The organism is Streptomyces sp. NBC_00872 (genome assembly GCF_045161915.1).
Taxonomy (GTDB): domain Bacteria; phylum Actinomycetota; class Actinomycetes; order Streptomycetales; family Streptomycetaceae; genus Streptomyces.
In genome coordinates this window covers 2,989,043-3,219,728 of sequence record NZ_CP108806.1, presented here as the reverse complement: position 1 = coordinate 3,219,728, position 230,686 = coordinate 2,989,043, and the positions used below count along the sequence as shown (strand labels likewise).

Genomic DNA, 230,686 nt, shown 5'->3' with positions numbered 1-230,686 from the left:
GCGGCGCCGTACGCCAGCGACTCCTTCAGCGCCGCGTAGGCCGGCGTCGGACCCGAGGCGAGGGCGCGGGCCGTCGCGGCGGCCTCGGCCGGGAGATCGGCGGCGGGGACGAGCCGGTCGACCAGGCCCAGCTCGTACGCCTCCGGCGCCTTGACCGAGCGCGGGAACAGCAGCAGATCCGTCGCCCTGCCGCGCCCGATCAGCCGGGGCAGGGTCCAGGAGACGCCGGAGTCCGCGGTCAGCGCGACCCCCGCGAAGGACGTGTTGAACGCGGCCGTGTCCGCCGCCAACCGGTGGTCCGCCGCCAGCGCGAAGCCGAGTCCCGCGCCCGCCGCGACCCCGTTGATACCCGCCACCACCGGCTTGGGCATCTCGGTGATCGCCCGCAGGATCGGGTTGTAGTGCTCCCGTACGGTGCTCATGGTGTCCCCGGAGCCGGTCTCCCGGTCCGCTTCGAGCAGGGCCGTGTGCTCCTTGAGGTCCTGGCCCACACAGAACGCCCGGTCGCCCGAGGCGGTCAGCAGCACGGCCCGTACGCCGCTGTCGTCGGCGGCGGCCCGCAGCGTGTCCCTGAGCGCGACCTTGGCCTCGACGTTCAACGCGTTCATCGCCTCGGGCCGGTTGATCGTGATCGTTGCGAGTCCGTCAGTCACGTCGTAGAGCACGGTGTCGGCCATGATCGGGTCCCCTTCGCGGCTCGGGCAGTCCTGTCCGGCCCCAGCATGGCGGAGATCACCGGCGACGGGCATGTGACCTGCGTCTAAGAAAGCCGGGCCGCCGTGGAGGGCACGGCGGCGAAGTATCGCAGGCGGATCGCCGAATTGAGTGGTTTTGCGAGAGCGCGTTGCATAAGCGATGCCGCCCGATGTTGGTCATCGGGTCCCGCCATGCGGGATAATGGGCTGGAAGCAATGTGTTCGATGCCGGTGACACAGCGCCTGTGATGGGGCCGCCGGCTGCGATGAGCTGGTTTCAGGAAGGGGAACGAGCATGGCGGCCATGAAGCCGCGAACGGGCGACGGCCCGCTCGAGGTGACCAAGGAGGGGCGGGGCATCGTCATGCGCGTTCCGCTCGAAGGCGGCGGTCGGCTTGTCGTCGAGCTGACTCCGGACGAGGCGGATGCGCTGGGCGACGCGCTGAAGAAGGTCGTCGGCTGAGCGGAAGGCTCACAGTCTTCGCGGTGCACGGTCGCCCGCGGACCGGCACCGACGCTGCCCCGGCACGGACGAGAGTCCGTACCGGGGCAGTGTGATGTCCAGCGGTCTCACGTCTTTCTCGGTGCCCTTGGTGCCCTTGGTGCCCTTGGGACGTACGGGGTGGCACGGGCCCCCGCCCAGCGTGCCGTGTTTCCCGGCCCCGCACCCCGCCCCGCGTGCCTTGTGCCGTGTTCCCCGGCCTCAGCCGCGCCGCACCGCGCACAGCAGCCCGTCGCCCACCGGCAGCAGCGTGGGCAGCAACTCCGGGCTCTCCCGTACGGTCCGCAGCAGCTCCCGCAGCCTCAGCACCTCCGCGGGCTGGGCCGCCGAGTCGACCGTCCGGCCGTCCGCGAAGACGCCCTCGAAACAGACGAGTCCCCCGGGCCGGAGCAGCCGCAACGATTCAGCGAGATAGTCCAGGCACTCAAGACGGTCCCCGTCGCAGAAGACCAGGTCGTATCCGCCGTCGGCGAGCCGGGGCAGTACGTCCAGGGCCCGGCCGGGGATGAACCGCGCGCGATTGCCCGCGAACCCGGCCGCGCGGAAGGTCTGCCGGGCGAACTGCTGGCGCTCCGGCTCCGTGTCGACCGTGGTCAGGACACCGTCCGGGCGCATCCCCAGGAGCAGATACGTCCCCGAGACACCGGTGCCGGTGCCGATCTCGGCCACCGCCTTCGCGTCCAGCGTGGCGGCGAGCAGACGCAGCGCGGCTCCGGTGCCTGGTGACACCGAGCGAAGCCCTGTCTCACGGGCCCGGTCCCGGGCCCAGCGCAGTGCTTCGTCCTCGGCGACAAAGGCGTCGGCGAACGCCCAGCTCGTCTGCCGGTTGGCGGTAATGACCCTCTCCTTGTCCCCGTTGGCGGCGCAACGGTGACTGTATCCGCTGCGCCTGGGAACCCGCAGATGGGACCAGGCGTTATGAGGGGGTGTGGCTCCCCCGTGATCAGCTCGGATCAGCGCGGGGGCCGGTCCGAATTTCGCGTAAAGATTCTTATCCGGAGCTAACGGGCGGAGTGGCTATGGTAGGGGCTCCACTGGACACCACCAGAGCCGACAGGGGAGGTGCGGCTGCGCCTGTGGATCGGGGAGGAGCGCTGAAGCGCTATCTCAGGTCGGCCGGCAAGCCGAGATCCGTGACCAACTTCGCTGACCGTTCTCGCTCCATCGACTCCGCAGTTACCGCGACCTTCGCATCGGATGCGGAATCGCAGGCGTGGACGCCTCCCAGCTGGGAGGAGATCGTCAGCACGCACAGCGGACGTGTCTACCGCCTCGCCTACCGCCTCACGGGTAATCAGCACGATGCCGAGGACCTGACCCAGGAAGTCTTCGTCCGGGTCTTCCGCTCGCTGTCGACCTACACCCCCGGCACCTTCGAGGGCTGGCTGCACCGGATCACCACCAATCTCTTCCTGGACATGGTCCGCCGCAAGCAGCGGATCCGGTTCGACGCGCTCGGGGACGACGCCGCGGAGCGGCTGCCCAGCCGTGAGCCGTCGCCCCAGCAGGCCTTCCACGACACCCACTTCGACGCGGACGTGCAGCAGGCGCTGGACACCCTCGCACCCGAGTTCCGCGCCGCCGTGGTGCTCTGTGACATCGAGGGACTGTCGTACGAGGAGATCGCGGCCACCCTCGGTGTGAAGCTCGGCACCGTGCGGAGCCGGATCCACCGCGGGCGCTCGCATCTGCGCAAGGCCCTTCAGCACCGTTCGCCCGAGGCCCGAGCCGAGCAGCGCGCCTTTGTGAGCGTGGCCGGGGAGGGCGGAGCGGCGTGAGTGGCACAAGCCCGACCCCCGCCGAACAGCATCTGGGCGACCGGCTCGCCGCCCTGGTGGACGGAGAGCTGGACCATGACGCGCGCGAGCGTGTGCTGGCCCATCTCGCGACCTGTGCCAAGTGCAAGGCGGAGGCCGACGCCCAGCGACGGCTGAAGAGCGTATTCGCCGAGACAGCCCCGCCGGCGCCCTCCGCGGGACTGCTGGCGCGACTCCAGGGACTGCCCGGCGGATCCCCGGGAGATGACGACGACGCAAAGGGGCTGTTCGACGGGGGGCGCTTTGGTGAGGGCGTCTTCGGTGTGCGTACGGACGGTTTCGGTGACGGCTTCGGCTATGTCCCCGCCGGTACCCACGCGGGGGTGCTGCCCAGCGGCTCCGGCTTCCGTATCCATGAGGTCGCGCGCCAGGAGGCCGAGCGCTCGCCGTGGCGCGGACGGCGCTTCGCCTTCGCCGCCGCCAGCGCGGTGTCGTTCGCCGCGATGGCCCTCGGCGGCACGATGCCGCTGGGCACGGCCGCCGACGCCCTGCCCCGGGGCTCGGGCAACAATGTGACGCCGATGCGGGCTCCCGGCACCGCCACCCCGCTGAGCGGCGAGCCGGGCAGGCGCCAGGGCGGAGGCGGCGGACTGCTGCCGCACTCAGTGGACCGTCCGGCCGCCGAGGCGCTTCCCGGGGTGTTCCAGACCCAGACGCTCTCCGAGCACCCGTTCTCGCCGGGCCTCCTGATGGGCGCCGTACAGCCGCCGTTGATACGGCCCGCGGACCCCGCCGTCCAGATCGACGCGGCCTCCGGGACGGGCTACACCGCCACCCCCAGCCCCACCCAGCTCGCGGCCCCGACACTGCCTGCCAGCACGTTCTCGACCCGGCGCTGAGCGGGCCCCTGCGCGGACGTTCGTAAACCTGGTTGAATCCTTGCAGGGGTGCCTCTGTCGGGGCGCGGAACGGCAGTTGCGGGGAGAGCATGGACGACGGGAAGCCCACCGGACCCGAGGCGAAGTGGTGGAGCCGTCCCCCAGCGGGGCGCGCGACACCGCAGGAGCCGGAGGTGCCGTCGGCGCCGAGCGGCGAGGTGACGGCGCAGTTGCCTCCCGTCGCCGACGAGACGTCAGGGTCCGGCGAGCACACTCCCGGACCCGCGCTCGCGGCGCCCGCCGATCAGGCTTCCGTCGTACCGCGGGAGCGACCGCGGCCGCTGCACGAGCCCGACGAATACAGCACACCGCCCTACGGGGGACCAGGACCCTGGGCGCCCGCACCGCCCGTGCAGCTCCCGACCCCCGCGCACGGCACCCCGCTGCCACCGCCGTACGCGGGCCAGCAGGGGCCGCAGGGGTCGCAGGGCTATCCGCCCCCGGCCCCGCCGCAGCCGCACCAGCCGCAGGCACAGCCACATCAGCCGCAGCACCAGCAGACCCAGCACCAGCAGCCGCAGCCGTCGCAGTGGGTCCAGTACGACCCGTGGAGCACCGCCGCCCCCGCCCCCGGGCAGCAGCCCCTGACCCACCACGGCGAGCCGCGGCGGACCAAGCGGCGCCGGGCCGGTGTCGCGGGCACGGTCCTGCTCGCGTTCGCCGGCTGTGTGCTGGGCGGCGCGGTCGGCGCGTACATCGAACGCAACGGCGGCTTCACCAGCGTCGAACTCCCGCAGACCGACCGGGAGTCCGGTGGCCGGGCGCCCGACAGTGTCGCGGGCATCGCGGCCAGCGCCCTGCCCAGCGTCGTCACCCTCCATGTCAGCGGCAGCGACGAACAGGGCACCGGCACGGGCTTCGTCCTCGACCGGCAGGGCCACATCCTGACGAACAACCATGTCGTCCAGCCCGCGGGATCCTCCGGCGAGATATCGGTCACGTTCAGCGGCGGCCAGACCGCCAAGGCCGAACTGGTCGGCAAGGACAGCGGCTACGACCTCGCCGTCGTCAAGGTCACCGGGGTCTCCGGGCTCAAGCCCCTGCCGCTGGGCAACTCCGACAATGTCCGGGTCGGCGATCCGGTCGTGGCCATCGGCGCCCCCTTCGACCTGTCCAACACGGTGACCTCCGGGATCATCAGCGCCAAGGAACGCCCCATCACCGCGGGCGGTGAGAGCGGCGACGGCAGCGATGTGAGCTATGTCGACGCCCTCCAGACCGACGCCCCCATCAACCCCGGCAATTCCGGCGGCCCCCTGGTGGACACCCAGGCCCGGGTCATCGGCATCAACAGCGCGATCCGCGCCGCGGACAGCGGCGCCGGACCCGACGGCGGCCAGTCGGGATCCATCGGTCTCGGCTTCGCGATACCCATCAACCAGGGCAAGCGCGTGGCCGAGGAGCTGATCAACACCGGCAAGGCCACCCACCCCGTGATCGGGGTCAGTCTCGACATGGAGTACGCGGGCGACGGCGCCCGGGTCGGCACGAAGGCCGCGGACGGCGGTCCCGCGGTGACCTCCGGCGGCCCGGGGGCCAAGGCCGGGATCGAGGCGGGGGACGTCATCACCGAGGTGGACGGCCGGCGCGTGCACAGCGGTGAGGAACTGATCGTCAAGATCCGCGCCCACCGCCCGGGGGACCGGCTGGAACTGACACTGCTCCGCGGTGGCCGGGAAAGGACCCTGGCGGTGGTCCTGGGCTCCGCGGACGGCACCTGACGGACACCCGAAGGTACCGCCCGGACAGGTGCGCCAGGTACCGTGGAGCGGCCCGGACCTCGACCACTTCAGGCCAGGACGGCCCCGACCTCCGTCCGCGGACATGGAGAACACAAGGAGCAGCAAGGTGTTCAATGACATCGGCGCACTTGAGCTGGTCACGATCGTGGTCCTCGCGGTGCTCGTGTTCGGTCCGGAGAAGCTGCCCAAGGTCATCCAGGACGTGTCGCGCTTCGTCCGCAAGATCCGCGAGTTCTCCGAGAGCGCCAAGGAGGACATCCGCTCAGAGCTGGGTCCGGAGTTCAAGGACTTCGAGTTCGAGGACCTCAACCCCAAGACGTTCGTCCGCAAGCAGCTCATGGACAACGACGATCTGGGGCTGAAGGAGATCCGCAGCAGCTTCGACCTCCGTAAGGAGATGGCCGATGTGGCCGACGCGGTGAACGGCCATGAGAGTGGCTCCGTGTCGGACGCCCCGGTGGCTCCGGTCGGGTCGGCGAATGGTTCCTCCAGCACCCCCGACCTGCTCAAGAAGAGCGAGAAGCCCGCTCGCGACGACCGTCCGCCCTTCGACGCAGACGCCACCTGAGGGCCATCAATCCCGGCGAGGCGGTACGGGGTGGCTATCCTCCATCTGTCCGGCAGTGAGGCGCCCGTCGGGGGCGGGCCGCTGCGGACGCGAGAGATCGAGGAGGCGCCGGCCAGATGGAGACGACGAGCCGGACAGAGGCGCGGAGCGCCAGTTCATCCAGCGTCGGGGCCGAGACGGTGCCGGCGCTCGCGCGTCGCACGGTCGCGGAGTATCTGCGGGCACCGTTCCCCTGGTACGGACTGGACGACGCGTTCACCGGGCCGCGCTGGCTGATGCAGGTCGGGGCCACGGCCGACGGCACCGTACGGCACGGCTCCACCGGGCACGGGGAAGAGCCGTCGATAAGGCCGGACCCCTCGGCGGACCAGGAGCGCTTCGCGGTGGTGATCACGGTGGCCGTCAGCCCCGAGCGCCGCAGCGGTGACGGCAGCGGCCATCTCGACGCCACCACCGCCTCCTCGGCCGCCTGGCTGGCCGGTTCGGGCCTGCTGTCCGCGACCTGGCCGCCGCAGCTCGACCACACCCTGCGTGACGACTGGCTGAAGCAGCAGACGGAAGCCGCGTTCGAGCTGGCCGACGATCTGGAGGGGCCCGCCTGGTCGGTCCTCTCGCTGCCGGTCGACGGGGTGCCGACACCCTTCCACTACCGCGAGTCCGAGTTCGGCTGGGTGCTGGCCGGGTCGACGAGCGGCGCTGTGCACCTCGGTGCCTACGGCCGCGGGATGAGCGCCTACGGCGTCGGCTTCTCGGTGATCGAGGACATCCGCTCGTACGACTCGTAACGAGCTGTACGGCCCGTACGGAGCCGAGCGTGGGTAAGGGGCGACCGCCATTGCGGTCGCCCCTTACCCATGGCCCCTCATGGCCGTACAGACCTGGTGGCCGTACAGAACCTGGCCGACCCGTAGGCGCCCTCAGCCTCAGAACTTGTTGCGCGGGGTGATTCCCAGCGACATGCCCGCCAGACCGCGCTGCCTGCCGCCCAGCTTCTCCGCGATCTCGCGCAGCGCCGTCGCCGCCGGGGAGTCGGGGTCGGAGAGCACGATCGGCTTGCCCTCGTCGCCGCCCTCCCGCAGCCGTACGTCGATGGGGATCGCGCCCAGCACCGGAACCGTGGCGCCGGTCGTCCTCGTCAGCCCCTCGGCGACCAGCTTGCCGCCGCCGGTGCCGAAGACATCGATCATCTCGTCGCAGTGCGGACAGGGCAGACCCGACATGTTCTCGACCACACCGACGATCTTCTGATGGGTCTGTACGGCGATGGAGCCGGCCCGCTCGGCGACCTCGGCCGCGGCCTGCTGCGGGGTCGTGACCACCAGGATCTCCGCGTTCGGCACCAGCTGCGCCACCGAGATCGCGATGTCGCCCGTCCCCGGCGGCAGATCGAGCAGCAGCACGTCCAGATCGCCCCAGTACACATCCGCGAGGAACTGCTGGAGCGCGCGGTGCAGCATCGGCCCGCGCCACACCACGGGCGAGTTGCCCGGGGTGAACATACCGATGGAGATCACCTTCACACCGTTCGCCGACGGCGGCATGATCATATTCTCGACCTGGGTGGGCCGGCCCTCGGTGCCGAGCATCCGCGGCACGCTGTGGCCGTAGATGTCCGCGTCGACCACCCCGACCTTCAGCCCGTCGGCCGCCATCGCCGCGGCCAGATTGACCGTCACCGAGGACTTGCCGACACCGCCCTTGCCCGATGCCACCGCGTACACCCGGGTCAGCGAGCCGGGCTTGGCGAACGGCACCTCCCGCTCCGCGGTGCCGCCGCGCAGCGACGCCGCCAGCCCGCGCCGCTGCTCGTCGCTCATCACGTCCAGCGTGACGTCGACCCGGGTGACGCCCTCGACCCCGGAGACCGCGTCCGTCACGCTCCGTGTGATCGTGTCGCGCATCGGGCAGCCGGACACCGTGAGATACACCGTGACGGCCACCGCGCCGTCCGTGCCGATCTCCACGGATTTGACCATCCCGAGATCGGTGATCGGCCGGTGGATCTCGGGGTCGTTCACCGTCGCCAGCGCGGCGCGCACCGCGTCTTCCGCGGGGACGGCGGTTCCGTACGTGTCGGTAGCCATACCGTGATGGTACGGCGCCCGGCGCGGCCCAGGGAAAGGCCGTCAGCGATCGGGTTCCTCGCGGCCGTGGACGGTCTCGGCCGGGAACACCACCCGGTGCTCCACCATGTCCCGCACCAAGTCCTGGAGTTCGGACCGGATCCAGTCCCGGGTGGCCACCTCGCCGAGGCCTATCCGCAGCGCCGCGATCTCCCGGGTCAGATACTCCGTGTCCGCGATGGAGCGCTCGTTCTGCTTGCGCTCCTGCTCATGGGTGACCCGGTCCCGGTCGTCCTGGCGGTTCTGCGCCAGCAGGATGAGCGGGGCCGCGTAGGAGGCCTGGAGGGACAGCATCAGCGTCAGGAAGATGAACGGATACGGGTCCCAGCGCAGCCAGACCGGGGCGGTGATGTTCCAGACGAGCCAGAGGATGATGATCAGGGTCATCCAGACGATGAAACGGCCCGTCCCCAGGAAGCGGGCGATCCGTTCCGAGAGCACCCCGAAGGCCTCGGGATCGTAGTCGGGCAGCAGTCTGCGCCGCGGTGGCAGCGGCTGGTCCAGCCGGTTCCGGCCGCCGCGCGACAGCGCCGTCGACCCCATGCCCGGCACGGCCCTCGCGCGCTCCCGGCCGCCGTCCTTGTCCGCACGGTCACTCACCACGGCCGGCCGCCTCCTCAAGGCCGTGGTAGTCCGTCTCACGCCAGTCGTCCGGCAGCATGTGGTCGAGTACGTCGTCGACGGTCACCGCGCCGAGCAGCGACCCGCCGTCGTCCACCACGGGCGCCGAGACCATGTTGTACGCGGCGAGGAAGCTGGTGATCTCCGAGAGCGGGGTCCCGGGGTCGAACGGCGGCAGATCGCTGTCCACGATCGAGCTGACCAGGGTGTACGGCGGCTCCCGCAGCAGCCGCTGGAAGTGGACCGTACCCAGATATCTGCCCGTCGGCGTCTCGTCCGGCGGCCGGCACACATAGACCTGCGCGGCGAGCGCGGGGGAGAGGTCCTGCTGCCGCACCCGGGCCAGCGCGTCGGCGACCGTCGCGTCCGGCCGCAGCACGATCGGATCGGTCGTCATCAGACCGCCCGCCGTGCGCTCCTCGTACGACATCAGCCGGCGGACGTCCGCGGCGTCGTCCGGCCGCATCAGCGTCAGCAGCCGCTCCTTGTCCACCTCGGGCAGCTCGGAGAGCAGATCGGCCGCGTCGTCCGGGTCCATCGCCTCCAGGACATCGGCCGCGCGCTCCTCCTCCAGCTTGCCGAGGATCTCCACCTGGTCGTCCTCGGGCAGCTCCTCCATCACATCCGCGAGCCGGTCGTCGTCGAGCGCCGCGGCCACCTCGGCCCGCCGCTTCGGCGTGAGATGGTGCAGCGCGTTGGCGAGATCGGCCGGACGCAGCCGCTCGAAGGTGGCGACAAGGTTCTCCGCGCCCTGCCCCTCCTCCTCCAGGGAGAAACCGGTGACCGCCGACCACTCGACCGTCAGTGCCTCCCCGCGCCGCCGCAGCGCGCCGCCCTTCCTGCCGCGCCGTACATAGACCTTGTCGATCTCCCAGTCGCGGCGGGCCGGGAGCTGGCGGATCGCCACATCGAGGACCGTCACCTCCTCGCCGCTCTCCACCAGCCGCACCCGTCGGTCCAGCAGTTCGCCCAGGACCAGACGCTCCGTGGGGCGCGGTTCGAAGCGCCGTACGTTCAGCACCCCGGTGGTGATCACCTGGCCCGACTCGATGCCGGTCACGCGGGTCATGGGCAGGAAGATCCGGCGCCGGGTGAGTGCCTCTACGACCAGACCGAGCAGCCGCGGCGGGCGGCGGCCGACCCGCAGCATCGCCACCAGATCGCGGACCCGGCCCACCTGATCACCGGCGGGATCGAAGACCGGCACACCGGCCAGATGCGAGACGAAGATCCGAGGAGCGCCAGCGGCCATTGCGCGCGCCTCCTTGTCCCTGAAAGCCTGTCCCTGAATGTCCTTCTATCCAGCGCGATAACGGGTTCAGGCTAGCCCGTACCGGTCCGGTACGCCCTGGTGGAACGGTCCGTACGGCGTGCGTACGGCATCGGTACGGCTCTCTGTCGAGCGGCGCGGACGGCCCGGGTACGCTGCCGTCTGCCACCCGCCACCGCGTATGAGAGGCAGTGTGTCTGTGTCCCTTCCCCTGTCGTCCGGCCGTGTCCGCCGGGCCGCACTCCCCGTCGCGCTCTGCGCGGGGCTGGCCGCCGTACTCACGGCGTGCGGTGAGGATCCGGACGAGGGAACGAACGGTGTCGGGAAGCTCGCCGCCACCGAGATCGAGAGAAAGGCGCAGTCCGCGGCGGACGGCGCGAGCGCGGTCCGGCTCTCGGGCTCGCTGGTGAGCAACGGGGAGACCTACAAGCTCAATATGCAGCTCAAGGCGGACGGCGGCATCGGCTCGGTGATCTCGAAGGACAGCACCTTCCAGCTCCTGCGGATCGAGGACGAGCTGTATCTGAAGGCCGACGCCGGGTTCTGGAGCCACGCGGACACGGACGAGGGCGGCGGGAGCGGACAGCCCAGCGAATCGGACGTCGCGGTCGCGGACAAGCTCCAGGACAAGTATGTGAAGGTCCCGGAGGACGACCCCTCGTACAAGCAGCTCAGCGGCTTCACGGACAAGAACGTGCTGCTCGACGGGATACTGACGCTGCACGGCAAGCTGACCAAGGGCGACCGCGACCGGATCGGCGGTCTGCGGACCGTCAAGGTCAACGGCGGTGAGGGCGACGGCGGGACGCTGGACGTCTCGCTGGAGGGCGTGCCGTACCCGCTGCAACTGGTACGCGCGGGCGGCGCCGGGACGGTCACTCTCTCCGACTGGGGCAAGGATTTCGTGCTGGAGGCCCCGGCGAAGGGGGAGACCGTCGACTACGGCAGCCGTCTGCCGAAGGCCGAGAACTAGTCCGGGGAGGACACAGGTCCAGGGCCGTGCGCCGAGGTCGTGCGCCGAGGTCGTGCGCCGGGTTTGGATCCGACTGCCAGGGCCGGGGCCGACCGGCCGACGGGTCGTCCTCAATCGCGGGACGGGCCGATTTTCCTCAGGAGCAGTCGCCCGAGCGAGGCGGGCGCGGGCTGACGAGTTGTCGCCACCGTCGGCAGGGGCACGGCGGCCTGCGAGTCCGACGGCAGGTCGGTGGTCATGCCCTGGGGCGTCAGCCGCAGCACCCGGCACTCACGCGCCCAGCGCTCCGGCATCTCCTCCGCGTCCGGCGCGTTGAGCCGCTTGCCCTTGAGCTCGGCCACGGCCGCCTCCCAGTCCGCCGAGCGCGGGGGCAGTTCGGTGACGGCCGCGGTCCAGACGACCAGCCGGCCGCCCTTGTCCTTGCTGCGTACGGTCACCTCGGCGGTGGAGCCGTCGGCGAGCCCCGGCAGCGGCTGCTCCCCGGGGCCGTCCCCGACCAGATACGCGGCGCCTTCGTGCCAGATGTGCCACAGCGCGCGAACGGGCCCCGGGCCCCGCACCCAGATGAGCGCGGACTTCTTGGTGGCCTCCTCGACAAGCGCCTGGCCGAGCTGCGGATCTGTCATGCCCCGCAGCTTAACCGGCGCCCCGGACACCCGGCCGGACACCGCCCGTACCGCGGGGCGCAGGAGCACCACGGGCACGGGAGCGCCTGGAGCCGCAGCCTAGAGCCACCCGTTGCGCTTGAGGGTGCGATGGATCGTCACACAGACGACGGCGATCGCGCCGAGCACCATCGGGTAACCGAACTTCCAGTGCAGTTCCGGCATGTGATCGAAGTTCATGCCGTAGATCCCGCAGATGGCCGTCGGTACGGCGATGATGGCCGCCCAGGACGTGATCTTGCGCATGTCCTCGTTCTGCGCGACGGTCGCCTGCGCCAGATTCGCCTGGAGGATCGAGTTCAGCAGCTCGTCGAAGCCGATGACCTGCTCGTGCACCTGCGCGAGATGGTCCGCGACATCGCGGAAGTACTTCTGGATGTCCGGGTCCACCAGCCGCATCGGCCGCTCGCTCAGGAGCTGCATCGGCCGCAGCAGCGGGGAGGCGGCCCGCTTGAACTCCAGTACCTCACGCTTGAGCTGATAGATCCGTCCGGCGTCGGAGCCGCGCGGACTGCCCTTCGCGGGCGCGGAGAAGACATCGATCTCGACCTCGTCGATGTCGTCCTGCACGGCCGCCGCCACCGCGATATATCCGTCGACGACATGGTCGGCGATGGAGTGCAGCACGGCGGAGGGCCCTTTGGCGAGCAACTCCTCGTCCTCCTCCAGCCGGTGGCGCAGGGCACGCAGTGAGCCCTTGCCGCCGTGCCGGACGGTGATGACGAAGTCCCGTCCGGTGAAGCACATGACCTCACCGGTCTCCACGACCTCGCTGGTCGAGGTCAGTTCGGTGTGCTCGACATAGTGGATGGTCTTGAAGACCGTGAACAGCGTGTCGTCGTACCGCTCCAGCTTGGGCCGCTGATGCGCGTGCACCGCGTCCTCGACCGCCAGCGGGTGGAGCCCGAACTCGGCCGCGATACCGGCGAATTCCTCCTCGGTCGGCTCATGGAGACCGATCCAGGCGAAGCCGCCGCCGTCACGTACCCGCAGCATCGCCTCGTGCGGTGTGACACAGGGGTCCTCCAGCACCCGGCGGCCCTTGCGGTAGACCGCGCAGTCGACGACCGCGCTCGACGCGGACGGGTCACGGGTGGCGTCGTACGAGTCGTACTTGCCGTAGGCGGCGGTGCTCTTGCGCAGGGCCGGGCGGACCGCTGCGCGCAGGTCTCGGATCATCGACATGGCGGGCTCCTTCACGGAGAGGCCGTCGGCGAGGTGGCACAGCCCGGAATGGGGACGTGGTGCGTACGTCCGCAAAGCGGGCGGCACCGCGGGGTCGCGGTGACGGCGTTCGCTACAGACAGGCGGAAAACACAGGCAGAAAAGAAGTGCTCTTCCGTCGTGCGAAGTGCCGTGCCCGGACGGGCTGAGGCCTCAGATACCCGGGACCCGGGTCACCGGGACATGAGCGGGGCGGAAGAGCGGTTGGTATTGGCCGGGTGACTTCGATCCACCGCAGCCCCACCTCCTCCGGCCGGTCCCCCGTGGGGGATGACGTGATGTCGGGACTGGAGAGCGACGCTTCCGCGCACTGTCCCGACCAGCGGCCAAGACTATCAGCAGACAGACGTCAATCCCTTCCTCTGCCCGATTCTTACGCGATCTATGCTCGCCGTATGGGAGAAATTCTCGCTCTGGTGGAAGCCAGGCTGCGTACGGCGCTGGGCGAACCGGACGCGCGGGCCTCGGTGACATTCCTGGGGACGGACCGTATCGAGGTGCTGCGCTTCCAGGACTCCTGGAGCGGTTCTCCGGACGGTGGCTCCACGGGGGACGGCCGCTCCGCGATCGGCCAGGACGTGGTGAGGTATGTCACGCTCGGGATGTCGGCGCAGCCGATGGCGGATCCCTCGGCGCTGCTCGCCGATCCGGTGAAGGGGCCCAGGGCCGAGCTGATCCTCACCGTGCGGGCGGGGCTCGCCGACACCGACCAGGTGCTGCGTCCGCTGGCCACACTCGCCGCGTCTCCGCAGGTCGAGGGGGTGGTCGTGGCCTCGGGCGGCTCGCTGGACCTCGGTGCGCCGCTCTGGCCGGGTGCGCCGTTCCAGTCGGTGCTGGTCGGTGAGTCCGGCGGACTGGTGCCGGACCTCGAACTGGACGCTCCTCTGGAGCCGGTGCGGTTTCTGCCGCTGCTGCCGATGACCGCGAACGAGGCGGCGTGGAAGCGGGTCAGGGGAGCGCAGGAGCTTCAGGAGCGCTGGCTGGCCAACGGCACGGATCTGCGCGATCCGCTGCGCCGCTCCGTCTCCCTGGACTGATCCCCGGCGGACTGCCCGGCGGACTGCCCGGCGGAAACCCGGAGGGATCCCCGGCGGACTGTCCGGCGGAATCCCCGGACTGATCCATGGCGGACCGATCGCTGATGGAACACGGCTGTTCAGTTCCGTTCAGTTCCGCTGCGACTCCCGCCGGAAGGGTGATCGTCCTTGACGCGACGTCGGCCGGGGAGGACCGTGGGGCGCTATGAGGGGCGAACCCAGTTGCCCGAAGTGCGGTGGCCGGGTCAGGGCGCCCGGTCTTTTCGCCGACTCCTGGCAGTGCGCTGTGCACGGAACCGTGCATCCGCTCCAGCCCGTGATACCGCCCAGCGTCGAAGCCCTCGGCGTCGTGGTGAACCGCGCGCGGGTCCCGGTCTGGATGCCCTGGCCGCTCCCCGTCGGCTGGCTCTTCACGGGAGTGGCGTACGCGGGCGACGACCGCAGCGGAGGCCGTGCCACCGCCGTCGCCTGCTCGGGGCCGGCACCCCTCGGTGGCACGGGGGAACTGCTGCTGGTCGCGGAGGAGCTGGGGGTCGGGCTGGGCGCCCGGTACGCGGGGATCGACGGCCCCGATCCCGGCCCGCACATCGGGGTCGACAAGCCGCCGCAGGCCAAACTGCTCGCCGCGGGCCGGCCCACCCCGCTCTGGCATGTCGCCCAGGCCCCGGACGACCGGGCGGTCTTCGCGGGCGAGGCGCTCGGACTGTGGCTGTGGGCGATCGTCTGGCCGGAGCAGTCGGGACTGCTGCTCTACGACGAACTGGTGCTGACCGATCTGCGGGACGCGGGCGCCGAGGTGGAACTGCTGCCCTGCGGGGCGCTGTCGCCCCGGCTGCTGTCCTGACCGGCTGCTGTCCTGACCGCCGTCGGGCCGCCGTCCTGACCGTCGCGCTCCGGGCCGCGTGCGGCGCGCGGTGGCGCCGGACCGAGGGCGTCCGGGCTGTTCGAATCTCCCGTTATCCTGGGGCATGTCCCGTCCGCCCCGAGCCCCCGGAGTACGCGTCGTGCGCATCGATCTGCACACCCACTCCACGGCCTCGGACGGTACGGACACCCCGGCCGAGCTGGTCCGTAACGCGGCCGCCGCCGGGCTCGACGTCGTCGCCCTGACCGACCACGACTCCACCCGCGGCCACGCCGGCGCGATCGCCGCGCTCGCGGATCTCGACCGTGATCTCACCCTGGTGACCGGGGCCGAACTGTCGTGCCGGCTCGACGGCATCAGCCTGCACATGCTCGCCTATCTCTTCGACCCGGACGAGCCCGAGTTCCTGCGCGAGCGCGAGCTGGTACGGGACGACCGGGTGCCCCGGGCGCGGGCGATGGTCGGCAAGCTCCAGGACCTGGGCGTCCCGATCACCTGGGAGCAGGTGACCCGGATCGCGGGGGACGCCTCTCTCGGACGTCCGCACATCGCCACGGCCCTCGTCGAACTCGGTGTCGTCGCAACGGTGTCCGACGCCTTCACGCCCGAGTGGCTGGCCAACGGCGGGCGCGCCTACGCCGAGAAGCACGAACTCGACCCGTTCGAGGCGATCCGTCTGGTCAAGGCCGCCGGCGGGGTCACGGTGTTCGCGCATCCGCAGGCCGTCAAGCGCGGCGCGGTCGTGCCCGACTCCGCGGTCGCGCGGTTCGCCGCCGCGGGTCTCGACGGGATCGAGGTCGACCACGTGGACCACGACGCACCGACGCGGGTCCGGCTGCGCGGCCAGGCCGCCGAGCTCGGGCTGCTGGTCACCGGCTCCAGCGACTACCACGGCAGCCGGAAGTCCGTGGAACTCGGCGCGTGCACGACCGACCCGGAGATCTACGGCGAGATCACCCGGCGCGCGTCCGGCGCGTTCCCGGTGCCGGGCGCGGGCGGACGCGCCTAGGTCCGGTCCTGTCCCACACATCCCGCCGGCCCGCGAGGGCCGGCTCCCCGGTCCCGCCGGGGTGGGTGTGCCGCCCGGACCCGTACCCGCGCGCCTGACCGCGGGCCGCTTCGGACACCGGCTCGGATCTGTACGCGGGAGTCCGCTCGTACGGGCCCGCTTCGCCGCGCCTCGCGGCTCCTCCCCCTCCCCACTCCCTCCTCCCGCAAGGCCTTCACCGTGTTCGACGTCGCCGTTTTCGGATCGCTCTTTCTGACCCTTTTCGTGATCATGGACCCGCCCGGGATCACTCCCATCTTTCTCGCCCTCACCTCGGGACGCCCCGCCAAGGTCCGGCGTGCCATGGCCTGGCAGGCGGCGGCCGTCGCCTTCGGGGTGATCGCCGTCTTCGGCGTACTCGGCCAGCAGATCCTGGACTATCTCCATGTGTCCGTACCGGCGCTGATGATCGCCGGCGGTCTGCTTCTGCTGCTCATCGCTCTCGATCTGCTGACCGGAAAGTCCGATGAGCCGAAGCAGACCAAGGACGTCAATGTGGCGCTCGTACCGCTGGGTATGCCGCTGCTCGCGGGGCCGGGCGCGATCGTGTCCGTCATCCTCGCCGTGCAGCACGCCGACGGCGCGGCGGCGCAGCTCTCGGTCTGGGCCGCGATCGTCGCGATGCATGTCGTGCTGTGGCTGACGATGCGCTATTCGCTGGTGATCATCCGGCTGATCAAGGACGGGGGTGTGGTGCTGGTGACCCGGCTGGCCGGGATGATGCTCTCGGCGATCGCCGTGCAGCAGATCATCAACGGCGTGACCCAGGTCGTACAAGGTGCCTGACCCCGGCGCCCGGCCCCGGCCGCCGGGGCGCGGACCCGGCTCCCCCGTACAGGCAGCGCCCCCGTACGGGTGATCTGTACGGGGGCGCTTCGGATGCGATGTGGTGAGGTGAGGTGAGCAGTTACGAGGCCGGGTCTTCGGCCGGACGGATATAGATCCGCTGGCCCATCGCGGCGGCCTGCTGCACGATGCGGTTGACGGAGGCGGCGTCCACGACGGTGCTGTCCACGGCGGTGCCGTCGACATCGTCGAGTCGCATGATTTCAAAGCGCACAGGCTTCTCCCTTCGTCTGATCCTCCTGCTGGAGAACTATGGGTGACGGGATGTCCGTCGGTCGTTACGTGAATGGTGTTACGTGTACCTTCAACGGGTTGTCCTCTGCAAATATTCCCTAGGCTAAGGAAATTCTCTGGGACGCTGACTACTGGCGGGTACGGTGTCGTCCACAGAGAATGAAACGCGTATGAACGAGGCAGAGATCAACCCAGAGATCACCGAGGTCGCCGCCCGCCTGGAGCGGACCAACGAGCTGCTCCAGCGCATGCTCGCCGAGGTCGCCAAGACTCCGTCCACGCATGCCATCTTCGTCGACGCCGGTTACGTCTATGCTGCGGCCGGGTTGCTTGTAGCGGGCACGGAAGACCGGCGTTCCTTCGATCTCGACGCCGAGGGGCTGATCGAGGCCTTCATCGACAAGGCCCGGATCATCTTCGCGGACAGCAGGCTGCTCCGTGTCTACTGGTACGACGGCGCCAGGCGGCGGATCCACACCCCTGAGCAGCAGTCCATCGCGGAGCTGCCCGACGTCAAGGTCAGACTCGGCAATCTCAACGCCAACAACCAGCAGAAGGGCGTCGACTCCCTGATCCGTACGGATCTCGAATCGCTCGCCCGGCACCGCGCGATCAGTGACGCGGCCCTGGTCGGCGGTGACGAGGACCTGGTGTCGGCCGTCGAGGCCGCGCAGGGGTACGGCGCACGGGTCCATCTCTGGGGCATAGAGGCCGGCGAGGGGCGCAACCAGGCCGAGCCGCTGCTGTGGGAGGTCGACAGCCAGCGCACCTTCGACCTGGAGTTCTGCAAGCCCTATGTCACCCGCCGCCCGGTCACGACGTACGAGCACGAGGGCGAGCCACCGCCCTCGCGGGACCAGGTGCGCTTCATCGGCGCGCAGATCGCCGCGACCTGGCTGGCGGAGCGTGGCCGGGACGCGATGGGTGAGCTGCTGCCGGGCCATCCGTATCTGCCGGGCCCCGTGGACCAGGATCTGCTGATCGAGGCGGAGAGGCTGCTCCAGCGGTCACTGCGGGGCCACGCGATACTGCGGCGGTCGCTGCGGGACGGCTTCTGGCAGCACCTCCAGTCGCAGTACTGACCCGACCGGGGCGGCCGTCCCTCAGCCGCGGCTGTCAGTAGTGGCCGTCCCAGAAGTCCGTCAGCGCGGCGGCGGTCTCCAGCGGCCGGTCGGTGTTGGGCGAGTGCCCCGCGCCCTCGATGACGCTCCTGCGGGCCTTGAGCCGCTCCGCCATCGCGTCGAGCAGAGGCAACGGCCAGGCGTCGTCCTGGTCGCCTGACACCACATGCTTGGGCAGCGGCCGCACGGCGGCCAGCTCGTCCACCCGGTCCGGCTCCACGGAGAGCTGCCGGCCGGTGGCGATGAGCTGCGCCGGATTGGTCCGCAGCCAGCGCCCGCGCAGATCCTCACCGTCGACGGGGATCACGTCGTCGTCGGCGGGTGCGTCCATCATGCGCATGGCCTCCCAGACCTGCGCCATGGTCATGGTCGCGAGCGCGTCACCGAGCGTCCTCACCCGCTCCCGCTGGGCGCGGGCCACCTGCGCGGGCCCCGAGGACATCAGGGTCAGCGTGAGGAACGGACTCCGGTCGAGCAGCACGGCGGCGCGGGCGATCTGCCCGCCGAGCGAGTGTCCGAGCAGATGGACGGGGGTCCCGACCGCCTCCGCCTGCGCCAGCACATCGGCGGCCAGCTCGCCCTGCGCGTAGGCCTCCGGGGTGTCCGGCCCCTCGGTCTCGTACTGTCCGCGGCCGTCCACGGCGAGAGCGCGGTAGCCCGCCTCCGTGAACGGTTCGAGCAGTGAGATGAAGTCCTCCTTGCTGCCGGTGTACCCGGGCAGCAGAAGCACGGTTCCCTGTGGCTCCCCCGTGGGCCTGGCGTCGAGCACGGCGAACCGGCCGCGACGGGTCGACAGGGCACGGGCACGGGCGCAGGAGGGCGGGGTGAAGCTGGACGGCCGACTCATGCGACGAGGCTAACCGCGCGGCGGCGGGGCGACGCCGCCAGGTCCCTGACCGGACGCTCCGCCGCCGACCGGCCGGGAACGGACCCGTCCGGAACCGATTCGCCCGGAGACCGATCCATCCGGAACCGGGCCGTCCGGAAGCGGGCCGTCCGGGCGCCGGTACGCCGATGGCCCGGCACCCTGGGGGCGTCGGGCCATCGGCGAGGTCCGTGGGTCAGCTGTCGGTCTTGGCCACGGTCGTACGGGTACGGCGGCGGCGCGGCTTGGGCACCGCGTCCCCCTCCGGTGTCTCGGCGCCCGTGGCCGCCGTGTCCGCCGCCTCGGCGACGGGCTTGGTGACGCGGGTACGCCGACGGGGCTTGGTCTCCGCGACGGGGGCCTCGGCCGGGTCGGCCACCGCCACCGCCTCCGCGGTGACGTCCGCCTCGGTGGCGGGTTTGGCGACCCGGGTCCGTCTGCGCGGTTTGGTCTCGGTGACTGTGGCGACGGGGGCTTCGACGGTGTCGACGGCCACAGCCGCGCCGACCGTCTCGACGACCGCTATGGCCGCTTCCGCGGCGGGTTTCGCGGCCCGCGTGCGGCGACGGCGCGGCTTGGCCGCCGTCTCGGCCTCCGGCTCGGACGCCACCGGCGGAGCCACCACCGGCTCCACGGCCACAGGCGTCTCCACGGTCTCCAGGACCGGTGCCTCGGCCCCGGGCGCCGCCACGGCACCGCTGCGGGTACGACGGCGACGGCGCGGGGTACGCGGCTCGGTGGCCGACTGCTCCGCGCTCCCGCTCTCCGGTACGTCGAGAGGAACGGCCGTCTGGAACTGCGGCTCGGCCGCCCCGTCCAGCGCGGTCCCCTCCACCGCCGTTCCGTCCAGCGCGGTCCCGCCGCGGGTACGGCGGCGCTGACGCGGCGGGCGCGTACGGGCCGGGCGCTCTTCCCGTACCGCCGTGGCCGCCGACTTGCGGCCACGGCCGCCCGTCTCGCCCAGATCCTCGACCTGCTCGGCCGACAGACCGGCGCGGGTGCGCTCGGCCCGCGGCAGCACGCCCTTGGTCCCCTCGGGGATGTTCAGCTCCTCGAACAGGTGCGGTGACGTGGAGTACGTCTCCGGCGGGTCCGGGAAGCCGAGGTCGAGCGCCTTGTTGATGAGCTGCCAGCGAGGGATGTCGTCCCAGTCGACCAGGGTGACGGCCGTACCGGACGCGCCCGCGCGGCCGGTACGGCCGATGCGGTGGAGGTAGGTCTTCTCCTCCTCCGGCGACTGGTAGTTGATGACATGCGTCACGCCCTCGACATCGATACCGCGCGCGGCGACGTCGGTGCAGACCAGGACATCCACCTTGCCGTTGCGGAACGCGCGCAGCGCCTGCTCACGGGCGCCCTGGCCGAGGTCGCCGTGGACCGCGCCGGAGGCGAAGCCGCGCTGGGCGAGCTGGTCGGCGATATCGGCGGCCGTGCGCTTCGTACGGCAGAAGATCATCGCGAGTCCGCGGCCCTCGGCCTGGAGGATGCGCGCGACCAGCTCCGGCTTGTCCATGGAGTGGGCGCGGTAGACACGCTGCGTCGTGTTGGCGACGGTCGCGCCCTCGTCGTCCGGCGAGGTGGCGCTGATGTGCGTGGGCTGCGACATGTAACGGCGGGCGAGACCGATGACCGCGCCCGGCATGGTCGCCGAGAACAGCATGGTCTGGCGCTTGGGCGGCAGCAGCTGGATGATCTTCTCGACGTCGGGCAGGAAGCCCAGGTCCAGCATCTCGTCGGCCTCGTCCAGGACGAGCGCGCGCACATGCGAGAGATCGAGCTTCTTCTGGCCCGCCAGGTCGAGGAGCCGGCCCGGGGTGCCGACGATCACATCGACGCCCTTCTTGAGGGCCTCGACCTGGGGCTCGTAGGCCCGGCCGCCGTAGATCGCGAGAACGCGGACGTTCCGCACCTTGCCGGCCGTCAGCAGATCATTGGTGACCTGGGTGCACAGCTCGCGGGTGGGGACGACGACCAGCGCCTGCGGGGCGTTGGTGAGCTTCTCCGGCACGGCCCGGCCGGACTCGACGTCCGCGGGGACCGTGACGCGCTCCAGGAGCGGCAGACCGAACCCGAGCGTCTTGCCCGTGCCGGTCTTGGCCTGTCCGATGACGTCCTTGCCGGAAAGCGCGACCGGGAGCGTCATCTCTTGGATGGGGAACGGAGACATGATGCCGACGGCTTCAAGCGCCTCGGCGGTCTCGGGGAGGATTCCGAGTTCTCGGAAAGTCGTAGTCAGGGTGCTGCCTCTTCTGTGAGACGCGGCGCGAGGCGAACGCTGGGGGTCGTACCGCACCTGGGTACTCGGCCGGCCGTGGGTTGGCCGGATGGCGCGGGACCACTGCCGTCGCTCGAGCGCTCGTGCCGCTGAGGGGGCCCCTCATCTGCGGTCGTACGCTGCTGTGCGTACGATTCGCGTGGAGGGCGGTCGGGTCGGAGCCGATCGGGCCACCGACCGGGCATCCTCATGGGGCCTGTCCGAGAAAAAGACCCTCGGACAAAACACTGCGAAACACTGCCAGATACTGCGAGGGCCCGCCAGAACACCAGCGGGCTCTTTATCACTGTACCCCGGAATCGCGCATGTGTGTTGGGCGAATTCGTCGGAACGGTGTCACGACAGTGTCTGACCAGGCCCTTCCTGGCTGGGAAGAGCGGGCTATTGTGCGTCCATGGAGACGCCCGACAACGCCACCGCACCCGCACCCGCAGCCGAGGGACCCACCGGGATCGCCGCCCAGAGCTGGGACACGGCCGCCGCACAGCCGCAGTACCGCGCCGCGGTCGTGGATCTGCTCGGCGCGCTCGCCTATGGCGAGCTGGCGGCCTTCGAGCGGCTCGCCGAGGACGCCAAGCTGGCCCCCACCCTGGCCGACAAGGCCGCGCTGGCGAAGATGGCCGCCGCCGAGTTCCACCACTTCGAGCAGTTGAACGAGCGGCTGCGGGCGATCGACGCCGAGCCGACCGGCGCGATGGAGCCGTTCGCGAAGGCGCTCGACGACTTCCACCGCCAGACCGCTCCTTCGGACTGGCTGGAGGGCCTGGTCAAGGCCTATGTCGGGGACTCGATCGCCAGTGACTTCTACCGCGAGGTGGCCGCGCGTCTCGACACGGACACCCGCTCGCTGGTACTGGCCGTGCTGGACGACACGGGGCACGGCAACTTCGCCGTGGAGAAGGTGCGCGCCGCGATCGAGGCGGAGCCCCGCGTCGGCGGGCGGCTGGCCCTCTGGGCGCGGCGGCTGATGGGTGAGGCGCTCTCGCAGGCGCAGCGGGTGGTGGCCGAGCGGGACGCGCTCTCCACGATGCTGGTCGGCGGGGTGGCGGACGGCTTCGATCTCGCGGAGGTCGGCCGGATGTTCTCCCGGATCACCGAGGCGCACACCAAGCGGATGGCCGCGCTGGGGCTGGCGGCCTGAGACCGGGACCGGGCCGTGCCTCAGGAGGGCATGGCCCGGTGCAGCCGCCGGCCCGTGGGACGGACCAGCAGCGACAGCAGCACCGTGCCCACCAGCAGCGCGCCGGCGAGCATCGCCAGCGCATGGCCGGGGCCGAGGGCCATGTACGTCAGATAGGCACCGAAGAGGGCGCCGAGCGGACCCGCGGTGAAAACCGTCCGGTGCGACGGCAGCCGGTGCGACAGCAGATGGGCCGCGGCCCCCGAGAGACCGAGCCCGACCAGGGCCGATCCCAGAGCTACCCAGATCACTGCCGATCACCTCACTGCACACGATGGACACCGCGGTCCGGACCTTTGGGCCCAGCACGTCACTACCCGGAGTGCGCGGAACGCAACCCTCCCCGGCTCGCCCGGACACGATCAATCCTCGGCGCGGACGGACCACGGCGCGGAGGCGGCACGACGGCAGACACGACGGCAAACGCGACGGCAGACATGACGGCAAAGGAAACGGCCCGGCGGGAGTCCCGCCGGGCCGTTCCCGGATGTCAGCGACCTGGAGCGCGCCGACCTGGCGCCGGACAGGGCCTAGAGCGCGCCGAACCCGACCCGTCGTGTGGTCGGCTCACCGATCTCCACGTACGCGACCCGCTCGGCCGGTACGAGGACCCTGCGTCCCTTGTCGTCCGTGAGGCTGAGCAACCGCGCCTTGCCGGCCAGCGCGTCGGCCACGGCGCGCTCGACCTCCTCGGCGGACTGCCCGCTCTCAAGAACGATCTCCCGGGGCGCGTGCTGCACGCCGATCTTGACCTCCACGGCTATGTCCCTCCGAACGGTCGGTGCGTTGCGCGGTCAGCCGCGCTGTACCCAGCACACATTAGCCCGGAGAGACCACCGGGAATCCACCCGGAAGGCGCCGCGGTGCACGCCCGCAGCGAACACGCGCCGCTCAGTGCTGTTCACCGCCGTGCAGCGGGAAGCCCGCGATCCCGCGCCAGGCCAGTGAGGTCAGCAGTCTGACCGCCTCGTCGCGGGGGATGGCCGATTCGCTGGAGAGCCAGTAGCGGGCCACCACCTGGGAGACCCCGCCCAGCCCCACGGCCAGCAGCATGGACTCGTCCCTGGAGAGCCCGGTGTCCTCGGCGATCACCTCGGAGATCGCCTCCGCGCACTGGAGCGCGACCCGGTCTACGCGCTCGCGCACCGCGGGCTCGTTCGTCAGATCCGACTCGAAGACCAGGCGGAACGCGCCGCCCTCGTCCTCGACATAGGCGAAGTACGCGTCCATCGTGGCCTCGACGCGCAGCTTGTTGTCGGTGGTCGAGGCGAGTGCCGTACGGACCGCCTGGAGGAGGGCCTCGCAGTGCTGGTCGAGCAGGGCGAGATACAGCTCCAGCTTGCCGGGGAAGTGCTGGTAGAGGACGGGCTTGCTGACACCGGCCCGCTCGGCGATGTCGTCCATCGCGGCCGCGTGGTAGCCCTGCGCGACGAAGACTTCCTGTGCCGCGCCCAGAAGCTGATTGCGTCGGGCGCGGCGCGGCAGGCGCGTACCTCGCGGGCGCGCTGCCTCGGTCTGCTCTATGGCTGTCACGCCGCCTCCCAAAAATCGTGCCGTGCGCGCTGTGCGCCGCCCCGCCATCGTACTTTTGGGTAACGGCGCTGTGCGCGGCGCGGACGCAGAATTTCACGGACCGGGACGCCCGCGGTAGCCGCGGGACGGGCCAGGTCCTTTCCGGCCCCTCCCGCGGAGCGGGCCTGTTCAGCGGACCTGCCGCGGTTCAGCGGTAGCCGTCCTCGTCCTCGTCGAGGTCGACCGCGCGCGCCTGTTCCGCGGCGTCGCCCTCACTCACCGTGGCCGGATCGACATGGGTCAGCGGCTCGTCGCCGCGGTGCCGTACCTCGGTGTGCTGCTCCGCGGCGTCGGCTTCGGGGGTCTCCTCGCCCAGCTCGACGTCCTCGTCCTGGTCCTCGGTCTCGAAGGTGTCCGGGTCCGTGGGGTCCACCGGCATACCGCGCCTTCTCTCCTCACCGCGGGGCACCGCGGAGAGCCGGGGCCGTCCGCGGCGTGAGGGGCCGGGGCACGCGCCCCTCACCCTGAAGCGTAGAAGCCCCGGATGCCGGACGCCATGCGGCCTGTGACGGCGAACACATAATCCCGCGCGTGATCGTCTCGTAACATTGCCGCATGTCTTCGACAGAGCTGCCGGAAACCATCGCCGCCGCTGTGGCTCCGAGGGTGAGCCCCGTCCGGGTCGCGGAGGGGGAGACGCTCCGCTCCGTCACACTGCCCGGACTCTCCCTGACCGTACGGGGACGGCCCGCGACCCGTACGGGAGTGCCGTCCGCGCTGTATGTGCACGGGCTCGGCGGCTCCTCGCAGAACTGGTCGGCGCTGATGCCGCTGCTGGCGGATCTGGTCGACGGGGAGGCCGTCGATCTGCCCGGGTTCGGGGACTCGCCGCCGCCGGACGACGGCAACTACTCGGTCACCGGGCATGCCCGCGCGGTGATCCGGCTGCTGGACGCCGGCGGGCGCGGTCCCGTCCATCTCTTCGGCAACTCGCTGGGCGGCGCCGTCGCCACCAGGGTCGCGGCGGCCCGGCCCGATCTGGTGCGGACCCTGACGCTGGTCTCACCGGCGCTGCCGGAGATCCGTGTGCAGCGCACCGCCGTGCCCACCGCGCTGCTCGCGCTGCCCGGGGCGGCCGGGCTGTTCGGCAGGCTGACCCGGGAGTGGACGGCGGAGCAGCGCACGCGCGGGGTGATGGCGCTCTGTTACGGAGATCCCGCCGTGGTCAGCGAGGGCGAACTGCGCGAGGCGGTCAAGGAGATGGAGCGTCGGCTTCAACTGCCTTATTTCTGGGACGCGATGGCCCGTTCCGCACGCGGTATCGTCAACGCGTACACATTGGGCGGTCAGCACGCGCTGTGGCGGCAGGCCGAGCGGGTACTGGCGCCGACACTGCTTGTCTACGGCGGGCGGGATCAGCTCGTTTCGTACCGTATGGCACGGAAAGCGGCGTTGGCTTTCCGTGATTCACGGCTCCTTACGCTCCCTGACGCCGGGCATGTTGCCATGATGGAGTACCCGCGGGAGGTCGCGCAGGCCGCCCGTGAACTCATCGACCACATCGACGACACCGACAGGAGCTGATCCGGGGCGTGGGACGACACAGCCGCAGAGGCCCCGCACCCCAGGGCTCGCCGGGCCCGGCCGGTGTCGTGCCCGCCGAGGCCGACGCCGATCCGGATCCGGAGGGCTCCGGCAGAGGCCGGCGCCGGCGCTCAGGAGCCGGCCGGGATCAGGGCCAGGCCCAGGGCCCGGCTGGTCAGGCTCAGGCTCAGGGGCAGGAGCGCGCGGGTGCGGCGTACGGCACGCCCGCTCATGGCACTCCCCTGTACGGGACTCCCGCGCGGGGCGTACCGAAGGTGCGCGGCGGCCATCCCGAGCAGCGTGAGCCCGGCGGCGGCTGGGGCTCCGAGCGGTACGGCGACCGGCAGGGCGCGGCCCCCGGCGCCGTGGCCCCACCGCGCCGCTCCGGCGGGGCGGCGACCGCGGCGCGCGGCACCACGACCTTCGGCACGGGAGCGCCGGGAAAGCCGGGGACGGGTACGCCGGGAACGGCGGCGCCCGGGACCGGAGCGCCGCTGATCCCGGGCCCACGGCGCGAGTTCATAGACGCGTTCGACGCCGACGCCTTCGACGCCCCGAGCGCCCGTACCGGCCTGCGGGAGAGCGCACCGCCCGCGCCGTCCCCCGCCACCACCGGCGGGCGGGACGGTGACGACGGCGCCGACACGGCCCCCGGCACGGGCGAAGGCACTCCGGGTCCGGGCGGTCCCGACGCGGACCAGCCCGCCAGAGGCGGCAAGGGCCGTGCCCTCACCGGTATCGCCGCCGCGGCGGTGACCACCGTGCTCGCGGTCGTCGTGGCCGGTCAGGTCACCGGCGGCGCGGAGCCGTCCGGCGCGCGGCCCGCCGAGGGACTCGACCGTACCGACGACGGCTTCGCCTCCCGCTCGGACGGCCGGGCCACACCGTCCGCCCCGAAGCCGGAGAAGCCGGCCCCCGCGCCCGCCACTTACGCCGAGCTGATGACCCGGCAGTTCCCGCTCGATCCCGCGCTGACGGCCTCGGGCCGGTTCACCGCCGTGCCCGGTCTGGACAGGGCACCGGGCAAGGGGCAGAAGTTCCGCTACCGCGTGGACATAGAGGACGGCCTCGGGCTGGACGGAAAGCTCTTCGCGGACGCCGTCCAGAAAACCCTGAACGACGACCGCAGTTGGGCGCACAACGGCGCCATGACCTTCGAGCGGATCTCCAGCGGCAGCCCCGACTTCGTGATCACCCTGGCGAGTCCGGGCACCACGGGCGTCTGGTGTGCCAAGTCCGGTCTGGACACCACCGTCGACAACGTGTCCTGCGACTCGGCCTCGACCGACCGCGTCATGGTCAACGCCTTCCGCTGGGCGCGAGGGGCGGAGACCTTCGGTGCCCAGCAGATGCTCGGCTACCGCCAGATGCTGATCAACCATGAGGTCGGCCACCGGCTCGGGCACAACCACGTGATCTGCCGCACGCCCGGAGCGCTCGCCCCTGTGATGCAGCAGCAGACGAAGTCGCTGGACATCGACGGGATCAAGTGCAGACCCAATCCCTGGGTGTTTCCCAATACTTGAGATGCCTGTCTCAAATCACGTTGACATCGGCGGCGGGGTCGTTCATATTTCTCGGCATGTCCCCCCACCGCCCCGCCGCCCTCGGTCGCGCCGCCATAGAGCTGGCGCTCATCGGTGTGACCGCACTCTGCGTGGCTGACATTCTCTGTCGCTGAGCCCTGCCCGAGCGCGCGTCGGCCCATTCCTTCCGCCGTACATCGCCGCGCCTGGGCGTACTCCGTCCATACGCAGGCGCGGCGCGCACCACTACTCCACCCCCACCACTCTCCACCGCTGCCGTCTGCCCGGACACCGAGCGTTCAGCGCCATTGCTCCCGTTCCGTCCGACTTTTCCCCGCAGCAACCGAGAGGCTTTCTTCCGATGCGTCAACCGTCCGTAAAAACCCGCCGCCTGGCCGCGGCAGCCGTCAGCCTGGTCCTGGCAGCGGGCGCCGCCGCCTGCTCGGGCCCCCAGGACAACGATGCCAAGGCCGGGGCCGCGGACAAGGGCAAGCCGCAGAAGGGCGGCAAGCTCACGGTGCTGAACTCCGACCCGCAGAGCGACTTCGACCCCGCGCGTCTCTACACCTCCGGCGGCGGCAACGTCCCCTCGCTGGTCTTCCGTACGCTCACCACCCGCAACCGCGCGAACGGCGCGGCAGGTACCAAGGTCGTGCCCGACCTGGCCACCGACACCGGGCGTCCCAACGCGGACGCCACGGAGTGGACGTACACCCTCAAGGAGGGGCTGAAGTACGAGGACGGCACCCCGATCACCAGCGCCGACATCAAGTACGGCGTCGAGCGCTCCTTCGCGGCCGAACTCTCGGGCGGTGCGCCCTATCTGCGTGACTGGCTGGTCGGCGGCGCCGACTACCAGGGCCCGTACAAGGACCCGAAGGGCCTCGCCTCGATCGAGACGCCCGACGCCAGGACCATCGTCTTCAAACTCAGGAAGCCCGAGGGCGACTTCCCCTTCCTGGCCACCGCGACCCAGTTCGCGCCGGTCCCCAAGGCCAAGGACGACGGGGCCAAGTACGAGGAGCACCCGGTCTCCTCGGGTCCCTACAAGGTCGTCAAGAACGAGGACGACGGCCGGCGTCTTCTGCTGGAGCGCAACCCGAACTGGTCGGAGAAGACCGACGACCAGCGCCACGCGTACCCGGACACCATCGATGTGCAGTCTGGCCTCGACTCCGCCGTGATCAACCAGCGGCTGTCCACCAGCTCGGGTGCGGACGCCGCGGCCATCACCACCGACACCAACCTCGGCCCGGCCGAACTCGCCCAGATCGGCAGTGACAAGACGCTCGCGGCCCGGGTCGGCACCGGCCACTTCGGCTATACCAACTACCTCGCCTTCAACCCGAAGGTGAAGCCGTTCGACAACCCCAAGGTGCGCCAGGCGATCTCGTACGCCATCAACCGCACCAGTGTGATCAACGCGGCCGGCGGCTCCGCGCTCGCCGAGCCCGCGACCACCTTCCTCCCTGATCAGGCGGCCTTCGGCTACACGCCGTACGACCACTTCCCGGCGGGGAAGACCGGCGACCCGGCCAAGGCGAAGGAGCTGCTGAAGGAGGCCGGTCACCCGAACGGTCTGACCATCTCCCTCACCCACTCCACCGCGCAGAACAGGGAGACCAGCCCCGAGGTCGCCACCGCCGTCCAGGAGGCGCTCAAGCAGGCCGGGATCACGGTCAAACTGGTGGGTCTGGAGACCAACGCGTTCAACGAGGCGCGCTGGAGCGCCGCCGACTCGCCCGGCTTCTTCATCTCCCGGTGGGGCGCGGACTGGCCGTCCGGCGGCCCCTTCCTGGCGCCGATCTTCGACGGCCGGCAGATCGTCGAGGACGGCGCCAACTTCAACCACGCGCTGCTCGACGACCCGGCGGTCAACAAGGAGATCGACGAGATCAACAAGCTGACCGATCTGGCCGCCGCGGCCGAGCGGTGGGGCGCGCTCGACAAGAAGATCGGTGAGCAGGCGCTCGACGTACCGCTGTTCCACCCGGTCTACAAGCGGCTGTTCGGCAAGGACGTCAAGAACGTCGTCATCAGTGACTGGACCGGTGTCCTCGACATCTCGCAGGTCGCGGTCAAGTGAGCACGGTTCCCGATCTGCCGGTGTCGGGGGCGAAGGCGGGTGCCGCGGTCGCGGTGCCCGCCGCCTCGGACACCCGTCAGGCCTGGCGGCGGCTGCGCGGACGTCCCTCGGCCGTCGTCGCCGCGGGCGTCCTCGGACTGCTCGTGGTGCTGGCCCTCGCCGCGCCGCTGCTCGCCGCGATCGAGGGCCAGGACGCGAACACGTACCACGACGCGCTGGTGGACTCGGCGCGCGGCGGGGTGCCGATCGGCTCGTTCGGCGGGGTCAGCGGCGACCACTGGCTCGGGGTCGAACCGGGCACCGGACGGGATCTGTTCGTACGGCTCTTCTACGGCGCCCGGGTCTCCCTGCTGGTCGCGGTGGGCGCCACCGTCGTCCAGGTGGCCATCGGCGTGATGGTCGGACTGGCCGCGGGGCTGGGCAACCGGCTGCTGGACACCGTCCTCAGCCGGTTCACCGATGTGATGGTCGCACTGCCCATGCTGGTGCTCGCCATCGCCCTGACCGCCGTCGTGCCCGCCGACTTCCCGCGTCCGCTGCTGCTGATCCTGGTGATCGGACTGCTCAGCTGGGGCGGTACCTCGCGGATCGTACGGGCGCAGACCCTCAGTCTGAAGCAGCTCGACTTCGTCGCCGCCGCCCGGCTCGCGGGCTCGGGGCGGTGGCGGGTGGCACGGCGTGAGCTGCTGCCCTCGCTCGCCGCGCCCGTGATCACGTACGCGGCGATCCTGGTCCCCGTCAACATGGTGGTCGAGGCGTCGCTGTCCTTCCTGGGCGTCGGGGTCAAACCGCCGACACCCTCCTGGGGACAGATGCTGTCGAACGCGCAGACCTGGTTCCGCGCCGATCCGATGTACGTACTGCTGCCTGCCGGGATGCTGTTCGTGACCGTGCTCGCCTTCACCGTGCTGGGGGACGCGGTCAGGGCCGCCCTCGATCCCCGGGAGGCGGGGCGGCTGCGGGTCGGACGGCGCCGTACGTCCCGTACCCGCGCCGCCGCGCCCGACTCGCCCAAGGACATCTCCTCATGACGCGCTATCTGCTCAAACGGCTCGGCGGCGCGGTGCTGGTCCTGCTCGTGCTCTCCGTCGTGATCTACGGGCTCTTCTATCTCGCGCCGGGCGATCCGGCCCGCCTCGCGTGCGGCGACCGGTGCAGCACCGAGCAGGTCGCACAGGTACGCGAGCAGCTCGGACTGGGCGATTCCGTGTACACGCAGTACGCCCACTTCCTCCAGGGCATCCTCACCGGGCGCGACTACTCCACCGGTACGGCCGTGCTGCACTGCGACGCGCCGTGCCTGGGCTTCTCGTACCAGACCGACCAGCAGGTCACCTCGCTGATCCTGGACCGGCTGCCCGCGACGCTCTCGCTCGCGCTGGGCGCCATGGTGATCTGGCTGGTCATCGGGGTGGGTACCGGACTGCTGTCCGCGCTGCGGCGCGGCGGGATCACCGAGCGCGCGCTGACGGTCCTCACCCTGGCCGGGACGGGCACGCCGGTGTTCATCCTCGGTCTGCTGCTGCTGATGCTGGTCTGCGCGTACTTGCAGTGGCTGCCGTTCCCGACGTACGTACCGCTGACCGACGACCCCGAGCAGTGGGCGTGGAACATGCTGCTGCCCTGGCTCACGCTGGGGCTGTTCGAGAGCGCGAAATACGCGCGGCTGACGCGCAGTTCGACACTGGAGACGCTGGCCGAGGACCATATCCGTACGTTTCGCGCGTACGGGGTGGGGGAGCGCGCGGTCGTCGGGCGGCACGCGCTGCGCGGCGCCGTACCGCCGGTCATCGCGCTCAGCGCGCTGGACTTCGGCACGGTGATGGGCGGGGCGGTGCTCACCGAGTCCCTCTTCAACATTCCCGGGATCGGCAAGACACTGATCGACGGGGTACGGGAGATCGATCTGCCCGTGGTGGTGGGGGTGGTGCTGGTGACCGGCACGGCCGTCGTGGTGGCGAACGTGGTGGCCGATCTGCTGTACGCGGCCGCCGACCGGAGGGTGGCACTCCTGTGACGGAGCACGTGCGGGACGGACAGCGTGAACGGCCGGACCGGCCGGAGCGACCGGTGACGGGGAATCTGATCGAGGTGGCGGATCTCACGGTCGACTTCGTCTCGGGCGAGGAGACCGTACGCGCCGTCGACGGGCTCTCCTTCGCACTCGCCCCGGGCCGGGCGATCGGCCTGGTCGGTGAGTCGGGCAGCGGCAAGAGCACGGTCGCGAGCGCGCTCCTCGGACTCCACCGGGGGACGGGCGCGCGCGTCGGCGGCGCGGTGCGCGTGGGCGGTACGGACGTGGGCACCGCCTCCGACCGTGAACTGCGCGCGCTGCGCGGCGCGGTGGCCGCGATGGTCTTCCAGGACCCGCTGTCGTCCCTGGACCCGTACTACGCCGTCGGGGACCAGATCGCCGAGGTCTACCGGGTCCATACGGACGCCTCGCGGCGTGCGGCCCGCGCACGGGCCGTCGAGGTGCTCGACCGGGTGGGCATCCCGGACGCGGCGCGCCGGGCGAACGCCAGACCGCACGAGTTCAGCGGCGGTATGCGCCAGCGCACCCTCATCGCGATGGCGCTCGCCTGCGAGCCGCGTCTGCTGATCGCCGACGAACCGACCACCGCCCTGGATGTGACGGTCCAGGCGCAGATCCTCGATCTCCTCCACGACCTGCGCGGTGAGACGGGCATGGGGCTGCTTCTGGTCACCCATGACGTGGGGGTCGCGGCGGAGAGCGTGGACGAGGTGCTGGTGATGCGGTACGGCCGGGAGGTGGAGCGCGGTCCGGTGGCCGAGGTGCTGGGAGCGCCGCGCCGGACGTACACGCGCACGCTGCTCTCCGCGGTGCCCCGGGTGGACGCGCCGGTGACGCGGGCCCCGGGTGAGGTGGCTTCCTCGGACAGGGTGGCTTCTTCTGACGAGGTGGCTTCCGCGGACGGGGCGGCTTCTTCGGACGGGGTGCTGCTCGAAGCCGTTGATCTGCGGCGGGAGTTCCGGCGCGGGCGGCGGACCGTCACCGCCGTCGACGGGGTGTCGCTCACCGTCCGCGCCGGCGAGACCCTCGGCATCGTCGGGGAGAGCGGCAGCGGGAAGACCACCCTGGGACGGATGCTCGTCCGGCTGCTGGACCCGACCGGCGGGCGGCTGCGCTACCGGGGCACGGAGATCGGGGCGGTGTCCGAGAAGGAACTGCGGCCGTACCGCCGTGAGTTGCAGATGGTCTTCCAGGACCCCGTCGCCTCGCTCAACCCGCGCCGCTCGGTGGGCGAGTCCATCGCCGATCCGCTGCGGGCGGCGGGGGCACTGGACGAGCGCCGGATCGTCGCCCGTGCCCGGGAACTGCTGGAGCGGGTCGGACTCGACCCCGAGCGCTACGACCGGTATCCGCACGAGTTCAGCGGGGGCCAGCGGCAGCGGGTCGGTATCGCGCGGGCGCTCGCCGCCGAGCCCCGGCTGATCGTCTGCGACGAGCCCGTCTCGGCCCTCGACGTGACCACCCAGGCGCAGGTCGTCGCGCTCCTCGCGGAGCTCCAGCGGGAGCTGGGCCTGGCGCTGGTCTTCATCGCCCATGACCTCGCCGTGGTGCGGCAGGTCAGCGACCGGGTCGCCGTGATGCGGGACGGCGCGATCGTGGAACAGGGCACGGTCGAGGAGGTGTACGGATCGCCCTCCGACCCGTACACGAAGCAGCTGCTCGCCGCCGTGCCCGCGCTCGATCCGGTGCTCGCCGCCGCGCGCCGCGCGGCCAGGAAGGCGCTTCCGGCGCCTGCCGAGAAGGTCCCCGCTGCCTGACCTTGCGTAGCCGCAGCACTCCGTAGCGCGACAGAACGCTACCGGTGCGGGAAAGTTACGTGCATTCACCCCTTCCGGTGGTGCGACGGACAACCGTCCGTCGCGCCACCGGCATATCCGCTTACGGTCGTCCCGCTGCGTGTCGCCGGCCAACGGCGGCTGCCCACAAGGGAGATCGGGGGTGTGCTCGTGCGGATCGGACTGCTTACGGACGGTGGGTATCCGTATGCGACGGGTGAATCCAGACTCTGGTGCGACCGGCTCGTACGCGGGCTCGCACAGCACGAGTTCGACATCTACGCACTGAGCCGCAGTGCGCGGCAGGTGGAGCGCGGCTGGATAGAGCTGCCGCGCCGGATCCAGCGGGTGCGTACGGCGCCGCTCTGGGCGGCGGCGGACGACGGCCGTGGTTACGGGCGTCGCGACCGGCGCCGGTTCGCGGACCACTTCGCCCAACTGGCCGCCGCCGTGTGCGGGGACGGGCCGGGGGGCGGCCTCGGGAGCGGCCCGGGGAGCGGCCCCGGGGACGGCCTCAGGAGCGCCCCGGGGAGCGGCTCGCGGGACGGCTCGGGCAGCGGCTTCCTGGACGGTCCCGCGGGGAGCTCCGACGGCTTCGCGGCCGGGCTCTACGGGCTCGCCGATCTCGCCAGGGAGCGCGGCGGCCTCTACCGCGCACTGCGCTCGGAAACGGCCGTACGGCTGCTGGAATCCGCCTGTCGTGCACCCGGCGCGCGCCGGAGCGCGCATGCCGCGACCGTGCCCGACTTCCTGGCCTTCGCCGATCGGCTGGAGCGCGCTCTGCGCCCCCTGTCGCTGGACTGGTACGACGACGGGACGCTGGGCGCGGTCGATCTCTGCCATGCCGCCTCCGGTGGATCCGCCGCTCTCCCCGGGCTGTTGGCCAAACGCTTCTTCGGGGTACCGCTGCTGGTCACGGAGTACGGCGTCCAGCTCAGGGCGCACTACCTCGCGACCGGGGGCACGGAGAGCGCTCCGGCGGGCGCTGGCGGCGCTCCGGCGGGCTCCGCCCCGCTGAGCAGACCGGTCCGCGCGCTGCTCGCCGCCTTCCACGGGCGGCTGGCCGCCGAGATCTACCGGCAGGCGGAGGTCATCACTCCGGGCAACGCCCATGCCAGACGGTGGCAGGAGCGGTGCGGCGCCGACCGCGCCAAACTGCGCACGGTCTACCCCGGGATGGAGGCGGAGCGTTTCTCCCGGGCCGGCTCCTCGGCGGGCGGCGGTACGGCGGGCGGTGGCAGTGCGTCGGGCGCCGGCGCGGTGGACCGTGGCGGTGCGGCGGGCGGGATCGGCGACGGCGGTCCGGGCACGCTCGTCTGGGTCGGCAGGATCGAGCCCGCCAAGGATCTGGTCTCGCTGCTGCACGCGTTCGCGGCGGTCCACGCGGCGGAGCCGGGTACGCGGCTGCGGATCGTGGGCGCGCCCGCGCAGGGCCCGGGGGCGGCGGCGTATCTCGCGCACTGCCGCGCCCTGGCCGCCCAGCTCTTCCCCGACGAGGCCGTCGACGCGCACACCGCGGGCGAGAACCCCGTCTCCTTCGAGGAGATCGGCGGCCCCGAGACGCCCGAACTGCCCGACGCCTACGCGGCGGGCGATGTGGTCGTCCTCTCCAGCGTGGTCGAAGGCTTTCCGATCAGCCTGGTCGAGGCGATGTTCTGCGGACGTGCGACGGTCTCCACGGATGTGGGAGCGGTCGTCGAAGTCATCGGCGGTACGGGGCTGGTGGTACCCCCGCGCAATCCCAGGGCGCTCGCGGACGCCTGTGTCGCGCTGCTGCGCGACCCCGAGCGGCGCGAGCGGCTGGGCGAGGCGGCGCGCGCCCGCGCACGGGAACTCTTCACCGTCGAACAGAATCTCGCGGCGTTCGACGACATCTATCTGCAACTGATCTCGCACGTACCCGTACGGCGGGCGGCGGCGGACGCCGTGCCCTTCGCCCACCCGGCCGAGATGTACGCCCCTGTCCGCTGGAGCACCGACCGTCAGGAGCGTCAGGGACGTCAAGGGCGTCCGGGACAGCCGAGTCACCCGGGACAGCCGAGTCGTCCGGGGCGCACGCCGGTGGGTGTGGGGGAGAGCGATGTCTGACGAAGTCACCCCGCTGACCACGCCCTTCCCCGGCCTCCCCGCTCTTCCCGGCTTCCCCGCTCTTCCCGGCTTCCCCGACCGTCGGCGCGGGAGCGGCGACCCGGTCAAGGGTCTGCTGCACCGGTACCGGGAGCTGTGCGAGCGAGCCGTCGATCCGCTGGAGATCGCCGCCGGTCTGGAGGCCCATGGGATCACCGACCGGACCGCCGCCCGCTTCCGGCACCGGGACGTCTTCTCGCTCGCCGAGGAGCTGTACGCGCGTGCGCCACGCGGAACGGACGGCGCGGACGCGGCGGACGGACCGATTCCGGCGGACGGACCGATTCCGGCGGACGGACCGGTTCCGGCGCACGGAGAGCGAGCCGGCGCACGCGCCAGGTGGTGGACGGTGCTCACGCTGCTGCCCGGCGCCGTGGCCTGTCTCACCCTCGTGGAGCTCGAACGCAGCACCGGGCAGCGGCAGCTCGCGACAGCCCTGGCCGGCGCCCTCGCGCTCTCCGGCGTTCTCTCCGTCTGTCTCCGGCGCGGGCCGCTGCGCGCCGACGGCCGCAGGCTCCCCGCGGCCGGCCTCTGGGTTTACGGACTGCTGGCCTATCTGCTGTGCGGTGACGGACTGCTGGACGAACTGGTCACCGGCGGCCCCGACGGACCGTGGCCCGCCACCACGACCCCCCTCACCGCGCTGGCGTGCGCCGTCGCCCCCGCAGCCTGGTGCGCCCATCTCTTCTCCGTACGCGCCCGGCGCCGCCTCGCGGAAAGCCATGGACTGGCCGAGTTCACGGCCGGGGCGCGGCCCCTGCTCCTCGCTCTGGTGGGGCTCCACGTCTGTCTCCTCACCGCTCTCGCGGCGACCGCGAATCTCGTCTTCGACGAGAACGGAGCCCTCGCCCCCACCGTCACCCTCGGCACGCTCCTGCTGCTGGCCCGGCTGCTCACGGTCCACGGCTTCCCCGACGCCGCGGCCACCGGACTCGCCGTGGCCGCCGCCGTGGAGGTCCTGTCCTGCGCGTCCGTGCTCGCGGGCCGCCTCCCCGGCTGCGATCCGCTCGCCGTCCCGGTCACCCGGGTGGTCGAGATGTGGGGCTCGTCGGCCGTACCCACCCTCGCCTGTGGAGCCGCCGCCCTCGGACTGCTCGGCCACGCCGCCGTAACCCTGTCCCGGGCCTCGGCGCACACCAGACCTCAGCACATCTGACCCAGCACATCCGACCCAGCACATCCGACCCCAGCGCCCCGCAAGCGCCCCGCACTCGCACCGTGAACATGAAGGAGACACCAGACATGACCCGGCTATCCCCATCACCGGCCCCCGCGAGGGCCCGTCAGCACGGAAGGGCACCGCGATGAGGGTCCTGCTGCTCGGTGCCAACGGTTTCCTCGGCCGCTTCGTGGCCGACCGGCTGCTCGCCGACCCCGCCGTGCACCTCACCGCGCTCGGGCGCGGCGACGACGCGGACGTACGGTTCGATCTCGCGGGCGGCAGCCCGGGAGCCCTCACCCGCTTCCTGGACGCCGTCCACCCCGGGGTCGTGATCAACTGCGCCGGGGCCACCCGGGGCGGCGCCCGCGAACTGACCCGGCACAACACCGTCGCCGTCGCCACGGTCTGCGAGGCCCTGCGCCGCAGCGGCTGCGGGGCGAGACTCGTGCAGCTCGGCTGCGCCTCCGAGTACGGCCCCTCCCAGCACGGCTCGTCCACCGCCGAGGACGCCGTGCCGCGCCCCGGCGGCCCGTACGGCGTGAGCAAGCTGGCCGCGTCCGAGCTGGTGCTCGGCTCCGGGCTCGACGCCATCGTGCTCCGGATCTTCTCGCCCGTCGGTCCTGGCACCCCGGCGGGCTCCCCGCTCGGCCGGCTCGCGGAGGCCATGCGCCGTGCCATGCAGGCGGGCGACGGCGAGCTGAAGCTCGGCGGACTCGGTGTGCAGCGCGACTTCGTGGACGTACGGGACGTGGCGCGCGCCGTGCACGCCGCCTCGCTCTCCGCCGCCCAGGGCATCGTCAACATCGGTACCGGCCGGGCGGTCAAGCTCAGGGACGCCGCCGCGGTGCTGGCGAGGGTCGCGGGGTACGCCGGGGCCCTGCACGAACTCGACATGCCCCCGGGGCCGATGCGCCCCGGCCACGCCACCATCGGCCCGCCACGCGGTGAGCAGCTGCCGGAACACATCGGCGCGGGCCCCTTCCCGTACCCCGACGGCTGCGGCGGCTGGCAGCAGGCGGACGTACGCACCGCCCGCGACCGGCTCGGCTGGCGGCCCCGGATCAATCTGGAGGAGTCACTCGCGGACATCTGGATGGAGGCGGCGTGCCGTATCTGACCACCCCCGGCCACCGGACGCGCGACGGGCCGTTCGCGCCGGTGCCCGGTCACCGGGTCACTGCCCGGCCACTGGGACGAGATCATCTCGCGAGTCGGACCGGGTGTCTCGGAATGACAGGGGCCGTGGCAGTGTTGCAGGGACAAGAACCGTACTGAATCATCGACCAACCCCCTGTTGAGGTCCCTGTGTCGCTGCCACCCCTGGTCGAGCCCGCTGCCGAGCTCACCGTCGACGAGGTCCGCAGGTACTCCCGTCATCTGATCATCCCGGACGTCGGGATGGACGGGCAGAAGCGGCTGAAGAACGCGAAGGTGCTGTGTGTGGGGGCCGGAGGTCTCGGCTCCCCGGCTCTGATGTACCTGGCCGCGGCCGGTGTCGGTACGCTCGGCATCGTGGAGTTCGACGAGGTCGACGAGTCGAACCTGCAGCGCCAGATCATCCACAGCCAGGCCGACATCGGCCGGTCGAAGGCCGCGTCCGCGCGTGACTCCGTCCTCGGTATCAACCCCTATGTGAATGTGATCCTTCACGAAGAGCGGCTTGAGGCCGAGAACGTGATGGAGATCTTCTCGCAGTACGACCTGATCGTGGACGGCACGGACAACTTCGCCACCCGCTATCTGGTCAACGACGCGTGTGTGCTGCTGAACAAGCCGTATGTCTGGGGTTCGATCTACCGCTTCGACGGTCAGGCGAGCGTGTTCTGGTCCGAGCACGGCCCCTGCTACCGCTGCCTCTACCCGGAGCCCCCGCCGCCGGGCATGGTGCCCTCGTGCGCCGAGGGCGGTGTGCTGGGCGTGCTCTGCGCGTCCATCGGCTCGATCCAGGTCACCGAGGCGATCAAGGTGCTCACGGGCGTCGGCGAGGCGCTGGTCGGCCGGCTGATGATCTATGACGCCCTGGAGATGCAGTACCGCCAGGTCAAGGTCCGCAAGGACCCCGACTGCGCGGTCTGCGGCGAGAACCCCACCGTCACCGAGCTCATCGACTACGAGGCCTTCTGCGGTGTCGTGTCGGAGGAGGCCCAGGAGGCGGCGGCCGGTTCGACGATCACTCCCAAGCAGCTCAAGGAGTGGATCGACGACGACGAGAACATCGAGATCATCGATGTCCGGGAGCCGAACGAGTACGAGATCGTCTCGATCCCCGGTGCCAAGCTGATCCCGAAGAACGAGTTCCTGATGGGCACCGCCCTGGCGGGCCTGCCGCAGGACAAGAAGATCGTCCTGCACTGCAAGACGGGTGTCCGCAGCGCGGAGGTGCTCGCGGTGCTGAAGTCGGCGGGCTTCGCGGACGCGGTGCATGTCGGCGGCGGAGTCATCGGCTGGGTCAACCAGATCGAGCCGGAGAAGCCGATCTACTAGTTCCGCCGGTTCGCCGGCTCTGCCAGTTCCGCCGGTTCTGCCGAAGGGGCCGGTCCACTCTCGTGTGGACCGGCCCCTTCGTCACGGGGAGGACCTACGCGCAGCTCTTCCCGGACGCCGGGACCTCGCCGCGCAGGAAGTAGCCGTCCACGATCCGGGTGACGCAGGGATTCCCGGTGGTGTACGCGCCATGGCCCTCACCCTCGAAGGTGAGATGGACGCCGACGCCCTCGCCGAGCTCCGCGACCATCCGCTCGGAGCCCTCGTACGGGGTCGCGGGATCGCCCTTGCCGCCTATCACCAGGATCGGGTCCGCGCCCGGCGCCGCCACCTCCGGTGTCTCGTGCTCGCCCGCGACCGGCCACCGCGCGCACCAGCCCGCCAGATCCCACGCCAGATAGGGGCCAAAGACCGGCGACACCTCGCTGAAGTCGGCCAGCAGCCGGGATCTGACCTCGGCCGCGTCCACCCGGCCCTTGGCGTCCGCGCAGGAGATGGCGCGCTGGGCGTGGTGCGAGACACCGTAACGGCCCTGCGCGTCACGGTCGTTGTACGAGTCGGCCAGGCGCAGCAGTCCGGTGCCGTCGCCGTTCTCCGCGCTCTCCAGCGCGTCCGTCAGCTCGGGCCAGCTCTCCTCGCCGTACAGCGGAGTGATGATGCCGGTCAGGGCGAGGCCCTGGGTGAGCGTACGGCCCATGGAGGTGGGCAGGGGCTCGCGGTCCAGCCGGTCGAGCAGTTTCACCACCCGCGCCGTACCGCTTCTCGCGCTGATGTCACGGCTGTCGAAGTAGTTGTCCAGGGCGCGCTGGAAGCCGGTCGCCTGGTTGCGGGAGTGGCCGATGTAGTCGGCCGTCGGATCGACCACCGCGTCCAGGGTGAGCCGCCCGGCCTTCGACGGGAACAAGTGGGCGTACACCGCGCCCAGTTCGGTGCCGTACGAGAAGCCGAAGTAGTGAAGCTTCCGGTCCCCGAGCACCTGGCGCATCAGATCCAGGTCCCGCGCGGCGCTGGTGGTCCCCACATAGGGCAGTACCCGTCCCGAACGCTTCACGCAGCCCGCGCCGAACGCCGCCGAGTCGTCGAGGAAGTCCTGCTCCTCGGCCGGGGTGTCCGGGGTGGAGTCGATACGGAGGGACCGTTCCGTCTGCTGGTTGTCCCGGCACACCACCCCGGAGCTCTCGGCGACTCCGCGAGGGTCGAAGCCGACCAGGTCGTACCGTGCGTGGAGCTCGTCGAAGAGGCCGGCCGCGCCGGGCAGCGCGGCGACCCCCGAGCCGCCGGGACCCCCGAAGTTGAAGAGGAGCGAGCCGATCCGGCGGTCCTTGTCCCGCGCGGCCGAGCGGATCAGGGCGATACCGATGGTCCCGCCGGCCGGCTCGGTGTAGTCGAGGGGCGCCCGCATCGTGGCGCACTGCCAGCCGGAGCCCGGAGCCTTCGCGGCGCTGCCCCGTGCCTTCTCGGGGGCCGCGCACCGCCCCCACTCCAGCCGCTGCGAGACGAACGCGGCCGGCAGCGCGGGGAGCGCCGGTCCGGCTTCCGCGCCCTGTCCCTGGTCCGTCCCCGGGGCGGTGGTGGCGGTGACCGGGGAGGCGGCCTTGGCGTCGGGCGGGGTGTCGTCCGTACCTCCGCCGCACGCGGTGAGTGCGCCGGTCAGCAGCAATCCCGTTGACAGCATGGACAGGGTGGCTATCCGGAAACGTCTGGGCATCGGGCAATTCAAGCCCGTCCGAGGGTGGAGGACAACCGAGGTCCAGACCGCCACGAGGGCGGAGTCCGCGCGGACGGCGCCGCTTTCACGGCACGGCCTAGCGGCAGGTCTTGACGGAAGGGCCCAGCGGCACGGCCCAGCGCACGGCCCAGCGGTTCGGTCTAGCGGCATACCGTTCCCGCCGCGGGCACTGTGCCGTTCAGCAGATAGTTGTTCACGGCCCCCTGCACACAGGCGTTTCCGCTGTCGTACGAGCCGTGGCCCTGGCCGTGGTACGTGATCTCGACCCCGACGCCCTTGCCCAGCGCCTCGGCCATCGCCCTCGCGCCCGCGTACGGGGTCGCCGGGTCACCGGTGTTGCCGACGATGAGGATCGGGGCCGAGCCGGGCGCGCTGACGTCGGGGTGGGTCCACTTCCCGGGCACCGGCCACTTGGAACAGCTCATCAGACCCCAGCCCAGGAAGTCACCGAAGACGGGCGACGCCTTCCGGAACTCGGGGAGCTTCGCCTTGGTCTGCTCCAGTGTGTAACGCTCCTTGGAGTCGACGCAGTTGATGGCCGCGTTGGCCGCCTGGAGATTGCTGTACCTGCCGTACTCGTCGCGTCCGTTCATCGCGTCGGACAGCGCGAGCAGCAGCGCGCCGTTCCCGCCGTCGGCCTCGTCGAGCCCCTGTTCCAGATACGGCCAGAACTGCTTCGAATAGAGCGCCTGGGCAATGCCGTTGGTGGCCTGGGTCTGGGTCAACTTGCGGTTGCCGATGCCGGCGACCGGCTTCTTGTCGAGCCGGGTGAGCAGTCCGGTGATGAATCCCTCGACCTGCTTCGGCGTGGTGCCGGGCAGCCGGCAGGCGTCGCCGCGCGCCACACAGTCCTTCTCGAAGTTGTCGAGGGCGAGCTGGAAGCCCTTCGTCTGGCCGAGCGAGCCCTGCTCGGCGTTCTGGGACGGGTCGACGACGGCGTCGAGGACCGCGCGGCCGACGGACTTCGGATACAGGTGGGCGTAGACACCGCCCAGTTCGGTGCCGTACGAGATGCCGAAGTAGTACAGCTTCTTGTCGCCGAGGACCGTGCGCATCAGCTCCATGTCACGGGCGGCGTTGGTCGTGCCCACATACGGGAGTGAGCGGCCGGAGCGCTTCTCGCAGGCCGCCGCGTAGGAGGCGAGACCCTGGGTGAAGGTCTTCACCTCGGCGGCGTCGTCCGGGGTGGCGTCCTGGGCGTAGTACGCGTCGAGCTGCTTGTCGTCCTTGCACTCCACGGGGTCGCTGCGGCCCACACCGCGCGGGTCGAAGCTGACCAGGTCGTAACGGGCCCGGAGCTTCTCGTAGTCCGGTGCGAAGGACGGCAGTCCGGTGATGCCGGAACCCCCGGGACCGCCGAAGTTGAAGATGAGCGAGCCGATCCGCCGGGCCTTGTCACGTGCCGGGGCCCGGATGAGGGCCAGTTCGATCGTTTTGCCACCCGCTTTGGCGTAGTCGAGGGGGACCTTCATCGAGGCGCACTGCCACTGGGCACCACCGGGCAGCGGGGACGGAGCCGTACCGCCGCCCTCGGCGGTCGAGGGAACCGGGCACGCCGTCCAGCGCAGCCGCTGGGAGCCCAGGTTCTTGGGCACGGCCGTGCTGTTCGCTCTGCCGCCGTTGGAGCTGGTGCCCTCGGCGGAGCTCCCGTTGGCGGAGCAACCGGTGGCGGCCAGCAGTGCGGCGGCGGTGACAGCGGCGAGCGCCGCGCCGCGCCGGGTGGTGGAGGTCGGCATGGACCCATCGTGCGCTCCGGGGGAGCGGGCCGCGCGGGGCAGCGGCCATGCGAGTGGCGCGGTGCGGCGGGCCGCTCGCGCCGACGGCCTGCCGGGACCGCCCGCCGAGCCCGCCGGGACCGCCCGCCGGGACCGGTCGGGTCGGACCTCGGATCGCTCCCCGAATCGCTTCCCGGATCGCTCCTCTAGAGCTCTCCTCTGCGGGTGAGATGGCTGAAGCACACCCAGCCGGGCAGCACCGGCAGCCACAGCGTCAGCAGCCGGTACAGCAGCACGGCCGGCGCGGCGATCTCCTTGGGCAGTCCGACCGCGATCAGTCCCAGCGTCAGCGCGCCCTCGATCGCGCCCACCCCGCCCGGTGTCGGCGCCGCCGAGCCGAGCGCGCTGCCCGCCAGGAAGACCACCGCGATGCTCGCGTAGCTGAGCTGCTGGTTGCCGTTGTCGAACGCCCGGATCGAGGCGTCCAGACACATCACGAACACACCGGTCAGCAGCAGCATCCCGCCGATACCGGTGATCAGCTTCATCGGCCGCTGGAGCACATCGAGCATGCGCGGCACCACCCCGGCGAAGAGCGAGCGCAGCCGGGTCACCACGAACTTCCGCAGGAACGGGATCGCGGTCACGACCAGCACCAGCACCGCGACCGTCAGCAGCCCCGCGATGACCGTCCTGGACGGGGTGAGCGAGGCCGACTTCTCCGTACCGGTCAGATAGCCGAAGGACAGCAGCAGCAGGATGTGCGCGCCGAGCCCGAAGAGCTGCGACGCGCCCACGCTCGCCACCGCGAGCCCCGGCCGTACCCCCGCGCGCTGGAGGAAGCGGGTGTTCAGCGCCACACCGCCGACCGCCGCCGGGGCGACGATCTTGACGAAGGAACCGGCGACCTGCGCGGCGACCGTCTTACGGAACGGCACCCGCTCCGGTACGAAGCCCAGCAGGCTCATCGACGCCGCGACATAGCTGAGGAGCGAGAACGCCGCAGCCGCGGCCACCCACCCCCAGTGCGCCTGGCTGACGACCGTGTTGAAGTCGAGCTGTGTCAACTGCGTGAGCAGGAAGTACGCGGCGATGGCCCCGGCGATGAAGCTGATGAGCGTACGGGGCTTGATCCGCTCCAGCCGGACCGGTTCGACCGGCGCCTGCGGCCTGATCAGCAGTACCTGCCGCCGCATCTGGGAGAGCAGATCCTCCTCGCGCGCCTCGTCGAGCGCGTCGTCTATCGCCCGCTTCTCGGCCTGCTTCTCCGCGCGCAGGGACTTCCGTACGGCCTTGCGGTCACCGTCCTCGGCGGCGATGTCCGCGGCCCTGAGGCGCTTGTTCGTCTCGGACGCCGCGAGCACCGCCTCGCGCTCGCGCTGCGACCGCTCACGGGCGAGCCTGCGCAGTGTCGCCCGGGTGGAGCGGCTCAGCGCGATCGGCTGGAGCAGCGGCAGACAGTCGGCGACGGCGTCCGGGCCGATCACCTCCACGGCGGCGGCGACGGAGCGCTCCGCGCCCACCCGCAGGCCCATCGTCGTGAGGAGCTGCGCGGTGTCCATCCGCAGCACCAGATCGCCCGCCGCGATCTCACCGCCGCGCAGCTCGGTGAGGATCACCTTCCCGGAGCGGTCCACGACGAGCGCGTCGCCGGTGAGCCTGCGGTGCGCGATACGGCGGGACTGGAGCGACTTCACCTGGTGCCAGGCGTTCCGTACCAGCTCGTCCGTGATCGACGCGTCCGGCAGCGAGTCCAGGGACCGGGCGCCCAGGTGCTCGTACACGAGCATGACGGCGTCGGGGCCCAGCTCGGAGGTGGCGATCAGTTTCGGGGCGTTGGCCCCGGCGGCGATGGCCGCGTACGCGAGGAGCGCTTCCTGTTCGAGCGCCTGGCGCAGGGAGGGGATGGAGCTGCGGGTGGTGAAGGAGCGCAGTGTGAGCTGTCGCCAGACCCGGTAGAAGAAGCCCTGTGCCTGCTGTTCGCGGTCGACGACGGTGACATCGAGCGGCGGCCCGTCCTCCAGCGAGACCAAGTACCGGCGGCCCCGGTCGCCCTGCTCGGCGGAGTCGGACGCGTCCTCGGCGCGCATCGCGCTGACCGGGCGGAAACCGACATGGCGCAGACCCGCCATCAGGGTCTGGCCGGTGGGCCGTACGTTGGGGGAGCCGACCGCGTAGAGCGTGCCGTACGCGACGCTCCAGCCGATCAGCACGGTCAGGGCGATCGAGAACGGGGTGGTGTAGCCGGCGACCAGCATCGCGAAGGCGTCGAGCAGCAGCACGACCCAGAGCACGACCCGCCAGCGGGGCCTGCGGGCCATGCCCACGGCCGTCATATAGGCGATGACGGGGGCGAGATAGCCATGGACGGGGTCGGTGAGCCCGGTGCCGAGCTGGGGCCGGGTCAGCGCGTCCTGGATGGACTCCGGGGCGGATCTGGCGACCCAGAGGTCGGTGGCGAGTGTCACCCCGTGGGCCAGTACGGCGGCGAGGACGCCGTCCGCGATCCGCAGTCCGTCGCGCTTGATCAGCCGCTCGATCGCGAAGGCGACGGGGACGAGCAGCACGGCGATGCTGGAGACCAGTCCCGCGACCTTGACCATCAGGTCGGGGGCCTGGCCCGTGCCCTTGGTGATGTCCTGTTCCAGCCCGGTGGTGGTGCCGTGGGCGAAGGCGGAGAGGCCGAGGAGGAGCGCGATGGCCAGGACGCCGATCAGCAGCCGCAGGAGATCGGAGGGCCGGTGGACGCGGGCCGCGAGGAGTGGTTCGTCGCCCGAGACCCGGTCGACGCGGGTGGCGCCGGTGTCACAGTCGTCGGCCGGGATGTCCTCGGGTGAGATGCCCTTGGCCGGGACGGTCCTGGCCGGGGCGCCCTCGGCCGGGATCTCGTCGGCCGGGATGTCCTTGGGCGGGATGTCCTTGACCGGGATGGTCTTGGTCAGGGCGCCCTCGGCCGGGATGTCCTTGGGCGGGGTGTCGTCGGCCGGGGTGTTCTGGGGGGCCGGGGTGCCCTGGGGGGAGATGGCCTCGGGGCCGGCGGTACGGGCTTCGGCGGCCCGGCCTCCGTTCGACCGGGGTCCGTCGATCTTGGTTCCGTCGATCGTGGGCTCGTCGGTCTTGGGTCCGCCGGTCACCCCGGCGCGTGTCCTGGGGGCTGTTTCCGGGCGCGGCTCAGCACCGGAGGTGCCGGCCGTCGCAGTCGGCTGCACGGCCCGCTCCTCCACCGAATCCGTCTCTTCTTGATCTCGTATCACCAGTCACCGCCGGGACGATGGTGGCACGAGCCGACGACAGACGGGGGCATCAGGGTGCATTGCGGGGGCTCGGGGCGGGCGTAATGCGCCCCTTTGCGACTGTACGTACACAGGGTGACCGGGTGGACGCGCTCCGGAACGGCCCGGCGATGGGGCGGGCGGGGGTGTCGGTGGTGTGCGGCAGGATGGTGCGGATGAGGAACGACGAGGGAACGGGCACGGACCGGGGCGGTGAACCGGGGGAGCTGCCCGAGTACGCGGAGCGGGTGCTGGACGTCGCCGAACTGATCCCGCCCGGCCGTGTGATGACGTACGGCGATGTCGCGGAGTGGCTCGGCGCGGGGGGACCGCGTCAGGTGGGCCGCGCCATGGCCCTCTACGGGGGTGCCGTGCCCTGGTGGCGGGTGGTCCGTTCGGACGGTGCGCTGCTCCCGGGACATGAGCTGACGGCCCTGGACCACTACCGCGAGGAGGGCACTCCGCTGCGCGAGGCCGCGCGGAGCGCCGAGGGGCATCTGCCGCGGCTGGACATGAAGCGGGCGCGCTGGGACGGCGAGGGCGCGGACGCCGACGATGTGGCTCACATATGACAGCTTCCGCCATTCGGCTCCCCGGCGGGATGTGCCACGGGGGTGCTGAGGACCACACGGACCGGACGAAGGCGCACGCGACGGCGCGCGAACCGGCGCACGGAACGACCACTGAACCGGCACCGGGGGCGTGGTCCTCGGGTGAACCGTCTCCGGGGGCGTGGTCCGCGCGACGGCGGGCACCGCTACGACAGGCATCGCGACCACGAGTTCCCAGGCCACGGGCTTCGAGATCACGGGCTTCGAGATCACGGGCTTCGTGGCCACGGACTTCGGGCTCACGGGCTCTGTGGCCAGGGGCTTCGTGGCCGGGGGCTTCCCACCGACTCTTCCGCACGGCGGAGCGGGCCGCGGACAGGCCGCGTCCCGGTCTCCCGGCGGCGTAGCGTCATCGGCACGCGTCACCACCAGCACCTCTTCCAGGACCGGCGATCCACGTGAGTTCCTCCTCCTTCACCGGGCGTACCCCGCACCGACGGGTACGGCAGCGGATCCCGGGCGCGTACCGACTGGTGCGTACCCCGCCGGTCCCGGTGGACCCCCCTGAGCTGGACGCGGCCCAGCGCGGAGTGGTTGACCACGGTTCGGGACCGCTGTTGGTGCTGGCCGGCCCGGGTACGGGCAAGACCACGACCCTCGTGGAGTCGGTCGCGGAGCGGATCGGACGCGGGACGGACCCCGAACGGATCCTGGTCCTCACCTTCAGCCGCAAGGCCGCGGTGGAACTGCGCGACCGGATGGCCGTCCGGCTCGGCGGGAGGCGCGGTCCGCAGGCGACCACCTTCCACTCGTTCTGCTACGCCCTGATCCGCGCGCACCAGGAGGCCGATCTCTTCACCGAACCGCTGCGGCTGCTCTCCGGTCCCGAGCAGGACGTCGCCGTACGGGATCTGCTCGCGGGCGAGATCGTGCTGGAGCGCGAGGGGCGGGGGCGGGTGAGATGGCCGGACGAACTGCGCGCGTGTCTCACCACGCGCGGCTTCGCCGACGAGGTACGGGCGGTGCTCGCCCGGAGCCGTGAGCTGGGCCTCGGTCCCGACTCGCTGGCGGCCTTCGCGCGGCGCACGGGTCGTCCCGACTGGTCGGCCGCCGCTTCCTTCCTCGCGGAGTATCTGGACGTCCTGGACATGCAGGGCGTACTCGACTACGCGGAGCTGGTCCACCGGGCGGTGCTGCTGGCGGGCCGCCGCGAGGTCGCGGAACGGCTCGTCGCCCAGTACGACGCGGTGTTCGTCGACGAGTACCAGGACACCGACCCGGCGCAGGTCCGGCTGCTGGGCGCGCTGGCCGGCCAGGGCCGCACGCTGGTCGCCTTCGGCGATCCGGACCAGTCCATCTACGCGTTCCGCGGCGCCGACGTGAACGGCATCCTGGACTTTCCGTACGCCTTCCCGCGCGCGGACGGCCGCCCGGCACCGGTGGCGGTCCTCGGCACCTCCCGCCGTTCCGGCGCGACGCTGCTCGCCGCGACCCGGCTGCTCACCCGCCGTATGCCGCTCACCCGGCTGCCTTCCGCGAAGGTCCAGGCGCATCGCGAGCCGGTGCCGGTGCGGGAGGGCGGCCGGGTCGAGACGTACACGTTCCCGACTCCTTCGACGGAGCTGGAGAACATCGCCGACATCCTCCGCCGCGCGCATCTGGAGGACGGCATCCCCTGGAACGACATGGCGGTCCTGGTCCGGGCGGGCGGTCGCACCATCCCCTCCATCCGCCGTGCCCTGACCTCGGCGGGCGTCCCCCTGGAGGTGGACGGCGACGATGTGCCCCTTCGCCATGAACCGGCGGTGTCCCCGCTGCTGACGGCGCTCCGCGCGGTGGCCGAGGCCGCGCTCCGTCCACCGTCAGGGCCGGAGCGGAACGAGCCCGCGTCGGGCCAGGGCGTACCGGACGAGGGCCTGCCCGACCGTGATACGCCCGACGACGACGTCACCGCCCACGACGTCACCGCCCACGACGTCACCGCCCACGACGTCACCGACCCGGACACGCCCGAGGAGCCCGAGTGGCCCGAGGAGCCCGAGTGGCCGGAGGGGCCCGAGCGGCCCGATGGGCACGAGCGGCACGGACGGGATGAACGGGACGCCGCGTCCGGTGCCGTCGGTCTGCTCGATGTCGAGACCGCGCTCGCCCTCCTCTCCTCGCCCCTCGGCGGTATGGACGCCGCCGATCTGCGTCGGCTCGGGCGCGCGCTGCGCGACGAGGAGCGGGCCGGGGGCAACCGGGTGCCCGCGTCCTCCGATGTGCTGCTCGCGCGCGCGCTCGCCGAGCCCGAGCGGCTCGTGGCGCACGATCCGGCGTACGCCCGGGGTGCCCAGCGGCTCGGCGCGCTGCTGCGCAAGGCGCGGGAGCTGCTCGAAGGAGGCGGCACCGCGCAGGAGGCGCTCTGGGCGCTCTGGGACGGCACTTCCTGGCCTGCCCGGCTCGAACGGTCCGCCCTGCGCGGCGGCGCCGCCGGCCGTAACGCCGACCGCGACCTCGACGCCGTGTGCGCCCTCTTCGACACGGCGGCCCGCGCCGAGGAGCGCACCGGCGGCCGGGGCGCGCTCAACTTCCTGGAGGAACTGGACGCCCAGGACATCGCCGCCGACACCCTCAGCCGCCGTGCCGTACGCCCCGACGCCGTACGGCTGATGACCGCCCACCGTTCCAAGGGCCTGGAGTGGCGGCTCGTGGTCGTCGCGGGTGTGCAGGAGGGTCTCTGGCCCGATCTGCGCCGCCGTGGCTCCCTTCTGGAGGCGGACAGGATCGGCCGCGACGGTCTCGCCGAGCCCCTGACTCCCGGCGCCCTCCTTACGGAGGAGCGTCGCCTCTTCTATGTCGCCGCCACCCGCGCGCGCGACCGCCTCGTCGTCACCGCCGTCAAGGCTCCCGCCGACGACGGCGACCAGCCCTCCCGCTTCCTCACCGAACTCGGCGTCGAGCCCAGGGACATCACCGGCCGCCCCCGCCGCCCCCTCGCCGTCGCCGCACTCGTGGCGGAGCTGCGCGCCACCACCGTTGACCCGGAGGCGACACCGGCCCTGCGCGACGCCGCCGCACGCCGCCTCGCCCGGCTCGCGGCGCTCGGTGACGAGGAGGGCCAGCCGCTCGTACCGTCCGCGCACCCCCACCGCTGGTGGGGCCTGTACGAGCCGACCCGCAGCGCCGTCCCGCTGCGCGACCGGGACCAGCCCGTGGCGCTGTCGGGCAGCGCCCTGGACCAGTTGGCGAACACCTGCGCGCTCCAGTGGTTCCTGGGCCGGGAGGTGAAGGCGGACGAGCCCGCCACCGCCGCCCAGGGCTTCGGCAATGTCGTCCATGTCCTGGCCGACGAGGTCGCCTCCGGCCGTACCCCCGCGGATCTCGCCGTCCTCATGGAGCGGCTGGACTCCGTATGGGACGCGCTCGCCTTCGACGCCCCCTGGAAGTCCCAGCAGGAGAAGGAGCACGCGCGCGTCGCGCTCGAACGCTTTCTGCGCTGGCATGTCATGGACCGCGGGGGACGCGTCCCGGCCGCCACGGAGCACGGTTTCGACGTCACCCTCGAAGCGGGCGCGTACGAGGTGCGTATCCGGGGTTCCATGGACCGCGTGGAGCGGGACACCGAAGGCCGCGCCTATGTCGTCGACTTCAAGACCGGCAAGCAGGCCCCCACCAAGGACGAGGTCGCCCACCACCCGCAGCTCGCCGTCTACCAGCTCGCCGTGCGGGAGGGCGCGCTGGACGAGGTCTTCGACGGCCGCCGTCCGGAGCCGGGCGGCGCCGAACTCGTACAACTGCGCCAGTCCGCGCCGAAGAAGGAGGGCGGCGAGCAGCTCCCCAAGGTCCAGGCGCAGGAGCCGCTCGCGGGGGAGTGGGTCGGCGAACTGCTCACCACCGCCGCCGGCCGTGTACTGGACGAACGGTTCACCCCCACCACAGGGGGACACTGTGCCAACTGCGCCTTCCGCGCCTCGTGCAGCGCACGGCCGGAGGGCCGGCAGATCGTGGAGTGAACGGTTCGCCGGGCATCGCGGGGTGAACCGCCCGCCGGGCATCGCGGAGTGAGCGGGCCGCCGAGCACCGTCAGCGTTGTCAGTGGCGGCGGATACCCTCTCCGGGTGTCCGTACATCTCACCGACCCCGAGCAGCTCAAGGAGCTTCTCGGTATCCCCTTCACCCCGGAGCAGGTGGCCTGCATCACGGCGCCGCCCGCCCCGCAGGTCATCGTGGCCGGAGCCGGATCCGGGAAGACGACGGTGATGGCCGCCCGGGTGGTGTGGCTGGTGGGCAGCGGACAGGTCGCCCCCGAGCAGGTCCTCGGGCTCACCTTCACCAACAAGGCGGCGGGCGAGCTGGCCGAGCGCGTCCGCAAGGCGCTCGTACGGGCCGGGGTCACCGACCCCGAGGTGATCGACCCGGACCACCCGCCGGGCGAGCCCCGTATCTCCACGTACCACGCCTTCGCGGGGCGGCTGCTCACCGACCACGGTCTGCGGATAGGACTCGAACCGACCGCCCGGCTGCTCGCCGACGCCACCCGCTTCCAGCTCGCCGCGCGGGTGCTGCGGGAGGCGCCAGGACCGTATCCCGCCCTGACCAAGACACTCCCCGCCCTGGTCAGCGATCTGCTCGCGCTCGATGCCGAGCTGGCCGAGCATCTCGTGGGCACGGACAGACTCGGCACGTACGACAGCGATCTGCTGCGTACCCTGGACGGCGCCCCGCTCAGCAACGCCGAGCTGCGCAAGGTGCCCGAGACGGTGGCCGCCCGCCGTGAACTGCTCGATCTGGTGGGGCGTTACCGCGAGGCCAAACGCGCCCGCGATCTGCTCGACTTCGGCGATCAGATCGCGCTCTCCGCCGAACTCGCCTCGACGAGAGCCGAGGTCGGGGTGATTCTCCGGGACGAGTTCCGGGTCGTGCTGCTCGACGAGTACCAGGACACCTCCGTCGCCCAACGGCTCCTCCTCTCCGGGCTCTTCGGCGGCGGCACCGGGCACGCGGTGACGGCGGTCGGCGACCCCTGCCAGGCGATCTACGGCTGGCGCGGCGCCTCCGTCGCCAATCTGGACGACTTCCCGGAGCATTTCCCGTACGCCGACGGCACCCCCGCAGCCCGTTTCTCGCTCAGTGAGAACCGGCGCAGCGGCGGCCGTCTCCTCGACCTCGCCAACGGTCTCGCCGAGCCGCTGCGCGCGATGCACGAGGGCGTGGAGGCGCTGCGCCCCGCGCCCGGCGCGGAGCGCGACGGCGGAGTGCGCTGCGCTCTGCTTCCCACCCACGCGGAGGAGATCGAGTGGCTCGCCGACTCGATCGCCCATCTCGTGCGCACGGGCAAGGAGCCTGGCGAGATCGCCGTGCTGTGCCGTACGGCCGGGGATTTCCCGGAGATCCAGGGCGCGCTGGTGGCCCGTGACATACCCGTCGAGGTCGTGGGGCTGTCCGGGCTGCTCCATCTGCCCGAGGTCGCCGATCTCGTCGCCATGTGCGAGGTCCTCCAGGACCCGGGCGCCAACGCCTCTCTGGTACGGCTGCTCACCGGTCCCCGCTGGCGCATCGGGCCGCGCGATCTCGCGCTGCTGGGCCGCAGGGCCCGGCTGCTGGTCCACCGGGGCGGCGGCGAGGACGGGGACGACCTCGACGCGCGGCTGGCGGCGGCGGTCGAGGGCACCGACCCCGCCGAGGTCATCTCGCTCGCGGACGCCCTCGACACCTTCCTGGAGTCGGCGGGCGCCCCGGCGGACGGGCTGCCCTTCTCCGCCGCCGCGCGGGTCCGGTTCGCGCGGCTCGCCGCCGAGCTGCGCGAGCTGCGCCGGTCCCTGGCCGACCCCTTGATGGACGTCCTGCACCGCGTCCTGGCCACGACGGGTCTGGAGGTCGAGCTGTCCGCGTCACCGCACGCCCTGGCCGCGCGCCGCCGCGAGACGCTGAGCAACTTCCTCGATGTCGCGGCCTCCTTCGCCGCGCTCGACGGGGAGGCGGGGCTGCTGGCCTTCCTGGCGTTCCTGCGGACGGCCGCGCAGTACGAGAAGGGCCTGGACAACGCGCTGCCGGGCGGCGAGAACACGGTGAAGGTCCTCACCGCCCACAAGTCCAAGGGACTGGAGTGGGATGTCGTCGCCGTACCGGGACTGGTCGCGGGGCAGTTCCCCAACGGCCGGGCGCGCGAGGCCTGGACGTCCCAGCCGAAGGTCCTGCCGCACGCGCTGCGCGGCGACGCGCCGACGCTGCCGGATGCGGCCTCCTGGGACGCGAAGGGTCTCAAGTCGTTCAAGGACGCGATGAAGGCGCACCAGCACACGGAGGAACTGCGCCTGGGGTATGTCACCTTCACCCGCCCGCGCTCCCTGCTGCTCGGCTCCGGCCACTGGTGGGGCCCGACCCAGAAGCGCCCGCGCGGGCCGTCGGACTTTCTACACGCTCTGTACGACCACTGCGCGGCAGGCCACGGGGAGATCGAGGCGTGGGCGGACGCGCCCGAGGAGACGGACGAGAACCCGTCCCTGGGCGCGGAGACCATCCCCCACGCCTGGCCCCTCCCGCTGGACCCCCGGTCCCTGGCCCGCCGCCGCGAGGCGGCGGACACGGTCCTGGCGCACATGGAGGAGTTGCTGAGAGGGGAGGGCGAGGCCGCGTCCGCGCCGGAGTCGAAGTCGGGGTCGGAGTCGTACCCGGAGCCCGAGTCCGAGCTGGACACGGAGGACGACGGGCCGGACCCGTTCACGCCGGATGATCCGGAGCCGTACGGTCCGGCCCCGGCGGAGCTGTTCGACGGTGAGCTTTCCGATGCCGGCCCGTTCGACCCCGAGCTGTCGGACGCCGACCCGTTCGATGCCGATCCCGGCGACTCCGACGCGGATCCCGGCGACGCGGACCTGTCCGACCTGTCCGACGCAGACCTGTCCGACTGGGACGCCTGGACCACGACACGTGAGACGCCCGCCGGGGCCCCGGCGGACGGGGCCACGGCCGCCGTGCCCGCTCCCCGGCCGACATCCGACACCAGTATCGGCGCTGGCACCGACACCGGTGTCGGCACCGGCACCGCCGCCGACGCCCCGCGCCGGGAGACCGCCCCCCAGGGGGCCGGGGAGAGCGCCCCCGCCGGCCCGCCCCTCACAGCTGACCCGCACCCCGCTCCCGACCCCGTCCCCGTCCCCGACCCCGACCCCGACCCGCGATTCACCCCCGAGGAGCTCCGTACCCTCGCCTCCTGGGACCGCGATCTCGACGCCCTCACCGGTGAGCTGCGCCGCGCCCGCGCCACCGTCCGCGACGTACCCGTACCGCCCTCCCTCTCCGCCTCCCAGCTCCTGCGTCTCGCGGCCGACCCCGACGGGTTCGCCCATGAGCTGGCCCGGCCCATGCCGCGTCCGCCGCAGCCCGCCGCCCGCAGGGGCACGCGGTTCCACGCCTGGGTGGAGTCGAGGTTCGAGGAGCTGCCGCTGCCGATGCTCGGCCCCGACGAACTTCCCGGCGGCGAGGAGGACGAGCCGGAGATCGCCGACGAGCGCGACCTGGCCGCGCTGAAGACCGCCTTCGAGCGCACCCCGTACGCCCGGCGCACGCCGTACCGCGTGGAGGCGCCCTTCCATCTGACTCTCGCGGGCCGGGTGATCCGGGGCCGTATCGACGCCGTCTACCGCCATACCCGTACCGACCCGGTGACCGGCGCGGAGACATACACGTACGAGATCGTCGACTGGAAGACCAGCCGGGCCCGCACCGCCGACCCCCTCCAACTCGCCGTCTACCGGCTTGCCTGGGCCGAGCAGCACGGTCTCCCGCCGAGCGCCGTGACAGCCGCGTTCCTCTATGTGAGGACCGGGGAGGTCGTACGTCCCGAGCACATCCCCGGCCGCCCTGAGCTGGAACGCATCCTCACCGGAGGCCCGCCCGGCGCGGAGAATCCGTACGATGACGCAGGGCGCGCGCCGGACGGCACAGGACGTTCATACGGGGACGCCGACATGCCCACGGACGGGGGATCCCCGGAACCGGCAGACGAGACCGCTCCCCGGGCCCGTTAGGCTCGACATCATGAGCGACACCCCGGACAGCGTCGTCCGTACGTACATCCGTACCCACCGCGCGGCATTTCCCGACGGCCTCGCCGACCGGCCGCGCATTCCGTCCGTATCGGCACAGCCCGACCACGACGCCGATGTACGGCGCGGCGCCGGCCGGCTCGTCGGGAAGCTCAAGGAGACCGGCTTCCCGGTCGCCGGGATCCGGAGGACCTCGCGCGGGCCCGCCGTCTTCGCCGAGTGGCCCTCCGCCGGCCCGGACACCCCCACCGCGCTGGTCCACGGTCATGACCGCATCCGGCGGGCCGCCCACGAGGACGGCCGGCACACGGACCTTGTCTCCGTACGGTCCGGCGGCCGGTACGCGGCGAGCGAGAAGGCCGGACCGGACCCGCTGCTCGAAGACGTGCTGCTCGAAGACGTGCTGCTCGAAGACCTGCTATTCGAAGACCTGCTCTTCGAAGACGTGCTGCTCAAAGATGGGGAAACGACGGCCCGCCTCGGGGGCGACCTTGCCACCGCGCCGCGCTGAGGGCGCCGCGCCCCGCACCGAGAGCGCCGCCGAAGACTTCACCACACACTCCGCTGATCAGAAACCCAATCCACCCGGGGGAGTTGGAAGTACCTGTGAGCACTATCAGCAGTGACGCCACCGCACGCCGACCCATCGGCCTGACCGCTCCGAGCGGTATCGACCGCGCGGCGCACCACCGGCTCGACGAGGCCTGGCTCGCGGCGGCGTGGAGCCATCCGACGACCAGGGTCTTCGTGGTGTCGGGCGGCCAGGTGCTGATCGACGACACCGCGGACGGCCGTACCGAACTGGTCATGATCCCGTCCTTCGAGGCGCCCGTCACCGAGGCCCACCGTTACTTCCTCGGTACGGACGCGGACGGTGTCCGCTATTTCGCGCTCCAGAAGGACTCACTCCCGGGCCGGATCGACCAGTCGGCGCGGGCCGCCGGGCTGCGCGAGGCCGGCATGCTGCTCTCCGCCCGTGACGCGGGCCTGATGGCGCACGCGGTGGCGCTGGAGAACTGGCAGCGGCTGCACCGCTTCTGCTCCCGCTGCGGCGAGCGCACCGTGATCGCGGCGGCCGGGCACATCCGCCGCTGCCAGGCCTGCGGGGCCGAGCACTACCCGCGGACCGACCCCGCCGTGATCATGTTGGTCACGGATGAGGAGGACCGCGCGCTTCTGGGGCGCCAGGTGCACTGGCCCGAGGGCCGTTTCTCCACGCTGGCGGGGTTCGTGGAGCCGGGCGAGTCGATCGAGCAGTCGGTGGTGCGTGAGGTCTTCGAGGAGGCGGGCGTCACGGTCGGCGAGGTCGAGTACATCGCCAGCCAGCCGTGGCCGTTCCCGTCGAGCCTGATGCTGGGCTTCATGGCGCGTGCCACCTCGTCGGAGATCACGGTGGATGGCGAGGAGATCGAGGAGGCGCGCTGGTTCTCCCGGGAGGATCTGCGGACCGCGATCGAGTCCGGCGAGATCCTCCCGCCGGCCGGAATCTCGATCGCCGCGCGTCTGGTGGAGCTGTGGTACGGCAAGCCCCTGCCGAAACTGGCCGGCTGAGCGCGACACGCGACAACGGACGACGGAGCCGTACGACGGCCGGACGTATGACGACGTCCGGACGTATGACGACGAAGCGCCGAACGACAGCGTGACGACCGAGCCCCCGCCGGAATCGCTCCGGCGGGGGCTCGGTCGGTGGGCCGCTCGCGGCGCTGCCGCGCGCGGTACGCGGTGCTCAGACGCCGATCTTCTGCTTGACCTGGGCCAGCGAGGGGTTCGTCAGCGTCGATCCGTCGGAGAACAGCACGGTCGGCACTGTCTGGTTGCCGCCGTTCGCCTTCTCGACGAAGGCCGCCGAGTCCGGGTCCTGCTCGATGTTGATCTCGGTGTACGCGATGCCTTCGCGGTCCATCTGGCCCTTGAGCCGACGGCAGTATCCGCACCATGTGGTGCTGTACATCGTCACAGTGCCCGGCATGTCTCTCGCGCTCCTCTGTCTCGGTCCCGCCGAATGCGTCGTCCGCAATCTGTCGAACGTACGCGGCCCGGCCGCCATTCCCGCACGGACGCGGTACCGGCTTCGACGCGGTACGGGCTCCGCCGGGCGGTGGGCAGCAGGCGGTGGGCGCCGGTCGTAGGACGGCGGTCGTAGGCGGCGGGCGGTGGGTGCGGCGGGTGTGTTCATACGACCAACGCGGCTCCCCTGTGGACAACCGCCGCGTCCGTCCCGGGGGACCTGGCAGCATGGCGGGGTGACAGCAGCAACGCACTCCCCACTCTTCCCGCGTGAATCCGAGGGCGGCCAGATCGTGGCCCCGCCGCGCGACGCCGACGCGGTGCTCGACGGGCTCGACCCCGAGCAGCGCGAGGTGGCGACGGCTCTGCACGGTCCGGTGTGTGTGCTGGCGGGGGCCGGCACGGGCAAGACGCGCGCCATCACCCACCGGATCGCCTATGGCGTGCGCGCGGGCATACTCCAGCCCGCCAGTGTGCTGGCCGTCACCTTCACCAACCGGGCGGCGGGGGAGATGCGCGGACGGCTGCGCCAGCTCGGCGCGGGCGGTGTCCAGGCGCGTACGTTCCACTCGGCGGCGCTGCGCCAGCTCCAGTTCTTCTGGCCCAAGGCGGTCGGCGGGGACCTGCCGAGACTGCTCGACCGCAAGGTCCAGCTCGTCGCCGAGTCCGCGGCCCGCTGCCGTATCCGGCTCGACCGCAATGAGCTGCGTGATGTCACCGGCGAGATCGAGTGGGCGAAGGTCACCCAGACCGTCCCGGCCGACTATCCCGCCGTGGTGGCCAAGTCCGTCCGCGAGGCCCCGCGCGACCCGGCCGAGATCGGCCAGATCTACGGGACGTACGAACAGCTCAAGCGCGAGCGCTCGGTGATCGACTTCGAGGACGTCCTGCTGCTCACGGTCGGCATCCTCCAGGACCGGCACGACATCGCCGACCAGATCCGCCGGCAGTACCAGCACTTCGTGGTCGACGAGTATCAGGACGTCAGCCCGCTCCAGCAGCGGCTGCTCGATCTCTGGCTGGGGGACCGGGAGAGCCTCTGCGTGGTGGGCGACGCCAGCCAGACGATCTACTCCTTCACCGGCGCCACCCCGGACCATCTGCTGAACTTCCGCACCCGCCACCCGGGCGCCACCGTGGTCAAGCTGGTCCGGGACTACCGCTCCACGCCCCAGGTCGTCCATCTCGCCAACGGCCTGCTGAACCAGGCACGCGGCCGGGCCGCCGAGCACCGGCTCGAACTGGTCTCGCAGCGCGATCCGGGCCCCGAACCGGTCTGCACGGAGTATGCGGACGAGCCCACCGAGGCCGAGGGCACCGCCCGCAGGATCCGCGATCTGATCGCCGCGGGCGTTCCGGCCGGCGAGATCGCCGTGCTGTACCGGATCAACGCCCAGTCGGAGGTCTATGAACAGGCCCTGGCCGATGCGGGGGTGCCCTATCAGCTCCGGGGCGCGGAGCGGTTCTTCGAGCGCCAGGAGGTGCGGGAGGCGGGCGCCGCGCTCCGGGGCGCGGCCCGCTTCGGGGGCAATGACTCCCTGCTCGACGATGTCGTCGAACTGCCCGCGCAGGTCCGGGCGGTGCTCTCCACCAAGGGCTGGACCACCGAACCTCCCGCGGGCTCGGGCGCGGTCCGTGACCGCTGGGAGTCCCTGGCCGCCCTGGTCCGTCTCGCCGAGGACTTCGTCCGGGCGAGGCCGGGGGCGACGCTCGCCGATCTCGTGGCCGAGCTGGACGAGCGCGCCGCCGCACAGCACGCGCCCACGGTGCAGGGCGTCACCCTCGCCTCGCTGCACGCGGCGAAGGGCCTGGAGTGGGACGCGGTCTTCCTGGTCGGCCTCGCCGAGGGCATGATGCCGATCACCTACGCCAAGACCGATGAGCAGATCGAGGAGGAGCGGCGCCTCCTGTATGTCGGGGTCACCCGGGCGCGGCTGCATCTCTGTCTTTCCTGGGCGCTCTCCCGCTCCCCGGGGGGCAGGGCCTCCCGTCGCCCCACCCGCTTTCTGAACGGGCTGCGTCCGGGCTCCACGGCTCCCGGGGCACGGAGCGCGGGGGCGGTCCCGGGCGGCGCCCCGGAGCACGGCGGCGCGGTCGGCCGACGCAAGCGCCGTGGCCCGGTGCTCTGCCGGGTCTGCGGCAAAACGCTCACCGACGCGGGCGAGATGAAGCTGATGCGCTGTGAGGACTGCCCGTCCGACATGGACGAGGCGCTCTACGAACGGCTGCGTGACTGGCGAGCCGACCAGGCACAGCGGCTGGGCCAGCCCGCGTATTGCGTGTTCACCGACAAGACGCTGATGGCGATCGCCGAGACGGTGCCGGGCGGCGACCGCGAGTTGGCCGCGATCGCCGGCGTCGGCGCCCGCAAGCTGGACCGCTTCGGAGCCGATGTACTCGCCATCTGCGCTGGTGAGGAGCGTGCGGGAGACGCCAGGGACGACTGATGCGAACTCGTCGAAAAAATAGTTTGCGCCCGCCCGGGGAATCCCCATAGGTTCTTAACCACGGGAACGGCGGGCTTCACCGAAGCCCTGTCCCCATGTTCTACTTATCCAAAGCAGTACTTGTCCGCTATACGTGCGACTGGCTCAGGCCGGTCCTTGAGACGCCGAGAGGAGGCGATTCCAGTGATCAGCATCAACCGCAGCAACTTTGTCAGCACCGACAAAATGACCGATCCCTCGGTCGTCTCCGCCTGCTCGCTCGGCTTCTCCGGTTCCGAACTCATTGGCAGTGGCCTGTCCGGCGTCTCCGCCGTCCGGCCCGTCTCCCTGTCGGGTCTTCCCGTCCGCGAGCGCAATGAGCGACCGACCAAGGCGCTGGAAGCAGCAGTAGCGAAGGCAGCGGCCAAGGCCTATGCCTTTGCGGCGACCGGTGCCGAAACGAAGCAGCAGACGCAGCACCACTTGATGTGGGCCTTCCGTGGGCTCGAACCCTGGAGTGATCCAGTCTGATCGAGGATCAGACCGGCGCCTTCAGGGCCGCGGAACCCCACCCGGGATCCGCGGCCCTTCTGTTTGTCCCGAACGGGAGAGACGGAACTGAAGGCGCCTCGGAACTAGCACTACTCGGTACCAGCCGACACCCGGCCAAACAGGCCGGACCGACCAGACGAGGAACGAAACCCGTGCAACTCGAAGCGCACGCCCCGTCCGTACCGCCTTCCGAAACGATCTCCCCGCCCGTCCCCACGGAGGACTCCACCTTGACTCCGCTCACCGCGCTCACCGCGCTCGACGACGCCATCGAGAGCCTCGGCGTACCCGTTCCCTGCCGTGCCTACGACCCGGAGGTCTTCTTCGCCGAGTCCCCGGCCGATGTCGAGTACGCCAAGGCACTCTGCCGCACCTGCCCGCTGATCGAGGCCTGCCTCGCCGGCGCCAAGGAGCGGCGTGAGCCGTGGGGCGTGTGGGGTGGCGAACTCTTCGTCCAGGGCGTGGTCGTGGCCCGCAAGCGGCCGCGTGGCCGTCCGCGCAAGAACCCGGTCACGGCATGAACGCCACCGGAACCATCGACCGTCCCTTCACGCACGATCCCCAGAAGCAGGCTCCGATGACCTCTTCCCTGAGCGAGCCGTCCGGCTCCGCGACCCCAGCAGTCACCACGATGGGCGCGAACGACTCGCGTCAGAACAGGACCCGCGAGATGCAACTCATCCCAGAAGCCATGGCACGCGCGCATATGAACGAGCGCCTGCGTGAAGCCGACGCGGAACGCCGGGCCGCGCGCCTGGTCGCCGCCCGGCGGATGCAGCGCCGTGCCGAGCGCGTATCGATGCGCGCCCGCCGCGCGCTGGCCATGGCCGTCATGCAGTAGGCAACCAGTCAGTCGGTGCGCGATCACTGTCACCGCGTGGGGGCCGGTCCCGAGGGACCGGCCCCCACGCCGCTTTCCCCGGCCGGAACCGGCCCGACAGGACCTGTTGCCGGGAGAGGCACTAGGTTCTGTCCGACCGGACAGGGCCTAGTTGTCCACCGGCTCCGTCTCGCCCTGCTGTTCCGGTATGAACGGATCCGCCACGAACCCGGGCAGCCAGGCCTCCAGTTCGTCCCTCAGCCTTACGGTCGCGCTGAGCTGGCAGAGCACACCGATGGTGCTCAGCGTGACGCGGTGTATCAGCAGATACGACGGCGGGAGATTCAACTGCTTGCCCAACTGATGGGCGGGGGAGCGCGGATCCGCTATCCGGGCGGCCTGATCGCGCATCCAGCTCCGGGTGAAGGTGAACTCGTCCACCGCCGCCGGCTCGATGATCGGATGCAGATAGTCCAGCACCGCGTCCGGGTCGAGATCGATGGACTCCTTGACGAACCCTTCCTCACGCAGCAGGTCGTACACCGCCTCGGCGTCGCTCTCCAGCGTCAGCCGCAGGGCCTCACCGATGGTGCCGGGAAGTCCGCCCGGCAGCCGGTCCACCGTGCCGAAGTCCAGCACCCCGAGCCGCAGTTCACCGTCTTCGCCGTCCTCGCCGGAGTCCGCCGGGGGAAGCAGCCGGAAGTTGCCCGGATGCGGATCGGCGTGCAGCAGACCCGTGCGCGCCGGGCCGGAGAAGAGGAATCTGGCCAGGAGCTGCCCCGCCCGGTCGCGCTGCTCGGGCGTCCCGTCGGAGATCACCTCCGACAGCGGTATCCCGTCGATCCACTCCGTCACCAGCACCTGGTCGCCCTGGTGCACCACGTCGGGCACCACCACATCGGGGTCGTCCGCGAACTCCGCCGCGTGCTCACGCTGTGACTCGGCCTCCAGCGCGTAGTCCAGTTCCTCCGAGACCCGGTCGCGCAATTCGGTGATCAGCGGCTTGATGTCCATCCCCGGGATCAGCGGCCCCAGCAGTCGGGCGAACCGGCTGAGCTGCGCCAGATCGGAGAGCAGCGCCTCACCGGCCCCCGGATACTGCACCTTGACCGCGACCTGGCGCCCGTCGTGCCACACCGCCCGGTGCACCTGGCCGATCGACGCGGCGGCCGAGGGCTTGTCCTCGAACTCCAGGAACAGCTCCCGCCACTCCTCGCCGAGCCGCTCCGCCAGCACCGCGTGGACCGTACGGACGGGCATGGGCGGCGCCGCCTCCTGGAGCTTGGTGAGCGCCGCCCGGTAGGGCCCGGCGATCTCCTCGGGCAGCGCCGACTCGAAGACGGACAGAGCCTGCCCGAACTTCATGGCACCGCCCTTCAGCTCGCCGAGCACCTTGAAGAGCTGGTCCGCCGTGCGCTGCTGCAACTCCCGGGCGACGATCTCCGCGGACTTCCCGCCGATCCGCTTGCCGAGGCCCCAGGTGGCCCGGCCGGCGAAGCCCAGCGGCAGCGTGGCCAGCTTCGCGGTCCGGGTGACCGCCTTCCGGGGAAGATCAGACATGAAGCCCCTCCAAGTCCCAGACAGCCGAGCCGCCTGTGGCGGATACCCCGCCATTGTGTCGTGCGACGCCCCCGTCTCCGCCAGGCGCACCCTTCTGCGGCCTGTCGGCCGCCCCGCAGCGGCAGTCCGGATGCGGCTCGGTCCGCTCCGATCGCCAGTCCAGCAGTGGAAGCGACGCCTCCCATCGTGCACCCGCGCTGGCGGGGAGCTCACCGTCCAGAAAAGACAGCGCGTGAGCCGCCGCCAGCCCCGCCACCGTGGTGGCCAGCCCCAGATCACAGGCCGGCACGGCGGCCGCCCCGCGCCCCGAGCGCCACTGTGCCAGCATCCGGGGCCACCCCGGATCGCGGTCGGCCCGCGTCCGCGCCACACACCCCGCGCAGGCCGTGCCACCGGGCAGCACCAGCGGTCCGACCACGCCTGTGGCCTCGATCACCCCCGTATAGAGATGGGGAGTGCCTGTGGCGATCCAGGGCTCGGCCGCCGTCTGGTCGGGGGCATAGGCGGCGAGTCCGTCCCGAGGGGCGACGATCACCAGGGAGAGGCCCGGCTCCGCCTCCGCGCGGGACGCCCCGCGCTCCGTCGCACCCGGCGCCCGGCCGGGCGCGGACCGCCGGACCAACTGCCGAGCCGCCGTGTCCCTGCGCTCTCCCACACAGTGGGCGGGCAGCCCGGCGGGTGACACGTCCCACTCCTGCGTGAACCCGCCGTCGAGCACATCGACCCGCCCCACCCCGGAGGCGGCGAGCACCGCCGCGACAGCCGCCCCCACCCGCCCCGCGCCCCGCACCTGGACCCGCATGGCCCGCCGCGCCGCCAGCCGCCGTGCCCCCGCGCCCGGCTCCCGGTGCAGCACGGAAAGGGACGCGAGATCCGACCGCACCCGGTCGAAGGCGGCCGTCCGCTTCCGTAAGTCCTCGGACGCCCTTCCTCCCGCGTCCGGATCGTCGAGCACCCCCGCCGTGGTCAGCCGCTTCACCAGCGAATCGGCCAGCCCGTCGGGCAGCCCCATCGCCCGTGCCTCCTCCCGCAGCAGCGGCAGTCCGCGAGTCCCGTCGAGCAGCTCCAGAAAGCTGCCCGTGGCCGTATCGACAGGACCCACCAGCACCGCGTGTGCGGGTGTGACCCCGAACTGCACGGTCTGCCGCTCCCGCCACGCACGCCGCAGCGCGGGTTTCACCATCGGATGCATATCGGTCTCCCCCTCGATTTCCGCACGATGGACTTCTTCGGATCGCTTGTTCCGATCCGGTTCTCAGAATGCAAGGCGGCGCGCGGCGGTGCCGAAAGTTATCCACAGCCGAGGGCATTAATCGTTCAAATTACGGGGACCGAAAAGTGGATCAAGATCGAACTGTCCCGGAGGCGGGACTTCCCCCACACGCAGCGGGTAACGTCGGGGCGTGTCCGCCGATTCTTCCCCTCGCCTCGCTGGGGAGCCCGCCCGCCGCCCGCCGCGCGGCTCGGGGACGAGCGCCGTAGAGGTCCGCAGGAGCGCCCGCCGCAGCAGAACCGTCTCGGCGTACCGCGAGGGCGACCGGACCATCGTGCTCATCCCCGCCCGGATGTCGGAGGCGGAGGAGCGCCGCTGGGTCACGGTGATGCTCGACAAACTCGCCGCACAGGAGAGCAAACGCGTCCTCGGCGACAGCGAGCTGACCGAGCGGGCGGAGCGGCTGTCCGCCCTGTACTTCAACGGCAGTGCCAGGCCGGCCTCCGTGCGCTGGGTGACCAACCAGAACACCCGCTGGGGCTCCTGCACCCCGGCGGAAGGCAGCATCCGGCTGTCGCACCGGCTGCAGGGCATGCCGGAGTACGTCGTCGACTATGTCCTCGTCCACGAGCTGGCCCATCTCCTCGTACCGGGCCACGGGCCACGGTTCTGGCGGCTGCTGGAGGCCTATCCGCGTACCGAGCGCGCCCGCGGCTATCTCGAAGGAGTCGTCGCCGCCGACCGGCTGCCCTATCTGCCCGTCGCGCGTGGTGACGGGGACGACGGAGCGCCGGACGGGGAGCCGGGCGAGGAATGAAACGCTCCCTACGCGCGGGATGATCTCCGCCCGCCGCTCGCGACAGGGAAAACGGCGCTGACGTGTGCCGAGTCCGTTGATCGTGTACCGAGTCTGTACCGGCTTGGCTCAATGTCGGACATAGCCGTTAGCCTGGCGCGACGCAGTCACATTCGGGATGGGGGACGGTCGTTACGCATGGCCAGGGAATTCCAGCGCGGCCACAAGGCCAGGATCAGTGATCTCACGCCGGGGACGGATCTGTACGTAGGTGTGCAGATCGCCGCTCCCGGGCTGACCTTCGACATCAGCTGTTTCGGCCTCGACGCCAATGAACAGCTTTCGGACGACCGTTACTTCATCTTCTTCAACCAGCCCAAGTCACCTGAGGAATCCATTCAGTTGCTGGGCGCCCAGGCCGGGGACACCGAGTCCTTCAGGGTGACGCTGGAGCGTATCCCGGCACAGATCCACAAGCTCTCGTTCACCGCCACCATCGACGGCGCGGGCCAGATGTCCCAGGTCGGCCCCGGATATATCCGGGTGGTCGCGGGCGGCGAGGAAGTCGTCCGGTACGCCTTCGACGGCTCGGAGTTCACCACCGAGCGCGCCGTCATGCTCGGCGACTTCTATCTCAAGGACGTATGGCGGTTCGCCGCCGTCGGCCAGGGTTTCGACGGCGGGCTCGACGCGCTCCTGAAGAACTTCGGCGGCGAGGTCGCCGAGGAGGAGCCGGCGCCGCCGCAGCCGCCGGCCGGTGGTCAGGTGCCGGGCTTCGCGCCGCCCGCGCAGAGCGCGCCCCCGCCGGCCCCGGCGTTCGGTGCCCCGGTCGCCCCACCCGCCCCGCAGGCGCCTCAGATCCCGCAGGCACCTCAGGCTCCACAGCCCGCGCCCTCGTTCGGTGCTCCGGCCGGGCCTCCGGTCCCTGCCCCTGCCCCCGCGCCTCAGCCGATGCACGGGGCGCCGACCATCGTCGCGCCCATGACCCCGCCCGGCGGCACCGTACCCCCGCCGCCCGCGCCCGCCCCGTACGGACAGCCGCCCCAGCAGCCGCAGTTCGGCCAGGTCCCGGCGCAGACCGCCGGCCGGATTCCCGGTCAGGCACCGCCGCCGCCCGCACCGGCCCCGTACGGACAGCCCGCACCGGCTCCCTACGGACAGCCCGCGCCTTACGGCCAGCAGCCGCCAGGGCAGCCCCTGGGCGGCGCCCCCCAGGGTGTGCCCCAAGGCGTGCCACCCGGCGGGGCCGGTCTCCAGGCCGCCCTTCAGCCGTACAAGGAACTGCCCACGGGCCAGCGCTGGACCCCGCAGAACGGGCAGCTCATGCGGGTCGACCTCGGTATGGGCGGCACTCCGGTCCTCGCCCGCCAGGGCAGCATGGTGATGTACCAGGGCAAGGTCGACTTCAGCTACAAGGGCGCCGGTTTCGCCGGCCGTATCGTCGGCAACGCCACCGGCCAGGAGATGCAGCTCATGCGCTGCACCGGCCGCGGCCAGGTGTTCCTCGCCGAAGAGGGCGCGCATCTGCACCCCGTGGAGCTTCAGGGCGACGGCATCTGCGTCTCGGCGGAGAACGTCCTCGCCTTCGACGAGTCCCTCCAGTACGAGATCCGCCGTATCGAGGGCCACGGCATCCCCGGCGGCGCCCTGTTCACCATGCTCTTCCAGGGCACGGGCACCGTCGTCGTGAAGACCCACGGCACCCCGGTGGTCCTGCCCGTCACGCCCACGACCTTCGCCGACTGCAATGCCGTCGTCGCCTGGTCGGCCGCGTCCCAGGTGATCATCTCCAGCCAGGTCAGGCTGCGCCGCAACGCGTATCCGGGCCACAGCGGGGAGACCGTGAACCTCCAGTTCCGGGGCGCCCCCGGCAACTTCATCGTCGTCCAGCCGTACGAGGTCTGAGGGAGCCCGGACCATGAACCAACAGCTCGCGGGCTACGCCCCCACCCCCATCGCGGCCCGGATGGAGAACCACGGCCGTGCCATGCTCAAGGTCGCCATGGCCTCGGGGCACGACCTCTTCGCGCGGACCGGCTCGATGATCGCCTACGAAGGCTTCATCCAGTACGAGCCGAACCCGCCCGCGATCCGCCAGATCGCCTCGCAGTGGGTCACCGGCGAGGGCACGCCCCTCATGAAGTGCTCCGGCGACGGTCTGCTCTATCTCGCCGACTATGGCGCGGATGTCGTGGTCATCAACCTCGACAACGACGCCATCTCGGTCAACGGCACCAATCTGCTGGCCTTCGACGCCCATCTCCAGTGGGGCGTCGAGCGGGTGAAGGGCCTGGCCAAGTTCGCCGGCCAGGGGCTGTGGAACGTACAGATCTCCGGGACCGGCTGGGTCGCCCTGACCTCGCGCGGCACCCCGATCGTCGTCGACTGCGGCCGTGGCGAGGACGAGACCTATGTCGACCCGGACGCCCTTGTCGCCTGGTCCCCCGCCCTCAAGGTGAAGGGCAAGCGCAGTCTGAAGGCCTCCGCGCTGATCGGGCGGGGCAGCGGAGAGGCCTTCCAGATGGCCTTCTCCGGCCAGGGCATCGTCGTCGTACAGCCCAGCGAGGACAGCACCGACCGTCTGCGGATCCAGGGCTGAGAGGAGCGAGAACACACCATGCAGAGTCCGCTTTTCGCCTATACGGAACAGCAGTCCCAGGAGCGGTACGCGGTGCAGAACCCGCAGCTCCTGCGGGTGGCGCTCACCGGCCAGGACGATGTCCTCGCCCGCAAGGGCGCGATGGTCGCCTACCAGGGGCTGATCGACTTCGACGGTGAGTACCAGTCGCAGAACCAGCGGCGGGCCCGCGCCCGCACCGGTGAGGGCCTCGACCTGATGCGCTGCTCCGGACAGGGCACGGTCTATCTGGCCAATCTCGCCCAGTACATCCATGTGGTGGAGGTCGAGCAGGAGGGGATGACGGTCGACAGCGCCTATGTGCTGGCGCTCGACTCCTCGCTGCACACCGAGGTCATCGCGGTGGACAGCCAGTACGGCATCTCCGGTTCCGGCAAGTACCAGCTCAATGTCTCCGGCCGGGGCAAGGTCGCCCTGATGACCTCGGGCCAGCCGCTGATGCTCCAGATCACACCCGAGAAGTACGTCAACGCCGACGCGGACGCGATCGTCGCCTGGTCCTCCTCACTACGGGTGCAGATGCAGGCCCAGACGCACTCCTCAGGGGTGCGGAGGCGGCGCGGCAACACCGGCGAGGGCTGGGAGCTGAGCTTTCTCGGGCAGGGCTTCGCGCTCGTACAGCCCAGTGAGGTCATGCCGCCGCAGAACGCGCAGCTCGGACAGGGGCTGGCCGCGCAGTTCGGCGTGGGCCAGCAGGGAGCGCACGGACAGAACCAGAACAACGCCTGGAGCAGGTGATCGCGCTCCGGTGTGAGCGGATGGGGGCGGCCTCCAGGGAAGCCGCCCCCATCCGCTCACACCGGTCCGTTTCAGCCGGACGGGGCGTCCAGCCCTCGCGTTGTCGTCAGGTCCGGGTCGGGCGGGGCTCAGGGCGTGTTTCGGCCGTCCAGCGCGGCGCGGGTGCGCTCCACCAGCCGTACGACCGAGCCGTCGGCCACCCGCGCCGCCTCCTCGTAGGAGAACCAGCGAAGATCCAGTGACTCCTCGCTGATCCGCTCGATGGCCCCGGCCGGAGCCAGCGCCGCGTACTGGACATCGAGATGCCAGTGGCACGGGGCCGGGATGGCATGCCGGTCGAGCTGGACGGGGCCGCCCGCCAGTGGTCGCAGACCGAGGATCCCGGACTCCTCCAGGGCCTCCCGCAGCGCGGCACCCTCCAGGGTGTCGTCATCGGGCTCGCAGTGACCGCCCATCTGGAGCCACATACCGAGCTTCTTGTGCAGGGTCAGCAGCACCCGGCCCCGCTCCGGATCGATCACCAGCGCGCTGGCCGTGAGATGCCCCGCCGCGCAGGACTTCCACATCGCGTCCGGATGGGCGGACAGATGATCCAGATAGAGCCCGCGCAGCTCGTCCTGGCCCTCGTACTCGCCTTCGTAGCCCTTCAGTACGAGGACGGCGTCGTCGTGCAGGCTCACTTGTCGGTGTCGTCCTTGTCGTCCCCGTCGTCCTTCTTGAGATTCGGCCTGGCGTCCGGGCCGTCCGGGGTGTCCGAGCCGTCCGCCGCCTCGCCGAGCATTCTGTCCAGCTCGGAGAAGTCCAACTGCTCGTGGTGGACGAAGCCGTCCGGGTCGTCGAGATCGGAGGCCGTCGGCAGCATGTCGGGGTGCTCCCACAGCCGGTCCCGGCCGTCGGCCCCGCGCGCGTCCGTGAGCGACGCCCACAGCCGCGCGGCGTCGCGCAGCCGGCGCGGACGGAGCTGAAGGCCGATGAGCGTGGCGAAGGTCTGCTCGGCGGGACCGCCGGAGGCCCGGCGCCTGCGCAGCGTCTCGCGCAGCGCGTCCGCTCCCGTGAGCCTTGTCTTCGCCGCCTCGTGGACCACCGCGTCCACCCAGCCCTCGACCAGCGCGAGCGCCGTTTCGAGCCGGGCCAGCGCGGCCTTCTGCTCGGGGGTGTCCTCGGGCTGGAACATGCCCTGCTGGAGCGCTTCCTGAAGCTCCTCGGGGTGGGTGGGGTCGAACTGGCCGACCACGTCCTCCAGCTTGGTGGTGTCGACCTTGATCCCCCGGGCATAGCCCTCGACCGCGCCGAACATATGCGACCGCAGCCAGGGGACATGGGCGAAGAGCCGCTGGTGGGCGGCCTCGCGCAGGGCCAGATAGAGCCGGATCTCGTCCTTGGGCACGCCGAGGTCCTTGCTGAACGCCTCGATGTTCAGCGGCAGGAGCGCGGCCTTGCCGGCCGGGCCCAGCGGCAGCCCGATGTCCGTGGAACCGACCACCTCACCCGCCAGCACACCCACGGCCTGCCCGATCTGCTGGCCGAACATGGCGCCGCCCATGGAGCGCATCATCCCGATCAGCGGGCCCGCCACGGACTGCATCTCCTCGGGCAGCACCTCGCCCATGGCCGTGCCCACGCGCTCCGCCACCGGGTCGACGAGCTGCTGCCACGCGGGCAGAGTCGCCTCCACCCACTCGGCGCGGCTCCACGCCACCGATGTGCTCGCGCCGGACGGCAGGGACGTCACGCCGTCCAGCCACAGATCGGCCAGCCGCACCGCCTCGTCGACCGCGGCGCGCTCCGAGGGGCCGACGCTGGTGTCCTTGGTGCCGTCGGGGGTGCCCTGCGCCACCGTCTGGCGGGCGATCTGCTTGGCCATGTCCCAGTTGACGGGACCGCCCTCATAGCTGAGCATCTGGCCGAGCTGCTGGAAGGCCGCGCCCAGATCGCTGGGGTTCAGCGAACCGAACATCGCGGCGAACGGATTGTCCGCACCGCCCGCGCCGCCCGGCAGCCCGAACCCGAAGTTACCGAAGGGATTGCCGGGACCGCCCTGGCCACCGGCACCCTGACCACCTCCGGCAGGGTCCTTCTTCTTGCCGTCGCCGTCCTCCGGCTCCTCCGGCGGAAGGCCGAATCCGAATGGGGTGTCACTCACGGGGTTCCTCGGCTCGTAGGGCCGCCGGCTTCTGCCGACGGCGGCTGCCCGACTACACCACCCAGCCTAAGCGGCACCGGGTGGACAAGGGCGGTGCCGCGTGCCGTCGGCCGGGCCCGGCCGTACGACCCGGACTCCGCCTTCGGCCTGCTCGGTCCGCCGCCTTCGGCGGCCTCGCACGGCTGCGACACCCGGGCGGCTTCCGGGCTCAGTGCTCCGCCGGCCTGTGGCCTGCGGCAGGATGGACGTCACCTGGTACGTACGCGTCATTCACGTACGTATTGAAGACAACCGCTGGAGACGCCCGGTGAGTTCCCCAGATCCGCAGGTTCGCGCAGCGCGAAACCGCTCAACCACGCACCCGTCCCGGGGCCCCGTCGTGGCGGTCACCGGCGCCGCCTCCGGCGTCGGTGACCTGCTCACCCGGCGCCTCGCCGCCTCCGACGAGATCAAGCAGGTCATCGCCATCGACGAGCGCCGGGGTGAGGTCTCCGAGGCGCAGTGGCACATCCTCGACGTGCGTGACCCGGCCATCGCGGAGAAGTTGCGCGGCGCGGACGTGGTGGTGCACATGGCGCTCGATCTCGATCTGGAGACCGATCCCGCCGCCCGGACGGCCTACAACGTGCGCGGTACCCAGACCGTCCTCACGGCGGCGGCCGCGGCGGGGGTCCACCGGGTCGTGCTGTGCACCTCGGCGATGGTCTACGGCGCGCTGCCCGACAACGACATCCCGCTCTCCGAGGACGCCGAGCTGCGCGCGACGGCGGAGGCCACGGGGGTCGGCGATCTGCTGGAGATCGAGCGGCTGGGCCGCCGGGCGCCCCGCGCGCACCCAGGGCTCAATGTGACGGTCGTACGGCCCGCCGTCCTGGTCGGCGGTACGGACACGGCCCTCACCCGCTATTTCGAGTCACCGCGGCTGCTCGTGGTCGCCGGATCCCGTCCCACCTGGCAGTTCTGTCATGTCGAGGACCTGGTGAGCGCCCTGGAGTACGCGGCGCTCGAAAAGGCCGACGGGGAGTTCGCGGTGGGCTGCGACGGCTGGCTGGAGCAGGAGGAGGTCGAGGAGCTGAGCGGTATCCGCCGGATGGAGCTGCCGTCCGCGGTCGCCCTGGGAGCCGCGGCCAGGCTGCACAGGATCGGTCTCACGCCCTCTCCGGCGGGGGATCTCGCGTACACGATGCATCCCTGGGTGGTCAGTGTCAGCAGGCTGCACGACGCGGGCTGGCGGCCGCGGTGGACCAACGAGGAGGTGCTCGCCGCGCTGCTGGAGGAGGTGGAGGGCCGGCACACGGTCGTGGGGCGCAGGCTCGGCCGCAAGGACGCCACCGCGGCGGGCGCGGCGGGCGCGACGGTGGCGCTGCTCGGAACGGCCGCGCTGGTACGGCGGGCCCGCAAGGCGAGACGAGGCCGCTGAGGCTGGGCCGGACCGCCTGCTGGACCGTCGGCCGGACGTCCGCCGGACACCGGCCGGACCGCCTGCCGGAGCCCACGACCGACCGCCTGCCGGGGCCCCGACCGGGGATGCGGTACGCGCTGTTCCTGGATGTCGGTGCCGTACGGCACGATGGGGACCATGGCGAGCACGCATTCCCATCCGGGCGAGCAGGCCGGGCAGGATCCCATCCGGCTGCTGGCGATCCGCGACACCCCGATCACCGTCGACGAGGTCTTCCGCGCGGTCGGGGACGACGCCTCGGGCGGTACGGCCCTCTTCGTCGGTACGGTGCGCAACCACGACGGGGGCGCCGATGTGGACACCCTCGGCTACTCCTGCCATCCCTCCGCGGAGACGGAACTGCGCCGCGTCGCCGAGAAGATCGTCGCCGATCATCCGGTGCGCGCGCTGGCGGCCGTCCACCGAGTGGGCGATCTGGCGGTCGGAGATCTGGCGGTCGTCGTGGCGGTCTCCTGCCCGCACAGGGCCGAGGCGTTCGAGGCCTGCCGGAAGCTGATCGACGACCTCAAACACGAGGTTCCGATCTGGAAACACCAGAAGTTCTCCGACGGCACCGAGGAATGGGTGGGCGCGTAGCGCCTCGTCGAGGGGACTGCCGAAGAGCTTCGGTCGGGCGCCTTGCCGCAGTGGGCCCGGCCTGAAACCTGGTCCGTCCGGGACGGCCCGATTTGCGTAACCGCACCCCTGCCAGCAGCGTTGTCTCAGCAGATGGTTAATCTGCTGATCGGTCAGTTCACAGACGCTCATGCACGTCGGGAGGTCGGTATGGCCGCACTTGCCTGGTTGTTGATTCCGCTATTCGCTGTCGTAGGCGCAGCGATATGGGGAAGCTGGGCCTCAAGAGATCGCACGGTCGGGGATATCGCCGAGCTGAATGGCTACGCCCGCTTCCGTGATGCCATGGAAAAGGCGCACTCCGGTCCGGATCGGTTCTGACGTCGTACGCCGTGGCAGCCGCCCGTACGCATTCGCTACGCGGATCCGCGCGCAGCCCCGTACGGACGGCCCCAGCGGTGCACAGAGGGACGCTTACCGTACTGTCGTTCCATGCCACGCCGCACCGCGACGATGCTCGCCTCCACCCTCATCCTCATCGCGCTGCTCTGCGCGGGAGTGCTCATCAAAGTGCCGTATTCGGAGATGAGCCCGGGACCGACGGTGAACACGCTCGGCAACGCCGGTGGAGAACCGGTCCTTCAGATCTCCGGGCACAAGACCTATCCGACGTCGGGTCATCTCAATATGACGACCGTCAGGGTCACGGGCGCGGATTACAACATGAACATCGTCGAGGCGGTCTACGGCTGGCTGGCACACGACAACGTCGTGGTGCCGCACGACACGCTCTACCCGGGCGGCAAGACGGAGGAGCAGTCCACCCAGGAGAACGCCGAGGAGTTCAGCCAGTCCCAGGAGAGCGCCAAGGTCGCCGCCCTGAAGGAACTGGACATCCCGGTCTCCTCGCGCACGGTCGTCTCCTCGGTGATCAAGGACGGTGCCGCCGAGGGCACGCTGCACGCGGGTGATGTGATCAAGCAGGTGGACGGGTCGCCCGTGCGGGAGCCGGCCGATGTCGCCAGGCTCGTCACCAAGCACAAGCCCGGTGAGGACGTCATCTTCAGCATCGTCCCCGCGGCGGACGCGAAGGCGGCGGAGAAGCTCGGCAAGGAGCCCGAGGGCATCGAGCTGATCACGCTGACCACCCAGCGGTCCGAGGAGGGTGACCGCGCGGTCGTCGGTATCCAGGCCGGGACCGACCACACCTTCCCGTTCGATGTCGACATCAAGCTCGCCGATGTGGGCGGCCCGAGCGCCGGGCTGATGTTCGCCCTCGGCATTGTCGACAAGCTCACGCCCGGCGCGCTCACCGGTGGCGAGTTCGTCGCCGGTACGGGCACGATCGACGACCAGGGTCAGGTCGGCCCGATCGGCGGTATCGAGATGAAGCTGGTCGGCGCGCGCGGCGCGGGCGCCGAGTACTTCCTCACCCCGGAGCAGAACTGCGCGGCGGCGGCCTCCGACGTCCCCGACGGCCTCACCCTGGTCAAGGTGAAGACGATCGACGATGCCAGGAAGTCGCTGAACAAGATCCGTGACGGGGACACGGGCGGTCTGCCGACCTGCGCGGCAGGCTGACCGGCCGTCTCCACCGCTCACGGCCACTCGCGCGCGGAACTCTCACGGGAGCGGCGCGCTCACGCGTAGCCGCCCGGGTCCCGGCCGGATCTCCGCCGCGCACCCGGGCGAAGATCCGCGGACCCCGCCGCCCCGCCGGACAGGACCCAGGCCCTGTCCGACGCTATGTGGCGGACGCGGCCTACGCCTCGAAGGTCGCCGCCAGGGCCTCGGCCAGGCCCGGCACCAGCCCCGAGCCCGTGAGCACCTCGTTCGGCGAGTCCTTCTCGCGCAGCCGCAGGGCCGACTCACGGGCGCCGTCACGCAGCACGGCGACCGTCATCCGGACCTCCTGGCGCTCCGGATGGGCGGAGACCCACCGGGCGAGACCCGCGTCGTCGAGACCGTCCGGCACGGACGCCTCCGCCGACGGCGGCAGCATCAGCCGTTCCACCGTCATCGCGCAGCCCGCCACCGCCCCGGGCCACGCGATGGTGCCGAGGAACTCGTCCAGCGGGGTGCCGGACGGGATCTCGTCCTGCTCGATGGGCGTGAGCGGAGCGACCGCCCCGCCGTCGTCGAGACCGAGCTGGGCGGCCAGCTCCGGCTCGTCGGTGCGCAGCCGCGCGGTGTCGACGAGCGCGAAGAGCCGGGCGGGCTGGTCCCAGCCGAGCCCCGACGCGTACTCGTCGATTTCGAGCACCGCGCGGGTCAGCGGGCTCGCGGCCATGGGGGTACCTGAGGGAGAGACGTTGGACATGGTCGATATCCTGCCTCCTTCGGGCCCCGGTGCGGGAACTAGGTAAAGCCTCAGTAAGTTGCATGAGTGGGCCCTTACGATCGCGGGGCCCGCTTTACACGCTGAAACACGACCGCGAACTTCGAGGTGCGCACGTTGGCTTTCCAGATGCCGGACCGCGGCGGAGGCCCGACCGGGCCACGGATCAGAGTGGGCCGGCCGTCCCGTCGGGCCCGGACCCTGCTCATGACGCTGGGAGCGCTGGCCGTGCTGGCCATGCTCTTCGTCATGTTCGCGGGGTTCTGGACCGACTGGCTCTGGTACCGCTCGGTGAAGTACTCATCGGTTTTCACGACCACGCTCTGGACCAAGGTCGGCCTGTTCGCCGTCTTCGGACTGCTGATGGCCCTCGCCGTCGGTCTGAACATCTGGCTGGCGCACCGGCTGCGGCCCCCGCTGAGCGCGATGTCGATGGAGCAGCAGAACCTCGACCGGTACCGGATGGGGATCGCACCGTACAAGAAGTGGGTGCTCCTGGCGATCACGGCGCTGGTCGGGCTGATCGCCGGCGCCTCCGCCTCCGGCCAGTGGCGCACGTGGCTGATGTGGGTCAACGGAGTGCCCTTCGGCCAGAAGGACCCCCAGTTCAAGATGGACGTGTCGTTCTACGCGTTCGATCTTCCCTGGTACCGCTTCCTGCTGGCCTTCGGTTTCGCCACCGCCGTGCTGTCGCTGATCGCCGCCGCGCTGACGCACTATCTGTACGGAGGGCTGCGGATCACCAGTCCGGGCGCGCGCGCCACGGCCGCCGCCACCGGCCATCTCTCGGTGCTGATCGGCGTCTTCGTCTCGCTGAAGGCCGTGGCGTACTGGCTGGACCGGTACGGGCTGGCGGTGAAGTCCAGTGACTTCAAGGCCGCGGGCAACTGGACCGGACTGCGGTATGTGGACGCCAACGCCTATCTCCCGGCGAAGACGATCCTCTTCTGCATCGCCGTCATCTGCGCCGTGCTGTTCTTCGCGACGCTCTGGCGCCGCACCTGGCAGCTCCCGGTGATCGGCTTCGGGCTGATGGTGCTCTCGGCGATCCTCATCGGCGGCCTCTACCCGGCGATCGTGCAGAAGTTCCAGGTCCAGCCGAACGAGCAGGCCAAGGAAGCGCCGTACATCAAGAAGAACATCGACGCCACGCGCGCCGCGTACGGCATCGACGACGCCGATGTGCAGGACTACGAGGGCAAGGGCGACCCGGCCAAGAAGGCCGACCAGCGCCAGGCGGCCGACTCCGCCGCCAGTTACCGGCTGGTCGACCCCAATGTGGTCTCGCCCGCGTTCCAGCAGCTCCAGCAGGAGCGTAAGTACTACCAGTTCCCGGCCACGCTGGACGTCGACCGGTACACCGACACCGACGGCAAGATCCAGGACACGGTCGTCGGTCTGCGCGAGCTGAACATCACGGGTATTCCCAAGCGCAACTGGATCAACGACCACTTCACGTACACGCACGGGTACGGAGCGATCGCGTCCAAGGGCACGAACACCGTGACGGACGAGAACAAGGGCACGGTCGGCGCTCCCGACTTCACCGAGTCCGGTCTGCCGACGACGGGACAGCTCCCCGAGTACGAGCAGCGGATCTACTACGGCGAGAAGACCGAGCAGTACTCGATCGTGGGCGGCCCGCAGAAGGAGCTCGACTACGAGAAGAACGGCGAGCAGACCACGAGCTACGCGGGCAAGAGCGGAGTCGATCTCTCCAACCCGCTGAACCGCGCGGCGTACGCGGTGGCCTTCAGCGAGCCGCAGATGGTCTACTCCGGCGCGATCGGTGACGGCTCGCGCATTCTCTACAACCGCACGCCCAAGGAGCGCGTCGAGGCCGTCGCGCCCTGGCTGACGATCGACGGCGACGCCTATCCGGCGGTGGTCGACGGCCGTATCAAGTGGATCATCGACGCGTACACCACGACGAACGGCTATCCGTACGCGTCCCGTACGACGCTGGGCGACACCACGGCCGACTCGCTGACCGACAACCAGCGCGCGGTCGTCGCGCAGCAGAACCAGGTCAACTACATCCGGAACTCGGTGAAGGCCACCGTCGACGCCTATGACGGCACGGTCAATCTGTACCAGTGGGACACCGAGGACCCGGTGCTCAAGACCTGGATGAAGGCCTTCCCCGGCACCGTGAAGGCGCGGGACGAGATCAAGCCCGATCTGCTGGCCCACTTCCGGTATCCGCAGGACATGTTCAAGGTGCAGCGCGAGCTGCTCACCCGCTACCACGTCACCAACCCCGCGCAGTTCTACAGCGGCAGTGACGCGTGGCAGGTGCCGAACGATCCGACCAACAAGAACAGCAGCGCGGTCCCGCCGTACTATCTGAGCCTCAAGATGCCCGGTCAGGACGATCAGAGGTTCTCGCTGACGACGACCTTCACGCCCAACGGACGCCCCAATCTTGGTGCGTTCATGGCGGTGGACGCCGACGCGACCAGTACGGACTACGGCCGGATCAGAGTGCTGAGGGTGACCTCCACCGTGCCGGGGCCGCAGCAGGTGCAGAGCGAGCTGAACGGTGTTCCCGAAGTCGCCACGTTCGTGCGGGACTTGAGAGGCACCGACTCGGACATCGAGTACGGCAATCTGCTGACCGTGCCGCTCGAAGGGGGCTTCCTCTATATCGAGCCGGTGTACGCGCGCGGCGGCACCGCCAACTACCCGCTGCTGAAGAAGGTGGCCGTCTCCTACGGAGGCAAGCCCGTCTTCGAGGACGGACTGACCCAGGCGCTCAACGCAGTCTTCGGCGAGGAGAGTTCTGAGCCGCCGGTCACGACACCGCCACCGTCCGACGGCGACACCACCAGGCCGCCCGCCACCGGCGACAAGGCGCTCCAAGAGGCCATCGCGGACGCGCAGAAGGCGTACGACGACGGTGAGGCGGCGCTGGCCAAGCAGGACTGGACGGCGTACGGGAAGGCGCAGGAGGCCCTCCAGGACGCCCTGCGACGGGCCGCCGCGGCGGACAGCACCCCGGCGGGCGGCTCGGAGAGCGCGTCGCCCGACGCGTCGGGCGACGGCGGCGCCGACAGCGGCTGAGCAGGCATCACTCCGCGTCGTGGTACGGTTGGGACACAACGACGCGGGGTGGAGCAGCTCGGTAGCTCGCTGGGCTCATAACCCAGAGGTCGCAGGTTCAAATCCTGTCCCCGCTACGCGAAGTCAAGGGCCCGGATCCAACAGGATCCGGGCCCTTGACGTGTGTCCGGCGTGTAAGCCCCCATGAACGGTGTTTCAAGGCGCGGGACTTGGGCCCGAGCGTGTTTGACTTGTCTCTCTGTGGGCATGTCGACAAAACGCTGAAGTGACCTTGCGGGTCGCGGTATACCTGCTGTACGCGGGTGGCAGGTGGTGCGACGATGGAAATTATGGGGGATAGGACAACTCTGTTGGAGACAGGGCGGTTTGTGCAGCGCCATGCGGCAGGCGCGGCCGACGCCGCGAGCGCCGCGGATTCTCTTGGTGCCACGAGCGCCCCGCTCACGTCCGGCGTGGAGGAGACCGCCGACGCAGAGACCGAGGCCCGCCACCGCCGCGCCGCGGACACCGGGGATGTCGCGTCGATGAGTGTGCTCGGCGCCCTCCTGCTGCGCCGCGGCGATCTCGACGGAGCCGAGCCGTATCTGCGGTCCGCGACCGCCGAGGGCGACCGCGCCGCCGCCAACAATCTGGGTGTTCTGCTGCACCAGCGCGGCTATCCGGACGAGGCGGCCGGCTGGTGGCGTATCGCCGCCGTCGCCGGATCCGCCGCCGCGGCCCACGCCCTGGGCCGCCACCACCGTGAGCTGGGCGACGAGCCGGCCGCCGAGTACTGGCTGCGCCAGTCCGCCGAGCAGGGTCATGCCCTCGGCGCCTATGCCCTCGCCGATCTGCTGGAGCACCGCAGCGATGTCGGGGCCGAGCGCTGGCTGCGCGCCGCGGCCGAGCAGGGGCATCGCGAGGCGGCGTACCGGCTCGCCAGGACACTGGAGCGCCGGGCCCGTGAGACCGGCCGCGCCGGAGCCGGCCCGGTCCACCGCAGGGGTACGGGCCCGACGGCCCCGGGCGGCGGTAGTACGGGCAGCCACCGGATCGGACGTATCGGCGCCCACCGCGACGGCACCGGTACGCGTATGAACACCGGCGCCCGTATGAGCACCGGCACCGGCACGGGTCCGAGCGCCGGCCTGAGCAGGGGTACGGGCACGGGTATGGACGCCGCGGGTGGCGCCGACGCGCCCGTCCTCCTCGCCGAGGCCGCCCAGTGGTACCGGCAGGCCGCCGCCCGGGGCCACCGCAGGGCCGCGCTGCATCTCGGCGCGATTCTGGAGAAGCGCGGTGAGCTGAAGGAAGCGGGCCGCTGGTATCTCACCTCCGCCAGGGACGGCGACGCGCGGGCGGCCTGCGCCCTCGGCTTTCTGCTGCGTGACGCGGGTGACGAGGAGAGCGCCGCCATCTGGTGGCTGCGCGCCGCGCAGGAGGGGAACGGCAACGCCGCCAACGCCCTCGGCGCGCTGCACGCCGCCCGGGGCGAGCAGCAGACCGCGGAGCGCTGGTACCGCGCCGCGATGGACGCGGGCGATGTCAACGGCGCGTACAACCTCGGACTGCTCTGCGCCGCCCAGGACCGCACCGTCCAGGCCGAACAGTGGTACCGCCGTGCCGCCTACGCGGGCCACCGCGAGGCCGCCAACGCGCTCGCCGTGCTGCTGCTGCAGGCCGACGACCCGACGGGGGCCGAGCCGTGGTTCTCCAAGGCGGCCGAGGCGGGCAGTGTGGACGCCGCGTTCAACCTGGGCATCCTCTTCGCCGGGCGGGACGAGGACCGTACGGCCCTGCGCTGGTACGAGCGCGCGGCCGCCGCGGGCCATACGGAGGCGGCCCTCCAGGTCGGTATCGCCTGCCTGCGGGACGGCGACGAGCGCTCCGCGGAGCGCCATCTGCGCTGTGCCGCGGGCGGTGGCAGCGCCGAGGCCGCGTTCCGGCTGGCCACCCTGCTCGACTCGCGCCAGCCGCCGCCCGGTCCGCCCGCGCTCGGTGAGCCGTACGGCCTCAAGAGCGAGTGCGAGCAGTGGTACGAGCGGGCCGCCGAGCAGGGGCACCGCCGGGCTCAGGTACGGGTCGGCATGCTCGCCGCCGCCCGCGGGGACATCGGCGACGCCGCGCGCTGGTACCGCGAGGCCGCGGAGGCGGGCAGCCGCAACGGCGCCTTCAACCTCGGACTGCTGCTCGTACGTGAGGGCGGTGAGCGGGAGGCCGCCCTGTGGTGGACCCGGGCCGCCCAGGCAGGCCACGGCCGGGCCGCGCTGCGCCTGGCGCTGCTCGCCGCGCGCCGGGGCGAGCTGACCGAGGGCCAGCGCTGGTGCGCCCGCGCCGTCGAGCTGGGCCCCGCCGAGGTGGCGGAGCGCGCCGCGCGACTGCGCGAGGCGCTCCACCAGGAACTGACCGCCTGAGACCCGGCCGCCGCGCCACCGAGCGTCGGCGTGCTAGCGCGCGGGGGGTGTGGACGGCTCGCACCGGCTGGGTTGCGACCGGCTGGGTTCCGACCGGCTGGGTTCCGAACGGTGGGGTTCCGACCCGTGGGGTTCCGACCGGTAAGGCTCCTCCAGGCGGGCGATCCGCTCCTGGAGAGTGGCGATCTCCGAGCGCAGGTCGTCGATATGGCGGTGGAGTGCCTGGACGCAGACCAGAGCGACACCGTTGGTGTCGGTGGCGGAGATCGTGACGTTGTTGGCGCCGAGTCCGAAGGCGGCGTGCCAGTCCTGGGCCATCGGGCCCAGATGCCGGACATGCGGCGGGTCCCAGTGGTAGCGCCAGGTGCTGACCGGCAGACGGAGAACCTCGTCCAGGACCTGATAGCCGTTGAGTGCTTCGGCGGGTCCGGTGGTGTCCGGAGTGGCGGCGGAGGCCAGCCCCGCCGGACCGGCCGCGGCCAGTGCGCGGGAGAGACGATCCGGTCGCGCCGGCCGCAAGCGGCGGACGGCGCGACGCACGGTGTCGGTGATCAACGGTCCCAGCGCACCGGTGTCACATCGGTCTTCGCGTTACGGTCGGACAGGCCGCCCAGGAGGCCGCCCACCAGGGGCAGACCACCCAGAAGCCCGGTGACGGGTGCCAGCTGGTCGCCGGCGAGGGGCTGCGCCGCGGCCGCGGCCGGTGTCTTGCTGCTCACGATCGGGGCGGGGTCGGCGGGGGCGGCCCAGCAGACCGGTGTCGCGGCCGCGGCCGCGATCCCGACGGCGGCGGTGACGGTCGCTGCGGACCGCACGAACTTGCTGGACGGTGGCATGGGATTCCTCCGGGGGGCAAGGTGATGACGCGGTTGTCCGGGGCCTAACGAAGAAGCCGGCCGAGAGGAAACGGCGTACTGGACCATCGGGCGCCGCCGTCCCGCATCCGGCGCACATCCGTCGCACATCCGACGTCGCACGTCTGCCGTCGCGCGTCCGCCTCCGTCGCTCACCGGCTCCGCGGTCCCGGGCCCGCCCTTAAGGGATTTGCACCGCTCGGCGGGCGTGACGTAATGTTGCGTTTACCGACGCGGGGTGGAGCAGCTCGGTAGCTCGCTGGGCTCATAACCCAGAGGTCGCAGGTTCAAATCCTGTCCCCGCTACTGACAGATCCGAGGCCCGGAACTCGAAAGAGTTCCGGGCCTCGGGTGTTTCGCCTCGGGTGGCCTCGGATGTTTCTTACGGTGAGGTGGGGCAAGGCAGGGCGGGCGCGTGGCGCGGTCAGGCGGACGCGCAGTCCGGGCAGGTGCCCCGGTAGGTCACCTCGACGTCCGAGACCGTGAAGCCGAAGCGCTCCCCGTCCGGCAGATCCGCCAGCGGATCGCCCGTGGGATGGACATCGCGGATGGCTCCGCACCGGGCGCAGACGAGGTGCTGGTGGGGCCGGTGCGCGTTCGGGTCGTACCGCTTGGCGCGGCGGTCCGTGGAGACCTCGATCACTTCACCGAGCGTGACCATCTCGCCCAGGGTGTTGTAGACCGTGGCCCTGGAGATCTCCGGCAGCCGGGCGACGGCGCGCGCGTGCACCTCGTCGGCCGTCAGATGCACATGCTCCCCGTCGAGGACCTCGGCCACCACACGCCGCTGGGCCGTCATACGCCAGCCTCGTCCGCGAAGTCGTTCCAACAGGTCACTCATGACAGCCAGTCTAACATTGAGGGGAACCAGGTCCGGTATCTGTATGACTTTGGATGGCTGCTTGACTTAGACAAAGTCCATCGTAGGATCGGTCACGAAAGCCGCCGAGGCACAGGACCGGTGGCGAATGACCAGGAGGCGCACGTGACGCAGGGACCGCTCACTACGGAGGCCGGGGCTCCGGTCGCCGACAACCAGAACAGCGAGAGCGCGGGCGCCGGTGGTCCCGTGCTGGTCCAGGACCAGGCGCTGCTGGAGAAGCTCGCCCACTTCAACCGTGAGCGCATTCCGGAGCGCATCGTGCACGCGCGGGGCGCCGGCGCGTACGGCACGTTCACGCTGACCCGCGATGTCTCGCGGTGGACGCGCGCCAAGTTCCTGTCCGAGGTCGGCAAGCAGACCGAGACGTTTCTGCGCTTCTCCACCGTCGCGGGCAACCTCGGCTCCGCCGACGCGGTACGCGACCCGCGTGGTTTCGCGCTGAAGTTCTACACCGAAGAGGGCAACTACGACCTCGTCGGCAACAACACCCCGGTGTTCTTCATCAAGGACGCCATCAAGTTCCCCGACTTCATCCACACCCAGAAGCGCGACCCGTACACGGGCTCGCAGGAGGCGGACAACGTCTGGGACTTCTGGGGGCTGTCGCCCGAGTCCACCCACCAGGTGACCTGGCTCTTCGGTGACCGCGGCATCCCGGCGACGCTGCGCCACATGAACGGGTACGGCTCGCACACGTACCAGTGGAACAACGAGGCCGGCGAGGTCTTCTGGGTCAAGTACCACTTCAAGACCGACCAGGGCATCAGGAACCTGACCTCGGCCGAGGCCGCGGTGCTCGCGGGCGAGGACGCGGACTCGCACCAGCGCGATCTGCGCGAGTCCATCGAGCGCGGTGAGTTCCCGTCCTGGACGGTGCAGGTGCAGATCATGCCGGCGGACGAGGCGGCGGCCTACCGCTTCAACCCGTTCGACCTGACCAAGGTCTGGCCGCACGAGGACTACCCGCCGATCGAGATCGGCAAGCTGGAGCTCAACCGCAACCCGGAGAACATCTTCGCGGAGGTCGAGCAGTCGATCTTCTCGCCGGCCCACTTCGTGCCGGGCATCGGTCCCTCCCCGGACAAGATGCTCCAGGGCCGTCTCTTCGCGTACGGCGACGCCCACCGCTACCGCGTCGGCATCAACGCCGACCATCTGCCGGTGAACCGTCCCCACGCCACCGAGGCGCGCACCAACAGCCGGGACGGGTATCTGTACGACGGCCGCCACAAGGGCGCCAAGAACTACGAGCCGAACAGCTTCGGCGGCCCGTTCCAGACGGACCGGCCGCTCTGGCAGCCGGTCGCGGTCAGCGGTGCCACGGGCAACCACGAGGCCCCGCGCCACGCCGAGGACAACGACTTCGTGCAGGCGGGCAATCTCTACCGGCTGATGTCCGAGGACGAGAAGGGCCGGCTGATCGAGAATCTCGCCGGGTTCATCTCCAAGGTCTCGCGCGACGACATCGCCGAGCGCGCGGTGAACAACTTCCGCCAGGCGGACGGTGACTTCGGCAAGCGACTGGAGGCCGCGGTCCAGGCCCTGCGCGGCTGACAGCCTCGCCGAGACGGAAGGGGCCGGGTCCCTCGGGATCCGGCCCCTTTTGCCGTGCCCCCGGACGGGGGCGGGGCCGGGCGGGCGTCAGCCGGTCAGCACCGCCGCCTCGCGCCGGGCCGGCGCCCAGCAGCGGATGATGTCCCGTACGGAGACGATGCCGACCGGCTCCCGGTCGTTGAGCACGATGAGATGGCGGAATCCGCCGCACGTCATGGCGGCCGCGGCTTCCTCCAGCGTCCAGGCGGGTGCGGCGAAGACGACATCGGTGGTGGTGTGGGTGCAGGCGGTCTCGGCGTCGGGACTCTGGCCCGCACCGAGCGAGTTCAGGATGTCACGCTCGGTGAGAATCCCGATACCGCAGTGATCGGGATCGAGGACGACGGCGGCGCCGACGCGGCGTGCCGACATCAGCCGGGCCGCCTGGCGGAGCGTATGCGTGGGCCCGATGGTCAGGACCACCGAACTCATGGCGTCACGGACGAGCATGGGGTGAAGACACCTCCTTGGTAAACCGTCCCGTGCGGACCCTCCAGTGAGAAACGATTCACAAGTTCACAAGTGGGGGGACTTTCAGAGTGACACTCCTTGGCCGGAGCAACAAGGGGGCGCGTGGAGTGCGAGGGGTGCGCGGCGGGGCGGCCGGGCGCCGTCCGCCGCCCGGCCGAGGGCGTGGTCAGGGGAGTGCGGTGCGGTTCGCGCCTCCGGCCGGGTGCCGGGTCGCCGGTACCGCTGGTCAGTACCGCTGGTTCAGGTAGCCGAGCAGTTCCTCGTGGAGGATGCCGTTCGAGGCCGCCGCGTTTCCGCTGTGCGGGCCCACACGGCCGTCCAGGCCCGTGAAGCTGCCGCCCGCCTCCTGGACGACGATCGTGGTCGCCGCCATGTCCCACAGGGACAGCTCCGGCTCCGCGCAGATGTCCACCGAGCCCTCCGCGACCATCATGTACGGCCAGAAGTCGCCGTAGCCGCGGGTGCGCCAGCAGGCGCGGGTCAGATCGAGGAAGCCGTCCAGCCGGCCCTGCTCCTCCCAGCCGGTCAGCGAGGAGTACGCGAACGACGCGTCCCGGATGCGCGAGACCTTCGAGACCCGCAGCCGGGTCGCGGAGGAGAGACTGCGGCCCGTGTACGCGCCGCCGCCCTTGGCCGCCCACCACCGCCGGCCCAGCGCGGGCGCCGACACCACGCCGACGACCGGTTCGTAGCCGCCCTCGGCGGCCACCATCAGCGAGATCAGCGTCGCCCAGACCGGCACCCCGCGCACATAGTTCTTCGTGCCGTCGATGGGGTCGATGACCCAGCGGCGCGGGCCGGTGCCCTCGATGCCGTACTCCTCACCCAGGATCGCGTCGCGTGGCCGGGCCCGCTGGAGATGGCCGCGGATCAGCTCCTCGGCCGATTTGTCGGCCTCGGTCACCGGGGTCATGTCCGGTTTGGTCTCGACCTTGAGGTCCAGGGCCTTGAAGCGGTCCATCGTCGCGGCGTCGGCGGCGTCCGCGAGGACATGGGCGAGACGCAGATCATCGTGGTAGTCGGACATGGTCACAGTATCCACCGAGGGGAAGATCCGGCCACGGGGCCGGTACCGGCAAGAAGCCGCCAATGGACGGCGGCCGTCGCCGTTGGTCTTGACAGCCGACGACGGCCCGTCAACTCTGAGCGCAGAGCCGCACGGCCCCGGAGGCGACGATGCCTACTGCGCGTGAAGCCCTGCTCGACGCCGGTCTCTCGGCACTCGCCCGGCTGCCCTGGTCCGCGGTCAGGATGGTCGATGTGGCCTCGGCCGCCGGGCTCTCCCGGCAGACCCTCTACAACGAGTTCGGCAGCAAGGACGGACTGGCCCGCGCACTCGTGCGGCGCGAGGTCGATCTCTATCTGCGCGGTGTGGAACGGCAGTTGAGCGAGCGGAAGGACACCGTGGACCGGCTGGTGGCCGTTGCGGAGTGGACCGTCGCCGAGGCGCGGGCGCGGCCTCTGCTGCGCGCGCTGCTGACGGGTTGCTGGGGGCAGTGGCTGCCCGTGCCCGCCCCCGTACGGGTCAGCGCCCCGCCCTCCGGTGTCCCGGCGCAGCGCCGCGCCGACGCGGGGCCGCCCGCGACGGGCGATCTGGTCGCGCTGGTACGGGACAGATCCGTGGCGACGCTGGAACGGCACCGTATGGAACCGGGCCACCCGGACCGCGGCCGTACGGATCACTCCCGGACCGGTGCCGGCAGGGCCGAGTTGCTCTACCGCTGCGAGCTGGCCCTGCGGCTGGCGCTCGCCCATCTCGTCGCGCCCGGTGGGGAGTCCGTGGCACCGCTGGTCCGTACCGCAGTCACCGCGTCGCTGCCCGCGCCCCTCAGTGCGCCGAGCCCGAGAGCTGGAGCCCGATGACCCCGATGATGACCAGGGAGATCGAGACGAGTTTCAGTACGGAGACCACATCGCCGAGGAAGATCATCCCGTAGATCGCGGTACCGGCCGCGCCGATGCCCGTCCAGACCGCGTAGGCGGGACCGACGTCCAGTTTCTTCAGCGAGAGCGTCAGCAGACCGAAGCTGCCGAGCGCGAAGGCGGCGAAGGCGATGGTCGGCCAGAGCCTGGTGAAGCCATGGGAGAGCTTGAGACAGACGGCGAACCCCGTCTCCAGGATTCCGGCGACGACAACCAGCAGCCACGCCATTGTCAGAGGCCTCCCCGTATCAGTGACTGCCCGGTCCCGACGGATTATGCCCTTACCAGCGCTACGGGATCGCAAACGTGTGCGCGTCAGTCCCCTTCGCGCCGCTCACGCGTGGCGAGAAGCCGCCGCAGGGAGTAGAGCCTGGCCGGATCGGCGTGTCCCTCGGCCACCCACGCGTCGAGCGCGCAGTCCGGCTCGTCATGGCCGCACGCCCGCGGGCAGCCCTCCGTACCGGGCACCAGATCGGGGAAGGCGAGGATGACCCGGGACGGATCGACATGGTGCAGTCCGAAGGAACGGATGCCCGGGGTGTCGATCACCCAGCCGTCCGCCTTCTCCAGCGGCAGGGCCAGTGCCGAGGTCGTGGTGTGCCGGCCCCGGCCCGTGACCGCGTTGACCAGGCCGGTGGTCCGCCGCCGGTCGTCCGGCACCAGGGCGTTGACCAGTGTTGTCTTGCCGACGCCCGAGTGGCCGACGAAGGCGGTGACCCGGCCGTCGAGATACTCGCGTACGAGATCGGCGGCGTATCCGCTCGCCAACTCGTCGCGCCGGGTGACGACATGGCGGATACCGAGCGCGCGATAGGTCTCCAACAGCTCGTCGGGCGGGGCCAGATCGGACTTCGTCAGCACGAGCAGCGGTTCCAGCCCCCCGTCGTACGCGGCGACCAGACAGCGGTCGATCAGCCGGGGACGCGGCTCGGGGTCGGCGAGCGCGGTGACGACGGCCAACTGGTCGGCGTTGGCGACGACCACGCGCTCGTACGGATCGTCGTCGTCCGCCGTGCGCCGCAGCACGGAGTGGCGCTTCTCGATCCGTACGATCCGCGCCAGGGTGTCCTTCTTGCCCGACAGATCTCCGACCAGACCGACCTGGTCTCCCACCACGGCTGCCTTGCGGCCCAGTTCGCGTGCCTTCATCGCCAGGACCACCCGGTCCTCGACGAGACAGGTGATCCGGCCCCGGTCCACGGTCAGGACCATGCCCTCCGAGGCGTCCTCGTGCTTGGGCCTGATATGCGTACGCGGCCGGTTGCCCTTGGGGTTGGGGCGGGAGCGGATGTCGTCCTCGTCGGGGTTCTTGCCGTAGCGCCGCATCGCGTCAGGCTCCCGCTCCCGCCAGCATGTCGGTCCACATCCGCGGGAAGTCGGGCAGGGTCTTGGCGGTCGTGCCCACGTTCTCGATCTGTACTCCTTCGACGGCGAGGCCGATGATCGAGCCCGCCGTGGCCATCCGGTGGTCGTCGTAGGTGTGGAACACACCGCCGTGCAGCGGGCGCGGGCGGATGTGCAGCCCGTCCGCCGTCTCGGTGACATCGCCCCCGAGCTCGTTGATCTCCTTGGTGAGCGCGGCCAGCCGGTCCGTCTCATGGAGCCGCAGATGCGCGACCCCGCGCAGGGTGGAGGGCGAGTCGGCGAGCGCGGCGACGGCGGTGATACCGGGTGTCAGTTCGCCAACCTCGCTCAGATCGACGTCGATGCCGTGGATCGTGCCCGTGCCCCGGAAGGTGAGGCTGGAGCCCTCCGACGTCATCACGTACTCGCAGGAGCCGCCCATCTCGGTGAAGATCGCCCGCAGCGCGTCACCCGGCTGAGTGGTCCGCTCCGGCCAGTCCGGGACGGTGACCCGGCCACCGGTGACGAGTGCGGCGGCCAGGAACGGCTGGGCGTTGGAGAGATCCGGTTCCACGGTCAGATCACGGCCGAGCAGCGCGCTGGGGGAGACGCGCCAGACATTGGGCTCACCGCCGGTCTCGGGCTCGGCGACCTGGGCACCGACCGCGCGGAGCATGTCGACGGTCATCCGGATGTGCGGCATGGACGGCAGGACGGCGCCCACATGCCGTACCTCCACGCCCTGGTTGAAGCGCGCGCCCGAGAGCAGCAGCGCGGAGACGAACTGGGAGGACGCCGAGGCGTCGATCTCCACCGGCCCGCCGTCCAGCGCGCCGCCGCCGTGCACGGTCAGCGGGAGCGCGCCACGGCTGTCGTCGTCGATACGGGCGCCGAGGGCGCGCAGGGCGTGGATGACACTGTGCAGCGGACGTTCGTAGGAGCGGGGGTCGCCGTCGAAGCGGATGGGCCCGTCGGCGAGCGTCGCCACGGGCGGCAGGAAGCGCATCACCGTGCCGGCGTTGCCGACGTCGACGGCCGCCGGGCCGTGCAGCCCGGACGGGATCACCCGCCATGCCTCACCGCCCGGCGCGGGGACGCCCGCGGCGGTGGAGCTGGACGAGAGGCCCTCCTCGATACCGACACCCATGGCGCGCAGGGCGTCGGCCATCAGCAGGGTGTCGCGGGAGCGCAGCGGGCGGCGGAGCCAGCCCGGCTCGGCGGCCAGCGCGGCGAGGACCAGGGCGCGGTTGGTGACCGACTTGGATCCGGGCACGGTGACCGTCGCTTCGACGGCCCCGCGTGCGTAGGGGGCGGGCCAGAGGGCGGGCTGCACGGAGCTTTCGGTCATGGCCATCACTTTAGTGGTTCGTAACCGAAGCCGATCCTGAACAAAAGTGTCGAAACCAGGGCGTAACGAGAAGGTGATAGCAGGTGTACAGGGCGCTTACAGGCCCAGTAGCCAGCGCCCGCCGCCGATGAGTGAGCAGAGCGAGACGGCGTGGAAGAGGAACAGCCAGAGCGCCGGTGGTACATGCGTAAGCCGTCCTAGCTGGTCGGCGTCCGAATCCCCGGCTCCGCCGTGCCGGCGCTTGGACTGGAGCTCGAACGCCGGGCGTACGCCCCCCAGGAGCAGAAACCAGACAGCCGTGTACGCGAACGCCGACTGGACGGCGGGCCCGGTCAGCCAGGAGATCAACAGGAACGCGGCACCGGTGAGGATCACGGTGAGCGCTCCGTACGCGTTGCGGATCATCACCAGCATCGCGATCAGCAGAGCCGTCGCCAGCCAGAGCAGCAGCGTGATGTGGTGCGCGGAGAGCAGCCAGGCACCGCCGAGACCGAGCAGCGGCGGCGCGGTGTATCCCGCGGCGGCGGTCAGGATCATGCCGAGGCCGGTGGGCCTGCCGCGGCTGACCGTCAGACCCGAGGTGTCCGAGTGCAGCCGGATGCCGTCGAGCCGGCGTCCGGTGACCAGGGCTATGAGCCCGTGACCGCCCTCGTGCGCGATGGTGATCGCGTTCCGGGAGAGCCGCCAGACCGGGCGCGGTACGACGGCTATGAGCGCGAGGGCACCGGCCAGGGCCACCAGCCAGTCGTCCGGCGCAGGCTGGGTGCCGAAGACGCGGTCCCACAGGTCGGTGAGCGAGGTCGAGTCGAAACTGGCCATTTCTCGGGCGGCTCCTCAACTGGGTTTGCGTCGTGGCAGTGTTGCATTTATGTGTGGACGGTATGCGGCGAGCCGGAGCCCGGAAGATCTTCAGGGGCTCTTCGGCGTGCAGAAGCGGGAACCAGAGGAGAGCCTCGCTCCCGACTGGAACGTGGCTCCGACGAAGGAGGTCTACGCGGTTCTGGAGCGTCCGGTGAAAGACGCCCCCGAACCCGGCCCGGTTCGTCAGCTGCGCAGACTGAGGTGGGGACTCGTACCGTCCTGGGCGAAGACGCCCGAGGGCGGGGCGCGGATGATCAACGCGCGCGCGGAGACCGTGCACGAGAAGCCGTCGTTCCGCAGGCCCTTTCTCGCGCGGCGCTGCATCCTGCCGGCCGACGGCTACTACGAGTGGGTCACCGGCTCCGACGAGCGTCAGCTTGAGGAGCAGGGCAAGAAGAAGCGCCCGCGCAAGCAGCCGTACTTCGTGACCCCCGCCGACGGCTCGGTGATGGCCCTGGCCGGGCTCTACGAGTTCTGGCGCGACCGCACCCTGGCGGACGACCATCCGCAGGCCTGGTGGGCGACCTGTTCGGTGATCACGACGGAGGCGGAGAAGACGCCCCTGGCGGTCGCTCCCGCCACGGGGCCGGGCTCACTGGCGGAGATCCACCCCCGGATGCCGCTGATGCTGACACCGGACCGCTGGGACGCCTGGCTGGACCCGGCCCGTACGGACCCCGACGAGCTGCGGGAGCTGCTCGAACCGCCGCCTGCCGGGCTGATGCGGGCGTACGCCGTCGCGACGGCCGTCAGCAATGTCCGCAACAACGGGCCCGAGCTGCTGGAGGAACTGGCCGCGCCGGAGGAGAGCACGCTCTTCTGACGCCGGGGCGAGGCCGGTGCGACGGCGGTCCGGGGGCGGCCCTCGACGGCGGTCCGGGGGCGGCCGGGGGCAGTCCGGGAGGGACCGTCCTCGGCGGCGCCGCCCCGGCTCGCACGGCAGGATGAGCCTGTGACGAGCGAGCCGAGAGACACCACCGCGTACGCGCCCGAGCGGGAGAGCGTCGGGACGCCGGCCGGGGACGCCCGTATCACCTGGTACGCGGCGAAGCGGCCCCGGCTCGTGCTCGCCGTCGGCCATGGCGCCGGCGGCGGGATCGAGGCGCGCGACCTCCAGGCCCTCGCCGCCGCGCTGCCCCCGCTGGGCGTCACCGTCGCCCTGGTGGAGCAGCCGTGGCGGGTCGCCGGCCGTCGGCTGGCGCCCGCGCCCAAGACCCTCGACACCGCCTGGCGGGCGCTCTGGCCCGCGCTGGAGAAGCCGGGACTGCCCGTTGTCGCGGGCGGGCGCAGCGCCGGGGCGCGCGTGGTCTGCCGTACGGCGCGTGAGCTGGGCGCGCGCTCTGTACTCGCGCTGAGCTTCCCGCTGCACCCGCCGGGCAGACCGGAGAAGTCGCGGGCCGCCGAGCTGCTGGAGACGGGCGTGCCGACGCTGGTCGTGCAGGGCGGGAACGACGCCTTCGGAAAGCCGGACGAGTTCCCCGGGGGCGCGTACGACTTTCTGGAGGTGCCGTACGGCGATCACGGCTTCGCCGTACCGAAAAGGGCGCCTCTGTCCCAGGAGGAGGCCCTGAGGATCCTCACCGAGGGGGTCGCGCGCCGGCTCTCCGCGCAGAACGGCCGCGGCGGCGCGGATGCGGCAAAGAAGCAGTAAAAGAAGCAGTGGAGCACGGCCGCGGGAAAGGCGGTCGCGGCCGTGCGGCACAAGGGAATGCCGGGGGCGGGATCGCTGTTGTGGGGTGTGTAAGGACACAGGAGCATGGAGAGGGAGTCCGTCGTATGGGTTCGACCATCTGCCCGCGTCGCTCAGACGCCGCTGACCTGGAGTGGACGGTGCTTTCGGCGGCCAAGGCCGCTCCCGTCCGTACGGCGGGCGGAGCGGACCGACAGGCCCCGTCGCAGCAAGGTCGACTATTCTCCGATTCGAGTGGGTCCGCATTCGGCCCCACCACAGCGTTGGAGGAGGTGGGTCCGGTCACAGGGACCGACGCAGGGACCGACGACGGCGGCATCCGTGAGACCAGTACCGAGCGCAATGCCCGTTTCGAGCGGGATGCCCTGGGTTTCCTGGACCAGATGTACTCGGCCGCGCTGCGCATGACGCGCAATCCGGCCGACGCCGAGGACCTCGTACAGGAGACCTACGCCAAGGCGTACGCCTCCTTCCACCAGTTCCGTGAGGGGACCAACCTCAAGGCGTGGATGTACCGCATCCTCACCAACACCTTCATCAACTCGTACCGCAAGAAGCAGCGCGAGCCCCAGCGCAGTGCCGCGGAGGAGATCGAGGACTGGCAGCTCGCGCGTGCCGAGTCCCATATGTCGACCGGACTGCGGTCGGCCGAGTCGCAGGCGCTCGACCACCTTCCGGACTCCGATGTGAAGGCCGCGCTCCAGGCGATTCCCGAGGAGTTCCGCATCGCGGTGTATCTCGCCGATGTCGAGGGCTTTGCCTACAAGGAGATCGCGGACATCATGGGAACACCCATTGGTACGGTCATGTCACGACTGCACCGTGGCCGCCGTCAGCTGCGCGGCATGCTGGAGGATTACGCCCGCGACCGCGGGCTCGTCCCGGCGGGTGTCGGGGAGTCGTCGGACGATCGGAAAGGTTCGGACTCATGAGCTGCGGAGAGCCGCATGAGACGGATTGCGCCGAGGTTCTCGACCACCTCTACGAGTTCCTCGACCACGAGATGCCGGACAGCGACTGCACCAAGTTCGAGGTGCACTTCGAGGAGTGCTCCCCGTGCCTGGAGAAGTACGGCCTTGAGCAGGCCGTGAAGAAGCTGGTCAAACGGTGCTGCGGACAGGACGACGTACCGAGCGATCTGCGGGCCAAGGTCATGGGGCGGATCGATCTGATCAGGTCGGGTCAGGCCGTGCCGGACCAGGACGTGCCCACGCGTACGGGCGCGGATCTGCCGGGCGCCGCCGCCGAGTAGTCCCGCCCGCGCCGGCCGAGCCCCGCCCGCGCCGGCCCGAGTAATCCCGCCGCTGGTCGCGCCGCTGGTCCCGCCATGCACCGCGCGGGACACCGGGAAACATGTGCTGGACACGCCTCTCTGTGCGCACGGACTCGTCTGTGCGCACGGAACGAACTGGTGTATGCGAATAGCACACAAGAACGTGGTGATGTCGCCCCGATAGCGGCTGTTGTCACCCAAAGGTGCTAATCGGCTCTCTCCAGCCGCCCCTCGCTTCCCCGCTCGCTAGCCTGACCGTCTGTTCGGGCCGGGACGAGGAGGGGCGAGAACGCGTGAGGGCCATACCGGGTGCGGCGCGCGCGTACATTCTTGGCACCGTGCTCTGCGCCGCCGTGTGTGTCCGTCCGGCTCCGCGCTCCGAGACCCCCTGGTCGGCGGTCGCGATGCTCGCGGTGCTCTATGTCGTCTGCGAGCTGCCCGCGCGCTGCCGCTTCCGCGGGCGCTCTCCGAACGGTGCTTTACCCGTCGTGGCCGGTTCCTTCTTCCCGGTCCTGCTCGCCGCCGCCTTTCTGCTGCCGCCCTCCGCCGCCGCGCTGGTCGCGGTGCCCGGCGCCCTGTGCGGACGGATCGAGCGGCGTCCCAAGGGCGCCCGGCGGATCTGGCGGGCCGCGCAGCTCTCCCTCGCCACCTGGGCCGCCGCCCGCGCCCAGATGCTCTTCGGCGGGCCCGTCGCGCTCGGCGGCGGCGGATACGGTCTCACCCGCCCCGACTTCCCGTACGTCCTGCTGCCCGCCGCGGCGGCGACCCTCGCCTTCTGTCTGGTACTGGCCGTGCTGGACGGCGGCATCCTCGCCACCGCCGAGCGGCTCCCGCTGCGTACGGCATGGCGCGGGCTGTTCCTGCGCTCGCTCGCCCCGTACGCCGCCCACGGACTCGCCGGGCTGATGATGGCGGTCCTGTGGCGCAGCCCCTACGGGCCGGTCTCCGCGCTCTTCGTCCTGCTGCCGATGTACATCTCGTGCTGGGTCTTCGCCCAGTACCACCGGGAGCGCGCCGCCCACCAGGCCACCATCAGGGCCCTCGTCCAGGCGGTCGACATCAAGGACACCTACACGCGGGGGCACAGCGAGCGGGTCGGGCACGCGTCCGTGCTGATCGCCCATGAGCTGGGCATGGAGCCGGACCGGATCGAGATGCTCCGCTTCGCCGGGATCCTGCACGACGTCGGCAAGCTCGGCGTCCCCACCCGGGTGCTCCGCAAGGACGGTCCGCTGACACCGGAGGAGCGCCGGGTGATCGAGCTGCATCCCGAGTACGGGCATGAGATGGTGCGCGGCATCGGCTTCCTCGGAGAGGCCCGGACGGCGATCCTCCACCATCACGAACGGCTCGACGGCACCGGCTATCCGTACGGTCTCGCCGGGCGGCAGATCCCCGAGTTCGCCCGGGTGGTGGCCGTGGCGGACGCCTTCGACGCGATGACCTCGACCCGGTCCTACCGGCGGGGGCGGCCGGTGCCCCTGGCGCTCGCGGAGCTGGAGCGGTGCGCCGGGACACAGTTCGATCCGGAGATGGTGCGGGCGCTGGCGAAGGCGCTGGACCGGCACGGCTGGCGGACGGCGGTCACGGCGGACGAGGAGGACGTCCTGCCGCCGCCCCCGAAGGCCGGCGCTCCCGCGTCGGCGTCCGCGCCCGGACAGCCCGGTCAGGCCCCCGATCCGCTCCCGGCCCCGGAATCACGCGGAAACGTCCCTTCCAGCCGTACCCCCGCCGCCGACCGAACGTCCTCCGCCGACCGAACGCCCTCCGCCCCCGCGCCCCACCGGGGCCGCGGATGACCACGACCGCTCCGCGCGCGATGCCCGGCGCCGGACACCCCGCCTCCTTCACCCTCGCCGTGCTCTACGGCGCCGCCGGACTGCTCACCGTCGTCGCGCTCGGCCGCACGCTCTGGTACGGCCTGGCCGAACCCCGTATCGCCCTCGCCTTCGGTGTACTCATCGCCGTCGGGGAACTGGCCCGCTGGGGCGCGCTGCCCGGCGAACGCGAGCCCGCCCCGCTCGGCGCCGCCGGGGCCCTCGCGTACGCCCTGCTCGGCGAGCACGCCGGACGGCCGGTGACCCACGGGGTGCTCCAGACCGTCGGCGTGGTCGTCGCGGCCGGCCTCGCCGGCGCCGTACCGCATGTCGCCAGGGGGTGCGGCCCCGGACTCGGCCATCTGGCCAGACGCGTCCTGACCGTCGGCTTCGCCGCGGTCTGTTTCCAGCCCCTCTACGCGGCGGGTGAGCTGCGGGAGCGGTTCGGGCCCGGCCCCGCCTACGCGCTGCTGCTGCTTCTGCTGCTCGGTCTCACCGCGCTCTGCGACGCCGTACTGGCCGCGCTGATGGTGCGCGCCCGTACCCGCCATCCCTTCGGCCCCCTGCTCCGCGACGAGTTGCGGGCGCTGCTCCACATCGGCTCGGCCGTGTGCGCCACCGGGGCGGTCATCGCGCTCGGTGTGGCCGTCGCGGGGCTCTGGGCGCTGCCGGTCTTCTGTGTGCCGCTGCTGCTCACCCAGCTCTCCTTCCGGCGGTACGCCGCCGTACGGACGACCTACCGGCAGACGATCGCCTCCCTCGCGCGGGCCACCGAGATCGCCGGATACACCCCCCACGGACATGCCCGCAGGGTCGCCGAGCTGAGCCATGCCGTCGGCCGCGAGCTGGGACTCTCGGGATCCGAACTGACCGTTCTGGAGTACGCGGCCCTCATGCACGACATCGGACAGCTCTCCCTCGTCGACCCCGTGCCCGAGGGCGCCACCGCCCTGCTGCCGGTGGCCGAGCAGCGGCGCATCGCCCTGCTCGGCGGCGCGGTGGTCCGCCAGACCGGGGTGCCCGCCGCCGTCGCCGTGGTGGTGGAGCGGCAGGCCGATCCGTACCGGGAACAGCCGCTGCCCGCCCGGATTGTCCGCGCCGTCAATGCGTACGACGACCTGGCCGGGGAATGTGCCAGTGCGAGTGGCCCGCTCAGCGCGCTGGAGCGGCTGCGGCTCGGGACGGCGTACGACTACCAGCCCGAGGTGGTGGAATCCCTGGCGCGTGTGCTGTCCCGGGGCGGTCCGGCCCCAGGTGGGGCGGGGTAACCCATGGGTAATGAGCGGGCGTCCGACCGGGCATGGTTGGATGCGAAGAAGAGGATGTCCGGGGGCACTGACCCGAGCGACCGGCAGGCGGGAATCGTGAGGATCTTCGGGAAGGTACGGCATCGGCCCTCCGCCTCGTGGCGGCAGGCCACCGACCGCGCGTTCACGCTGATCGGTGACGGCCGGTACGAGGACGCGGGCGCGCTGCTCACGCGCGCGGCGGACCTGGAGCCCTGGCTCTCGGAGTCCTGGTTCAATCTGGCGCTGCTCCACAAGTTCCGGCACGACTGGGAGCAGGCGCGCGCCGCCGGACTGCGCGCCGTCGCCCTGCTGGACAAGGAGACCGGCGCCCCCGACTGGTGGAACGTCGGGATCGCCGCCACCGCGCTCCAGGACTGGCCGCTGGCCCGCCGGGCCTGGCAGGCGTACGGGCTGAAGGTGCCCGGCAATCCGCACAGCGTCGAGGCCAACGGCGAGCCGGAGGGCATGGAGCTGGGCAGCGCGGCCGTCCGGCTCTCGCCCGAGGGCGAGGCCGAGGTCGTCTGGGGCCGCCGGCTCGACCCGGCCAGGATCGAGGTGCTGTCGATCCCGCTGCCCTCGTCGGGCCGCCGCTGGGGCGAGGTCGTCCTGCACGACGGCGTACCGAACGGCGAGCGCACGACCTCCGCGGGCCCGGACGGCGCCACCCGCGCCTACCCCGTCTTCGACGAGATCGAGCTGTGGGCGCCCTCGCCCGTGCCCACCTGGGTGGTGCTGCTGGAGGCGGCGACGGAGGACGACAGGGACGCCCTGGAGCGGCTGGCCGCCGACGCCGGGTTCGCCGCCGAGGACTGGTCGTCCTCGGTACGGCTGCTGTGCCGCGCCTGTTCGGAGAGCCGGATGCCGAGCGCCGAGGGCGACGGCGAGCATCTCGACCCGCACGATCACAGCGAGCCGGGTCACCCGGGACCGCTGGGCCACCGTACGGCGGGGGAGTTGTGGGCGCCGGAGCGCGAGTGCGGGATCGCCGCGCCGCCGGGACTGGTGCGCGGTCTGCTCGACGGCTGGGTCGCCGACAGCCCGGACACCCGCGAGTGGCGCGACCTCGAAGAGGTCTGCTGAGAGCCGGTCCTGAGCCCCGGGCGGGGCACGGCGACCGTACGGGCGATCCATGGGCGGGCGGCGGTTGTCCACAGGGGGTGCGCGACGAATGGCCACAGGCTTGGATGTTCATGGACGCCGGATGTCCACAGAGCGCTGATGTCCGGGGAAAGGTGCCCTTAGGCTGTACGGGCACATCGCGCACAGCGCGCGGATCGTGCGGGCAGCATCGGGTACCGAGGAAGGCGTACTGCGGACATGGCGCAGCAGGAGACGGACCAGCGGATCGACAGTGAGGCCTCCGCGGCGGAGCCGGAGGACGGGTTCGTCGTGGACACGGAGGACGCCGAGGCGCGTGAGCTGGCGCATCGCGAGCGTGGTACGTCCCGTCCGATCACCGTCGTCGGGAATCCCGTGCTGCACCGGGAGTGCCGGGACGTCACGGAGTTCGACGACTCGCTCGCCGCGCTGATCGACGACATGTTCGCGAGCCAGCGCACGGCCGAGGGCGTGGGCCTCGCCGCCAACCAGATCGGTGTGGACCTGAAGGTCTTCGTCTACGACTGCCCGGACGACGACGGCGTACGGCACGTGGGCGCCGTCTGCAATCCCGTGCTGGAGGAGCTGCCCCCGGAGGAGCGGCATCTCGACGACTCCAACGAGGGCTGCCTGTCCGTGCCGACGGCGTACGCGTCGCTCGCACGCCCCGACTACGCGGTGGTGCGCGGCCAGGACGCCCAGGGCAAGCCGATCACGGTGCGCGGCACGGGGTACTTCGCCCGCTGCCTCCAGCACGAGACGGACCATCTCTACGGGCGTCTGTACATCGACCGGCTCTCGAAGCGCGACCGCAAGGACGCGCTGCGGCAGATGGCGGAGAACACCCCGCGCTACGAGACCGTGCCGAACGACTGAGGGCCGGCCGGCCGGCTGGTCGGTGGGGCGGTCGGTGGGGCGGGTTACTTCGGCTCGGGGAAGACGGTGTACGTCGCGCGTTCCGAGGCGCTCATGGCGCCGGTCTCGACCTCGCGGTCCAGGATCCACTTCCAGCGCTTCTCGGTCCGTTCGCGGTGGGCCGGGCCGAGGGCGGGATCGTAACTGTCCGGTCCCCTGAGAAGGGTGGCCGACAGGGCACCCTGACTGGGATCGAGATCCTTGGCGGGGACGCCGTAGTAGGCGTACGCGGCGGCCTGGACACCGTACGAATCCCGGCCGAACCAGCTTGTGTTGAGATAACCCTGGAGGATCTCGGGCTTGCTCTCGCTGTTGCCGACCTTCAGGGCGAGAAGGATTTCCTCGACCTTGCGGCTGACGGTCCGGTCCTGGCCCAGATAGGTGTTCTTCACATACTGCTGGGTGATCGTCGAACGGCGCACGGACCTCCTCGGTCATGAGCCGCCCCTGGACGCGGTGCACCCGTGGACGCGGTGGCGGACTCGACGAAGGAGATCCCGATGAAGCCTTCGTGGTTGTTTCGTTCGCGGAATCTCCACATCGCGCGGCCTCAACGGGAGCCTGTGGAAGCCTGGTTGACGCGCGTCGACCCGTGCGCCAGTCTCTCCGTACACCACCGCCCCACCATCATTCCCACGAGGAGGACCGATGCTCCGACGCACCGCGAGACTTCTGCTCAGCCTTGTCATGGCCATGTCTTTTGCCTGGGCCGGTACGCTGGTCACGGCCGGTACGGCGCACGCCGACGGCTGTTACACCTGGTCGCGCACCCTCTCCCAGGGAACCTCCGGCGCCGATGTCACCCAGCTCCAGATCCGGGTCGCCGGCTACCCGGGCAGCGGCGGTGTACTCGCCATCGACGGCGCCTTCGGACCGGCGACCGCCGCGGCCGTCCAGCGCTTCCAGTCGGCGTACGGGCTGGCGGCCGACGGGATCGCGGGTCCGGCCACCTTCAGCAAGATCTACTCCCTCCAGGACGACGACTGCACCCCGATCCACTTCAGCTACGCCGAGTTGAACGACTGCAACACCACCTGGGCGGGCGGCGCGGTGGACGCGGCCACCGCCAGGTCGAACGCCCTGCGCACGATGTGGAAGCTGGAGGCCCTCCGGCACGCGCTCGGCGACCAGCCCATCCGTGTCACCAGCGGCTTCCGCTCGCAGGCCTGCAACAGCTCGGTCGGCGGGGCGTCGAGCAGCCGCCATCTCTACGGTGACGCCGCCGATCTCGGCTCGGGACCGCACTCCCTGTGCACCCTGGCGCAGACGGCGCGCAACCACGGCTTCAACGGGATCCTCGGCCCCGGCTACCCGGACCACAACGACCACGCCCATGTCGACCACCGGCCCAGCCGCTTCTGGTCGGCGCCGAGCTGCGGCATCTGACACACCGACCCGGACGACGACCCGGGCACCGGCCCGCGCACCGGCGCGGGCTTGACGGCGATCGGCGGTACGGGGCCCCACGCGGCGTGCGAGGGGCCCCGGAACGTACACCGGTACGCCTACGGGGTCGTCCTGAACGTCAGGCACGGGCCGGCTCCGCCGCGCGCCGCTGGTCCGACAGCCCGGCGGGCGCAGAACGCGCTCAGCTGTCCGCCCCTGCTGCTACCCTTCGTCGCGAATCGATCACTTTGCGTCACTAAAGGGAGCGCCTGTGAAGGTCGCCTGCGTCGGTGGCGGGCCCGCCGGCCTGTACTTCTCGATCCTGATGAAGCGGCAGGACCCGTCCCATGAGATCACCGTCTACGAGCGGAACCCGGCCGGGTCGACATACGGCTGGGGCGTGACCTACTGGGGCGGCCTCATCGAGAAACTCCGCCGCAACGACCCCGAGTCCGCGCGTGCCATCAGCGAGAACTCGGTCCGCTGGAGCGACGGGACCGCGCACGTCCGGGACCGTACGACGGTGCACCACGGCGACGAGGGCTTCGGCATCGGCCGCCGCGGGCTGCTCGACCTTCTCGCCGACCGGGCCGGATCGCTCGGTGTGCGTGTGGAGTTCGAGCACGCGATCGAGGGGGCGGCCGAGCCGCCCGAGGCCGATCTGGTCGTCGCCTGCGACGGTGTGGGCAGCGGGCTGCGCGAGCGCCACGCCGACCACTTCGGCACGGAGTCCTCGGCCGGCCGGAACATGTACATCTGGCTCGGCACCACCAAGGTCTTCGACTCCTTCACCTTCGCCTTCGTGGAGACCGAGCACGGCTGGATCTGGTGCTACGGCTACGGGTTCAGCGCGGAGCACAGCACCTGCATCGTGGAGTGCTCCCCGGCCACCTGGCAGGGACTCGGACTCCACCGGGCGAGCGAGGCCGAGGGCCTGGCCCTGCTGGAGCGGCTCTTCGCCGGACCCCTGGACGGTCACCAGTTGATCGGGCGGTCACACACCGACCGCGCCGCGCAGTGGCTCAACTTCCGTACCCTCACCAACCGGACCTGGTACCGGGGCAATCTCGTCCTCCTCGGCGACGCCGCGCACACCACGCACTACTCCATCGGCGCGGGCACCACCCTCGCACTGGAGGACGCCATCGCCCTGGCCGAAGCGCTGCGCGGCCACACGGACCTCCGCCCCGCCCTCGCCCGCTACGAGCGCGAACGCAAGTCCGCCCTCCTCCCCGTCCAGAGCGCGGCCCGCTACAGCGCCCAGTGGTACGAGAACCTCCCCCGCTACATCAATCTCGCCCCGGCTCATATGTTCGCCCTCCTGGGCCAGCGCCACTCCCCCCTGCTCCCCCACGTCCCGCCCCAGCTCTACTACCGCATCGACAGAGCCGCCGAACAGCTGGAGCCCCTGCGCAAACTCAAGCGCTGGCTGGGCCCAAGGGTCGCCCGCACCCTCCACACCCGCTCACAGGCACCCCGGGGGTAGCGCCGCGGACCGTGCCGCCTGCGCATCAGAACGGCGGATCACCGATGCTCACCGCCCACAGGGCCGGGGGCCGGGTGTTGTGGGTCAGTTGGTTTGGGGGGTGGGAGGCCGGAGGTCCAGGGTGTAGGTCAGGAGGGGAAGCCCCGGGTGCGGTTCCCAGTCGCGCTCGGGGGTTCTGGTGAAGCCCAGGCGCTCGTAGATCCGGTGAGCCTGTCGCATGGCCGACTGGGTCGACAGGACGATCCGTATACAGCCCTCCGTGTCCTGAGCGCGGGTCACACAGGCGTGGACGAGCGCCTCGCCCACGCCTCTGCCCCGGGCCGCCCGGTCGACCGCCAGCATCCGGAACTCGGTCTCGCCGTCCCGGGCGATGTCCGCCCACGGTCCTCCGGACGGGACGAAGGTGACCCCGCCCAGCACCGTCCCGTCCGGGTCCACGGCCGCCAGTACCACCGCCTCGGCCGCCCGGCGGGCCACATCGCGCAGTGTGGGCAGATACGAGTCGTCCTCACCGAAGTCCAGCAGACCGTCCCCGAGATACGCCCGCGCGGTGATCTCCCCGAGCCGCGTGTACTCCCCGGGCTCGGCCTCTCTGATCGTGAAGTCCATGAACCGATTGTGCGGTACGGGTACGACAACGGGCGGTTGTCTCGAAGCCGTCAGAAGTCGTCGTCGAAGCCGACCGTGCCCTCCACCGCGACCTGGTACGCCGACGGGCGGCGTTCGAAGAAGTTCGTCAGCTCCTGGACACCCTGGAGTTCCATGAAGGAGAACGGGTTCTCCGAGCCGTAGACCGGGGCGAAGCCCAGGCGTTGGAGGCGCTGGTCGGCGACGCACTCCAGGTATGCGCGCATCGACTCGGTGTTCATGCCCGGCAGGCCCTCGCCGCACAGGTCGCGGCCGAATTGCAGTTCCGCCTCGACGGCCTCCTTCAGCATGTCCGTGACCTGCTGCCGGAGGTCGTCGTCGAACAGCTCCGGCTCCTCCTTCCGTACCGTGTCCACGACCTCGAAGGCGAAGTTCATATGCATCGTCTCGTCGCGGAACACCCAGTTGGTGCCGGTGGCCAGGCCGTGCAGCAGGCCCCGGGAGCGGAACCAGTAGACGTAGGCGAACGCGCCGTAGAAGAACAGCCCCTCGATACAGGCCGCGAAACAGATCAGATTGAGCAGGAAGCGCCGGCGGTCCGACCGGGACTCCAGCCGGTCGATCGTCTCGACCGAGTCCATCCAGCGGAAGCAGAACTGTGCCTTCTCACGGATCGACGGGATGTTCTCCACCGCCGCGAAGGCCGCCGTGCGGTCCTCGGGATCGGGGAGATAGGTGTCGAGCAGCGTCAGATAGAACTGGACGTGCACGGCCTCCTCGAAGAGCTGGCGCGAGAGATACAGCCGCGCCTCGGGGGAGTTGATGTGCCGGTAGAGCGTCAGCACCAGATTGTTCGCCACGATCGAGTCGCCCGTCGCGAAGAACGCGACCAGCCGGCCGATCATGTGCTGCTCGGCGGGGGTGAGCTTGGCGAGGTCGGCCACGTCGGAGTGGAGGTCGACCTCCTCCACCGTCCAGGTGTTCTTGATCGCGTCGCGGTAGCGCTCGTAGAAGTCCGGATACCGCATGGGCCGCAGGGTCAGTTCGAAGCCCGGGTCCAGCAGGTTCCTGGTCTTCGGCGTCGTCTTCTCGGCTGCCTCAGCTGTCTCGGCTGTTTCGGCTGTCTGAGCGGTTGTCTCGGTGGTCATTACTGGCACGCCTCACAGGACTCGGGGTTCTCCAGGGAGCAGGCGACGGCCTCCTCGGCCGTGGCCACCGTCAGCGGCGTCACGGGCGTCACGGGCGTCACCGGCGTTACCGCCGTGGCCGTCGCCTGAGCGGGTACGGCCGCCCGAGCCGCTCTCGCGATCCTCGTCGCCGGGCGCGAGCGCAGGTAGTACGTTGTCTTGAGGCCCTTCTTCCAGGCGTACGCGTACATCGAGCTGAGCTTCCCGATGGTCGGCGTCTCCAGGAACAGGTTCAGCGACTGGCTCTGGTCCAGGTACGGCGTACGGGCCGCCGCCATGTCGATCAGTCCGCGCTGCGGGATCTCCCACGCCGTGCGGTACAGATCGCGGATCTCCGCCGGGACCCAGGTGAAGTCCGCCACCGAGCCGTTGGACTCGCGCAGCGCCTCGCGCGAGCGCGCGTCCCAGACGCCCAGTCGCTTCAGGTCCGCCACCAGATACGAGTTGACCTGGAGGAACTCACCGGAGAGCGTCTCGCGCTTGAAGAGATTGGAGACCTGCGGCTCGATGCACTCGTACACACCGGCGATCGAGGCGATGGTCGCCGTCGGGGCGATCGCCAGGAGCAGGGAGTTCCGCATGCCCGTCGCCGCGACGCGGGCGCGCAGTGCCGCCCAGCGCTCGGGCCAGGCCCGCTCCACGTCGTAGTGGTCGGGGTGCAGTACGCCACGGGCCGTGCGCGTACGGGACCAGGCGGGCAGCGGCCCGTGGCGCTCGGCGAGGTCGCAGGACGCCTCGTACGCGGCGAGCATGATCCGCTCGGCGATCCTGGTGGAGAGCGCGGCGGCCTCGGCGGAGTCGAAGGGCAGCCGCTTCTTGAAGAAGACGTCCTGGAGACCCATCGCGCCCAGGCCCACCGGACGCCATTTCGCGTTCGAGCCGGCGGCCTGCTCGGTCGGGTAGTAGTTGATGTCCACCACCCGGTCGAGGAAGGTCACGGCCGTACGGACGGTCTCGTCGAGCCGCTCCCAGTCGATCTCGCCCGACTCCAGGACGAAGGCGCCGAGGTTGACCGAGCCGAGGTTGCAGACGGCCGTCTCGCCGTCGTCGGTCACCTCCAGGATCTCCGTGCAGAGATTGGAGGAGTGGACGACGCTGCCGGGCTCGGCGGTCTGGTTGGCCGTACGGTTCGAGGCGTCCTTGAAGGTCATCCAGCCGTTGCCGGTCTGGGCGAGGGTACGCATCATCCTGCCGTACAGCTCGCGTGCGGGCAGGGACTTGCGGGCCAGACCCGCCGCCTCGGCGGCCCGGTACGCCGCGTCGAACTCGTCGCCCCACAGATCGACCAGTTCCGGTACGTCGACGGGGGAGAAGAGCGACCACTGGCCGTCCGTCTCGACGCGGCGCATGAACTCGTCGGGGATCCAGTGCGCGAGATTCAGATTGTGGGTGCGCCGCGCGTCCTCACCGGTGTTGTCCCGCAGCTCCAGGAACTCCTCCAGATCGGCGTGCCAGGTCTCCAGATAGACACAGGCCGCGCCCTTGCGCCGGCCGCCCTGGTTGACGGCAGCGACCGAGGAGTCGAGGGTGCGCAGGAACGGGACGATGCCGTTGGAGTGCCCGTTGGTGCCCCGGATCAGCGAACCGCGCGAGCGGATACGGGAGTACGAGAGGCCGATGCCGCCCGCGTGCTTGGAGAGCCTGGCCACCTGGTGGTAGCGGTCGTAGATGGAGTCCAGCTCGTCGCGCGGGGAGTCCAGCAGATAGCAGGAGGACATCTGGGGGTGGCGGGTGCCGGAGTTGAAGAGCGTCGGCGAGGACGGCAGATAGTCCAGCCGGCTCATCAGCCGGTACAGCGCGGCGACCTCCTCCAGCGCGCGCACGCTCTCGTCCTCCGCGAGGCCGGACGCCACGCGCAGCAGGAAGTGCTGCGGGGTCTCGATCACCTGACGGGTCAGCGGATGGCGGAGCAGATAGCGGCTGTGGAGCGTGCGGAGCCCGAAGTAGCCGAAGCGGTCGTCGGCGGCGGGGTCGATCAGCTGGTCGAGGCGGTCGGCGTGGCTCGTGACGAAGGCGGCCGTACGGTCGGCGATCAGGCCCTCGCGGTGACCGGTCGCGACCGACGCGGAGAACGACACGGCGCCCTGGCCGGCGGCCTCGTCGGCGATGGCGCGGGTGAGCAGCCGGGCGGCGAGCCGGGAGTACGCGGGGTCCTCGGAGATCAGCCCGGCCGCCGCCTCGGTGGCGAGCCCGCGCAGCTCGGCCTCGTCCGACGCGGCGTTACGGCCCCGGAGCGCGGCGGCGGCGACCCGGACCGGATCGGTGTCGGGCAGATCGGCGGTCAGCTCCGTCAGGGTCCGCAGCAGAACGGCCCCGGGGCCGTCGGCGGGCCCGGCAGCTCCGGTGGTCCCGGCAGCTCCGGTGGTCCCGGTGATTCCGGGGCGGGCTGAAACCGGGGCTGAAACCGGGGCTGAAGCCGGATCGGCTGGCGCGATGGTCACGTGGTGCTCTCCCTCGCTCGGCTCCGGGCCGGCGCGGGGGATACGGGGGCGCGCACAGCCGTACGGGCCCTCCCCGGGCAGCACGGTGTACGGCGTCCACCGGCCCAACCGCGAGGCCCGGACGTCTCGGCGCCCGGATCGGTCGAACCGGACGCACCGTCGGCAGGTATTCGGACTCGCGGACATGACAAAACACGCCACAGCACACCGTTGCGGGACAGTTCCGGATTCCCACCGGATTCCCCTGCGTCGACAGCGAGGTCGAGCATACATCTGGTGGGTGGTCGCTGCGTCACCCCCCAGATGTAGTGTCGTGCGTCGGTTCGGTGCTTGTTGTCGGCCTCGTCCGTTCCGGGCGCGCGCCGCATACGGAAGGGCCGCCGCGGCTTCCTTCCGGGAGTCGCGACGGCCCTTCCATGGCCGTACGGGCGGGCGTACCGGCGGTCAGCGCACCGGGTGGCTCCGGGGTCAGCGCACCGGGTCGCCCGAGGTCGCCGCCGGGAGTTCCACCTGGACGCCCGGGTCGCCCGCGTCCGCCGTGTAGTCGGACGGGGCGGTCTCGTCGACGCCCTCGGGGGCCTTGAGCGCCCGCATGACGAAGGTGAGCACCACCGTCACCACCACATTCAGCACGAACGCGGTGAGACCGATGTAGCCGATCTCCCCGAGCCCCGGGATCTCCGCGGAGGAGCCGCCGAAGTGCTTCTGGGTGGGGCTCGCGACGCCGTACGCCGCCGCCGTGCCGTACACCATGCCGACGCCCCAGCCGACGAGCAGCGCCCAGCGGTGGAACCAGCGGGTGAACAGCCCGCCGACCAGGGCCGGGAGCGTCTGGAGGATCCAGATCCCGCCCAGGAGCTGGAAGTTGATCGCCACCGTCTTGTCCATGGTGAGGACGAAGGCCAGCGCCCCCACCTTCACCAGCAGTGAGACGATCTTCGAGACCTTCGTCTCCTGCGCCGGTGTCGCGTCCGGCTTGATGAAGTCCCGGTAGATGTTGCGGGTGAAGAGATTGGCCGCCGCGATCGACATGATCGCGGCCGGCACCAGCGCGCCGATACCGATGGCCGCGAAGGCCACCCCCGCGAACCAGTCGGGGAACATGGTCTCGAAGAGCTGCGGGATCGCGAGCTGTCCGTTCTCGACCTCGATCCCGGCCGCGATCGCCATGAAACCGAGCAGCGCCAGCAGACCCAGCATCAGTGAATACAGCGGCAGGATCGTGGTGTTGCGGCGGATCACATCGCGGCTCCGGCTGGACAGTGTCGCCGTGATGGAGTGCGGATACATGAAGAGCGCGAGCGCGGAACCGAGCGCCAGCGTGGCATAGCCCCACTGCCCGGCCTCGCCCGGCACGAGCGCGCCGCGTGGCTGGCCGGTCACGGGGTTGGGCTCCGCGAAGGCCTCGCCCGCCTTGGCGAAGATGTCGTCGAACCCGCCCAGTTTGATCGGGATGTAGATGATCGCCACGGCGATCACCAGATAGATCAGGGTGTCCTTGACGAAGGCGATCAGCGCGGGCGCGCGCAGCCCGGACGAGTAGGTGTACGCGGCGAGCACACCGAAGGCGAGCAGCAGCGGGAGGTCCTTGATGAACCAGTTGGTGTCCTCGCCTCCGCCGACGCCCATCACATCCAGCACCGCCTGGATACCGACGAGCTGGAGCGCGATGTACGGCATGGTGGCGAGGATGCCGGTGACGGCGACCGCCAGCGAGAGCCCCTTCGAGCCGAAGCGTCCCCGTACGAAGTCCGAGGTGGTCACATACCCGTGCTTGTGCGACACCGACCACAGCCGGGGCAGGAAGGTGAAGATCAGCGGGTAGATGAGGATGGTGTACGGCACGGCGAAGAAGCCGGACGCGCCCGCCGCGTAGATCGCCGCCGGAACGGCCACGAAGGTGTACGCCGTGTAGAGGTCGCCGCCGAGCAGGAACCAGGTGACCCAGGTGCCGAACGACCGGCCGCCCAGGCCCCATTCGTCGAGACTGTGCTCGTTCTCGGCCTTGCGCCAGCGGGTGGCGAGGAAGCCCATGACCGTGACGGCCAGGAAGAAGAAGATGAAGACGGTGAGCGCGACACCGTTCACGCCGTCGGTCATCGCGACGCACCTCCCTCGCGGGAGCTACGGGAGCTACGGGAGCCACGGGAGCCACCGGCGCCGCCGGAACCACCGGCGCCACGTGCACTGCCGGTGCCTCGGGCGCGCTGGTCACGCTGCCAGAGCAGATAGGCGATCATGGTCAGCACCGTCGAGAGCAGTACCCAGGCCATCTGGTACCAGTAGAAGAACGGGATACCGATGAAGGCGGGATCGGTCTTGGCGTAGGAGCTCACCCAGAGCAGGGCCACGAAGGGCGCGAAGAGACAGAGCGCGATCACCACGCGTACGGGAGTGACCGTCGGAGGTCGTGTCGTGGGTGGCTTTTCTTCCTGGACTTCTGACACAGCGGATCCGTCCCCTCACTGATCGCCATTGATGAGCGCGCAGGAAATCTACGGCAATGGCATCAGCGGCGGGTAGGTCCGGATGTGAAGGACTGGGAGGTGAACGCGGAGGAACCGGGCCCGTGGGCCCGGTTCCTGACCGTACGTCCGATCCTTCCGCCCGCCGTCCGCCGCGGTCCGGGGTCAGCGGGCCGGGCGCTTCAGCCGCGCCACGAACTTGTAGCGGTCGCCGCGGTAGACCGAGCGCACCCACTCCACCGGCTCACCCGCGGCGTCCAGCGAGTGCCGCGAGAGCATCAGCATCGGCAGGCCGACATCCGTGCCGAGCAGTCCGGCCTCGCGCGGAGTGGCCAGCGAGGTCTCGATCGTCTCCTCGGCCTCGGCGAGATGGACGTCGTACACCTCGGCCAACGCCGTGTAGAGCGAGGTGTACTTGACGAGCGAGCGGCGCAGGGCGGGGAAGCGCTTGGCCGACAGATGCGTGGTCTCGATGGCCATCGGCTCACCGCTGGCCAGCCGCAGCCGCTCGATCCGCAGGACGCGTCCGCCCGCGGTGATGTCGAGCAGTCCCGCCAGGGTGTCGTCGGCGGTGACATAGCCGATGTCCAGGAGCTGGGACGTCGGTTCCAGGCCCTGGGCCCGCATGTCCTCGGTGTACGAGGTGAGCTGGAGGGCCTGGGAGACCTTGGGCTTGGCGACGAACGTCCCCTTGCCCTGGATCCGTTCGAGCCGGCCCTCGACGACCAGTTCCTGGAGCGCCTGGCGCACGGTGGTGCGCGAGGTGTCGAACTCGGCGGCGAGCGTGCGCTCCGGAGGCACCGGGGTGCCTGGCGGCAGAGTTTCCGTCATATCCAGCAAGTGCCGCTTCAGGCGGTAATACTTAGGCACGCGTGCCGTACGGGTGGGGATTCCGTTGTCGGTCTCCGTGACGTTTCCGCCCCCGTCCGCGGCCATGGCCTGCCTTCCCGACTCCTGCGCTGCTGCCGTCACCGGCTCCTCCGTCTGTCGCGGCTCACATGGTGGCACGGTCCGGCCACGGGTCGTCGCCCTCCCTCAGGTGTCGGTCCGATAACGGACACGACTGCCCTTCTTATACACCCTTGACACCCCTAAAGGTCTAGGCCAAGCTCCCCGTACTGGTCTAAACCATTAAAGACCAGGTCCCAGCCCCAGCAGTACTCGTCGTAAGTCTTCGCGGTCTTCGCGGTGGGCAGGGGTTGCAGGCATCCCTGAGGAGGGTGGCGTGAAGCGCAAGCTCATCGCGACGGTCGGCGTCGCGGGCATGATGGTCGGTATTGCCGCGTGTGGCTCGGACGACAGCACGGCGTCGAAGGATCCCAAGGACCGTAAGGAGACGCTGACCGTCTGGCTCATGTCGGACGCGCAGAGCACCTGGCCGGAGCTGGTCAAGGACGTCAACGACCAGTTCAAGGCGAAGTACCCGAACGTTACGGTCAAGGTCCAGTACCAGCAGTGGGCGGACAAGGCCAAGAAGCTCGACGCGGCGCTCGCCGGCGACAAGTACCCCGATGTCGTCGAGCTGGGCAACACCGAGACGATGACGTACATCCTCAACGGCGCGCTCGGTGAGATCGATCCGGCCAAGTACGAGAACTCGGACACCTGGATCAAGGGTCTGAAGGACACCTGCACCTTCGAGGGCAAGCAGTTCTGTGTCCCCTACTACGCGGGCGCCCGGGTCGCGATCTACAACAAGGACATGTTCAAGGCCGCCACCGGCTCGGACGTGCTGCCCACCACCGAGGCGGACCTGACCAAGGCCCTCGACCAGGTCGGCACCAAGTACGGCAAGGACAAGGCGTTCTCGCCGCTCTACCTGCCGGGCCGCTACTGGTACGCGGCCATGTCGTACGTCGCGGCGTACGGCGGGGAGATAGCCAAGTACGACGAGGGCGCCAAGGAGTGGAAGGCCAGCCTCTCCACCCCCGAGGCCCAGCAGGGCATCCAGCACTTCGTCGACCTGGTGAAGAAGTACAACCACGGCGACAAGACCAAGGACGAGGCGGACCACGCCAACGTCATGGCCAATGAGAAGACCGCGCTCCTCTACGGCAACGGCTGGGAGGCCGGCAGCGTCGTCGACTCGGCGGCGAACGGCAACCCGAAGCTGAAGGACAAGATCGGTACGGCCGGTATGCCCGGCCCCGAGGGCAAGACCCTGCCGTCCTTCATCGGCGGCTCCGACCTCGCCACCATCTCCAAGTCCAAGGTCCTGGACCTCGGTGAGGAGTGGATCGCGGCCTTCACCAGCGCCAAGTCGCAGGAGGTCCTCGCCTCCAAGAACATCCTGCCGAACAACACCAAGCAGCTTGAGCCGCTGAAGGCGAAGCCGGAGACCGCGCCGATCGCCAACGCCGTTCCCGACGCGTGGTTCACCCCGATCGCCCCGGGCTGGACGGCCATCGAGAAGAAGGAAACGCTCGAGGTCATGCTGCTCGACATCATCAAGGGCAAGTCGGTAGCGGAGGCCACGAAGGCGGCCGACGCGGAGATCGACCAGCTGATCAACGAAGAGTCCTGATCCCGGACTCCCTGAGTCCGAACCCTCCGGAACTCCGGACCGGTTGAGACTCCTTTGATCGCCTGGGTCCTGTCCGGCCGGTCTTCGCGGATCAGTCCGCGCGGACCGGCGGACAGTACCCGCGGGGGGTGGCGGGCCCGTGAGGGTCCGCCACCCCCCGCTCTCCGGTACCAGGTCCGAACGGAAGGCAAGCACAGTGAGTGCCGCCGACATGAAAGCAGCCGATCCGCCGGTAACCGTGGCGCGGGTCACCGAAGGCAGCGGCTCTCAGCCGCCCAAGGGCGTGCCGCGCAGACCGCGCAAGGCGGGCGCGCTGCTGCCGTACCTTCTGATAGCACCCGCGTTCGTCGCGATCGCCGCCGTCTTCGCCTGGCCACTGGTCAAGACGGTCATCATGTCCTTCCAGGATGTCGGCCGGCGCGAACTGTGGACCGGGGAGCCCGCTCCCTGGGTGGGCTTCGACCAGTTCACCAATATCCTCGGCGACGGCGAGTTCTGGGCCATCGTCTGGCGGACCGTCATCTTCATGGTGGTCTGTGTGGTGGCCACCATGGTCATCGGCCTCGGTATCGCCATGGTGATGCAGCGCATGGACACCTGGGCGCGGCTGCTCCTCACGGCCGCGCTGGTCGCCGCCTGGTCGATGCCCCTGCTGGTGGCGACCTCCATCTTCCGCTGGTTCGCCGACTCCGACTACGGCGTACTGAACATGGTGCTCACCAAGTACCTCGGAGTGGACGCCCAGGGCCACAACTGGTTCCTCGACCCCGTACAGGGCTTCCTGATCATCGGCGCGGTCGTCGTCTGGGGCGCCATCCCCTTCGTCGCCGTCACGCTCTACGCGGCGCTGACCCAGGTCCCCCGGGAGCTGGAGGAGGCCGCGTCTCTCGACGGAGCGGGTGTGCGGGGTGTGTTCCGCTATGTCACCTGGCCGGTCATCAAGCCGGTCTTCCAGATGGTGGCCACCCTGTCCGTACTGTGGGACTTCAATGTCTTCGGCCAGATCTTCCTGATCCGCGGCAACAAGCCCGAGCCGGAGTACACGGTCCTCGGCATCTACTCGTTCGAGAAGGCATTCGAGTCCAACTCGTTCAGCCAGGGCGCGGCCATCTCTCTCATCACGGTCCTGCTGCTCTCCGGCGTCGCCGTGTACTACCTGCGCCAGTTGCTCAAGATCGGAGAGGTCGAATGAGCGCCTCCGCCCCCCAGGCCACCCGCCCGGCCACCCCCCGGGCCGGCTCTCAGGCCGGTTCGCAGGACCGGCCCCAGGTCCTGCGCCCGGACCGCAAGAAGAACCGTCTCGTTTACAACCTCGTCGGCCTGGTCGTCTTCGTCTTCATGGCCTTCCCGGTCTACTGGCTGATCATCAGCTCGCTGCGGCCCAACCATGAGATCCGCAGCTACGACCAGACCCTCTGGCCCTCGTCGATCACCTTCGACAACTTCCAGCGGGCGGTGAACCAGCCGAACTTCGGTACCGCCATCCAGTCCAGCCTGATCGTCTGCGGTGTCGCGGTCCTCGGCGGCATGCTGCTCGCCACCATCGCCGCCTTCGCCATCGGCCGGTTCCGCTTCCGCGGCCGCAAGTTCTTCATGATCGTGCTGCTGACCGTCCAGCTGCTGCCGCCGACGGCGATGCTGATCCCCATCTACATCCAGCTCAACGACCTGGGCGGGCTGAACGAGTACTGGGGCGTCATCGTCATCTATCTCGTCTCGACGCTGCCCTTCGCGACCTGGATGATCCGCGGCTTCGTCATCAACATCCCGCCGGAGCTGGAGGAGTCCGCGATGGTCGACGGATGCAGCCGGATGGGCGCCTTCTGGCGGGTGACGTTCCCGCTGCTCGCCCCCGGTCTCGCCGCCGCGGCGATCTTCTCCCTGATCACGGCGTGGAACGAGTACCTCCTCGCCTATGTCGTCCTCCAGGACAACGACAAGTACACGCTCAACGTGTGGCTGATGAACTTCACCACCTCGCGCGGCATCGACTACGGGGCTCTGATGGCCTCCTCGACCCTGATCGCCATCCCGGTCGTGGCCTTCTTCCTTCTCGTGCAGAAGTACATGGCGACCGGCCTCACCTCCGGCGCAGTGAAGGGTTGATCGGCCGATGACCACGCTCGTAAGCAGTACGGACACCCTCACCCGCGACGCCCTCGCCGTCCTCCAGCCGGGCTTCCTCGGCACCACCGCCCCGGCGTGGCTGCTGCGGCGCATCGGCGAGGGCCTCACCTCCGTCGGACTCTTCGGCCGCAACATCTCCTCGCCGGAGCAGCTCGCCGCGCTCACCGCGCAGCTCCGGGGCGCCCGGGACGACGTCCTCGTCGCGATCGACGAGGAGGGCGGCGATGTCACCCGGCTGGAGGTCAGGCACGGCTCCTCCTTCCCCGGGAACCACGCCCTCGGCGCCGTCGACGACACGGACCTGACCCGGGCCGTCGCCCGGGAGCTGGGCCGCCGGCTCGCCGAGTGCGGGGTCAACCTCAACTGGGCCCCCTCCGCGGACGTCAACTCCAACCGTGACAATCCGGTGATCGGGGTACGGTCCTTCGGCGCCGATCCGGCGCTGGTGGCCCGGCACACCGCCGCGTATGTCGAGGGCCTCCAGAGCGCCGGGGTCGCCGCCTGCACCAAGCACTTCCCCGGCCATGGCGACACCGCCGTCGACTCGCACCACGCGATGCCCCGGATCGACGTGGATCTGGACACAGTGCACGCCCGTGACCTGCTGCCTTTCCAGGAAGCGATCGCCTCGGGTTCCAAATGCGTCATGAGCGCGCATATCCTGCTTCCCGCGCTCGACCCGAACCGCCCGGCGACCCTCAGCCCGCAGATCCTCACCGGTCTGCTCCGCGAGGAGCTGGGCTTCGAGGGACTGATCGTCACCGACGGCATGGAGATGCAGGCCATCGCCGCGACGTACGGAATCGAGCGCGGCTCCGTCCTCGCGATCGCCGCGGGCGCCGACGCCATCTGTGTCGGCGGCGGCCTGGCGGACGAGGACACCGTACTGCGGCTGCGCGACGCCCTGGTCGCGGCGGTACGGAACGGTGATCTGCCCGAGGAGCGACTGGCCGACGCCGCCGCGCGTGTGCGCGGTCTCGCCGACTGGACGCGTCGGGCCAGGGGGGCTTCGGAGCCGGGCGCGGATTCACAGGAGGGGACCGCGCCCGGCACCCCGATCGGCCTGGTGGCGGCCCGCCGCGCGCTGCGGATGACGGGAACGGCGAAGCCGCTCGACACCGCGCCGTTCGTCGCCGCCTTCACCCCCGTCGCGAACATCGCCGTCGGGGACGAGACCCCGTGGGGTGTCGCGGCGGAGCTGGAGCGGCTGCTTCCCGGTACGGAGACGGTCTCGTACAGCGGCGCCGGTATCGCGGGTACGGACACGGACGCGCTGGTCGCACGGGTGCTCGCGGCGGCGGGTGAGCGTACGGTCGTCGCCGTCGTACGCGATGTCCACCGGCACCTGTGGATGGCCGAGGCCCTGGACGCCCTGCTCGCCGTCCGTCCCGAGACGGTCGTGGTGGAGATGGGCCTGAACGAGGCGGAGCCCAGGGGAGCCCTGCATATCGCGACCTATGGCGCCGCGCGGGTGTGCGGACAGGCCGCGGCGGAGGTCATCGCGGGCCGGGAGGCCTGACGCGGGACCGGGACGCGGGCCGGGAGGAACGAGTCGCCGCCGGTGAGGACGCCCCGGCCGCGACGGAGGTGACGGTGCCGGGCCACCCCTCGCGGGGGCGGCCCGGCACCGTCGTGTCCACCGGCCGGCGCGGGCGGGTCAGATGCCCTGCCAGCCCGGCTTCGCGGCGAAGGTGTCACGGAAGTAGTCGGCGAGCTTGAGCTTGGACGCGGCGGCCTCGTCGACGACCACCGTGGCGTGGGGGTGGAGCTGGAGCGCGGAGGCGGGCACCACCGCGGCGAGCGGGCCCTCGACGGCCTGTGCCACCGCCTCCGCCTTGCCCTCGCCCGTGGCGAGCAGCACCAGATGGCGGGCCTCCAGGATCGTGCCGATGCCCTGGGTGATGACGTGGTGCGGCACCTCGTCGGGGCTGTCGAAGAAGCGCGCGTTGTCCGCTCTCGTCTGGCGGGTGAGCGTCTTGATCCGGGTGCGTGAGGCGAGTGAGGAGCAGGGCTCGTTGAACCCTATGTGCCCGTCCGTGCCGATGCCGAGAAGCTGGAGGTCCACCCCGCCGGCCTCGGCGAGCGCGCGGTCGTACGCCTCGCACGCCGCCTGGACGTCCTCGGCGCCGCCGTCGGGGCCCAGGAAGGCGCTCTCCGGCAGGCCCAGCGGCTCGACCACCTCGCGCAGCACGACCGAGCGGTACGACTCGGGATGGCCGGCGGGCAGCCCCACGTACTCGTCGAGCTGGGCGATCCGGGCGGCCGAGGCGTCCACGGCGCCGGAGCGGACCTTGGCCGTCAGGGCCTGGTAGACGGGCAGGGGGGTCGAACCGGTGGCCACGCCCAGCAGGGCGTCGCGCTTGCGGCGCAGCAGGGCGGCGATGCTCTCCGCGATGAGTTCGCCGCCTGCCGTCGCGTCCTGGACGATGACAACTTCCACGCTGGGCCTGCCGATCTGATGGTGTGTCCGATGTGGTATAGACCAATCTAGCAGAGGCGCCCCGCCGGACGGGGAATCTCCGGAGTCCGGCTGGCGGGGCCCGGGAACCCCGTGGTCGACTGGGCCGGCGGACGTCTTCGAGCAGCGGACGTCTTCGAGCAAGGGGAGAGACCATGCCAGCCGTGTTCCCGGCCGAGGAGGGCGAGCCGCCGGGCCGGATCATGTCCGGCGAGATGGCGGAGCAGCCCGCGGTGCTCCGGCGCGTCCTGCGCGACGGCGCGCCCCGGATCCGCGAGGCGGCGGCGGCGGTCGCGGCGAGGAGCCCGCGCTTCGTGCTGCTCACCGCCCGCGGTACGTCGGACAACGCGGCGCTCTACGCGAAGTATCTGCTGGAGATCCGGCGCGGCCTGCCCTGCGGGCTGACCTCCATGTCCACCACGACGGCGTACGGCGCCGAGCCGGACCTCACCGATGTGCTGGTCGTCACCGTCAGCCAGTCGGGCGGCTCGCCGGATCTGGTGGCCTCCACCCGGGCGGCCCGGGACGCCGGCGCGGTCACCCTCGCGGTCACCAACAGCCCGGACTCGCCCCTGGCCGCCGTGTCCGAGTTCCATGTCGACGTCCTGGCGGGCCCGGAGCGCGCCCTCCCCGCCACCAAGACGTACACGGCCTCACTGCTCGCGCTCTATCTCTTCGTCGAGGGCCTCGGCGGCGGTGACGGCGCGGCGGCCGGTGTCCTGCCGGATCTCGCCGAGCGGATCCTCGCCCGCAGGGACGAGGTACGGACGCTCGCCTCCCGCTACCGCTTCGCCGAACGGATGGTCATCACCTCCCGGGGATACGGCTATCCGACGGCCAAGGAGGCGGCCCTGAAGCTGATGGAGACCAGCTACATCCCCGCGCTCGCGTACTCCGGCGCGGATCTGCTGCACGGCCCGCTGGCGATGGTCGACAACATCTCCCCGGTGATCGCGGTGGTCCCCGACGGCAAGGGCGGCGAGGCCCTGCGGCCGGTGCTGGAACGGCTGCGCGGCCGGGGCGCCGATCTGTTCGTGGTCGGCCCGGCGGCGGAGGTGGAGACGGCGTCGGCGGGCTTCGCGCTCCCCACGGACGGGGTCCCGGAGGAGCTCCAGCCGATCCTGGAGATTCTTCCGCTCCAGCTGCTGGCGTACGAGGTCACCATCGCCAGGGGCCAGGACCCGGACGCCCCCCGGGCTCTCGCGAAGGTCACGGAGACACACTGACGAGGGCGTACGGCGGGAACGGAGACGCGCGGGCGGGAACGGGCGCGCGGGCGGGGAACGGAGACGCGCGGGCGGGAACGGAGACGTACAGACCGGGAACGGGGAGCGCGCCGACCGGCCGCTCACCCGCGGGCCGCGGCGCCGCGACGGGACCCTCAACCCGTCCGGCACCGCAGCCCGGAGTTGCTCGGCCGACGGGTGTGCGGTCCCGTTCGGCCGTGGGAGAGGTTCCGCCGCAGTCAGGGCAGAGAGCGCCGGCACCTCGGTCCACCCTCCTGTGCGGGGAGGGTGGAGGCTCTATAGCGTCATTGTGGACTAGACCATTCTTCGCTGTCCATGCGTACGCCGAGCCTATTTCCCGGCGGCCGTTCGCGACAGACCACGGTGCGTACCGGTTCCCGCCGCGCGGGTACGCTCGCCTGTGTGCCCTCCATGAACGACCTCGTACGACAGCACACGGCCCTCAGTGAGTCCGACCTCGAGTGGCTGCATCTGCTGGTCTCGGAGTGGCAGCTCCTCTCCGATCTCTCCTTCGCGGATCTCGTCCTCTGGGTGCCCACCCGGGACGGCACCCGCTATGTCTCCGTGGCCCAGATGCGCCCCAACACCGGACCCACCTCCTACCAGGACGACATGGTCGGCCATCTCGTCCCCCGGGGCCGCAGACCGCTGCTGGACGCCGCGCTGGACGAGGGGCGCATCGTCAGGGAGGGCGACCCCGAGTGGCGCGAGGAGGTGCCCGTACGGGTCGAGTCCATCCCCGTACGGCGCGAGGGCCGGGTCCTCGGCGTCATCGCGCGCAACACGAATCTGCTCACGGTCCGCACCCCCAGCCGGCTGGAGCTGACCTACCTCCAGTCCGCCTCCGATCTGGCCCAGATGATCGCCGCCGGATCCTTTCCCTTCCCCGGCCAGCAGGTCGACATGGACGCCTCGCCGCGCGTGGGCGACGGACTGATCCGGCTCGACGCCGAGGGGGTCGTCCAGTACGCGAGCCCCAACGCCCTCTCCGCGTACCACCGGCTGGGACTCGCCTCCGATCTGGTCGGCCACCATCTCGGCAGGACCACCGACGAACTGGCTCCGGCCCGTGGCCCGGTGGACGAGGCGATGGTCAAACTCGCCAGCGGCTACGCGCCCCGTGAGACCGAGGTCGAGGGCAGCGGCGGGGTCATCCAGCTCCGCGCGATCCCGCTCAAGCCCAAGGGCATCCGGATCGGCTCGCTGGTGCTGCTCCGGGACGTCACGGAACTCCGGCGCCGCGAGCGTGAGTTGATCACCAAGGACGCCACCATCCGGGAGATCCACCACCGGGTGAAGAACAACCTCCAGACCGTCGCCGCGCTGCTCCGACTCCAGGCCCGGCGAATGGATTCGCCCCAGGGCCGCGAGGCCCTCGACGAGGCCGTACGGCGCGTCGGTTCGATCGCGATCGTGCATGAGACGCTGTCCCAGAATCTGGACGAGCGGGTGGAGTTCGACGAGATCGCCGACCGGGTGCTGGCGATGGTCGCCGAGATCTCGCCGGGCACGATCGCCTGCCGGCGCACCGGCCGGTTCGGCATTCTCGACGCCGAGGTGGCCACCCCCCTTTCGATGGTGCTCACCGAGATTCTCCAGAACGCCCTTGAACACGCCTTCGAGCCGGGGGAGCAGGGCCGGGTCGATGTCTCGGTGGTCCGCAGCGGTACCCGAGGCGGGGAACCGGCCAAGAAACGGGGGGACGGCCCCCGTTCGGACGCCCGGCTGGTGATCACCGTCCAGGACGACGGACGCGGTCTGCCCGAGGGATTCGATCCGCGCCGGGGCGGCAATCTGGGGCTCCAGATCGTACGGACGCTGGTGGAGGGGGAGTTGGGCGGCGGCTTCGACATGGTGCCGGCGCCGGTGCGCGGTACGCGCGTGGTACTGGACATTCCGGTGGAGCCGCAGAAGTAGCCGTACGGGAAGCAGCCGTACGAGATGTAGCCGTACGGATGGTGTGCGCGGCGCCGTATTGACGCGAACGGCGGCGTATCGACGCATACGGCGGTGAGTTGACGCGAACAGCAGCGAGCCCCGGACCGTGGTGACGGTCCGGGGCTCGGCTCGAAGCTCACTGTCCGATGCGCATCGGGGGGTACTGCGCGCTGCGGTTCGGGGGCGGGGCTATGCGTACTCGCTGTACGCTCCGCCGGGCTCAGGCTCGTGCAGGGTGCTTCAGGCGGTCGCGTTACGCGCCCGGTTGCGAGCGGCGCGGCGCTTCATAGCGCGGCGCTCGTCCTCGCTGAGGCCACCCCAGACACCCGAGTCCTGGCCGGACTCGAGCGCCCACTGCAGGCACTGCTCCATGACGGGGCAGCGACGGCAGACGGCCTTGGCTTCCTCGATCTGCAGCAGCGCAGGACCGGTGTTGCCGATGGGGAAGAACAGCTCGGGGTCTTCCTCGCGGCAAACGGCGTTGTGACGCCAGTCCATGGCTGCTACCTCTCTTGGTATTACGTGCAGATTGCTTGTGAATGTGAACGCTTTCACGAATCCCTCGACAAGGGAAGGGCCGACCGCCAGACGGACTGGTGTGGTCCTTGGAATGAGGAGGGGTTCTGGTTCTCAGGGAGGCCGATGTTGCGGGCCGTCCCGATCGCCAAGTAGAGATTCGCAAACCTCGGCGGCGGATACAACCCCTTCTGGAAAGTTTTTTTTGATTCCTCGGTGTCGACTAGGTCACAGCCGTACTTCCATGGGGTGGATCCCAGGCTAAACGTTCGAGTGAAAGGAGTTTAGGCCCTTCCACTCACACAATCACACGCAGTGCACGGCGTACGCCTGTGAACGTCACGCTCGTACGGAGCCCAAGGTGGTCTCCGTCCATCTGCAGGGGGAGGGGTGCCTTGGAATGCAAGGTGAAGTCGGTCAGATCATGAAGAGACACCGCGTGCCGTCCATGAGGCCCCCGGTCGGGGCTCGATGTGAGCAATTGCGTGGCATATCTCGCCACCGCCGTTGTCGACAATCTGGTCAGCCCGAGGATGTCCAGGGCCGCGTCGAAGGACGCCTCGGGAGAGGCGTACAGCGGGCGATTGCCCAGGTAGGTCCAGGGCGCGGTGTTGCAGACTATGGACAGCACGAGATCCTCGACCGGGTCCGCGCCGGGGCGTTCCAGGGTGATGAGCCCCTGTCTGCGATGCGGCTCCTCCAGGAACTGCCGTACGACCTGGCGCACATAGAGGGCGTGTGTCGAACGCTTTCCGCGTTCCCGCTGCTGTTCGACCCGGCCGATGACCCCGGCGTCGAAACCGAATCCGGCGCAGAAGGTGAACCAGCGGGACGGCACCGCCTCGTCCTCCGTCCCCGGTGTGCCGGCCGCCAGTCCCAGACCGACTGTACGTTCGCTACGGAGGGCCAGCGCGTCCAGGATCGCGCCCGTCGCCTCCACCGCGTCATTGGGCAGCCCGAGCGCGCGGGCGAAGACATTGGTCGAGCCGCCGGGGACCACCGCGAGCCGCGGCAGCCGGTCCGGATCGGGACCGTTGTGAAGCAGACCGTTCACGACCTCGTTGACCGTGCCGTCCCCGCCGAGGGCGACGACCAGCTCCACATCGTCCGAGTCCGCGGCGCGTCTGCCCAGGTCACGGGCGTGTCCACGGTATTCCGTGGTCACCACTTCCAGCTTCATCTCGCTGGCGAGCGCGTGCATGAGGACATCGCGGGTGCGTGCACTGGTGGTGGTTGCTGCCGGATTGACCACAAGGAGTGCGCGCATGCCCAGCAGATTACCGGCCGGGCGCGGGAGGGTCGCCTCCGGGACGCCGGGGCCTGCCGGGGCCGGGCAGGGGCGGCCGGGGTGCCCGTACGGGCCTGCCGGAGGGCGCCCGTACGGGCTGTGGTTACCCTGCAAGGGTGAGCAGCAGTGAAGAGACCACCGCCCCCGCGCCGTCCCCGCGCCCCGCGCGACTGACCGCGGCGGCCGCCGTCTGCGGGCTCGAAGCCCTCGCACTGGTCGTCGGCGGTGTGTATCTGCTGGTGATGGGTGTGCTCGGACGGCCCGACAGTCCCCAGCAGGCGGAGATGGGCGGTATCACCCTGATCGTGCTCGGTGCCATTCCGCTGCTCGCCGCCCGGGGAATGCTGCTGCGCCGGGGCTGGAGCCGGGGCCCGGCGCTGATCACCCAGATCATGGCGCTGCCCGTCGCCTGGACGCTGCTGCGTGCCTCGGGCGGACTGATCCCGGCCGGGATCGCGCTCGCGGTGGTCGCCGTGACGGGCCTGGTCCTGATCGTCAACCCGACGACCACGGAAGCGCTCGGTATCCGTGGCCCGGCCCGCGACGCCTGAACAGCGCGTCCCGCGCGCCGGGGCCCGTACCGTCCTCCCGGTAACCCCGTAACGCCCTCTGCTCCCTTACCGGCGGCCGCTCACTCCTGGCGGTGGCTCACTCCTCCACCAGCAGCCGCTCGCGAAGCTGTGCCAGGGTGCGGGCCAGCAGCCGTGAGACATGCATCTGGGAGATGCCGACCTCCTGCGCGATCTGCGACTGGGTCATATTGCCGAAGAATCGGAGCAGCAGAATCCGCTTCTCCCTCGGGGGCAGATCCTCCAGCAGCGGCTTGAGCGACTCGCGGTACTCGACACCCTCCAGCGCCTCGTCCTCCGCGCCCAGTGTGTCCGCCACCGCGGGGGACTCGTCGTCCGTGTCCGGGACGTCCAACGACAGTGTGGAGTACGCGTTGGCGGACTCCAGCCCCTCCAGGACCTCTTCCTCCGAGATACCGAGCCGCTCAGCCAGCTCATGGACCGTGGGCGAACGGCCGTGCTGCTGGGAGAGTTCGGCCGTGGCCGTCGTCAGGGAGAGCCGCAGCTCCTGGAGCCGGCGCGGCACCCGCACCGCCCAGCCCTTGTCCCGGAAGTGCCGCTTGATCTCCCCGACCACCGTCGGTGTCGCGTATGTCGAGAACTCGACACCGCGCTCCGGATCGAACCGGTCCACCGACTTGATCAGGCCGATGGTCGCGACCTGTGTCAGATCGTCCAGCGGCTCGCCGCGGTTGCGGAACCGTCTCGCCAGATGCTCGACCAGCGGCAGATGCATCCGCACGAGCTGGTTTCTGAGGTCGGCCCGCTCGGGCGAGCCGTCGGGCAGCTCGCGCAGCTCGACGAACATCGCCCGCGCACCGCTGCGGTCATGTGGATCGTGGTGCTTCTCGTTGTGCTGCTCGCTCATAAAGGCCGCCCGCTCTGCCTGCGCCTGCTCCGCCGCGGCCGTGTGGCCGTCAAGTCCGTCCTCCGGGTGGGGACGGGCCTGCTGCTCCGGGATGCCCGCGGGGGCGAGCACCAGCTCCTCGGAAGCTTCGTGCCCTCCCCGCGGTTCCCGTGGGATGCGCCCCTCGTCACGCACCGGACCGTCCCCGTTCCTCACGCCGGCCCGGGTCCCGCGCCGCGCTGTTTGTAGAGGCTGATGGTGACCGTACGGTCCTCCGCCACCGTCGAGTCGACCTTGCCGGCCAGCGCCGAGAGCACCGTCCAGGCGAAGGTGTCGCGTTCCGGCGCGCGTCCGTCCGTGGTGGGGGCCGAGACGGTCACTTCGAGCGCGTCCTCCACAAGACGGAAGACGCAGCTCAGAACGGAGCCCGGTACGGCCTGCTGAAGCAGGATCGCGCAGGCCTCGTCCACCGCGATACGCAGGTCCTCGATCTCGTCGAGGGTGAAGTCCAAGCGCGCCGCGAGGCCGGCCGTGGCCGTACGCAGCACGGACAGGTAGGCACCCGCAGCGGGCAGCCGGACTTCCACGAAGTCCTGGGTCCCGGGCTCGCCTGCGATCTGGGACACCCTCACCTCCAAGGTGGCACAAGCTCTTCAGGGCTCCGGAACGGGGGATGTCCCGAAGCCTCGCGGTACGTAGTCGGTACGTAGCCGGTCTGGACTGGCGACGCTATCGCGATTCCGTGGTGCCGTGTCGCCGGGGACCCCCGTCCGGCGACTGTCACTCATGGTAAGCACATGAACACAGAAAGTGGCTAGAGGTCTGCGATGCTCAATTGCGAGCAACCGGGGGAGGGTTGACGTACCCAGCCGTCGGACGATCGAACCGTAGGCTCAGACGATCGCGCCGTCGGCATAGCACCAGCGCCAGCTCTCGCCGGGTTCGAAGCTCCGCATCACCGTGTGACCCGTCTCCTTGAAGTGTGCTGTGGCGTGCTGATAGGGGGAGGAGTCACAGCAGCCGACCTGTCCGCAGACGAGGCAGAGTCGCAGCTGAACGGGGTGGCTGCCGACCGCGACGCACTCCGCGCAGGTCTCACCCCGCGGGGCGGGCTCGGGACGCGGAAGTTCCGCAACATGGGGGCACTCACTCATGATGACCAGGTTACGACGCGTGTGAGGACGGTGGGATGGACGTATTGCCCCTGGTGGCACTGGTGGCGGGCAGCGCGGCGATCGCCGGTGCCGCGCGCAGGACACCCGTGGCGGCACCGCTGCTGCTGGTGGCGGCGGGGCTGATCGCCTCGTACGTGCCCGGTGTGCCCACCTACACACTCGATCCGCACATCGTGCTGCCACTGCTGCTGCCGCCCCTGCTGTACACGGCCGCGGTGGACAGTTCGTATCTCGATCTGCGGGCGAACATCAGACCCGTCGCCCTGCTCTCGGTCGGCTATGTCCTCTTCGCCACGGTCGCGGTGGGCTGGCTCGCCTATCTGCTGGTGCCCGATCTGCCGTTGACCGCGGCCCTGGTGCTGGGCGCGGTGATCGCGCCGCCGGACGCCGTGGCGGCCACGGCCATCGCCCGCAGACTGCGGCTGCCGAGCCGGATCACCACCATCCTCCAGGGTGAGTCGCTGGTGAACGACGCCACCGCGATCACCGCGTTCAAGGTGGCGCTGGTCGCGGCGACCGGCGCGGGCGCGACCTGGGCGGGCGGGCTGCGGGAGTTCGCGCTGGCGTCGCTCGGCGGGATCGGTGTCGGACTGCTGCTGATGGTGCCGCTGCACTGGCTGCGTACGCATCTCAGGGAGGCGCTCCTCCAGAACACCCTCTCGCTGCTGATCCCCTTCGTCGCCTACGCGCTGGCCGAACAGGTGGGCGCGTCGGGCGTGCTCGCCGTCGTGGTGGTCGCGCTCTATCTGGGACACCGATCCTGGCAGGTGGACTTCGCGACCAGGCTCCAGGAGCACGCGGTGTGGAAGATGGTCGCGTTCGTCCTGGAGTCGGCGGTCTTCGCCCTGATCGGGCTTCAGCTGCCGTTCGTACTGGAGGGGCTCGGGACGTACGGGGTCGGGGAGTCGCTCCTCTACGCGGCCGGGGTCTTCGTGGCGGTGGTGGTGGTCCGGTTCATCTGGGTCTATCCGGCGACCTTCCTGCCACGCGCGATGTTCCGGCGGATCAAGGAGCGCGAGCCGGAGACCAACTGGACCGCGCCGCTGATCGTCGGCTGGGCGGGTATGCGCGGAGTGGTGTCGCTGGCGATCGCGTTCTCCATCCCGCTGACACTGGACGACCACCAGCCCTTCCCCGGGCGCAATCTGGTGTTGTTCCTGACCTTCACGACGGTGATCGGCACCCTGGTCGTGCAGGGACTCACCCTGCCGGTGCTGATCCGGGTGCTGAGACTGCCGGGCCGTGACCGCCAGGCCGAGACCCTGGCCGAGGCGCAGGCGCAGAGCGAGGCGTCAGCGGCGGCGGAGCGACGGCTCGACGAACTGCTGGCCGACGAGCGCAACGCGCTGCCCGAGCCGCTGGCGGAGCGGCTGCGCGCGGTCCTGGCCCGCCGCCGCAACGCGGTGTGGGAACGGCTCGGGGCGGTCAACGCGGTGACGGGGGAGTCGGCGGACGAGACCTACCGGCGGTTGTCGGGAGAGATGATCGAGGCGGAGCGGGCGGTCTTCGTGGAGTTGCGGGACCGGCGCCGTATCGACGACGAGATGATGCGGACGCTGCTGCGCAGACTGGACCTGGAGGAGGCGGCGGCGTACCGGGAGGACGGCGCGGACGGCACCTGACCCGGGCGTGCCGTGGCGTACACCGGGCGGTACGGGCATGGCGCCGTACCGCCCGGTGCACGCCAGGCGGTGCGCACCCGCGCGGACCTTCGCCGACGTGCGGGGTCCGCGCCGGATTCGCGCCGATCCGCGCCGGATCCGCGCATGCCGCGTGCGTACGGGGTGTGCTCTACTTGACCGGAGAAGTCTCCGGATCGCTCGGATCGTACCGGAGAGGTCTCCGGAAGGCGGGCGGACCCGCGCGGTCCCCGACGAGAGGGCTGGGAGACGGCATGGCCGAGCAGCGGAACGAGCCCCTGCGGGCGGACGCGCGGCAGAACCGCGCCCGTATCGTCGAGGTCGCGCGGGACGCGTTCGCGGCCTCCAGTGACGCGTCACTGAACTCCATCGCCAAGCAGGCCGGTGTCGGCCCGGGGACGCTCTACCGGCATTTCCCCACCCGCGAGACGCTGATCATGGCGGTCTACCGGCATGAGGTGGAGCGGCTCGGGGCCTACGCACCCGAACTGCTCGCGGAGCACGCACCGTTGGAGTCCCTGCGGCTGTGGCTCGACCGGCTGGCGCACTACGGCCGGGTCAAGCACGGCCTGTCGGACGTCCTGCACGCCCTCACCGACGAGGCCCTGGCCGGCGAGGCCTACGACCTGGTCATCGGGGCCCTCACCTCGCTGCTGCGCGCCTGCGAGGACGACGGCGCCATCCGGCCCGGCAGCGACCCGGACGATGTGCTGCTGGTGCTGGGCTTCCTGTGGCGGGTCGCCCCCGGCGAGGAGGGCGAGGCGCGCGCCGCGCGGCTGCTCGACCTGGTCATCGACGGCCTCCGCTACGGCATGCCGGCGACCGCTTCCGAGGTCTAGGGCCTGTCTGACGAATGGCGCTCAGGTGTTCCAGCCCTTCGGCGGCGCGTGCGGCTCCTGCGGTTCCTGCGGCTCGTGCGGTTCCGGGCCGCCTGTGATGACGGCGGCCACCGTCGTGCCGGGTGCGAAGAGCCCCTCCTCCGCCAGGGCCGTGAGCCCGTACAGCATTTTGGCGACATAGAGACGTTCCACCGCGAGCCCGTGCCGGTCCTCGAAGTCCTCGGCGAACGCGTCGAGCTCCGGGGGGACACGGGCGAAACCGCCGAAGTGGAAGCGGTCGTCCAGCCCCCACTCCCCGGCGGGGCCGCCGAACGCGGCGCGCTGGAGGTCCCGTATCTCCCGGCCCAGGAAGCCGCCCCTGAGGACCGGGAACCCCAGCGCCCGCTGTCCGGCACCGAGCCCGGCGGCAAGCCCCGCCAGCGTTCCGCCCGTCCCGCAGGCGACGGCGACGGTCCCCGCCGCACCGCGCAGCTCCCGGCCGAGTTCCACGCAGCCCCGTACGGCGAGCTCGTTGCTGCCGCCCTCGGGCACCACATGCACGGCGCCGGGATCGAGCCCCTCCCGTGCGAGAAGGGCGCTGACGACTGAGGGTTCGGCCTTGCGGCGGTAGGTCGCGCGGTCCATGAAACACAGCCGCATCCCGTCGGCCGCGCACCGGGCGAGCGACGGGTTCAGCGGCCGGCCGGCCAGTTCCTCGCCCCGTACGACCCCCACCGTGTCGAAGCCCAGCAGCCGCCCGGCGGCCGCCGTCGCGCGCAGATGGTTGGAGTACGCGCCGCCGAAGGTGACGAGGGTCCGCCGGCCGTCCTCGGCGGCCGTCCGCAGATTCGGCATCAGCTTGCGCCACTTGTTGCCCACCAGCTCGGGGTGGATCAGATCGTCGCGCTTGAGGAGCAGCCGTACGCCGTGCCGGGCGAAGCGCTCGTCCTCGGCCGGCCGCAGCGGCGACGGAAGCCGTGGCCGCAGGGCCCCGGGGTCGAGCGCTTCGTAGGAGGTCACCCCGCCATTGTCCGACCCACGGCCGGATCGGGCCGCACATGAGGTGCGGGTCTCGTGCGGGACACGGCGCTCATGCGGGACCGGACCTCACCTGGATACGGGCCCCATGCGGACGCCGACCTCACTTGAGGCGGTCCTGGACGCGGGCGCGCAGCGACGCCATCGTGAAGCCCCGGGGATCGATCTTGCCCGGCTGCCACTCCAGATGCCCGATGACCGACGCGGCGGTCCAGCCGTGGTGCCGGCAGACGGCCGCCGCCGCCCTTTCGACGGCCTCCAACTGCTCGGGCGGCCACGGGTCCTCGCCGTCGCCCAGGTTCTCGCACTCGAAGCCGTAGAAGTAGCGGTTGCCGTCGGTGTTGGCCTCGTGGTCCGGGGGCAGCCGTTTCTCCGCGATCACGGCCCGCAGCACTTCGACATCGCCGAGCCCCGCGTGATTGACCCGGCCGTAGCCGACGAGATGGACGGAGCCGTCCTTCGCGATCACACCGTGGCAGAGCGGCCCCGGCAGGGCGGAGTGGCCGTCCTTGCAGAGCCGTACGGTGGCGTCGGTGCCCCGGGTGACGGTGTGATGGATCATCACACCGTGGACCGGGCCCCAGGGGCCCTTGTGATCCCGGTTGTGGGTACGCCAGTCGTCGACTTCGACGACCGTGAGGCCCTCGTTCGTGAGCGCGTCGAGAAAACGTCCTGCGGACATGGGTCGGGCCATGGCCGACTCCCTTCTGATGGGCGAGTGACGGGCGAACTGTTGGTGGTTGACCTGTAGACGGGTGACCTGTCGGCAGACGGGCTTCCGGTGGGCGGAATGTCTCGTACCGCGGCTTGCTACCCGAAGGTCCGCGGCGCTACGAGCCGTTCGCACGGTGTGCGAGCCGATCCGGACACGGAGCGGTGTCGCGGGAGTCGCGGGCCGAGTACTCGGTGTGCTCGCGGGCGAGTCGTCGTACAGACCGGAGCGCGAGATGTCGTACAGGCCGGAGCGCGGGATGCCGTACGGGATGTCGTACGCGGCCTCGTACGAGACGCGGCCTGGCGCGGACGGATGGTGAAGGGGCGCCGCGCTGGGCCGTCGGGATGAAATTCGGTGTGTTCTGCCCCGTACGGAGTGATCCAGTCCCACTCGTTTGTGTAATGGCGCGCGCACTCCCCGTGCTGGAAGCTTTCTGCTTGCAGGTCAGCAGATGATCGAGAGGGAGACTTCATGTCGGTTGGTGACGAGGTCCGCGCAGTGCAGCCGCCGCCCCAGCAGAGTCTGGGAACGGACGCCGCCCGGAACCTGGCGACCACCACCAAGTCGGTACCGCAGATGCAGGAGATCACCTCACGGTGGCTGCTGCGGATGTTGCCGTGGGTCCAGGTGCAGGGCGGCACCTACCGGGTGAACCGCCGGCTCAGCTACGCCGTCGGTGACGGACGGGTGACCTTCGTGCAGACCGGAGACCGGGTCACGGTCATCCCCGCCGAACTGGGGGAGCTGCCGGCGCTGCGCGGGTATGGCGACGAAGAGGCGCTCGCCGAGCTGGCACGCCGCTGCGAACAGCGGGAGTTCGCGGCGGGCGAGGTCCTGGCGACGGCGGGCGGCTCGGCGGACAAGGTCTTTCTCCTGGCGCACGGCAGGGTCGAGAAGGTGGGCACGGGGCCGTACGGCGACGAGGCCGTGCTCGAAGTGCTCGCCGACGGCGCGTACTTCGGCGATCAGGCCCTGGTGGACGGGGAGGCCACCTGGGGATACACGGCGCGTGCGGCGACCGCGTGCACCGTCCTGGTGCTGAGCAGGGGCGACGTACTGAACCTCGCCGAACGCGCGGAGTCGCTGAGCGGCCATCTGGCATCGCTGGCCTTCGTACCGCACCAGCGGACGAACAAGTACGGCGAGGCCGAGATCGATCTGTCCGCCGGACATGTCGGCGAGGCGGTCGTGCCGCACACGTTCGTGGACTACGACGCGTCACCGCGCGAGTACGAGCTGAGCGTCGCGCAGACGGTGCTGAAGGTCCACAGCCGGGTCGCCGATCTCTACAACCAGCCGATGAACCAGACCGAGCAGCAGTTGCGGCTCACGGTCGAGGCGCTGCGCGAGCGCCAGGAGCACGAGCTGATCAACAATCGCGAGTTCGGTCTGCTGAACAACTGCGACTACGGACAGCGGCTCCAGCCGCACGACGGCGGACCGAGCCCGGACGACATGGACGAGCTGCTCTCGCGCCGCCGGGGCTCGAAGCTCTTCCTCGCGCACCCGCGCGCCATCGCCGCCTTCGGGCGCGAGTGCAACAAGCGGGGGATCTATCCGGACAGCGTGGAGGTCGCGGGCCATCATGTGCCCGCGTGGCGCGGTGTGCCGATCTTCCCGTCGAACAAGATCCCGATCTCCGACGCCCGGACGACCTCGATCATCTGTATGCGTACGGGCGAGACCGAGCAGGGAGTCGTCGGGCTCCAGCAGAGCGGTATCCCGGACGAGATCGAGCCCAGTCTGTCGGTCCGCTTCATGGGCATCGACGAGCAGGCGATCATCTCGTACCTGGTCACGGCCTACTACTCGGCGGCGATTCTGGTGCCCGACGCCGTGGGCGTGCTGGAGAACGTGGAGGTGGGGCGCTGGAAGTGAGGTGACGGTCCCGGGTGGGCCGGCGGTACGGACGAGCGGTACGGCCGGTCCACCGGGCCGGCGGTACGGACACGAACCGTACGGCCGGCCCACCGGGGTCCACCCGGGCCGGACCCACCGCCCACCCGGGCCGGGCCCACCCGGGCTCCGGGCATCGGCGCCCCGCGTCACCCGCGTCACCCGCGTCACCCGTGTCGCCCCGCGTCGCCCCGGTCCCGTACCGCCCCCGTCCCCCCATAGGCCGCAGAGGAAGTGACCGTGACCATGACCAGCACGGATGCCACCGTCGAGAGCGGCGCGGACGCCGCGACCGAGGGCCAGGAGGCCGTCGCCCTCCTGGAGCGCACCCGCACCGCAGTCCATCCCGCACTGCGTTCCACCGTCGAGTCGTTGCCCGTCCCGCTGCGCCGGATCGCGATGTACCACTTCGGCTGGGAACATGCCGACGGCACCCCGGCCTCGGGCCGGGCGGGCAAGTCGATCAGACCGGCGCTCGTCCTCGCCGCCGCCCGCTCGCTGGGCGGCGATCCGGAGCAGGCCGTACGGGCTGCTGTCGCCGTGGAACTGGCCCACAATTTCACCCTGCTCCACGACGACGTGATCGACGAGGACCCGACCAGACGGCACCGTGCCACCGCCTGGAAGGTGTTCGGCACACCGGACGCCATCGTCGCGGGCGACGCCATGATGGCCCTCGCCCTGCGGCTGGTCGCCGAGGACCCGCATCCGGCGTCGGGCGCCGCCTCGGCCCGGCTCGCGGCCTGTGTCATCGAGCTGTGCGCGGGCCAGCAGGCGGACTGCGCCTTCGAGCGGCGCGATCCGCACGATGTCTCGCTGGACGAGTGCGTCGCGATGGCGACCGCCAAGACGGGCGCCCTGCTGGGCACCTCATGTGCCCTGGGCGCGCTGTACGCGGGCGCGGGGGCGGAACAGGTCGCCGCGCTCGACACCTTCGGCCGGGAGGCGGGCCTCGCCTTCCAGCTCATCGACGATCTGATCGGGATCTGGGGCGACCCCGACCGTACGGGCAAACCGGCCGGTGCCGATCTGGTGGCCCACAAGAAGTCCCTGCCGGTGGTCGCGGCCCTGTCCTCGGGCACCCCGGCCGCCGAGGAACTGGCCGAGCTGTACCGGCGGCCGATGGACGCCGACGCGGTCCGGCGCGCGGCCTCCGCCGTCGAGCGGGCAGGCGGGCGCGACTGGGCGCAGCAGCAGGCGGCGGACCGGATGTCCAGGGCGGTCCACCAGCTCTCGCGGGCGGTCCCCGATCTGACGGCGGCGGGCGATCTGCTGGCTCTGGCGGAGTTCGTCACGCGCCGTACCCGCTGAGCGGACCGTGCGGCCCAACTCTAGGATCGCAGCGTCGGACTGACGGTCGGTGAGTCGGCGATCCACGAGGAGGGCCGCGGGATGGGCACGGAAAGCGCCGGGAGCGGGATCAGACAGGCGGGGCGGAGCGACCGGGCGACCCTCGTACGGCTGCTCGAACGGGCCTTCGACGACGACCCGGTGAGCTGCTGGGTCTTTCCCGACGCGGCCCATCGTCACAAGGTGCACGGTCTTTTCCTCGGAGTGTTCGCCGATATCGCGCTCGCCCATGGGCGGGTCGACATCATGGAGGACGGGACGGCCATGGCCCTCTGGCTCCATGTGCCGGCGGGGGTGCCCGAGGGGGAGGACGACACTCCGGCCCTGATGCGGGAGACGGCCGATCCGGACAATGAGCGGGCCGAGCTGGTCGGCCGGTTGACGGGTGTGATCCATCCGCACGACCGGGCGCACGAGTATCTGCTGATGATCGCGGTGTCTCCGGAGCATCAGGGGCGCGGTCTGGGCCGGTCACTGATCGCGCCGGTGCTGGAGCGCTGTGACCGGGACGGTATGGCGGTCTATCTGGAGGCGAGCAGCGAGCGCAGCCGGAGGCTGTACGAACGGCTCGGTTTCGCCTTCATGGGGACCACGGTCGATCTGCCCGGCGGGCCGCATATGTGGCCGATGTGGCGCGAGCCGCAGGGCGGCTGAGAGCCGGGCGGAGCGGCCGAGCCCCTGGGCAGGGTGGCCGAGCACCGGGGGAGTGGCCGAATGCCGGGGGAGTGGCCGAACACCGGGCCGGGCCGGGCAGTTGGAGTCCGCGGCTGGTTTTCGCCGTCGGCACGCTCGTACCGGAGAGGGCGCGGAGTCTCGGGAACGGTGTACTTGTCCGGAAGTACGACAGGAAGCGGTGACCCGTGCTGCGAGGGAAGATCCGCTAGCGCTACAGTCCGCGCCATGACAGCGGAGTCGACGGACACATGGGCGGGTTGGTACCGGGACCGCCAGGGGGCGGAAGCGATCACCCTCACCGCGGGTGGGCGGCAAGTGCGCACCCGAATAAGGGGAGTTGAGTACGAAGGAGCGGATTTCGCCGCGCTGGAAGCGGTAGGGGCGGGCGAGGCCCTGGCGTCGTGCGTCATGGAGTGGGACATCCCGCTGCCCGTCACCTCGGAAGGCGCGATCCAGCAGGCCACGCTGAGCTGTCTGCTGGCGCTCGGCGAGCGGGGCGCGGAGTCCTCGGGCGGCCGGGGACCGGAGCTCAGTCTCACTCTGCACTTCGGCGGGGCGGCCTATGCGTCGGGTATCGCCGGGGGCGGGTTCGAGGAGGCGCTCGACCGTATCCGGCGTCAGCTTCCGGCCGGTATGGAACTGGGCGGCAAGTCGCTGGTGGGGGCGGCCTGATGGTGTGAGGTCTCTTCGAGGACGAGGCCATGACGGCCGGCCCGGCGCGTGGCCGTCGCGTCGGCGAACCGGTCCCGGCGGACGAGACGCGCCGCGCCCCGTGGCACCCGGCCCGGCGGACCACCCCGATGGGGCCGGTCTGATGGGATCACCCCGATGGGTCGGGCCTGATGGTCGGGCCAGACGGGGCGGGCGGTCGGTTCGTCCGCCGTCCGGTTCGTCCGCCGTCCGGCCCCCAACGGCTCCAAGGACCCGGGCCCCTCACTCCGTCATCCGTCAACCGCCTGACGGGGAAGCCGACTCCTCGATCCAGCCACCGTCCACGGCCGGGTTGTCGTCATGGAGGACGAACTCCTCCTCGATGTCCACAGGCTGGAAACCGGCCGCGATGAGTCCGTCGAGGAGCGCGTCCAGCCGGGCACGCGCCACCGACCGGCCGACCCCCCGCGCACGCTGGGTGACAAAGCGTTCCTGGACCCCGCCCGACAGCACACGCCGGGCATTGCGCGAGATATGCGCGGAGTGCCCCTCGACGACCGCGGTGAGCCGCTTGGTGTCGTAGGGGATCGGCAGCCGTAACTTGATGTGGTGCTCGAAGTGGCAGTGCGCCGGGAGCGTCGCCGCCTCCGCGTCGGTCTGCGGTACGCCCGCGTTCCAGGGCGCGGCCTCTATCTTCGTCCGTACGACGGTGAATCCGGCCCGCGCCAGACGCTCCACGCACTGCTCGGCCGTCCGGCGCTGCTCGTCGAGGCTGCCCGTGCCGTGCAGGGTGAGCATCGGCTGGGAGGGGGTGCGGCCGCGGTCCAGAACGATATGGGTGAGTTTGAGGCCGTGGGCCGCCGCCCACGCACCGAGCGACGCGATCGTGTCCGGCCGGTCGGCCCGTACCGTCACATGCGTTTCGAAATCGCCCTCGATGGCCCGGCCGAACTCGTCGTTCGGCGACGCGCCGGTGTCCGTACTGAAGTCCACCGAGAGACGTTACCAAGGGGAACGGGGGAAGGGGCGCCCCTTGGTGCGGTTCGGGGCGCCCCTGTCGAGCGGTTCTGTGCTTCGGTCCTGCCCGTGGGGGGAGGTCGGGAGCCGAGGTCAGGAGACCTTGGCGAGGGCGGCGGCGAGGCCGTTCACCCAGAGCTGGTTCACCCGGGAGCGCTCGGCCGCGTTCGGCTGGGAGTTCTGGCAGGACGTGCCGGGGCCGCCGCCCGACATCAGCTCGCTGCACGGACCGGAGTAGTGGTCCGGGAGGCCGAGGACGTGCCCGGTCTCGTGCGCGGTGACACGGGTGGAGTTGTACTGCTGGTTCTGCCGGTAGTCCAGGAAGATATAACCCCGGCCATGACCGTCGGTGCTCGCGTACGAGCCGCGCGAGTCATTTCCCTCGTAGTACGTGAAATCGGCATTGCTGCCGGACTGGAGCCTCACATTGGTGACGGCGCTGTTCCAGATCGAGGTGCTGCTGGCTATCTGACTGGCGAAGCTGGGCGCGTTCGACGCGTTGTAGACCACGGTGACGGCCTGTACGCCCGGGTTCGCGGCACGCTTTTCGGCCACGGACTTCAGCACGGCGTCGAAGAACGCCTTGTTGGCGGCGGCCTCCGCCTTCGAGCCCGCGTAGGCGGCGTACGAACCGGTACCCGCGGGTGCGGTGGTGGCGGCGTCGGCGGCGCTGGCCGTGGGTGCGACACTGAACGCGGTCGCGAATGCCAGACCAATTCCGCAGATCGCGGAAATCGCCGTCTTGGGGTGCTTCATGTGGGGGGCTCCCTACTCGTCCGGTGAACGGGTTCGGTGAACGGGTTCGGCACGGGAGAGTCTCGGGGAGCCGGGCGCCCGGCGGATGATGTCAATTCGCGATAGCACCAGCGCATCACCCTGGCCGCCTTTCAGTGAATGCGCTGCCAATTACTGCGATTTGGACACCTGGTGCGGCTCATGAGGCGGCTCTACTCTCTGGGACATGGAGCTGGAGGTGAGGCACTTGCGTGCCCTGTGCGCCATTGCCGACACCGGCAGTCTGCACAAGGCGGCTCGGCAGCTGGGGATGAGCCAGCCGTCCCTGACGACCCAGCTGCGGCGTATCGAGAACTCCCTGGGCGCCGAGCTGTTCTCGCGTGAGCGCACCGGCTGCCGGCCCACCCCGCTGGGCCGTTCCGTGGTGAGCCGGGCCCGGCCGCTGGTCTCCGGGATGGCCGCGCTGGTCGCCGAGGCACGGGCGGCGGCCGATCTGACGGGCGGTCCGCGGCTGCGGATCGGATCCACCGCGAGCCGGGCGCTGGTGGGCTGGCTGCGCCGGCTCAGACAGCGGCTGCCGGGCACGGACATCTCGCTCCAGATGGATGTCTCGGCCAACGCGCTGCTGCGGACGGTCGCGGCGGGGCAGCTCGATGTGGCCTTCGTGCACGAGGTGGAGGGCTGTCCGCTCACCGTCCCGGAGGGGCTGGAGAGACGGGTACTGGTCGAGCGGGAACCGCAGTTCATCTCCATGGCCCGCGACCATCCGGCGGCGGCCAGCCCGGTGGTGGAACTCGCCGATCTCGCGGGGGACCGCTGGATGGTCGACCCCACGGTGGACGGTGAATGGGACGCGCTGCGCCGGGTGCTGGGCGCGGCCGGACTCAACCCGCCCGTTCTGCACGGGGATTACCTGACGGCCGCGTCACTCATCGCGGTCGGCGAGGCGGTGGCGCCCTGCCAGCCCACCTCGCGCCCGCGCGACGACATGGTGATAAGACCCCTGAGGGACGACCCGCTGGCGGTGCGGCTGCTGCTTTTCTCGCGTCCGGCGACGGGCGGGGAGGACGGACCGGCGCCCCGGGAGACCGGCCCCGGCGGCCCCGGCCCCGGAGCTGTGAGCACCGGGCGGCTGTCCATCGGCGCGGAGGTCTTCCACGATCTGGAGGAGGCCTACCGCGAGGCCGCCCTGGGAGCGGCCGACTACCGCCTCTGGCTGACCCGCAACAAGAGCCCGCTCCTGCACGCTCCGGCGGCCTGAGGCAGCGCCTGGCGGGGGAGTTCGCCGCTGGGGAAGCCTGGGTGGTACCGCGAGGCGGGGCGTCCGTACGGGCGAGCACCCGCCCGCCTCCCGCATGTGCCCGGCGCCTCGCGGGCCCGGCGCCTCGCGGGCCCGGCGCCTCGCGGGCCCGGCGCCTCGCGGGCCCGGCGCCCCGCGCGCCCCGCGCCCGCGCCCCGGCCGGCCTTCCGCGCCGGGCGAACAGCGCGTCGTCCGCCACGGACCCGGGGAAGGATGGCCCCCATGGCGACCGCACCTCCATCCGCACCTCCACCTTCATCCCCACCTCCACCGGACCGTGTCCGCCGTACGGCCGTGCTCTCCGACATCCATGGCGTGCTGCCCGCCCTGGACGCCGTGCTCGCGGAACCCGACGTCCGCGCCGCCGAGCGCATCGTGGTGACCGGTGACATCGCCGCGGGACCGCAACCGGTCGAGGTGCTCGACCGGCTCGCGGAGCTGGGGGAGCGGGCCGTACTGATCGGCGGCAACGCCGACCGCGAACTGGTCGAGGAGCGCCGGGGCCGGCCCCCGGCGATCCCGGACGAGATCGCCTCCTGGGCCGCGGGCCGGCTGCGTGAGGACCAACTCGCCCTGCTGGCCGGGCTGCCGCTGACACGGCGGCTCCATGTGTCCGGACTCGGCGAGGTCCTGTTCTGCCACGCGACGCCGCGCGACGACGAGGAGGTCGTCCTCGTCGACTCCCGCCTCGCGCGCTGGACGGAGGTCTTCGAAGGTCTCGACGAGTCCATCCGTACGGTCGTGTGCGGCCACACCCATATGCCCTTCGTACGGCTCGTCCACGGCCGCCAGGTCGTCAACCCGGGCAGCGTCGGCATGCCGTACGGCCGGCCGGGCGCGCACTGGGCCCTGCTCGGCCCCGGCGTCGAACTGCGCGTCACCCGCTTCGACATCGACGCCGCCGTCACCGCGCTGACGGAGCGGTCCGGTTTCCCCGGCATCGCCGAGTGGGCCGACTACTTCCTCCACGCCCGCGCGGGCGACGCCGACGCGCTGGAGATCTTCGGCCCCCGGGACGGCCGTACCGGTCCGCGCCTCTGAGATGCTGCCCGACGGAACGGGTTCGGCAGACGGAGGCGGGAGAGAGCCGGTGGGTTTCACGGATGAGGTCTGGCACGTCGTGGCACGCGAGGACGGGCGAACGGTCGGGCACATCGCCATCGAAGTGGCCGACTTCCCCTGGCTCAGCGGCCGGTTCACCCCCGGCCCGGCCTTCGAGTCGGTACGTCCGCTCTTCGACCACGAGCTGGCACTGCTCGACCACATCGACGAGAACCAGGACGCGTGGGAGGCGGCGTACGACGCCGTCGAACGCGCGGTCGCCCTTCACTCCCCGGACGGCCCCGTCGCGGAGTTCCTGCTCCACATCAAGGGCGACCGAGCCTGGTTCCGCTGGAGCGACACCCCGTTCCCGGAGGACTGAGCCCCCCACGAACCGGACGGGCACGTCCCCCGCCCGGAAAGATGACCGCACCCGGACCGTCGGGGACGCCGGTCTCGGCGGCCTGGGGGCCGGGTGCGGTCAGGTAGACGCTGCGGGGGTGGAAACCACAGGTCAGAGGGGTTGATCAATAGATCAAGCCTTCTTCGTCTCCCAGAAGATACGGTCGATCTCGGCGATGAGCTCCAGCGCCTTCTCGCCCGTCTTCGGGTCCGTCGACGCCTTCGCGGCGGAGAGCGCCTTGAGGGTGTCGTTGACGAGCTGGTGGAGCTGCGGGTACTTCTCGAAGTGCGGGGGCTTGAAGTAGTCGCTCCAGAGCACCGACACATGGTGCTTGGCGAGCTCGGCGCGCTGCTCCTTGATGACCGTCGCGCGCGCCTGGAAGTGGGCGTCGTCGTTGCCCTGCATCTTTTCCTGGACGGCCTTGACCGACTCGGCCTCGATGCGGGCCTGGGCGGGGTCGTACACACCGCAGGGGAGGTCGCAGTGGGCGCTGACCTTCACCTTCGGGGCAAACAGGCGGGAAAGCATGGAGCTGTCCTTCCTCGTGATCGTCTTCTCAGGTGCGACATTACTCGGTGAGAAGTCTGATTTCGCGAGTGCCCCCTAGGGCTTAGGACAAAAGTCCGGGGTGAATATGAGACTGGTGGCGGAACGTACCGTGGGACCGGGAGGTGCCGGATGACGGAGCACGGGCGGCAGCCGAGAGTGCAGTTGGGGATCGCGGAGGTGATGGGTCCGTCCATGTATCCGACGCTCAAACACGGCGATCAGCTCCTGGTGCACTACCGCGCCCCGGTGAAGGCGGGCGACGTCGCGGTGCTCAAACACCCGCTGCAACAGGACCTGCTCATCGTGAAACGGCTGGTGGAGCGGCGCGACGGCGGCTGGTGGGTGCTCGGGGACAATCCCGGCGCCGAGGGTGACAGCCGGGTGTTCGGGACGGTGCCCGAGGAACTGCTGCTGGGGCGGGTCAGGGCGCGGTACCGGCCGCTGGGCGGTCAGCGGTCGGTGCGCGCGGTGATCTCCTGGCTCGTCTCGGCGGTGCGGCCGGTCTCCGCGGTACGGCCGGTCCCGGCGGAGCGCTCGGTCTCCAGGCGTTTGCGGGCCCGGTAGGCGGCGACGTTGGCCCGGGTCGCGCAGCGGTCGGAGCAGTAGCGGCGCGACCGGTTGGTGGAGGTGTCCAGATAGGCGTTGCGGCACGGCGCCGCCTGGCACAGCCCCAGCCGGTCGACCCCGTACTCGGTCAGATGGAACGCGAGCCCCATCGCCGCGGTCGCCGCGTATCCGGCCGTCGCGTTCGAGGGGTGGTCCGCCAGATGCATGTGCCAGCGCGGATGGCCCTCGTCGTCGAGATAGTCATGGCCGGAGATCTGCGGGCTGACGGGGAACTCCAGCAGCAGCGAGTTGAGCAGATCCACCGCCTGGGTGGCCTCGCCCGCGTCGGCGGCGGTGAAGACCGCGCGCAGCCGGGCCCGTACCGAGCGGAAGCGGGTGACATCCGCGTCGGTGGCGCGGCGCGCCGCCTGAGAGCTGGGGCCGAAGAGGGCGCGGACGGCCTCGACCGAGGTCAGGGTGTCCGTGCCGCGGGCCGGTTCCTCGGTGTTGACCAGGCGTACGGCGGAGTCCGAGTAAGAGGCCAGTTCCACTTGTAGTCCTTACGGAAGCGGTCTAAAGTCGGGGCGGGTAGGGATGTAATGGCTGTTTATGGCTCTAGGGTATTACAAGGGAGGCGCTCATGACCGAGACGGCGGCCGGGACCGACTGGCGGGCGTGGCAGGAGAGCTGGGACCGCCAGCAGGAGTGGTACATGCCGGACCGCGAGGAGCGCTTCCGGGTGATGCTGGACATGGTCGAGGCCGTGGCGGGCCCGGAGCCGAGGGTGCTCGACCTCGCGTGCGGCACGGGGAGTATCACGGACCGGCTGCTGCGCCGGTTCCCCGCGGCCACCAGCACCGGTGTCGACCTCGACCCGGCCCTTCTGGCCATCGCCCGCGGCTACTTCGCCGGGGACGAGCGCGTGAGCTTCGTGACCGCGGATCTCGCGGACCCCGGCTGGACGCGGCTGCTGCCCCCCGGTCCGTACGACGCCGTCCTCACCGCGACGGCGCTCCACTGGCTCAACACCGCGCCGCTGGCCGCGCTGTACGGACAGCTCGCGGGGCTCGTAAGGGACGGCGGCGTCTTTATGAACGCCGACCATATGACGGACCCGGACACCCCCCGGATCAACGCGGTGGAGCGCGCGCACCGGCACGCCGGTATGGACCGCGCCAAGGCCGCGGGCGCCCTCGACTGGGCCGATTGGTGGGACCTCGCGGCCAAGGACCCCGTCCTCGCCGCGCCGACCGCCGAGCGGTTCGAGATCTACGGAGAGCACGCCGACGGGGACACACCCTCCTTGGACTGGCACACGCGGACGCTCCTGGAGGCGGGCTTCGGTGAGGCGCGCGCGGTGTGGGCCTCGCCCTCCGACACCCTCGTGCTCGCGCTGAAGTAGCCACCGCCGAAGCAGCCACCGCCAGGCCGGCGGGGGCCGTACGGCGGGGCGGTACGGCGGCGCCATACGGCGAGGGCGTACGACGGGCGGTACGGCGGGGGCGGTACGGAATCGTCCGTACCGCCCCCGCCGGCCGATGCCCGCGCCGGTCCACGCCTCCGTTACAGCACCTTCGACAGGAACGACTTCGTCCGGTCGTGCTGAGGGTTCGTCAGGACCTCGCGCGGATGGCCGGATTCGACCACCACACCGTTGTCCATGAAGACCAGGGCGTCGCCGACCTCACGGGCGAAGCCCATCTCATGGGTGACCACGATCATCGTCATGCCGTCCTGGGCCAGATCGCGCATGACATCGAGGACATCGCCCACCAGCTCGGGGTCGAGCGCCGAGGTCGGCTCGTCGAAGAGCATCAGCTTCGGCTCCATGGCCAGCGCGCGGGCGATCGCCACGCGCTGCTGCTGGCCGCCGGAGAGCTGGGAGGGATAGCTGCCGGCCTTGTCGGCCAGACCGACCCGGTCGAGCAGCCGCTCGGCGCGGGCACGGGCCACCGCCTTGGTCTCGCCGGCCACCTGGACCGGCGCCTCCATGATGTTCTCGATCGCCGTCATATGCGGAAAGAGATTGAAGCGCTGGAAGACCATGCCGATGTCCCGGCGCTTCCTGGCGACCTCGCTGTCCTTCAGCTCGTACAGCTTGTCGCCCCTCTGGCGGTAGCCGACCAGCTCGCCGTCGACCGACAGCCGGCCGGCGTTGATCTTCTCCAGATGGTTGATGCACCGCAGGAAGGTCGACTTGCCGGAGCCGGAGGGCCCGATCAGACAGAAGACCTCACGCGGCGCGACCTCCAGATCGATGCCCTTGAGGATGTGCGCGGCACCGAAGGACTTGTGGACGCCCTCGGCCCGCACCATCGGGGTCCCGTTCATATCGCTGTCCTTCACCGTCCGGGTCATGCCGTGGCTCCCTTGGGCCGGCCGAGGGAGAGCAGATTGGCGCGGACGCGCTGGAACGGTGTCGGCGGCAGGCTGCGGCTCGACCCGCGCGCGTAGTGACGCTCCAGGTAGTACTGGCCGATGCTGAGCGCCGAGGTCAGGATGATGTACCAGACCGCGGCGAGGAAGAGCATCTCGACCGTGGCGCCCGAGCTCTGCGAGACGTTCTGGGTCGCCCGCAGCAGTTCGGTGTACTGCACGGCCACCGCCAGCGACGAGGTCTTGAGCATATTGATGACCTCGTTGCCGGTGGGCGGCACGATCACCCGCATCGCCTGCGGTACGACGATCCGGCGCAGCGTCTTGCCATGGCTCATGCCCAGCGCGTGCGCCGCCTCCGTCTGGCCCTCGTCGACCGACTGGAGGCCGGCCCGGCAGATCTCCGCCATGTACGCCGCCTCGTTGAGCCCGAGGCCCAGCAGCGCGCAGAGGAACGGGGTCATGAACGAGGACCACTCGTCCTTGTAGATCGGCCCGAGGTTGATGTACTCGAAGACGATGCCCAGGTTGAACCAGACCAGGAGCTGTACATAGACGGGGGTGCCGCGGAAGAACCAGATGTAGAACCACGCGATGGTGGACGTCACCGGGTTCTTCGACAGCCGCATCACCGCCAGGACGATGCCCAGCACGACCCCGAGCACCATCGCGAGCACCGTGATGACCACGGTGTTCCTGACGCCCGTCAGGATCTGGCCGTCGAAGAAGTAGTCGGGGATGGCGCCCCAGTTCACATCGCCCTTCGCGAAGGCGTAGACCAGCGCGACCAGCGCGCCGATCGCGATCACCGCGGACACGTACCGCCCGTAGTGCCGCACCGGAATCGCCTTGATGGATTCCGGCGGGATGGATGCCGTGTCGCGGGGGCCGTCCTGGGGGCCGTCCGACGTGTGGATGTCAACCGTCACGGATGTCGCCTTTCAGGGCCTTCGAGGCCGTGTTCCGAGGCTGTGTTTCGAAGCCGTGTGCGGACGGGCTCAGGATCCGCCGTTGAGCTTGGCCTCGGTGACAGCGCCGGCCTCGACGCCCCACTTGGCGACGACCTTGCCGTACTCGCCGTTCTTGATGATCTCGTTCAGGGCGGCCAGCAGCGCCTTCGACAGCTCGTTGCCCTTGGCCACGGCGATGCCGTACGGAGCGGCCTCGACCTGCTCGCCCACGAGCTGGAAGTCATTGCCGCCGCCCGAGGTCTTCACGGCGTACGCGGCGACCGGGAAGTCGCTGGAGCCGGCGTCGGCGCCACCGGCGCGCAGCCGGGTCTGGGCCTCCAGGTCGTTGTCGAAGGGCTCCAGGGAGATCTTGCCCTTGCCCGCCTCCGTACACTTCTTGCTCTCGGCCTCGGCCAGATCGTGCGAGACGGTGTTGCGCTGGACGACCATCTTCTTGCCGCAGAGGTCGGACCAGGCGGCGATGCCCTTGTCGTCACCCTTCTTGGTGTAGATCGAGACACCGGCGGTGAAGTAGTCGACGAAGTCGACGCCCTCGCCGACCTTCTTGCCGGTGTCTCCGTCCACACCGTTCTGACGGTCCTTCGTGTCCGTCATGGCCGACATGGCGATGTCGTACCGCTTGGAGCGCAGACCCGTGAGCAGGGTGTCGAACGTGCCGTTCTCGAACTCGAACTTCACCCCGAGCAGTCTGCCCATCGCGTCCGCCAGGTCCGGGTCGAAGCCCACGGTCTTGCCGGACCCGTCCTTGAACTCGATCGGCGGGTAGGCGATGTCCGAGCCGACCTTGATGACACCCTTGTCCTGGATCGCCTTGGGGAGCTGGTCGAAGAGCGGGGCCTTGTTCGTCTCCGAGGTCTTCGGACCCCCGTTGCCGCTGTCCGTCTGGTCGCCGCAGGCGGTCAGCAGCAGGGTGCCCGCGACCGCGATCGCGCCGGCCGTGGCGATCCGGGACCTCGCGGCGGTCGTACGGCGGATGGTGCGTGCGATCATGATCAGGATCCTCCGGCGGTGAGGGGAGCTGCCAACTGGCCGGGAACGCGCCTTCGAGTGCCGCGACCATTTGTGATTAGGGCATCCTGCCATTCGGACTGGCCCATTCAGGGGGCCGAGCATGTCAAAATCGGGTAACGGGACACCCCCCACCCCCAACATGGCGGTACCTCAAGACCGGACCATCTGTTGGAATGCCTTCTTCCGGCCGGAGGATCTCCGGTTCCCTGCCGTTCCCGGACATGATCCATGCCGTATGTCAGCGATGTCGGACAGTTCGGCCATGGGTCGTGTCGTCGCGGCCATATGGACTCGTGGACGCGGAGGTCCGTCGGGTAAGAAGGACATCACACCCCTCATCCGGGGCCCAGGGCGCGTGTGCGGCGCGCCCGCGCGTCCGCAGGGACCCCGCCGGGCGGGCCAACCGCCCTCGCGGGGCACGGACGCGGTGCCCACCCACCCCTCCTCAACCAGGAGTGGCCACCCTCAACCATGAAGACGTAAGGGGTCATCAGCACATGGCAGCGGAGATCGTGAATCCTCGCAGCACCGACGCCGGCACCGGCACCAGTGGCAACGCCCGAGGCGCCGCCCGTGGCACCGCCGGTGGCGGTCCGGGCGGTACGGGGAGCGCTCAGGGCGGTACGGGCAGCGCCCGGAGCGGTACGGGCAGCGCTCAGGGCGAGCCCTTCGACCAGGCATTCGATCCGGCCTTCGCGCTGCACCGCGGCGGCAAGATGGCCATCCAGGCGACCGTGCCGATCCGGGACAAGGACGATCTGTCCCTCGCGTACACACCCGGCGTCGCCAAGGTGTGCAGCGCCATCGCGGACCGGCCCGAGCTGGTCCATGACTACACCTGGAAGTCGCAGGTCGTCGCCGTCGTGACGGACGGTACGGCGGTGCTCGGACTCGGCGACATCGGGCCGGAGGCCTCGCTCCCCGTGATGGAGGGCAAGGCGATCCTGTTCAAGCAGTTCGGCGGGGTGGACGCGGTGCCGCTGGCGCTCGGCACCACCGACACGGACGAGATCATCGAGACCGTCGTACGGCTCGCGCCCTCCTTCGGCGGGGTCAATCTGGAGGACATCTCGGCGCCGCGCTGCTTCGAGATCGAGCGCAGGCTCCAGGAGCGGCTCGACATCCCGGTCTTCCACGACGACCAGCACGGCACGGCCATCGTGACGCTCGCCGCCCTGCGGAACGCGGCGAAGCTGACGGGGCGTCCCCTGGGCGACCTGCGCGCCGTCATCTCGGGCGCGGGCGCGGCCGGTGTCGCCATCGCCAAGTTCCTGCTGGAGGCGGGCATCGGCGATGTCGCCGTGGCCGACAGGAAGGGCCTCGTCAGTCCGGACCGCGGCGATCTGACCGACGTCAAGCGGGAGCTCGCCGGGCTGACCAACCGGACCCGGCTCTCCGGCTCGCTGGAGTCCGCGCTCTCCGGCGCGGATGTCTTCATCGGCGTGTCCGGCGGTACGGTGCCGGAGCCGGCGATCGCCTCGATGGCGCCGGGGGCGTTCGTCTTCGCGATGGCCAACCCGAACCCCGAGGTCCACCCGGACATCGCGCACCAGTACGCGTCGGTCGTGGCGACCGGGCGCAGCGACTACCCCAACCAGATCAACAATGTGCTGGCCTTCCCGGGGGTCTTCGCGGGAGCGCTCCAGGTGCGGGCGTCCCGGATCACCGAGGGCATGAAGCTCGCCGCGGCGAACGCGCTCGCGGATGTGGTCGGTGACGAACTCGCCGCGGACTATGTGATCCCTTCGCCGTTCGACGAGCGGGTCGCGCCGGCCGTGACGGCGGCGGTGGCCGCGGCGGCGCGCGCGGAGGGCGTGGCGCGGCGCTGACGCACCGTCGGCGGCGGCCGGTCGGATCGTGCTGACGCCGGTCGTGCTGACGCCGGTCGCGGGCCGGGCCCGCGGATGGTGACGCGCCGCCGGTGGTGACGCGCCGCCGGTGGCGCTGTGTGCGTACGGGCCGTGTCGTACCCCTCCGCGGGTGCGACGCGGCCCGCGTCACAGGCCCGGACAGTTCCCGCGCGCCGCGCGGCGGCAAACGAGAGGCCCTAGGGTCGAGGTCATGTTTGCCGCCTACGCAGCGCGTACCGACTTCAACGACCCCCTCGCCGGCCTGGTGCTGGGTGAGCGCCCGGCGCCCGGGGTACGGCCCGGCTGGACGACCGTCACGGTGAAGGCCGCCTCCCTCAACCACCACGATCTCTGGTCGTTGCGCGGGGTGGGGCTGCCCGAGGAGAAACTCCCGATGATCCTCGGCTGCGACGCGGCCGGGATCGACGAGGACGGCAACGAGGTCGTCGTGCACTCCGTCATCGGGCAGACCGGTCATGGCGTCGGGCCCCGGGAGACCGGCTCGATCCTCACCGAGCACTACCAGGGCACCTTCGCCGAGCGGGTCACCGTGCCGGTGTGGAACGTACTGCCCAAGCCCGCCGGTCTCACCTTCGAGGAGGCCGCCTGTCTGCCCACCGCCTGGCTCACCGCGTACCGGATGCTCTTCACCAACGCCGGGGTACGGCCCGGGGACTCCGTGCTCGTCCAGGGCGCGGGCGGCGGGGTCGCCACCGCCGCGATCGCCCTCGGCAGCGCGGCGGGGCTACGGGTGTACGCGACGAGCCGTGACGCGGCCAAGCGGGCGCGCGCGGTCGAACTGGGCGCGCTGGAGGCGTTCGAGCCGGGCGCGCGGCTGCCGCACCGGGTGGACGCGGTCATCGAGACCGTCGGTGCGGCGACCTGGTCGCACTCCATCAAGTGTCTGCGGCGCGGCGGCACCCTGGTGATCTCGGGCGCGACGAGCGGTGACCGCCCGGCGCACGCCGAGCTGACCCGGATCTTCTTCCTGGAGCTGAGGGTCGTCGGCTCGACGATGGGCACCAAGGACGAGCTGGAGGATCTGCTCGCGTTCTGCGCGACGGCGGGGGTACGTCCGGTGATCGACGCGGTACTGCCGCTGGACCGGGCGCGGGAGGGGTTCGAACGGATGGCGTCGGGCGACCTGTTCGGGAAGGTCGTGCTGACGCCCTGACTTCGTCCGGCCACGGCACCCGGAGTCCGTACAGGTGCGCGATGCCCGTGACCAGGGCTGGTCGTGGCAGGAGATCGCGGAGGTGCTCGCGCTGCTCGACCGGGAGGGTACGCGCGCGTCCTTCGCGTTCGCCTCCCTCGGCATCCGCGACCGCCGCACCTCCGTCGAACACGCCCTCGCCGACGATGTTCGGCGGCGCGCCCCCGTCAGCCTCTCGGGCAACCGGCTGACGGCCCGACAGCCGCCCCGCGACGAGGTGCCTGCCCCTCTGGGCGGGCTCCAGGGAGAAACTCCCCGGGGACCCGCCCGGACGTTCAGGCGGTGGCCCGCCGCCCGCCCGCGAGGGCGAGGCCCGTGCCCAGCACGGGGCGGCGAGTGGGACGGTCGGTCACCGTGAGTTCGTGCGGAGCCGCACAGCACGCCGGCGCCGGACGGCCGCGGCCACGGCCGCGCCCGCGCCCGCGCAGAGCAGCGTTCCGGCCAGGAGGAGGACGATGGACGGATTGACGAAGGAAGGCACCATGTCGTACGACGCGTTGCATTTCCGCGTCAGCGGAAAGAACCGCTCTTCCGTATAGGCGTACTTCGGGTCGAATTCCTGGTGGAGGATGACAGTGCATAGCTCCTGCCTGTCCAGCGAGAACATCTGTGAGACGCCGTATCCGTACGTCAGCGTCATGGCGAGGAACGAAACGCCTGCCGCGATCGTCCAGTTCCGGGGCTTCATATTTTCCTTCCGAACTGCCCCGCTACAGGCACTTCAGTCCGTTCTCGGCCATTCGGGCCCGCCCGTCAGTCTCCCGGCAACCGCAGCACCGCGCTGATATGGGCCGCCGCCGTGGACAGGTGGCGGCGGGCGGCGGCCAGTTGGGAGGGGGTTACGCCGTTGTCCCGTGCCGCGTCCCGGATGTCGTCCCGGAAGCGGTCCAGGAGACGGTCCAGATCGCGGGCCGGGTCGCCGGTCTCCGGGGTCTCCTTGACCCAGGCGGGGTCCTGTGCCGGTTCCATGGGCTCGGCCGTCCTGGACCGGGCTGACGCCGGTTCGGCCGATCCGGGCCGGGTGGAGCTGTGCTCCCCGGTCCCGTGCTCGGTGGACCCGGACTCCCCGGCACCGGGCTTCGTGGGCGTGGGCTCGGGCTTGGCACCCCAGGTCAGGCCGCCCAGCTGGCCGGCCAGTTCCGACAGGCCCTCCCGTACCCCCGTCGGCCAGTCGCCGCGCAGGAAGTGGTCCTGCACCTGGTCCTGGACCTGCTTCGCGATGCGCTGCATCTCCTGACGGGCCGTCTCCTGGGCCTCCTTGGCCTGACGGCGCGCCTGCTGCGCGTCCTCGCGGGCCCGGCGGGACTCGTCCTTCGCGCGCCGTGCCTGCTCCTTCCACTCCTGTTTCGCGCGCTTCAGCTCCTCCTTCGCCACGCGCCACGACTCGCTGTCCGCGAACGCCGTGTCCCAGTCCGTCCGCGTGCCGTCCCTACGGGTCTCGGAGGCCGCCGCGCGCATCTCGCTGCGCAACTGTCCCGCCGCGCCCCGTACGTCCTCGCGGATCTCCGCGGCCAGTTCGGAGACCGACTCGCGGATCTCCAGCTCCAGATCGGCCAGTTCGCCGCTGCGGCCGGCCAGTTCGGCGCGGCCCGCGTCGCTGATCGAGTAGACCTTTCGCCCGCCCTCGGTGGCATGGGTGACCAGCCCCTCGGCCTCCAGCTTGGCCAGCCGGGGGTAGACGGTCCCGGCGGACGGCGCGTACAGGCCCTGGAAGCGCTCCTCCAGCAGCCGGATCACTTCGTACCCGTGGCGGGGCGCCTCGTCGAGGAGCTTGAGCAGATAGAGCCGGAGTCGGCCATGGGCGAAGACCGGGGGCATGTCAGAGCTCCTTCACATCGGTCGGCACCGCGTCCGTCGGCACCGGGACGGCCGGTTCGTACCGCGCCGGCGGCCTTCTCAGCAGCGCGATCGATCCCGACACCGTCGTCGCCCTGAGTGTGCCCGTGCCCGCCCCCAGTGTGCCGGTGATCCGCTTGGCCCCCCACCGCCCGCTGACCCGCAGATCCTCGAACGCGTTGGCCACCCGGCCGCTCGCCGTGTTCGCCTCGACCCGCGCGTCCGTGGGATGCGGCAGCCGGATCGCGACCTCGCCGGAGACCGACGTCAGTTTGATGTCCGTGGGCCGGTCCCCCGGATCGAGGTCGACGACCATGTCGCCGCTGACCGAGTCGGCCCGTACGGAGGATCCCGCGCCCTCGACCACCGTCAGATCGCCCGAGACCGAGTTGAAGCGGAGGTCGCCGGTGACGGCCTGTGCCTCCAGACTTCCGGAGACGGTGTCGGCGTGGACCTCGCCCGACAGCCCGACGAGTGTGGTGTCGCCGCTGACCCCCCGGACATCCGTACGTCCCCGCATCCCGGAGACCACGGCCCCCGCCCCGACCACCCCGACCTCCACCGCCGCGCCCGAGGGGACGGCGAGGGAGACGACGGCGCTGCGGTGCGGGCCGCCGCGGCCGAGCCACTTGAGGAGGCCCTTCCAGGGCAGTTCCCCATGGGCCACGGTGAGTGTGGAGCCGCTCCGGGTCACGGTCAGCGGCGGTCCCTCGACACCGGAGATCTCCAGCCGGGCGCCGCCCTGCCGGCTCAGCGCGGACTCGTCCGTGCCGACGACGTTCACCGTCCCGTCGACGATGCGCACATGGACCGCCGTCACCGGGTCGTCGAAGGCGAGCTTCGTCGGCCCGGCGACTTCCCATGTCGACTCTGGCATCGTGCTGACCTCCCAGGGCCTGCCTGGACGCAACATATCGCGTCTTCCGGGAAACACGATATATCGCGGTTCTTGGAAGTCAAGGCCGGGTGGCCGAACCCGGGGGAACCCCAGGGGCTCTCGACGGGCACAGCGCTCATATCCGGGCGAAGTGTCCTAGCGTAAGAGGCATGAACGCGACTTCCGTGGGGGCTCTGCTGCTCTGCCGGGCCGAGCCGGCGGCGGTACGGCCCGCCGCCCATCTGCTCCGCGAACGGCTGTTGCTCGTCCCGGCGGGCCCCGGCTGGAGCGTGCTGGTGCCCGAGGGCAAGCCCTGGCGGGACGGCGGCGAACCGGTCGACCGTGTGGTCGCGGGCTGGGCCACCGCGCTCGCCGTCGGCGTCAACTGGCCGGTGCTCGCCCTCTGGTGGGACGCGGACCGCGCCGGATACACCCTGGCGGCGGGATTCCGGCGCACGGTCGGCTATGTCTGGCTGGCGGACGGCACCCCGGTGGGCGAGGACGAGGCGATGCGTACGTTCACGGCCCGTCTCGGCCTCGATCCCGTACTGGACCTCCCGGCCCTGGAACCGCTGACCCGTCAGGACCCGGACGCCGACTCCCGGGACCGGCTGCTCGCCTTCGCCGCGTATCTCTCCCGCGCCGGGGTCGTGCTCCCGGTCGGGCTGGGTCCGGGTGAACCGGCCGACCGGCTGCGCGAGGTGGCGCGTGTCCAGCCGGGTGCCGAGCAGGTGGAGTGGGCGGGCTGGCGCGACACCGTACGGGCCGAGCTGGACGTCGTCGAGGAGGGGCCGCTCGGGCCCTGGCTGCGCGGCCCCCGGGCCCGGCTGGCCGGTGCGGGCCAGCTCGCGGCCGGTGTCCCGCTCACGCTCTGGGCGGTGCGCCGCCACAGCGCGGGATGGGCCTTCGCCGGTGCCCTGCTGATCACTCAGGGGATGCTGACGCTCGCGTACGACCGGCTGCGCGCCGGACCGTGCCGGGTGCTCACCCGTCCTCGTCCTCGTCGTCCAGCCGGGCCAGCCATGTCGCGAGCCGTTCGACCGGCACCTCGAAGTCGGGATTGAGGTCGACGAACGTACGGAGCTGCTCGGCAAGCCACTCGAAGGTGACCTCCTCCTCGCCGCGCCGCTTCTCCAGCTCCTCGATCCCACGGTCGGTGAAGTACATGCCGAACAGCCTAATGCCTGGTCCTTAACGCCTGGTGAAGGGCGGTGCGGCGGCGGGAGGCCCGGCCTCCCGGCCGCGTCCGGGACCACCGGGGAACCGGGCGGGGGCGAATCGCCGTCCTCCTCCATTGCCTCGCTTCGGCTCCGTACTGCCGTTAACCTGCGGGGAATTGGGGGAACGGGGGCGTCATGGAGGACGGAGAAGTCCGTATCACCCGTATCGAGATGCCTGACGGCACGCCCGTATGGGCCCGGATCTCGGGTGCCGAGGAGCTGAGCCGGCCCTCCCGGGGGCTGACCTACTCGGACACCGGATTCGCCGATCAGGTGCAGGCGCGGGTGGAGAGTCTGAACGGGGTGGTCACCAGCGTCGCGAGGTCGCTGGCGGGACCGCTGAGGGCGGTGCGGCCCGACGAGGTCAGCATCGAGTTCGGCATCGAACTGACCGCCAAGGCGGGCAAGGTCGTGGGACTGCTCGCGGACGGCGAGGCCAAGGGGGCGATCAAGGTGACTCTCACCTGGAACAACGGCGGACCGCCCGCTGATCTGTCGGCGGCGCCGCTCGTGCCTCCCCAGGCGGTGGCACCGCCCACGGCCGCACCCCCCGGAGCGCCGCAGTTCGGCGGAGCGTCACCGGGCGGGACATCACCGGGCGGGACATCGCCCGGAGGGGTGTCACCCGCCGGGGCATCGCCCGGAGGCGAGCCCTTGGGAACGGCGCCCTCCGGCGGGGCGGCAGCGGGGGGCGCGCAGACGGCTCCGGCGCGCGGCGCGGAGCCCGGGGGCGCACCACCCGGCGCACCGGCGCACCCCGGCGGGCTCACGCCTCCGGCCGGGAGCGGACCGTGATCGACGGGTTCGGCCGGGGTGCGCCGGGCGCCTCGGACGAGACCCGGCGTGCGCTCAAGGACCTCGTCGCGGCGGCGACCGTGCGCATCCATGGCCCGGCGTACGGGTATGCCCCTGATGAACCGGGCGGCGGCTTCCTGGGGAGCGGCTTCTTCATCGCCCCGAGCTGGGTTCTCACGTGTGCGCATGTGGCGATGCAGGGGGAGGGGCGGGACGTGACAGTGGTCTTCGAGACCGGCCCCGGCAGCGGCGAGGGCGAGTCGTCGGTGACGGGCTCCGTGGTCGCGGCGCTTCCCGAGCCGCCGCGCGACGCGCTCGCGGCACGCTCGTTCGGTACGTCCGGCAGCTGGCCGGGCCCCGATCTGGCGCTCATCAGACTCGGCAGACCCATCGAGCACCCCTGTGTCTATGTCACCGAGCGGCCCGCGGCCTACTTCGCCGGCGGGCAGGTGCTCTACTCCGGGTGGACGGAGGTGGGCGGCCGGCTCAAGCGGCTCAGCGGCTTCTGCACCGTGCAGGGCACGCTCGGCGGCTGGGGCGATCCGGACGAGCAGATGCGGCTCGGCGGGGACCTGCTGCCGCCGGGCGTCTCCGGCGGACCCGCCGTCGATCCGGCCCGCGGCGAGGTGGTCGGTGTGCTCAAGTCGCAGCTCGTCGGCGGTCTGGGCGGCACCTCGATCGGTATCGAGCAGCTCCGCTCGCTGCCGGTGCCCGCCGCGATGGCCGGAGCCGAGTCCGACGACGACTACCAGGCCGTCTTCCACGCCCATGACCGCTATCACGCGGACCGCCACACCAGCCGCGTGGGCACCGGCCGCACCTGGGCCGATGTGCAGAGCGGACTCGGCGCGGGCGCCGACCGCGCGCTCACCCCCCAGCAGCGCATCATCCTGCTCGGCAGACTCGCCGAGCTGCCGCCGCCGGTCTCCACCCGCGGCCTGCTCGATCTGCTGGTCCGGCTGCCGAACGTCCACTCGGTCGACCGCTATCCGGCGCCGAGGAGCTGGCGGGACGGGCTCGGCGCGCTGTACGAGACCAGGGGCGGCGAGGCCGCGCTCGAACTCGTCCTGCGCTACTGCATGAGTGTCATCTCCGCCGAGCGCCCCTATGTCACCCACTCCACGGCGGCGGCCGAGGAGGCGCTCTGGGACTGGGTGAAGTGGATCGCCGACGACCGGCTCTCTCGTGAGTTCCGCAACGAGATCACCCGGCTCTGGTCCGCGGCCCGCCACCGCACCGACCGCGCGCAGCGGCGCGCGTCCCCGGCGTACGGCGAGCGTCCCGTGGAGGGCGAGGGCTCCTTCGTCCTGCTGGAGCTGGAGCCGCGCGGCTGGGAGCGGGACAGCTACGACTGGCGGGTCGGTGTGGCCCGGCACACCGGCGAGGTGGTGCCTGTCAGGGAGGACAGCAGGGGCACCCCGGCCCAGGACCTGCCGGCCAGACTCGCCGCGCCGCTGGCCGAGGCGTTCCGGCGGTGCGACGAGCCGGACAGCCCCGCCGTGCTCCAGGTCGCCGTCGTCCAGGCGCAGCTCGGACTGGAGGTCGACCGCTGGCAGTTGTCGCCCGACGAGCCGCCGCTCGGCGTCGTACGCCCGGTGGTGGTCCGCTGTTCGAACCCCGAGGCGCCGCTCTCGGAGGGCGAGGCGCGTGAGCGCAGGGCCCGGTGGAACCGCACCTGGAGCGTCGCGATGCGGGGCGAGATCATCGACTGCGAGGACGGATTGCGGGTACCCGTACCGATGGAGGAGGACCTGCGGGCGCTGGCGTACGAGATCGTGCCGGTGCTCTGCCGGTACGGGGACCGGCCCGACGGCGAGACGGCGGCCGGGCTGACCCGGGTGGTGCGCGGGGGCTTCCACATCGCCCTGCTGCGCCGCGGCGAGGACAGGACCGACATGGTCTGCGCGGATTTCCACCGCCGCGCGCTGGACACCGTCGCCGAGGCCAGGACGGCCGATCAGCTCCCGCGCAAGATTCAGGAGCTGAGACGCGGGGTGCGGGCCGGCCGGACGGAGATGTACTGGTCGGACGGCGTGGCGCTCTACTACGACGACCCGCACCACCCCCTGCCCGGATCGGGACAGCTTCTGGAGGCACCGTGAACGGGCCGGCGCACGGGCCTCTTACGGGGTCAGCGGCGGATCGCTACGGTGATGCACGTCGTCCTCGCGGCGACGCGCGTTCGGCCCTCCCGACTGCCCCCAGACCGCCCAGGCGGACGAGTGACGATGAGGATCACGTGATGAGTGAACCCGGCGAGTGGCTCATCTACCGAGGGGCCGGCGAACCGCACGGAGGCATCAGCCAGCTTCCGCCGCCACCGCCCTGGCGGGACTTCGCGGGCGGTGACGACACCTCGTCGAACGGCTCCGCCGACCGGCGGCTCGGCGGCTACCGGCACGAGGCGGAGCTGCACCGGCCGGGCGCGGAGGAGCTGGAGATGATCAATGCCGCGCTCTATCTGAGGCGTCCGCTGCTGGTCACCGGCAGTCCCGGCGCGGGCAAGAGCACCCTGGCCCACTCGGTCGCCCATGAGCTGGGGCTCGGCCGGGTGCTGCGCTGGCCCATCGTCAGCCGCTCCACGCTGCTGGACGGGCTCTACCACTACGACGCGATCGCCCGGCTCCAGGATGTGCAGATCGCCGCGCACCGGGCCTCGTCCGGTCCGGACGGCACGGGTGACGCCGACGGCACCGGCGGCAGCGGCACGGGCACCGGCACCGGCACGGGCGGCGCGGAGTACCGGGATCCGTCGGCGGACATCGGCAGCTATATCCGTCTCGGCCCGCTCGGCACCGCCCTGCTCCCCTCCGTGCTGCCCCGTGTCCTGCTCATCGACGAGCTGGACAAGAGCGACATCGACCTGCCGAACGACCTGCTCAATGTGCTGGAGGAGGGTGAGTTCGGCATACCGGAGCTGGAGCGCATCGCCGACCGGCTGCCCGACGGCGAGGCCGAGGTGCTCACCGACGACGGTACGAAGGTGAAGGTGAAGGGCGGTCGGGTGCAGTGCAAGGCCTTCCCCTTCGTCGTCCTCACCAGCAACGGCGAGCGCGACTTCCCGGCGCCGCTGATGCGCCGCTGTATCCATCTGGAGCTGGGCCGCCCCGACCATCAGCGGCTCGCCACCTTCGTACGGGCCCATCTCGGCGACGAGGCGGCCCGCGCGGGAGACGATCTCATCGCCCACTTCCTGGAGCGCTCGCGCAGTGAACTGATCTCCACCGACCAGCTTCTGAACGCCATCTACCTCACCGACGCCGCCGCCCCGGCAGGCCGGGACCGGCTCGCCGACCTGCTCATCCAGCGACTCGACCGGCCGAGGTGATGCGCTGATGCCCGACGTCACGGTACGGCACGGCCCGGACAGCGAGCCGGAGCCGGGACGCGGGCATGCCCCGGAGCGGTCTCCCGCCGACGGGAACGGGCCGCCGTACGACGGCGCGCTGCTCACCGCGCTCGTCGCCCGGCTGCGCGAGGCCGGTCTCGACCCTGACGCCGAACAGCTCTGCGATGCCATCTGGCTGGCGCAGCAGACCAGCGGCGGCCCGCCCGGCCGGCCCTCCGGCGGGGAGACGGAGGACGGACCGCGCGCCGGTTCCGAGCCGGCGGGCCCCGGACCGCTCGCCGTCACCCGGCCGGGCGATGAGGACCGTACGGGCGACGACGGCCCGGCGGACGAGCCGCTCCAGCGGCCGGAACCCCCGGACCCCGACCGGCGGATCGCGCTCTATCCCGTACCCCGCGACGGCGGGCCGCGGGTCAGGGCGGGCGGTGCCTCGGCGGCGCTGACCCTCGGTGTGCCCGCGGCGCCCGCGCTGCCCGCGCCGCTGGAACTCCAGCGCGCCCTGCGCCCGCTCCAGCGGTACCGTCCCGCGGCGCCGCCGTTGCGCCGTACCCTGGACGAGGTGGCGACCGTTGAACTAAGTGCCCGTGCCGGCGGGCTGATCATTCCGGTGTTCCGTGGGGTGTCCCGGGCGGACGCGCTCCTTCAGTTCGTCATGGACACCTCGTCGTCCATGCGGGTGTGGGAGCGGCTCTTCGGCGAACTCCAGCAGATCTTCGGCCAGTTGGGTGCCTTCCGGGATGTCCAGGTGCGCTATCTGCACCAGGGCCCCGACGGAGCGCCCGCCGTCAGCAGGAGCCCCGACCCGGCCGCCGCGCCCCTCAGCTCCGCCGACCGGCTCAGCGATCCGACCGGCCGCCGGGTCACCGTGGTCGTCAGCGACTGCGCCGGACCGCTCTGGCACAGCGGACGCGCCCACCGGCTGCTGCACCAGCTCGGCCGCCAGGCCCCCACCGCCGTACTGCAACCGCTGCCGCAGCGCATGTGGAACCGCACCCGGCTGCCCGTCACCTACGGTGTGCTCTCCCGGGGCGAAGGGCACGCGGGAGCCGCCGTGCTGAAAGTCAGCGAGGAGACATCGGCGGGCCCGGCGGCACACCCCGGCGCCCTCGCCATCCCCGTACTGCCACCGGTCGCGGGCGCGCTCGGCGCCTGGGCCCGGCTGCTGTCGGGCACCGGCGCGGGCCGGATCTCCGGCGCGGTCGGCTGGGTGCGCGCCGACCATCCGGCGGCGCCCCCGCCGCGCCCCGGCGACCGGATGTCCTCGCTCCAGCTCGTCAGCCGGTTCCGCTCGGCGGCCTCCCCGGTCGCCGGACAGCTCGCCGTCTATCTCGCGGCGGCTCCGCTCTATCTGCCGGTGATGCAGCTCGTACAGCGCACGATGCTGCCCGACTCGGGCCCCTCGGAACTCGCCGAGGTGCTGCTCAGCGGACTGCTCTCGCGCAGCAAGAGCGACAGCGCGGAGGACGGGCCGTGGTACGAGTTCGCCCCCGGGGTGCAGGAGGCGCTGCTGGGACCGCTGGGGCGGGACGAGGCGATGCTCGTGCTCAAGCACTGCTCGGAGTACATAGAGCAGCGGTTCGGCAGGGGCGGTCCGAACTTCCCGGCGCTGGCGCTGGCGCAGCTCGGCGACGGCAGCCACGGACCGCTCTTTCCACGCGGCAGCCTGGACGACGACGGCGCGTTCGGCCCTGACGGGCCCGACGGCACCGACGCCGGGGAGAACGGGGAGCCGGGCGGGGGCGGACCGCGGGTCCCGCATCCCTTCGCGGAGGTGGCGGCCCGGGTGCTGGAGCGCTTCATGCCGCTGCCTGAGCAGTTCACCGACAGCGATCCGGGCGGACCCGGTCCCGAGGACCGGACCACCAACGCCGCGGTGGAGAGCGCCCGTGTCCTTGTGCGCCAGTTCGAGTCCGACGGCATGGTCCAGTATCTGATCGACGCCGTACAGCAGCTCCGCGGTGCCACCGAGCGCGAGGCGCCGGGCGCCGCCGACCCCGAGCTGTGGGCCGAGACCGCCCGCTGTCTGCTGCGGCTGTGGGAGGTCCAGGGCGGCGGCGAGCTGCTCCGTGAGGCCGTACGGGCGGCCGAGCGGGCCGCCGCGCATCCCCGGGCCGTCCGTGAACGGGCCGTGCTGGCCCAGGTGTTGCACGCGGCGGCCGACGACCGGCGCCGGCGCGGCGACCGGCGGGGCGCGCTGGAGCTGCTGCGCCGCGCCGACCGTGAGTACACCGTCGCCTGCGCCGCGCCCGGTCTGGAGCCCGGCGAGGCGCTGCGGCTCACCCTGGAGCGGGTGCGCGCGCTGGAGGCGCAGTGGCGTCTCGGCGGGGACAGCGCGCTCCTCCAGGGCGCCATCGGCATGCTGGAGGCGTTCGCCGACGTCTGGCCCGATCAGGAGAACCGTCCCGTCGGGCTGCCCCTGGCCCACGGCCGCACCCTGCTGCGGCTGTCCGGGGCGACCGGCGACACCGAACAGGCACAGGTGTACGCGACCCAGGCCGCGCGGTCGCTGCGCAAGGCCCTCGCGCCGGGCTCGGGAGCGCACACCGTGTCCACCCAGGCCAGGATCCTGCTGGATCTGGTGGACGCCCTGCTGCGCTCCGGCGAAGGGCTTGAGGAGGCCGGAACCTTGATCGAACAGTCGCTGGCGACCGTACGGGACGAGCGGCTGCTCGCCTCGCTCAGGGCGCGCGCGGCGCGGGTGTGCCTCGCCCGGTACGAACGCTCCGGCGACCCCGCGGATCTCGAAGAGGCGGCCGAGTGCTTCGCCCGCGCGGCACGCGGCACCGCGCGTGACACCCGGGCCCACGCGGATCTGCTCGCCGAATGGGGCGCCACCCTGCTGCGCCGCGCCGAACTGCCCGACGGAGCGCCGTACACCGGTGCGGCGGTACGGGTGCTGCGCGACTGCCGTACGGAGACGGTGACGGGCACCGCGCGCCAGGCCGAGCGGCTGCTGATGCTGGGACAGGCGCTGATGCTGCGCCACCGGATCAATGACGACCGGGTGGATCTGCGGGAGGCCGAGCATCTCTTCGGCCTTGCGGCCCAGGAGGCGAACGAACCGCTGACCGAGGCCCGCTGCTGGCTGGAGCTGGGCCGCTCCCATCTCGACGCGTACCGGACCCTGCACCGGCCGGCCCGGCTGGACGACGCGGCCGAGGCGTTCCGGGACGCGGCGGACGCGGCCAGGACGGCGGAGGAGGAACTGGAGAGTCCGCAACTCCGGCTCCAAGCCGTCCGATTGCGTGCTGAGGCGTACCACTGGCGGGGTATGACATACGAGAGGGCCGGACGGCCCAGAGCCGCGCGTGAGGCATACCGGGCGGCCCGTACGGAATGGCGCAAGCTGCCGGACGGCGGCGGTGGGACGGCCGGATCGACCATGGAGCGACTGGCCGAGCTGGAGCGCTGAGCCCGGCGTTCCACGACAGGGCTACGGGGAGATGAGATGAGCGACGTGGTACACGGCGCGGCGGACGGGGTGGAGAACGCCGGGACGCAGGGCGGCGGGGCGCGGGTCGGCGATGCGCAGGGGGGCGGCGCGCTGCCCGATCTGCTGGCACTGGACCTGGAGACACTGCGGACCCTCGACCACCCGGTGCTGACCGAGGTGGTGGCGGATCTGCGGGGCAGGGCGGAGCAGCCACGGGAAATGCTGTGGGGGTTCAACAACGCTTTCTGAGAAGCGGTTTCGTGCACCGTTTCGGTCCGCGACACCGTTGAACCGGTCAACCTTGCCCGGCGGGGGTTTGCCTCCCCGGTCATCCAGGGAACCACGCCTTCGGCCAGGCGGCCCCGGCTGTCCCGGACAGACGGGCGGGGCCGCGCGGACGCCGTACATCATGGGGGTTACGGACGTGGCTCGACGGGGGAGTCCGCGCGGCCCGGCGTACCCGTATGCCGGGGCGCCCGGTTTCCGGACGCCCCGGGAGCCCGTTCCCTTCGGGCAGTTCATCGTCAAGGTGCACGGCCGGTGCAATCTCGCCTGCCGCTACTGCTATCTGTACGAGGGCCCCGACCGGACCTGGCGCGACCGCCCCGCCGCGGCCCCGCCCGAGGTCCTGGACCGCGCCGCCACCCGGATCGCCGAGCACGCGGACGCGCACGCGCTGGGCGAGCTCGCCCTTGTGCTGCACGGCGGTGAGCCGCTGCTCGCGGGCGCCGGCCGGCTGGCCGCCTTCGCCGGTCTCGTACGCGAACGGGCGGGCCGGGAGCGTACGGTCCACGCCACCGTGCAGACCAACGCCACCCTGCTCACCGAGCGCCGGATCGCCACCCTCGCCCGCCACTCGATACGTGTCGGTGTCAGCCTCGACGGCGGGCGGCCCGCGCACAACACACTCCGCACCGATCACGCGGGGCGCCCCTCCTGGCCCGCCGCCGCACGCGGCACGCGCCTGCTCGCGGCGCACCACCCCGAGGCGTACGCGGGCATCCTCACCGTCGTCGACCCGCGGACCGATCCGGTCGAGATGTACGAGTCCCTGCTGGAGCTCGGCCCGCCCGCCCTCGATCTCCTGCTGCCGCACGGGAACTGGACCACACCGCCGCCCGGTCTGCCCGCCATGGACCCACGCCGCCACGGCCCCGGCGTCAACCGCCCCACCCCGTACGGCGACTGGCTCAGCACGGTCTTCGACCGCTGGTGGTCGGCGGGCCGCAGGGAGACCCGGATCCGGCTCTTCGAGGAGTGTCTCGCCCTGCTGCTGGGGCTGCCCGCCGCCACCGAGTCCCTCGGGCTCGATCCCGTCAACGCCGTCGTGATCGAGACCGACGGCGCCATCGAGCAGGTCGATTCGCTCAAGTCCGCCTACGACACGGCCGCCGCCACCGGACTCGACATCTTCCGCCACTCCTTCGACGACGCCCTGAGCCACCCCGGGATCGCCGCCCGGCAGGCGGGCGCGGCGGCGCTCGCGGCCGGCTGCCGGGTCTGCCCCCTGCTCACCGTCTGCGGCGGCGGCAACTACGCGCACCGCTACCGCGCGGGGGACGGCTTCAGCCATCCCTCCGTCTACTGCGCGGATCTGGAGCGCCTGATCCGCCATGTGGCGGCCAGACTCGGCGAAGCGACCACGGCGGCGCGACCGAAGGCGATCCGGGCCGGCGCGACCGTTGCCGGTACGCCCCGCGCCGGTACGCCCCACGCCCACGCCGGTACGCCCCGCTCCGATGTGACCCGCGACGGTGTGACCCACGCCGGTCCGGCCGGGGCCGGGGACGAAGCTGTCGGCGGCGTCCACGCCGCCGCGACGACGACGGGAGACTCCCGGTGAGCCTCGCCGTTCCGGAGCCCGTGCTGCGTGAACTCGGCCGTACGGAAGGCGGATCCGAGACCCTCGGACTGCTCGTACGCGACCAGCACACCCGCCGTCTCGTCCTGCTGCGCGCCCTGCTCGACGCCGCCGAGGCGGCACCGCCCTCCCTCTGCCCGCCCGCGGCGCTCGACCGGCTCCGCCAGGACTGGGCGCTGCTGGAGGCGGCGGAGCGCGCCGACCGGGCCGCGGTGCGGACCGTACTGCTCTATCCGCTCGTGGGCCCCTGGGCGCAGAGCTGTCTGCGCGGCCTCACCGTCCCCGGGCCCGCCCCCGGACTCCCCGCCGATCTCGCCCACTTCAGCGCGCTCGCCGCCGCCGCCGCGATCCGCGCCCGGCTGCCCTTCACCACCCGGCTGACGGCGCACGACGGGCTGCTCGCGCTGCCGACCCTCGGCGCGCTGCGCACCGAACCGGGACCGACCGCCCAGGTCGACGCCGAGCTGACGGCGGACCGTGTGACGTTCCGCCAGGGCTCCGCCGCGCCCGTCACCGTACGGATCACGGCCGACGGCACACGCGCCGACGACCCGCGCTGGCTGCCCGTGGTCACGCTGCCCGCCGTACGGCCCGGAGCCGCGCCCGTACCGCTGGACGACCTCGATCCGTACCGCACGGCGGGCAGCGGTCTGGAACGGCACGGTCTGTCCGCCGTCACCAGCCTCGACGCCGGCGAACGCACCACCTGGGCCCGGTCCTGGGCCGGGGTGGAGCCACTGCTCCGTATCGGCGGACCGCACCGTCCTGCCGAGACGGCGGCCCTGCTGCACTGCGTGGTCCCGCTCGCCCCGCCGCCCGGCGCCGCGCCCACCGGTGAGGGCGCGGCACACTGCAGCGGCACCCGCCGCGAGGCGTTCGGTGCCGTTCTCAGCAGCCGGCCGGCCACCCCCGCCTTCTTCGCGTCCACGCTCGTCCATGAACTCCAGCACACCAAACTCGCCGCGCTCGCCGCCCTCGCCCCGCTGCACCACGAGGACGCGGCGCCCCGGCACTTCGCCCCCTGGCGCTCCGACGCCCGGCCCTTCGACGGACTGCTCCAGGGCGCCTACTCGCACATCGCGCTCGCCGACTACTGGCAGCGCTTCGCGCTCGCCGCCGAGCGGCTCTCCCACCGCGACCAGGCCTGGGCCGAACACGCCCGCTGCCGCGAACAGGTCGGCGCGGTCCTGCCGGTGCTGGCCGGCTCCGGGGCGCTGACCCCGGAGGGCCGTGTCCTCGTCAACGAGATGATCGCGATGTACCACCGGCTCACGGACACCCCTCCACCGCCCGGCCATCTCACCCGGGCGATGGCATATGTACGTACGGCGCGGATGATCTGGCGCCAAAGGAACGGAACGTGAAGCGGCGCGCACCGGGATGGAATCCCGGGGCTCCGGGGTATGTTAAAAGGGCGTATGACGATGCAGGGAGACGGCCGAATGCCCGCAGTGCGTAAGCCAGTTGGAGCAACCGGGCCGCAGGCTGTCACCATCAGTTTCGCGGGTTTCAACCGGCCCTGGGCGGCCTGGATCGGGGACCGTCTGGAGCGGCGCGGACTCCCGGTCGTCTACCAGCGCTGGGACCCCCCGGTGGAGACACCGCTGGAGGAGTCGCTGCGGGATCTGCTGCTCGCCCCCGGCCCTGTGCTGGTCATCCTCAGCGACTGGTACTTCCAGCTCGGCCCGCGCACCCACGACGAGTGGAACAGGGCGCTGCGCGAGGTCGTGGCCCCCGAGCCCGACCGGTTCGCCGCCGTCACCATCACCACCTCCGCGCTGCCCGGTGCCACCGCCGTCCTCGCCGCGGCCGATCTGACGACCCTCGGTCAGGAGGAGGCCGAGCGGCGCATCCTCACCCGTCTGGGCCTGCCCACCGATACGCACGCGGAGCCGGTGGACACCCGGCGCGGCCCCCGCTATCCGGCCGACACGCCCGATGTGTGGGGCGGGGTCCCCCGCCGCAATACGCGCTTCACGGGCCGCGAGCCCCTGCTCAACGACGCCTACCACGCGCTCCAGGCGGCCGGCAGCGGCGCCGGAGTGGTCACCCTGCACGGGATGTCGGGCGTGGGCAAGACACAGCTCGCCGCCGAGTACGTCTACCGCTTCGGCGCGGAGTACGACGTGGTCTGGTGGGTCTCCGCCGACAAGCGGGTCACCTGCCGGCAGAAACTCGCCGAACTCGCCCCGGCACTCGGCCTGTCCACCGGTGTGGAGTACGGCGAGCGGCTGCGCGCGGCGCGTGACGCGCTGCGCCGGGGCGACCCGTACAGCCGGTGGCTGCTCGTCCTGGACGGCGCCGACGAACCCGACCAGATCTGGGATCTGGTGCCGACCGGTCCCGGGCATGTGCTGATCACGGCGCGCAACCCGGAGTGGGGCGAGCACAACAGCGCCCTGCTGGAGGTCCCGGTCTACGACCGTGAGGAGTCGGTGGCGTTCGTACGCCGCAGGGCGCCCCGGCTGACCCACTCGGAGGCGGACCAGCTCGCGGAGGCGCTCGAAGACCTGCCGCTGCTGCTCGACCAGACGGCCGGCTGGCTCAACGACTCGGACATGTCGGTCGACGAGTACATCGAGCTGCTGAAGGACGGCATCGACCAGGATGTCGTCAGGGTCTCCGCCGACTTCCCGCTCGCCTTCCAGACCGGCTGGTCGATACTGCTCAACAAGCTCCGTGAGACGGTCCCCGAATCGGTCGACCTGCTCCGGCTCTGCACGTTCTTCGCACCCGGCGCCATCCCCGTACGGCTGGTACGGGACCTGCCGCCGGACACGCTCCCGGAGAAGCTCCGCGGACTGGTCGACGACCCGGTGCGGTGGGCACGGGCGATCGGCAAGCTGCGCCAGTACGCCGTCGTGCGCGCCGCCGGGGTCGGCGAGCGCGAGGTCCACGACTCGGTGAACGGCGAGGGTCTGGCCGGGGTGGCCGGTGACACGCTCTACATGCACCGGATGGTCCACCAGATCGTCCACCAGGACATGCCCTCGCAGGACCACAAGGAGTTCATCGAGGTCGTGCGGCGGGCACTGGTGCAGGCCGACCCGGGCCGGCCCACCGACACCCGGCTCTGGCCCCGGTACGCGGAGATCACCCCGCATCTCAAGTGGGCCGACGTACTCCAGAGCACCGACCCGGCGATGCACACCCTGATCCTCAACTGCCTGCGCTACATGTACCTTTCGGGGGAGTACCGGGCCGGGATCAACCTCGGCAGACGCGCGCTGGAGGCCTGGCGGGTCCTCCTCGGCGAGACCCATCCGAGGATCTGGGACCTCAGCTACCACTACGCCAATGTGATGCGCGCCGTCGGCGACTACGCCGGCACGGAGGTCATCGAGCGGGCCGCCGTCGAGCATCTGCGCGCGGAGAAGGGCCCGAAGGATCTGGAGCATCTGCGCGCGGGGGGCGGGCTCGCCGCGGATCTGCGCGGCCTCGGCCGGTACGAAGAGGCCTTCGAGATCTCCGGCTGGATCCTCGCGTCGTACCGCGAACTCCTCGGCGAGCAGGACTCCCGGACCCTCAACGCCCAGAACAACCTGGCCATCTCGCACCGGCTGCTCGGCCGGTACAACGAGTCGCTGGAACTCAACCGGCGCACCCTGGAGGCCCGTCGGCAGCTTCTGCGGCCACGGCACGCCTGGACGCTCTTCTCCGAGATCAACTACGCCACGGACCTGCGGCTGCTCGGCCGGTACAGCGAGGCCGAGTCGCTCCAGTCGCAGAGCGTGCGCGTGCACCGCATCGTGCTCGGCCGGGACAATCCGCAGACGCTGCGCGCCGAGCACAATCTCGCGCTGTGCCTCTACCGGTCGGGCGAACGCGGCAAGGCGGGGGCGCTGTTCACCCAGGTCCTGGAGAGCTGCGAGCGTGTCCTGGGCGAACAGGACCCGCTGACGATGATGTTCGCGGCCAGCCAGAGCTGCTTCGCCCGTGAGCACGGCGACATCGACCAGGCCATGGCCATAAGCGACCATGTGGTCGACGGCTATGTGGCGATGCTCGGCGAGGGCCATCCGTATGTGGCGGGCACCCGTGCCAACCACGCCCTGATCCTGCGCAACGTCGGGGAACGGGACCAGGCCCATGTGCTCATCGAGGACGCCCTCGCGGACATGACCCGGGTCGTGGGCGAGAACCACCCATGGACCCTGGGCTGCGCCATCAACGCCTCCGCGCTGCGCAACATCGTGCGCGACCTGGAGGGCGCCGCCGCGCTCACCAACGACACCATCACGCGTGCCACCGAGGTCCTCGGCCGTACCCATCCGCTGACGCTCTCCGCCCGTATCGCGTACGCGGCGGATCTGCGGGCCCTGGGGGACGCGCAGCGCGCCGAGAAGGCCGAGGGCGAGGCGCTGGACGACCTGGTGGCCACGCTCGGCGCCCAGCATGTGCACACCGTCGCGGCCCGGTCGCGTACCCGGCCGTACTGGGACTTCGAGCCGCCGATCATCTGACCGGTCCGAGCTCCGACGCGTCCCGCGCGCGGCGTGGCCGGGCCCCGGTGGGCGGGTTCGGGGAAAGTGCTGAAACACCGTCAAGGGTCCTGTAGAACAGGGCCCTTGGGCGGTGGAGGGGGGAGACGCATGACGGTCATCGTGGGTCCCACGGCGCCGGGGGAGGACGGACCGATCCCCGTCGTGGTGGACACGCGGAGGTACGAGGCGGTCCCGGCCGAAGGCCTGGACGCCGTGTACGACGCCGTGTACGAGGACGAGGACACCCGGGACGGCGCGGCCCGGCGGGTCTTACAGGTGGCCAGGGACTCGTACGGCGAGGGTCTCGACCTGGCGCGGCGCTGTGCCTCGCAGGCCATGCGCAGACTCGGCGACCTGGGGGAGGGGCTCCGCCCCGACGAGATCGAGTTACAGGTGTCGATCACGCTGGACGCGGGCGTGGCGGCGGTCGTGAAGGCCGGGGCCGAGGCCCAGCTCCAGATCACCTTCCGCTGGCAGCCGGGCGGTGCGGGAGCCGCCCCGGCGGGCGGACCGGCGGGCGGCGCGGCGATCGCTCCCGAGGGCGGCGCGGCGGGCGTACCGGCCCCGGGTACTCCGGCGGGAGCGACTCCGTGACGGGGGAGACCGACCGCGCGGGCGGCGCCGGACCCGTGACAGGACCCGAGACCGGCCCCGGCGCACCCGGTCCTGCCGCACCCGACCCCGGCGCGACCGACCCTGCGGCGACCGACCTCGCCGGACCGGAGGCGGCTCCCGCGCCCGTTCCCGTACCGGAGGCGGCCCCGGCAGCGGCCTCGGCCGCAGTGCTCGCGCCCGTATCCGTACCCGTGCCGGCCATCCCGATCCTCCCGTACAGCCGGGTCGTCGGACAGGAGGACCTCAAGCTGACCCTGGAGCTGAACTTCATCGCCCCGCGCATCGGCGGGGTGCTGATCACCGGCCAGCGCGGCACCGCCAAGTCCACCGTCGTCAGGGCCTTCGCGCTGATGTCCCGCGGCGAATTGCCCGTCACCCTGCCCATCAACGCCACCGACGACCGGGTGCTCGGCGGCTGGGAACTGGACGCGCTGATGCGCGGCGAGGCGCGAGAACAGTCCGGACTGCTCGAAGAGGCCCATGAGAAAGGGCTGTTGTACGTCGACGAGGTCAATCTCCTGGACGACCATCTCGTCAACATCATCCTGGACGTGGTCTCCACCGGCGTGCTCTCCGTCCAGCGCGAGGGCATCGCCGCGGCCAGGCATCTCTCCTTCGGGCTCGTCGGCACCATGAACCCCGAGGAGGGCGGGCTGCGCCCGCAGCTTCTCGACCGCTTCGGTCTCATGGTGACCGCCGCCGAACTGGACACCGAGGCGCGTTACCGCATGATCATGACGGTGCTGACCTTCGAGGAGGAACTGGCCGAGGAGACGTCCGTCTGGCGGGCCGACGCCGCGGCGGAGGGCGCCACCCTGAAGAACGCGCTGCTGGCCGCCAGGACCGCGCTGCCCGGGGTGGAGGTCGGGGAGAAGATCGGCAGGCTCTGCGCCGAGGCCGCGGGACGGCTCTCCGCCGTGGGCCACCGCGGCGAACTCGTCACCGCGCAGGCCGCCCGCGCCCTGGCCGCGAAGGAGGGCGCGGCGCGGGTCGAGCCCGGACATGTCCGCAGGGTCCTGCCGTTCGCCCTGCGCCACCGGCGGCCCGAGTCCACGCATGGCGGCACCTTCGAGTGGGGGCCCGACGACGACGCGCGCGTCGAGGACCTGTTCGGCTGACCGCGCATGCCCGAGATGCCCGAGACACCTGAGAATCCCCGGGACCAGACCCAGACCCAGACCCAGGCCCAGGCCCAGGCCCAGGCCCAGGCCCAGGATCAGGATCAGGATCAAGCTTCGGCCGCGGCCCAGGTACCGTCCCCGGCCCAGGTACCGTCCCCGGTCCCGGTCCGGACCCCGGCGCCCGCCCTCGGCTCAGACGACCTCGCGCGGCGGCTGCTGGCCGTCCTGGTCTGTGCCGCCGTCGAGCCCGGACTGCCCGGTGTGCTGCTGTTCGATCTGCCGCCCGAACTGACAGCCCCTGTCACCGAGGTGTTCGCCGGGCTGGTCGGCCGGGCCGCCGGAGCACCCGAGGGAGCCGACGGGCCGCACGGGGCCGTGTCCCTGACCACCCTCGGCGCGGCCACCAGGGACGAGGACCTCTGGATACGCCCCCGGCTGGCGCGCGGCCCCGACGGCATCAGCTTCACGCTCGTACCCGGCCCGCTCACCGAGTCGCCCGCCGGTCCCTCACTGGTCGTCGTGCCCGATCTCGCCCGGCTCAGCGTGTCCGGCATGCGGGCCGTGGTGCAGCTCCTCGGCGCCGACGTCGCCACGGTCGAGCACTCGGGGCTGCGGCACCGATGGCGGCCGCGCGCCCGCTGGCTGGCCGTCTGCCGCGCCGAGGACACCGAACGCGTCCCGCCGCATCTCCTCGACCGCTTCCCGGTCCGCCTCTCCGTCGCCGGACTCCGTACGCTCCCGGGCACCGGCACCGGCACCGGCACCGGCACACCACAGCCGGGCACCGACCCTCTCGGCGCCCCCCTCAGCCTCCCCCTCGGTGACCGCGTCACGGACCCCCTGGGCCCGCTCCCGGACGCCTGGCGGGCCGCGCTGGCCCCGGGGGCGTCCCGGCCGCCCCTCGCGCTCGCCGAGGAGCTCGCCCCGCGCGTACTGGAACTGCTCGGCCCCGACGCCGGCCACCGACGGGCGCTCGCGCTGGCCCGGATCGCCCGCGCGCTGGCCCGGCTCGACGGTGCCACCGAGGTCACGGCCGCCCGTGCCGACGAGGCCGCGCGGCTGATCGGGCTCCCCGGGGCCCCGCTCCCGTCCGTCCCCGTCCCCGCGCCCGGCCCCGGCCTCGTACCGCCGGAGCCGCCGCGCCCCGGCGACCGCCCCGGGCGCGCACCGCGCCGTACGGACCGCGGCCCCGACGGGCAGCGCCGGATGCCCGCGGGCCGGCCGGTGCTCGCGCCGGAGCCCGCGGAGAGCATCGGACCGGGACCCGCCCCGGAGCCGGGAGCGCCCGCCACCCCGTATCCGGAGGACCGGACCGCGCCGTCGGCCGAGTCCGCCTCCCTGCGCACCCCCTGGCCCCGGGCCGCGGGACCGGCCTCCACACGCGGACCCGTCATCGGGGTACGGCGCTCCCACGATCTGCGCGACCTCGCCTTCGTCCGTACGGCGATGGAGGCCGCCAAATACCAGGCGGTACGCGGGAATCCGGCGCGGCTGGCGATAGCGCCGGGCGATCTGCGCGGCTACGCGCGCGCCCCCGAGCCGGAGCGGCTGCTCGCCCTGGTCCTCGATCACACCTGCCGCTCCGGCCGGCGCTGGCGGGACGCGCTCGAACCGTTCCTCCAGTGGGCCTATGTCAGCCGGGCGTCGGCCCATGTGGTCGAGGTCGGCCGCAGGGACGCGGTGAGCGAGTTACGGGCCGAGTCGTTCGCCGCCCGCAGCGTCCTCGACCCGCGCATCACCGCCGCGCTGGTCCGGCCGCCCGGCCGCGCCACCCCGCTCGCCCACGGTCTCGACCAGGCGGCACAGGCCCTGCGCCGCGCCTTCCAGCACCACCGGGCGGGTCTGGTGGAGGCCTGGCTGGTCGTGGTCACCGACGGCCGGGGCAATGTGCCGCTGGACGCGAGCCGCCGCGGCCGTACGCCGGACGGCCCGGTCGGCCGCACGGGTGTCGAGGACGCCCTCGCCGTCGCGGCCCGGATCGGCGGTATGGACCGCACCCGGCTGCACAGCGTCGTCCTCGACCCGCTGCGCCGGCCGTACGCCGAACTGCCCCATCTTCTCGCGGACGCCCTCGGCGGCACGGTCATCGAGGGACGGGCCACCACCGAGGCGGTGACCGACGATGGGTGGTGACCCCCACCGGCTCACCCGGTGGCTCGCCGGCACGGCGGGCGCGCGGCTGCCCCGGGCGGCCCAGCGGCCACGCCGTACCCCCGTCCCCGTGGACGCCGAGCCGGGCGAGCCGGAAGCCCTGGGCGCGGCCCCGGTGGACCCCGGCGCCCGCCTCCCGCACGCGATGGCGGTGATCAGGGTCGAACGGGGACGCCATCCGAGCGGCCGGGAGGCGTTCGGGTTCAGCGCGCGCTGCGAGGGCCTCGCCCCGCTGCCGTACATCTCGGGCGCCACCCAGCTGCGCCCGCCCGCGATCGGCCTCGGCAACGCCCGCGCGGGCGGCGAGGCGCCGTCGGAACTCCTGCGTGCCATCCGCCGCTGGTCGGCCAATCAACGGCGGCTCGCCGACTGGATCAACCGGGCCCGCGCGGAGCACGGCGCCGAGCTGCATCTCCTGATCTGGGACGACACCGGATACGAACTCCCCTGGGAGACCCTCTGGCTGCCCGCCGACCCCGGACTCGGCCTGGCGGGCGGGCTGCTGGGCGCGCTGGTCGTCATGTCGCGCTGGACGACGATCCATGAGCTGGACCACGATCTGCCGCACGCCCCCGGCGTCTGCGCGGGCCGGGTGCTCGGCTACTTCCACCGGGAGATGCGGCACGACATCGCCGCCTTCCGGGACTACGCCCACCAGCCCCATCTGAGGATGAGCAGCTTCCTCGACGCCCTGGACGAGCACCCCGGTGAACCGACCGGACTCGTCTACATGGCCGCCCACGGCACCTACGACGAGCGGCTCAGCGCGCTCTCGCTCGCCGAGGTGACCTGGGCGGAGCTGGACGAGCGGGCGATGACCGTACTCCACGAGGACCGGGCACTGGTCTGTCTCAACGCCTGCCACTCCGGACGGTTCGTGGACAACGGCGCGGGCGGCGAGGACGCGCTGCGCGGCTTCGCCGAACTCTTCCTCCGCAAGGGCGCGGGCGGTGCCATTGTCACCGCGGGCAAGGTCGGGGACATCGAGGCCCGCGATCTGATCGGACAGCTGGTACGGGAGGTGACGGCGGAGCCCGAGCGGCCCGTGACCCATTCGCTGCGCGCCTTCAGGGCCCGTGCGCTGGACGACTTCGGCCCCCTGTCGGACATCCCCCGTATCCAGCATGATGACGGGAAAGTCGACAAGGACGGCCAGAAACGGGTCCTGCGTCTGCTCTACAGCTTCATGTTCCAGTACTACGGCCATCCGCTCACCACACTCCTGCTCACCGGCCGGCGGGGCGACGAAGGACCGGAAGGGGGCGGACCGTGACCAGTGCGGAGCGGCCCCTGCTGATCGAGCCCGTCGTCAGCCGGCCCCGTGAGGCGGAGGTGGGGCGCACGTATCTCGTCACGGTCGATCTGCGGGGCCCGCTCGGACTCGGCGGCGACGGCGACGGCGGCGACGGCCGTGGTTCCGGTCCCGGCCCCGAGTGGCCCTACCAGGACGAGGAGTTCACGTTCACCATCGGGCTCGACGGCTCTCCGCACTTCGTCTGTGAGGTGCTGGACGATCCCAGCGTCGTACTGCACCGCTTCGGCGGGACGTACGGACCGGCGCGCTTCGTCGTGACGGCGGGCCGTACGGCGGGTCCCGCCTCGCTGTGGCTGACCATCAGCAACCAGTGGGGGATGCCCGTACGCAAGGCCGAACTGCGCTGCCGGATCAGGGAATCGGGTCCCGGCGAGGGCACGGGCGTGGGCATGGGCGAAGGCGCGGGTGCGAGTGCGGGTGCGGAGATCGTGGGGTACCTGCCGGAGGCGCCCGGAGGCGTGTCCGCGCACACGCCCGAGGACACGCCCGACGACACGCCTGCGCGGGCTCCTCGGGAGGTCGAGGCGCCCCCCGGAGCGTCCGGGGAAGCGCCCGGAGCACCGGACACCCGGGACACCCCGGACGGGCCCACCGGCTCCTTACCGGAGGCTCCGCCCCGGCGCAGGCCCGGCAGACTGCGCGCCATCCTGGACCGGGCACTGGGCAATCCCGCGGAGTCCCGCCGCGGGGCGCCACGGAGCGAGGCCCCGACGAGTCCCCCGGCGGGACGGACCGGCGCGGAAGCACCCGAATCCGTGCCGGAATCCGAATCCGTGCCGGAATCCGGGACCGAGTCGGAGCCCGAACGCAGGCCCGAGCGCGGGCGCGAGCGCAGGCCCGCGCGCGGCCCCGAAGACTCCGGAGCCCTCTCAGACCAGGACATCCTCATCGTCTTCGCGGGTTTCGACCGGGCCTGGGCGAGCTGGATCGGGGACCGGCTGGAGCGGCGCGGGGTGCGTGTCACCCATCTGCGGTGGAACCCGCCTCCCGAGACCCCGCTCGCGGAGGCCCTGCGGGAGCTGCCCTCGTCGCGGGGCCGGATCCTGCTCGTTCTCAGCGACGCGTTCCTCCAGCTCGGCCCGCGCGGCCACGACGAGTGGAACAGCGCACTGCGCGAGGTGACCGCCGACCGCTCCGGGCGCTTCACGGCCGTCTCCGTCACCGGCTCCGCACTGCCCACGGCCACCTCGGTCCTCGCCCCGGTGGAGCTGATACGCCTGAACGCCGTGGACGCGGAGCGCCGGCTGCTGCTCGGACTCGGACTGCCCAGGGATTATCCGCCGGACAGGGCGGCCGGGCGCGGCCCCCGCTATCCGGCCGGCGTTCCCGAGGTGTGGGGCGGAGTGCCGCGCCGCAACATCCGGTTCACCGGCCGGGAAGAGCTGCTGGACCGGACCCGCCGGCTGCTGGCGGAGTGGGGCGAAACGTCCCGGGTGGTCCTGGTCGGCATGTCCGGGGTGGGCAAGACCCAGCTCGCGGCCGAGTACGTCCACCGCTTCGGCTCCGACTACGACCTGGTCTGGTGGGTCTCCGCCGACCGCCGGTCCATCCTCCGGCAGCAACTCGCCGACCTGGCACCCGTGCTGGGGCTGGCCACCGGGGTCGAGTACGGGGAGCGGCTGCGCGCGGTACGGGACGCCCTGCGGCGCGGTGACCCCTACGCGCGCTGGCTGCTGATCCTCGACGGAGCCGACGACATCGAGGCCGTCGCCGATCTGGTGCCGACCGGGCCGGGGCATGTTCTGATCACCTCCCGCCACCCTGACTGGGACAGACACCCCGGCGTCGTGGTCGAGGTGCCCGCCTACACCCGGGACGAGTCGGTCGACTTCCTGCGCCGCAGGGCCCCCCGGCTGACCCACGCCGAGGCCGATCAGCTCGCGGCGTCGCTGGGGGACCTGCCCCTGCTGCTCGACCAGACCGCGGGGTGGCTCAACGAGTCCGGCATGCCGGTCGAGGCGTACACCGAACTCCTGCGCGACGACCGGGCGGAGGACGCTGTCAGTGTCTCGGCCGACTTTCCGACGGCTTTCCGGACCGCTTGGGCGATCCTGCTCAACACACTCCGCGAGACCGTCCCCGAGTCCGTCGACCTGTTGCGGCTGTGTACCTTCTTCGCACCCGGCACCATCCCCGTACGGCTGATACGGGACCTGCCCCCGGAGGCGCTCCCGGACCGGCTGCGCCCGCTGGTCGAGGACTCCGAGAGGTGGGCGCGGGCGGTCGGCAAGCTGCGCGAGTACGCGGTGGTGCGCGTCCTGGGAGACGACGAGCGCGGGGGCCCGGATCCGGCGGGCGCCGTGGAACTCCCCGGCACGACGGGCGGTGATCCGCTCTATCTGCACCGGATGGTCCATCAGATCGCCCACCAGAACATGCCCCCGGAGGATCACCGGGAGTTCATCGAGGTGGCACGGCGGGCGCTCACACTGGCGGACCCCGGCAATCCGGCCGACACCCGGCTCTGGCCCCGGTACGCGGAGATCACCCCCCATCTCAAGTGGGCCGATGTGCTCAGGAGCACCGATCTCCCGATCCACACCCTGGTCCTCAACTGCCTGCGCTACATGTATCTCTCGGGCGAGTACGGATCCGGAATCCGGCTGGCCGAGCGGGCCATGGCCGGCTGGCGGGAACTGCTCGGCCCGACCCATCCGAGGATCTGGGACCTCAGCCATCACTACGGCAATCTGCTGCGTGCCATCGGCGACTACCACGGCAGCGAGGCCCTCGACCGCGCGGCCAGCGAGTACTGGCGCGCCGAGCACGGCGTCCGGAACCTGGAGTATCTGCGCGCGGCCGGCGGTCTCGCCGCCGATCTGCGGGGCCTCGGCCGCTACCAGGACGCCCTGGAGCTCTCCCGCCACACGCTCGGACTGTATGCCTCACTCGTCGGGGAGGAGGACGCCCGTACCCTCACCGCACAGAACAACCTGGGTGTGTCGCTGCGGTTGCTCGGACGGTACGAGGAGGCACTCGAAGTCGACCGCCGCACTCTCGCCATCCGGAGCAGACAGCTTCCGCCACGGCACAGCTGGACCCTCTACTCGGAGATCAACCAGGCCATCGACCGGCGGCTGCTGGGCCGTTACCGCGAGGCCGAGGCCATCCAGGAGCTGAGCGTCCGTACACACCGGCAGGTGCTCGGCGCCGACAATCCGCAGACGCTGCGCGCGGAACACAATCTGGCGCTCTGCCGCTACCACGCGGGTGACCGGGCCAGCGCCCGGCCGCTGTTCGGCGAGGTGCTGGCGCGCTGTGAGCGGGTGCTCGGTGAGGAGGACCCGCTCACCACGATGATCGCGACGAGCTGTGCCTGGGTGGAGCGCGAGCTGGGAGACCTGGACCTGGCGCTCACCCGGCACGAGGAGGTGGAGCGCCGCTACTCCGCGATGCTCGGCCCCGCCCATCCGTTCACCGTCGGAGTCCGGGGGAACAAGGGACTGACCCTCCTCGCCCTCGGCGAGCGGGACGCGGGCCGCGAGGAGATCGAGCGTACTTACACCGGGATGTGCGAGGCGGTCGGCGCCGGCCACCCCTGGGCCGTCGGATGCGCGCTCAACACCGCCGCCGCCCGTACCCGGACCGGCGACCACGAGAGCGCGGCACCGCTGAGCCGCGACACCGTGGAGCGGGCGCTCCGGGCGCTGGGCCGGGAACATCCGCTGACCCTCCTCTGCCAGGTGGGGCTCGCGGGCGATCTGCGGGCGCTGCGGCGGATCGAGGAGGCAGGGAGGACGGAGGAGGAGGCGCTGAACGGACTGGCGGCGACGCTGGGCGCGCGGCACCCCGTGACGGCCGGGGCACGGCAGCGTGTCCGGCCCCACTGGGACTTCGAACCGCTGATCATCTGAGCTGTCCGAAACGCTGCGTCCCCCGCACACGCCACGTCCCCCGCGTACGCCCGGGTCCCCGCACCGGACGGATCCGGATACGCCGGAGGCCCGGCCCCGCGAAGTTCGCGGAACCGGGCCTCCTGCCCGTACGGACCGTACGACCGGACCGTACGAAGCGGGCCGTACGAAGCGGGCCGGGCGGGTCGAGTCGTACGGGTCAGGCGTCGAAGACCTCGCTGGCGAGCTGCTGCTGCTCCGCCTGGTGACGCTTGGCCGAGCCGACCGCGGGCGACGAGGAGTGCGGGCGCGAGATACGCCGCAGCCGCTCGCCGTGCGGGACATCGGCGCCGACCGCCAGGTCCAGATGGTCGATCAGGTTGAGCGCGATGAACGGCCAGGCACCCTGGTTCGCCGGCTCCTCCTGTGCCCACAGGTACTTCGCGGCGTTCGGGAACTTGGCGATCTCGGCCTGTAGTTCCGCTCCCGGCAGCGGGTACAGCCGCTCCAGACGCAGGATCGCGGTGTCCGTGATGCCACGCTTCTGCCGCTCGGCGTCCAGGTCGTAGTAGACCTTGCCGGCGCAGAAGACGACCTTGCGCACCGCGTTCGGGTCCACGCTCGTGTCACCGATCACCGGGCGGAAGCCGCCGCTGGTGAACTCCTCCGACTTCGAGGCCGCGGCCTTCAGACGCAGCATCGACTTCGGGGTGAAGACGACGAGCGGCTTGTGGTGCGGGTTGTGGACCTGCCAGCGCAGCAGATGGAAGTAGTTCGACGGCAGGGTCGGCATGGCGACCGTCATGTTGTTCTGCGCGCACATCTGGAGGAAGCGCTCCGGGCGCGCGGACGAGTGGTCCGGGCCCTGGCCCTCGTAGCCGTGCGGCAGCAGCAGCGTGACGCCGGAGGTCTGGCCCCACTTCTGCTCGGCCGAGGAGATGAACTCGTCCACGACCGTCTGCGCGCCGTTGACGAAGTCACCGAACTGGGCCTCCCACATCACCAGCGCGTCCGGCCTGGCCAGGGAGTAGCCGTACTCGAAGCCCATCGCCGCGTACTCGCTGAGCAGCGAGTCGTAGACGTTGTAACGGGCCTGCTCGCCGGTGAGGTACTGGAGCGGGGTGTAGTCCTCGCCCGTCTCCTGGTCGACGAGGACCGCGTGGCGCTGGCCGAACGTACCGCGGCGGGTGTCCTGGCCGGAGAGCCGGACCGGGGTGCCCTCCATCAGCAGCGAGCCGATGGCGAGGGTCTCGCCCATGCCCCAGTCGATCGTGCCGTCGTCCACCGAGGACGCGCGGCGCTGGAGCTGGGGCAGCAGCCGGGGGTGGACGGTGACCGAGTCCGGGATGTTGACCTGCGACTCGGCGATCCGCTTGACGACCTCCTGCGAGACCCCGGTGGTGACGGAGACCGGGAACTCGGCCTGGGCGTCGGGCACCTGGGCCGGGGCGGGCTGCGAGGTGGCCTCGCGGACCTCCGCGAAGACCTTCTCCAACTGGCCCTGGAAGTCCTGGAGCGCCTGCTCCGCCTCTTCCAGCGTGATGTCGCCGCGGCCGATCAGCGACTCGGTGTAGAGCTTGCGCACCGAGCGCTTCTTGTCGATCAGCCGGACCATCTGCGGGTTGGTGAACTGCGGGTTGTCGCCCTCGTTGTGACCGCGGCGGCGGTAGCAGATGAGGTCGATCACGACGTCCTTGTTGAACGTCTGGCGGAACTCGAAGGCGAGCCGCGCGACGCGGACCACGGCCTCCGGGTCGTCTCCGTTCACATGGATGATCGGCGCCTCGATCATGCGGGCGACATCGGTCGCGTACATGGAGGAGCGGGAGGACTCCGGGGAGGCGGTGAAGCCGACCTGGTTGTTGATCACGATGTGCACCGTGCCGCCGGTGCGGTAGCCGCGGAGCTGCGACATGTTGAGCGTCTCGGCGACGACGCCCTGGCCCGCGAAGGCCGCGTCGCCGTGGAGTGCGAGCGGCAGCACGGTGAAGTCCGTACCGCCCTTGTTGATGATGTCCTGCTTGGCGCGGACGACACCCTCCAGGACCGGGTCGACCGCCTCCAGGTGCGAGGGGTTGGCGGTGAGCGAGACCTTGATCTGCTCGCCGTCCAGACCGGTGAAGGTGCCCTCGGCGCCCAGGTGGTACTTCACATCGCCGGAGCCGTGCATCGACTTCGGGTCGAGGTTGCCCTCGAACTCGCGGAAGATCTGCGCGTACGACTTGCCCACGATGTTCGCCAGGACGTTCAGCCGGCCGCGGTGGGCCATACCGATGACGACCTCGTCCAGCCGCGACTCGGCGGCGGCGTCCAGAACGGCGTCGAGCAGCGGGATGACGGACTCGCCGCCCTCCAGCGAGAACCGCTTCTGGCCGACGTACTTGGTCTGGAGGAACGTCTCGAACGCCTCGGCCGCGTTCAGCCGGCGCAGGATGCGGAGCTGCTCCTCGCGCTCCGGCTTGGCGTGCGGGCGCTCCACGCGGTCCTGGATCCACTTGCGCTGCTTGGGGTCCTGGATGTGCATGAACTCGATGCCGGTGGTGCGGCAGTACGAGTCGCGCAGCACGCCCAGGATGTCGCGCAGCTTCATCATCGACTTGCCGGCGAAGCCGCCGACCGCGAACTCCCGCTCCAGGTCCCACAGCGTGAGCCCGTGCTCGGTGATGTCCAGGTCGGGGTGCTTGCGCTGGAGGTAGTCCAACGGGTCCGTGTCGGCCATGACATGGCCGCGCACCCGGTAGGAGTGGATCAGCTCGAAGACCCGCGCGGGCTTGGTGACGTCCTCGTCGTGCGAGGCGTCGATGTCCTTGAGCCAGCGGACCGGCTCGTACGGGATGCGCAGCGCCTGGAAGATCTCGTCGTAGAAGTCGTTCTCGCCGAGGAGGAGCTGGCTGACGATCCGCAGGAACTCGCCGGAGGCGGCGCCCTGGATGACCCGGTGGTCGTAGGTCGAGGTCAGCGTCATGACCTTGGAGATGCCCAGCTTGTTCAGGGTGTCCTGCGACGTGCCCTGGAACTCGGCCGGGTAGTCCATCGAGCCGACGCCCATGATGACCGACTGACCGGGCATCAGACGCGGTACGGAGTGGACCGTGCCGAGGCCCCCAGGGTTGGTCAGCGAGACGGTGACGCCCGTGAAGTCGTCCATCGTCAGCTTGTTGGCGCGGGCGCGGCGGACGATGTCCTCGTACGCCTGCCAGAACTCGAAGAAGTTGAGCGTCTCGGCCTTCTTGATGCCGGCGACGACGAGCTGGCGGTCGCCGTTCGGCTTCACCAGGTCGATGGCCAGACCGAAGTTGACGTGCTCGGGCTTGACGAGGGTCGGCTTGCCGTCGCGTTCCGCGAAGGAGTAGTTCATCGACGGCATGGCCTTGAGCGCCTGCACCATCGCGTACCCGATGAGGTGCGTGAAGGAGATCTTGCCGCCGCGCGCCCGCTTGAGGTGGTTGTTGATGACGATGCGGTTGTCGAAGAGCAGCTTCACCGGGACGGCGCGCACGGAGGTGGCCGTGGGCAGTTCCAGCGAGGCGTTCATGTTCTTCGCGACGGCGGCCGAGGGGCCGCGCAGCGTCACGTACTCCGGGCCCTCGGCGGCCGTGGCGGGCTTCGCCGGGGCCGGAGCGGCCTTGGCGGCCGGGGCGGCGGCGGGGGCCGCCGGAGCGGCGGGTGCGGGCCGCGCGGGCGCGGCGGGAGCCGCAGCCGGGGCGGGGGCCTGCCGGACGGGGGCTGGAGCCGGAGCCGGGGTCACGGGCGCGACCGGCTGCCGGGGGGCGGCGGGCGGCGTCACCGGAGCCGGGGCGGCGGCCCTCGCCGGGGCCGCGGGCGCGGCCTGGGCCGGGGCGGCCGGGGTCACCGCGGGCGCGGTGCCCTCCATGGGATCGCCCGCCGTGCCGGAAGTGCCCGGCTTGTAGTCGGCGAAGAAGTCCCACCAGGCACGGTCGACCGAATTCGGGTCCTGGAGGTACTGCTGGTAGATCTCGTCGACGAGCCACTCATTGGCTCCGAAGGCAGCGGCAGGGTTCTTGCCCTGCCCGTCTTCGTCGGTCGAGATGCTCGCGTTACTGGGGGACTGAGACGACACGGCGTGAACCGCCCTCTTCCGCTTCACAAGGTGATGGACAGCGGGAATCAAGGCTACGCCTACCAGGGCTTCAGGTGCAGGCCGGGCGTGCCATCGTCGTGCAAGTCACATCCGAAGGCGGGTTTCGGCGGCTGAAATGGCGGGAAACAAGCGGGGTTCCATGGCGTCGGGCAGCGTCAGGGCACACAACGGCCGGATGACGGCAGGGCCACGACCCGATGGCCGGCCTCTGTCGACAGGTCTCCGTCCGTCTCCGCCGGCCTCTGCCGGGCCTCGCCCGGTTCGTGTCCCGGCGTCCCGGCGCGCGTCATCGGAGATCGTGCGTCAACAGTGCGAAGCGTACGTCAACCGTGCGCTCGGGTTGTTCCTGGAAGAGTGACGCGTATCAGACATCCGCGAACCGATTCGGCCACCCCGATCCGGCCGCCGTGCAGATCGACCGCCCAGCGCGCGATCGCCAGTCCCAGGCCCGTACCGCCGTCGCTGCCGGGGCCGTGCGGGGACGGCGCGGTGCCCCGGTTGAAGCGCTCGAAGACCCGGTGCCGCTCCTGCTCCGGAATGCCGGGACCCTCGTCCTGGACCTCCAGTTCGAGCGACTCGGACCCGCCGCCGCGCCGGGCGCGTACGGTCACCCGGCCGTGCGGCGGGCTGTGTTTGACGGCGTTGTCGATGAGGTTGGCGACGACCTGGTGCAGCCGCTCCGTGTCCGCGTGCGCGGTCAGTTCGGGCGGCGAGACATCCAGATGCAGATGTACGTCCGTACGGGAGTGATTGCCGGAGCCGGAACTCGTCGCGCGTTGCGCGGCGGCCAGATTGGCCTCCTTGAGCACCCCGGAGAGATACGGCCACACCTCGAAACGCTGGGCCTTCAGCGGTACGACGCCGTTGTCCAGCCGGGACAGGTCGAGCAGTGTCTCCGTCAGCCGGCCGAGCCGCTCCGTCTGGCGCAGCGCCGTCAGCATCGTCTCGTTGTCGGCGGCGGACACCCCGTCCACGACGTTCTCCAGCACGGCCCGCAGAGCCGCGATCGGTGTGCGCAGCTCGTGCGAGACATTGGCGATCAGCTCCTTGCGGTGCCGGTCCTCCGCCTCCAGGTCGTCGGCCATGCGATTGATCGTGGAGGCGAGGTCGCCCAGTTCGTCCCTGCGGTCGGCGCCGCTGACCCGGCGGGTGTAGTCGCCGTGCGAGATGCCCTTGGCGACGGTGTTCATCTCGTCCAGGGGCGCGGTCAGCCCATGGGCCACGAACTGGGTGATCAGCAGGGTGGCGATCACCGAGAAGACGGTGATGAAGCGCAGCTCGGTATCGGTGCGCAGGGCCACCATCAGCAGACCGGTGGTGATGAAGACGGAGACGACGACCAGGGTGCCGAGCTTGGCCTTGATGGAGAACGGGCGCAGGCCCGTGCCCCCAGGACCGCCGGCGGGCGGGTCCGTGTGGTGCGTGCCTCTGCCCGGGTGCGTGCCTCTCCCCGGGTGTGTGCCTCTGCCCGAGCCGCCGGAGCCTGGCCGGCTCATGGCGCGGGGGTCTCCAGCGCGTATCCGACGCCGTGCACCGTACGGATCCGCTCGGCGCCGATCTTCCGGCGCAGCGCCTTGATGTGGCTGTCGACCGTACGGGTGCCGGAGGCGTCCGCCCAGTCCCACACCTCGGCGAGAAGCTGCTCCCGGGAGAGCACCGCGCGCGGGGTGTTCGCCAGACAGACCAGCAGATCGAACTCGGTGGGGGTGAGATGCACGTCCTCGCCCCGCACCCGCACCCGGCGCTGCGCGTGGTCGATCTCCAGCTCGCCCAGGCGCAGGATGCCGCTGCGCGGGGTCACCGCGGCGAGCGCCGCGCGCTCCACCCGGCGCAGCAGCACATGCACCCGGGCCGCCAGTTCCCGCATGGAGAACGGTTTGGTCATGTAGTCGTCGGCGCCGACCCCGAGGCCGACCAGCATGTCGGTCTCGTCGTCGCGGGCCGTCAGCATCAGCACCGGCACCGGGCGCTGCGACTGGACCCGGCGGCAGACCTCCAGGCCGTCGAAGCCGGGCAGCATCACATCGAGGACCATCACGTCCGGCTGCCAGGCCTCGGCCGCGTCGACGGCCGCCGGGCCGTCCACCGCCGTCTGCACCAGAAATCCCTCGGCCCTCAGCCGCGCGGCGATGGCGTCGACGATCGTCGCATCGTCCTCGACGACCAGGACCCGGCGCTGGGCGCCGGGCGTGGCCGCGACTCCGTTGTGGCTGGTGTGTGTCTGCTCCATCGCCCCGCCCCTGGTACGCGTTCCGCGATCCTTGTTCCCGCGATCCACATTCCCGATGCGGATGTGGATCGATGTGTGTGTGGTGCAGCGTAGAGGCAGCGGGAGGTTTCCGGCTACGCAGTGCGAACAGCGAGATGGACCACGTCGGGCAGGCCCCGGGCAACCCGGATCTCTTCCTCCCGTACCCCGGTGAAACCGGCATTCCGCAACGCTTCGCCGAAGACGGGCGACGGCCGGGCCGACCATACGGCGAGCACACCGCCGGGTTTCAGCCGCGCGCGGCAGGCGGCCAGCCCCTCCGCCGAGTACAGATTCCCGTTGCCCTCGGTCACAGTCCAGTCCGGTCCGTTGTCGATGTCGAGGCAGAGCGCGTCGTAACGCTCCGTGGCGGTGTGCACGTACTCCACCAGATCGGTGTGGAGGATCGCGGCCCGTGGATCGGCGAGCGCGGCGCCCGAGATCCGGTCGAGCGGACCCTCGCGATGCCAGTCGATGACGGCCTGCTCCCGCTCGACCACCACGATCCCGCCCCAGCGGGGATCGGCGGCGGCGTGCGCGAGGGAGAACCCCACCCCGAGCCCGCCGATGAGGACGGACGGCCGCGGGTCGGGCGTCTCCGGTCGCGGTGCGGAACGTGCACCGAGGAGCGTGGCCAGCGCGGCGTCGACCAGCAGACGCTCGGACCGGCCGTCCGAGGTGTCCATCAGGAAGCACCCGTTGGCGATGATTTCCAGCCGTTCGCCGCGCTGTCGCAGCACGATCTCGCCGTACGGTCCGTCGCGGCGGTCGAGGGTGACGGGAGCGGAGTCCGGACCGGGGACCGAGGAGCGTACGGAAGTGGCGGATACAGGCATGCGGACCTCTCCGTCGGTGGAAGACTTGGCCAACATCCTGGTGCGAAGGGAGGACCGGGACAAACCGTTTCCACCCCGCGGACCCCGGCCCCGGCCCGCGCGTGCGGAACCCGGCCGCGGATTCAGCGCCCCTCGGCCCGCGCGCCCCGCCACGCGTACAGCGCCGTGCCACCCCCGTACGCGAGGGCCGCGACCGCCCATGCCGCGCCCTGCGGACCCGGCTGCATCGCCCACGCCCATACGGAGGCGATCCCGCCCGGTGTCCCCGGCGCCGCCAGATACACGCCGCTCAGATAGACCGTCGTCGGCAGCCAGCTCAGCCGCGCCCCGAGCACGGCCGCCGCGGCGGCCGTGACCCCGGTGGCGCCGAGGAGATTGCGGACCATCGCCGGGGCCCCGAACTCATCGGGACGGCCGGGTACGGCGAGCGCGAGCAGCAGGGCCGCGAGCACGGTCAGGAGCCCGAGATGGGCCAGCCGCCGGGGCCACCAGGGGCGTACGGCCGTACGGTCCAGCTCGTCGCCGTACGTGTACAGCCCTGTGCCGATCGCCCCAGCCGTGATCAGCGGAGCCAGCACCACGACCGGGATCCGGGCGGTGTGGTCGAACCGCGGCTGTGCCTGGAGCCAGTACGCCGCCCACCCGGCGGCGAGCGCGGTGCCTATCAGCACGGCGAGGGTGGCGGGAAGGACACGGGAGCGGGCATAGAGGCGCGCGGGGCGGAAGGCGGGGGCGCCGGGGGCGCCGGGGGCGCCGGAGGGCATGGTCACGGGACCGGCACCTCGTCGCAGTCGTCGGCGGCGAGATAGCGGGCGAGATAGGCGCGGCTCCGCTCGGCGTCCATGGCCTTCAGCCGTTCGAGGAGGGCTTCGGCCTCAGGCCACCGGAAGTCCTTGCTCGGGGCGAGCCATTGACGTACGGCCACGTCGACGGCGGCCCGCTCCCCCTCGGAGCCATCGGAACCGGTCCGATCGCAGTCTCCGTGGAGGAGAGCGCCGACCGCCCAGTTCGCGTAGTACGCGGGATCGGGCAGCCTGTCGCGTACGGCCAGGTCGGCGGGGCCCAGCAGCCGCACTTCCCCCGTCCGGAGCGTATGCGGGTCCTCGATCCAGCGGGCGGGCGCGCCGGGGACCCCGCGCAGTCCGGCGTTGGCACCGGCGAGCGCGGCCGAGACCGCGGGCAGCAGTTTTCGGTTGACCGCCGTCACGCACACCCGCGGAACGCCGTCGTCGCAGACCAGCCGGGCCGCTTCCGGGTCCGGACGCCACACGGCGTCGCCGGTCCGCGCGATCGGGACGGCCGCGGCGACGGCGAGGACGAGGGGCACCAGCGCGACGGCACGGCGCCGGGCCGCGTAAGCCAGAAGCGCGGCCACCGCGAGACCACCGGTCCAGACCGCGCTCGCCGGTCCGAACCACCACACCGGCCGGTCCCAGAGAAAGAAATGGTCGATGCCCGGATCGAGCCACCGGGCGTTCGCGTCGGTGTACATCGGCATGGCCAGACCGACATAGGTGACGACCGCGAGCGTCGGGGCGGCCAGGCGCCAGGGGACCAGCCGTCCGGCCACGAAGCCCAGCACACCGAGGGCGGCGATGGCCACCGCGTCCGCTGCGATCAGCGACACGAACGGAGGAGGCCCGCTCGCGTACGGCCAGGTCGCCAGCAGACACCCGCTCGCACCGAGGAGGTATCCGATGAGCGGCCAGAGCGCGGCCGGCGCCAGGGCAGGCAGTGTCCGGCGTAGTCGGGTGCGGGGGAACGAGGTCCACAGGTCGCCGGTCCCGCGCCGCCGCTCCCGGCCGCCCTGCCAGCAGCCGACGGCGACGGCGACGGGCCCGCCGAGCAGCAGTCCCACGACACGCAGCAGATCAGTGGTGTCCGTCCAACGCCCCTGCCATTGCGGCACCTTGGGATACATGCTGACCCAGATGGTCAGGGCGACCGCCGCCCCGGCCCAGGGACCGATGCCTCGCAGCAGTTCGGTGCGCACGGGCCGGACGGACCGGAGGCGTGCGGGGACGCGGTCCTCCCGGGCGTCCGGGGCGGCGTGGCCGCGCGGGACGCGGGAGGTGTCGAGGGCGCTCATCGAGTGCCCTCCTGGGCGGTCCCGGAAGCGCCGGCCCCGGAGGCGGATCCGGCCGCGGTCCCGGCCGGGGGTCCGGCCGTAATCCCTGACGAGGATCCGGCCGTGGCGCGCCGCGCCCGGATCGCCCGTACCGCCGCCGTGTAGCCGCGCTCGATCGGGTTGTCGCCGGGCTCGCCCGTGCCGTCCCCCAGCGCGGTCAGCTCCGCCGTCGTACCGCGGAACGCGATCCGCCCCGATTCCAGCAGCGTCACCTCCGAGCAGGCCGCCGCGACATCCTCCACGAGATGGGTGGAGACGATCACGGTGGAGTCGGCGCCCACCTCCCGGAGCAGTTCCCTGAACTCGACACGCTGTTCCGGATCGAGTCCGGCGGTCGGCTCGTCGAGCAGCAGAAGATCAGGCTCGTTGACGATCGCCTGGGCGATTCCGACCCGGCGCACCATGCCTCCCGACAGGGTCTTCACCTTGGCGTCGATACGGTCCATCAGCCCCACCCGGTCGACCGCGCGCCGCACGGCCCCCGGCACCTGGGGCGCGGGCATCTCCTTGAGCCAGGCCACATACGAGACGAACTCGCGGACCGTGAAGCCCGGGTAGTAGCCGAACTCCTGCGGGAGATAGCCGAGCCGCCGCCGTACCGCCGCGCGGGGCCCGTGCTCGGACACATCCCGGCCCAGCAGCTGCACCCGCCCCTCGGCGGGTGCAGCGACCGTCGCCAGCACCCTGATCAGGGAGGTCTTGCCCGCGCCGTTCGGACCGAGCAGTCCGTGCACGCCGGTGCCCAGGCCGAGATCGACCGCGTCGAGGGCGACCGTCCTGCGGTGTCTGACGGTCAGCCCCCGTACCGCTACCGTGTCCGTCGCTTCCACGCGTGTTCCCCTCTCACTTCTGTCACTTCCATGGCGCTTCTCCGCTTCTCCGCCGTGCCTCTGCCGTGTTTCCGCCGTCTGTTTCCTGTGGCGTTCGCCCGTCCTCACGCGCGCCCCGGGGCACCGAGGGCCGGGCGGTCGAAGGACCGCCGCCGCAGGGCCAGCAACCCGGCGCACACCACGGCGCCGGCGGCCCAGCCGCCCTGCGCCTCGGCGCCGGTGAGACAGCGCGTCAGATACGCGGACAGGTCGGCCACCGGGAACGGCCCGACCTCCGCGCCGCCGTCCCGGCGCGCCGTCGCCAGCAGCGATCCGGCGATCGCCACCCCCCACGCCGCCCCCACCGCCCCGGCCGCCGTACGGCAGCCCACATAGGAGCCGAGCACAAGCGTGGCCAGCGTCAGCGCCAGGGCGGGCAGCAGCCAGGCCGCCGCGCCCGGCACCTCCATCGAGGACAGCGGGGACAGCGAGGACGCCGACGGTGTCGGGGACGCCGGGGACGCCGAGGACGGCAGCAGTGCTCCAGCCAGGGTCAGCAGGGGCAGGCTCACGGCCAGGACCGCCGTCGTACGGGTCAGCAGCAGCCGCAGTCCGCCGCCCGGGGTGGAGGCGCCGATCTCGTACATCGGGTCCGCGTGTTCCCCGTACGACACTGCCACCCCGGCCAACGGCAGCAGCGGTGCCAGCGCCAGCAGCAGGGGGCGCGCCCCCGCGAATCCGGCTCCGTACGCCAGCGCGACCGCGCCGGCGGCCACCAGCACCACGGCCACCAGCCAGGAACCGCGCAGCGCGGGCCCCGCCGCCCACAGGACACGGGCCGTCAGCCCGGTCCGCGCGGCGGGCGGCGCGGACCGGACCGCCACGGCCAGCACCGCTTCCCGTACGCCGGCGAGCACCGGCCCCGCGGCCCCCCGGCGTACCGCCGCCGACACCAGGACGGCGCACGCGCCGCATGACTCGATGTGCTTCTCCAGCGACCACGCGTCGGGCTCCGGTGCCGAACCCGCGGCGTACCGGACGGCCAGCGCGTCGTCCACATGCCAGGCGCTTGTGCCGGGCTCGCCGCCACGCCCGCCGCCGCGTTTCCGGTCGTGGTTCCCGCCGTACTTCCCGCCGTGCTTCCCGATGGAATTCATGCCGTGCCTTCCGTGGGCGTGATCCGGTCAAGCGCGGCTCGTAGTTCCCTGCGGGCTCGCGTCGCACGGGACTTGACCGTGCCTTCCGGTATGCCGAGGAGCTGAGCGGTCTCGCGGGTGGTCAGTCCGTCGACGACCGTGGCGCGCAGCACCTCGCGCAGTTCGGGGGAGATCCGGTCGAGCGCGGTGCCGACGTCGCCGTACTCCAGTCCCGCCAGCACCCGCTCCTCGGCGGAGGGCGCGAGGGGACGCGGCTCGTACGCCGGCTCCGCCCGGTCCCCTCGCCCGGCGCGGGCCTGTGCGCGCTGGGCGTCGACCAGGCGCCGCGCGGCGATCACCCACAGCCAGCCGCCCGCCTCGCCGCCGTGATGGGCCGCGGCCGAGCGCCATACGGTCACGAAGGTGTCCTGGAGGACTTCCCTCACGGTCTCGGGGTCCTGGCACCGCCGTGTCAGCCGGGCCAGCAGCCAGCCGGCGTGCCGGTCGTACAGCAGGGCCAGCGCTTCCGCGTCCCCTCCGGCGACGGCGCGCAGCAGCGCGCCGTCGTCGCGGTCACCCCCCATGGGGCGGAACAGTCTCACGCCTCTCTATCGCCGGCACCGGCGCCGGCGGTTCACGGCCCGCCGGAACCGGATCGCGCGGGGAGGGGCCGCGGGTGAGGGGCCCGCGGGGAGCTCAGGTAGGGAGGGGTACGGCCGCGACGATGCGCTGGAGGGCGGGTACGGGCTCCGCGTCGGAGATCGCGACCTCGTGGTCCGCGTGGTTGATGGCGTAGATGAAGGCGTCGGGGGCGGGCCGGTCGAACATCACGCGCGGGAGCCGCTCCATGCCGGACGCGTCGAGAGCCCGGCGCAGTTCGGTGAGTTCGGCGGGGCGCAGCTGTCCCGAGCCGGTCTCACGGCCGGAGGACAGGACGGTGTACGCCCCGTCGCTGTTCACCTTGACGCTGTCGTGACGGCCCGCGATGCCGCCGGACCTGGTGACGATGACGAGGGTCTCGTCGGGCGCCGGGGAGGGGGAGCGGGAGGGCGTGGCCGACGCGGGAGGAGACGTGGGCGGTGCCGTGGACACCGACGCGGAGGGGGGCGCGGGGACCGTCGGGGCGGCCGGGCCGGTCGTAGCGGCAGGCGGGGCGTCCGTACGGTCGGTACCGTTCCCGCCGCACCCCACGAGCAGCAGCGCCGGCACCGCCGCCGTCAGCAGCGTGCCCGCCAGGGCCCGTCCTGTCCGTCGCGATCCCAGTCGCAGCCGCATCTGGCCAACTCCCGTCCGCCGCCCGTATCCCGGCACCCCGGCACCCCGGCACCCCGGCACCCCGGCACCGAGCATGCCGATGGTGTCCCTCCCGGCAAGCTCTGCCCCGCCGCGCCGCCCATCACGCACGCGCGGCGACGGCGACGGCCGCACCGACAGCCGGGAGCCCCGGAGCCGACGGGGGTCCCGCGCCGACGAAAGCCGGGAGCCGACGGGGGCCGGGAAGCTGTGGCGGTCCCGGCGCGTTGAGCGCACACCGCCCTTCACGAGGGCCGTTTCCCGGGGGGAGGGGGGCTGTCCGGTGAAGTTTGTTGTTGCATCGTCGCCTACCGCTGGGCTGGTCGATGAACGAATCGATTGGACTCACACTCTGAATCTGTGCAAGTGCTTCTTGCGTCTTCGGTCCGGCGGGAGAGAGGCGCAGGCTTGAACGCCGAGGATGGAGTGGGTGACCCACCATGTTGATGCGGTCGTCGGAGAAGTGGTGTTGAGCAGAGGCCTACCGGGGCTATACCGCCGTGGCTGCCTGCCTTGTTTGTCCACAGGCCCGGCAGGGGCTCTGCGCGATCGATAAGGTGCGTCACACTGCCAAGCGGGTCCAGTCGGGAGGAACAGTGCAGCACGCTGGAGGATCGATGGCCGAGGGAGCGAGGTCGGCGACTCCCGCCGAGGTGTTCCGCCACATGGAGACTTCCTATTCCCCTCGGTCGGCGGGACGTCCGCGCAGCATCCATGAGGGCTTCTCCGTCCTCGACTTCGAGCTGCGTTTTTTGGCGCTTCTGGCGGCGGCGACTGTGCGGGCAGCGGGACGGGCCCCCGCGTTGGTCGGGCGCTCCCCGGGCCTCGGTGAGTGGACGGCCTATCTACGGCGTGTCGGACAGCAGCTGGACGAATGTCCGACGGTGCCGGCCGACCGCGTGGGCCGGGCCGTCATCAAGGTTCTGGAACTCTACGATCAGGGCTTTCCAGGAGCGCCCAGGGAACTGCGCGACCTCAAGCGGCTACGCGACCACATCAGCCACGGGGGGCCGCTGCCCTCCGGAGAAAATGAGTTGGCAACGCTGGACCACCTGGTTCAGGCCATCGCCGACGCGGTCACGGAGTCTCTCGATGAGGCCGAGTTGTCAATTGAGGAGGGTGAGTCGGGGGACCAACGGCCGTCCTTCGTCTGGGACGGGGACAGGGTGTTGCTATGGCCGTTCCTATTCATGAAGCCGAGCGGTGTCTGGCACCTCTTCTCCAAGTTCGCCCGTGTCCAGCCCAGCTTCCTCTGCTTCGGCGGTGGATCGGTGAGCAGTTCTCCCTCAGATGAGGCGATTCGCACGGCACTTCACCCTCTTCTGAAGGCGAAGACGGCGGACAACGGCACACTGGTGTACTTCATCAAGGACGTCGAACAGGATCTTCGCGGCTTCGCCGATGATGACTCTGAGCCCGTCTACGCTGACCACGAACAAGGCTTCGAGTACTACTGGGATAAGGCGACCGGTGAGGGCACGGGAACCCAGCCTCGGCGTGACTACTTCCGCCTGGGCCCCGACAATGCCCGGCAGTGGCGCGCGAAGTCCGGTTGGGTCCCGTACTCGGACTATCTGCGTTCACTCGCCAACTGGCAGGTGGTCGCTACTCGTCTGCGGCAGAAGCTGGAGCAGATGGAGAGCAAAGTGGTGGCCGAGGAGTACGACACGCTGGGCTGGGTGTCCCGGGAGCACGGCACGACGCGGATGAGCAAGGTCATCGTCTCCGACATCGACGGCAGCCAGACAGAGCCCGCCCGCACCTTCGCCGAACTCGTTGACGGCATTGACCAGGACCTCCAGGCCAACCGCGGCCAGACACAAGTGGTCTTCATTAACGGCGAGGCAGGCATCGGCAAGACACGGGCGATGCTCGACGCAGCGAAGACCCGTGCCCAGGAGGTCGAGCGGGCGATGTTGGCGGGTGAATCGTCGAACCAGGCATTGTTCCTGTACGTCCGTTCCACCGGCCAGGTACTCGACAGCCTCCGCACCGTGGTGGACAGCGCTGTCGCATCGACCCGGAACCTCACAGACAGAGGTGTGAAAGCCCTGTGTCGCAATGGGCTGATGACCTTGCTCATCGACGGGTTTGACGAGCTGCTCGGCGGGGTGGGGTATAGCGACGCGATAGGGTCATTACGTCCCTGGCTCGACGAACTCGGTGGTCGGGGCGTAGTGGTGGTGTCCGCGCGTTCCTCCTACTACATGGGGCAGTACCGCTCCAGCGTTGAGCGCGCCAATGAGCAGGGGCTGCCCTTTGTGCGACACCGAGTCGCAGCCGTGCAGCGGTGGTCCCCGGAGGACATTGAGGCGTTCCTCGACGAGTACAAAGTGCCGCGCGAGAGCCTGGGGAAACTGTCTGAATACGACCGCCAGCTGTTGGGGCTCCCGTTCTTTGCTCATGCGTTCGCGGAGATGACGCTCAACCCGAACGATGGCGAGATTGAGAGCAACACACTTGCCGATCGACTGCTCGACAAGTACGTGGCGCGCGAGGAAGGAAAACTGACGGGACAGGGGGACACCGCCCTGATGAACCGTGCCGAACTGCGACGCATGTTTGAGTACGTCGCAGAATTCATGGCGAGCCACGAAGAGCGCGAGGCGGACATCAATGAGCTTCAGGACGCCGCCGAGTACGCCATGGACAGCGAGCTGTCCAGCCGGCGTCACCTCAAGCAACGGTTGCCTGTGCTCTGCGGACTCGCCGCTGCCTCGGACGATGCGTCAGTCTCCCGTTTTCGTTTCCAGCACGAGCTGTTCTTCGATCAGTTCCTAGCGGGCGCCGCAAGCCGTTACCTCCTGGACGGACACCTTTCTCTGTTCCAAGCGATGCTCAAACAGTCCCCTTGGCGGTCGGCCACCGTGACGGGAGTTGTTGCTGCGGCCGGAGAGGAACGTGTTGTCCAGGCCATCACGAACTTCGCGCCACAACTCCAGAACGCGGAGAAACAGCAGATCGAGTCCACTGTCGCGGCCACCAACCTGGGCGCCTTGTGGGCGGCTGTCATCAAGGACACGGGCCGTATTCCTGGTACAGACGTGCTCAATGCCGTGTTCACGGACGGGCTTGACCTCTCACAGATGCAGGGAGTGAATGCGCGCATCATTGGATGCGAGGTCGACGGGCTTGTTCTGCCTGCGGTGGGGGGGTGGTCTCTGATGCTGAGGAACACCGTAGTCAAGAAGATTAGGGTGAGCGGTGCGCCCTCTGATCTGGCCGGACTGCGAGGTGTACGCCACTCTGGCCTGGTTGAGCTGCTGCTTCCGAACGAACTCCTGTACCGCAAGGAGCACATCCTTGAAGCGCTGCAACGCTACGGAGCCGAGGTCGTCGACGCTGTGGATAGGCATGACGACCTGCCGCCCACCGAGGCGCTTGCTGCTCGCCACTATCTGACGACGATGGTGCGGCGTGTAGAGAAGTCCGTCATTCTCCGCAGCGACCACCAACCGGAGGACAACAGGCTGAAATGGACCCAGGAATACGGTCCGGACATTTGGAAGAGGTTCGTCGGCGAGCTCGTAGCCTCGGGGCTCGCTGGGAACGAGAACTTTTCGGCGAGCGGGGAGCGCAAAATCCGGCTCCGACTGAAGTGCAGCCCAGCCGCGATCCTCGCCAACGACGGAACGCGCGTCGGAACCCAGGAATTCTGGAATCGACTTGAAGGGATTCCCAACTAGGTGGAGAAGTCTCGTCGGTGTCGCTTTCGTTAGCGAACAGGTTGACGTCCCGATGATCACACGTTTCCGCTGGTCGTATTGGACTTCGGGTATCGTTCCACGCCGTACTCGCAACGGCTACTGGCTCTCATCATTTGGTGCTGTGACGCGGTTGCTTGGGAACTTCACCCAACCCGTCAATGGTGCCTCGCCGCCGGTGGAATGGGTTGAAGGCCGGTCAGCGAACGTCAGGACAGTGGCTGTCTGGTGCCGCAGGAGGCTGCATGTGGAGGCGGCCGTGGCCAGCGGGATGAAGGTTTTGTCCGGGCGGTCGGCGCGGGAGTTGTGCAGATCAATCTTGAGTTTTCGGAGGGGACGCCTGGTTCTCTTCACGAATCCCGACAGCAGATGTACGGCACTGCCCATGGAATGCGAAGTCAGTCGACCAACTCGCGCTCACCTGCACCGACTACGTTGAATGGCAAGCGATCACTTCGAGTGCGACGCGGGCCGCACCCTGGCAGAGTTCGGCCCGGTCGGCTCGTTCGTCCATACCGACGGCCACCTTGACGGCTCGCAGGCCGAATCTGGCGGACTGTGCAGGCGTACCTCAGAGGTCGCGCGGCTGCCGCGCACTGCGCTGTTGCTTTCGGTACCAGAACGAGTCCTCAAGCGTGAGCTGCCACCACGTCAGCCACGTCTAGGGGAGCGGATGTCGGTGCGGCCGGGGGGAAGAAGTAGTCTTCGAGCGCGGTTCCGCCTACGGACAGATGACCGTCGGCGCTGGCGGTCAGGGTCGGTGACCGGGAACAACGCGGTCCGCGTCTGCACCATGAAATCCCCCGCAGGATGACTCCGCCGTACAAGGGCGAAGAGAACACGGTACCGCCGCGCACCGTGCTGCCGCCCCGGGATTTGCACGCCGGTGCCTCGCCACCGGTCGATTGCACCGGGGGAGAAGGGGGCGGTCGGCAGCGGCCGGAACTGGGAGCGCTTGAGCACCTTCGTGGCGTACTGCCGGAGGTGGTCTTCCTCTGAGCCGGTGAAGCCATGGCCCAGCGCCTAGACAGCTTTCATGCATGGCCCGGTTGCAGAGTTCGCCGTCCCGGCTCTGACCAGGGCGGCTTGCATGACTTGGGAGTGTTTCTGCCAGGCGGCTGTCACCCGGCCGGTGGGCGCTTCACGCGAACGCGTGACAGACCGCCTCGGACGCCCCTGCGTCCCGAAGCTGCGATGCCCTCACCCTGTCCCTCACCGACCTGCTGGCCGCGCTGCTGGTCCTCCGCAAACTGCGCGACGACTTCACCACGGCTGAGGGGCTGCTGGTTGAGCCCGCCCGGAAGGAGGACGTGACCTGGGCCCGGATCGCCCCAGCTTTCTGTACCGCAACTACTCGCACCCATAACCGCATAGGACGCCCGATTGTCCTTCGCGTTTTGAGTCTGCGAGTGGGGTGCCTGATCTGTGGCTCGCAGGCTTCGTGCGGTCAGGACGACGCTCCGTTGTCCACAAGCGAGGGACGAATCGCTCTGATCACCAACGGCGGTTGCAGGAGCGGAATCCCACGAGTGCCACCGCGGCCTTCTCAGCTCGCGGCGGGATGCCCTCATGCCAGCGCTTGATCGCCCGGCCCAGTGTCGCCGCGCAGCCGTCGCACACTACGTGCGGCATGCGTGGAGGGGAAGGTTTGGGAGAGCGTCATACGCCAGTGCCCCCTTGTGGCGAAGCACTTGTCAGTGGCAGTCAATAGTGTGAGGCAACGGGGACTGGACGGCCAGGAGAGGGGGGAACGTATGCTGCGCTCACTGGGGCAAGGGCAACCAGGGGGGGGCGCCCATGGCGCAAGCTGTGAGGAGCGGCATAACCGAGCCTGTCGATCGACGCACGTTTACCACCTGCATGGAGCAGCTCCAGGAGGGCTACATGCAGAGCGTTGCCGCGACCGCTGGCTGTCTTTTCATCAAGCAGGGCCGAGACATGTTCGGCGCTGACGCCATGCTGGTGCGTACGTCCTCCGACCCGCTGGGGGAGGAGGCGAGCTTCTACGTTCAGATGAAGAGCACGACCCAGATAGTCGTCGACGGCAACACAGAGTCGTTTCGTTATCGCTTCGAGAAGCGCGAATACATGGAGCGTCTCGTACGCCCTCGCTTGGGCATGAAGTCCCTCTTGGTCGTCATGGCGATACCCAAAGGGCAGGCGGAGTGGACACGGACAGCCCACACGCACTTGGAGGTCATGCAGGCCTGCTACTGGATGAGCCTTGAGGGGATGACAGTCCCTCCGGCCGAGAAACCGTCCGTCCGCATTCCCACTGCCAACCTCTTCAACGCTGAGGCACTGACCGCCATCATGGGGAAGATCGAGAGGGGTGAGTCGCTCCATGCCTGACTTGGCGTCGACCGAACTCGATCTGTGGCGCGTCGATCCGACGCGGCTCACCACTCTCATGACCGAAGCAGGCTGGACACTCGTCGGCCGGCGCCGTGGCATCTACAACCGGCTCGCCCCTCCTGGCCAGCCCGACGCCCGAGCCGGATCATTCGTCGTACCGCTGGACCGTGAAGCGCCGGAGTACATCGAGGTCCTGCAAAGTCTGCTCCAGCAGGTCAGCGCTCCCAGCTATCGAAGTCTGTGGGCCCGGTCGATCGCTCCACGGCTCTTCACCGACCCTACGGACGAGTTCCGCTTCCGCAGGGAGGCGGCCTTCCCGAGTGGCCTCATTCCCTGGCGGGAGGGCGAGCGGCTCATCTCATGCGCACGCCGCACTCTGGTCGCAGGTGCCAAGTCGTACATCGACCAGACGCGGCACTTCGGCAACCGGCACGGCCAGTTCGCCAACCGCTACCTTGACTCGGTGCTTATGGGACAGACAGAGCCAGGCAGCTACATCGTCAAGGCTTTCGCGCCATCGGCAACGACCGTACCGCTGCGGAAGCTCTCTGCTGCGTCACCGGCCTTGGATGTAGGGGCGGCGGTAGGACCGCACGGTCGGGATGTGAGCCAGGCCGTGGTGAGAGCCCTGTCTGCGACTGTTGAGGCCATCGACCACTACCGCTCCAGCGGATCACTCACAGGCTTCGACGTAGGCGTGCGAGAGGGAGTCTCATACGAGATGGCGACTGCGATCCTCGGCATCGCCGAACACTCCGATGGCTCGGATATCACCGTCGAATGGGACACGTCCGTGCCTGGAGGCTTCGAGGAACCTGTATCGCGATACGAGTTCTCCGGTGGCGATGCCTCCATCCTGGAGAAGGCGGCACATCGTTTGGCCGCGGCGGAGGACTCCGGCTTTGTGACGGTGACTGGTCGGGTTCACCTGCTGGCTCGCAAGGAGGCCGACGGCCCAGGCGTCTTCGGCGTTGAAAACGTCATGGGCGGACAGCCTCGAAAGGCGCGTGTAAGGCTGGCGGATGAGGATCAGTACCACGAAGCCATCCATGCGTACGAGGAAAACCTCGCCGTTCAGGTCAACGGCCGGCTGGAGCGTGAAGGTAATCTGCACTGGCTCTACGACGCCAGTGTTGTGCGCACGGTCGGTCACTTGGACGCCCTGATGCACATTGGCGCCATGGAACAACCGCAAATCACTCAGGGGCAGATGACTATCGATGACATGGATTGAGGATCGACCCATTCCTGAAGCTTAGAAATGGGTTGTATGAATGGCATCGCTTAGGCATGCTGTCTTCCTTGAGAACGTTTAGCAGTTCTCAAGGCTGCTCTGCGAGCGCATATTGGAATATGTCGCCGCAGGGCGCTTCTAGATCTTCCTGTGCTCTCGTGCAGTGATGGTCTTTATTTGTTCGTCGATGTGTGCGCTATGTTAGATAACGCCGTCGAACTTCTCGTAGGCGGGAGTCCATGCGCGTGTGAGGGCGGGTTGCGGTAGCCCGCCAGCCAGCGCGCATTTTCCCACGCGGATCGGGTCCGGCATGCCGATCAGCCGGAACTCCCCCAGAGGGTCACAGGCTCTCTGCGTCGCCCCGAACTTCACCCAGTCCCGTGGCTTGCGCCGGTCCGCCGGGCGGCAGTCGACCACGATCGCCGAACCGTCCTGGTGACGGGCGAAGTAGCTCGGAACATGCGAGAACCCCTCGCCGTTGTCCCAGGAGCAGAGTAGCCAGAACGGCTGGGACGACATCCCGACCACCGTTGACAAGCGCGCCGTACTTCCGACCCGCCCGGATTGATGTACGTGACCTCGAAACCCTCGGTAGGAGAGTTTGCCACCCCGCCGGGTACAGCACGTAGTCCCTGGTTCACGCCAAGTTAGCGGTTTGTGTCTCGCAAAGTCACCTCGGATCTCGCAAGATCCCTCGCAAGGTTCACCGCTAGAGGACAGTGGCAGGGCGATCGCTCAGAGCGAACGCGGCCGGGGGAACATCCTGGGACTCACAAGCATTGAGTCGGTATAGCTCAACTTGACTGCCGAAGGGGAGATCATGGCTGCCATGTCCACACCGCTCACGCTTCCCGTGCTGCCGCTCGACGACGAGGTCGTGCTGCCCGGCATGGTGGTGCCTCTTGACCTGTCCGACACCGAGGTCCGTGCCGCGGTGGAGGCCGCTCAGGCCGCCGCGCGCGCCGGCGACGGTGGTACGGGCAAGCCGAAGGTGCTGCTCGTGCCGCGCATCGACGGGACCTACGCCGGGATCGGTGTGCTGGGGACCGTCGAGCAGGTCGGCCGGCTCTCCGACGGGGACCCCGGCGCGCTGATCCGCGGCCGTGGCCGTGTGCGGATCGGCGCCGGTACGACCGGGCCCGGCGCGGCCCTCTGGATCGAGGGCGTGAGTGTCGACGAAATCGTCCCCGACCCGCTGCCCGGCTCGGTCACCGAGCTGGTCAAGGAGTACAAGGCGCTCGCCACCGACTGGCTGAAGAAGCGTGGCGCCTGGCAGGTGGTGGACCGCGTCCAGCAGATCGAAGAGGTGTCCACGCTCGCCGACAATTCCGGTTACTCACCCTTCCTCTCCACCGCCCAGAAGGTCGAGCTGCTGGAGACCACCGACCCGGTGGCCCGGCTGAAGCTCGCCACCGAGCAGCTCCGTCACCACCTCGCCGAGCAGGATGTCGCCGAGTCCATCGCCAAGGACGTCCAGGAGGGTGTCGACAAGCAGCAGCGCGAGTTCCTGCTCCGGCGCCAGCTCGACGCCGTGCGCAAGGAACTGCGCGAGCTGAACGGCGAGGGCGACGAGGACGAGTCCGGCGACTACCGGACCCGTGTCGAGGCGGCCGATCTCCCCGAGAAGGTGCGGGAAGCCGCGCTCAAGGAGGTCGAGAAGCTGGAGCGCGCCTCCGACCAGAGCCCCGAGGGCTCCTGGATCCGCACCTGGCTGGACACGGTGCTGGAACTGCCCTGGAACGAGCGCACGGAGGACGAGTACGACATCCGGGGCGCGCAGAGCATCCTCGACGCCGAGCACGCGGGCCTGGAGGACGTGAAGGAACGGATCACCGAGTATCTGGCCGTGCGCAAGCGGCGCGCGGACCGCGGTCTCGGCGTGGTCGGCGGCCGTCGCGGCGGCGCCGTGCTGGCCCTGGTCGGTCCGCCCGGTGTCGGCAAGACCTCGCTCGGCGAGAGCGTGGCGCACGCGATGGGCCGGAAGTTCGTCCGGGTCGCGCTCGGCGGCGTACGGGACGAGGCGGAGATCCGCGGCCACCGGCGTACCTATGTCGGCGCGCTGCCGGGCCGTATCGTCCGGGCGATCAAGGAGGCCGGTTCGATGAACCCGGTCGTCCTGCTCGACGAGATCGACAAGGTCGGCTCCGACTACCGCGGCGATCCGGCCGCGGCGCTGCTCGAAGTCCTGGACCCGGCGCAGAACCACACCTTCCGCGATCACTATCTGGAGGTCGAACTCGACCTGTCCGACGTGGTGTTCCTCGCCACGGCGAACGTCCTGGAGGCCATCCCGGAGGCGCTGCTCGACCGTATGGAGCTGGTCAGGCTCGACGGCTACACGGAGGACGAGAAGATCGTCATCGCCAGGGACCATCTGCTGCCCAGGCAGCTGGAGCGCGCGGGTCTGGAGCCCGGCGAGGTCACGCTGGCGGACGAGGCGCTGCGCAGGCTGGCGGGGGAGTACACCCGGGAGGCCGGCGTACGGAACCTGGAGCGCGCGATCGCCAGACTGCTGCGCAAGGTCGCGGCCGAGCACGAGCTGGGCGACCGTGAGCTGCCGTTCACCCTCGGCGCCGGCGATCTGCGCGGGCTGATCGGACGGCCGCACCATGTGCCCGAGTCCGCGCAGGACCCGGCGGAGCGGCGTACGGCGGTGCCGGGCGTGGCGACGGGCCTCGCGGTGACCGGCGCGGGCGGTGACGTCCTCTATGTGGAGGCGTCGCTGGCCGACCCGGAGACGGGAGGATCGGGGCTGACCCTGACCGGGCAGCTCGGTGACGTGATGAAGGAATCGGCGCAGATCGCGCTCTCCTTCCTCCGCTCGCGCGGCGCGGAGCTGGAGCTGCCGGTGGCCGATCTCAAGGACCGGGGCGTGCACATCCACTTCCCGGCGGGCGCGGTCCCGAAGGACGGACCGAGCGCGGGCATCACGATGACGACGGCACTCGCCTCGCTGCTGAGCGGGCGCCTGGTCCGTACGGACGTCGCCATGACGGGCGAGGTCTCGCTGACCGGTCGTGTCCTGCCCATCGGCGGCCTCAAGCAGAAGCTGCTGGCGGCCCACCGCGCGGGCATCACGACGGTCGTGATCCCCAAGCGCAACGAGCCCGACCTCGACGACGTCCCGGCCGAGATCCTCGACAAGCTCGACGTCCACCCGGTCACCGACGTCCGCCAGGTCCTGGACCTGGCCCTGTCCCCGGCCGAGGTCCCGGTCGCGGCAGCCGCCTGACCGAAAACCGCCACGAACCCGCCACGAGTACGAACCCGCTACAAGCACCGCACAAGCGCCCGCGGCCGGAACCCACACCAGGGCTCCGGCCGCGGGCGCGCCATCCGCGTCTCGTAACGCAGCCGCTGACGGCGGACCGCCGTGGGCTTCTCGCGAAAGGGGACACGGCGCCGCGGACCGGTCCAAGGGCAAGACCGTGTGGCTCGCCTTCAAGATCGCGTCCGCTCCCGCCTGGTTACGCTCGCGGGCATGAGCGTGGGGTTCGATGTCGGGGAAGCGCTGGCCGGGGTGCGGGGCCGGGGTGCGGTGTGGGGGTTTGTGCGGGGGTTCGCGGAGGGGTGGCGGGTGCCTCTGGGGGCGGGGGACGGGTACGGGGAGTGGGAGATCGCCGATGCCGAGCGGCGGCTCGGGTTCGCGTTGCCCGTCGCGGTGCGGGAGGCGTACGGGCTGTTCGGGCGGCGGAGGGATCTGACGAGCAACCAGGACCGGCTGCTGGCTCCCGGGGAGCTGGTGGTCCGGGAGGGCGCGCTCGTGTACCGGGTCGAGAACCAGTACGCCGCCGAGTGGGGCATCCTTCTCGCCGATCTCGACCAGGACGACCCACCGGTGTACGTCCGTGGGGCCGCGGGGTCTCCCGGCCGCCCGCTGCCGTTCCTGGACCGGTTCTCGCTCGCCTGTGTGGAGATGGTTCTCGCGGAGTCGGTCTTCGGCGCCCCGGACGGTCTCGGCGACAACCGCCATCTCGATGGCGTCGACCCCGGGGACATCGCGTCGCGCTACCCCCGTGTGCCAATGCCGGACTGTCCGCTGTGGGCCGTGGACGGCGGGGTGACGCGATGGTTCAGCGCGCCCGGCGTACTGCTGCGGGAGGACGCGGGACAGTGGCTCTGGGTGCTCGCCCGGACCGGGAGCGCCCTGGCGCGGGTACGGAACGAGCTGCCCGGTGACTGGCTGCTGTCGGTGCGCTCATGACAGCGGCTGCTCGTGACAGCGGCTGCTCGTGACAGCGGCTGCTCATGACAGCGGCTGCTCATGACAGCGGGCGGTCAAGACAACGGGCCGCGCATGACGGTGCGGTCCCGGCCGGCCTTCCGTTCCGGGCGGGACCGCGGACGGGACCGCGTGTGAGGGAGGGCGCGGGGTCAGCCGTTGGCCAGGGCCTGGACCCGGTCCAGGGCGCCGTTGAACCTGTTGTGGTCGCCGACGATCGGGCCCGTGGAGGTGTACTGCCAGATCGTCTGGAAGCCCCAGCCCGCGGGCAGTTCGCCGACCGTGCCGCTGTAGCGGGGGATCCAGAGCGGATTCGTGGAGGCGAAGCCCGGGTAGTTGCCGGTGCACGTCTTCCACCAGCTCGTGGCCGTGTAGATCAGCGCGTCGCGGCCGGTGCGGGAGCGGTAGGTCTCCAGGAAGTCGTCGATCCAGTCGACCATCTGGCTCCGTGTCTTGCCGTAGCAGGCCGCGCCGTACGGGTTCCACTCGATGTCCAGCACACCCGGCAGCGTCTTGCCGTCGCGTGACCAGCCGCCGCCGTTGTCCACGAAGTAGTCGGCCTGGGTCGCGCCGCTCGAACCGTCGGGGGCGGCGAAGTGGTACGCGCCGCGGATCAGGCCCGCGTCGTACGCGCCGTTGTACTGCCGCGCGAAGTAGGGGTTCTTGTAGGAGGTCCCCTCGGTCGCCTTGGTGTAGGCCCAGTCCACCCCGCTGCTCCACAGGGCCACCCAGTTGACGTTGCCCTGGTGCCCGGAGACATCCACGCCCTCCGTCTGCGGGGCGCGGTCCGTACGGGGCAGATCGCCCTGGCCGTCGTGTTCGATGATGCCCATGCCCATATAGGCCGTGCCTCGTGCGGGGGCAGAGGCGGGGGCGGGGGCGGGAGCGGGGGGCGGCGGATCCGCCGGGATGTCGGCCGCGCTCGCCCCGTCCGGCCGGGCGAGGAGGAGTGCGGGAGTGGTGAGGAGGGCGGCGACCGCGGCGATGAGCGCGCGGCCGGTCGTTCCGGATCTGTGCACGGGCATTTCGTGCCTCCGAGGACCTCGTGGGGGAGGGCGTGAACCGGGTGACATGGGGTGAGGATGGACATGTCACTCATAACGCTACGCACGCCGGCCAGTTGACGGACGCACGCCACGCGGCTGCCCCTGGAATAAACCTGCGAAATACTGGCCCAGCCGCGGCACGAGCTGCCGGCGAAAGAAACTTTCAGGGGCGGAAAAGCGCGCGATGGGTGCTGACGTGCACGGGAGTGGTACGGGAAATGGGCCGGAGCACGGCCGGTGGAGTGGTGTGGACCAGGAATTCCTGTCCCTGGAAAGGGAATTGGCGGTCTTTCTCCGCCGCGCCCGCGCCAGTTCCGGGGAGATGGCGCGCGAGGTCCATCCCGAGCTGGAGCCCGGGGCGTACGGACTGCTCGTACGGCTGGACGAGACCGGCAGCCAGCGGGCCACCGAACTGGCCGCGTACTTCGGGGTCGGCAAGGCCACGATGAGCCGTCAGCTCCGCGTGCTGGAGATGCTCGGCCTGGTCACACGCGAGCCTGATCCGGCCGACGGGCGCGCCTGGCTCATCCGTATCACCGACGAGGGCGCGTCCCGCTTCCAGCGGGTCAGGAACGCCCGCCGTGAGCTGTACGTACAGAAGCTGGCGGACTGGGACCGCGCGGAGATCTCGGAGCTGGCCCGGCTGCTCCACCATTTCAACGAGCGTGCGGAGAGCTGAGACGCGCGGGGCGCGGAGGCCCGCGGGGGCGCGGGGGCGTTGAGACGCGCGGGGCGCTGAGGCGCGGCGAGCACTGACGGGCGTGGGGGTCGTGACGCGCCCCTCAGGCCACAACCCTCGGGCCACAACCCTCGGGCCACAGCCCCCAGGCCCGTACCCCGGGCCGGCCCCGGCCGCCCTGTCCGCCGGGCGGTCGGTCTGGTCGTAGCGCGTCGCCGCCGTCCCCCCGTCACAGCTCCACGTAGGTCACCGTCGCGTCGTCGCTCGTCTTGCCCCTGCGGAACGTCACCCCGTCCGGGTCCGCCCATTCCGCCGCCCTGACCCGGTCGATCAGCTCCTGCGGGCCGTTCTTCCGTACGAGCGCCAGACAGTCCGCCCAGCCGCCCTCCTGGAACACCTCCACCCAGCGGGCCGCGCCGTCCGTGAGCGCGAGCAGGGACCGTACCTCCGCCGTCGGCGTACGGCCCGTCACCGCCTTCGCCGCGACCGCCGGGTCGGCCGCCGCCGTGAAGAAGCCGCCCTCCGCGTTGCGCAGGGCGTCCGCCGAGGTGACCGAGCGCAGAAGCTCGCGCGGGACGCGGTCCAGCCGGTCGTCCAGCACCGCCCGTACCCCGCCGTCAGGCGATTCCAGCAGCAGTGTCGAGTCGGACAGGACCAGATGTTCGACCTCGTCCGCGCCCCAGCGCACCAGTACGACGGTGGCCTGAGGGGTGCGTACGTGAGAAAGGTCACATGTTTCGCGATGTGCGTCCGCCGTACGGGTGATCGATACGCCGAGGACCTCTGCCAGTGTCATATCCCGGCGGGAACCGGACAGTTCGGCGAGCGCTCCGCCGAGCCGTGAGGTGAACCAGGGCACACCATGTACACAACCGTCTTCCCCGGCCGGCGGGGTCACCCCGTCCAGGACGACCAGTGTTCCGCCCCGGCCGGCGGCGGGCAGAGCCACGGATGTCCAGTCCTCGTTGGGCCTCGCGGCGGCCCCCGGCACGCTGGCCAGTTCGATGCGCATGATGTCCAGTCTGCACGATTCCCCCGGCGGACCGCATGACTCCTTCACGGTCTCTGCACGCGCTGTCGATGGACTCGTACGGCCTGGTCAACCACTGTCATTCGGTCAGAATGAACGCCGAACGGGACCGGGGCGGGATGAGAAAGGGCGCATCGGGAAGCTGCGGGCGCGCATCCTGCCAAACCATGCCCAGAAGGTCCACCCGGCACGCCAGGTTCCGGCTGGGCCTCGGCTGGGAAGAGTTGTTTGCCAACTCCTCCGTGATGTTCACTCGTTCAGGTGGCGGAGCGGCCGATACGTGCCCCCCTCGCACATGCGCTGGAATGGTCGGAAGCCGTACCAGGGGTGGGGGCTCTCTCGATGTGACCGGTCGTCACCTCCGCTTCATGGGTGAACGAGTCAAGAATGCGAGCACCGGTGCAGAAAAAGCGGCCTCGGGATAACGGTGTCACGCGCGGCGGGGCGACCAAGGCTGAGACCGGCAAGGCCACGGTAGGTATGGCCGAGACGGGCAGGACGACGACGGACAGCGCCGGAACGGTCGGTTCCACGACGGGTGCGCCCGAGACGGGCCGGTCCCTCGCGAACCAGGCCACGGCGAACGAGCCCGGTAAGAACAAGGACAACCGGTCCGGCAAGGGCAAGGACCAGGACCGCAAGGGCAAGGACCAGGGCCGCAAGGGCCGGCCCGGCAGCGGTGCGCCCACGAGCGTGCCCACAAGCACGAGCGTGCCCACGGCCACGGGCCTGTCCGCACCCGCATCCGCATCCGCACCTACGGGCCTGTCCACGACCGGTCTGCCCGCCGCCGGCCCCGCCGGGGGCGGTACGGTCCGGGAAGGGCGCCGTGTGCGGGTACGCAGCAGACTGGTCGCCGGTGTCGCCGTCCTGGGCATCACCGTCATCGCGGCGGGCGCCCCCGCCGTACTGAGCGCCTCCGCCGAGCTGAACGACGCCCAGCGTCTGGTCACCCTCGCCGAGCTGAACCAGCGGGCCGTGGTCCTGGCCCACTCCCTCGCGGACGAACGCGACGAGATCGTCGTCTTCATCGCCGCGGGCCGCGAGGAGCAGCCGGACGGGACGGACTCCGGGTCCGGTTCGGCCAGTGGTGACACCAGCGGTGACGGCAGCGGTGACAGCGGTGCCGACACCAGCGGTGACAGCGGTGGTGACAAGGGCAAGCACACGATCTCCGACGCCCGCAGCGTCCGTGTCGACCGCCAGATCGACGAGATACGTACCGCCGCCTCGGCCTCCCCCGGTCTGCTGCACGACCTCTCGACCGTCCCCTCCATCCGCCGTACCGCCCTCACCGGCAAGGGTTCGGCCCTGGAGGCGTACCGCGCGTACTCCGACGTCATCGCCAAGCTCCAGGCGCTCGCCGACGAACTGGCCGAGAAGACCCCGGCCGAGGCCGCCGACGGCACCCGCGCCCCCGGCGCGCTCGGCCGCGCCGTGGAGCAGGCGTCCGCCTCCCGCGGTCTGCTGCTGGCCGCGCTCGCCGTGCCCGCGCCCACCGACACCGCACCGCAGTACGACCCGATCACCGGACTCCTCGTCGAGCCGCCGGCCGACTCGGACAGCAAGAAGAACGACCAGCTGCGCGACGAGCTGAGCGCCACCGCCCAGCAGTCGCGGGTCCGTGAACTCGCCGCGCTCGCCGACTTCGACCAGACCGCCGACAGCGAGGCGCGCGAGTCCCTGACCGCGACCGTCACCGGACCCGACGTCAGGACCGCCGAGGGGTATCTGACCCGGCTCACCGACCGGCCGGAACTCTCCGACTCCGACCGTGAGGCCGACCCGGAGAAGGTCGACGCCGCGCTCTCCGCCCGGATCGACCAGATGCGCGGCGTCGAGTCGGGACTCGGCTCCAGCCAGCTGGAGCGGCTCGAACTGCTCCGCGACGACGCCGTCACCGGTCTCGAACTGCGGATCGCGCTCCTCGGCGGCTGTCTGCTGATCGCCGTCGGGGTGTCCACCGCCGTCGCCCGTACGCTGACCAGGCCGCTCGCCGTCGTACGGATCGGCGCGGCCCGGCTCGCGGCGGCGCCGCAGACCGAGGAACCCGTCAGGTTCACCGGGCGCAACGACGAGTTCGCCCAGGTCGTACGGTCCCTCAACGGCCTGCACGGCAAGCTGCTCGATCTCTCCGCCCGTGCCGAGACGCTCGACGGCGACCGCGCCGGTCTGATCGCCGCGCGCGAGAAGGTCGTCGCGCAGCGCGCCGAACTCCAGGAGCGTACGGCCGAGATCGGCGCCCAGCTCCAGCGGCTGCGGCACACCGTCCACCACACCTTCGTCAATCTCTCGCTGCGCACGCTCGGCCTCGTGGAGCGCCAGCTCGCCGTGATCGAGGGGCTGGAGGAGCGCGAGCAGGAGCCGGAGCAGCTCGACACCCTCTACAAGCTCGACCACATGGCCACGGTCATGCGCCGGCACAGCGAGAATCTGCTGGTGCTGGCCGGCCACGAGCACGGTCACGGTTCCAACGGGCCCGTCCCGCTGGTGGATGTCCTGCGCGCCGCCGTCAGCGAGATCGAGCGGTACGAGCGGGTCACGATCCAGTCGCTGCCGCCGCACGCCCAGGTGGCCGGCTTCGCCGCGGACGACCTCAGCCATCTCGTGGCCGAACTGCTGGAGAACGCGACATCCTTCTCCCCGCCGGACGCCGAGGTACAGCTCTCCGGCTGGCTGCTGGAGGGCGGCGAGGTGATGCTCTCCGTCCAGGACCAGGGCATCGGTATGTCCGCGGACCGGATCGCCGAGCTGAACGCGCGCCTCGCCGAGCCCGAGGACGCCAAGGACTCCGGTGGGTCCGAGGGCGTCGAGGGCCGGGCGAGAAAGCGGTACGGCGGCGACATCGAGGGCGAGGGGCTCGGACTGCGGGTCGCCGCGCTGCTCGCGGCGCGTCATGGCGTACGGATCGAGCTGCGCGAGCATCAGCAGGGCGGTGTGGCGGCGGTCGTCGTACTCCCGCAGGCCCTGCTGCCCGCCTCGCCGCCGGCCGGTGCACCGCACCAGGCACGGACGGCGGGGGCGGCGCCCGCGCTGCATCTGCCGGGGTCGGCCGCGGAGGCCAACTCCAACGCCCTTCCCGGGCGTTCGGCACCGGACCCACTGGTCGCGGCGGCGGAGGCGGCGATCCGCAAGGCGGAGTCGGCCGAGACGGAGCCGGAGAGCTCCGGCGCCGAGCAGGCGCCCGAGCCCCTGCCCGCGGCCGAGTCCGAGTCCGAGTCCGAGTCCGAGTCCGAACTTGAGCCTGCACCCGAGCCCGAGCTTGAGCTTGAGTCCGACTCCGAGCCTGCGTACGAGTCCGAGCTTGAGCCTGACTCCGAGCTTGAGACCGACTCCGAGCTTGAGACCGAGCTTGAGTCCGCGGCTGTGCTGGAGAGCGTGTACGAGCCCGAGCCCGAGCGGGGATTCGAGCCGGATCCGGAGCCGGAGAGCGGATACGAACCGGCCAAGTCCGTCACCGTACCCGGGACCGCGCCGCTGCCCGGCCCGTACGCCATCGGCCCCGAGCGCCATGAGCGCGTCGCCGACGGTGAGCCCGGGTCCGCCGGCGCCGATCAGGACACGTTCACGATGCGGCTGCCGCACCGGCCCGGTGCGCCCATGACCCCGGACCCGACAGCGGACCTGGACGCGACAGCGGCCCCGGCCGCCGCCGCGGACCCGGACAACGACTCCGACCCGGGCGACTTCCCCGCCCCCCGGCGGGAACGCATCACCGACAAGGGGCTGCCCAAGCGCACCCCCAGGACCGTCACACCCGCCGCCGCGCCCACCGGGCGCTCCGGCAGTGTCGACGCGGAAGCCCTGCGCCGCAGGCTCGGCGGCTTCCACCAAGGCGCGAAGGAAGGTCGACGCGATGTCGAGGCCGAACTCACGGAGCAGATAGCGCCCGCGGCGCCGACCGAAGCACATACCGAAGAGGCGGGGGAAACAGTCGAGGAGGCACGCAGTTGACTGCGACCGGCACATTCGGACTGAGCAGCGAAGCCCGTAACCTGCACTGGCTGTTGAGCAACCTCGTCGAGGAGGTGCCAGGAGTCCACTCGGTCGCCGTCGTCTCGTCCGACGGACTTCTGCTGCTCTCCTCCGACCCGGGGCAGAACACCGAGGCGACGGCCACCGTGCGTCAGGAGGGCCCCCGGGGCTCCAGCGCGGATCTGGCCACCATCGTCTCGGGCATCGGCAGTCTGACCGTGGGAGCGGCGAAGCTGATGGACGGCGGCGGGGTCAAACAGACCATGGTCGCCATGGAGGAGGGCAGCGTTTTCGTCATGGCGATCAGCGACGGCTCGCTGCTGGGGGTGCACGCCACCCCCGACTGCGACATGAGTGTGGTCGCGTATCACATGGCGCTCTTCGTCGGCCGCGCCGGACATGTACTGACCCCCGAACTCCGCGACGAGCTGCGCAAGTCGATGGAGTCGACGGAGAGCGCCAAATGACGCCCCCCACCGAACCGGGCAGGCGGCTCCCCGTACGGGGCGGGGACCGCAGGCCGGCCCGGGTCCGTCCGTACTCCCTCACCGGCGGACGTACCCGTTTCGGGCATGTCCTGCTCGTCGAGACGTTCGTCGCCGCGATCGAAGCGGCCGACGAGCGCAAGGAGTTGACGGACGGCGGAGCGTCCTCCAAGGTCATGCCGGAGATACGGGCGATTGTCGAGCTCTGCCGGCGCATGCGTACAGTGGCAGAGGTGTCGGCATTGCTCAAGATGCCGCTGGGGGTGGTCCGGGTGCTGCTCAGCGACCTGGCCGACCAGGGAAAGATCCGTGTGTACGGGACCGGGTACGGAACCGGCCAGCCCGACCACGCACTGCTGGAAAGGGTGCTGAGTGGACTCCGCCGTCTCTGACGCCACAGCTACCGCTGGTGTCACCGCTGCCACAGGCGTGACGAGCGCCTCGGGCGTCACCACCGCCGGTGTGACCGCCGCCGGTGTGACCGGCTCGGGTGCGACCGCCTCGCGTGTCATGCCCCCGCCGTTCGTGACCGAGCCCGAAGAAGAGCTCAAGGCGTGGCAGATGGACCGTACCCGCGCGCCCATCGCCACCAAGATCGTGGTCGCGGGCGGCTTCGGCGTCGGCAAGACGACCTTCGTCGGCGCGGTCTCGGAGATCCCCCCGCTCCAGACCGAGGCGCTGATGACCCAGGCCAGCGCGGAGACCGACGATCTCAGCGCCACGCCCGACAAGGTCACCACGACCGTGGCGATGGACTACGGCCGTATCACCCTCGACAACGACCTCGTGCTGTACGTCTTCGGCACCCCGGGCCAGGAGCGCTTCTGGTTCATGTGGGACGACCTGGTGCGCGGCGCGATCGGTGCCGTCATCCTGGTCGACACCCGGCGGGTCTCCGACTCCTTCCCGGCGCTCGACTACTTCGAGAGCTGCGGACTGCCCTATGTCGTCGCGGTCAACCACTTCGAGGGCTCGGAGCCGTTCGACATCGATGACGTACGGGACGCGCTGACGATCCCGGACGACATCCCCGTACTGATCATGGACGCGCGCAAGCGGATCACGGTTGTCGAGTCGCTGCTCACGCTGGTGCGCCACGCGCTCGAATCCTCCCCCGAATAGCGCCCGGCGGACTGACAAGCGCTCGGCGGGCCTCCGGCGCCCGCCGAGCCGATGGCGCCCGAATCTCGCAGCACGTACGCAAACGGAGAACCCGCCATGCGGAAGATACTCGTCGTCGGAGCCGGCCAGTCCGGGCTTCAGCTCGCCCTCGGCCTCCAGTCGCGTGGGTACGAGATCACCCTGATGTCCAACCGCACGGCGGACGAGGTCCGGTCCGGCCGGGTCATGTCCACCCAGTGCATGTTCCACACCGCGCTCCAGCACGAGCGGGATCTCCAGCTCGGCTTCTGGGAGTCCCAGGCGCCGAGGATAGAAGGCCTCGGCGTCTCGGTCACCGCGCCCGACTCCGGCCGTGCCGTCGACTGGGTCGCCACGCTCGACGGATACGCCCAGTCCGTCGACCAGCGGGTCAAGATGGCCGGCTGGATGGAGACCTTCGCGCAGCGCGGCGGCCAGCTCGTGATACACGGCGCGGCCGTCTCCGATCTGGACTACTTCTCCCGTACGTACGATCTGGTGCTGGTCTCCGCGGGCAAGGGCGAACTGGTCTCGATGTTCGGCCGTGACGCCTCCCGCTCCCCGTTCGACGCTCCGCAGCGCGCCCTCGCGGTCGCGTACGTCCACGGTCTCGGGCCGCGCCCCGAGCACCCGCACTACGACGCCGTGCGCTGCAATCTGGTGCCGGGCGTCGGCGAACTGTTCGTGATGCCCACCCTCACCACCTCGGGCCGTGCGGACATCCTCTTCTGGGAGGGCGTACCCGGCGGTCCGCTCGATGTCTTCCGGGGCGTCAAGGACCCCGCCGAGCATCTCTCGCTCACCCTGGAGCTGATGGAACGTTTCACGCCCTGGGAGTACGCGCGCGCCACGAAGGTCGAGCTGACGGACGCCAACGCCACGCTCGCGGGACGGTACGCGCCGACCGTGCGCCACCCGGTCGGACGGCTGCCCGGCGGCGGTCTCGTCCTCGGTGTCGCCGATGTCGTCGTCGCCAACGACCCGATCACCGGACAGGGCTCCAACTCGGCGTCCAAGTGCGCCGCCTCGTATCTGGACTCGATCGTGGCGCACGGCGACCGGCCGTTCGACGAGGCATGGATGCGGTCGGCGTTCGACCGGTACTGGGAGACCGCGCGGCATGTCACGAAGTGGACGAACGCCATGCTGGGCGTACCGCCGGAGCATGTCCTCAATCTGATCGGCGCGGCGGGCCAACTCCAGCCGGTGGCCGAGCGGATCGCGAACGGCTTCAACGACCCGGCCGACTTCGAGAACTTCTTCTACGAGCCCGAGAAGGCGAACGCGTATCTGGCGGAGGTCGGGGGCGGGGCAGGAGCGGCCTGACCGCGCCCGCCCGCCCGCACGGGCCCGTACTGCCCGCACGGCTCGTACTGCCCGTCCGTCTGCCCTGCCTGCCCCGCTTGAGCCTCCTGGCGCCGCCCGTCCGTCCGTCCCCGCGCCTTCCGTTTCTGCCGCGCGTCAGCCTTGGTTGTAGCCGGTGTCCGCGCCGTCCATGGCACCCTCGGGCAGTTCGGGCGGTGAGTACGCCCGAGGGTTCAGGGAGCGGGCCTCGGGGTCCGGTCGTACGGCGCCCAGCAGCGGGTTCGCCGCGATCGGGGAGACCTTGACACGGGCGCCGGGGCGGGGCGCCTGGATCACCATCCCGTCGCCGAGATAGATCGCCACATGGGTGGCCTCCGGGAAGTAGATCACCAGATCGCCGGGGCGCAGCTCGCCCAGCGAGACCTGGGGGAGTTCGCGCCACTGCTCCTGGCTGGTACGGGGGATGGCCACCCCGGCGCGCGACCAGGCCTGCTGGGTCAGCCCCGAGCAGTCGAAGGTGTCCGGCCCCTCGGCGCCCCACTCGTACGGTTTGCCGATCTGCTCGGCGGCGTAGCGCAGGGCCTCGCCGCCCCTGGCCGAAGGCGCTCTGCTCGCCTCGCCCCCGGGCGCTCCGGGCGACCCGGGTGCTCCCGCCTGCGTCGCCGGTCCTTTTCCGATGCCCTCACCGAGCGCGCCCGAGGCGAGCAGTTCCCGCTGGGCCTTGTCCGTACCGGCCTTCTCCAGCGCGGCCACCGCGGCGATCTGCGAGCCGCTGAGCGAGGCGAGCAGCTTCTCGACGTCCAGGAGCCTGGACCTGACCATGTCGCGTTGTTTGCGCTGCTTGGTGGCGAGCGCCTGCTGTCTGCCGAGGGCCTCGCGGGAGGCCGCCGCCAGGGCGGCGGAGCGCTTCTCGGCGCTGGTGAGCCGCGCCATCGTACGGGCTCTGCTGCGTGCGGTGCGCTTGAGCAGATAGCTCTCGTCCAGGGCGTGCCGCGGGTCGGGGGCGAACAGCAGCCGCAGATAGCCGGAGAGTTCGGACTGTCCCTGGTACTGCTGACGGGCCAGCCGGCCGGCCTCGCCGCGGCTCAGGGACAGGGCGGTACGGGCCCGTGCGAGGGCGGCGGTGAGCCGCTTGGTCTCGGCGCGCTGCTGGGCCAGTTCGCTCTCGGTGGCGTTGAAGGCCTCCGTCGCCCGCTCGGCCTGGCGGTAGAGGAGCTGGAGCCGGCTCAGCATCTCGGAGACGGTCCGGGGCGGGGAGGCGTCCAGGGCGGCGGCGTCGGCGGGCCCCCCGGCGCCGGCGGCTCCGTCCTCGGCGGGCAGCGGATCGTCGCCGCTCTCTGACGCTGCGTCAGGCGAGTCGGACGTGTCTGGCCCGTCTGGCCCGTCGGGCCCGCCAGGCTCCGGGCCGTCGGACTCGCTGTCGTCGGAGTCCGGGGCGTCGCTCCTGCCCTCGGTCCTGCCTTCGGTCCTGCCCTCAGTCTTGGCCTTGCCCTTGGTCTTGGTCTTGCCTTTGCCCTTGTTCCGGGACGGGGAGGGGGACCCCGACGCGGAAGCCGAGGTGCCCGACGCCGCTTCGTCGCCCGGCTCCGCGACCGCGTGCGACGCGAAGGGCACCCCGGCGAGGACCGTCGCGGTGGCCAGTGCCGCCGTACAGACAGCGCGCACCACTTTTCCTGACATGCCATCACCTCCGGTTGCGGAACGGAGAGTCCAGCACTAAGCGATGATGAGGTGAGATGACGTACGAATACCCCATTAATGGGCGGGGTGGCGCAACAGCATCACCCCCCTGAGGGACCACGGCGGGATCGTGCCGCGGCTCGGGTTGCGGTTGCGGCTCGGATTTCGGTGGCGACTGCCGACGTGGTCGCGACCGTGCCCCCTATGGAGTCGCCCCGCCGCCCGGCTTCGACCAGGGCCATTTCAGCGTGCGGCGCTCACGGCCCGTGGAGACGTACTCGTACTTCCACCCGCGCTGTAGCCCAAGGCGCTTGCTGTAGCCCGCCGGTGCGCGCCGGTAGGTGTGCACGGTGGGCGGCCCGCCGTCGGCGTCGGGTACCGGGATCTCGTACCACTTGGGCGGATGCCCGGTCGGCCCCGTCAGCACGGGCAGTACGCGCCCGTCCATCGGGCCGCCGACAAAGAGGGTGTCTTCGCTTCTCACGGGCCCAGTCTCGCTCAGCCCGGCGGGGAAGGGCTCCCGCACCGCTCACTCCCGCACGGCCCACTCCCGCACCGCCCACCAGTCCGGCACCCCGGTGTCCCCCGAAGCGTCCGGGCGGGCGCTGAGACCGGCCGGTCCGGATGTGCGACCGGCCGGTCCGGGCGTGCCCGCGAAGGGGATGAGCTTCGGTGACGTCCCGCCGTCGGCCGTATGACGGACCCGGACGCTCCCGGGTTCATGGACGTCCGTCAGTGCCGGGAGCGGCGCCGGGTCCCGTCCCCCGGCCGGCGCCGGGTCGGGCGGACGCCGGCTCCAGGCCCTGGGCGGCCCCGTTCACCCTGGGGATCACCCGGTGGGCCAGGGTGGCCACGGGGCCGTCCGGACGCTCGTACGACATCAGCGTGTCGACGGCCCCGGCGGTCTCCTCGTCCGTGGCCGCCGTGGCGACCAGGAGCGCGATGAGATGGTCGACCAGCCAGTCGCGCAGTTCGGCGGCCGACGGCTGCTTCCCCTCGTCCAGCCATATCAGCGACGCCGATTCGACGGCCGCGATCCAGGTCCGCACCATCATCCGCAGCCGCGCGCCCGCCGGCTTCCGCGCCCCCGCCGGCTTCCGCGTCGGCTGGCCCGTAGCTGACTGGTCCGTGGCCGGTCCGCCCGTGCCGATGTGGAGCAGGATCTGTTCGGCCGCGGCCCGCCGTACCTCGTCGACCATCGCGGTCGTCCGGGACGTCTCACAGACGCTGCCGCCCTGGAGCAGCGCGCTGAATCCGGCGTCGTGCTGGTCGACAAAGGCGAGATAGCGGTCGAGTACACGCCCCAGCCGCTCGGTCGGCGGGCCCACCGGCGGTTCGGTGAAGCACAGTTCCAGCTCGTCGGCGGCGGAGCGGAGCGCCGCCTCGTACAACTCCTGCTTGCCGCCCCGGAAGTACCGGTAGACGAGCGGCCGCGACACCCCGGCCGCCGCCGCGACATCATCGAGGGAGACATCCTCGGGAGCCCGGTGCGCGAAGAGCGTGAGCGCCGCGTCGAGGAGCTGCGTACGGCGCTCCTCGACGCTGAGCCGTCGGTACGCGGGTGCTGCGGGGGCGGTCATGTCGGCAGCGTAACCGCCCCCGGCGGCCGGTCGGGCGCCGCTCAGGCAAGGAGTCCCGACGACTTCCAGAGCCTGCGTCCGGGGCCGCTCAGCACACCGATGTCGTCCAGGAAGTCCGTGAGCCGTCGGGCGCCCGTCCGCATCACCTCGCGGCGGTGACCGCTCGCTCGTACCTCGGCGACGGCCTGCCTGCGGTCCAGCCCGACGTTCTCGTACACCTGGGGATTGATGAAGCAGACGGAGAACACCCGCGCAGCCTGGCCGGAGGTGAGCCGGGTCAACTCCCGCTCCCAGCGCGGCGCGGTCACCATCTGGCGCCGCAACTCCTCGCGGGCGTACCGGACATGGCGTGACTCCTCGATGACATGGATACGGGTCACTCCGCGCACGAGTGGCTGGACACGCTCGTCGGGGAAGGTCAGCCGCTGCATCCAGTCGAGGATCTCCTCGCCGAGGAGCGTCGCCGCGAAGGAACCGGGCGTCGTGGAGACGGTCTTCAGGACGCGCGCCAGATTGTGATGGAAGCGCGGCACGGGATACGCGGGTGCCCCGCCCTTCTGGATCATCTTCGCGAACATCATCGAGTGCCGGCACTCGTCGGCTATCTCGGTGAGGGCGTAGCGGACATGGTTGCCGGTCACGGGCTTGTCGTAGATGTGCCGCACCAGAAGCTGCATCAGGATGATCTCGAACCAGATGCCGAGCGAGGCGAGCGACGCGGCCTCGTGCCTGGCCAGGTCCATCCGCTGTTCCTCCGGCATCGTGCGCCAGAGGGGAGTGCCGTAGAGGGAGACCAGCTCCGGCGGCCAGAACCACTTGCCGTCCTCGGCCGGTGCCTCCCAGTCGAGTTCCCTGTCGGGATCGAAGGAGTGCCTGGCCGAGGATTCGAGCAGCCGCGCGGCGACCTGCTCGCGGTCCTTGAGCGGGCCGAGTGCGTCACGGAGGACCCGCACATCGCTCTCGGCCGCGCCGCGTCCGGCCGCACCGCTCTCGGGCGTGCCTCGACCGGTCGCGCCGCGTTCGGCCGCGCCGGGTCCGGTCGCGCCGCGTTCGCTCGGATCGGGCGGAGTCGTCATGGCTGAGCGCACCTCATCGCTGGGGGCTACCGGCGGTCACCTCTTATGAGACTGTGTGTCAGCAAGCGCGTCAATCCCCTGTACGCGAGTTGCTGACTCCGCGTCTATCGATGGTCCGTCCATCGGCGGCCATACGGACGAACCTCCGAATGTGGCGCATCACGCGCGTTCGGACGGCACGATGGTCCCTATGGCCACCCCACGCACAGCTGTTGCCGACCGAGCGGCCGCCCGTCGCAGTCTCGAAGGGCTCGCACTGGGCGATGCCTTCGGCGAGCGCTGGTTCCCGCTCTTCCGCGAACGCCCGCGCGCCTACGCGGAGATCAAGGCGCGGCTCACCCCGCAGGAGCTGGAGTGGCACTGGACGGACGACACGGCGATGGCCCTCGCGATCCAGGGCGTCCTCCACGAGCACGGCGCCATCGTCCAGGACCGGCTGGCCAGTTGCTTCGCACTCACCTACGACGCGGATCCGGCCCGTGGCTACGGGCACGGTATGCATGTGCTGCTGCCCGCTCTGCTCCCCGAGCCGGAGAGCTGGCGCACCCTGGCCCCCGGCCTGTTCGAGGGCGGCAGCCTGGGCAATGGCGCGGCGATGCGGGTGGCGCCGCTCGGCGCCTGGTTCGCCGGTGACCTCGAACGCGTCGCCGAACAGGCCGTCCTCTCCGCCGAGGTGACCCACGCCCATCCGCAGGGGATCGCGGGCGCGGTGGCGGTCGCCGTGGCGGCGGCGCTGTCGGTACGGTCCGAACTCTCCGTGGCGGCGGTGGCCGAGGCCACGCCCGAGGGCCCGGTACGGGACGGTCTCGCGCGGGCGGCGGAACTGCCCTTCACCACCGAGCCGTGGAAGGCCGCCGATGTGCTCGGCAACGGCGGGCGGATCCGCGCGGACGACACCGTGCCGTTCGCGGTGTGGACGGCCGCCCGCCACCGTGACGATCTGCCGGCCGCGCTCTGGTCGACGGCCGAGGGCTTCGGGGACGTGGACACCACCTGCGCCATCACCGGGGGCATCGTCGCGGCCCGTACGGGGACGGGCTCGGTCCCGGCGCAGTGGCGGGAGCGCCGCGAGCCGCTGCCGTAGGGTCTAGGGGGCCGTGGGGGCCTTGCGGGTCGGGAGGGCCGTGGGGGCCGTGGGGGCCGGGAGGGCCTTGCGGGGTGCCGGGGGCGCCGCGTGTTTCTCCGCCGCGACAGCCATGTCGAGCAGGGAGACATCCGCTCCCCGTGCCGCGACCAGTTGCAGTCCGACCGGGCAGCCGTCCGCCGTGAAACCGGCCGGAATGCTCGCGGCGGGATGCCCGCTCAGATTGAATGCCCAGGTCAGCGCCGTGGAGTAGAGCTCGCCCGGTCCCTCGTGCCCATGTGGCCGGTTCGGGGTGACCGGGGTGAGCAGCAACGGCGTACGCGCGAACAGGGCGTCGAGCCTGCGGTCGTTCTCCGCCCGTACCTCCGCGGCCCGTGCCCCGGCACCCCCGGACAGATCGCCGCCGCGCACGGTTGTCCAGGCCTCGCACGGATCGAGGAGTACGAACGGCTCGGCGAGCGCCGACGGATCAGCCGGCGCCGAGAGTTCGGTGAGCGCCGACGGATCCATGAGCGCCGACGGATCCATGAGCGCCGGCGCCTCCGCGAGCCCCGCGCCGCCCGGTCGTACGAGCCGTACCACCCCCGCCGCCACCAGCCGCTCCACCGCCGCCCCTACCACCCCCGCGACCTCCGGGTCCGGCCGCGCATAGCCCAGATCGGGGGAGAAGACCGCTGGCACCGGCAGAGACACGGCAGCCGGGGCGTCGTCCATGGCGTCGCATATGGAGTCGTACATGGCGTCGTACGTGTCGGGTATGCCGAGCACGCATCGCAGAAACGGCCGTGCCTCCGCCGCCGACCGTGCCAGTACGCCCGCCGAGGCCAGCCCCGTACGGTCCGGCGACGGCAGCAGTCCGTTCGTCGTCTTCAGACCGAACACCCCGCACCAGGCGGCCGGGATCCGGACCGAGCCGGCTCCGTCGCTGCCCGTGGCCAGCGGCACCATGCCGGCCGCCACCGCCACCGCGGAGCCCGCCGAGGAACCGCCGGGGGTACGGTCGGCGCGGTACGGGTTGACCGTACGGCCGTGTCTGCCCTGCCCCCAGGTCTGCCAGTACGTGCCGGGCCCCGGCACCGCCGTCGAGCCCACCGGCACCGCCCCCGCCGCGATCAGGCGTTCCGCCGCGTACGACCGGATCCCGGACGGTCCCTTCACCGCGAACGGCACCCCGGCGAGGGGCAGCCGCCGGTCCACCGCGCGTGCCCGTGCCCGCGCTTCGTCGTCCCACACCTCGATGAACGCGCACAGCCGCGGATCGAGTCGTTCGATCCGCGCCAGCGACTCCCCGACCCTGTCCGTCATCGGCACGTCCTCCGGCATGTCCCCAGGTACGTCCATAGGTACGTCCACCGGCATGTCGCCCCCGCCTCCTGGTCCGTCGCCCCGCCCGGTCTCCTCAGTCTCGCAGCGCCTCCTCCATCACCGCGCGTGCGATCGGCGCCGCGGTCCCGCCGCCGCTGATGTCCGCGCGCCCGGCCGCCGCGTCCTCGACGACCACCGCGACCGCCACGGCGGGACGGACGGTGTCCTCGGCCTGCGCCCAGGCGATGAACCAGGCGTGCGGCAGAGCGGAGTTGTCCACCCCGTGCTGGGCCGTCCCCGTCTTCCCGCCGACCGTCACCCCGGGGATGCCCGCCTTCGTCCCCGTACCGTCCCTGACCGCGTCGATCATCATCTGCCGCAGCTGCTGCGCCGTGGCCGGGCTCATCGGCCGCCGGTACATCCGCTCGCCCGTACGGGACACGATGTCGCCGTCTGCGGTGGTGATCCGATCCACCAGATAGGGGTGTCTGAGGTCCCCGCCGTTGGCGACCGCCGCCGCGACCATCGCCATCTGGAGCGGAGTGGCCCGGGTGTCGAACTGCCCGATGGAGGAGAGCGCCAGCTCGTCGTCGCTCATCCGTGTGTCGAAGCGGGAGGCGGCGACCCGGGAGGGGATCGTGAGCCCGGCGTCGTTGAAGCCGAACTTCTCGGCGGTACGCACCATCCCCTCCAGCCCGACCTTCACCGAGAGCCCGGCCATCACCGTGTTGCAGGACCATTTGATCGCGTACGCGAGCGACGCCCCGCCGCAGCCGACCGCCTCGTTGGGCAGTCTGGTCCGCGTCCCCGGCAGGACGAACGGTTCCCCGATCCCGGTCGGGGCGTCGGCTTCCCTGACCGTCCCCGATTCCAGCGCCGCCGCCGCCGTCACGATCTTGAAGGCGGAACCGGGCGGATAGGTCTGCCGGATCGCCCGGTTGAGCATCGGCTGGGTGTCCTGCCCGGTCAGCCGGGTCCACGCGCCGGTGACCCTGCTGCCGGTGCCCGACAGCCGCCCCGGGTCGTACGAAGGACTGCTGACCAGCGCCAGAATCCGGCCCGTCGTCGGCTCGATCGCCGCGACCGCGCCCCGCCGCCCGGCGAGCCCGTCGTACGCGGCCCGCTGCATCGACTCCTTGATGGTCGTGACGACCGTGCCGCCGGGCTGCCGGCTGCGGGTGAGGTCGTTCCAGAAGGGGAGGGGCGCGAGCATCGGCTCCGTACCGGAGAGTACGTCGTCCTCGGCGCTCTCCAGCAGTGTCGTGCCGTACGTCTGGGAGGCGTAGCCGGTGACGGGCGCGTACAGCGGACCCTGGGTGTAGCCCTGCTCGTAGCGCAGCGGCTCCCGGGTGTCCTTGGGACGGGTGACCGTCTTGCCGTCGACGACGATGTCACCGCGCGGCTGGGCGTAACGGAGCACGGAGGCACGGCGGTTGGCGGGGTTCCTGTCGAGGGAGTCCGCCTCGATGATCTGGATTCTGACCGCGTTGAGCAGCAGGGCGACGAGGAGCAGCAGACAGAAGAGGGCGGTGCGCCGGATATGGCGGATCACTGGTCGTCCTCGCGGATCAGCGGGCGTCCTCCAGGGTCCAGGATCGCGGGTGCCACGACTCCCGTCTCCTCGGACTGTGACGGGGACTGGGGCTTGGACTGAGACTGGAACTGTGGCTCGGACCCCGACCGGGACCGCGACCGGGACTGGGACTGGGACTGTGACTGTGACTCGGGACCGGGCCCGGTCCCGGGGCGCGGGCTGCGGGCCGAATCACTGAGCCGGATGAGCAGCGCCACGATCACCCAGTTGGTGACGACCGACGAGCCGCCCTGCGCGAGGAACGGCATGGCCATACCGGTGAGCGGGATCAGCCCCATCACCCCGCCCGCGATGACGAACACCTGGAGGGCGAGGATCGAGGCGAGCCCGGTGGCGAGCAGTCGTCCGAACGGGTCGATCAGCACCAGCCCCGTACGGTAGCCACGGGCGACCAGCAGCGCGTACAGCATGAAGATGGCGGCCAGTCCGACGAAGCCCAGCTCCTCGCCCGCGGTGGCGAGGATGAAGTCCGACTTGGCGGCGAAGCCGATCAGGATGGACTGGCCCTGGCCGAGCCCCGTACCGAACAGCCCGCCGGCCGCGAACGCGAAGAGCGACTGGGCGAGCTGGCCGGGCCCGCGCCCCTCCTCGATGGACGCGAACGGATGCAGCCAGTCCTCGACCCTGCTGTGCACATGCGGCTCCAGCGAGCCGACGGCGAAGGCGCCGACCCCGGCGAGCAGCAGTCCCACGGCGATCCAGCCGGTGCGTCCGGTCGCCACATAGAGCATGATCACGAAGAGCCCGAAGAAGAGCAGCGAGGTGCCCAGATCCCGTTCGAGGACGAGGACCATCACACTGATCAGCCAGATGGCGACGATCGGCCCGAGGACGCGGCCGGTGGGCAGATGGAGCTTGCGGATCCTGCGCCCGGTGTAGGCGAGGACATGGTGGTTGGCGGCGAGATACGCGGCGAAGTAGACCGCGAGCAGGATCTTGGCGAACTCACCGGGCTGGAAGGAGAGCCCGCCGAACCGGATCCAGATCTTGGCCCCGTTCACGGCGGGATAGAAGATCGGCACGATGAGCAGCACCAGCGCGGTGGCGACCGAGAGATACGCGTAGCGCTGGAGCGCGCGGTGGTCGCGCAGGAACGCGACGACGGCGATGAACAGCGCGACGCCGAAGGTGGACCACACCAACTGGGTCGGCGCCGCGATGCCGTTCGGGGTCTCCAGGTCGAGCCGGTGGATCAGCGCCAGGCCGAGACCGTTGAGGAGCACCGCGATGGGGAGCAGCAGGGGATCCGCGTACGGCGCGCGCAGACGGACCGCGATATGGGCGAGGAGGGCGAGCACGCCCAGCCCGACGCCGTATCGGACCGCGCCGGGCGGCAGCGCGCCGTACTTGCCGAGGCCGACGCTGACATAACCGAAGACGGAGATGAGGACGGCGCAGACGAGGAGGGAGAGTTCGACGCCGCGGCGCTTGCGGAGGCCGGGCTCGGGCGGGGGAGTGTCCCCCGTCGTTGCGGTCATGGATCGAAACGTAGCAAGGCGGCATGCCTTATGTCCGTTTATGTGGAGTCGTAAAGCATGCCGGGCTCACTTCGGGCGGACGCGGGTGTCAGCGCGGGGCGGCGTACGGGGACGGGGGCGGGGCTGGGTGCGGTGTCAGCACCAGTGCGGTGTCTCGCCGAGGCTGCGGATGTACTTGGCCGATCCCCAGGCCCAGCTGCCGTCGGCGAGGAGGTACCAGCGGTTGTTGCCGTCCACGTTGCCGCCCTCCACCTTGCAGAAGATTCGGACGATGTCGCCGTACTCCACTTCGCCGACGACTCTGCTGCTGCGCGTGGGCTTGTCGCGGAGGAGCAAACCGGTCTTGGCGACGACCTTGCCTCGGTATCTGCCGCCATCCTGGCCGCCGCCTCCCTGGGCGCCCGCCTGCGACTTCCCGGGCTCGGACTTGCCCGGCTCCGATTTCGCCGGCTCGGACTTCCCGGGCTCCGGCTTCGCGGCCCCTGGCTTCCCGGCTTCTGGCTTCCCGGTCTCCGGCTTCCCGGTCTCCGGCTTTCCGGCTTCCGGCTTCCCGGGTGGATTGTCCGCAGGCTGGGTGGTCGCTGGTCCGGTGGCCGCCGGTTCGGTGGTCGCGGACACGGTGACCGTGGGCTCGGCGAACGCGGAAGCGGCGAAGGCGGGTGTGGCGGAGACCGTGGCGAGAGTCGTGGCGGCGAGCGCGGAGACGGTGAGGACGGCGGCGGTACGGCCGAGCGAACGCACGGGCATGGGGACTCCTGGGACCTGAGGGCGAGGAGCCGGTGATTCCGGCATATGACTCGCGTGGTTCACGCTAGGTTCGCTACTCAATGTCCGCAATCGCTGACTCTGGGTGTTCGCGCCATCGGACTCCGACAGGACTCCCATGGCGTTCCCGGTCGGTTCCCGATGGATCCCCGCTGTGCTTGCCGCTGTGCTGCCGTGGGCTCCTGTGGGCTCAGTGCTGGTGGGGGTTCCGCTGCGCCGTCCGGTCGTACGCGGCGCCGCCACCCGTCTGGCCGGTGCTCTGGGCGAGCAATTGGTCGGCCTGCTCCTTCGTCACCTGCTGCTCGGCGCCGCAGAACGTGCACTGGGTCGCGTACTTGGTGGAGAACGCGAAGAGCGGCACGAAGAACAGCGTGAACTTGGTGACGCGCTTCTTGAGCGTGTGCGCGGAGGGGTTGCCGCAACGGCCGCAGACCAGCGTCAGTATGGCCAGTTGGTAGAGATAGCCCTTGGTACCGAAGATGATCATGTGAGTGATTCCTTCCGCGAGACACGCGCCCGGCGCGGGAGCGTCGGGGAGAGTCTGCTCCCTCTACCCAGATTGCCGTACGGAGATGACGACGGCGGTGGCGGGCGGCGGGTGCTGGCCGGCGGAGGGGTGCTGGCCGGCGGGCGGCGTGACCTATTGCCTCCGCGGGCCCGCGACTGTTCCCATGGGTGGCAGTGGGGGTGAGGTGGCATGACGATCCGATTACGGGTCACGCCGGTCCGTTTCCGGGGCCGCGACCGGCTCTTCGTGAGCCGACCGGACGGCACGGCCGTCGCCTGGTACGACAGCGCGGACGGCTCGGCCGGTGTGACCGGTGTGACCGGCGCGGACGGCTCGACCGGTGGGCGGATCAGCGTGCTCCCCGGGGCGGCGCGCGAGGATGTGCTGGCCGCGCTCGCGCCGTACATCACCGGCGAGGTGGCCGTCGGGCCGCCGCCGATACCGACCCCGGCCGATCTGGACCGGCTCTCCCTCCACCCGGACGACGACCTCGCCCCCAACCGTCCGGGCGAGGCGCTCCACGCGGAACTGGACGCGTTTCCGGCGTCCGAGCCGCGTGGGTGGTTCCGCCGGGGCACACGGCCGGCGGACCCGTATCACGGGGATCCGCGATCCGGGGAACTCCTCGCCAGGCAACTCCTCGGTGATCACCTCGACCGGCTGGAGGGCGCGGGCTGGCGGGTGCTGCACTCGATACCGCTTCCCGGGGCCGGTGCCGGCGCCCGTATCGATCATCTCGCGATCGGCCCGGCCGGCGTCCTGGCCGTACGTACCCTTGCCGCGCGCGGGCGGCGGGTCCGTATCGCCGACCCCATGGTCCGTACGGGCCGTGCCGAACCGCGGCCCGAACTCCGCTGGGCCCGCCGCGCGGCCGAGCGCGCCTCGTTCGCCCTGGCGACCGCCGTACGTCCGGTCCTCGCGGTGGTCGAGCCGTCCCGGCGGCACACGCTGCCGTCCCCGCCGGACGTACGGATCCTGCGGGACTCCGAGATCCCGACGCTGGCGTACCTCGGGGGCGTACTCAAACCGGCAGACATCGAGGCCCTGTACGCGACGGCCCGCGACCGCCGCACGTGGCTGTCGGTGTAGGAGTGGCGACCGGCGGGCGCACCGGCCGGCGGGCAGGCGCCAGGCAGTCGGGGTCTACGTCCCCGCGTCCCGAGGTCTCCTACGTCCCTACGTCTGGGGATGCCCCTACGTCTCGGGCAGCGGTCACGTCTAGGGCAGCGGTCCGGCGTGGCCGGGGTCGAGGAGCGGGGCGAGGAGGTCTCCGTACCGCTCCAGCCGCCCGGCGATCTCCGTGGACCGGAAGACGAGTTCCTCGGCCGCCGTGCAGTCCGTGATCTCGTCCCAGGTCACGGGCGTGGAGACGGTCGGCTCCTGCCGGGCCCGCAGGGTGTAGGGCGCGGCGGTCGTCTTCGCCGCGGCGTTCTGGCTGTGGTCGACGAAGACCTTCCCCGGGCGCAGCGAGCGGGCCATCCGGTGGACCACGTGCTCCGGCAGGGCCGCCTCCGCCTCGACGGCCAGGCCCTTCGCGTACGCCGAGACGTCGGCCGACGGCGTCCGCTCCAGCGGCACGAGAAGATGGAGCCCCTTCGAGCCGGAGGTCTTCGCGTAGCTCTCCAGGCCGTCCTCGCCGAGCCGCTCGCGCAGCCAGCGTGCCACCGCGCAGCACTCCACGACGGTGGCGGGCGCACCCGGGTCCAGATCGAAGACCAGCCGGTCGGCCTGGCCGGGGGTATCGGCCTGCCACTGGTGCGTATGGAACTCCACGACCAGGTTTGCCGCCCACATCAGCGACGGCAGATCCTCCACCACCACCTGCCGGCCGCTGTCCGCCGTCTTTCTGGGCACCTCGGCGACCCGCACCCAGTCGGGGGTCCCGGGCGGCGGGTTCTTGGTGAAGAAGACCGGGCCGCCCGGCCCGTCCGGGTAGCGCAGGAAGGAGACGGGGCGATTGGCGAGATGGGCCACGAGAGGGCCCGCCGTTTGGGCGTAATAGTGCAGGACCTCGCCCTTGGTGGTGCCGGTGGCGCCGTACAGCACCTTCTCCAGATTGCTGAGCGAGAGGCGCCGCCCCTCCACCACTGTGATCGGCGTCATACGATGAGAATCCCATAAATCTCACGATTAACGGATGAAAGGGATGGAACGTGCGATCGATATGGAACGGCGCGATCTCCTTCGGGCTGGTCAGTATCCCGATCAAGCTGGTGAACGCCACCGAGAACCACTCCATCTCCTTCCGTCAGATACACAAGGAGGACGGCGGCCGTATCCGCTACCGCAAGGTGTGCGAACTGGACGGCGAGGAGCTGTCGGCGGCGGAGATCGGCAAGGGGTACGAGGACGCGGACGGCTCCATCATCCCGATCACGGACGAGGACCTGGCGTCGCTGCCGCTGCCCACGGCGAAGACGATCGAGATCGTGGCGTTCGTCCCCGCGGACTCGATCGACCCGCTCCAGATGGACGCGGCGTACTACCTCGCCGCGAGCGGCGTCCCCGCCGCCAAGCCGTACACGCTGCTGCGCGAGGCGCTGAAACGCAGCAAGAAGGTCGCCATCGCCAAGTTCGCCCTGCGGGGCCGTGAGCGGCTCGGCATGCTGCGGGTGGTCGACGATGTCATCGCGATGCACGGTCTGCTCTGGCCGGACGAGATCAGGGTCCCCGAGGGCGTGGCGCCCGAGACCGGAGTGACCGTACGGGACGCCGAACTCGACCTGGCCGACGCCCTGATGGACACCCTCGGCTCGGTCGAACTCGACTCGCTGCACGACGACTACCGCGAGGCGGTCGAGGAGATGATCGCGGCCAAGGCGGAGGGTGAACCGGTACCGGCGCGCGAACGGGCGGAGGGCGGCGGCAAGATCATCGACCTGATGGCGGCACTGGAGAACAGCGTGCGCGCGGCGAAGGAGGCACGCGGGAACGGGGGAGACGTCGCGGAGGTCACCCAGCTGCCGGACCGCAAGCCGAAGGAGCCGAAGAAGGCCGCGGCGAAGAAGACCACCCCCGCGAAGAAGACGGCGGCCAAGAAGACCACGGCGAAGAAGACCCCCGCCAAGAAGACCGCACCCCCCAGAAGCAAGCGCTCCTCCGCCTGACCTCCCCGCCCGCCCCACCCCCCGGAAATACCTGTTCACAGCCACCCCACGGAAGCTGGTAGGGTTTCACCCGTCGCCACCACAGCGATACGCCCCCGTAGCTCAGGGGATAGAGCAACGGCCTCCGGAGCCGTGTGCGCAGGTTCGAATCCTGCCGGGGGCACTCCGGATCAAGGCTCTGACCAGCAGAAATGCGGGTCAGAGCCTTTCTTGTTCATGCCAAAACGAGCAGTCGTTGGAGCGGTTGACCTCCGCCGGGGCCGAGCAGGCCCGCCTCACGGCGGCCGAGCAGTCGGCCGGACGCCTGCGGCGTCTGATCGCGGTGCGGATCCCAACGCCTGACCTGCGTTGACGCGCTAACTCACCGGCATTGCGGGTCAGAAGGCACTTTCGTGTTTCCGCCCCGCTTCCGGCCTCATCCCAACCGAAACGGCGAGGCTAATCGGTGGCATCCCACAGCGTCCTCGATGTGTCGGCGGCACGCTGCAATGGGACGATTTTCGGCCGGGCGTCCTTCATTTTGACGTAATCAAGGTGTCGGGCCTGAAGCTGTTTCACATAATCGGGGGCTTGACCGAGGTTACGCCGCGTCTTGCCGGGGCCGAGGCGGATGCGCAGGGTCTCGTCGAGGCGCGCATGGGGACGCTGCTGGGGGTGCGGTTCCTGGCGGGCGAGTACGGCACCGGCCCGGTTCACGGCCTGCGGACCGATTCGCTGGGCTCGACGAGAACGGCGAGCCGGTGATCGTCGACTCGGTCAACGACACCCGGCAGGGTGGAGCCGCTCCCGGCCGCTGACGGCCCCGGCTGAGCTGGCCTGCGCTATGAGCGAGGTGGTCACCGACTCCGGGTGAAATGGCGCGAAAGATGCGACAGTGCCGACCGGGCCTGGGGCTGGGCGGACCGGGGCGGGTGGGCTTCATACGGCGGAGGGGGCGACGCGGGGTGGCCGTCGACAGTCGGCGACGGCCGCTGCGCCGCCGCCGCGACGCTGGGCGAGGCGAGGCCAACCGGACCCCCCACGGACACCGACGGGACCTGACCGGCAGCGGAAGAGGAAGCGGCAGGAAACGAGGATGCCGAATAGGCCGGAGGCCGCTCATGTCCGCCCTGCCCACCTGCCGTGGCGGCCGTGGCATCCATGGGCGACGCGGACGCGGGCTGCCCTGACGCGGCACGCCAGATACTCAGACGATCGGGGGGCCGGGGCACCGGCCGCGGATCGGCTCCGAATCGTGTGCGGCCGCTCGACTCGCGCCGCAGGGACTCGGCCTGCCTGATACCCAGGAGGAGTTCAGCGTTTCTGCCCCGCCTCTCGCCAACCGGCGTGTTTCCGTCCACCACCGCAGGGGCGCCCTCGGTCCGGGCCCGTCCGTCCAGGCGATCGACGTTCTGGTCCCGTGCACGCGAAACGGCGGTGGCACTCTGTGTGCTGCCCCTTTCCGCCTGAGGCCCCGGGGCGGTCCCGGTTCCGGCTTCACCTCGTGCTCGGCCGTCCGTTTCCGCTCCTGTGACTCGGCGGACCGCGGTCGGTAGCGGCGGGATTCGGTCCACTGCCACGGTCGGCAGCTTGGGCGACGGCGGTCTCACGAATCGGGCAGCCAGCGTTTCCTCGATCACACGCCGGCTTCGGGCGGCCTCCGTGATCAAGTAGCGTTCCGGATCCTCTCCGGACGGATACATGTGCCGAAGGTCCGGGTTCTGTCTCAGATAATCGGTGACGGATCTGTCATGGTCGGCCAGCACCGGCAGCCTCGTGCGTGAACGCTTGAATACCGTCAGCAGAGTGGAGACCGTGTGCAGTTCGCCGGACTTGTGTCTGTGCCACGCATTCCCCTCGGACACAAGATTCGTGACCTGTTTTCTCAGTTCCGCTCTATCTGTCCGGGAAGCTTCCTTCACCAGCTCCATGATGCCGTCGTTGCGTTTTTTCGCGGTCTCGGCAGCAATACGTGCAGCATTCAGCGCTTCCCTGGAAGGGGCGACTTCTTCCGCCTCCCTGGACTTGGCGATGATCATATCGTTGTCCACTATTTGGACGGCGAGTTCCCTGATGTCTTCAGGTGTCATGGCGAAAACCAAACTGTGAGCTGAAGCTGATGGGTTGCGTATGGGCTCGTGTGGCGGACATGCGGGTCATGGGGCAATCCTCCAGAAGCCGAATCCTGTCCCGGCGTGTTCCTTTGCCGGCTACCGGGGACGCGACCGGCCGGCCGCATCGCTTTGGTTTGCCACGCGACTCGTCACCGGAGGCTTGCTTGCCCGTTCAGGGCTCGTGGCCCTTTCTCTTGTATGGGTCGATCGTGCCTCGGCTGCTCTGGCCAGGGGTGCCTTGCCGAAGACGGATACCTCCGGCGGTTCTTCAACGGACCGGGAGCCTCCAACATCAAGACGTGGGGCGGTCTGAGCGTCATACCTTTCGATCCATGCGTGCGCAAGCGCAGCCGATTCCTCGATTCGCATATCGTGGCCGATGGAGGAAATCGATTCGGTAGCCCGTTCTTCAGTGCCCAGAACATCCGGAGTTCCCAGAACATCCGGCGAGGGCCGCCACGCCTCTCCGGCGACCGCGCCCGTGAGGGGCAGCCGGCCCGTATCGTAGGCCTGGCGATACTCGGGGTTCTCCTGTATCAGAGTGAGCAGTGCGGAGGCGATCGCCGTTCGCTCCGGTTCGCTGCTTCGGAGGACTTGCTCCATGAGCGGGCCTGGTGGTTGGGGCGCAGGAAGCCTTGGTGTCCATTCCTCTCTTCCGGGTGGCGACGTCGATTCCTTGTTTTCGGACGGCGTTCCCCGCAAAAAAGCAAGCACACGATCAACCGCATCGCGAATCAGTCGGAACAGTGAAGAAGATTGTCCTCGCGAGTTGCCGACGGCAGTGGCGCGTGAATCAGGACCCGATGGTTGCCAAACGGGTAGTTGGTTTGCCTCCAACTCTTCCGCGATCAACTTCCTGGCCTCTGCGGTGTGATCCATCGTGAAGTTATTCATGGCCCTGCTCCTCTTTTTTCGTCGGCCCTCCGGTCACCTCGTATACGAAAGGCGTGAAAGCGTGGTGCTCTTCGGCTCCGCCCGGTGACGACCGGCGGGCGAAGTGCACGCGAGGTCGGAAGGATGCGGCGCCGGCTCTCTCGGCAGCCGCATCGCCGCGACGGAGGGCAGCCTGACAGCGCTGTCCGCAGCGACGGATGCCCTTGGCGCAGAACTCGCCGACCGCGGAGTCGCGGCCTCGGACAGCTTGCCCCAGCCGGCGGGGAGGGACGGTGCCGTGTCCTGGTTCCAGACGACTTTCTGCGCTGTGGCATCCCACGTGCCGGACTTCAGGATCTTCTTGTAGTTGGGGGGATTGGTGTTGGGCCCGTAGTAGTGGACCCGGACGATGGCCTGCGGAGGGATGCGTCCGGTGAAGGCGACCTCTTCTTCGAAGAGGCGAGGCCTCTTTTCCTGCTTCGTGATGGTGGCATTGACGTCGACGCCCGTCCTGTCGACCGGGTCGAAGGAACGCACGGGATCGATGTCGTAGCGGTACAGCTTCTTGTGACTCCACAACGTCTCGTTACGGGTCGTGGAGACGAATTGGGAGGGGGGATTGGCCTGCCAGCGCTCGACAGTGACGATGGTGGAACGGTCCATCGGCGCGAGGCCCTCCCTGAATATTCTCTCCGGCAGAGCATCGGTGAAATGGTAGAGCGCTTCCCCTTCACCGCTTTCCACGACGGAACTCTTGTCGTCGGCATGGATGAGTTCGTAGTCGACGGCCGGTGAGGTGTCGCTGCCCACGCGGGCGCTGTTGGCGGAGAGCTGACCACCACCGGCCGCTGTGGGGGTGTGGTTGCCCTGGTGGAGATACGGGGCAAGAACGTCGGTGATCTGCTGGAGGTGGTCGGAGGTGAGAGTGAAGCACGGCTCTGTTCCGGCGTCGTCGCGCAAAGGGCCCATCAGGCTGGACTGTCCCTCGGTCACCGTCTGGGAACCGCGCCCGCCCGGGGTGAGCAGCACCCGGGGGTCGGCCCGGTCGTCGCGCACCCCCAGGCCGTGTACGAATTCATGGGCGTGGGCGGCGGCATGGACGCCGGTGAACCAGCGGTTCTGCACCATCGGCTGCCCCGGCGCGGGCAGGCCGGGGTGGACCCGCACCACCGTGTGGGCGGCCTCGGGTGAATCAACGAACTCCGCCCCGACCCACAGAACCGGCCCCGGGGCCGGAGGACCGGTGACCTGATCCGGCTGGAGCACCGGCAGGCGGTGGTGTCGCTGATTCACCAGTTGCTCCAGAGCACCGGTGAGCTGGTGACGCACCGTGGCGACCTGCTCGGGCGTGGCACCTCGCGGATCAAGGTGGATCCGGCGGGTCAGCCTGATGGTGTCCCCGGCCGGGGTCCCGTCCCGGTACCCGGCCCAGGCGTATCCCACTTCGGTGCGTTCCCCCGAATCGGCGGGGCGGTGCACCGCTGCCGGGGCGCCGTCCTGGCCCACGGTGAACGCGAAGGCGGGGGGTCCCTCACCGGACCGGGCCCCGTACGGCAGCCAGCGGTCCGTGCGTACCTCGCCGGAACCCCATAGTTCGCCGGAATCTGCCTGTTTCATCGACGGCTTCTCCTTAATTCATCGTCGCGTGGCCGCACGTCGCGCCGGCGCCCGCGAAGTGCAGAAGACCGAGGGCCCCGTCTGTTGATGGATCCCATCGCTTTGAGCTGATGGTTTCCGTTCCGATCTTCGTAGTTCCTTGTCACCCTCCCTACGGCCACCGCATGTGGGTGGTTCATGCCCGGCCACATCTTCGGTCCGGCCTTCGCCGCCGCCGTCCATACCTTTGTGCTCCGTGTCGGTCCCGTGCATGGGCCGACACCTGGTTGCCCCCTGTCACGCACCGAGGCGAAAGGCCGCGTGAACCGGAATGACATGGCGCACGTACCTGCAAGTGGCCGTACACCGGGAGAAAGAAACCGAGATGCCGCACGAGGAAAACGTCAGTGTGTCCAGGCGTGACAGCACGTCCAGCGACAATGAGCCCACCTTTGCGCCGCCAGTTTCGCCGATCACTGATTCAGGATTCGGTAAAATCGAGGAGCTGATTCAGCAAGAAAAAATTGGGGCGGAAACGGAGCGAACAATGGCTCGCAACGTCGCTCCGACGGGCCGCAGTGTCACTCCGGAGAACAATAATGCCGCTTCGGCCGACCGCACTGCGAGCCGGAGTGCCATGCTGAATCAGAGCAGAGGCGGGGTGGAATGGGGGAATGCTTCCAAGGGGGCGGTCGCAACGAGTTCGCAGTTCCCTACCAAGCCTCTGAATCCCCGAGCGGCGGCCGTCAGAGCGGCAGCTGCCGGACTGCGCAGCGGAGGTGCTCCGGGGCAGAGTAGGACCGCGGGAAATTCGCAGAATTCGACTGTGCCGAAGAGGTATGTGGTCCAGCAACCCGCTGCGAAGGGTAAGAGCCTGTGATTGACCGCCGTCAGTCCCGGTCGCGGAAACGGAACGGGGCGGCAACACGCCCCCTGAGATTCAGGACGAGGCATGAGGTGACGGGCCGACAGCGCTGTGCCCCGTTCACGTCGTTGGATGTCCGGGCCCGGCTTGAAGCCGGGGGGAGCACGCCGGGCCCGGAGGAGCGGAGGCGCTGACCGTCCGCTCCCCGCTCCACAGAGTGATACGAACGGTCACGGCGCGCGGTTCACACCGCCTTGCGGGGCGGGGAGTCCGGCGCGCCGGCCGCAGGAGGCGCGGCCTGTTCCCTCCCCGTTCCCTCGCCCGTGAACCCCGCCGACACACGCGACGTAGCCACTGCTTGTAGACAGCGCCGTGATCGCGGCGCACACAAGCAGGAAGGGACATCATGGCGAACTGGCGCTCCATGACGGTGGCACTCACCGCCGCCGCCATCATGCTGACGGCCGGCTGCGGCGGCTCCGAAACGGAGGACAAGTCCGACAGCGCGGCACCGGCGGCCCCCGTCGCTCAGGAGAGCCTGGCCGGCACGCCCTCCGACGGAGCGGACTCCCGCAACGGTGCCGCTGGTCAACTGACCCTGGCGAACGACCCGAACCTCGGGGCGATCGTGACGGATGCGACCGGGTTCACCCTCTACCGTTTCACCAAGGACGGCCCGAACCCCACGGTCTCGGCGTGCGAGGGCGACTGCGCGAAGCTCTGGCCGCCGGTGCCCGCCGACGGTGCCACCCTGCCGACGGGGCTCGACGCGGCGCTCATGGGTTCGGTGACACGGCAGGACGGCAGCACCCAGCTCACGCTGGCGGGACTGCCCCTGTACCGCTACGCCCAGGACTCGAAGCCGGGCCAGACCAGTGGTGACGGTGTCGGCGGCACCTGGTTCGCCTCTCTGCCCGAGGACAAGGTCCCGGGCCTCGACGGTGTTCTCGGTGACTCCGCGGATCCCACGGGCACGGGAACCGATCCCGGGGCCGGCGAGACCGGTGCGGGAGACGGCGCCGCCGCCGCGCTGCCGGGCCTGTCCGTCGTGGACGACCCGGATCTCGGCGAGATCGTCGTCGACGCCAAGGGCCGGACGCTCTACCGGTTCACCAAGGACACCGACTGGCCCATGACGACGGCCTGCACCGGTGCCTGCCTGGACAAGTGGAAGCCGGCCGCGTTGGTCGACAAGAACGACGTCGAGGGCATCGCCCCCAAGCTCGTGATCCCCTTCAAGCGTCCCGACGGAAAGGACCAGCAGACCCTCGACTGCTGGCCGCTCTACTGGTTCACCGGGGACGAGCAGCCCGGTGACATCAACGGGCAGGGTGTCGGCGGCACATGGTTCGCCGTCGCGCCGGACGGTTCGCTCGTCAAGTGACCCGGCACTCGCCACATCGAAGACCTGGACTCTCCGCGTAGTCATCGGGGGCGGCCCGACACCTGGTGTCGGGCCGCCCCCGGGCTCTGTCCCGGGCGCTCCGCCCCGCCCGGCTCCGCTCCGGGCGCACGCCTGCCCGCGTGGCCGGGGCGCTTCAGGGCTGTGGCACGGAGGCGGACCTGGCGCCCTCCAGGGCCCTGGCCGGCGAAACCGCCGAGACCAGAACGCTGTTGAGGCCGCGGCCCGGCTGGAAGTGAATCGCGTTGGCGGGGTCGCTGAGGAGAAGCCCTCTGTCCTTTGGCTGGTGGACGTCGCGGACCATTTCCGTGTGGAGGCGGGAGGCGCTGCCGCTGAATATCAGCACGCTGTTGTCGCGGTGTCGGCCGAAGGCGATCAGCCGGTCGCCGACCCGGAACCGTTTTCCGGCAGGGGGGCCGGCCCGCTCCACGGCACACGGGTTCGCGCCGTGCCCGGCGGGAGCGCACAACGGCCTCGCGGGGCACGGCGCGAGCGCCGTGCTGGGGTGGGTCAGGGGGTACGGGGTGAGGCGGGAATGGTGACGAGGGTTCTGCCGTCGGTGGTTCGGACGATGTATTCGGTGATCTTGTCGCTGGGGGTGGCGGTGCCGCCCACGGCGAGCAACTGTTTCTTGGCGGAGCCGGGCAGGCCGTAGCCCTTCGGGGGGACCTGCCAGGTGAGCGCTGTTTCCTCGGTGCCCGTGTCGGACACGGCGACGAGGGTGCAGCGTCTGGGCCCGTCGATCCCGGCGAGTTCCAGGAGGACTTCGGTGCCCCAGCCGGTGGAGCGGGGCTGGACGGCGGCGCGGATACCGGTGCCACTGGTGGCACGGAGGGTGTCCGGTCCGGTCGGCGGTGTGAGGGCGGTGGCGGTGGCGGTAACGGTGTCCGTCCCGCTCTGCTGGGTGAGGGTGGCTGTGCCGAAGCCGAGCATGACGCCCGCGAGGGCGGCGGCGAGTGCCCAGTTGCGGCGTCGGAAGCGCCCCGGGGAGGTCCGTGCCGCGGGGGCCGCCGGCGGGACGACGGTGAGCGGCGGGACGACGGTGAGCGGTGGGACGGATGCGGATACGGACGCGGCGGGGGGCAGGGGCGGTGTAATCGCGCGTTCGGCGGCGGCGGCGCGGACGGCGGCTTCTCGTAGCTCGGGTATCTTTCCCGTCCAGTCACCGAGGAGGTCTTCCTCCGTGACGACACCGACGGCCGTCACCATCTTCTGGATATCGTCTAAATCCGCGCCGCATGCGGCGCATTCTTGGAGGTGGCGGCCGACGCGCTGGGTTTCCTCAGTGTCGAGAGCGGCCAGTGCGTATACGGCCAGCTCCGATTTCTCCTGCTCACATTTCACCGTACGGTCTCCTGGAGATTGCGTTGGCCCCCCGGCGAACTAGCTCATTCTACGAACCAGTGGTCGGATTGGTTCATGAAGCGGTGACAAGAGCTGATGGGGGCCGCGGCGCGGGCGCGCGGACGGCGCGCTCGGGCGTGCGTCCGCGGCCGCCGGGCATTGCCCGGGGGCCGTTCCTCACACTGACGGCTCCCTGCCGGGAGTCAGTGGGTGGACGGTGTGTATCCGCGGTGGGTGAGTGCTTGTTTGAGGGCGCGGAGGGCGAGGTGGGTGCGGGATTTGACGGTGCCGGGGGGTATGCCGAGGGTGGTGGCGGTCTGGGTGACGGTGTGGTCGAGGTATTGGACGTGGAGGAGGATTTCGCGGTGTGCGGGGGTGAGGTCGTGGAGTGCTTCGAGGACGAGTTTTTTGGTGAGGGCTTGGTCGGTGTGTTCGGGGGCGGGCATGTCGGTGAGGATGGTGTCGGTGGTTTCGGGTGGTCGGGCTTGTCGTGCGCGGTGGTTGTCGATGATGAGGTTGCGGATGACGGTGATGAGCCAGGGGCGGATGCCGTTGGCGTGGGGGTCGAGGGTGTGGGCGTGTCTCCAGGCGCGGAGGACTGCTTCCTGGACGATGTCTTCGGCGCGGTGGGTGTCGCCGTTGAGTAAACCGGTGGTGACGCGGAGGAGGGTGGTGCCGTGTTTGTCGTAGATGGCGCGGATGAAGGCCTCGTCCGCGACACGCTGCCTGTCGGCGGCGGCATCGGCATCGGCACCTGAGTCGGTGCTGTCAGTGTCGGCATCGGTGGTGCCGGTGCCTGTGCCCGTGTTGGTGTTGGTGTCTTGTTTTTGTTTGTGATGGGTGCGTTGTCCTGGTGTTTGGTGGCGGGGTGGTGGGGGTAGTGCGGTGGAGGGTTCGGTTTCCTGCTGTGTGTGGGTCCGGTGGACCCTTTTGCTGTGCGTCATTCCCACATCTCCACAGCGCCCGGTGGTGGCCGGGTGCGCGAACGGCCTCTGTACAGAACGGGCCAAGTGTGTGGGTGGGTGCTTGCCGCTCGCTTAACAAGTGCTTGCCTGGTGCGGGGTGGTGGGGACAGCACCACGACAGCACCCCACCACCGCCTCTACGGTCGAGGACAGTGCGAGGAAACCGGAGTCCGCGTGCCCGGGGAGAGCGGCCGTACTCCGTCCTCGGGTGACAGGTCGGCAAGAGCGGGCGACAGGTCGATGCTGCCGTCACGGATGCCGGCGGCGATCGCCGCGAGAGGAAAGCGCTCGTGTGTCACCGCGTACGCGGCCACCACGGAGAGCGCGAGGGGCGAGCCGCCGCAATGATCGGCCAGGTCGTGCACCGCGACGGGATCGGCCGAAGCCCTTTTCCCGCCGATGCGGAGCCTCAGCACCGCACGGGAGTCCACGGCGGAGAGCGGTCCGAGCGGCAGGTGGTAGGCGCCTTCCCGGGTGATGAGCCCGCTCAGTTCGCCCCGGCTGGTCACCACGACGACCGATCCCCTCGCTCCTGGCAGCAGCGGCCGCACCTGCGCGGCACTCTGCGCGTTCTCCAGCAGGATGAGTAAGCGCCGGCCGGAGAGAATGCTGCGGAAGAGCGACGTCTGCCCCTCCGGGCGCTGCCGGAAACCGCGTGTGGGCACCCCCAGTGCCCGCAGGAACTGACCCAGCACGTCCTGGGGGCTCGCGGGCGCCGCGTACGGGCCGAAAGCGCCGAGATCGGCGTAGAGCTGTCCGTCCGGGAACCGCTGCGCCAACTGGTGGGCCAGGTTGAGGCCCACGGTCGTCTTGCCCATGCCGGCGGAGCCCTGGATCGCGATGATGACGCTCGATCCGGCAGACCGGGTGACCACCGAGAGCGCCTCCGAGAGCTGGGCCCGCCGCGCGCAGATGAACGACGGCGGAGCGGGAAGCTGCCGCGGCACCGACGCGGAGCCCGGTGGCCGGACCGGAGAGCCCGGCGCGGCGGCCGGGGGGCGACCCGGTGGATCGCCTGCCACGATCCGCTCCCGCAGCCGCTGAAGCGCGGGCCCGGGGTCCACGCCCAGGGTGTTGGCCAGCGTCCTGCGGGCATGGCTGTAGACGTGGAGTGCGTCGGCCTGCCGGCCGCTCTCGAAGAGTGCGAGCATCAGCAACTCCCGAAAGCGTTCGTCCAACGGGTGCTCAGAGATGAGGCGGTTGAGTTCGGCGACGGATTCGGCGGGGGCCCCGGACGCGATGTCCGCCGAGATCCTCTCCACGACGGCCGTGAGCCTCAGCGGCAGGATGAGCCGGCGCTGCCTCTCCGCGTACTCGCCGGCCATCCCCGCCAGCGGCGGGCCCTGCCACAGACGCAGGGCATCGCGGAGCCGCTGTGCGGCTTCGGCGAAGTGCCCTTCCGCGCACAGCCGTTCCGCCACGGCCAGCAGGCGCTGGAACCGGCCCACATCGACGCTGTCGGGAGGAGGCGAGAGCTGATAGCCGCTGCTCACCGTACGGATGAGGGAATCGGTGTCCTCGCCGGGGCCCGCGAGGCTCCGCCGCAGATGGTGGATATGCGCGTGCACCGAGTTGAGGGCGGAGGCCGGGGGAGCGCTTCCCCATACGGCCTTGATGAGTTCGGCGGGTGACACATAGGTCCCCTCGCGCAGCAGGAGAACGGCCAGGACCGCCTTGCGCAGGGGCGGGCCCAGCGGAATCTCCCGGTCCCCCCGCCTCGCGGTGACAGGTCCGAGAAGTCCGAAGTGCAGTGCTTCAGCCATGAATCCCTGGTTCGCGTGTGGGGGAGGACGGGCGGAGTGCTGACGCGCCCTCGGAAGTCCTGGGACCGGCCCCGGCGGACCGACTCCCCTTCCCGGCCGGGACATTCATCGGCCGTGGTCGGAGAGGGGGGAGTCGGCTTGCCGGGGGTTGGGTCACCGTTCGGCGTCAGCCGTCACGGGATCCATCGCCGGCGCGATGTTGTGGTTGTTGACCCGGAAGAGATTGGCCGGGTCGTACAGCTTCTTGATCCTTCGCAGCCGCTCCAGCTCTTCCGGGGCGAAGATGTCGTCGGCCGTCGTCTCCCGGGAGGCGAAGTTCTGGTAGGTACGGCCGGTGGCCCAGGGGCGCAGCTCCGCCATCAACGCCTCCATGACCTCGGTGCCCGCGCCGGTCACCTCGGGCGGGCCCACGGTCGCCCCCCACACGGTGAACCGTGCCTCGCGCGCCGCGACGACGCTCGCCCCCACGTGACTCTCGCCGAGGGCCCCGCCGAGATGCCGTATCTCAAGCACCGTGACAGGGCTGCCGGAATGGGGACCGGTCCGCGCGACGACGGTGTCGACGGCGGCGCCGGGCAGCGTCGCCAGCAGGGTGCCCTGCTCCTCGTAGGGCGCCGGGTCCGTCGGGTCCTGGTGCACCGCCGCGAAGGCGCTGTAGGGCTGCTCGCCGGTCGTGTCGATGAGGGCGGGGGCGACGGTGCGGAAGGGGGCGATGAGCTTCTCCGCCTCTTCGGCCTCTCCCAGGAAGGCGATCCGCACATGGACGGTGAACCTGCCGCGGAGCATCTCCGGAACCTCGGGGACCGGCGGGAAGTTCAGCAGCGCCACGGAGCAGGTGAGTTCGTCCGGAGCCCGCCCGACGACGTCGCGATAGGCGTGCAGTACGGCGGCTGTGTGCTCGGCGGTGTAGAAGATCCCGCCCCCGTAGAACGAGGTCACGGGGAAGAGGCCGATCTCCATGCTCGTCACGACGCCGAAGTTGCTGCGGCCGCCGCGCATGCTCCGGAACAGCTCCGGTTCGCTGTCCTCGGTGAGGTGGCGGAGCTGCCCGTCCGCGGTGACCACGTCGATCGCGCTGACGTGATCGGCGGCCCATCCGTACTTCCGGCCGAGAACCGGGCTCAGCCCCCCTCCCAGTACGTATCCGACAACGCCCACTCCGGGGGACGAGCCGTTCAGGGGGGCGAGCCCGGCAGTCCGAGCGGCCTCCACGACATCGCCCCACACGGCCCCGGCCTCGACGCGGGCCGTCCGCCGCGCCGCGTCGATCTCGACCGCGCCCATCCCGCGTGTGGTGATGAGAACGAACCGGTCGGCCAGAGGGAACGGCTGATGGCCCGTCGCCATGACGCCGACGGGGAGGCCGTGTGCGGCGGCGAAGCGGACAGCCGCCCGCACATCGGCGTGGTCGGCCGCCGCGACGATGAGCAGGGGGCGGTGCTGCGAGCGCAGATTGAACGCGACGGCCTCGGCCGTGTAGCCGGGATCACCGGGAGTGAAAAGCGAACCGGTGAGCTGGGACGCCAAGGCGTCGACCGCATCCTGATGGATATCGGCGCAGAGGTGGGGGTCGGTCATTTCGGTGTTTCCTTTCGCTGCGAAGCAGAGTTGAATCGGCCGGACCCGGGGTCGGTTTCCGTACCGGAGCAAGAGCAGCGTGGGGGGCGATGCCTTGCGATGCATCCATCAGGAGACAGCGGGCTGTCCTGGCGCTGTCCTTTCTCTGATCCTGTCTTGTCCGCCTTTTCCCGTGAGAAGATCCAGGGCCGGAACGGATTACTTGACCAAGCTTCCGTCGGGGGCCACCACGAACCACTCGCCGTCAATTCCCTGGCCATTCAGATCACCGGCCACGGCGTCACCGACGTAGTAGTAGAGCGGCCACTCCTTGTAGGTGACCTGGAACGCTCCCTCGGTCCGCTTGATCCTCGTGAGGAGCGACTTGTCGGTCTCTCCGGCAGCCTGGGCGTCGGACGGGCTGGTCAGAGCGGGCCATGCGGCGATGCAGTCGGCGCTGCAACTGCTCGCGCCGTCCTTGTCCCTGGTGAATCCGTAGAGGGTCCTGCCGGACTGGTCCACGAGAATCTTGCCGAGTTCGGATTCCACGGTCTGCACCGATACGGGCTGCTGCGAGGAAAGCGGCTTCTTCGTCCCGCTCGTGCCGGAGTCCCCGTCCCCACCACTACAGGAGGTCACTCCGAGAAGGGACAGCGAGAGGACGGAGGCGAGCGCGAGGGCGCGGATACGCATGATTATTCCTGGAAGTGAGGACGCCAACGTTTCTGGCGTGGTCGGGTGGGCGAAGGATCGGCTGATCCGGTTGTCAGGTTCTGGCGATGTGCCACTGACTGCGGTTACGGACCGGTGGGAGAGACGGTTCACTCGTCCGCTTCTCACGGGCACCGCCCTATTCCCGGGCACCGGTTTTCTTCCGCCGCCGGTACCGGGAATATCGGCGCTCGTCCCTCATTCGGAAACGGCGTCGGCCGTCCAACGGTTCACTCCGGCCCGGCTGACGGCTTCGAACCCCGCGTGGGAGCCGGGGCTTTGAACCACTCGTACCGCAGGCGGCTCGGAACCCTCGTCGGTCCCCTCCGTACCGTCCGTCAACCGGCGGACGGCCGAGGGGCGAGCGGCGCGGCGAGCGAGACGTCGAGGAGCAGGGGCGGTGTCACGGCCGCCCTCCCTTCAGGCGGGACCCCCGTGCGCCGTACCGGGGCATACGTTCACCGGTGGGGCGAGGGACGTGCC

190 protein-coding genes, 3 tRNA genes, 5 pseudogenes and 1 riboswitch (2 of these 199 cut by a window edge) are annotated in these 230,686 nt (G+C 70.8%); of the genes and pseudogenes, 109 read left to right on the top strand and 89 right to left on the bottom strand.

All coding sequences use genetic code 11. From position 1 onward, the window contains the following. Positions 1 to 677: the 5' portion of an enoyl-CoA hydratase-related protein gene (locus tag OG214_RS13655; RefSeq protein WP_363083729.1), read on the bottom strand. It extends 127 nt beyond the left edge of the window; only the first 677 of its 804 coding nucleotides appear in the window; it begins with the start codon at positions 675 to 677; its stop codon lies beyond the left edge, outside the window. Between the two features lie 313 nt (positions 678 to 990). Between OG214_RS13655 and OG214_RS13650 the strand changes: the two genes are divergently transcribed. Next, entirely contained in the window at positions 991 to 1,158 is a 168-nt protein-coding gene (locus tag OG214_RS13650) for a DUF3117 domain-containing protein (protein ID WP_003966491.1), read from the top strand. Positions 1,159 to 1,398: 240 nt separating this feature from the next. Here OG214_RS13650 and OG214_RS13645 read toward each other — a convergent pair whose 3' ends face one another. Further along, on the bottom strand, positions 1,399 to 2,034 hold the full coding sequence (locus OG214_RS13645) for an O-methyltransferase (RefSeq protein ID WP_405987496.1): 636 nt from the start codon (positions 2,032 to 2,034) through the stop codon (positions 1,399 to 1,401). A gap of 182 nt (positions 2,035 to 2,216) precedes the next feature. Here OG214_RS13645 and sigE point away from each other — a divergent pair, with 182 nt between their 5' ends. The 5 genes from sigE (at position 2,217) to OG214_RS13620 (ending at position 6,987) form a co-directional block, all read left to right on the top strand. Continuing rightward, a complete protein-coding gene (gene sigE / locus OG214_RS13640) occupies positions 2,217 to 2,975 on the top strand; it encodes an RNA polymerase sigma factor SigE (RefSeq protein WP_363083730.1) in 759 nt (252 codons plus the stop codon). Next, a complete protein-coding gene (locus OG214_RS13635; protein ID WP_405984876.1) occupies positions 2,972 to 3,853 on the top strand; it encodes a zf-HC2 domain-containing protein in 882 nt (293 codons plus the stop codon). The genes sigE and OG214_RS13635 overlap by 4 nt, the downstream gene beginning before the upstream one ends. An 89-nt stretch (positions 3,854 to 3,942) precedes the next feature. Then, on the top strand, positions 3,943 to 5,613 hold the full coding sequence (locus OG214_RS13630; protein ID WP_405984875.1) for a trypsin-like peptidase domain-containing protein: 1,671 nt from the start codon (positions 3,943 to 3,945) through the stop codon (positions 5,611 to 5,613). Positions 5,614 to 5,740: 127 nt separating this feature from the next. Then, positions 5,741 to 6,202, top strand: a complete 462-nt coding sequence (locus OG214_RS13625) for a sec-independent translocase (RefSeq protein ID WP_363083733.1) — start codon at positions 5,741 to 5,743, stop codon at positions 6,200 to 6,202. Between the two features lie 116 nt (positions 6,203 to 6,318). After that, the gene (locus OG214_RS13620) at positions 6,319 to 6,987 is read left to right on the top strand and encodes a hypothetical protein (protein WP_363083734.1); all 669 of its coding nucleotides are present in this window, start codon (positions 6,319 to 6,321) and stop codon (positions 6,985 to 6,987) included. Between the two features lie 138 nt (positions 6,988 to 7,125). On the opposite strand, the gene OG214_RS13615 is transcribed toward OG214_RS13620, so the two are convergent. The 3 genes from OG214_RS13615 to OG214_RS13605 are packed head-to-tail and all read right to left on the bottom strand — an operon-like array spanning position 7,126 to position 10,198. Beyond that, positions 7,126 to 8,286 (bottom strand): Mrp/NBP35 family ATP-binding protein, encoded by a 1,161-nt coding sequence (locus OG214_RS13615; RefSeq protein ID WP_405984874.1) that lies wholly within the window; start codon positions 8,284 to 8,286, stop codon positions 7,126 to 7,128. A gap of 42 nt (positions 8,287 to 8,328) precedes the next feature. Beyond that, positions 8,329 to 8,868, bottom strand: a complete 540-nt coding sequence (locus OG214_RS13610) for a DUF1003 domain-containing protein (protein ID WP_363083883.1) — start codon at positions 8,866 to 8,868, stop codon at positions 8,329 to 8,331. A 49-nt stretch (positions 8,869 to 8,917) separates the two neighbouring features. Further along, positions 8,918 to 10,198: a magnesium transporter MgtE N-terminal domain-containing protein gene (locus OG214_RS13605; protein WP_363083881.1), complete on the bottom strand. Its 1,281-nt coding sequence runs from the start codon at positions 10,196 to 10,198 to the stop codon at positions 8,918 to 8,920. A gap of 211 nt (positions 10,199 to 10,409) precedes the next feature. Here OG214_RS13605 and OG214_RS13600 point away from each other — a divergent pair, with 211 nt between their 5' ends. Beyond that, positions 10,410 to 11,189 carry a hypothetical protein gene (locus tag OG214_RS13600; protein WP_363083880.1) on the top strand — a complete coding sequence of 260 codons (780 nt, stop codon included), beginning with the start codon at positions 10,410 to 10,412 and terminating at the stop codon, positions 11,187 to 11,189. 110 nt (positions 11,190 to 11,299) lie between these two features. On the opposite strand, the gene OG214_RS13595 is transcribed toward OG214_RS13600, so the two are convergent. Together OG214_RS13595 and OG214_RS13590 are read right to left on the bottom strand one after the other, a co-directional pair. Continuing rightward, a complete protein-coding gene (locus OG214_RS13595) occupies positions 11,300 to 11,815 on the bottom strand; it encodes a hypothetical protein (protein WP_383031342.1) in 516 nt (171 codons plus the stop codon). 99 nt (positions 11,816 to 11,914) lie between these two features. Beyond that, a complete protein-coding gene (locus OG214_RS13590) occupies positions 11,915 to 13,039 on the bottom strand; it encodes a magnesium and cobalt transport protein CorA (protein ID WP_365902741.1) in 1,125 nt (374 codons plus the stop codon). Positions 13,040 to 13,473: 434 nt separating this feature from the next. Here OG214_RS13590 and OG214_RS13585 point away from each other — a divergent pair, with 434 nt between their 5' ends. The 4 genes from OG214_RS13585 (at position 13,474) to OG214_RS13570 (ending at position 16,814) form a co-directional block, all read left to right on the top strand. After that, positions 13,474 to 14,115 (top strand): suppressor of fused domain protein, encoded by a 642-nt coding sequence (locus tag OG214_RS13585; RefSeq protein WP_363083877.1) that lies wholly within the window; start codon positions 13,474 to 13,476, stop codon positions 14,113 to 14,115. A gap of 205 nt (positions 14,116 to 14,320) precedes the next feature. Continuing rightward, entirely contained in the window at positions 14,321 to 14,959 is a 639-nt protein-coding gene (locus tag OG214_RS13580; protein WP_363083876.1) for a DUF6758 family protein, read from the top strand. A gap of 160 nt (positions 14,960 to 15,119) precedes the next feature. Then, positions 15,120 to 15,989 (top strand): PHP domain-containing protein, encoded by an 870-nt coding sequence (locus OG214_RS13575; protein ID WP_405984873.1) that lies wholly within the window; start codon positions 15,120 to 15,122, stop codon positions 15,987 to 15,989. Between the two features lie 219 nt (positions 15,990 to 16,208). After that, a complete protein-coding gene (locus OG214_RS13570; RefSeq protein ID WP_405984872.1) occupies positions 16,209 to 16,814 on the top strand; it encodes a MarC family protein in 606 nt (201 codons plus the stop codon). Positions 16,815 to 16,935: 121 nt separating this feature from the next. Here OG214_RS13570 and OG214_RS13565 read toward each other — a convergent pair whose 3' ends face one another. Then, complete coding sequence (locus OG214_RS13565) at positions 16,936 to 17,088, bottom strand: hypothetical protein (protein WP_363083873.1); 153 nt, start codon at positions 17,086 to 17,088, stop codon at positions 16,936 to 16,938. Positions 17,089 to 17,278: 190 nt separating this feature from the next. Between OG214_RS13565 and OG214_RS13560 the strand changes: the two genes are divergently transcribed. Further along, a complete protein-coding gene (locus tag OG214_RS13560) occupies positions 17,279 to 18,190 on the top strand; it encodes an NYN domain-containing protein (protein WP_363083872.1) in 912 nt (303 codons plus the stop codon). Between the two features lie 34 nt (positions 18,191 to 18,224). Here the strand turns inward: OG214_RS13560 and OG214_RS13555 are convergent, their stop codons facing one another. Both OG214_RS13555 and OG214_RS13550 read right to left on the bottom strand, forming a co-directional pair. Next, positions 18,225 to 19,076: an alpha/beta fold hydrolase gene (locus OG214_RS13555; RefSeq protein WP_405984871.1), complete on the bottom strand. Its 852-nt coding sequence runs from the start codon at positions 19,074 to 19,076 to the stop codon at positions 18,225 to 18,227. A gap of 214 nt (positions 19,077 to 19,290) precedes the next feature. Further along, entirely contained in the window at positions 19,291 to 21,237 is a 1,947-nt protein-coding gene (locus tag OG214_RS13550; protein WP_405984870.1) for a DEAD/DEAH box helicase, read from the bottom strand. 526 nt (positions 21,238 to 21,763) lie between these two features. Here OG214_RS13550 and OG214_RS13545 point away from each other — a divergent pair. Further along, positions 21,764 to 22,510 (top strand): ferritin-like fold-containing protein, encoded by a 747-nt coding sequence (locus OG214_RS13545; RefSeq protein ID WP_363080847.1) that lies wholly within the window; start codon positions 21,764 to 21,766, stop codon positions 22,508 to 22,510. Positions 22,511 to 22,530: 20 nt separating this feature from the next. Here OG214_RS13545 and OG214_RS13540 read toward each other — a convergent pair whose 3' ends face one another. From OG214_RS13540 to OG214_RS13525, 4 genes are all read right to left on the bottom strand, one after another. After that, positions 22,531 to 22,800: a hypothetical protein gene (locus OG214_RS13540; protein WP_363080848.1), complete on the bottom strand. Its 270-nt coding sequence runs from the start codon at positions 22,798 to 22,800 to the stop codon at positions 22,531 to 22,533. Between the two features lie 279 nt (positions 22,801 to 23,079). Then, a complete protein-coding gene (locus OG214_RS13535; protein WP_363080849.1) occupies positions 23,080 to 23,307 on the bottom strand; it encodes a DUF3107 domain-containing protein in 228 nt (75 codons plus the stop codon). A 133-nt stretch (positions 23,308 to 23,440) separates the two neighbouring features. Further along, positions 23,441 to 24,082: a TetR/AcrR family transcriptional regulator gene (locus tag OG214_RS13530; RefSeq protein ID WP_363080850.1), complete on the bottom strand. Its 642-nt coding sequence runs from the start codon at positions 24,080 to 24,082 to the stop codon at positions 23,441 to 23,443. Between the two features lie 187 nt (positions 24,083 to 24,269). Continuing rightward, positions 24,270 to 24,500, bottom strand: coding sequence for a hypothetical protein (locus OG214_RS13525; protein WP_363080852.1), 231 nt, complete (start codon positions 24,498 to 24,500; stop codon positions 24,270 to 24,272). 176 nt (positions 24,501 to 24,676) lie between these two features. On the opposite strand from OG214_RS13525, the gene OG214_RS13520 reads away from it, so the two are divergent. The 11 genes from OG214_RS13520 (at position 24,677) to moeZ (ending at position 38,840) form a co-directional block, all read left to right on the top strand. Continuing rightward, on the top strand, positions 24,677 to 25,645 hold the full coding sequence (locus OG214_RS13520; RefSeq protein WP_363080853.1) for an alpha/beta hydrolase: 969 nt from the start codon (positions 24,677 to 24,679) through the stop codon (positions 25,643 to 25,645). A gap of 8 nt (positions 25,646 to 25,653) precedes the next feature. Next, positions 25,654 to 27,171: a DUF3152 domain-containing protein gene (locus tag OG214_RS13515; protein WP_363080854.1), complete on the top strand. Its 1,518-nt coding sequence runs from the start codon at positions 25,654 to 25,656 to the stop codon at positions 27,169 to 27,171. Positions 27,172 to 27,227: 56 nt separating this feature from the next. Next, a complete protein-coding gene (locus OG214_RS13510; protein WP_363080855.1) occupies positions 27,228 to 27,326 on the top strand; it encodes an Ms4533A family Cys-rich leader peptide in 99 nt (32 codons plus the stop codon). 206 nt (positions 27,327 to 27,532) lie between these two features. Then, positions 27,533 to 29,257 carry an ABC transporter substrate-binding protein gene (locus OG214_RS13505; protein WP_363080856.1) on the top strand — a complete coding sequence of 575 codons (1,725 nt, stop codon included), beginning with the start codon at positions 27,533 to 27,535 and terminating at the stop codon, positions 29,255 to 29,257. Next, positions 29,254 to 30,288: an ABC transporter permease gene (locus tag OG214_RS13500; RefSeq protein ID WP_405984869.1), complete on the top strand. Its 1,035-nt coding sequence runs from the start codon at positions 29,254 to 29,256 to the stop codon at positions 30,286 to 30,288. Before OG214_RS13505 ends, OG214_RS13500 begins: the two co-directional genes overlap by 4 nt. After that, positions 30,285 to 31,274 carry an ABC transporter permease gene (locus OG214_RS13495; RefSeq protein ID WP_365902752.1) on the top strand — a complete coding sequence of 330 codons (990 nt, stop codon included), beginning with the start codon at positions 30,285 to 30,287 and terminating at the stop codon, positions 31,272 to 31,274. Before OG214_RS13500 ends, OG214_RS13495 begins: the two co-directional genes overlap by 4 nt. A 68-nt stretch (positions 31,275 to 31,342) precedes the next feature. Then, positions 31,343 to 33,049 (top strand): dipeptide ABC transporter ATP-binding protein, encoded by a 1,707-nt coding sequence (locus OG214_RS13490; RefSeq protein WP_405987495.1) that lies wholly within the window; start codon positions 31,343 to 31,345, stop codon positions 33,047 to 33,049. Between the two features lie 189 nt (positions 33,050 to 33,238). Continuing rightward, complete coding sequence (locus OG214_RS13485) at positions 33,239 to 35,155, top strand: glycosyltransferase (RefSeq protein WP_405987494.1); 1,917 nt, start codon at positions 33,239 to 33,241, stop codon at positions 35,153 to 35,155. Next, a complete protein-coding gene (locus OG214_RS13480) occupies positions 35,148 to 36,350 on the top strand; it encodes a hypothetical protein (protein WP_405984868.1) in 1,203 nt (400 codons plus the stop codon). The genes OG214_RS13485 and OG214_RS13480 overlap by 8 nt, the downstream gene beginning before the upstream one ends. Before the next feature lie 148 nt (positions 36,351 to 36,498). Then, entirely contained in the window at positions 36,499 to 37,473 is a 975-nt protein-coding gene (locus OG214_RS13475) for an NAD(P)-dependent oxidoreductase (RefSeq protein ID WP_093595720.1), read from the top strand. A 188-nt stretch (positions 37,474 to 37,661) separates the two neighbouring features. Further along, positions 37,662 to 38,840: an adenylyltransferase/sulfurtransferase MoeZ gene (gene moeZ / locus OG214_RS13470; protein WP_363080860.1), complete on the top strand. Its 1,179-nt coding sequence runs from the start codon at positions 37,662 to 37,664 to the stop codon at positions 38,838 to 38,840. Between the two features lie 94 nt (positions 38,841 to 38,934). Here moeZ and OG214_RS13465 read toward each other — a convergent pair whose 3' ends face one another. The 3 genes from OG214_RS13465 to OG214_RS13455 form a co-directional block, all read right to left on the bottom strand. Further along, positions 38,935 to 40,548, bottom strand: a complete 1,614-nt coding sequence (locus tag OG214_RS13465; RefSeq protein ID WP_363080861.1) for an alpha/beta hydrolase — start codon at positions 40,546 to 40,548, stop codon at positions 38,935 to 38,937. A 161-nt stretch (positions 40,549 to 40,709) separates the two neighbouring features. Next, positions 40,710 to 42,305 carry an alpha/beta hydrolase gene (locus OG214_RS13460; protein ID WP_363080862.1) on the bottom strand — a complete coding sequence of 532 codons (1,596 nt, stop codon included), beginning with the start codon at positions 42,303 to 42,305 and terminating at the stop codon, positions 40,710 to 40,712. A gap of 185 nt (positions 42,306 to 42,490) precedes the next feature. Beyond that, on the bottom strand, positions 42,491 to 45,199 hold the full coding sequence (locus OG214_RS13455; RefSeq protein WP_405987493.1) for a lysylphosphatidylglycerol synthase domain-containing protein: 2,709 nt from the start codon (positions 45,197 to 45,199) through the stop codon (positions 42,491 to 42,493). Between the two features lie 533 nt (positions 45,200 to 45,732). On the opposite strand from OG214_RS13455, the gene OG214_RS13450 reads away from it, so the two are divergent. The 5 genes and pseudogenes from OG214_RS13450 (at position 45,733) to nudC (ending at position 55,688) form a co-directional block, all read left to right on the top strand. Then, the gene (locus OG214_RS13450) at positions 45,733 to 46,128 is read left to right on the top strand and encodes an MGMT family protein (protein WP_363080870.1); all 396 of its coding nucleotides are present in this window, start codon (positions 45,733 to 45,735) and stop codon (positions 46,126 to 46,128) included. A gap of 437 nt (positions 46,129 to 46,565) precedes the next feature. Continuing rightward, complete coding sequence (locus tag OG214_RS13445; RefSeq protein WP_405984867.1) at positions 46,566 to 50,102, top strand: ATP-dependent helicase; 3,537 nt, start codon at positions 46,566 to 46,568, stop codon at positions 50,100 to 50,102. A gap of 105 nt (positions 50,103 to 50,207) precedes the next feature. After that, the gene (locus tag OG214_RS13440) at positions 50,208 to 54,119 is read left to right on the top strand and encodes a UvrD-helicase domain-containing protein (protein ID WP_405984866.1); all 3,912 of its coding nucleotides are present in this window, start codon (positions 50,208 to 50,210) and stop codon (positions 54,117 to 54,119) included. Between the two features lie 10 nt (positions 54,120 to 54,129). Beyond that, positions 54,130 to 54,495 (top strand): annotated as a pseudogene (locus OG214_RS13435) (peptidase M20); the annotation flags it as partial. Between the two features lie 248 nt (positions 54,496 to 54,743). Continuing rightward, on the top strand, positions 54,744 to 55,688 hold the full coding sequence (gene nudC, locus OG214_RS13430; protein ID WP_405984865.1) for an NAD(+) diphosphatase: 945 nt from the start codon (positions 54,744 to 54,746) through the stop codon (positions 55,686 to 55,688). Between the two features lie 178 nt (positions 55,689 to 55,866). Here nudC and OG214_RS13425 read toward each other — a convergent pair whose 3' ends face one another. Continuing rightward, positions 55,867 to 56,109: a mycoredoxin gene (locus OG214_RS13425; RefSeq protein ID WP_363085755.1), complete on the bottom strand. Its 243-nt coding sequence runs from the start codon at positions 56,107 to 56,109 to the stop codon at positions 55,867 to 55,869. Between the two features lie 274 nt (positions 56,110 to 56,383). Between OG214_RS13425 and OG214_RS13420 the strand changes: the two genes are divergently transcribed. The 4 genes from OG214_RS13420 to OG214_RS13405 all read left to right on the top strand — a co-directional run bounded on the left by OG214_RS13420 (position 56,384) and on the right by OG214_RS13405 (position 59,966). After that, the gene (locus tag OG214_RS13420; protein ID WP_405984864.1) at positions 56,384 to 58,594 is read left to right on the top strand and encodes an ATP-dependent DNA helicase UvrD2; all 2,211 of its coding nucleotides are present in this window, start codon (positions 56,384 to 56,386) and stop codon (positions 58,592 to 58,594) included. Positions 58,595 to 58,777: 183 nt separating this feature from the next. After that, on the top strand, positions 58,778 to 59,104 hold the full coding sequence (locus OG214_RS13415; RefSeq protein ID WP_405984863.1) for a hypothetical protein: 327 nt from the start codon (positions 58,778 to 58,780) through the stop codon (positions 59,102 to 59,104). Between the two features lie 173 nt (positions 59,105 to 59,277). Further along, entirely contained in the window at positions 59,278 to 59,646 is a 369-nt protein-coding gene (locus OG214_RS13410) for a WhiB family transcriptional regulator (RefSeq protein WP_363085752.1), read from the top strand. Then, the gene (locus OG214_RS13405; protein WP_363085751.1) at positions 59,643 to 59,966 is read left to right on the top strand and encodes a hypothetical protein; all 324 of its coding nucleotides are present in this window, start codon (positions 59,643 to 59,645) and stop codon (positions 59,964 to 59,966) included. Before OG214_RS13410 ends, OG214_RS13405 begins: the two co-directional genes overlap by 4 nt. A gap of 147 nt (positions 59,967 to 60,113) precedes the next feature. Here the strand turns inward: OG214_RS13405 and OG214_RS13400 are convergent, their stop codons facing one another. Continuing rightward, positions 60,114 to 61,505, bottom strand: a complete 1,392-nt coding sequence (locus OG214_RS13400; RefSeq protein WP_405987492.1) for an ABC1 kinase family protein — start codon at positions 61,503 to 61,505, stop codon at positions 60,114 to 60,116. 45 nt (positions 61,506 to 61,550) lie between these two features. Beyond that, positions 61,551 to 62,697, bottom strand: a pseudogene (locus OG214_RS13395) (ThiF family adenylyltransferase); the annotation flags it as partial. 211 nt (positions 62,698 to 62,908) lie between these two features. Between OG214_RS13395 and OG214_RS13390 the strand changes: the two are divergent. The 4 genes from OG214_RS13390 to OG214_RS13375 all read left to right on the top strand — a co-directional run bounded on the left by OG214_RS13390 (position 62,909) and on the right by OG214_RS13375 (position 66,890). Further along, complete coding sequence (locus tag OG214_RS13390) at positions 62,909 to 63,535, top strand: M48 family metallopeptidase (RefSeq protein ID WP_405984862.1); 627 nt, start codon at positions 62,909 to 62,911, stop codon at positions 63,533 to 63,535. Between the two features lie 177 nt (positions 63,536 to 63,712). Next, the gene (locus OG214_RS13385) at positions 63,713 to 65,419 is read left to right on the top strand and encodes a TerD family protein (RefSeq protein WP_405984861.1); all 1,707 of its coding nucleotides are present in this window, start codon (positions 63,713 to 63,715) and stop codon (positions 65,417 to 65,419) included. A 13-nt stretch (positions 65,420 to 65,432) separates the two neighbouring features. Then, complete coding sequence (locus OG214_RS13380; protein WP_363083790.1) at positions 65,433 to 66,113, top strand: AIM24 family protein; 681 nt, start codon at positions 65,433 to 65,435, stop codon at positions 66,111 to 66,113. Positions 66,114 to 66,131: 18 nt separating this feature from the next. After that, the gene (locus OG214_RS13375; protein WP_363083789.1) at positions 66,132 to 66,890 is read left to right on the top strand and encodes an AIM24 family protein; all 759 of its coding nucleotides are present in this window, start codon (positions 66,132 to 66,134) and stop codon (positions 66,888 to 66,890) included. 128 nt (positions 66,891 to 67,018) lie between these two features. Here the strand turns inward: OG214_RS13375 and OG214_RS13370 are convergent, their stop codons facing one another. Next, complete coding sequence (locus tag OG214_RS13370) at positions 67,019 to 67,570, bottom strand: NUDIX hydrolase (RefSeq protein WP_405984860.1); 552 nt, start codon at positions 67,568 to 67,570, stop codon at positions 67,019 to 67,021. Beyond that, positions 67,567 to 69,033: a zinc-dependent metalloprotease gene (locus OG214_RS13365; RefSeq protein WP_363083787.1), complete on the bottom strand. Its 1,467-nt coding sequence runs from the start codon at positions 69,031 to 69,033 to the stop codon at positions 67,567 to 67,569. The genes OG214_RS13370 and OG214_RS13365 overlap by 4 nt, the downstream gene beginning before the upstream one ends. Positions 69,034 to 69,340: 307 nt before the next feature. On the opposite strand from OG214_RS13365, the gene OG214_RS13360 reads away from it, so the two are divergent. From OG214_RS13360 to OG214_RS13345, 4 genes are all read left to right on the top strand, one after another. Beyond that, positions 69,341 to 70,453, top strand: coding sequence for an SDR family oxidoreductase (locus OG214_RS13360; protein WP_363083786.1), 1,113 nt, complete (start codon positions 69,341 to 69,343; stop codon positions 70,451 to 70,453). Between the two features lie 159 nt (positions 70,454 to 70,612). Beyond that, positions 70,613 to 71,071, top strand: a complete 459-nt coding sequence (locus OG214_RS13355) for a molybdenum cofactor biosynthesis protein MoaE (protein WP_363083785.1) — start codon at positions 70,613 to 70,615, stop codon at positions 71,069 to 71,071. A 132-nt stretch (positions 71,072 to 71,203) separates the two neighbouring features. After that, entirely contained in the window at positions 71,204 to 71,431 is a 228-nt protein-coding gene (locus OG214_RS13350; RefSeq protein WP_382866357.1) for a hypothetical protein, read from the top strand. A 111-nt stretch (positions 71,432 to 71,542) separates the two neighbouring features. Then, positions 71,543 to 72,631, top strand: coding sequence for a S16 family serine protease (locus OG214_RS13345; RefSeq protein ID WP_363083783.1), 1,089 nt, complete (start codon positions 71,543 to 71,545; stop codon positions 72,629 to 72,631). Positions 72,632 to 72,812: 181 nt separating this feature from the next. On the opposite strand, the gene OG214_RS13340 is transcribed toward OG214_RS13345, so the two are convergent. Then, a complete protein-coding gene (locus OG214_RS13340) occupies positions 72,813 to 73,370 on the bottom strand; it encodes a PPA1309 family protein (protein ID WP_363085931.1) in 558 nt (185 codons plus the stop codon). A 147-nt stretch (positions 73,371 to 73,517) separates the two neighbouring features. Between OG214_RS13340 and OG214_RS13335 the strand changes: the two genes are divergently transcribed. The 3 genes from OG214_RS13335 to OG214_RS13325 all read left to right on the top strand — a co-directional run bounded on the left by OG214_RS13335 (position 73,518) and on the right by OG214_RS13325 (position 78,844). After that, positions 73,518 to 76,451, top strand: coding sequence for a UPF0182 family protein (locus tag OG214_RS13335; RefSeq protein ID WP_363085932.1), 2,934 nt, complete (start codon positions 73,518 to 73,520; stop codon positions 76,449 to 76,451). A 42-nt stretch (positions 76,452 to 76,493) separates the two neighbouring features. Next, positions 76,494 to 76,567, top strand: a tRNA-Met gene (locus tag OG214_RS13330). A gap of 204 nt (positions 76,568 to 76,771) precedes the next feature. After that, complete coding sequence (locus OG214_RS13325; protein ID WP_405984859.1) at positions 76,772 to 78,844, top strand: tetratricopeptide repeat protein; 2,073 nt, start codon at positions 76,772 to 76,774, stop codon at positions 78,842 to 78,844. A 33-nt stretch (positions 78,845 to 78,877) separates the two neighbouring features. On the opposite strand, the gene OG214_RS13320 is transcribed toward OG214_RS13325, so the two are convergent. Further along, positions 78,878 to 79,399 (bottom strand): tail fiber domain-containing protein, encoded by a 522-nt coding sequence (locus OG214_RS13320; protein ID WP_405984858.1) that lies wholly within the window; start codon positions 79,397 to 79,399, stop codon positions 78,878 to 78,880. Beyond that, positions 79,396 to 79,680: a hypothetical protein gene (locus OG214_RS13315; protein WP_363079687.1), complete on the bottom strand. Its 285-nt coding sequence runs from the start codon at positions 79,678 to 79,680 to the stop codon at positions 79,396 to 79,398. The genes OG214_RS13320 and OG214_RS13315 overlap by 4 nt, the downstream gene beginning before the upstream one ends. Before the next feature lie 250 nt (positions 79,681 to 79,930). Between OG214_RS13315 and OG214_RS13310 the strand changes: the two genes are divergently transcribed. After that, positions 79,931 to 80,004 (top strand) — tRNA-Met (locus tag OG214_RS13310). Between the two features lie 118 nt (positions 80,005 to 80,122). Here OG214_RS13310 and OG214_RS13305 read toward each other — a convergent pair. Further along, positions 80,123 to 80,539 (bottom strand): Fur family transcriptional regulator, encoded by a 417-nt coding sequence (locus OG214_RS13305; protein ID WP_363079686.1) that lies wholly within the window; start codon positions 80,537 to 80,539, stop codon positions 80,123 to 80,125. 144 nt (positions 80,540 to 80,683) lie between these two features. Between OG214_RS13305 and OG214_RS13300 the strand changes: the two genes are divergently transcribed. Next, positions 80,684 to 82,135, top strand: coding sequence for a catalase (locus OG214_RS13300; RefSeq protein WP_405984857.1), 1,452 nt, complete (start codon positions 80,684 to 80,686; stop codon positions 82,133 to 82,135). A gap of 87 nt (positions 82,136 to 82,222) precedes the next feature. Here the strand turns inward: OG214_RS13300 and OG214_RS13295 are convergent, their stop codons facing one another. Both OG214_RS13295 and hisN read right to left on the bottom strand, forming a co-directional pair. After that, positions 82,223 to 82,624 (bottom strand): CBS domain-containing protein, encoded by a 402-nt coding sequence (locus OG214_RS13295; protein ID WP_363079684.1) that lies wholly within the window; start codon positions 82,622 to 82,624, stop codon positions 82,223 to 82,225. Positions 82,625 to 82,871: 247 nt separating this feature from the next. Continuing rightward, positions 82,872 to 83,672 carry a histidinol-phosphatase gene (gene hisN / locus OG214_RS13290; RefSeq protein ID WP_363079683.1) on the bottom strand — a complete coding sequence of 267 codons (801 nt, stop codon included), beginning with the start codon at positions 83,670 to 83,672 and terminating at the stop codon, positions 82,872 to 82,874. Positions 83,673 to 83,821: 149 nt separating this feature from the next. Here hisN and OG214_RS13285 point away from each other — a divergent pair, with 149 nt between their 5' ends. Then, the gene (locus tag OG214_RS13285; RefSeq protein ID WP_405984856.1) at positions 83,822 to 84,508 is read left to right on the top strand and encodes a TetR/AcrR family transcriptional regulator; all 687 of its coding nucleotides are present in this window, start codon (positions 83,822 to 83,824) and stop codon (positions 84,506 to 84,508) included. On the opposite strand, the gene OG214_RS13280 is transcribed toward OG214_RS13285, so the two are convergent. The 4 genes from OG214_RS13280 to OG214_RS13265 form a co-directional block, all read right to left on the bottom strand. Continuing rightward, positions 84,474 to 84,797 carry a multidrug efflux SMR transporter gene (locus tag OG214_RS13280; protein ID WP_066945825.1) on the bottom strand — a complete coding sequence of 108 codons (324 nt, stop codon included), beginning with the start codon at positions 84,795 to 84,797 and terminating at the stop codon, positions 84,474 to 84,476. The two genes, OG214_RS13285 and OG214_RS13280, sit on opposite strands and share 35 nt — an antisense overlap. An 86-nt stretch (positions 84,798 to 84,883) precedes the next feature. Then, on the bottom strand, positions 84,884 to 85,894 hold the full coding sequence (rsgA, locus tag OG214_RS13275; protein ID WP_363079681.1) for a ribosome small subunit-dependent GTPase A: 1,011 nt from the start codon (positions 85,892 to 85,894) through the stop codon (positions 84,884 to 84,886). 4 nt (positions 85,895 to 85,898) lie between these two features. After that, complete coding sequence (aroA, locus tag OG214_RS13270; RefSeq protein ID WP_405984855.1) at positions 85,899 to 87,260, bottom strand: 3-phosphoshikimate 1-carboxyvinyltransferase; 1,362 nt, start codon at positions 87,258 to 87,260, stop codon at positions 85,899 to 85,901. A gap of 96 nt (positions 87,261 to 87,356) precedes the next feature. Beyond that, positions 87,357 to 88,079: a M50 family metallopeptidase gene (locus OG214_RS13265; RefSeq protein WP_363079679.1), complete on the bottom strand. Its 723-nt coding sequence runs from the start codon at positions 88,077 to 88,079 to the stop codon at positions 87,357 to 87,359. Between the two features lie 49 nt (positions 88,080 to 88,128). Here OG214_RS13265 and OG214_RS13260 point away from each other — a divergent pair, with 49 nt between their 5' ends. From OG214_RS13260 to def, 8 genes are all read left to right on the top strand, one after another. Further along, on the top strand, positions 88,129 to 88,944 hold the full coding sequence (locus OG214_RS13260; RefSeq protein WP_363079678.1) for an SOS response-associated peptidase: 816 nt from the start codon (positions 88,129 to 88,131) through the stop codon (positions 88,942 to 88,944). Positions 88,945 to 89,073: 129 nt separating this feature from the next. Then, entirely contained in the window at positions 89,074 to 89,772 is a 699-nt protein-coding gene (locus OG214_RS13255) for an alpha/beta family hydrolase (protein ID WP_405984854.1), read from the top strand. 311 nt (positions 89,773 to 90,083) lie between these two features. Then, positions 90,084 to 90,743, top strand: coding sequence for a sigma-70 family RNA polymerase sigma factor (locus OG214_RS13250; RefSeq protein ID WP_363079676.1), 660 nt, complete (start codon positions 90,084 to 90,086; stop codon positions 90,741 to 90,743). After that, a complete protein-coding gene (gene rsrA / locus OG214_RS13245) occupies positions 90,740 to 91,063 on the top strand; it encodes a mycothiol system anti-sigma-R factor (protein ID WP_363079675.1) in 324 nt (107 codons plus the stop codon). Before OG214_RS13250 ends, rsrA begins: the two co-directional genes overlap by 4 nt. Before the next feature lie 314 nt (positions 91,064 to 91,377). Beyond that, positions 91,378 to 92,883 (top strand): HD-GYP domain-containing protein, encoded by a 1,506-nt coding sequence (locus OG214_RS13240; protein WP_405984853.1) that lies wholly within the window; start codon positions 91,378 to 91,380, stop codon positions 92,881 to 92,883. A 20-nt stretch (positions 92,884 to 92,903) separates the two neighbouring features. Next, positions 92,904 to 94,169 (top strand): HD-GYP domain-containing protein, encoded by a 1,266-nt coding sequence (locus OG214_RS13235; protein WP_405987491.1) that lies wholly within the window; start codon positions 92,904 to 92,906, stop codon positions 94,167 to 94,169. A gap of 96 nt (positions 94,170 to 94,265) precedes the next feature. Then, positions 94,266 to 95,270 carry a hypothetical protein gene (locus OG214_RS13230; RefSeq protein WP_363079693.1) on the top strand — a complete coding sequence of 335 codons (1,005 nt, stop codon included), beginning with the start codon at positions 94,266 to 94,268 and terminating at the stop codon, positions 95,268 to 95,270. A 237-nt stretch (positions 95,271 to 95,507) separates the two neighbouring features. Next, positions 95,508 to 96,164 (top strand): peptide deformylase, encoded by a 657-nt coding sequence (gene def / locus OG214_RS13225; protein WP_363079672.1) that lies wholly within the window; start codon positions 95,508 to 95,510, stop codon positions 96,162 to 96,164. Between the two features lie 47 nt (positions 96,165 to 96,211). Here def and OG214_RS13220 read toward each other — a convergent pair. Then, positions 96,212 to 96,616: pseudogene (locus OG214_RS13220) on the bottom strand (transglycosylase domain-containing protein); the annotation flags it as partial. Between the two features lie 235 nt (positions 96,617 to 96,851). Here OG214_RS13220 and OG214_RS13215 point away from each other — a divergent pair. Together OG214_RS13215 and OG214_RS13210 are read left to right on the top strand one after the other, a co-directional pair. After that, entirely contained in the window at positions 96,852 to 97,589 is a 738-nt protein-coding gene (locus tag OG214_RS13215) for a D-Ala-D-Ala carboxypeptidase family metallohydrolase (protein ID WP_405984852.1), read from the top strand. 271 nt (positions 97,590 to 97,860) lie between these two features. Continuing rightward, complete coding sequence (locus OG214_RS13210; RefSeq protein ID WP_405984851.1) at positions 97,861 to 99,075, top strand: FAD-dependent monooxygenase; 1,215 nt, start codon at positions 97,861 to 97,863, stop codon at positions 99,073 to 99,075. Between the two features lie 84 nt (positions 99,076 to 99,159). Here the strand turns inward: OG214_RS13210 and OG214_RS13205 are convergent, their stop codons facing one another. From OG214_RS13205 to OG214_RS13180, 6 genes and pseudogenes are all read right to left on the bottom strand, one after another. Further along, positions 99,160 to 99,684, bottom strand: a complete 525-nt coding sequence (locus OG214_RS13205; RefSeq protein WP_405984850.1) for a GNAT family N-acetyltransferase — start codon at positions 99,682 to 99,684, stop codon at positions 99,160 to 99,162. Positions 99,685 to 99,734: 50 nt separating this feature from the next. Continuing rightward, positions 99,735 to 100,811: a ribonucleotide-diphosphate reductase subunit beta gene (locus tag OG214_RS13200; RefSeq protein WP_405984849.1), complete on the bottom strand. Its 1,077-nt coding sequence runs from the start codon at positions 100,809 to 100,811 to the stop codon at positions 99,735 to 99,737. Continuing rightward, positions 100,811 to 103,291, bottom strand: coding sequence for a ribonucleoside-diphosphate reductase subunit alpha (locus OG214_RS13195; RefSeq protein WP_405984848.1), 2,481 nt, complete (start codon positions 103,289 to 103,291; stop codon positions 100,811 to 100,813). Before OG214_RS13195 ends, OG214_RS13200 begins: the two co-directional genes overlap by 1 nt. A gap of 143 nt (positions 103,292 to 103,434) precedes the next feature. Next, a riboswitch (cobalamin riboswitch) is annotated at positions 103,435 to 103,577 on the bottom strand. Positions 103,578 to 103,759: 182 nt separating this feature from the next. Further along, positions 103,760 to 105,391: a monocarboxylate uptake permease MctP gene (gene mctP / locus OG214_RS13190; RefSeq protein WP_363079667.1), complete on the bottom strand. Its 1,632-nt coding sequence runs from the start codon at positions 105,389 to 105,391 to the stop codon at positions 103,760 to 103,762. 80 nt (positions 105,392 to 105,471) lie between these two features. Beyond that, a pseudogene (locus OG214_RS13185) lies at positions 105,472 to 105,738 on the bottom strand (DUF3311 domain-containing protein); the annotation flags it as partial. A 183-nt stretch (positions 105,739 to 105,921) separates the two neighbouring features. Continuing rightward, positions 105,922 to 106,692 carry a GntR family transcriptional regulator gene (locus tag OG214_RS13180; RefSeq protein ID WP_363079691.1) on the bottom strand — a complete coding sequence of 257 codons (771 nt, stop codon included), beginning with the start codon at positions 106,690 to 106,692 and terminating at the stop codon, positions 105,922 to 105,924. Positions 106,693 to 106,981: 289 nt separating this feature from the next. Here OG214_RS13180 and OG214_RS13175 point away from each other — a divergent pair, with 289 nt between their 5' ends. The 4 genes from OG214_RS13175 (at position 106,982) to OG214_RS13160 (ending at position 111,926) form a co-directional block, all read left to right on the top strand. Next, positions 106,982 to 108,280, top strand: a complete 1,299-nt coding sequence (locus OG214_RS13175) for a sugar ABC transporter substrate-binding protein (RefSeq protein WP_405984847.1) — start codon at positions 106,982 to 106,984, stop codon at positions 108,278 to 108,280. A 196-nt stretch (positions 108,281 to 108,476) separates the two neighbouring features. Continuing rightward, on the top strand, positions 108,477 to 109,472 hold the full coding sequence (locus OG214_RS13170) for a sugar ABC transporter permease (RefSeq protein WP_363079664.1): 996 nt from the start codon (positions 108,477 to 108,479) through the stop codon (positions 109,470 to 109,472). Then, on the top strand, positions 109,469 to 110,386 hold the full coding sequence (locus tag OG214_RS13165) for a carbohydrate ABC transporter permease (protein WP_363079663.1): 918 nt from the start codon (positions 109,469 to 109,471) through the stop codon (positions 110,384 to 110,386). The genes OG214_RS13170 and OG214_RS13165 overlap by 4 nt, the downstream gene beginning before the upstream one ends. A 7-nt stretch (positions 110,387 to 110,393) precedes the next feature. Next, entirely contained in the window at positions 110,394 to 111,926 is a 1,533-nt protein-coding gene (locus OG214_RS13160; RefSeq protein ID WP_363079662.1) for a glycoside hydrolase family 3 protein, read from the top strand. A 138-nt stretch (positions 111,927 to 112,064) separates the two neighbouring features. On the opposite strand, the gene nagB is transcribed toward OG214_RS13160, so the two are convergent. Then, on the bottom strand, positions 112,065 to 112,847 hold the full coding sequence (gene nagB, locus OG214_RS13155; RefSeq protein WP_363079661.1) for a glucosamine-6-phosphate deaminase: 783 nt from the start codon (positions 112,845 to 112,847) through the stop codon (positions 112,065 to 112,067). Between the two features lie 173 nt (positions 112,848 to 113,020). On the opposite strand from nagB, the gene OG214_RS13150 reads away from it, so the two are divergent. Both OG214_RS13150 and OG214_RS13145 read left to right on the top strand, forming a co-directional pair. Further along, positions 113,021 to 114,091, top strand: a complete 1,071-nt coding sequence (locus OG214_RS13150) for an SIS domain-containing protein (protein ID WP_363079660.1) — start codon at positions 113,021 to 113,023, stop codon at positions 114,089 to 114,091. A gap of 432 nt (positions 114,092 to 114,523) precedes the next feature. After that, on the top strand, positions 114,524 to 116,029 hold the full coding sequence (locus tag OG214_RS13145) for a PAS domain-containing sensor histidine kinase (RefSeq protein ID WP_363079690.1): 1,506 nt from the start codon (positions 114,524 to 114,526) through the stop codon (positions 116,027 to 116,029). Between the two features lie 261 nt (positions 116,030 to 116,290). On the opposite strand, the gene OG214_RS13140 is transcribed toward OG214_RS13145, so the two are convergent. Then, complete coding sequence (locus OG214_RS13140) at positions 116,291 to 116,548, bottom strand: WhiB family transcriptional regulator (protein WP_004937597.1); 258 nt, start codon at positions 116,546 to 116,548, stop codon at positions 116,291 to 116,293. A gap of 316 nt (positions 116,549 to 116,864) precedes the next feature. Next, positions 116,865 to 117,833, bottom strand: coding sequence for a diacylglycerol kinase family protein (locus OG214_RS13135; RefSeq protein WP_363079659.1), 969 nt, complete (start codon positions 117,831 to 117,833; stop codon positions 116,865 to 116,867). 137 nt (positions 117,834 to 117,970) lie between these two features. On the opposite strand from OG214_RS13135, the gene OG214_RS13130 reads away from it, so the two are divergent. Beyond that, the gene (locus tag OG214_RS13130) at positions 117,971 to 118,405 is read left to right on the top strand and encodes a hypothetical protein (protein WP_363079658.1); all 435 of its coding nucleotides are present in this window, start codon (positions 117,971 to 117,973) and stop codon (positions 118,403 to 118,405) included. A gap of 97 nt (positions 118,406 to 118,502) precedes the next feature. Here OG214_RS13130 and OG214_RS13125 read toward each other — a convergent pair whose 3' ends face one another. The 3 genes from OG214_RS13125 to OG214_RS13115 form a co-directional block, all read right to left on the bottom strand. Then, entirely contained in the window at positions 118,503 to 119,447 is a 945-nt protein-coding gene (locus OG214_RS13125; protein ID WP_363079689.1) for an RNA polymerase sigma factor SigF, read from the bottom strand. A gap of 35 nt (positions 119,448 to 119,482) precedes the next feature. Further along, positions 119,483 to 119,896: an anti-sigma regulatory factor gene (locus OG214_RS13120; protein ID WP_066950067.1), complete on the bottom strand. Its 414-nt coding sequence runs from the start codon at positions 119,894 to 119,896 to the stop codon at positions 119,483 to 119,485. A gap of 267 nt (positions 119,897 to 120,163) precedes the next feature. Further along, entirely contained in the window at positions 120,164 to 120,424 is a 261-nt protein-coding gene (locus OG214_RS13115; protein ID WP_363079657.1) for a UBP-type zinc finger domain-containing protein, read from the bottom strand. Positions 120,425 to 120,459: 35 nt separating this feature from the next. Between OG214_RS13115 and OG214_RS13110 the strand changes: the two genes are divergently transcribed. Both OG214_RS13110 and OG214_RS13105 read left to right on the top strand, forming a co-directional pair. Further along, on the top strand, positions 120,460 to 122,067 hold the full coding sequence (locus tag OG214_RS13110; protein WP_363079656.1) for a Na+/H+ antiporter: 1,608 nt from the start codon (positions 120,460 to 120,462) through the stop codon (positions 122,065 to 122,067). 272 nt (positions 122,068 to 122,339) lie between these two features. Next, on the top strand, positions 122,340 to 122,924 hold the full coding sequence (locus tag OG214_RS13105; protein ID WP_363079655.1) for a TetR/AcrR family transcriptional regulator: 585 nt from the start codon (positions 122,340 to 122,342) through the stop codon (positions 122,922 to 122,924). A gap of 21 nt (positions 122,925 to 122,945) precedes the next feature. On the opposite strand, the gene OG214_RS13100 is transcribed toward OG214_RS13105, so the two are convergent. Together OG214_RS13100 and OG214_RS13095 are read right to left on the bottom strand one after the other, a co-directional pair. Further along, complete coding sequence (locus OG214_RS13100) at positions 122,946 to 123,923, bottom strand: 1-aminocyclopropane-1-carboxylate deaminase/D-cysteine desulfhydrase (RefSeq protein ID WP_405984846.1); 978 nt, start codon at positions 123,921 to 123,923, stop codon at positions 122,946 to 122,948. Between the two features lie 121 nt (positions 123,924 to 124,044). Then, entirely contained in the window at positions 124,045 to 124,635 is a 591-nt protein-coding gene (locus tag OG214_RS13095) for an N-acetylmuramoyl-L-alanine amidase (RefSeq protein WP_363079653.1), read from the bottom strand. Positions 124,636 to 124,789: 154 nt separating this feature from the next. Here OG214_RS13095 and OG214_RS13090 point away from each other — a divergent pair, with 154 nt between their 5' ends. The 5 genes from OG214_RS13090 to OG214_RS13070 all read left to right on the top strand — a co-directional run bounded on the left by OG214_RS13090 (position 124,790) and on the right by OG214_RS13070 (position 129,249). Then, positions 124,790 to 124,975, top strand: coding sequence for a hypothetical protein (locus tag OG214_RS13090; RefSeq protein WP_405984845.1), 186 nt, complete (start codon positions 124,790 to 124,792; stop codon positions 124,973 to 124,975). Positions 124,976 to 125,127: 152 nt separating this feature from the next. After that, a complete protein-coding gene (locus OG214_RS13085) occupies positions 125,128 to 126,534 on the top strand; it encodes a family 2B encapsulin nanocompartment shell protein (protein ID WP_405984844.1) in 1,407 nt (468 codons plus the stop codon). Between the two features lie 264 nt (positions 126,535 to 126,798). After that, on the top strand, positions 126,799 to 127,863 hold the full coding sequence (locus OG214_RS13080) for a family 2 encapsulin nanocompartment cargo protein polyprenyl transferase (RefSeq protein WP_363079688.1): 1,065 nt from the start codon (positions 126,799 to 126,801) through the stop codon (positions 127,861 to 127,863). An 81-nt stretch (positions 127,864 to 127,944) separates the two neighbouring features. Next, positions 127,945 to 128,556: a GNAT family N-acetyltransferase gene (locus OG214_RS13075; protein ID WP_405984843.1), complete on the top strand. Its 612-nt coding sequence runs from the start codon at positions 127,945 to 127,947 to the stop codon at positions 128,554 to 128,556. A 246-nt stretch (positions 128,557 to 128,802) separates the two neighbouring features. Beyond that, positions 128,803 to 129,249, top strand: coding sequence for a DUF6304 family protein (locus OG214_RS13070; RefSeq protein ID WP_405984842.1), 447 nt, complete (start codon positions 128,803 to 128,805; stop codon positions 129,247 to 129,249). Between the two features lie 276 nt (positions 129,250 to 129,525). Here the strand turns inward: OG214_RS13070 and OG214_RS13065 are convergent, their stop codons facing one another. Together OG214_RS13065 and snpA are read right to left on the bottom strand one after the other, a co-directional pair. Then, complete coding sequence (locus OG214_RS13065) at positions 129,526 to 130,221, bottom strand: hypothetical protein (RefSeq protein WP_405984841.1); 696 nt, start codon at positions 130,219 to 130,221, stop codon at positions 129,526 to 129,528. A 117-nt stretch (positions 130,222 to 130,338) separates the two neighbouring features. Beyond that, entirely contained in the window at positions 130,339 to 131,001 is a 663-nt protein-coding gene (gene snpA, locus OG214_RS13060; protein WP_363079647.1) for a snapalysin, read from the bottom strand. A gap of 205 nt (positions 131,002 to 131,206) precedes the next feature. Between snpA and OG214_RS13055 the strand changes: the two genes are divergently transcribed. From OG214_RS13055 to OG214_RS13045, 3 genes are all read left to right on the top strand, one after another. Then, on the top strand, positions 131,207 to 132,241 hold the full coding sequence (locus OG214_RS13055) for a LysR family transcriptional regulator (RefSeq protein WP_405984840.1): 1,035 nt from the start codon (positions 131,207 to 131,209) through the stop codon (positions 132,239 to 132,241). Between the two features lie 261 nt (positions 132,242 to 132,502). Next, on the top strand, positions 132,503 to 133,321 hold the full coding sequence (locus tag OG214_RS13050; RefSeq protein WP_405984839.1) for a metallophosphoesterase family protein: 819 nt from the start codon (positions 132,503 to 132,505) through the stop codon (positions 133,319 to 133,321). A 49-nt stretch (positions 133,322 to 133,370) separates the two neighbouring features. After that, positions 133,371 to 133,703, top strand: coding sequence for a hypothetical protein (locus tag OG214_RS13045; RefSeq protein ID WP_363079644.1), 333 nt, complete (start codon positions 133,371 to 133,373; stop codon positions 133,701 to 133,703). 153 nt (positions 133,704 to 133,856) lie between these two features. Here the strand turns inward: OG214_RS13045 and sodN are convergent, their stop codons facing one another. Beyond that, the gene (sodN, locus tag OG214_RS13040) at positions 133,857 to 134,252 is read right to left on the bottom strand and encodes a superoxide dismutase, Ni (protein ID WP_066955106.1); all 396 of its coding nucleotides are present in this window, start codon (positions 134,250 to 134,252) and stop codon (positions 133,857 to 133,859) included. 150 nt (positions 134,253 to 134,402) lie between these two features. Between sodN and sodX the strand changes: the two genes are divergently transcribed. Further along, positions 134,403 to 134,837, top strand: a complete 435-nt coding sequence (gene sodX / locus OG214_RS13035) for a nickel-type superoxide dismutase maturation protease (protein ID WP_382863383.1) — start codon at positions 134,403 to 134,405, stop codon at positions 134,835 to 134,837. On the opposite strand, the gene OG214_RS13030 is transcribed toward sodX, so the two are convergent. Then, entirely contained in the window at positions 134,723 to 135,370 is a 648-nt protein-coding gene (locus OG214_RS13030; RefSeq protein ID WP_383041538.1) for a CGNR zinc finger domain-containing protein, read from the bottom strand. The genes sodX and OG214_RS13030 overlap by 115 nt on opposite strands. Positions 135,371 to 135,459: 89 nt before the next feature. On the opposite strand from OG214_RS13030, the gene OG214_RS13025 reads away from it, so the two are divergent. Continuing rightward, positions 135,460 to 136,221, top strand: coding sequence for a class I SAM-dependent methyltransferase (locus OG214_RS13025; RefSeq protein WP_405984838.1), 762 nt, complete (start codon positions 135,460 to 135,462; stop codon positions 136,219 to 136,221). A gap of 161 nt (positions 136,222 to 136,382) precedes the next feature. Here the strand turns inward: OG214_RS13025 and OG214_RS13020 are convergent, their stop codons facing one another. From OG214_RS13020 to OG214_RS13010, 3 genes are all read right to left on the bottom strand, one after another. Continuing rightward, positions 136,383 to 137,135 carry an amino acid ABC transporter ATP-binding protein gene (locus OG214_RS13020; RefSeq protein ID WP_363085977.1) on the bottom strand — a complete coding sequence of 251 codons (753 nt, stop codon included), beginning with the start codon at positions 137,133 to 137,135 and terminating at the stop codon, positions 136,383 to 136,385. Positions 137,136 to 137,173: 38 nt separating this feature from the next. Continuing rightward, positions 137,174 to 138,124, bottom strand: coding sequence for an amino acid ABC transporter permease (locus tag OG214_RS13015; protein ID WP_405984837.1), 951 nt, complete (start codon positions 138,122 to 138,124; stop codon positions 137,174 to 137,176). A 69-nt stretch (positions 138,125 to 138,193) separates the two neighbouring features. Continuing rightward, entirely contained in the window at positions 138,194 to 139,156 is a 963-nt protein-coding gene (locus OG214_RS13010) for an ABC transporter substrate-binding protein (RefSeq protein ID WP_363085976.1), read from the bottom strand. A gap of 518 nt (positions 139,157 to 139,674) precedes the next feature. On the opposite strand from OG214_RS13010, the gene OG214_RS13005 reads away from it, so the two are divergent. Together OG214_RS13005 and OG214_RS13000 are read left to right on the top strand one after the other, a co-directional pair. Continuing rightward, positions 139,675 to 141,006: an NADP-dependent malic enzyme gene (locus OG214_RS13005; protein ID WP_405984836.1), complete on the top strand. Its 1,332-nt coding sequence runs from the start codon at positions 139,675 to 139,677 to the stop codon at positions 141,004 to 141,006. 232 nt (positions 141,007 to 141,238) lie between these two features. Beyond that, on the top strand, positions 141,239 to 142,201 hold the full coding sequence (locus tag OG214_RS13000) for a zinc-binding dehydrogenase (RefSeq protein WP_405984835.1): 963 nt from the start codon (positions 141,239 to 141,241) through the stop codon (positions 142,199 to 142,201). A 388-nt stretch (positions 142,202 to 142,589) separates the two neighbouring features. Here the strand turns inward: OG214_RS13000 and OG214_RS12995 are convergent, their stop codons facing one another. The 3 genes from OG214_RS12995 to OG214_RS12985 form a co-directional block, all read right to left on the bottom strand. Then, complete coding sequence (locus tag OG214_RS12995) at positions 142,590 to 142,928, bottom strand: hypothetical protein (protein ID WP_405984834.1); 339 nt, start codon at positions 142,926 to 142,928, stop codon at positions 142,590 to 142,592. Positions 142,929 to 142,993: 65 nt separating this feature from the next. After that, entirely contained in the window at positions 142,994 to 144,058 is a 1,065-nt protein-coding gene (locus tag OG214_RS12990) for a helix-turn-helix transcriptional regulator (protein ID WP_405984833.1), read from the bottom strand. Between the two features lies 1 nt (position 144,059). Further along, positions 144,060 to 144,953, bottom strand: coding sequence for a DUF4097 family beta strand repeat-containing protein (locus OG214_RS12985; protein ID WP_405984832.1), 894 nt, complete (start codon positions 144,951 to 144,953; stop codon positions 144,060 to 144,062). A 170-nt stretch (positions 144,954 to 145,123) separates the two neighbouring features. Here OG214_RS12985 and OG214_RS12980 point away from each other — a divergent pair, with 170 nt between their 5' ends. Beyond that, a complete protein-coding gene (locus OG214_RS12980) occupies positions 145,124 to 146,017 on the top strand; it encodes a hypothetical protein (RefSeq protein WP_382863417.1) in 894 nt (297 codons plus the stop codon). Here OG214_RS12980 and OG214_RS12975 read toward each other — a convergent pair. Beyond that, positions 145,938 to 146,120 (bottom strand): DUF6104 family protein, encoded by a 183-nt coding sequence (locus OG214_RS12975; protein WP_363080350.1) that lies wholly within the window; start codon positions 146,118 to 146,120, stop codon positions 145,938 to 145,940. The genes OG214_RS12980 and OG214_RS12975 overlap by 80 nt on opposite strands. Positions 146,121 to 146,308: 188 nt before the next feature. On the opposite strand from OG214_RS12975, the gene OG214_RS12970 reads away from it, so the two are divergent. The 13 genes from OG214_RS12970 to fxsT (OG214_RS12910) all read left to right on the top strand — a co-directional run bounded on the left by OG214_RS12970 (position 146,309) and on the right by fxsT (OG214_RS12910) (position 169,151). Beyond that, on the top strand, positions 146,309 to 146,968 hold the full coding sequence (locus OG214_RS12970; protein ID WP_405984831.1) for a CU044_2847 family protein: 660 nt from the start codon (positions 146,309 to 146,311) through the stop codon (positions 146,966 to 146,968). Next, on the top strand, positions 146,965 to 149,070 hold the full coding sequence (locus OG214_RS12965; RefSeq protein WP_363080349.1) for a trypsin-like peptidase domain-containing protein: 2,106 nt from the start codon (positions 146,965 to 146,967) through the stop codon (positions 149,068 to 149,070). The genes OG214_RS12970 and OG214_RS12965 overlap by 4 nt, the downstream gene beginning before the upstream one ends. A gap of 140 nt (positions 149,071 to 149,210) precedes the next feature. After that, positions 149,211 to 150,296 carry an AAA family ATPase gene (locus tag OG214_RS12960; RefSeq protein WP_405984830.1) on the top strand — a complete coding sequence of 362 codons (1,086 nt, stop codon included), beginning with the start codon at positions 149,211 to 149,213 and terminating at the stop codon, positions 150,294 to 150,296. Positions 150,297 to 150,303: 7 nt separating this feature from the next. After that, positions 150,304 to 153,729: an SAV_2336 N-terminal domain-related protein gene (locus tag OG214_RS12955; protein ID WP_405984829.1), complete on the top strand. Its 3,426-nt coding sequence runs from the start codon at positions 150,304 to 150,306 to the stop codon at positions 153,727 to 153,729. A 36-nt stretch (positions 153,730 to 153,765) separates the two neighbouring features. Next, positions 153,766 to 153,999: an FxSxx-COOH cyclophane-containing RiPP peptide gene (fxsA, locus tag OG214_RS12950; protein WP_405984828.1), complete on the top strand. Its 234-nt coding sequence runs from the start codon at positions 153,766 to 153,768 to the stop codon at positions 153,997 to 153,999. A gap of 160 nt (positions 154,000 to 154,159) precedes the next feature. Beyond that, positions 154,160 to 155,593 (top strand): FxsB family cyclophane-forming radical SAM/SPASM peptide maturase, encoded by a 1,434-nt coding sequence (locus OG214_RS12945; RefSeq protein ID WP_405984827.1) that lies wholly within the window; start codon positions 154,160 to 154,162, stop codon positions 155,591 to 155,593. After that, positions 155,590 to 156,975: an aKG-HExxH-type peptide beta-hydroxylase gene (locus OG214_RS12940; protein WP_405984826.1), complete on the top strand. Its 1,386-nt coding sequence runs from the start codon at positions 155,590 to 155,592 to the stop codon at positions 156,973 to 156,975. Before OG214_RS12945 ends, OG214_RS12940 begins: the two co-directional genes overlap by 4 nt. Before the next feature lie 78 nt (positions 156,976 to 157,053). After that, positions 157,054 to 160,074 carry an FxSxx-COOH system tetratricopeptide repeat protein gene (gene fxsT / locus OG214_RS12935; RefSeq protein WP_405984825.1) on the top strand — a complete coding sequence of 1,007 codons (3,021 nt, stop codon included), beginning with the start codon at positions 157,054 to 157,056 and terminating at the stop codon, positions 160,072 to 160,074. A gap of 129 nt (positions 160,075 to 160,203) precedes the next feature. Beyond that, on the top strand, positions 160,204 to 160,689 hold the full coding sequence (locus OG214_RS12930) for a CU044_2847 family protein (protein ID WP_405984824.1): 486 nt from the start codon (positions 160,204 to 160,206) through the stop codon (positions 160,687 to 160,689). Further along, a complete protein-coding gene (locus OG214_RS12925) occupies positions 160,686 to 161,828 on the top strand; it encodes an AAA family ATPase (protein WP_405984823.1) in 1,143 nt (380 codons plus the stop codon). Before OG214_RS12930 ends, OG214_RS12925 begins: the two co-directional genes overlap by 4 nt. 15 nt (positions 161,829 to 161,843) lie before the next feature. Further along, positions 161,844 to 163,964, top strand: a complete 2,121-nt coding sequence (locus OG214_RS12920; protein WP_405984822.1) for a hypothetical protein — start codon at positions 161,844 to 161,846, stop codon at positions 163,962 to 163,964. Next, positions 163,954 to 165,255, top strand: a complete 1,302-nt coding sequence (locus tag OG214_RS12915; protein WP_405984821.1) for a CHAT domain-containing protein — start codon at positions 163,954 to 163,956, stop codon at positions 165,253 to 165,255. Before OG214_RS12920 ends, OG214_RS12915 begins: the two co-directional genes overlap by 11 nt. Before the next feature lie 431 nt (positions 165,256 to 165,686). Then, entirely contained in the window at positions 165,687 to 169,151 is a 3,465-nt protein-coding gene (fxsT, locus tag OG214_RS12910) for an FxSxx-COOH system tetratricopeptide repeat protein (protein WP_405987490.1), read from the top strand. A gap of 199 nt (positions 169,152 to 169,350) precedes the next feature. On the opposite strand, the gene OG214_RS12905 is transcribed toward fxsT (OG214_RS12910), so the two are convergent. The 10 genes from OG214_RS12905 to OG214_RS12860 form a co-directional block, all read right to left on the bottom strand. Then, positions 169,351 to 173,211, bottom strand: coding sequence for a multifunctional oxoglutarate decarboxylase/oxoglutarate dehydrogenase thiamine pyrophosphate-binding subunit/dihydrolipoyllysine-residue succinyltransferase subunit (locus OG214_RS12905; protein ID WP_405984820.1), 3,861 nt, complete (start codon positions 173,209 to 173,211; stop codon positions 169,351 to 169,353). 344 nt (positions 173,212 to 173,555) lie between these two features. Beyond that, complete coding sequence (locus OG214_RS12900; RefSeq protein WP_363080361.1) at positions 173,556 to 174,611, bottom strand: HAMP domain-containing sensor histidine kinase; 1,056 nt, start codon at positions 174,609 to 174,611, stop codon at positions 173,556 to 173,558. 113 nt (positions 174,612 to 174,724) lie between these two features. Continuing rightward, on the bottom strand, positions 174,725 to 175,462 hold the full coding sequence (locus OG214_RS12895) for a response regulator transcription factor (protein ID WP_066948181.1): 738 nt from the start codon (positions 175,460 to 175,462) through the stop codon (positions 174,725 to 174,727). 113 nt (positions 175,463 to 175,575) lie between these two features. After that, positions 175,576 to 176,316, bottom strand: coding sequence for a spermidine synthase (locus OG214_RS12890; RefSeq protein ID WP_405984819.1), 741 nt, complete (start codon positions 176,314 to 176,316; stop codon positions 175,576 to 175,578). A 122-nt stretch (positions 176,317 to 176,438) separates the two neighbouring features. Beyond that, positions 176,439 to 177,080 (bottom strand): hypothetical protein, encoded by a 642-nt coding sequence (locus OG214_RS12885; RefSeq protein ID WP_405987489.1) that lies wholly within the window; start codon positions 177,078 to 177,080, stop codon positions 176,439 to 176,441. 2 nt (positions 177,081 to 177,082) lie between these two features. Beyond that, on the bottom strand, positions 177,083 to 178,405 hold the full coding sequence (locus OG214_RS12880; protein WP_405984818.1) for a hypothetical protein: 1,323 nt from the start codon (positions 178,403 to 178,405) through the stop codon (positions 177,083 to 177,085). After that, positions 178,402 to 179,274, bottom strand: coding sequence for an ABC transporter ATP-binding protein (locus OG214_RS12875; protein ID WP_405984817.1), 873 nt, complete (start codon positions 179,272 to 179,274; stop codon positions 178,402 to 178,404). Before OG214_RS12875 ends, OG214_RS12880 begins: the two co-directional genes overlap by 4 nt. Positions 179,275 to 179,378: 104 nt before the next feature. Then, positions 179,379 to 180,410 (bottom strand): zf-HC2 domain-containing protein, encoded by a 1,032-nt coding sequence (locus OG214_RS12870; RefSeq protein WP_405984816.1) that lies wholly within the window; start codon positions 180,408 to 180,410, stop codon positions 179,379 to 179,381. Further along, the gene (locus OG214_RS12865; protein WP_405984815.1) at positions 180,407 to 180,973 is read right to left on the bottom strand and encodes an RNA polymerase sigma factor; all 567 of its coding nucleotides are present in this window, start codon (positions 180,971 to 180,973) and stop codon (positions 180,407 to 180,409) included. Before OG214_RS12865 ends, OG214_RS12870 begins: the two co-directional genes overlap by 4 nt. Before the next feature lie 112 nt (positions 180,974 to 181,085). Next, positions 181,086 to 181,664 carry a hypothetical protein gene (locus tag OG214_RS12860; protein WP_405984814.1) on the bottom strand — a complete coding sequence of 193 codons (579 nt, stop codon included), beginning with the start codon at positions 181,662 to 181,664 and terminating at the stop codon, positions 181,086 to 181,088. A 683-nt stretch (positions 181,665 to 182,347) separates the two neighbouring features. Between OG214_RS12860 and OG214_RS12855 the strand changes: the two genes are divergently transcribed. Next, positions 182,348 to 185,368 (top strand): NACHT domain-containing protein, encoded by a 3,021-nt coding sequence (locus OG214_RS12855; RefSeq protein WP_405984813.1) that lies wholly within the window; start codon positions 182,348 to 182,350, stop codon positions 185,366 to 185,368. A 1,512-nt stretch (positions 185,369 to 186,880) separates the two neighbouring features. On the opposite strand, the gene OG214_RS12850 is transcribed toward OG214_RS12855, so the two are convergent. Continuing rightward, positions 186,881 to 187,018 carry a hypothetical protein gene (locus tag OG214_RS12850; RefSeq protein WP_405984812.1) on the bottom strand — a complete coding sequence of 46 codons (138 nt, stop codon included), beginning with the start codon at positions 187,016 to 187,018 and terminating at the stop codon, positions 186,881 to 186,883. Positions 187,019 to 187,183: 165 nt separating this feature from the next. Between OG214_RS12850 and OG214_RS12845 the strand changes: the two genes are divergently transcribed. Next, a complete protein-coding gene (locus OG214_RS12845) occupies positions 187,184 to 187,738 on the top strand; it encodes a DUF4365 domain-containing protein (protein WP_405984811.1) in 555 nt (184 codons plus the stop codon). After that, on the top strand, positions 187,731 to 188,975 hold the full coding sequence (locus OG214_RS12840; RefSeq protein ID WP_405984810.1) for a hypothetical protein: 1,245 nt from the start codon (positions 187,731 to 187,733) through the stop codon (positions 188,973 to 188,975). Before OG214_RS12845 ends, OG214_RS12840 begins: the two co-directional genes overlap by 8 nt. A 201-nt stretch (positions 188,976 to 189,176) precedes the next feature. On the opposite strand, the gene OG214_RS12835 is transcribed toward OG214_RS12840, so the two are convergent. Further along, positions 189,177 to 189,494, bottom strand: a complete 318-nt coding sequence (locus OG214_RS12835) for a hypothetical protein (RefSeq protein ID WP_405984809.1) — start codon at positions 189,492 to 189,494, stop codon at positions 189,177 to 189,179. Between the two features lie 301 nt (positions 189,495 to 189,795). Between OG214_RS12835 and lon the strand changes: the two genes are divergently transcribed. Together lon and OG214_RS12825 are read left to right on the top strand one after the other, a co-directional pair. Next, complete coding sequence (gene lon, locus OG214_RS12830; protein ID WP_405984808.1) at positions 189,796 to 192,207, top strand: endopeptidase La; 2,412 nt, start codon at positions 189,796 to 189,798, stop codon at positions 192,205 to 192,207. 249 nt (positions 192,208 to 192,456) lie between these two features. Next, positions 192,457 to 193,179, top strand: a complete 723-nt coding sequence (locus tag OG214_RS12825; protein ID WP_405984807.1) for a hypothetical protein — start codon at positions 192,457 to 192,459, stop codon at positions 193,177 to 193,179. A 170-nt stretch (positions 193,180 to 193,349) separates the two neighbouring features. Here OG214_RS12825 and OG214_RS12820 read toward each other — a convergent pair whose 3' ends face one another. Continuing rightward, positions 193,350 to 194,222: a lysozyme gene (locus tag OG214_RS12820; protein ID WP_405984806.1), complete on the bottom strand. Its 873-nt coding sequence runs from the start codon at positions 194,220 to 194,222 to the stop codon at positions 193,350 to 193,352. Between the two features lie 205 nt (positions 194,223 to 194,427). On the opposite strand from OG214_RS12820, the gene OG214_RS12815 reads away from it, so the two are divergent. Continuing rightward, positions 194,428 to 194,922, top strand: coding sequence for a MarR family transcriptional regulator (locus OG214_RS12815; RefSeq protein WP_363083514.1), 495 nt, complete (start codon positions 194,428 to 194,430; stop codon positions 194,920 to 194,922). Between the two features lie 229 nt (positions 194,923 to 195,151). On the opposite strand, the gene OG214_RS12810 is transcribed toward OG214_RS12815, so the two are convergent. Continuing rightward, positions 195,152 to 195,934 (bottom strand): protein phosphatase 2C domain-containing protein, encoded by a 783-nt coding sequence (locus tag OG214_RS12810; protein ID WP_405984805.1) that lies wholly within the window; start codon positions 195,932 to 195,934, stop codon positions 195,152 to 195,154. Positions 195,935 to 196,432: 498 nt separating this feature from the next. Here OG214_RS12810 and OG214_RS12805 point away from each other — a divergent pair, with 498 nt between their 5' ends. The 5 genes from OG214_RS12805 (at position 196,433) to OG214_RS12785 (ending at position 202,878) form a co-directional block, all read left to right on the top strand. Beyond that, complete coding sequence (locus tag OG214_RS12805; protein ID WP_405984804.1) at positions 196,433 to 199,906, top strand: nitrate- and nitrite sensing domain-containing protein; 3,474 nt, start codon at positions 196,433 to 196,435, stop codon at positions 199,904 to 199,906. After that, positions 199,903 to 200,394: a roadblock/LC7 domain-containing protein gene (locus OG214_RS12800; RefSeq protein ID WP_363083517.1), complete on the top strand. Its 492-nt coding sequence runs from the start codon at positions 199,903 to 199,905 to the stop codon at positions 200,392 to 200,394. The genes OG214_RS12805 and OG214_RS12800 overlap by 4 nt, the downstream gene beginning before the upstream one ends. Continuing rightward, on the top strand, positions 200,391 to 200,804 hold the full coding sequence (locus tag OG214_RS12795; RefSeq protein ID WP_363083518.1) for a DUF742 domain-containing protein: 414 nt from the start codon (positions 200,391 to 200,393) through the stop codon (positions 200,802 to 200,804). The genes OG214_RS12800 and OG214_RS12795 overlap by 4 nt, the downstream gene beginning before the upstream one ends. Next, the gene (locus OG214_RS12790; RefSeq protein WP_405984803.1) at positions 200,785 to 201,534 is read left to right on the top strand and encodes a GTP-binding protein; all 750 of its coding nucleotides are present in this window, start codon (positions 200,785 to 200,787) and stop codon (positions 201,532 to 201,534) included. Before OG214_RS12795 ends, OG214_RS12790 begins: the two co-directional genes overlap by 20 nt. Before the next feature lie 96 nt (positions 201,535 to 201,630). Continuing rightward, positions 201,631 to 202,878: a styrene monooxygenase/indole monooxygenase family protein gene (locus OG214_RS12785; RefSeq protein WP_405984802.1), complete on the top strand. Its 1,248-nt coding sequence runs from the start codon at positions 201,631 to 201,633 to the stop codon at positions 202,876 to 202,878. Positions 202,879 to 203,013: 135 nt separating this feature from the next. On the opposite strand, the gene OG214_RS12780 is transcribed toward OG214_RS12785, so the two are convergent. From OG214_RS12780 to OG214_RS12765, 4 genes are all read right to left on the bottom strand, one after another. Further along, positions 203,014 to 204,537 carry a C40 family peptidase gene (locus OG214_RS12780; RefSeq protein ID WP_363083520.1) on the bottom strand — a complete coding sequence of 508 codons (1,524 nt, stop codon included), beginning with the start codon at positions 204,535 to 204,537 and terminating at the stop codon, positions 203,014 to 203,016. A gap of 202 nt (positions 204,538 to 204,739) precedes the next feature. After that, positions 204,740 to 205,021, bottom strand: coding sequence for a hypothetical protein (locus OG214_RS12775; protein ID WP_363083521.1), 282 nt, complete (start codon positions 205,019 to 205,021; stop codon positions 204,740 to 204,742). Positions 205,022 to 205,256: 235 nt separating this feature from the next. Continuing rightward, positions 205,257 to 206,117 (bottom strand): TetR/AcrR family transcriptional regulator, encoded by an 861-nt coding sequence (locus tag OG214_RS12770; RefSeq protein ID WP_405984801.1) that lies wholly within the window; start codon positions 206,115 to 206,117, stop codon positions 205,257 to 205,259. Between the two features lie 41 nt (positions 206,118 to 206,158). After that, entirely contained in the window at positions 206,159 to 207,193 is a 1,035-nt protein-coding gene (locus OG214_RS12765) for a diiron oxygenase (protein ID WP_405984800.1), read from the bottom strand. A 190-nt stretch (positions 207,194 to 207,383) separates the two neighbouring features. Between OG214_RS12765 and OG214_RS12760 the strand changes: the two genes are divergently transcribed. Next, positions 207,384 to 208,277: an ADP-ribosylglycohydrolase family protein gene (locus tag OG214_RS12760; protein WP_363082870.1), complete on the top strand. Its 894-nt coding sequence runs from the start codon at positions 207,384 to 207,386 to the stop codon at positions 208,275 to 208,277. A 3-nt stretch (positions 208,278 to 208,280) separates the two neighbouring features. On the opposite strand, the gene OG214_RS12755 is transcribed toward OG214_RS12760, so the two are convergent. The 5 genes from OG214_RS12755 to OG214_RS12735 all read right to left on the bottom strand — a co-directional run bounded on the left by OG214_RS12755 (position 208,281) and on the right by OG214_RS12735 (position 213,906). Then, on the bottom strand, positions 208,281 to 209,582 hold the full coding sequence (locus OG214_RS12755) for an amidase family protein (RefSeq protein ID WP_405984799.1): 1,302 nt from the start codon (positions 209,580 to 209,582) through the stop codon (positions 208,281 to 208,283). 94 nt (positions 209,583 to 209,676) lie between these two features. Further along, positions 209,677 to 211,134: a penicillin-binding transpeptidase domain-containing protein gene (locus OG214_RS12750; RefSeq protein WP_363082868.1), complete on the bottom strand. Its 1,458-nt coding sequence runs from the start codon at positions 211,132 to 211,134 to the stop codon at positions 209,677 to 209,679. After that, the gene (locus tag OG214_RS12745) at positions 211,131 to 212,654 is read right to left on the bottom strand and encodes an FtsW/RodA/SpoVE family cell cycle protein (protein WP_405984798.1); all 1,524 of its coding nucleotides are present in this window, start codon (positions 212,652 to 212,654) and stop codon (positions 211,131 to 211,133) included. Before OG214_RS12745 ends, OG214_RS12750 begins: the two co-directional genes overlap by 4 nt. A 135-nt stretch (positions 212,655 to 212,789) precedes the next feature. Beyond that, positions 212,790 to 213,401 (bottom strand): SH3 domain-containing protein, encoded by a 612-nt coding sequence (locus OG214_RS12740; protein ID WP_405984797.1) that lies wholly within the window; start codon positions 213,399 to 213,401, stop codon positions 212,790 to 212,792. A 208-nt stretch (positions 213,402 to 213,609) separates the two neighbouring features. Next, entirely contained in the window at positions 213,610 to 213,906 is a 297-nt protein-coding gene (locus OG214_RS12735) for a zinc-ribbon domain-containing protein (RefSeq protein ID WP_363082865.1), read from the bottom strand. Between the two features lie 210 nt (positions 213,907 to 214,116). Between OG214_RS12735 and OG214_RS12730 the strand changes: the two genes are divergently transcribed. Further along, complete coding sequence (locus tag OG214_RS12730; RefSeq protein WP_405984796.1) at positions 214,117 to 215,016, top strand: nuclease-related domain-containing protein; 900 nt, start codon at positions 214,117 to 214,119, stop codon at positions 215,014 to 215,016. 129 nt (positions 215,017 to 215,145) lie between these two features. Here OG214_RS12730 and ligD read toward each other — a convergent pair whose 3' ends face one another. Next, positions 215,146 to 216,030 (bottom strand): non-homologous end-joining DNA ligase, encoded by an 885-nt coding sequence (gene ligD / locus OG214_RS12725; protein WP_405984795.1) that lies wholly within the window; start codon positions 216,028 to 216,030, stop codon positions 215,146 to 215,148. Positions 216,031 to 216,080: 50 nt separating this feature from the next. Between ligD and OG214_RS12720 the strand changes: the two genes are divergently transcribed. The 3 genes and pseudogenes from OG214_RS12720 to OG214_RS12710 all read left to right on the top strand — a co-directional run. After that, the gene (locus OG214_RS12720) at positions 216,081 to 217,034 is read left to right on the top strand and encodes a Ku protein (protein WP_405984794.1); all 954 of its coding nucleotides are present in this window, start codon (positions 216,081 to 216,083) and stop codon (positions 217,032 to 217,034) included. Positions 217,035 to 217,125: 91 nt separating this feature from the next. Continuing rightward, a tRNA-Arg gene (locus OG214_RS12715) sits at positions 217,126 to 217,197 on the top strand. A gap of 371 nt (positions 217,198 to 217,568) precedes the next feature. After that, positions 217,569 to 217,786, top strand: a pseudogene (locus tag OG214_RS12710) (transporter); the annotation flags it as partial. A 2,268-nt stretch (positions 217,787 to 220,054) separates the two neighbouring features. On the opposite strand, the gene OG214_RS12705 reads toward OG214_RS12710, so the two are convergent. After that, entirely contained in the window at positions 220,055 to 221,617 is a 1,563-nt protein-coding gene (locus OG214_RS12705) for a hypothetical protein (RefSeq protein ID WP_405984793.1), read from the bottom strand. A gap of 1,250 nt (positions 221,618 to 222,867) precedes the next feature. Between OG214_RS12705 and OG214_RS12700 the strand changes: the two genes are divergently transcribed. Beyond that, positions 222,868 to 223,845, top strand: coding sequence for an SCO0930 family lipoprotein (locus OG214_RS12700; protein WP_405984792.1), 978 nt, complete (start codon positions 222,868 to 222,870; stop codon positions 223,843 to 223,845). Positions 223,846 to 224,373: 528 nt separating this feature from the next. Here OG214_RS12700 and OG214_RS12695 read toward each other — a convergent pair. From OG214_RS12695 to OG214_RS12670, 6 genes are all read right to left on the bottom strand, one after another. Continuing rightward, entirely contained in the window at positions 224,374 to 225,072 is a 699-nt protein-coding gene (locus OG214_RS12695; RefSeq protein ID WP_405984791.1) for a hypothetical protein, read from the bottom strand. 338 nt (positions 225,073 to 225,410) lie between these two features. Then, the gene (locus tag OG214_RS12690; RefSeq protein ID WP_405984790.1) at positions 225,411 to 226,151 is read right to left on the bottom strand and encodes a sigma-70 family RNA polymerase sigma factor; all 741 of its coding nucleotides are present in this window, start codon (positions 226,149 to 226,151) and stop codon (positions 225,411 to 225,413) included. A gap of 158 nt (positions 226,152 to 226,309) precedes the next feature. Then, the gene (locus tag OG214_RS12685) at positions 226,310 to 227,935 is read right to left on the bottom strand and encodes a BTAD domain-containing putative transcriptional regulator (protein WP_405984789.1); all 1,626 of its coding nucleotides are present in this window, start codon (positions 227,933 to 227,935) and stop codon (positions 226,310 to 226,312) included. A gap of 153 nt (positions 227,936 to 228,088) precedes the next feature. Further along, a complete protein-coding gene (locus OG214_RS12680) occupies positions 228,089 to 229,513 on the bottom strand; it encodes an FAD-binding oxidoreductase (RefSeq protein WP_405984788.1) in 1,425 nt (474 codons plus the stop codon). A 198-nt stretch (positions 229,514 to 229,711) separates the two neighbouring features. Then, the gene (locus tag OG214_RS12675) at positions 229,712 to 230,185 is read right to left on the bottom strand and encodes a hypothetical protein (RefSeq protein WP_405984787.1); all 474 of its coding nucleotides are present in this window, start codon (positions 230,183 to 230,185) and stop codon (positions 229,712 to 229,714) included. A gap of 438 nt (positions 230,186 to 230,623) precedes the next feature. After that, a protein-coding gene (locus OG214_RS12670; RefSeq protein WP_405984786.1) for a hypothetical protein crosses the window boundary here: on the bottom strand, positions 230,624 to 230,686 show its final stretch. Its footprint extends 465 nt past the window's final position; the window shows 63 of its 528 coding nt (coding positions 466-528); its start codon lies off the right edge, out of view — the gene reads right to left on this strand; the stop codon is at positions 230,624 to 230,626.

What these genes read in the sequence shown, in the direction of transcription:
- OG214_RS13400 (WP_405987492.1), bottom strand. Translation starts at nt 61,505, where the DNA reads ATGTCTGATCTTCCCCGGAAGGCGGTCACCCGGACCGCGAAGCTGGCC.
- OG214_RS12975 (WP_363080350.1), bottom strand. Translation starts at nt 146,120, where the DNA reads ATGTACTTCACCGACCGTGGGATCGAGGAGCTGGAGAAGCGGCGCGGC.
- OG214_RS12960 (WP_405984830.1), top strand. Translation starts at nt 149,211, where the DNA reads ATGAGTGAACCCGGCGAGTGGCTCATCTACCGAGGGGCCGGCGAACCG.
- OG214_RS12740 (WP_405984797.1), bottom strand. Translation starts at nt 213,401, where the DNA reads ATGCCCGTGCGTTCGCTCGGCCGTACCGCCGCCGTCCTCACCGTCTCC.
- lon (WP_405984808.1), top strand. Translation starts at nt 189,796, where the DNA reads ATGGCTGCCATGTCCACACCGCTCACGCTTCCCGTGCTGCCGCTCGAC.
- OG214_RS13580 (WP_363083876.1), top strand. Translation starts at nt 14,321, where the DNA reads ATGAGGGGCGAACCCAGTTGCCCGAAGTGCGGTGGCCGGGTCAGGGCG.
- OG214_RS12930 (WP_405984824.1), top strand. Translation starts at nt 160,204, where the DNA reads ATGACGGTCATCGTGGGTCCCACGGCGCCGGGGGAGGACGGACCGATC.
- OG214_RS12745 (WP_405984798.1), bottom strand. Translation starts at nt 212,654, where the DNA reads ATGACCGCAACGACGGGGGACACTCCCCCGCCCGAGCCCGGCCTCCGC.
- OG214_RS12760 (WP_363082870.1), top strand. Translation starts at nt 207,384, where the DNA reads ATGGCCACCCCACGCACAGCTGTTGCCGACCGAGCGGCCGCCCGTCGC.
- mctP (WP_363079667.1), bottom strand. Translation starts at nt 105,391, where the DNA reads ATGACCGACGGCGTGAACGGTGTCGCGCTCACCGTCTTCATCTTCTTC.
- OG214_RS13550 (WP_405984870.1), bottom strand. Translation starts at nt 21,237, where the DNA reads ATGACGCTCCCGGTCGCGCTTTCCGGCAAGGACGTCATCGGACAGGCC.
- OG214_RS13475 (WP_093595720.1), top strand. Translation starts at nt 36,499, where the DNA reads ATGAGGGTCCTGCTGCTCGGTGCCAACGGTTTCCTCGGCCGCTTCGTG.
- OG214_RS13105 (WP_363079655.1), top strand. Translation starts at nt 122,340, where the DNA reads ATGGCCGAGCAGCGGAACGAGCCCCTGCGGGCGGACGCGCGGCAGAAC.
- OG214_RS13160 (WP_363079662.1), top strand. Translation starts at nt 110,394, where the DNA reads ATGACCACGCTCGTAAGCAGTACGGACACCCTCACCCGCGACGCCCTC.
- OG214_RS13055 (WP_405984840.1), top strand. Translation starts at nt 131,207, where the DNA reads ATGGAGCTGGAGGTGAGGCACTTGCGTGCCCTGTGCGCCATTGCCGAC.
- OG214_RS13115 (WP_363079657.1), bottom strand. Translation starts at nt 120,424, where the DNA reads ATGAGTGAGTGCCCCCATGTTGCGGAACTTCCGCGTCCCGAGCCCGCC.
- OG214_RS12695 (WP_405984791.1), bottom strand. Translation starts at nt 225,072, where the DNA reads ATGGTGACGGCCGTCGGTGTCGTCACGGAGGAAGACCTCCTCGGTGAC.
- OG214_RS13135 (WP_363079659.1), bottom strand. Translation starts at nt 117,833, where the DNA reads ATGCGCGCACTCCTTGTGGTCAATCCGGCAGCAACCACCACCAGTGCA.
- OG214_RS13595 (WP_383031342.1), bottom strand. Translation starts at nt 11,815, where the DNA reads ATGACAGATCCGCAGCTCGGCCAGGCGCTTGTCGAGGAGGCCACCAAG.
- OG214_RS12755 (WP_405984799.1), bottom strand. Translation starts at nt 209,582, where the DNA reads ATGACGGACAGGGTCGGGGAGTCGCTGGCGCGGATCGAACGACTCGAT.
- OG214_RS13050 (WP_405984839.1), top strand. Translation starts at nt 132,503, where the DNA reads ATGGCGACCGCACCTCCATCCGCACCTCCACCTTCATCCCCACCTCCA.
- OG214_RS13000 (WP_405984835.1), top strand. Translation starts at nt 141,239, where the DNA reads ATGTTTGCCGCCTACGCAGCGCGTACCGACTTCAACGACCCCCTCGCC.
- OG214_RS12675 (WP_405984787.1), bottom strand. Translation starts at nt 230,185, where the DNA reads ATGCGTATCCGCGCCCTCGCGCTCGCCTCCGTCCTCTCGCTGTCCCTT.
- OG214_RS13335 (WP_363085932.1), top strand. Translation starts at nt 73,518, where the DNA reads ATGCCGGACCGCGGCGGAGGCCCGACCGGGCCACGGATCAGAGTGGGC.
- OG214_RS13095 (WP_363079653.1), bottom strand. Translation starts at nt 124,635, where the DNA reads ATGGCCCGACCCATGTCCGCAGGACGTTTTCTCGACGCGCTCACGAAC.
- OG214_RS12810 (WP_405984805.1), bottom strand. Translation starts at nt 195,934, where the DNA reads ATGCGCATCGAACTGGCCAGCGTGCCGGGGGCCGCCGCGAGGCCCAAC.
- OG214_RS12735 (WP_363082865.1), bottom strand. Translation starts at nt 213,906, where the DNA reads ATGATCATCTTCGGTACCAAGGGCTATCTCTACCAACTGGCCATACTG.
- OG214_RS13560 (WP_363083872.1), top strand. Translation starts at nt 17,279, where the DNA reads ATGAACGAGGCAGAGATCAACCCAGAGATCACCGAGGTCGCCGCCCGC.
- OG214_RS13615 (WP_405984874.1), bottom strand. Translation starts at nt 8,286, where the DNA reads ATGGCTACCGACACGTACGGAACCGCCGTCCCCGCGGAAGACGCGGTG.
- OG214_RS13110 (WP_363079656.1), top strand. Translation starts at nt 120,460, where the DNA reads ATGGACGTATTGCCCCTGGTGGCACTGGTGGCGGGCAGCGCGGCGATC.
- OG214_RS13480 (WP_405984868.1), top strand. Translation starts at nt 35,148, where the DNA reads ATGTCTGACGAAGTCACCCCGCTGACCACGCCCTTCCCCGGCCTCCCC.
- sodN (WP_066955106.1), bottom strand. Translation starts at nt 134,252, where the DNA reads ATGCTTTCCCGCCTGTTTGCCCCGAAGGTGAAGGTCAGCGCCCACTGC.
- OG214_RS13010 (WP_363085976.1), bottom strand. Translation starts at nt 139,156, where the DNA reads ATGATCGCACGCACCATCCGCCGTACGACCGCCGCGAGGTCCCGGATC.
- OG214_RS12985 (WP_405984832.1), bottom strand. Translation starts at nt 144,953, where the DNA reads ATGCCAGAGTCGACATGGGAAGTCGCCGGGCCGACGAAGCTCGCCTTC.
- snpA (WP_363079647.1), bottom strand. Translation starts at nt 131,001, where the DNA reads ATGAAGCACCCCAAGACGGCGATTTCCGCGATCTGCGGAATTGGTCTG.
- OG214_RS13150 (WP_363079660.1), top strand. Translation starts at nt 113,021, where the DNA reads ATGCCAGCCGTGTTCCCGGCCGAGGAGGGCGAGCCGCCGGGCCGGATC.
- OG214_RS13380 (WP_363083790.1), top strand. Translation starts at nt 65,433, where the DNA reads ATGAACCAACAGCTCGCGGGCTACGCCCCCACCCCCATCGCGGCCCGG.
- OG214_RS13585 (WP_363083877.1), top strand. Translation starts at nt 13,474, where the DNA reads ATGGGAGAAATTCTCGCTCTGGTGGAAGCCAGGCTGCGTACGGCGCTG.
- OG214_RS13620 (WP_363083734.1), top strand. Translation starts at nt 6,319, where the DNA reads ATGGAGACGACGAGCCGGACAGAGGCGCGGAGCGCCAGTTCATCCAGC.
- OG214_RS12915 (WP_405984821.1), top strand. Translation starts at nt 163,954, where the DNA reads ATGGGTGGTGACCCCCACCGGCTCACCCGGTGGCTCGCCGGCACGGCG.
- OG214_RS12825 (WP_405984807.1), top strand. Translation starts at nt 192,457, where the DNA reads ATGAGCGTGGGGTTCGATGTCGGGGAAGCGCTGGCCGGGGTGCGGGGC.
- OG214_RS13510 (WP_363080855.1), top strand. Translation starts at nt 27,228, where the DNA reads ATGTCCCCCCACCGCCCCGCCGCCCTCGGTCGCGCCGCCATAGAGCTG.
- OG214_RS13345 (WP_363083783.1), top strand. Translation starts at nt 71,543, where the DNA reads ATGCCACGCCGCACCGCGACGATGCTCGCCTCCACCCTCATCCTCATC.
- OG214_RS13265 (WP_363079679.1), bottom strand. Translation starts at nt 88,079, where the DNA reads ATGGCCAGTTTCGACTCGACCTCGCTCACCGACCTGTGGGACCGCGTC.
- OG214_RS13235 (WP_405987491.1), top strand. Translation starts at nt 92,904, where the DNA reads ATGCCCGGCGCCGGACACCCCGCCTCCTTCACCCTCGCCGTGCTCTAC.
- OG214_RS13425 (WP_363085755.1), bottom strand. Translation starts at nt 56,109, where the DNA reads ATGCCGGGCACTGTGACGATGTACAGCACCACATGGTGCGGATACTGC.
- OG214_RS13525 (WP_363080852.1), bottom strand. Translation starts at nt 24,500, where the DNA reads ATGCCGGTGGACCCCACGGACCCGGACACCTTCGAGACCGAGGACCAG.
- OG214_RS12870 (WP_405984816.1), bottom strand. Translation starts at nt 180,410, where the DNA reads ATGAATTCCATCGGGAAGCACGGCGGGAAGTACGGCGGGAACCACGAC.
- OG214_RS12705 (WP_405984793.1), bottom strand. Translation starts at nt 221,617, where the DNA reads ATGAAACAGGCAGATTCCGGCGAACTATGGGGTTCCGGCGAGGTACGC.
- OG214_RS12700 (WP_405984792.1), top strand. Translation starts at nt 222,868, where the DNA reads ATGGCGAACTGGCGCTCCATGACGGTGGCACTCACCGCCGCCGCCATC.
- OG214_RS13025 (WP_405984838.1), top strand. Translation starts at nt 135,460, where the DNA reads ATGACCGAGACGGCGGCCGGGACCGACTGGCGGGCGTGGCAGGAGAGC.
- OG214_RS13145 (WP_363079690.1), top strand. Translation starts at nt 114,524, where the DNA reads ATGAACGACCTCGTACGACAGCACACGGCCCTCAGTGAGTCCGACCTC.
- OG214_RS13305 (WP_363079686.1), bottom strand. Translation starts at nt 80,539, where the DNA reads ATGAGTGACCTGTTGGAACGACTTCGCGGACGAGGCTGGCGTATGACG.
- OG214_RS12845 (WP_405984811.1), top strand. Translation starts at nt 187,184, where the DNA reads ATGGCGCAAGCTGTGAGGAGCGGCATAACCGAGCCTGTCGATCGACGC.
- OG214_RS13020 (WP_363085977.1), bottom strand. Translation starts at nt 137,135, where the DNA reads ATGGTGCGGGCCGAGGGCGTCCACAAGTCCTTCGGTGCCGCGCACATC.
- OG214_RS12780 (WP_363083520.1), bottom strand. Translation starts at nt 204,537, where the DNA reads ATGTCAGGAAAAGTGGTGCGCGCTGTCTGTACGGCGGCACTGGCCACC.
- def (WP_363079672.1), top strand. Translation starts at nt 95,508, where the DNA reads ATGGCGCAGCAGGAGACGGACCAGCGGATCGACAGTGAGGCCTCCGCG.
- OG214_RS12990 (WP_405984833.1), bottom strand. Translation starts at nt 144,058, where the DNA reads ATGCCCCCGGTCTTCGCCCATGGCCGACTCCGGCTCTATCTGCTCAAG.
- OG214_RS13200 (WP_405984849.1), bottom strand. Translation starts at nt 100,811, where the DNA reads ATGACCACCGAGACAACCGCTCAGACAGCCGAAACAGCCGAGACAGCT.
- OG214_RS12885 (WP_405987489.1), bottom strand. Translation starts at nt 177,080, where the DNA reads ATGCCCTCCGGCGCCCCCGGCGCCCCCGGCGCCCCCGCCTTCCGCCCC.
- OG214_RS12765 (WP_405984800.1), bottom strand. Translation starts at nt 207,193, where the DNA reads ATGACGACTCCGCCCGATCCGAGCGAACGCGGCGCGACCGGACCCGGC.
- OG214_RS13505 (WP_363080856.1), top strand. Translation starts at nt 27,533, where the DNA reads ATGCGTCAACCGTCCGTAAAAACCCGCCGCCTGGCCGCGGCAGCCGTC.
- OG214_RS13340 (WP_363085931.1), bottom strand. Translation starts at nt 73,370, where the DNA reads ATGTCCAACGTCTCTCCCTCAGGTACCCCCATGGCCGCGAGCCCGCTG.
- OG214_RS13165 (WP_363079663.1), top strand. Translation starts at nt 109,469, where the DNA reads ATGAGCGCCTCCGCCCCCCAGGCCACCCGCCCGGCCACCCCCCGGGCC.
- OG214_RS13260 (WP_363079678.1), top strand. Translation starts at nt 88,129, where the DNA reads ATGTGTGGACGGTATGCGGCGAGCCGGAGCCCGGAAGATCTTCAGGGG.
- OG214_RS12970 (WP_405984831.1), top strand. Translation starts at nt 146,309, where the DNA reads ATGGAGGACGGAGAAGTCCGTATCACCCGTATCGAGATGCCTGACGGC.
- OG214_RS13555 (WP_405984871.1), bottom strand. Translation starts at nt 19,076, where the DNA reads ATGAGTCGGCCGTCCAGCTTCACCCCGCCCTCCTGCGCCCGTGCCCGT.
- OG214_RS12880 (WP_405984818.1), bottom strand. Translation starts at nt 178,405, where the DNA reads ATGAGCGCCCTCGACACCTCCCGCGTCCCGCGCGGCCACGCCGCCCCG.
- rsrA (WP_363079675.1), top strand. Translation starts at nt 90,740, where the DNA reads ATGAGCTGCGGAGAGCCGCATGAGACGGATTGCGCCGAGGTTCTCGAC.
- OG214_RS12730 (WP_405984796.1), top strand. Translation starts at nt 214,117, where the DNA reads ATGACGATCCGATTACGGGTCACGCCGGTCCGTTTCCGGGGCCGCGAC.
- OG214_RS12680 (WP_405984788.1), bottom strand. Translation starts at nt 229,513, where the DNA reads ATGACCGACCCCCACCTCTGCGCCGATATCCATCAGGATGCGGTCGAC.
- OG214_RS12835 (WP_405984809.1), bottom strand. Translation starts at nt 189,494, where the DNA reads ATGTCGTCCCAGCCGTTCTGGCTACTCTGCTCCTGGGACAACGGCGAG.
- OG214_RS13070 (WP_405984842.1), top strand. Translation starts at nt 128,803, where the DNA reads ATGACAGCGGAGTCGACGGACACATGGGCGGGTTGGTACCGGGACCGC.
- OG214_RS12920 (WP_405984822.1), top strand. Translation starts at nt 161,844, where the DNA reads ATGCCCGAGACACCTGAGAATCCCCGGGACCAGACCCAGACCCAGACC.
- ligD (WP_405984795.1), bottom strand. Translation starts at nt 216,030, where the DNA reads ATGACGCCGATCACAGTGGTGGAGGGGCGGCGCCTCTCGCTCAGCAAT.
- OG214_RS12995 (WP_405984834.1), bottom strand. Translation starts at nt 142,928, where the DNA reads ATGAAGCCCCGGAACTGGACGATCGCGGCAGGCGTTTCGTTCCTCGCC.
- OG214_RS13355 (WP_363083785.1), top strand. Translation starts at nt 70,613, where the DNA reads ATGGCGAGCACGCATTCCCATCCGGGCGAGCAGGCCGGGCAGGATCCC.
- OG214_RS12805 (WP_405984804.1), top strand. Translation starts at nt 196,433, where the DNA reads ATGGCCGAGACGGGCAGGACGACGACGGACAGCGCCGGAACGGTCGGT.
- sigE (WP_363083730.1), top strand. Translation starts at nt 2,217, where the DNA reads ATGGTAGGGGCTCCACTGGACACCACCAGAGCCGACAGGGGAGGTGCG.
- OG214_RS13075 (WP_405984843.1), top strand. Translation starts at nt 127,945, where the DNA reads ATGGGCACGGAAAGCGCCGGGAGCGGGATCAGACAGGCGGGGCGGAGC.
- OG214_RS13325 (WP_405984859.1), top strand. Translation starts at nt 76,772, where the DNA reads ATGGAAATTATGGGGGATAGGACAACTCTGTTGGAGACAGGGCGGTTT.
- OG214_RS13180 (WP_363079691.1), bottom strand. Translation starts at nt 106,692, where the DNA reads ATGGCCGCGGACGGGGGCGGAAACGTCACGGAGACCGACAACGGAATC.
- OG214_RS13630 (WP_405984875.1), top strand. Translation starts at nt 3,943, where the DNA reads ATGGACGACGGGAAGCCCACCGGACCCGAGGCGAAGTGGTGGAGCCGT.
- OG214_RS12865 (WP_405984815.1), bottom strand. Translation starts at nt 180,973, where the DNA reads ATGGGGGGTGACCGCGACGACGGCGCGCTGCTGCGCGCCGTCGCCGGA.
- OG214_RS13315 (WP_363079687.1), bottom strand. Translation starts at nt 79,680, where the DNA reads ATGCCACCGTCCAGCAAGTTCGTGCGGTCCGCAGCGACCGTCACCGCC.
- OG214_RS12895 (WP_066948181.1), bottom strand. Translation starts at nt 175,462, where the DNA reads ATGGAGCAGACACACACCAGCCACAACGGAGTCGCGGCCACGCCCGGC.
- OG214_RS13405 (WP_363085751.1), top strand. Translation starts at nt 59,643, where the DNA reads ATGAACGCCACCGGAACCATCGACCGTCCCTTCACGCACGATCCCCAG.
- OG214_RS12980 (WP_382863417.1), top strand. Translation starts at nt 145,124, where the DNA reads ATGAACGCGACTTCCGTGGGGGCTCTGCTGCTCTGCCGGGCCGAGCCG.
- OG214_RS12890 (WP_405984819.1), bottom strand. Translation starts at nt 176,316, where the DNA reads ATGCCTGTATCCGCCACTTCCGTACGCTCCTCGGTCCCCGGTCCGGAC.
- rsgA (WP_363079681.1), bottom strand. Translation starts at nt 85,894, where the DNA reads ATGCGGCGCTACGGCAAGAACCCCGACGAGGACGACATCCGCTCCCGC.
- OG214_RS13350 (WP_382866357.1), top strand. Translation starts at nt 71,204, where the DNA reads ATGGTTAATCTGCTGATCGGTCAGTTCACAGACGCTCATGCACGTCGG.
- OG214_RS12945 (WP_405984827.1), top strand. Translation starts at nt 154,160, where the DNA reads ATGGGGGTTACGGACGTGGCTCGACGGGGGAGTCCGCGCGGCCCGGCG.
- OG214_RS13295 (WP_363079684.1), bottom strand. Translation starts at nt 82,624, where the DNA reads ATGCTCGTCCGTGACGCCATGAGTTCGGTGGTCCTGACCATCGGGCCC.
- OG214_RS13460 (WP_363080862.1), bottom strand. Translation starts at nt 42,305, where the DNA reads ATGCCGACCTCCACCACCCGGCGCGGCGCGGCGCTCGCCGCTGTCACC.
- OG214_RS12690 (WP_405984790.1), bottom strand. Translation starts at nt 226,151, where the DNA reads ATGACGCACAGCAAAAGGGTCCACCGGACCCACACACAGCAGGAAACC.
- OG214_RS13590 (WP_365902741.1), bottom strand. Translation starts at nt 13,039, where the DNA reads ATGTCGATGATCCGAGACCTGCGCGCAGCGGTCCGCCCGGCCCTGCGC.
- OG214_RS13610 (WP_363083883.1), bottom strand. Translation starts at nt 8,868, where the DNA reads ATGGGGTCGACGGCGCTGTCGCGCGGCGGCCGGAACCGGCTGGACCAG.
- OG214_RS13215 (WP_405984852.1), top strand. Translation starts at nt 96,852, where the DNA reads ATGCTCCGACGCACCGCGAGACTTCTGCTCAGCCTTGTCATGGCCATG.
- OG214_RS12820 (WP_405984806.1), bottom strand. Translation starts at nt 194,222, where the DNA reads ATGCCCGTGCACAGATCCGGAACGACCGGCCGCGCGCTCATCGCCGCG.
- sodX (WP_382863383.1), top strand. Translation starts at nt 134,403, where the DNA reads ATGACGGAGCACGGGCGGCAGCCGAGAGTGCAGTTGGGGATCGCGGAG.
- OG214_RS12770 (WP_405984801.1), bottom strand. Translation starts at nt 206,117, where the DNA reads ATGACCGCCCCCGCAGCACCCGCGTACCGACGGCTCAGCGTCGAGGAG.
- OG214_RS13520 (WP_363080853.1), top strand. Translation starts at nt 24,677, where the DNA reads ATGTCTTCGACAGAGCTGCCGGAAACCATCGCCGCCGCTGTGGCTCCG.
- OG214_RS12685 (WP_405984789.1), bottom strand. Translation starts at nt 227,935, where the DNA reads ATGGCTGAAGCACTGCACTTCGGACTTCTCGGACCTGTCACCGCGAGG.
- OG214_RS13005 (WP_405984836.1), top strand. Translation starts at nt 139,675, where the DNA reads ATGGCAGCGGAGATCGTGAATCCTCGCAGCACCGACGCCGGCACCGGC.
- OG214_RS12850 (WP_405984812.1), bottom strand. Translation starts at nt 187,018, where the DNA reads ATGCCGCACGTAGTGTGCGACGGCTGCGCGGCGACACTGGGCCGGGCG.
- OG214_RS13080 (WP_363079688.1), top strand. Translation starts at nt 126,799, where the DNA reads ATGACCAGCACGGATGCCACCGTCGAGAGCGGCGCGGACGCCGCGACC.
- OG214_RS13280 (WP_066945825.1), bottom strand. Translation starts at nt 84,797, where the DNA reads ATGGCGTGGCTGCTGGTTGTCGTCGCCGGAATCCTGGAGACGGGGTTC.
- OG214_RS13140 (WP_004937597.1), bottom strand. Translation starts at nt 116,548, where the DNA reads ATGGACTGGCGTCACAACGCCGTTTGCCGCGAGGAAGACCCCGAGCTG.
- OG214_RS12815 (WP_363083514.1), top strand. Translation starts at nt 194,428, where the DNA reads ATGGGTGCTGACGTGCACGGGAGTGGTACGGGAAATGGGCCGGAGCAC.
- OG214_RS13605 (WP_363083881.1), bottom strand. Translation starts at nt 10,198, where the DNA reads ATGGCCGCTGGCGCTCCTCGGATCTTCGTCTCGCATCTGGCCGGTGTG.
- fxsT (WP_405987490.1), top strand. Translation starts at nt 165,687, where the DNA reads ATGGGCGAAGGCGCGGGTGCGAGTGCGGGTGCGGAGATCGTGGGGTAC.
- OG214_RS13465 (WP_363080861.1), bottom strand. Translation starts at nt 40,548, where the DNA reads ATGCCCAGACGTTTCCGGATAGCCACCCTGTCCATGCTGTCAACGGGA.
- OG214_RS13545 (WP_363080847.1), top strand. Translation starts at nt 21,764, where the DNA reads ATGGAGACGCCCGACAACGCCACCGCACCCGCACCCGCAGCCGAGGGA.
- hisN (WP_363079683.1), bottom strand. Translation starts at nt 83,672, where the DNA reads ATGTCCGACTACCACGATGATCTGCGTCTCGCCCATGTCCTCGCGGAC.
- OG214_RS12855 (WP_405984813.1), top strand. Translation starts at nt 182,348, where the DNA reads ATGGAGACTTCCTATTCCCCTCGGTCGGCGGGACGTCCGCGCAGCATC.
- OG214_RS12840 (WP_405984810.1), top strand. Translation starts at nt 187,731, where the DNA reads ATGCCTGACTTGGCGTCGACCGAACTCGATCTGTGGCGCGTCGATCCG.
- OG214_RS13285 (WP_405984856.1), top strand. Translation starts at nt 83,822, where the DNA reads ATGCCTACTGCGCGTGAAGCCCTGCTCGACGCCGGTCTCTCGGCACTC.
- aroA (WP_405984855.1), bottom strand. Translation starts at nt 87,260, where the DNA reads ATGACCGAAAGCTCCGTGCAGCCCGCCCTCTGGCCCGCCCCCTACGCA.
- OG214_RS13450 (WP_363080870.1), top strand. Translation starts at nt 45,733, where the DNA reads ATGAGGAACGACGAGGGAACGGGCACGGACCGGGGCGGTGAACCGGGG.
- fxsA (WP_405984828.1), top strand. Translation starts at nt 153,766, where the DNA reads ATGAGCGACGTGGTACACGGCGCGGCGGACGGGGTGGAGAACGCCGGG.
- OG214_RS13375 (WP_363083789.1), top strand. Translation starts at nt 66,132, where the DNA reads ATGCAGAGTCCGCTTTTCGCCTATACGGAACAGCAGTCCCAGGAGCGG.
- OG214_RS12860 (WP_405984814.1), bottom strand. Translation starts at nt 181,664, where the DNA reads ATGCGGCTGCGACTGGGATCGCGACGGACAGGACGGGCCCTGGCGGGC.
- OG214_RS12955 (WP_405984829.1), top strand. Translation starts at nt 150,304, where the DNA reads ATGCCCGACGTCACGGTACGGCACGGCCCGGACAGCGAGCCGGAGCCG.
- OG214_RS13085 (WP_405984844.1), top strand. Translation starts at nt 125,128, where the DNA reads ATGTCGGTTGGTGACGAGGTCCGCGCAGTGCAGCCGCCGCCCCAGCAG.
- OG214_RS13205 (WP_405984850.1), bottom strand. Translation starts at nt 99,684, where the DNA reads ATGGACTTCACGATCAGAGAGGCCGAGCCCGGGGAGTACACGCGGCTC.
- OG214_RS13385 (WP_405984861.1), top strand. Translation starts at nt 63,713, where the DNA reads ATGGCCAGGGAATTCCAGCGCGGCCACAAGGCCAGGATCAGTGATCTC.
- OG214_RS12795 (WP_363083518.1), top strand. Translation starts at nt 200,391, where the DNA reads ATGACGCCCCCCACCGAACCGGGCAGGCGGCTCCCCGTACGGGGCGGG.
- OG214_RS13495 (WP_365902752.1), top strand. Translation starts at nt 30,285, where the DNA reads ATGACGCGCTATCTGCTCAAACGGCTCGGCGGCGCGGTGCTGGTCCTG.
- fxsT (WP_405984825.1), top strand. Translation starts at nt 157,054, where the DNA reads ATGCCCGCAGTGCGTAAGCCAGTTGGAGCAACCGGGCCGCAGGCTGTC.
- OG214_RS12785 (WP_405984802.1), top strand. Translation starts at nt 201,631, where the DNA reads ATGCGGAAGATACTCGTCGTCGGAGCCGGCCAGTCCGGGCTTCAGCTC.
- OG214_RS13650 (WP_003966491.1), top strand. Translation starts at nt 991, where the DNA reads ATGGCGGCCATGAAGCCGCGAACGGGCGACGGCCCGCTCGAGGTGACC.